The organism is Streptomyces sp. NPDC029674 (assembly GCF_044903205.1).
Lineage (GTDB): Bacteria > Actinomycetota > Actinomycetes > Streptomycetales > Streptomycetaceae > Streptomyces.
In genome coordinates this window covers 153,740-363,327 of the sequence record NZ_JBJDPY010000007.1, presented here as the reverse complement: position 1 = coordinate 363,327, position 209,588 = coordinate 153,740, and the positions used below count along the sequence as shown (strand labels likewise).

Annotated in this window: 190 protein-coding genes, 1 tRNA gene and 2 riboswitches (1 of these 193 cut by a window edge); of the genes, 120 read left to right on the top strand and 71 right to left on the bottom strand. The window is 71.2% G+C overall.

What is annotated here, in order from left to right:
- Positions 1-145 precede the first annotated feature (145 nt).
- Positions 146-544, bottom strand: a complete 399-nt coding sequence (locus tag ACI2L3_RS19675) for a hypothetical protein (protein WP_404753613.1) — start codon at positions 542-544, stop codon at positions 146-148.
- A gap of 163 nt (positions 545-707) precedes the next feature.
- Here ACI2L3_RS19675 and ACI2L3_RS19670 point away from each other — a divergent pair, with 163 nt between their 5' ends.
- The 6 genes from ACI2L3_RS19670 (at position 708) to ACI2L3_RS19645 (ending at position 7,890) form a co-directional block, all read left to right on the top strand.
- Positions 708-1,328 carry a heme-copper oxidase subunit III gene (locus tag ACI2L3_RS19670; protein ID WP_055566234.1) on the top strand — a complete coding sequence of 207 codons (621 nt, stop codon included), beginning with the start codon at positions 708-710 and terminating at the stop codon, positions 1,326-1,328.
- 76 nt (positions 1,329-1,404) lie between these two features.
- Positions 1,405-2,214, top strand: a complete 810-nt coding sequence (locus tag ACI2L3_RS19665; RefSeq protein ID WP_055566233.1) for a c-type cytochrome — start codon at positions 1,405-1,407, stop codon at positions 2,212-2,214.
- Positions 2,211-3,266, top strand: coding sequence for a Rieske 2Fe-2S domain-containing protein (locus tag ACI2L3_RS19660; RefSeq protein ID WP_404753612.1), 1,056 nt, complete (start codon positions 2,211-2,213; stop codon positions 3,264-3,266). The genes ACI2L3_RS19665 and ACI2L3_RS19660 overlap by 4 nt, the downstream gene beginning before the upstream one ends.
- Positions 3,263-4,900, top strand: a complete 1,638-nt coding sequence (locus tag ACI2L3_RS19655; protein ID WP_404753611.1) for a cytochrome bc complex cytochrome b subunit — start codon at positions 3,263-3,265, stop codon at positions 4,898-4,900. Before ACI2L3_RS19660 ends, ACI2L3_RS19655 begins: the two co-directional genes overlap by 4 nt.
- A 147-nt stretch (positions 4,901-5,047) precedes the next feature.
- Complete coding sequence (gene trpD / locus ACI2L3_RS19650; RefSeq protein WP_404753610.1) at positions 5,048-6,112, top strand: anthranilate phosphoribosyltransferase; 1,065 nt, start codon at positions 5,048-5,050, stop codon at positions 6,110-6,112.
- Between the two features lie 96 nt (positions 6,113-6,208).
- Positions 6,209-6,326, top strand: a riboswitch (SAM riboswitch).
- 190 nt (positions 6,327-6,516) lie between these two features.
- Entirely contained in the window at positions 6,517-7,890 is a 1,374-nt protein-coding gene (locus ACI2L3_RS19645; protein ID WP_404753609.1) for an aminotransferase class V-fold PLP-dependent enzyme, read from the top strand.
- Here the strand turns inward: ACI2L3_RS19645 and ACI2L3_RS19640 are convergent.
- From ACI2L3_RS19640 to ACI2L3_RS19610, 7 genes are all read right to left on the bottom strand, one after another.
- Positions 7,839-9,056 (bottom strand): glycerate kinase, encoded by a 1,218-nt coding sequence (locus ACI2L3_RS19640; protein WP_404753608.1) that lies wholly within the window; start codon positions 9,054-9,056, stop codon positions 7,839-7,841. The two genes, ACI2L3_RS19645 and ACI2L3_RS19640, sit on opposite strands and share 52 nt — an antisense overlap.
- A 41-nt stretch (positions 9,057-9,097) precedes the next feature.
- Positions 9,098-10,510, bottom strand: coding sequence for an SLC13 family permease (locus ACI2L3_RS19635; RefSeq protein ID WP_404753607.1), 1,413 nt, complete (start codon positions 10,508-10,510; stop codon positions 9,098-9,100).
- Positions 10,511-10,590: 80 nt separating this feature from the next.
- The gene (locus ACI2L3_RS19630; RefSeq protein WP_404753606.1) at positions 10,591-11,253 is read right to left on the bottom strand and encodes a response regulator transcription factor; all 663 of its coding nucleotides are present in this window, start codon (positions 11,251-11,253) and stop codon (positions 10,591-10,593) included.
- Positions 11,250-12,806, bottom strand: coding sequence for an ATP-binding protein (locus ACI2L3_RS19625; RefSeq protein WP_404753605.1), 1,557 nt, complete (start codon positions 12,804-12,806; stop codon positions 11,250-11,252). Before ACI2L3_RS19625 ends, ACI2L3_RS19630 begins: the two co-directional genes overlap by 4 nt.
- Positions 12,691-13,056, bottom strand: a complete 366-nt coding sequence (locus ACI2L3_RS19620; RefSeq protein WP_404753604.1) for a small secreted hydrophilic protein — start codon at positions 13,054-13,056, stop codon at positions 12,691-12,693. Before ACI2L3_RS19620 ends, ACI2L3_RS19625 begins: the two co-directional genes overlap by 116 nt.
- 85 nt (positions 13,057-13,141) lie before the next feature.
- On the bottom strand, positions 13,142-13,423 hold the full coding sequence (locus ACI2L3_RS19615) for an Lrp/AsnC family transcriptional regulator (protein ID WP_125512351.1): 282 nt from the start codon (positions 13,421-13,423) through the stop codon (positions 13,142-13,144).
- A complete protein-coding gene (locus tag ACI2L3_RS19610; RefSeq protein ID WP_404753603.1) occupies positions 13,420-14,157 on the bottom strand; it encodes a rhomboid family intramembrane serine protease in 738 nt (245 codons plus the stop codon). The genes ACI2L3_RS19615 and ACI2L3_RS19610 overlap by 4 nt, the downstream gene beginning before the upstream one ends.
- Before the next feature lie 121 nt (positions 14,158-14,278).
- Here ACI2L3_RS19610 and ACI2L3_RS19605 point away from each other — a divergent pair, with 121 nt between their 5' ends.
- From ACI2L3_RS19605 to ACI2L3_RS19585, 5 genes are all read left to right on the top strand, one after another.
- Positions 14,279-14,518, top strand: coding sequence for a hypothetical protein (locus tag ACI2L3_RS19605; RefSeq protein ID WP_404753602.1), 240 nt, complete (start codon positions 14,279-14,281; stop codon positions 14,516-14,518).
- A 34-nt stretch (positions 14,519-14,552) separates the two neighbouring features.
- Positions 14,553-15,902: an NYN domain-containing protein gene (locus ACI2L3_RS19600; protein ID WP_404753601.1), complete on the top strand. Its 1,350-nt coding sequence runs from the start codon at positions 14,553-14,555 to the stop codon at positions 15,900-15,902.
- A gap of 270 nt (positions 15,903-16,172) precedes the next feature.
- Entirely contained in the window at positions 16,173-17,207 is a 1,035-nt protein-coding gene (locus ACI2L3_RS19595) for an NlpC/P60 family protein (RefSeq protein ID WP_404753600.1), read from the top strand.
- A 221-nt stretch (positions 17,208-17,428) separates the two neighbouring features.
- A complete protein-coding gene (locus ACI2L3_RS19590; RefSeq protein WP_404753599.1) occupies positions 17,429-18,472 on the top strand; it encodes an NlpC/P60 family protein in 1,044 nt (347 codons plus the stop codon).
- Positions 18,473-18,510: 38 nt separating this feature from the next.
- Positions 18,511-19,713, top strand: coding sequence for a hypothetical protein (locus ACI2L3_RS19585; RefSeq protein WP_404753598.1), 1,203 nt, complete (start codon positions 18,511-18,513; stop codon positions 19,711-19,713).
- Here ACI2L3_RS19585 and ACI2L3_RS19580 read toward each other — a convergent pair.
- Positions 19,670-20,917: a glycosyltransferase 87 family protein gene (locus ACI2L3_RS19580; RefSeq protein ID WP_404753597.1), complete on the bottom strand. Its 1,248-nt coding sequence runs from the start codon at positions 20,915-20,917 to the stop codon at positions 19,670-19,672. The genes ACI2L3_RS19585 and ACI2L3_RS19580 overlap by 44 nt on opposite strands.
- 108 nt (positions 20,918-21,025) lie before the next feature.
- Between ACI2L3_RS19580 and ACI2L3_RS19575 the strand changes: the two genes are divergently transcribed.
- Complete coding sequence (locus ACI2L3_RS19575) at positions 21,026-22,168, top strand: glycosyltransferase family 4 protein (protein WP_404753596.1); 1,143 nt, start codon at positions 21,026-21,028, stop codon at positions 22,166-22,168.
- Positions 22,169-22,790: 622 nt separating this feature from the next.
- Here ACI2L3_RS19575 and ACI2L3_RS19570 read toward each other — a convergent pair.
- Positions 22,791-24,587 carry an AMP-dependent synthetase/ligase gene (locus ACI2L3_RS19570; RefSeq protein WP_404753595.1) on the bottom strand — a complete coding sequence of 599 codons (1,797 nt, stop codon included), beginning with the start codon at positions 24,585-24,587 and terminating at the stop codon, positions 22,791-22,793.
- A 297-nt stretch (positions 24,588-24,884) separates the two neighbouring features.
- Here ACI2L3_RS19570 and ACI2L3_RS19565 point away from each other — a divergent pair, with 297 nt between their 5' ends.
- From ACI2L3_RS19565 to ACI2L3_RS19540, 6 genes are all read left to right on the top strand, one after another.
- Complete coding sequence (locus ACI2L3_RS19565) at positions 24,885-25,661, top strand: metallophosphoesterase (protein WP_404753594.1); 777 nt, start codon at positions 24,885-24,887, stop codon at positions 25,659-25,661.
- 73 nt (positions 25,662-25,734) lie between these two features.
- Positions 25,735-26,175 carry an SRPBCC family protein gene (locus tag ACI2L3_RS19560; RefSeq protein ID WP_404753593.1) on the top strand — a complete coding sequence of 147 codons (441 nt, stop codon included), beginning with the start codon at positions 25,735-25,737 and terminating at the stop codon, positions 26,173-26,175.
- Positions 26,176-26,341: 166 nt separating this feature from the next.
- Positions 26,342-27,523, top strand: coding sequence for an ArsA family ATPase (locus ACI2L3_RS19555; RefSeq protein WP_404753592.1), 1,182 nt, complete (start codon positions 26,342-26,344; stop codon positions 27,521-27,523).
- Between the two features lie 34 nt (positions 27,524-27,557).
- Positions 27,558-27,995, top strand: a complete 438-nt coding sequence (locus ACI2L3_RS19550; RefSeq protein WP_404753591.1) for a DUF5304 domain-containing protein — start codon at positions 27,558-27,560, stop codon at positions 27,993-27,995.
- Between the two features lie 52 nt (positions 27,996-28,047).
- Positions 28,048-29,001: an ROK family glucokinase gene (locus tag ACI2L3_RS19545; RefSeq protein ID WP_362992499.1), complete on the top strand. Its 954-nt coding sequence runs from the start codon at positions 28,048-28,050 to the stop codon at positions 28,999-29,001.
- Positions 29,002-29,103: 102 nt separating this feature from the next.
- Positions 29,104-29,868, top strand: a complete 765-nt coding sequence (locus ACI2L3_RS19540; protein ID WP_404753590.1) for an endonuclease/exonuclease/phosphatase family protein — start codon at positions 29,104-29,106, stop codon at positions 29,866-29,868.
- Positions 29,869-29,871: 3 nt separating this feature from the next.
- Here the strand turns inward: ACI2L3_RS19540 and ACI2L3_RS19535 are convergent, their stop codons facing one another.
- The 4 genes from ACI2L3_RS19535 to ACI2L3_RS19520 all read right to left on the bottom strand — a co-directional run bounded on the left by ACI2L3_RS19535 (position 29,872) and on the right by ACI2L3_RS19520 (position 33,094).
- Entirely contained in the window at positions 29,872-30,849 is a 978-nt protein-coding gene (locus ACI2L3_RS19535) for a CU044_5270 family protein (RefSeq protein WP_404753589.1), read from the bottom strand.
- A complete protein-coding gene (locus ACI2L3_RS19530; RefSeq protein ID WP_404753588.1) occupies positions 30,842-31,462 on the bottom strand; it encodes an RNA polymerase sigma factor in 621 nt (206 codons plus the stop codon). The genes ACI2L3_RS19535 and ACI2L3_RS19530 overlap by 8 nt, the downstream gene beginning before the upstream one ends.
- Positions 31,463-31,650: 188 nt before the next feature.
- Positions 31,651-32,322 (bottom strand): hypothetical protein, encoded by a 672-nt coding sequence (locus tag ACI2L3_RS19525; RefSeq protein WP_404753587.1) that lies wholly within the window; start codon positions 32,320-32,322, stop codon positions 31,651-31,653.
- Entirely contained in the window at positions 32,315-33,094 is a 780-nt protein-coding gene (locus tag ACI2L3_RS19520; protein ID WP_404753586.1) for an alpha/beta hydrolase, read from the bottom strand. The genes ACI2L3_RS19525 and ACI2L3_RS19520 overlap by 8 nt, the downstream gene beginning before the upstream one ends.
- A 168-nt stretch (positions 33,095-33,262) precedes the next feature.
- Here ACI2L3_RS19520 and ACI2L3_RS19515 point away from each other — a divergent pair, with 168 nt between their 5' ends.
- From ACI2L3_RS19515 to ACI2L3_RS19495, 5 genes are all read left to right on the top strand, one after another.
- The gene (locus tag ACI2L3_RS19515) at positions 33,263-33,994 is read left to right on the top strand and encodes a lysophospholipid acyltransferase family protein (RefSeq protein WP_404753585.1); all 732 of its coding nucleotides are present in this window, start codon (positions 33,263-33,265) and stop codon (positions 33,992-33,994) included.
- A gap of 55 nt (positions 33,995-34,049) precedes the next feature.
- Positions 34,050-35,291 (top strand): MacS family sensor histidine kinase, encoded by a 1,242-nt coding sequence (gene macS, locus ACI2L3_RS19510; protein WP_404753584.1) that lies wholly within the window; start codon positions 34,050-34,052, stop codon positions 35,289-35,291.
- Positions 35,288-36,004 (top strand): response regulator, encoded by a 717-nt coding sequence (locus ACI2L3_RS19505; RefSeq protein ID WP_404753583.1) that lies wholly within the window; start codon positions 35,288-35,290, stop codon positions 36,002-36,004. The genes macS and ACI2L3_RS19505 overlap by 4 nt, the downstream gene beginning before the upstream one ends.
- 133 nt (positions 36,005-36,137) lie before the next feature.
- The gene (locus tag ACI2L3_RS19500) at positions 36,138-37,175 is read left to right on the top strand and encodes a 6-phosphofructokinase (protein ID WP_404753582.1); all 1,038 of its coding nucleotides are present in this window, start codon (positions 36,138-36,140) and stop codon (positions 37,173-37,175) included.
- Positions 37,176-37,254: 79 nt separating this feature from the next.
- Complete coding sequence (locus ACI2L3_RS19495; RefSeq protein ID WP_404753581.1) at positions 37,255-38,259, top strand: 2-hydroxyacid dehydrogenase; 1,005 nt, start codon at positions 37,255-37,257, stop codon at positions 38,257-38,259.
- Here ACI2L3_RS19495 and ACI2L3_RS19490 read toward each other — a convergent pair.
- The 3 genes from ACI2L3_RS19490 to ACI2L3_RS19480 form a co-directional block, all read right to left on the bottom strand.
- Positions 38,202-40,091, bottom strand: coding sequence for an anthranilate synthase family protein (locus tag ACI2L3_RS19490; protein ID WP_404753697.1), 1,890 nt, complete (start codon positions 40,089-40,091; stop codon positions 38,202-38,204). The two genes, ACI2L3_RS19495 and ACI2L3_RS19490, sit on opposite strands and share 58 nt — an antisense overlap.
- 117 nt (positions 40,092-40,208) lie before the next feature.
- Complete coding sequence (locus ACI2L3_RS19485; protein WP_106977022.1) at positions 40,209-40,268, bottom strand: trp operon leader peptide; 60 nt, start codon at positions 40,266-40,268, stop codon at positions 40,209-40,211.
- A gap of 10 nt (positions 40,269-40,278) precedes the next feature.
- Entirely contained in the window at positions 40,279-40,872 is a 594-nt protein-coding gene (locus ACI2L3_RS19480) for a TetR/AcrR family transcriptional regulator (RefSeq protein WP_404753580.1), read from the bottom strand.
- Between the two features lie 45 nt (positions 40,873-40,917).
- Here ACI2L3_RS19480 and ACI2L3_RS19475 point away from each other — a divergent pair, with 45 nt between their 5' ends.
- From ACI2L3_RS19475 to ACI2L3_RS19465, 3 genes are all read left to right on the top strand, one after another.
- Entirely contained in the window at positions 40,918-41,847 is a 930-nt protein-coding gene (locus ACI2L3_RS19475; RefSeq protein ID WP_404753579.1) for an SRPBCC family protein, read from the top strand.
- 35 nt (positions 41,848-41,882) lie between these two features.
- Positions 41,883-43,235 (top strand): class II 3-deoxy-7-phosphoheptulonate synthase, encoded by a 1,353-nt coding sequence (locus ACI2L3_RS19470; protein WP_404753578.1) that lies wholly within the window; start codon positions 41,883-41,885, stop codon positions 43,233-43,235.
- Positions 43,236-43,402: 167 nt separating this feature from the next.
- Complete coding sequence (locus ACI2L3_RS19465) at positions 43,403-43,651, top strand: bacterioferritin-associated ferredoxin (protein ID WP_404753577.1); 249 nt, start codon at positions 43,403-43,405, stop codon at positions 43,649-43,651.
- Here the strand turns inward: ACI2L3_RS19465 and bfr are convergent.
- Positions 43,648-44,127: a bacterioferritin gene (gene bfr / locus ACI2L3_RS19460; protein ID WP_362992482.1), complete on the bottom strand. Its 480-nt coding sequence runs from the start codon at positions 44,125-44,127 to the stop codon at positions 43,648-43,650. The genes ACI2L3_RS19465 and bfr overlap by 4 nt on opposite strands.
- Before the next feature lie 165 nt (positions 44,128-44,292).
- Here bfr and ACI2L3_RS19455 point away from each other — a divergent pair, with 165 nt between their 5' ends.
- On the top strand, positions 44,293-44,925 hold the full coding sequence (locus ACI2L3_RS19455) for a sulfite oxidase-like oxidoreductase (RefSeq protein ID WP_404753576.1): 633 nt from the start codon (positions 44,293-44,295) through the stop codon (positions 44,923-44,925).
- A gap of 176 nt (positions 44,926-45,101) precedes the next feature.
- Here the strand turns inward: ACI2L3_RS19455 and ACI2L3_RS19450 are convergent, their stop codons facing one another.
- From ACI2L3_RS19450 to thiO, 5 genes are all read right to left on the bottom strand, one after another.
- Positions 45,102-45,986 (bottom strand): deoxyribonuclease IV, encoded by an 885-nt coding sequence (locus ACI2L3_RS19450; RefSeq protein ID WP_404753575.1) that lies wholly within the window; start codon positions 45,984-45,986, stop codon positions 45,102-45,104.
- A 177-nt stretch (positions 45,987-46,163) separates the two neighbouring features.
- A complete protein-coding gene (gene pknB / locus ACI2L3_RS19445) occupies positions 46,164-48,119 on the bottom strand; it encodes a Stk1 family PASTA domain-containing Ser/Thr kinase (protein ID WP_404753574.1) in 1,956 nt (651 codons plus the stop codon).
- Between the two features lie 312 nt (positions 48,120-48,431).
- Positions 48,432-49,235, bottom strand: a complete 804-nt coding sequence (locus ACI2L3_RS19440) for a thiazole synthase (protein ID WP_404753573.1) — start codon at positions 49,233-49,235, stop codon at positions 48,432-48,434.
- 6 nt (positions 49,236-49,241) lie between these two features.
- Complete coding sequence (thiS, locus tag ACI2L3_RS19435) at positions 49,242-49,454, bottom strand: sulfur carrier protein ThiS (RefSeq protein ID WP_404753572.1); 213 nt, start codon at positions 49,452-49,454, stop codon at positions 49,242-49,244.
- Positions 49,451-50,680, bottom strand: coding sequence for a glycine oxidase ThiO (thiO, locus tag ACI2L3_RS19430; RefSeq protein ID WP_404753571.1), 1,230 nt, complete (start codon positions 50,678-50,680; stop codon positions 49,451-49,453). Before thiO ends, thiS begins: the two co-directional genes overlap by 4 nt.
- A riboswitch (TPP riboswitch) is annotated at positions 50,678-50,791 on the bottom strand. Its footprint overlaps the gene before it by 3 nt.
- 202 nt (positions 50,792-50,993) lie before the next feature.
- Between thiO and ACI2L3_RS19425 the strand changes: the two genes are divergently transcribed.
- The 5 genes from ACI2L3_RS19425 (at position 50,994) to ACI2L3_RS19405 (ending at position 55,300) form a co-directional block, all read left to right on the top strand.
- Positions 50,994-52,157, top strand: coding sequence for an NAD(P)/FAD-dependent oxidoreductase (locus ACI2L3_RS19425; protein WP_404753696.1), 1,164 nt, complete (start codon positions 50,994-50,996; stop codon positions 52,155-52,157).
- A 52-nt stretch (positions 52,158-52,209) separates the two neighbouring features.
- Complete coding sequence (locus tag ACI2L3_RS19420) at positions 52,210-52,575, top strand: Rv2175c family DNA-binding protein (protein ID WP_404753570.1); 366 nt, start codon at positions 52,210-52,212, stop codon at positions 52,573-52,575.
- Positions 52,576-52,626: 51 nt separating this feature from the next.
- Positions 52,627-53,277, top strand: a complete 651-nt coding sequence (thiE, locus tag ACI2L3_RS19415) for a thiamine phosphate synthase (protein ID WP_404753569.1) — start codon at positions 52,627-52,629, stop codon at positions 53,275-53,277.
- Positions 53,278-53,380: 103 nt separating this feature from the next.
- Entirely contained in the window at positions 53,381-54,298 is a 918-nt protein-coding gene (gene metF, locus ACI2L3_RS19410) for a methylenetetrahydrofolate reductase [NAD(P)H] (protein WP_404753568.1), read from the top strand.
- A gap of 51 nt (positions 54,299-54,349) precedes the next feature.
- Positions 54,350-55,300, top strand: a complete 951-nt coding sequence (locus tag ACI2L3_RS19405; protein ID WP_404753567.1) for a hypothetical protein — start codon at positions 54,350-54,352, stop codon at positions 55,298-55,300.
- A 19-nt stretch (positions 55,301-55,319) separates the two neighbouring features.
- Here the strand turns inward: ACI2L3_RS19405 and ACI2L3_RS19400 are convergent, their stop codons facing one another.
- The 5 genes from ACI2L3_RS19400 to ACI2L3_RS19380 form a co-directional block, all read right to left on the bottom strand.
- Positions 55,320-56,843, bottom strand: a complete 1,524-nt coding sequence (locus ACI2L3_RS19400) for a phytoene desaturase family protein (RefSeq protein WP_404753566.1) — start codon at positions 56,841-56,843, stop codon at positions 55,320-55,322.
- A gap of 30 nt (positions 56,844-56,873) precedes the next feature.
- Complete coding sequence (locus tag ACI2L3_RS19395; protein WP_404753565.1) at positions 56,874-57,488, bottom strand: DUF4126 domain-containing protein; 615 nt, start codon at positions 57,486-57,488, stop codon at positions 56,874-56,876.
- Between the two features lie 359 nt (positions 57,489-57,847).
- On the bottom strand, positions 57,848-58,468 hold the full coding sequence (locus tag ACI2L3_RS19390; protein ID WP_404753564.1) for a TetR/AcrR family transcriptional regulator: 621 nt from the start codon (positions 58,466-58,468) through the stop codon (positions 57,848-57,850).
- Between the two features lie 17 nt (positions 58,469-58,485).
- The gene (locus ACI2L3_RS19385) at positions 58,486-60,570 is read right to left on the bottom strand and encodes a YhgE/Pip family protein (protein WP_404753563.1); all 2,085 of its coding nucleotides are present in this window, start codon (positions 60,568-60,570) and stop codon (positions 58,486-58,488) included.
- Positions 60,542-61,291, bottom strand: coding sequence for an ATP-binding cassette domain-containing protein (locus ACI2L3_RS19380; RefSeq protein ID WP_404753562.1), 750 nt, complete (start codon positions 61,289-61,291; stop codon positions 60,542-60,544). Before ACI2L3_RS19380 ends, ACI2L3_RS19385 begins: the two co-directional genes overlap by 29 nt.
- Before the next feature lie 171 nt (positions 61,292-61,462).
- Here ACI2L3_RS19380 and ACI2L3_RS19375 point away from each other — a divergent pair, with 171 nt between their 5' ends.
- The 3 genes from ACI2L3_RS19375 to ACI2L3_RS19365 all read left to right on the top strand — a co-directional run bounded on the left by ACI2L3_RS19375 (position 61,463) and on the right by ACI2L3_RS19365 (position 63,577).
- On the top strand, positions 61,463-62,011 hold the full coding sequence (locus tag ACI2L3_RS19375; RefSeq protein WP_404753561.1) for an SAV_6107 family HEPN domain-containing protein: 549 nt from the start codon (positions 61,463-61,465) through the stop codon (positions 62,009-62,011).
- A 97-nt stretch (positions 62,012-62,108) separates the two neighbouring features.
- Entirely contained in the window at positions 62,109-62,891 is a 783-nt protein-coding gene (locus ACI2L3_RS19370; protein WP_404753560.1) for a class I SAM-dependent methyltransferase, read from the top strand.
- Positions 62,892-63,166: 275 nt separating this feature from the next.
- Complete coding sequence (locus tag ACI2L3_RS19365; protein WP_404753559.1) at positions 63,167-63,577, top strand: DUF3040 domain-containing protein; 411 nt, start codon at positions 63,167-63,169, stop codon at positions 63,575-63,577.
- 251 nt (positions 63,578-63,828) lie between these two features.
- On the opposite strand, the gene ACI2L3_RS19360 is transcribed toward ACI2L3_RS19365, so the two are convergent.
- The 4 genes from ACI2L3_RS19360 to ACI2L3_RS19345 all read right to left on the bottom strand — a co-directional run bounded on the left by ACI2L3_RS19360 (position 63,829) and on the right by ACI2L3_RS19345 (position 69,458).
- On the bottom strand, positions 63,829-66,255 hold the full coding sequence (locus ACI2L3_RS19360; RefSeq protein ID WP_404753558.1) for a DUF3488 and DUF4129 domain-containing transglutaminase family protein: 2,427 nt from the start codon (positions 66,253-66,255) through the stop codon (positions 63,829-63,831).
- 34 nt (positions 66,256-66,289) lie between these two features.
- On the bottom strand, positions 66,290-67,657 hold the full coding sequence (locus ACI2L3_RS19355; RefSeq protein WP_404753557.1) for a DUF58 domain-containing protein: 1,368 nt from the start codon (positions 67,655-67,657) through the stop codon (positions 66,290-66,292).
- Positions 67,657-68,679, bottom strand: coding sequence for an AAA family ATPase (locus tag ACI2L3_RS19350; protein ID WP_404753556.1), 1,023 nt, complete (start codon positions 68,677-68,679; stop codon positions 67,657-67,659). Before ACI2L3_RS19350 ends, ACI2L3_RS19355 begins: the two co-directional genes overlap by 1 nt.
- A gap of 221 nt (positions 68,680-68,900) precedes the next feature.
- On the bottom strand, positions 68,901-69,458 hold the full coding sequence (locus tag ACI2L3_RS19345) for a beta-class carbonic anhydrase (protein ID WP_404753555.1): 558 nt from the start codon (positions 69,456-69,458) through the stop codon (positions 68,901-68,903).
- Positions 69,459-69,876: 418 nt separating this feature from the next.
- Between ACI2L3_RS19345 and rsmH the strand changes: the two genes are divergently transcribed.
- The 16 genes from rsmH to ACI2L3_RS19265 all read left to right on the top strand — a co-directional run bounded on the left by rsmH (position 69,877) and on the right by ACI2L3_RS19265 (position 87,497).
- Positions 69,877-70,836 carry a 16S rRNA (cytosine(1402)-N(4))-methyltransferase RsmH gene (rsmH, locus tag ACI2L3_RS19340; protein ID WP_404753554.1) on the top strand — a complete coding sequence of 320 codons (960 nt, stop codon included), beginning with the start codon at positions 69,877-69,879 and terminating at the stop codon, positions 70,834-70,836.
- 50 nt (positions 70,837-70,886) lie between these two features.
- On the top strand, positions 70,887-71,408 hold the full coding sequence (locus ACI2L3_RS19335) for a hypothetical protein (RefSeq protein ID WP_404753553.1): 522 nt from the start codon (positions 70,887-70,889) through the stop codon (positions 71,406-71,408).
- A 5-nt stretch (positions 71,409-71,413) separates the two neighbouring features.
- Positions 71,414-73,378, top strand: coding sequence for a peptidoglycan D,D-transpeptidase FtsI family protein (locus ACI2L3_RS19330; RefSeq protein WP_404753552.1), 1,965 nt, complete (start codon positions 71,414-71,416; stop codon positions 73,376-73,378).
- Positions 73,379-73,397: 19 nt separating this feature from the next.
- Positions 73,398-75,050, top strand: a complete 1,653-nt coding sequence (locus ACI2L3_RS19325; RefSeq protein ID WP_404753551.1) for a UDP-N-acetylmuramoyl-L-alanyl-D-glutamate--2,6-diaminopimelate ligase — start codon at positions 73,398-73,400, stop codon at positions 75,048-75,050.
- 4 nt (positions 75,051-75,054) lie between these two features.
- Positions 75,055-76,470, top strand: coding sequence for a UDP-N-acetylmuramoyl-tripeptide--D-alanyl-D-alanine ligase (gene murF, locus ACI2L3_RS19320; RefSeq protein WP_404753550.1), 1,416 nt, complete (start codon positions 75,055-75,057; stop codon positions 76,468-76,470).
- A complete protein-coding gene (mraY, locus tag ACI2L3_RS19315; protein ID WP_125512299.1) occupies positions 76,467-77,537 on the top strand; it encodes a phospho-N-acetylmuramoyl-pentapeptide-transferase in 1,071 nt (356 codons plus the stop codon). Before murF ends, mraY begins: the two co-directional genes overlap by 4 nt.
- The gene (murD, locus tag ACI2L3_RS19310) at positions 77,519-78,958 is read left to right on the top strand and encodes a UDP-N-acetylmuramoyl-L-alanine--D-glutamate ligase (RefSeq protein WP_404753549.1); all 1,440 of its coding nucleotides are present in this window, start codon (positions 77,519-77,521) and stop codon (positions 78,956-78,958) included. The genes mraY and murD overlap by 19 nt, the downstream gene beginning before the upstream one ends.
- A gap of 50 nt (positions 78,959-79,008) precedes the next feature.
- Positions 79,009-80,319 (top strand): putative lipid II flippase FtsW, encoded by a 1,311-nt coding sequence (ftsW, locus tag ACI2L3_RS19305; protein WP_404753548.1) that lies wholly within the window; start codon positions 79,009-79,011, stop codon positions 80,317-80,319.
- Between the two features lie 6 nt (positions 80,320-80,325).
- Positions 80,326-81,420, top strand: a complete 1,095-nt coding sequence (gene murG, locus ACI2L3_RS19300; RefSeq protein WP_362992424.1) for an undecaprenyldiphospho-muramoylpentapeptide beta-N-acetylglucosaminyltransferase — start codon at positions 80,326-80,328, stop codon at positions 81,418-81,420.
- 14 nt (positions 81,421-81,434) lie between these two features.
- Positions 81,435-82,229 carry a cell division protein FtsQ/DivIB gene (locus ACI2L3_RS19295; RefSeq protein WP_404753547.1) on the top strand — a complete coding sequence of 265 codons (795 nt, stop codon included), beginning with the start codon at positions 81,435-81,437 and terminating at the stop codon, positions 82,227-82,229.
- Between the two features lie 275 nt (positions 82,230-82,504).
- Positions 82,505-83,743, top strand: coding sequence for a cell division protein FtsZ (gene ftsZ / locus ACI2L3_RS19290; RefSeq protein WP_404753546.1), 1,239 nt, complete (start codon positions 82,505-82,507; stop codon positions 83,741-83,743).
- Entirely contained in the window at positions 83,740-84,471 is a 732-nt protein-coding gene (gene pgeF / locus ACI2L3_RS19285; protein ID WP_404753545.1) for a peptidoglycan editing factor PgeF, read from the top strand. Before ftsZ ends, pgeF begins: the two co-directional genes overlap by 4 nt.
- 6 nt (positions 84,472-84,477) lie before the next feature.
- Positions 84,478-85,197, top strand: coding sequence for a YggS family pyridoxal phosphate-dependent enzyme (locus tag ACI2L3_RS19280; RefSeq protein WP_404753544.1), 720 nt, complete (start codon positions 84,478-84,480; stop codon positions 85,195-85,197).
- Positions 85,198-85,322: 125 nt separating this feature from the next.
- A complete protein-coding gene (locus tag ACI2L3_RS19275; protein ID WP_404753543.1) occupies positions 85,323-85,958 on the top strand; it encodes a cell division protein SepF in 636 nt (211 codons plus the stop codon).
- An 80-nt stretch (positions 85,959-86,038) separates the two neighbouring features.
- A complete protein-coding gene (locus ACI2L3_RS19270) occupies positions 86,039-86,323 on the top strand; it encodes a YggT family protein (RefSeq protein WP_150166801.1) in 285 nt (94 codons plus the stop codon).
- Positions 86,324-86,381: 58 nt separating this feature from the next.
- Entirely contained in the window at positions 86,382-87,497 is a 1,116-nt protein-coding gene (locus ACI2L3_RS19265) for a DivIVA domain-containing protein (RefSeq protein WP_404753542.1), read from the top strand.
- Between the two features lie 154 nt (positions 87,498-87,651).
- On the opposite strand, the gene ileS is transcribed toward ACI2L3_RS19265, so the two are convergent.
- Positions 87,652-90,798, bottom strand: a complete 3,147-nt coding sequence (gene ileS, locus ACI2L3_RS19260) for an isoleucine--tRNA ligase (protein ID WP_404753541.1) — start codon at positions 90,796-90,798, stop codon at positions 87,652-87,654.
- A gap of 594 nt (positions 90,799-91,392) precedes the next feature.
- Between ileS and ACI2L3_RS19255 the strand changes: the two genes are divergently transcribed.
- The 5 genes from ACI2L3_RS19255 to ACI2L3_RS19235 all read left to right on the top strand — a co-directional run bounded on the left by ACI2L3_RS19255 (position 91,393) and on the right by ACI2L3_RS19235 (position 96,294).
- The gene (locus ACI2L3_RS19255) at positions 91,393-92,436 is read left to right on the top strand and encodes a TraR/DksA family transcriptional regulator (protein WP_404753540.1); all 1,044 of its coding nucleotides are present in this window, start codon (positions 91,393-91,395) and stop codon (positions 92,434-92,436) included.
- Between the two features lie 78 nt (positions 92,437-92,514).
- Entirely contained in the window at positions 92,515-93,156 is a 642-nt protein-coding gene (gene lspA / locus ACI2L3_RS19250; protein ID WP_404753539.1) for a signal peptidase II, read from the top strand.
- Positions 93,157-93,237: 81 nt separating this feature from the next.
- Positions 93,238-94,179 (top strand): RluA family pseudouridine synthase, encoded by a 942-nt coding sequence (locus tag ACI2L3_RS19245; RefSeq protein ID WP_404753538.1) that lies wholly within the window; start codon positions 93,238-93,240, stop codon positions 94,177-94,179.
- A complete protein-coding gene (locus tag ACI2L3_RS19240; protein WP_404753537.1) occupies positions 94,176-94,652 on the top strand; it encodes a GNAT family N-acetyltransferase in 477 nt (158 codons plus the stop codon). The genes ACI2L3_RS19245 and ACI2L3_RS19240 overlap by 4 nt, the downstream gene beginning before the upstream one ends.
- A 55-nt stretch (positions 94,653-94,707) precedes the next feature.
- Positions 94,708-96,294, top strand: coding sequence for a Na+/H+ antiporter (locus ACI2L3_RS19235; RefSeq protein WP_404753536.1), 1,587 nt, complete (start codon positions 94,708-94,710; stop codon positions 96,292-96,294).
- A 17-nt stretch (positions 96,295-96,311) separates the two neighbouring features.
- On the opposite strand, the gene ACI2L3_RS19230 is transcribed toward ACI2L3_RS19235, so the two are convergent.
- On the bottom strand, positions 96,312-97,403 hold the full coding sequence (locus ACI2L3_RS19230) for a mechanosensitive ion channel family protein (protein ID WP_404753535.1): 1,092 nt from the start codon (positions 97,401-97,403) through the stop codon (positions 96,312-96,314).
- A 69-nt stretch (positions 97,404-97,472) separates the two neighbouring features.
- Here ACI2L3_RS19230 and ACI2L3_RS19225 point away from each other — a divergent pair, with 69 nt between their 5' ends.
- Positions 97,473-98,042 carry a dienelactone hydrolase family protein gene (locus ACI2L3_RS19225; RefSeq protein ID WP_404753534.1) on the top strand — a complete coding sequence of 190 codons (570 nt, stop codon included), beginning with the start codon at positions 97,473-97,475 and terminating at the stop codon, positions 98,040-98,042.
- 10 nt (positions 98,043-98,052) lie between these two features.
- Here ACI2L3_RS19225 and ACI2L3_RS19220 read toward each other — a convergent pair whose 3' ends face one another.
- The 4 genes from ACI2L3_RS19220 to ACI2L3_RS19205 all read right to left on the bottom strand — a co-directional run bounded on the left by ACI2L3_RS19220 (position 98,053) and on the right by ACI2L3_RS19205 (position 102,744).
- Positions 98,053-99,711, bottom strand: a complete 1,659-nt coding sequence (locus tag ACI2L3_RS19220) for an alkaline phosphatase D family protein (RefSeq protein WP_404753533.1) — start codon at positions 99,709-99,711, stop codon at positions 98,053-98,055.
- A gap of 83 nt (positions 99,712-99,794) precedes the next feature.
- Entirely contained in the window at positions 99,795-100,613 is an 819-nt protein-coding gene (locus tag ACI2L3_RS19215) for a thioredoxin domain-containing protein (protein WP_404753532.1), read from the bottom strand.
- A 42-nt stretch (positions 100,614-100,655) separates the two neighbouring features.
- The gene (locus ACI2L3_RS19210; protein WP_404753695.1) at positions 100,656-101,339 is read right to left on the bottom strand and encodes a hypothetical protein; all 684 of its coding nucleotides are present in this window, start codon (positions 101,337-101,339) and stop codon (positions 100,656-100,658) included.
- Between the two features lie 76 nt (positions 101,340-101,415).
- The gene (locus ACI2L3_RS19205) at positions 101,416-102,744 is read right to left on the bottom strand and encodes a DUF2252 domain-containing protein (protein ID WP_404753531.1); all 1,329 of its coding nucleotides are present in this window, start codon (positions 102,742-102,744) and stop codon (positions 101,416-101,418) included.
- Positions 102,745-102,967: 223 nt separating this feature from the next.
- On the opposite strand from ACI2L3_RS19205, the gene dnaE reads away from it, so the two are divergent.
- On the top strand, positions 102,968-106,510 hold the full coding sequence (gene dnaE / locus ACI2L3_RS19200) for a DNA polymerase III subunit alpha (protein WP_404753530.1): 3,543 nt from the start codon (positions 102,968-102,970) through the stop codon (positions 106,508-106,510).
- Positions 106,511-106,591: 81 nt separating this feature from the next.
- Here the strand turns inward: dnaE and ACI2L3_RS19195 are convergent, their stop codons facing one another.
- Positions 106,592-106,771, bottom strand: a complete 180-nt coding sequence (locus tag ACI2L3_RS19195; RefSeq protein ID WP_404753529.1) for a hypothetical protein — start codon at positions 106,769-106,771, stop codon at positions 106,592-106,594.
- 293 nt (positions 106,772-107,064) lie between these two features.
- Here ACI2L3_RS19195 and ACI2L3_RS19190 point away from each other — a divergent pair, with 293 nt between their 5' ends.
- From ACI2L3_RS19190 to ACI2L3_RS19175, 4 genes are all read left to right on the top strand, one after another.
- On the top strand, positions 107,065-108,303 hold the full coding sequence (locus ACI2L3_RS19190; protein WP_404753528.1) for an NYN domain-containing protein: 1,239 nt from the start codon (positions 107,065-107,067) through the stop codon (positions 108,301-108,303).
- Positions 108,304-108,366: 63 nt separating this feature from the next.
- Positions 108,367-109,401 carry an ABC transporter ATP-binding protein gene (locus ACI2L3_RS19185; RefSeq protein WP_404753527.1) on the top strand — a complete coding sequence of 345 codons (1,035 nt, stop codon included), beginning with the start codon at positions 108,367-108,369 and terminating at the stop codon, positions 109,399-109,401.
- A gap of 70 nt (positions 109,402-109,471) precedes the next feature.
- Entirely contained in the window at positions 109,472-110,296 is an 825-nt protein-coding gene (locus tag ACI2L3_RS19180; RefSeq protein WP_404753526.1) for an ABC transporter permease, read from the top strand.
- 34 nt (positions 110,297-110,330) lie between these two features.
- Positions 110,331-111,017, top strand: a complete 687-nt coding sequence (locus ACI2L3_RS19175; protein WP_404753525.1) for a DUF2567 domain-containing protein — start codon at positions 110,331-110,333, stop codon at positions 111,015-111,017.
- Between the two features lie 142 nt (positions 111,018-111,159).
- On the opposite strand, the gene ybaK is transcribed toward ACI2L3_RS19175, so the two are convergent.
- The 4 genes from ybaK to ACI2L3_RS19155 all read right to left on the bottom strand — a co-directional run bounded on the left by ybaK (position 111,160) and on the right by ACI2L3_RS19155 (position 115,119).
- Positions 111,160-111,660, bottom strand: a complete 501-nt coding sequence (ybaK, locus tag ACI2L3_RS19170; protein WP_404753524.1) for a Cys-tRNA(Pro) deacylase — start codon at positions 111,658-111,660, stop codon at positions 111,160-111,162.
- Between the two features lie 21 nt (positions 111,661-111,681).
- Positions 111,682-112,428 carry an LON peptidase substrate-binding domain-containing protein gene (locus tag ACI2L3_RS19165; RefSeq protein ID WP_404753523.1) on the bottom strand — a complete coding sequence of 249 codons (747 nt, stop codon included), beginning with the start codon at positions 112,426-112,428 and terminating at the stop codon, positions 111,682-111,684.
- Positions 112,429-112,430: 2 nt separating this feature from the next.
- Positions 112,431-113,432 (bottom strand): hypothetical protein, encoded by a 1,002-nt coding sequence (locus ACI2L3_RS19160; protein ID WP_404753522.1) that lies wholly within the window; start codon positions 113,430-113,432, stop codon positions 112,431-112,433.
- A 172-nt stretch (positions 113,433-113,604) separates the two neighbouring features.
- Positions 113,605-115,119 carry an oxidoreductase gene (locus tag ACI2L3_RS19155; protein ID WP_404753694.1) on the bottom strand — a complete coding sequence of 505 codons (1,515 nt, stop codon included), beginning with the start codon at positions 115,117-115,119 and terminating at the stop codon, positions 113,605-113,607.
- A 223-nt stretch (positions 115,120-115,342) separates the two neighbouring features.
- Here ACI2L3_RS19155 and hisD point away from each other — a divergent pair, with 223 nt between their 5' ends.
- Genes hisD through hisF form a run of 8 tightly spaced genes read left to right on the top strand, consistent with a single transcriptional unit; the run spans position 115,343 to position 121,067 of the window.
- Entirely contained in the window at positions 115,343-116,674 is a 1,332-nt protein-coding gene (hisD, locus tag ACI2L3_RS19150; protein ID WP_404753521.1) for a histidinol dehydrogenase, read from the top strand.
- On the top strand, positions 116,671-117,783 hold the full coding sequence (locus tag ACI2L3_RS19145) for a histidinol-phosphate transaminase (protein WP_404753520.1): 1,113 nt from the start codon (positions 116,671-116,673) through the stop codon (positions 117,781-117,783). Before hisD ends, ACI2L3_RS19145 begins: the two co-directional genes overlap by 4 nt.
- A complete protein-coding gene (hisB, locus tag ACI2L3_RS19140; protein WP_362992372.1) occupies positions 117,780-118,373 on the top strand; it encodes an imidazoleglycerol-phosphate dehydratase HisB in 594 nt (197 codons plus the stop codon). Before ACI2L3_RS19145 ends, hisB begins: the two co-directional genes overlap by 4 nt.
- Before the next feature lie 4 nt (positions 118,374-118,377).
- Entirely contained in the window at positions 118,378-118,542 is a 165-nt protein-coding gene (locus tag ACI2L3_RS19135; RefSeq protein ID WP_055563286.1) for a hypothetical protein, read from the top strand.
- A gap of 17 nt (positions 118,543-118,559) precedes the next feature.
- Positions 118,560-119,201: an imidazole glycerol phosphate synthase subunit HisH gene (gene hisH / locus ACI2L3_RS19130; protein WP_404753519.1), complete on the top strand. Its 642-nt coding sequence runs from the start codon at positions 118,560-118,562 to the stop codon at positions 119,199-119,201.
- The gene (gene priA / locus ACI2L3_RS19125; RefSeq protein ID WP_404753518.1) at positions 119,198-119,923 is read left to right on the top strand and encodes a bifunctional 1-(5-phosphoribosyl)-5-((5-phosphoribosylamino)methylideneamino)imidazole-4-carboxamide isomerase/phosphoribosylanthranilate isomerase PriA; all 726 of its coding nucleotides are present in this window, start codon (positions 119,198-119,200) and stop codon (positions 119,921-119,923) included. The genes hisH and priA overlap by 4 nt, the downstream gene beginning before the upstream one ends.
- The gene (locus tag ACI2L3_RS19120) at positions 119,920-120,315 is read left to right on the top strand and encodes a Rid family hydrolase (protein WP_404753517.1); all 396 of its coding nucleotides are present in this window, start codon (positions 119,920-119,922) and stop codon (positions 120,313-120,315) included. The genes priA and ACI2L3_RS19120 overlap by 4 nt, the downstream gene beginning before the upstream one ends.
- Positions 120,312-121,067 carry an imidazole glycerol phosphate synthase subunit HisF gene (gene hisF / locus ACI2L3_RS19115; protein WP_404753516.1) on the top strand — a complete coding sequence of 252 codons (756 nt, stop codon included), beginning with the start codon at positions 120,312-120,314 and terminating at the stop codon, positions 121,065-121,067. The genes ACI2L3_RS19120 and hisF overlap by 4 nt, the downstream gene beginning before the upstream one ends.
- Before the next feature lie 60 nt (positions 121,068-121,127).
- Here hisF and ACI2L3_RS19110 read toward each other — a convergent pair whose 3' ends face one another.
- Positions 121,128-121,763 (bottom strand): TIGR03085 family metal-binding protein, encoded by a 636-nt coding sequence (locus ACI2L3_RS19110; protein ID WP_404753515.1) that lies wholly within the window; start codon positions 121,761-121,763, stop codon positions 121,128-121,130.
- Between the two features lie 82 nt (positions 121,764-121,845).
- Here ACI2L3_RS19110 and hisI point away from each other — a divergent pair, with 82 nt between their 5' ends.
- The 11 genes from hisI to lgt all read left to right on the top strand — a co-directional run bounded on the left by hisI (position 121,846) and on the right by lgt (position 130,495).
- Positions 121,846-122,241, top strand: coding sequence for a phosphoribosyl-AMP cyclohydrolase (gene hisI / locus ACI2L3_RS19105; protein ID WP_404753514.1), 396 nt, complete (start codon positions 121,846-121,848; stop codon positions 122,239-122,241).
- Positions 122,242-122,251: 10 nt separating this feature from the next.
- Positions 122,252-123,760: an anthranilate synthase component I gene (locus tag ACI2L3_RS19100; protein ID WP_404753513.1), complete on the top strand. Its 1,509-nt coding sequence runs from the start codon at positions 122,252-122,254 to the stop codon at positions 123,758-123,760.
- Between the two features lie 7 nt (positions 123,761-123,767).
- Positions 123,768-124,415 carry a TIGR02234 family membrane protein gene (locus ACI2L3_RS19095; protein ID WP_404753512.1) on the top strand — a complete coding sequence of 216 codons (648 nt, stop codon included), beginning with the start codon at positions 123,768-123,770 and terminating at the stop codon, positions 124,413-124,415.
- 107 nt (positions 124,416-124,522) lie between these two features.
- The gene (locus ACI2L3_RS19090; RefSeq protein WP_365356573.1) at positions 124,523-124,750 is read left to right on the top strand and encodes an HGxxPAAW family protein; all 228 of its coding nucleotides are present in this window, start codon (positions 124,523-124,525) and stop codon (positions 124,748-124,750) included.
- Positions 124,751-124,815: 65 nt separating this feature from the next.
- Positions 124,816-125,241, top strand: coding sequence for a DUF2752 domain-containing protein (locus tag ACI2L3_RS19085; RefSeq protein WP_404753511.1), 426 nt, complete (start codon positions 124,816-124,818; stop codon positions 125,239-125,241).
- 140 nt (positions 125,242-125,381) lie between these two features.
- Entirely contained in the window at positions 125,382-126,191 is an 810-nt protein-coding gene (trpC, locus tag ACI2L3_RS19080) for an indole-3-glycerol phosphate synthase TrpC (protein WP_404753510.1), read from the top strand.
- Between the two features lie 9 nt (positions 126,192-126,200).
- On the top strand, positions 126,201-126,365 hold the full coding sequence (gene trpM, locus ACI2L3_RS19075; RefSeq protein ID WP_404753509.1) for a tryptophan biosynthesis modulator TrpM: 165 nt from the start codon (positions 126,201-126,203) through the stop codon (positions 126,363-126,365).
- Positions 126,366-126,499: 134 nt separating this feature from the next.
- Positions 126,500-127,786, top strand: a complete 1,287-nt coding sequence (trpB, locus tag ACI2L3_RS19070; RefSeq protein ID WP_404753508.1) for a tryptophan synthase subunit beta — start codon at positions 126,500-126,502, stop codon at positions 127,784-127,786.
- Positions 127,783-128,598, top strand: coding sequence for a tryptophan synthase subunit alpha (trpA, locus tag ACI2L3_RS19065; RefSeq protein ID WP_404753507.1), 816 nt, complete (start codon positions 127,783-127,785; stop codon positions 128,596-128,598). Before trpB ends, trpA begins: the two co-directional genes overlap by 4 nt.
- Positions 128,599-128,661: 63 nt before the next feature.
- A complete protein-coding gene (locus ACI2L3_RS19060) occupies positions 128,662-129,444 on the top strand; it encodes a DsbA family protein (protein WP_404753506.1) in 783 nt (260 codons plus the stop codon).
- Between the two features lie 85 nt (positions 129,445-129,529).
- Positions 129,530-130,495, top strand: a complete 966-nt coding sequence (gene lgt / locus ACI2L3_RS19055) for a prolipoprotein diacylglyceryl transferase (protein WP_404753505.1) — start codon at positions 129,530-129,532, stop codon at positions 130,493-130,495.
- 22 nt (positions 130,496-130,517) lie between these two features.
- On the opposite strand, the gene ACI2L3_RS19050 is transcribed toward lgt, so the two are convergent.
- The 7 genes from ACI2L3_RS19050 to ACI2L3_RS19020 all read right to left on the bottom strand — a co-directional run bounded on the left by ACI2L3_RS19050 (position 130,518) and on the right by ACI2L3_RS19020 (position 138,553).
- Entirely contained in the window at positions 130,518-131,351 is an 834-nt protein-coding gene (locus ACI2L3_RS19050; protein ID WP_404753504.1) for an HpcH/HpaI aldolase/citrate lyase family protein, read from the bottom strand.
- On the bottom strand, positions 131,348-132,535 hold the full coding sequence (locus ACI2L3_RS19045; RefSeq protein WP_404753503.1) for a CaiB/BaiF CoA transferase family protein: 1,188 nt from the start codon (positions 132,533-132,535) through the stop codon (positions 131,348-131,350). Before ACI2L3_RS19045 ends, ACI2L3_RS19050 begins: the two co-directional genes overlap by 4 nt.
- The gene (gene rbsK / locus ACI2L3_RS19040; protein WP_404753502.1) at positions 132,532-133,443 is read right to left on the bottom strand and encodes a ribokinase; all 912 of its coding nucleotides are present in this window, start codon (positions 133,441-133,443) and stop codon (positions 132,532-132,534) included. Before rbsK ends, ACI2L3_RS19045 begins: the two co-directional genes overlap by 4 nt.
- On the bottom strand, positions 133,440-134,774 hold the full coding sequence (locus tag ACI2L3_RS19035; protein ID WP_404753501.1) for an ADP-ribosylglycohydrolase family protein: 1,335 nt from the start codon (positions 134,772-134,774) through the stop codon (positions 133,440-133,442). Before ACI2L3_RS19035 ends, rbsK begins: the two co-directional genes overlap by 4 nt.
- Entirely contained in the window at positions 134,771-135,970 is a 1,200-nt protein-coding gene (locus ACI2L3_RS19030; protein ID WP_404753500.1) for an ADP-ribosylglycohydrolase family protein, read from the bottom strand. Before ACI2L3_RS19030 ends, ACI2L3_RS19035 begins: the two co-directional genes overlap by 4 nt.
- Entirely contained in the window at positions 135,918-137,183 is a 1,266-nt protein-coding gene (locus ACI2L3_RS19025) for an ADP-ribosylglycohydrolase family protein (protein WP_404753693.1), read from the bottom strand. The genes ACI2L3_RS19030 and ACI2L3_RS19025 overlap by 53 nt, the downstream gene beginning before the upstream one ends.
- A 365-nt stretch (positions 137,184-137,548) precedes the next feature.
- On the bottom strand, positions 137,549-138,553 hold the full coding sequence (locus ACI2L3_RS19020; RefSeq protein ID WP_404753499.1) for an ADP-ribosylglycohydrolase family protein: 1,005 nt from the start codon (positions 138,551-138,553) through the stop codon (positions 137,549-137,551).
- A 300-nt stretch (positions 138,554-138,853) separates the two neighbouring features.
- Here ACI2L3_RS19020 and ACI2L3_RS19015 point away from each other — a divergent pair, with 300 nt between their 5' ends.
- The 9 genes from ACI2L3_RS19015 to ACI2L3_RS18975 all read left to right on the top strand — a co-directional run bounded on the left by ACI2L3_RS19015 (position 138,854) and on the right by ACI2L3_RS18975 (position 151,389).
- The gene (locus ACI2L3_RS19015; protein WP_404753498.1) at positions 138,854-139,585 is read left to right on the top strand and encodes a VIT1/CCC1 transporter family protein; all 732 of its coding nucleotides are present in this window, start codon (positions 138,854-138,856) and stop codon (positions 139,583-139,585) included.
- A gap of 390 nt (positions 139,586-139,975) precedes the next feature.
- Positions 139,976-144,496 (top strand): glutamate synthase large subunit, encoded by a 4,521-nt coding sequence (gene gltB, locus ACI2L3_RS19010; protein WP_404753692.1) that lies wholly within the window; start codon positions 139,976-139,978, stop codon positions 144,494-144,496.
- The gene (locus tag ACI2L3_RS19005; protein ID WP_404753497.1) at positions 144,489-145,949 is read left to right on the top strand and encodes a glutamate synthase subunit beta; all 1,461 of its coding nucleotides are present in this window, start codon (positions 144,489-144,491) and stop codon (positions 145,947-145,949) included. Before gltB ends, ACI2L3_RS19005 begins: the two co-directional genes overlap by 8 nt.
- A gap of 293 nt (positions 145,950-146,242) precedes the next feature.
- A complete protein-coding gene (locus ACI2L3_RS19000) occupies positions 146,243-147,508 on the top strand; it encodes a sugar ABC transporter substrate-binding protein (protein ID WP_404753496.1) in 1,266 nt (421 codons plus the stop codon).
- A 48-nt stretch (positions 147,509-147,556) separates the two neighbouring features.
- Complete coding sequence (locus ACI2L3_RS18995) at positions 147,557-148,549, top strand: carbohydrate ABC transporter permease (protein ID WP_404753495.1); 993 nt, start codon at positions 147,557-147,559, stop codon at positions 148,547-148,549.
- Positions 148,546-149,379, top strand: a complete 834-nt coding sequence (locus ACI2L3_RS18990; RefSeq protein WP_404753494.1) for a carbohydrate ABC transporter permease — start codon at positions 148,546-148,548, stop codon at positions 149,377-149,379. Before ACI2L3_RS18995 ends, ACI2L3_RS18990 begins: the two co-directional genes overlap by 4 nt.
- A gap of 111 nt (positions 149,380-149,490) precedes the next feature.
- Positions 149,491-149,718 (top strand): hypothetical protein, encoded by a 228-nt coding sequence (locus ACI2L3_RS18985; protein WP_404753493.1) that lies wholly within the window; start codon positions 149,491-149,493, stop codon positions 149,716-149,718.
- 22 nt (positions 149,719-149,740) lie between these two features.
- On the top strand, positions 149,741-150,844 hold the full coding sequence (locus ACI2L3_RS18980) for a hypothetical protein (RefSeq protein WP_404753492.1): 1,104 nt from the start codon (positions 149,741-149,743) through the stop codon (positions 150,842-150,844).
- A gap of 188 nt (positions 150,845-151,032) precedes the next feature.
- Complete coding sequence (locus tag ACI2L3_RS18975; protein WP_404753491.1) at positions 151,033-151,389, top strand: hypothetical protein; 357 nt, start codon at positions 151,033-151,035, stop codon at positions 151,387-151,389.
- A 22-nt stretch (positions 151,390-151,411) separates the two neighbouring features.
- Here the strand turns inward: ACI2L3_RS18975 and ACI2L3_RS18970 are convergent, their stop codons facing one another.
- Positions 151,412-152,143, bottom strand: coding sequence for an SDR family NAD(P)-dependent oxidoreductase (locus ACI2L3_RS18970; protein WP_404753490.1), 732 nt, complete (start codon positions 152,141-152,143; stop codon positions 151,412-151,414).
- A gap of 79 nt (positions 152,144-152,222) precedes the next feature.
- Between ACI2L3_RS18970 and ACI2L3_RS18965 the strand changes: the two genes are divergently transcribed.
- Complete coding sequence (locus tag ACI2L3_RS18965) at positions 152,223-152,984, top strand: VWA domain-containing protein (protein WP_404753489.1); 762 nt, start codon at positions 152,223-152,225, stop codon at positions 152,982-152,984.
- Here the strand turns inward: ACI2L3_RS18965 and ACI2L3_RS18960 are convergent.
- Complete coding sequence (locus ACI2L3_RS18960) at positions 152,981-153,913, bottom strand: tyrosine-protein phosphatase (RefSeq protein WP_404753488.1); 933 nt, start codon at positions 153,911-153,913, stop codon at positions 152,981-152,983. The genes ACI2L3_RS18965 and ACI2L3_RS18960 overlap by 4 nt on opposite strands.
- A 323-nt stretch (positions 153,914-154,236) precedes the next feature.
- Here ACI2L3_RS18960 and ACI2L3_RS18955 point away from each other — a divergent pair, with 323 nt between their 5' ends.
- The 3 genes from ACI2L3_RS18955 (at position 154,237) to ACI2L3_RS18945 (ending at position 157,204) form a co-directional block, all read left to right on the top strand.
- Positions 154,237-154,440 (top strand): cold-shock protein, encoded by a 204-nt coding sequence (locus ACI2L3_RS18955; protein ID WP_030362889.1) that lies wholly within the window; start codon positions 154,237-154,239, stop codon positions 154,438-154,440.
- Positions 154,441-154,582: 142 nt separating this feature from the next.
- Positions 154,583-156,229 (top strand): DEAD/DEAH box helicase, encoded by a 1,647-nt coding sequence (locus tag ACI2L3_RS18950; protein ID WP_404753487.1) that lies wholly within the window; start codon positions 154,583-154,585, stop codon positions 156,227-156,229.
- A 72-nt stretch (positions 156,230-156,301) separates the two neighbouring features.
- On the top strand, positions 156,302-157,204 hold the full coding sequence (locus ACI2L3_RS18945; protein WP_404753486.1) for a pentapeptide repeat-containing protein: 903 nt from the start codon (positions 156,302-156,304) through the stop codon (positions 157,202-157,204).
- 21 nt (positions 157,205-157,225) lie between these two features.
- Here the strand turns inward: ACI2L3_RS18945 and ACI2L3_RS18940 are convergent, their stop codons facing one another.
- On the bottom strand, positions 157,226-158,149 hold the full coding sequence (locus ACI2L3_RS18940) for a hypothetical protein (protein WP_404753485.1): 924 nt from the start codon (positions 158,147-158,149) through the stop codon (positions 157,226-157,228).
- A 204-nt stretch (positions 158,150-158,353) separates the two neighbouring features.
- Between ACI2L3_RS18940 and ACI2L3_RS18935 the strand changes: the two genes are divergently transcribed.
- Positions 158,354-159,151: a S1 family peptidase gene (locus ACI2L3_RS18935; RefSeq protein WP_404753484.1), complete on the top strand. Its 798-nt coding sequence runs from the start codon at positions 158,354-158,356 to the stop codon at positions 159,149-159,151.
- Between the two features lie 195 nt (positions 159,152-159,346).
- The gene (locus ACI2L3_RS18930; RefSeq protein WP_404753483.1) at positions 159,347-162,451 is read left to right on the top strand and encodes an endo-alpha-N-acetylgalactosaminidase family protein; all 3,105 of its coding nucleotides are present in this window, start codon (positions 159,347-159,349) and stop codon (positions 162,449-162,451) included.
- 25 nt (positions 162,452-162,476) lie between these two features.
- Here ACI2L3_RS18930 and ACI2L3_RS18925 read toward each other — a convergent pair whose 3' ends face one another.
- Complete coding sequence (locus ACI2L3_RS18925) at positions 162,477-164,222, bottom strand: beta-galactosidase family protein (protein WP_404753482.1); 1,746 nt, start codon at positions 164,220-164,222, stop codon at positions 162,477-162,479.
- 146 nt (positions 164,223-164,368) lie between these two features.
- Between ACI2L3_RS18925 and ACI2L3_RS18920 the strand changes: the two genes are divergently transcribed.
- From ACI2L3_RS18920 to ACI2L3_RS18895, 6 genes are all read left to right on the top strand, one after another.
- Positions 164,369-165,277 (top strand): helix-turn-helix domain-containing protein, encoded by a 909-nt coding sequence (locus ACI2L3_RS18920; RefSeq protein WP_404753481.1) that lies wholly within the window; start codon positions 164,369-164,371, stop codon positions 165,275-165,277.
- An 11-nt stretch (positions 165,278-165,288) separates the two neighbouring features.
- Positions 165,289-165,654, top strand: coding sequence for a chorismate mutase (locus tag ACI2L3_RS18915; protein ID WP_404753480.1), 366 nt, complete (start codon positions 165,289-165,291; stop codon positions 165,652-165,654).
- Positions 165,655-165,716: 62 nt separating this feature from the next.
- Positions 165,717-168,233, top strand: a complete 2,517-nt coding sequence (gene pepN / locus ACI2L3_RS18910; RefSeq protein WP_404753479.1) for an aminopeptidase N — start codon at positions 165,717-165,719, stop codon at positions 168,231-168,233.
- A gap of 130 nt (positions 168,234-168,363) precedes the next feature.
- Positions 168,364-169,224 carry an SDR family oxidoreductase gene (locus ACI2L3_RS18905; protein WP_404753478.1) on the top strand — a complete coding sequence of 287 codons (861 nt, stop codon included), beginning with the start codon at positions 168,364-168,366 and terminating at the stop codon, positions 169,222-169,224.
- Positions 169,225-169,376: 152 nt separating this feature from the next.
- Positions 169,377-170,780, top strand: a complete 1,404-nt coding sequence (locus ACI2L3_RS18900; protein ID WP_404753477.1) for a pyridoxal phosphate-dependent decarboxylase family protein — start codon at positions 169,377-169,379, stop codon at positions 170,778-170,780.
- Positions 170,777-172,234 carry a lysine N(6)-hydroxylase/L-ornithine N(5)-oxygenase family protein gene (locus tag ACI2L3_RS18895; RefSeq protein WP_404753476.1) on the top strand — a complete coding sequence of 486 codons (1,458 nt, stop codon included), beginning with the start codon at positions 170,777-170,779 and terminating at the stop codon, positions 172,232-172,234. The genes ACI2L3_RS18900 and ACI2L3_RS18895 overlap by 4 nt, the downstream gene beginning before the upstream one ends.
- A 43-nt stretch (positions 172,235-172,277) precedes the next feature.
- On the opposite strand, the gene ACI2L3_RS18890 is transcribed toward ACI2L3_RS18895, so the two are convergent.
- Positions 172,278-172,670: a hypothetical protein gene (locus ACI2L3_RS18890; RefSeq protein WP_404753475.1), complete on the bottom strand. Its 393-nt coding sequence runs from the start codon at positions 172,668-172,670 to the stop codon at positions 172,278-172,280.
- 104 nt (positions 172,671-172,774) lie between these two features.
- Here ACI2L3_RS18890 and ACI2L3_RS18885 point away from each other — a divergent pair, with 104 nt between their 5' ends.
- The gene (locus tag ACI2L3_RS18885) at positions 172,775-173,965 is read left to right on the top strand and encodes a GDSL-type esterase/lipase family protein (RefSeq protein WP_404753474.1); all 1,191 of its coding nucleotides are present in this window, start codon (positions 172,775-172,777) and stop codon (positions 173,963-173,965) included.
- Here ACI2L3_RS18885 and ACI2L3_RS18880 read toward each other — a convergent pair.
- On the bottom strand, positions 173,962-175,767 hold the full coding sequence (locus ACI2L3_RS18880; RefSeq protein WP_404753473.1) for a bifunctional metallophosphatase/5'-nucleotidase: 1,806 nt from the start codon (positions 175,765-175,767) through the stop codon (positions 173,962-173,964). The genes ACI2L3_RS18885 and ACI2L3_RS18880 overlap by 4 nt on opposite strands.
- 129 nt (positions 175,768-175,896) lie before the next feature.
- Between ACI2L3_RS18880 and ACI2L3_RS18875 the strand changes: the two genes are divergently transcribed.
- Positions 175,897-176,592 carry an SIMPL domain-containing protein gene (locus tag ACI2L3_RS18875; RefSeq protein ID WP_404753472.1) on the top strand — a complete coding sequence of 232 codons (696 nt, stop codon included), beginning with the start codon at positions 175,897-175,899 and terminating at the stop codon, positions 176,590-176,592.
- Positions 176,593-176,598: 6 nt separating this feature from the next.
- On the opposite strand, the gene ACI2L3_RS18870 is transcribed toward ACI2L3_RS18875, so the two are convergent.
- Positions 176,599-177,420, bottom strand: a complete 822-nt coding sequence (locus tag ACI2L3_RS18870) for an SDR family NAD(P)-dependent oxidoreductase (protein WP_404753471.1) — start codon at positions 177,418-177,420, stop codon at positions 176,599-176,601.
- An 87-nt stretch (positions 177,421-177,507) separates the two neighbouring features.
- Between ACI2L3_RS18870 and ACI2L3_RS18865 the strand changes: the two genes are divergently transcribed.
- From ACI2L3_RS18865 to pyk, 6 genes are all read left to right on the top strand, one after another.
- The gene (locus tag ACI2L3_RS18865) at positions 177,508-178,368 is read left to right on the top strand and encodes a helix-turn-helix transcriptional regulator (RefSeq protein ID WP_404753470.1); all 861 of its coding nucleotides are present in this window, start codon (positions 177,508-177,510) and stop codon (positions 178,366-178,368) included.
- 263 nt (positions 178,369-178,631) lie between these two features.
- Positions 178,632-179,150: an RNA polymerase sigma factor gene (locus ACI2L3_RS18860; RefSeq protein ID WP_404753469.1), complete on the top strand. Its 519-nt coding sequence runs from the start codon at positions 178,632-178,634 to the stop codon at positions 179,148-179,150.
- Positions 179,147-179,830, top strand: coding sequence for a hypothetical protein (locus ACI2L3_RS18855; RefSeq protein WP_404753468.1), 684 nt, complete (start codon positions 179,147-179,149; stop codon positions 179,828-179,830). Before ACI2L3_RS18860 ends, ACI2L3_RS18855 begins: the two co-directional genes overlap by 4 nt.
- A 19-nt stretch (positions 179,831-179,849) precedes the next feature.
- On the top strand, positions 179,850-180,029 hold the full coding sequence (locus ACI2L3_RS18850; protein WP_404753467.1) for a hypothetical protein: 180 nt from the start codon (positions 179,850-179,852) through the stop codon (positions 180,027-180,029).
- Between the two features lie 40 nt (positions 180,030-180,069).
- A complete protein-coding gene (locus tag ACI2L3_RS18845; protein ID WP_404753466.1) occupies positions 180,070-180,393 on the top strand; it encodes a hypothetical protein in 324 nt (107 codons plus the stop codon).
- Between the two features lie 141 nt (positions 180,394-180,534).
- Positions 180,535-181,971, top strand: coding sequence for a pyruvate kinase (gene pyk / locus ACI2L3_RS18840; RefSeq protein ID WP_404753465.1), 1,437 nt, complete (start codon positions 180,535-180,537; stop codon positions 181,969-181,971).
- Between the two features lie 14 nt (positions 181,972-181,985).
- Here the strand turns inward: pyk and ACI2L3_RS18835 are convergent, their stop codons facing one another.
- Both ACI2L3_RS18835 and ACI2L3_RS18830 read right to left on the bottom strand, forming a co-directional pair.
- Entirely contained in the window at positions 181,986-182,489 is a 504-nt protein-coding gene (locus tag ACI2L3_RS18835; protein WP_404753464.1) for a helix-turn-helix domain-containing protein, read from the bottom strand.
- 372 nt (positions 182,490-182,861) lie between these two features.
- Positions 182,862-182,944 (bottom strand) — tRNA-Leu (locus tag ACI2L3_RS18830).
- A 102-nt stretch (positions 182,945-183,046) separates the two neighbouring features.
- Between ACI2L3_RS18830 and ACI2L3_RS18825 the strand changes: the two genes are divergently transcribed.
- Positions 183,047-183,706 carry an ANTAR domain-containing response regulator gene (locus ACI2L3_RS18825; protein ID WP_404753463.1) on the top strand — a complete coding sequence of 220 codons (660 nt, stop codon included), beginning with the start codon at positions 183,047-183,049 and terminating at the stop codon, positions 183,704-183,706.
- A gap of 81 nt (positions 183,707-183,787) precedes the next feature.
- Here ACI2L3_RS18825 and ACI2L3_RS18820 read toward each other — a convergent pair whose 3' ends face one another.
- The 5 genes from ACI2L3_RS18820 to ACI2L3_RS18800 form a co-directional block, all read right to left on the bottom strand.
- Positions 183,788-184,504 (bottom strand): ABC transporter ATP-binding protein, encoded by a 717-nt coding sequence (locus ACI2L3_RS18820; protein ID WP_404753462.1) that lies wholly within the window; start codon positions 184,502-184,504, stop codon positions 183,788-183,790.
- A complete protein-coding gene (locus ACI2L3_RS18815; RefSeq protein WP_404753461.1) occupies positions 184,501-185,325 on the bottom strand; it encodes an ABC transporter ATP-binding protein in 825 nt (274 codons plus the stop codon). Before ACI2L3_RS18815 ends, ACI2L3_RS18820 begins: the two co-directional genes overlap by 4 nt.
- Before the next feature lie 3 nt (positions 185,326-185,328).
- On the bottom strand, positions 185,329-187,176 hold the full coding sequence (locus ACI2L3_RS18810; RefSeq protein WP_404753460.1) for a branched-chain amino acid ABC transporter permease: 1,848 nt from the start codon (positions 187,174-187,176) through the stop codon (positions 185,329-185,331).
- A gap of 5 nt (positions 187,177-187,181) precedes the next feature.
- Positions 187,182-188,111 (bottom strand): branched-chain amino acid ABC transporter permease, encoded by a 930-nt coding sequence (locus ACI2L3_RS18805; RefSeq protein ID WP_404753459.1) that lies wholly within the window; start codon positions 188,109-188,111, stop codon positions 187,182-187,184.
- A gap of 99 nt (positions 188,112-188,210) precedes the next feature.
- Positions 188,211-189,461 (bottom strand): branched-chain amino acid ABC transporter substrate-binding protein, encoded by a 1,251-nt coding sequence (locus tag ACI2L3_RS18800; RefSeq protein WP_404753458.1) that lies wholly within the window; start codon positions 189,459-189,461, stop codon positions 188,211-188,213.
- A gap of 524 nt (positions 189,462-189,985) precedes the next feature.
- Between ACI2L3_RS18800 and ACI2L3_RS18795 the strand changes: the two genes are divergently transcribed.
- The gene (locus tag ACI2L3_RS18795; RefSeq protein ID WP_404753457.1) at positions 189,986-190,189 is read left to right on the top strand and encodes a hypothetical protein; all 204 of its coding nucleotides are present in this window, start codon (positions 189,986-189,988) and stop codon (positions 190,187-190,189) included.
- A gap of 154 nt (positions 190,190-190,343) precedes the next feature.
- Here ACI2L3_RS18795 and ACI2L3_RS18790 read toward each other — a convergent pair whose 3' ends face one another.
- The 3 genes from ACI2L3_RS18790 to ACI2L3_RS18780 all read right to left on the bottom strand — a co-directional run bounded on the left by ACI2L3_RS18790 (position 190,344) and on the right by ACI2L3_RS18780 (position 193,665).
- The gene (locus ACI2L3_RS18790) at positions 190,344-190,742 is read right to left on the bottom strand and encodes a hypothetical protein (protein ID WP_404753456.1); all 399 of its coding nucleotides are present in this window, start codon (positions 190,740-190,742) and stop codon (positions 190,344-190,346) included.
- Positions 190,743-190,841: 99 nt separating this feature from the next.
- The gene (locus tag ACI2L3_RS18785; RefSeq protein ID WP_404753455.1) at positions 190,842-191,333 is read right to left on the bottom strand and encodes a PaaI family thioesterase; all 492 of its coding nucleotides are present in this window, start codon (positions 191,331-191,333) and stop codon (positions 190,842-190,844) included.
- Positions 191,334-191,385: 52 nt separating this feature from the next.
- Positions 191,386-193,665 carry an FdhF/YdeP family oxidoreductase gene (locus ACI2L3_RS18780; RefSeq protein ID WP_404753454.1) on the bottom strand — a complete coding sequence of 760 codons (2,280 nt, stop codon included), beginning with the start codon at positions 193,663-193,665 and terminating at the stop codon, positions 191,386-191,388.
- A gap of 214 nt (positions 193,666-193,879) precedes the next feature.
- Between ACI2L3_RS18780 and polA the strand changes: the two genes are divergently transcribed.
- From polA to ACI2L3_RS18755, 5 genes are all read left to right on the top strand, one after another.
- Positions 193,880-196,543, top strand: coding sequence for a DNA polymerase I (gene polA, locus ACI2L3_RS18775; RefSeq protein WP_404753691.1), 2,664 nt, complete (start codon positions 193,880-193,882; stop codon positions 196,541-196,543).
- 1,051 nt (positions 196,544-197,594) lie between these two features.
- Positions 197,595-198,392, top strand: a complete 798-nt coding sequence (locus ACI2L3_RS18770; RefSeq protein WP_404753453.1) for a serine hydrolase — start codon at positions 197,595-197,597, stop codon at positions 198,390-198,392.
- 199 nt (positions 198,393-198,591) lie between these two features.
- Complete coding sequence (locus tag ACI2L3_RS18765) at positions 198,592-200,355, top strand: lytic transglycosylase domain-containing protein (RefSeq protein ID WP_404753452.1); 1,764 nt, start codon at positions 198,592-198,594, stop codon at positions 200,353-200,355.
- A gap of 146 nt (positions 200,356-200,501) precedes the next feature.
- Positions 200,502-200,636, top strand: coding sequence for an SPW_0924 family protein (locus ACI2L3_RS18760; RefSeq protein ID WP_404753451.1), 135 nt, complete (start codon positions 200,502-200,504; stop codon positions 200,634-200,636).
- 15 nt (positions 200,637-200,651) lie between these two features.
- Positions 200,652-201,650, top strand: a complete 999-nt coding sequence (locus ACI2L3_RS18755) for a DUF3068 domain-containing protein (RefSeq protein ID WP_404753450.1) — start codon at positions 200,652-200,654, stop codon at positions 201,648-201,650.
- On the opposite strand, the gene hrpB is transcribed toward ACI2L3_RS18755, so the two are convergent.
- Both hrpB and ACI2L3_RS18745 read right to left on the bottom strand, forming a co-directional pair.
- Positions 201,647-204,202, bottom strand: coding sequence for an ATP-dependent helicase HrpB (gene hrpB, locus ACI2L3_RS18750; protein WP_404753449.1), 2,556 nt, complete (start codon positions 204,200-204,202; stop codon positions 201,647-201,649). The two genes, ACI2L3_RS18755 and hrpB, sit on opposite strands and share 4 nt — an antisense overlap.
- Before the next feature lie 4 nt (positions 204,203-204,206).
- Positions 204,207-205,028 carry a class I SAM-dependent methyltransferase gene (locus tag ACI2L3_RS18745; RefSeq protein WP_404753448.1) on the bottom strand — a complete coding sequence of 274 codons (822 nt, stop codon included), beginning with the start codon at positions 205,026-205,028 and terminating at the stop codon, positions 204,207-204,209.
- A gap of 363 nt (positions 205,029-205,391) precedes the next feature.
- Here ACI2L3_RS18745 and rpsA point away from each other — a divergent pair, with 363 nt between their 5' ends.
- A complete protein-coding gene (gene rpsA / locus ACI2L3_RS18740) occupies positions 205,392-206,900 on the top strand; it encodes a 30S ribosomal protein S1 (RefSeq protein ID WP_205040278.1) in 1,509 nt (502 codons plus the stop codon).
- 155 nt (positions 206,901-207,055) lie between these two features.
- Here rpsA and ACI2L3_RS18735 read toward each other — a convergent pair whose 3' ends face one another.
- On the bottom strand, positions 207,056-208,042 hold the full coding sequence (locus tag ACI2L3_RS18735; RefSeq protein ID WP_404753447.1) for a right-handed parallel beta-helix repeat-containing protein: 987 nt from the start codon (positions 208,040-208,042) through the stop codon (positions 207,056-207,058).
- Between the two features lie 220 nt (positions 208,043-208,262).
- Here ACI2L3_RS18735 and ACI2L3_RS18730 point away from each other — a divergent pair, with 220 nt between their 5' ends.
- Positions 208,263-209,201: a PAC2 family protein gene (locus tag ACI2L3_RS18730; RefSeq protein WP_404753446.1), complete on the top strand. Its 939-nt coding sequence runs from the start codon at positions 208,263-208,265 to the stop codon at positions 209,199-209,201.
- 51 nt (positions 209,202-209,252) lie between these two features.
- Positions 209,253-209,588 carry the 5' portion of a dephospho-CoA kinase gene (gene coaE / locus ACI2L3_RS18725; RefSeq protein ID WP_404753445.1) on the top strand. 267 nt of this gene lie beyond the right edge of the window, so the window shows 336 of its 603 coding nt (coding positions 1-336); its start codon is at positions 209,253-209,255; its stop codon lies beyond the right edge, outside the window.

The window sequence follows — 209,588 nt, the reverse complement described above, 5'->3', positions numbered from 1 at the left end:
GCCCTTGGCGGCCCCGGGGGGGTTCGCCGGGCCCTCCCGGGGCCGGGGGTTGTGCGGGCCGGGAAGGGAGGCTCACTTTCCCTGGTGGGGGGCCCGCGCCACGGCGCGGGCCCCTCTCACGGACATCGGGGACACCAGTGGTCCCTCAGGCCTCCACGGCCGTCCTGGTGCGCAGCAGGGCGGCCAGGGCCGCCGCGAACTCCACCGGATCGACGGGCAGGGTCACCGCGGCCTCCGCCCGGCTCCAGGTGGCCAGCCAGGCGTCCTGCGGGCGCCCGATGAGCAGCAGCACGGGCGGCGACTGGAAGACCTCGTCCTTGATCTGACGGCAGACGCCCATGCCGCCGGGCGCCGACTCGCCGTCGAGGACACAGACGTCGATGCCGCCCCGGTCGAGCTCCTTGATGACCGCGTGCGGCGTCGCGCACTCGACGAACTCGACCTGGGGGACGTCGGTGGCAGGCCGGCGGCCGGTGGCCAACCGGACTTGCTCGCGGGTGCTCGCGTTGTCGCTGTAGACCAGCACCGTGGCGGTCGGCTGCATTGTTCCTCCGATACTCGGGAACCGATGCGCGGATGCTACTCCTCCCGACACCCCGTCAACACCGGTTCGGAGAGGCCTCCGATGGGCCATCCGGGCAGGACACAGACCGTAGACACTCCGAACGGCACCCCCCGGGGTGAGGGCGGGATAAGCGACCGACATAATGTCGGTCGTGGCGACAGCAACGACAGTAGATACCGGGCACGCGCACCCGCCGGTCAATCGACCGAACCTCACCAGCGTCGGAACCATCATCTGGTTGAGTTCCGAGCTGATGTTCTTCGCGGCCCTCTTCGCGATGTACTTCACCCTGCGATCGGTGACAGGTCCTGATCACTGGAAGGAAATGGCTTCGGCCCTGAACTTCCCGTTCTCGGCGACGAACACCACGATCCTGGTGCTCTCCTCACTCACCTGTCAGCTGGGCGTGTTCGCAGCTGAACGCGGTGATGTGAAGAAGCTCCGGATGTGGTTCATCGTCACCTTCATCATGGGTGCGATCTTCATCGGCGGTCAGGTGTACGAATACACCGAGCTGGTCAAGCACGAGGGCCTCTCGCTCTCGTCCGACCCGTACGGCTCGGTCTTCTACCTGACCACCGGCTTCCACGGACTGCATGTGACGGGCGGCCTGATCGCCTTCCTGCTGGTCCTCGGGCGCACCTATGCGGCCAGGAGGTTCACCCACGAGCAGGCGACCGCAGCCATCGTCGTGTCCTACTACTGGCACTTCGTCGATGTGGTCTGGATCGGCCTCTTCGCCACGATCTACATGATCAAGTAAGCGGAGGTCGCTCACGCGACGTATCCGAAACATTCCAGAAGCATCGACGCAGAAGATCCTGACACCGGGGTAATCCGTGAAAAAGCTCTCCGCACGACGACGCCATCCGCTGGCGGCGGTCGTCGTCCTACTCCTCGCGCTGGCGGCCACCGGGGGGCTGTACGCCGCGTTCGCGCCGGCGGACAAGGCGCAGGCCGATGACACCGCCCAGTCCCTCGCCATCGACGAGGGCAAGAAGCTCTACGCCGTGGGCTGCTCCAGCTGCCACGGAACCGGCGGTCAGGGCTCCTCCGACGGTCCGAGCCTGGTGGGCGTGGGCGCCGCCGCTGTCGACTTCCAGGTCGGCACCGGCCGTATGCCGCTCCAGCAGCCGGGTGCCCAGGCGCCCAAGAAGAAGGTCATCTACAACCAGGCCCAGATCGACCAGCTGGCGGCGTACATCTCGTCGCTGGGTGCCGGTCCTTCGGTCCCGACCGAGAAGCAGTACAGCCCGGACGGAGCTGACATCGCCAAGGGCGGTGAGCTGTTCCGCACCAACTGTGCCCAGTGCCACAACTTCACCGGTGAAGGTGGCGCGCTGACGCACGGCAAGTTCGCGCCGTCGCTCGAAGGTGTCTCCCCGAAGCACATCTACGAGGCCATGCAGACCGGCCCGCAGAACATGCCGTCCTTCCCCGACACCACGATGCCGGAGAAGAACAAGAAGGACATCATCGCGTACCTCGACGCGGTCAACGGTGAGAAGACCGAGAGCCCTGGCGGTCTCAAGCTGGGTGGTCTGGGTCCGGTCAGTGAAGGCCTCTTCGGCTGGATCTTCGGTCTCGGCTCGCTGATCGCGGTCGCCGTGTGGGTCGCCGCTCGGACCGCAAAGGCCAAGAAGTCATGAGTAGCCAAGAGATTCCAGAAGAGAACCTGCCGACCAAGCAGGAGACCGAGCACGGCTCGGTGGCGACCACGGACGACAACCCGTTCGCCGACCCGGGGCTGCCGCCCCACGAGCACCGCGTCCAGGACATCGACGAGCGGGCCGCCCGGCGGTCCGAGCGTGCCGTGGCGTTCATGTTCATGCTGTCGATGGTCGCGACGGTCGGCTTCATCGCCTCGTACGTGGCGATCCCGGCCGACAAGAGCGTCTTCATCTGGCCGATGGGGCACATCAGCGGCCTGAACTTCGCCCTGGGCACGACCCTCGGCCTGGCGCTGTTCTTCATCGGCGCGGGCGCGGTCCACTGGGCCCGCACCCTGATGTCCGACGTGGAGATCGCCGACGAGCGGCACGACATCGCGGCGACGCCCGACGTCCGTGCCAAGGTCATGGCGGACTTCAAGCAGGGCGCCGAGGAGTCGGGTTTCGGTCGGCGCAAGCTGATCCGCAACACGATGTTCGGCGCGCTGGCCCTGGTGCCGCTCTCCGGTGTCGTCCTGCTGCGTGACCTCGGTCCGCTGCCCGAGGACAAGCTCCGGCACACCAAGTGGGCCAAGGGCAAGATGCTCCTCAACATGAACACCAACGAGCCGCTGCGTCCCGCGGACGTGCAGGTCGGGTCGCTGACCTTCGCGATGCCCGAGGGCATGTCGGAGCACGACCACGACTTCCAGACCCAGATCGCCAAGGCCGCCCTGATGATCGTCCGGATTCAGCCGGAGAACATCAAGGACAAGCGCGAGCTGGAGTGGTCGCACGAAGGCATCGTGGCGTACTCCAAGATCTGCACCCACGTGGGCTGCCCGATCTCCCTGTACGAGCAGCAGACGCACCACGTCCTCTGCCCGTGCCACCAGTCCACCTTCGATCTCTCCGACGGTGCCCGAGTCATCTTCGGCCCGGCTGGTCACGCCCTGCCGCAGCTGCGCATCGGCGTGAACGAAAAGGGCTACCTCGAGGCGCTCGGCGACTTCGAAGAGCCCGTCGGTCCTGCCTTCTGGGAGCGCGGATGAGCACCACCACCAATTCCTCCAACGAACAGCGCAAGCAAGCGCCCGCCGGTGAGCGCGTCGCCGACTGGGCAGACGGCCGGCTGGGGATCTACTCCCTCGCCAAGGCCAACATGCGCAAGGTCTTTCCGGACCACTGGTCCTTCATGCTCGGCGAGATCTGCCTGTACAGCTTCATCATCATCATCCTCACGGGTGTGTACCTGACGCTGTTCTTCCACCCGTCGATGAACGAGGTGGAGTACCACGGCAGCTACATCCCGCTGCAGGGTCAGCTGATGTCCGAGGCGTTCAACTCGACCATGCACATCTCCTTCGATGTGCGCGGTGGTCTGCTCATCCGGCAGATCCACCACTGGGCGGCGCTGATCTTCCTCGCCGGCATGTTCGTGCACATGATGCGCGTGTTCTTCACGGGCGCCTTCCGCAAGCCGCGTGAGGTCAACTGGGTCTTCGGCTTCCTGCTGTTCTTCCTCGGCATGTTCACCGGCTTCACCGGTTACTCGCTCCCGGACGACCTGCTCTCCGGCACCGGTGTCCGCTTCATGCAGGGCGCCATCCTGGCGGTGCCGGTCATCGGTACCTACCTGTCGATGTTCCTGTTCGGCGGGGAGTTCCCCGGCGGCGACTTTGTGGCCCGGTTCTACTCGGTGCACATCCTGCTGCTGCCGGGCATCATGCTGGGCCTGATGGTGGCGCACCTGATCCTGGTGTTCTTCCACAAGCACACGCAGTTCGCGGGCCCCGGCAAGACCAACAAGAACGTCGTCGGCATGCCGCTGCTGCCGGTCTACATGGCCAAGGCCGGAGGCTTCTTTTTCCTGGTCTTCGGTGTCATCGCGGTCATCGCGGCGATCGCCTCGATCAACCCGATCTGGGCCATCGGCCCGTACCGCCCGGACCAGGTGTCCACCGGCGCCCAGCCCGACTGGTACATGGGCTTCGCCGAGGGTCTGATCCGTGTGATGCCGGGCTGGGAGATCAACCTCTGGGGTCACACGCTCGTCCTGGGTGTGTTCATCCCGCTGATGATCTTCCCGCTGGTCCTCGCGGCGATCGCGGTCTACCCGTTCATCGAGTCGTGGGTCACCGGCGACAAGCGCGAGCACCACATCCTGGACCGCCCGCGCAACGCCCCGACCCGTACGGCCTTCGGTGTCGCGTGGATCACGGCGTACATGATCATGCTGGTCGGTGGTGGCAACGACCTGTGGGCCACCCACTTCCACCTGTCGCTGAACGCGATCACCTGGTTCGTCCGCATCGGTTTCTTCGTCGGACCGGTCATCGCCTTCATCGTGACCAAGCGGATCTGCCTGGGCCTCCAGCGGCGCGACAGGGACAAGGTGCTGCACGGCCGCGAGTCGGGCATCATCAAGCGCCTGCCGCACGGTGAGTTCATCGAGGTGCACGAGCCGCTCAGCAAGGACCAGCTGCACACGCTGACCGCGCACGAGCAGTACAAGCCGCTCGAGCTCGGCCCGACGGTCGACGAGAACGGTGTCGAGCGCAAGCCGTCCGGTTCGCAGAAGCTCCGGGCCAAGCTCTCCAAGGGCTACTACGGGGAAGAGGGTCAGATCCCCAAGCCCACCGCTGACGAGTACAAGGAGATCACGAGCGGCCACGGCCACCACTGATCAACCGTAGCTCCGCCACGGTAAGAGCCCCGTCCATTGCATGGACGGGGCTCTTTGCCGTCCCCGACGCTGGATAGGGTGGTCCCACCCCGAGCAGTCGGGTTGTTTCCCACATACGCATACGCAGACGAACACCCAGGAGCGGCTATGAACGCTGTGACCCCCGCAGGAGGCGACACCGCGGCGGGCCGTTCCTGGCCCGACGTGCTGAACGGCCTGCTCGACGGCCGTGACCAGAGCGCCGACGACACCGCCTGGGCCATGGACCGCATCATGCGGGGCGAGGCCACCGACGCGCAGATCGCGGGCTTCGTGGTCGCGCTGCGGGCCAAGGGCGAGACCGTCGAGGAGATCTCCGGTCTGGTGCGCGCCATGTACGCGCACGCCAACGTCATCGACGTGCCGGGCCCCAGCGTCGACATCGTGGGCACCGGCGGCGACGGCGCCAAGACCGTCAACATCTCGACCATGTCCGCGATCGTCGTCGCCGGAGCGGGCGCGAAGGTCGTCAAGCACGGCAACCGTGCCGCCTCCAGCGCGTCCGGCGCCTCCGACGTACTGGAGAAGCTCGGCGTCAATCTGGACCTCACGCCGCAGCGGGTGGTCGAGGTCGCCGACGAGGCGGGCATCACGTTCTGCTTCGCCGTGAAGTTCCACCCCGCGCTGCGCCACGCGGGCGCGGCCCGCAGCCAGCTGGGCATCCGGACCGTCTTCAACCTCCTCGGCCCGCTCACCAATCCGGCCAAGGTGCGCGCCCAGGCGGTCGGGGTCGCCGACCCCCGGATGGCCCCCATCGTGGCGGGCGTCTTCGCCGAGCGTGGGCACTCGTCCCTCGTGTTCCGCGGTGACGACGGGCTCGACGAGCTGACGACGACGTCCACCTCCCGGGTCTGGGTGGTGCGGGACGGCGCCGTCCGCGAGGAGGCCTTCGACCCCCGGGACGTCGGGCTCGACCTGGTGCCCGTCGAGGCGCTGCGAGGCGCCGACGCCTCGTACAACGCCGAGGTGGCGCTGCGGCTGCTCGACGGGGAGAGCGGTCCTGTGCGGGACGCGGTGCTGCTGAACTCGGCGGCGGCGCTGGCCGCCCTGACGCCCACCGACGAGCCGCTGGCGGAGCAGATCCGGGCCGGCATGGCGCGGGCGGCGGAGGCGATCGACTCGGGGGCCGCGAAGAAGGCCCTGGAGCGCTGGGTGGCCGCCAGCAACCGCTGAGAGGCCACTCCCGGGTACGACGATGTGACGCAGGGCGCAGTCCGGATTCTGGACTGCGCCTTGCGCGTCGAAGATCGTGTGGCAGGATGCTGCACAGGTCATGAGTGACAGCGACTACGGCCCCGGCCCGCTGTCCGGCAACCCTCCGTCCGTGGCGGGGTGCCCCGGGTGAAGACCAGGTCGTACGCAGCAAGGCGTATGGCAAGCGCGGACCCCTGGACATCGGTGGATGTCACAGCCCTGGGGTCCTGGTCCTCAAGGGAGCAGTCTCGTGAGCAAGCGAATGTGCTAGGGCCTTCCGGCCCCTTTCCGCGCACCCTTTTTCTCTTCATCACTGCACCGCCCCGTCCCTGACGTACGGGCGGCGACGCAGTGAACTCACTTGTCTCTTACGGGAGTTCGCCATGTCTGTTTCCGCTGTTGCCACCGACGCCGCCGTCTGTGCCCCGCTGCCGGTCCTCGGCAGGGACGTCACCGTTCCGCTGGTCACCGGTGGCGAGGTGAGCTACGCCGCGCTCGACTACGCGGCGAGCGCGCCGGCGCTGCAGCGGGTGTGGGACGACGTGGCCGCGTACGCGCCGTACTACGGCAGCGTGCACCGCGGCGCCGGGTACCTGTCGCAGCTCTCCACCGACCTGTTCGAGAACAGCCGGGTCGCCGTCGCCGAGTTCCTCGGCTGCCGCGAGGACGACCAGGTCGTCTTCACCCGCTCCACCACCGACTCGCTGAACCTGCTCGCCGCCGCCCTGCCCGCGGACTGCCAGGTCTTCGTCTTCGAGACCGAGCACCACGCCTCGCTGCTGCCGTGGCGCGACGCCCGGGTGACGTACCTGAACGCGCCGCGTACGCCCGACGAGGCCGTGCAGACCCTGGAGCGGGCGCTGGCCGACCGCGACCCCTACGGGCCCGCCCTGGTGTGCGTGACCGGCGCCTCCAACGTCACCGGCGAGCTGTGGCCGGTGCGCGAGCTGGCCGCCGCCGCGCACGCGCACGGCGCCCGCATCGTGCTGGACGCCGCGCAGCTCGCCCCCCACCACCCGGTCTCCATCGGCGAGTTGGACGTCGACTGGGTCGCCTTCTCCGGGCACAAGCTGTACGCGCCGTTCGGCTCCGGTGTCCTCGCGGGCCGCTCCGACTGGCTGCGGGAGGCCGAGCCGTACCTCGCGGGGGGCGGGGCTTCGCGCAAGGTCGCACGGCGTGCGGACGGCGGCGTGGACGTGGAGTGGCACGACACCGCGGCCCGCCACGAGGCCGGTTCGCCGAACGTCATCGGCGTCTACTCGATCGCCGCCGCCTGCAAGGCGCTCACGGAGGCGGGCTTCGACCAGCTCGTCGCCCGTGAGCAGTACCTGATCGCGAAGGTGCGCGAGGGGCTCGCCGAGGTGCCCGCCGTCCGGGTGCTCTCGCTCTTCGGGGACGACGCGCCGCGCGTGGGCGTCATCTCCTTCGTCGTCGACGGCTGGAACAGCTCGCACTTCGCCGCCGCGCTCTCCGCCGAGTACGGCATCGGCGTACGGGACGGCCTGTTCTGCGCCCACCCGCTGGTGCGCACCCTGCTCGGCAGCGAGCCCGACGAGCCCGGCGAGTGCGGCGCCCCCGAGGCCGCGCCCGGCGAGAAGTCGCTGAACGCCATCCGCGTGAGCTTCGGCGCGGGCACCCCCGACGAGCACGTCGAGCGTTTCGTGCGCGCCGTCAAGGAGCTCGTGTCGGACGGTGCGCGGTGGAACTACCGCACCGAGGACGGGCGTTGCGTGCCGGACACCAGCGCCGCCGTCTGAACCGCGGGCAGCCGGCCGCCGGGCAGCCGGGACCCGAGCTGGATCATCCGTACGGCCCGCTCCGTCGCGTCGGTGAGGAACTCGCCGCCCCGGCCGAGCGCCTCCGTCAGTGAGACCGGGGCGGGCAGGATCGCGCTGTACGCGTCCACGCCCAGCGCGCGGACGGTGTGCGCGCCGTCCCCGATGGTGCCCGCCAGCACCAGGACGGGCCGCCCGGACCGCTTCGCCCGGCGGGCCACCTCGGCGGGGACCTTGCCGCGCGGGGTCTGGTGGTCCAGGGCGCCCTCCGCGGTGATGACCAGGTCGGCGCGGGCCAGCCGGGCGTCCAGGTCGAGCCCTTCGAGCAGCACGTCGAAGCGGGGGAGCAGCGCCGCGCCGAGTGCGGCGAGCCCGGCGCCGAGGCCGCCCGACGCGCCCGTGCCGGGACCGAGGAAGAGGTCCGTGCGGGCCCGCAGGTCGCGGGTGAGGAGGCGCGCCCAGTGCTCCAGGGCGGCCGCCAGCTGGTCGACCTGCTGGGGTGTGGCGCCCTTCTGGGGGCCGAAGACGCGGGCGACGCCGCGCTCGCCGCACAGGACGTTGAAGGGGTTGCAGGCGACGCGGATCTCGGTGTTCCCGAGGCGCGGGTCGAGGCCGCTCGGGTCGATGCGGCTCAGCCGGGCCAACTCCCGTCCGCCGTGCGGCAGTTCCCAGCCGTCCGCGTCGAGGAGGCGGGCGCCGAGGGCCTGGAGAGCGCCCGCGCCGCCGTCCGAGGTGCCGGAGTCGCCGCAGCCGACCAGGACGCGGCGGGCGCCCGCGTCGAGCGCGGCGCGGATCAGCTCCCCGACGCCGTACGTCGTGGTCGCGCCCGGGTCGCGCAGCTCGCGGGGGACCAGCGAGAGCCCCGCCACGGCCGCCATCTCGACGACCGCCGTGCCGTCGGGCAGCAGGGCGAAGTGCGTGCCGATCGGCTGGCCGACGGGCCCGGTCGCGGGCAGCGCGACGAGCCGTCCGCCGCCCGCCGCGGCCAGTGCGCGGGCCGTGCCCTCGCCGCCGTCCACCAGCGGGATCAGATCGGTCTCGGCGTGCGGGACGACGCGGCGTACGCCCGCGGCGATGGCCTCGGCCGCGGAGCTCGCGGACAGGGACTCCTTGAAGCCGCTGGGGGCGATGGCGAAACGGGTCAGCACGAGGGTCTCCAGAGTGGTTCAAGGGCGGATCAAGGGCGGGGTCAGCGGACGGGGACGCCGAGCAGCGGCCAGAGCGTCACGGCGAAGAGCAGGACGAGCGCGGCGGTCAGCGGTGCCAGGACCGCGGAGAGGCGCAGCAGGTCCCGCGGGGTGTAGGTGGGGGTGCCCGGGATCTCGGCGAAGAGGGTGACGGGCTTCGCGGAGGCGGGCAGCGTGTGGCAGAAGCCGGCCGCGGCCGTGGAGGCGAGCGCGGCGGCGACCGGGTTGACGCCCGCGCCGACGGCCGCCGCGACGACCAGTGGGACCAGGACCGAGGAGCGTGCCGAGCGGGACTGCAGGACGAGGTGGGCGGCCGTGCTGACCGCGACGACCACGGTGAGGAAGAGCCACGGGGGCAGGTCGAGGGGCAGCCCGGACACCAGCCACTTCGCCGCCCCCGAGTCGGCGAGCGCGACGCCCATGGCCATCGTCGCCGCCATGAACAGGAGCAGCGCCCAGGGGACCGTCTTGAGGGCGTCCTTCAGGCCTACGGTGCCGAGGGCGGGGGAGGAGGCCACGACCGCGCCGATCAGGGCGACGACGGCGGGCGGCACCTGGTGGAGCGGTTCGCTGCACCAGAGGACGACGACGGTGGCGAGGAGCAGGGCGCAGCGTGTCTCGGCCGGTTCCCAGGGGCCGGTGACGGGCCGTTCGCTGTGTTCCTGGAGCTGGTCGAGGGTGATGTGGACGGGGCCGCGGCGGTCGGCGCGCCGGGTGGTCGTCAACAGGACGGCCTCCGCTGCCAGATGGGATGACGTGATGGCGAGCGGCAGGCCGAGCAGCAGCCATTGCGTGAAGCCGATCCGCTCGCCGGTCGCCTCCCACAGCACCGACACGGTGATCAGATGTGCTCCCGCACCGATCAGAGTCGCGACCGCGGAGAGAAGGATGACGGTCGGAAAGAGCAGCGCGAGCATCACGACCAGTCGCTTCCGGTCGCCGAGGACCTTGGCGAGCGCGAGGAAGACGGGCAGCGCGAGCGCCGCTCGCCCCGATGTCGCCGGCACCGCGAACGCGGTCACGACCAGCGCCGCGGTCGTCAGATGCGTCAACTGCCGTACGCTGCGCGCCCCGCTGACCAGGAACGTCGCCGCCCGCCCCGAGAGCCCGCTGCGCGCCACGGCGGCCGCGAGCACGAACGCGCAGATCAGCAGCCACACCGTCGCATCGCCAAGGGTGCCGAACAGGGTGTCGCTGCTGATCACGCCGGTCGCGGTGAGCGCGAGCCCGGCGCCGAGCGCGATGTACGTGTCGTCGATCGGCGTGCCGATCCAGGCACAGGTCGCCACGGCGAAGACGGCGAGGGTGAGGCGGGCGTCGCCGTCGAGGCCCGGGAAGTTCCCGGGGACCGCCAGCAGGGCGCAGATGCTGAGCGCCGTGCAGAGGGTCGCGGCCTGCCGCAGGTTCAAGGTCACGCCGTTCAGCGTGGTGCGGCGCCGTGAGCCCTCAATGAGGGGTAGATGAAGGGAACTTCACCGAGCCCGTGCGCCGCCCTTCACCCCGGCAGCCGGTACCCCATCCCGCGCACCGTCTCCACCCGCTCGGAGCCCAGCTTCTTGCGCAGCGCGCGGACGTAGACGTCGACGATGTTCGAGCCCGGGTCGAAGTCGTAACCCCACACGTGGGAGAGGATCTGCTCCCGCGAGAGCACCTGCCCCGGATGGCGCAGGAACAGCTCAAGGAGAACGAACTCACGCGCCGTCAGGTCCACCGTCCGCTCGGCCGAACGCGCCCTGCGGGTCCGCAGGTCCAGCGTCAGCTCCCCGCTGCGCAACACCGTCACCTCGGGCGCCCCGGCCGCCGTGCGCAGCCGCAGCCGCACCCGGGCGAGCAGCTCCTCGAAGCGGAACGGCTTGGTCATCCAGTCGTCGGCGCCGCCCTCCAGACCCGCCACCGTGTCCCGCACCGAGTCCCGCGCGGTCAGCACGATGACGGGCGTGGTCACCCGGGCCTCGCGCAGCCGGCGCAGGACCGTGAAACCGTCCTGGCCCGGCAGCCCGATGTCCAGGACGATCAGGTCGAAGCCGCCGGTCAGGGCGTAGTCGTAAGCACTCTCGCCGTCGCCGACCACGCTGGTCGTGAAGCCGTTGGCGCGCAGGCCCTTCTCGACGAAGGAGGCGATGCGCTCCTCGTCCTCGACGATCAGTATGCGGTTCACTGCCGCTCCGCCCCTTCCGGCTGTCCCTGCGCGAGTACGAGTACGAAGGTGGCGCCGCCGCCCTCCGTGGGGCGCAGCTCGACGCACCCTCCGTGGCCCTCGGCGATGGCCCTGACGATGGCGAGGCCGAGACCCGCCCCGGTGGCGCGGGAGCCGCGCCGCGCGGTGCCGCGGCGGAACCGCTCGAAGATCACCTCGGCGTCCTGCGCCTGCACGCCGGGCCCGCTGTCGGCGACGTACAGCTCGATGCGGCCCGCGCACAGCCGCGAGCCGATGGAGATCCGCTGCCCCGGGACGGTGTGCTGGACCGCGTTCTGCGCCAGCTGCACCATCGCCTGGGTGATGCGCTGCGGGTCCAGGCCGGTCTCGGCGTCGGCGACCTCGGCGAGCCGCCACGCGCGGTCGCCGAGCGCCCGCGCCTTCACGAAGACGTCCGCGGTCAGCTCGGCGAGCTGCACCGGCTCGGGGGTGACGAAGTCGGGGCGCTCGGCCTTGGCGAGGAGCAGCAGGTCCTCGACGATGCGGCTCATCCGGTCCAGCTCCTCCGTCACGATGCGGACGGTCTCCTCGCGTTCGCCCGGCTCGTCGCCCATCAGCTCCAGGTGGCCGCGGACGATGGTGATGGGGGTGCGCAGCTCGTGCCCCGCGTCGTCGACGAACTCGCGCTGCGCGGCGAAGGCCCGCTCAAGACGGTCCAGCATGCCGTTGAACGTCTCGGCGAGGGCCGCGACGTCGTCCCGGCCCTGGACCGGGATGCGCCGGGTCAGGTCCTGCTCGGTGAGCTGCGCCGCGGTCGTGCGCACCAGGCGTACGGGTCTGAGGATGCGGCCCGCGACCGCCCAGCCGATGCCCGTCGTCATCAGGAGCGCGACGCCGGAGATGGCGAGCAGCATGGTGAACACGTCGGCCGCCTTGGCCTGTTCGCGCTCCGGGTGGAAGGCGACCACGAACGCCGCCGCCGGGTGGCCGCCGCCCGCCTCGACCTCCACCTTCGCCCAGCGGACCTCGCCCCGGTCGCGGTGGAGCGTGCCGGTGGCGTCGGGGGAGTCGAAGACCGCCGTCAGCCCGGCGGGGTCCTCGGCCAGCGGGTGGTCGATCCGCGGTTCGCGGGCCTGCTCCTTCTTGGCGGGCACGCTGCCGGTGCGGCCGACCAGGCCGAGGAGTTCCTCGTCGGGGTCGGCGTACTGCCGGGACAGGAAGAGCCGCAGGAGCGGGTCGGGCGCGGTGAACCGCTCACCGGTGTGCGGGTCGACGCCCTCGCGCGCGAGGTTGGTGAACTCGGCGGTCTCCTGGGCCAGGAGCCGGTCGATGCGGTGGTCGACGTCGCGGAGCAGGACCGAGCGGGTGGTGGCGGCCACCGCGGTGAGCGCGACGGTCATCACGACGAGCAGCCACAGCAGGATGCGGACACGAGCGGATATCCAGTGCCGCCGCGGCTCAGCCGTCGTCCCCGGGACCGTCGTCCCCGGGACCGTCGTCCCCGGGACCGTCGTCGCCGGGACCGTCGTCGTTGTCGTCCCGTCCGTCGTCGCTGTCGTCGTTGCCGCTGTCATCGTTCGAGGGATTCTCGCCTGGCCTGTCGCTGGGGTGGTTCTCGCTCACCGGTGGCGGGGACACTCTCTCGTCGCTCGGGGCGGGCCGGGGGGAGGCGGGCTCCGCGGCCGGCGAACCGCTCTCCAGCTCCACCTTGGGCGGGGCCTTGGGCTGCTCGGGGCTGTCCGTCAGGACGTAGCTGGTCGCGGCGATGCCGAGCGGGATCGCCACGACGGCGGCCAGGGCGGCCATGCGGTGGGAGAAGACCATGACAGCGAGGCTGGCCGACGCACCGCACGAGCCGGATGAGGCGCGGATGAAGAAACCCTCATGCGGGCTGATCCGAGGACACGCCCTAGGAGTCGAGGCCGATCGCGAAGGCGGCTTCCAGGTCGTGCTGCGAGTACGTGCGGAACGCCACGTGCGTGTCGGTCGCCTCGACGCCGGGGATCTTGCTGATCCGGCCGGGGATGACGTCCGCCAGGTCGTCGTGGCGCGGCACCCGCACCATCGCGATCAGGTCGTACGTACCGGTCACGGAGAAGACCTCGCTGACCGAGTCGAGCGCGGCGATCGACTCGGCGATCTCCGGAATCCGGTCCACGCTGGTCTTGATGAGCACGATCGCGGTGATCACGGCTGGCTGTCTCCCTCGGTGGCCGGTGCGCTGCCTTGTCCCTGCACTCTAGCTCTCCGCACACTCCACCCCCACGCGAAGACGAAGCCGAGCGAGAAGCCCACCAGGTGCGCCAGATAGGCCACTCCCGTGCCCTTCCCGCCCTGCCCCGCCGCCAGCCACTGCAGCGCCACCCAGAACGGCAGCACCACCCACGCGGGGAAGCGCAGCGGCAGGAAGAAGAGGAACGGGAAGAGGCTGGTGACGCGTGCCGCAGGGAAGAGATACAGGAAAGCGCCGAGGACGGCGGAGATCGCCCCGGACGCTCCCACGAGGGTCTGGGCGGAGCCCGCGTGAGCGGCCGCGTACACGAGGAGGGCGAAGTAACCGCAGCAGACGTAGAAGAGCGCGTACAGGAGGTGCCCCATACGTTCCTCGACCATGACGCCGAACACGTACAGGAACAGCATGTTCCCGAGCAGATGGAGCCAGCTGCCGTGCACGAACAGGGCGGTGAACGGTCCGAGGGCGGCGCGCGGGGCGCCGCTGAACAGTTCGACGGGAACCACGCCCCACCGCTCGAAGTAGAGCTGCTGCGCGCCGAGCAGCCGGTCTCCGGTGCCGTAGGCGGGATTGAAGCCGGAGAGCGGGGAGATGGCGAAGACCGCGCAGCAGACGGCGATCAGTCCGTACGTCACCGGGGCGGACCCTCCCGTGAGCAGCCGGCCCGCCTTCGTACCCCATGCGTGGATCATTGACAGAGCATGACGTAACGCCAGGAAACCGTACAGACCGCCTCGCCGCCGCGGCGTGCCCCTTACAGGCCTTAGGGTTACGGGCAATACGCACCATGCAAACCGAGGGAAAGCAGCCACGATGACGGTTCCCCTGCCGACCGCCACCACCCGGTGGCGCTGCACGCTGTGCGGCAACCTCACGCGTTTCGACGTGACCCGCACCTCCAAGGTCGTCGAGTATGTGCATCTCGACCTGGCCGGAGAGTCGAACGTCGAGGAACGCGAGGTGGTCAGTGAGAGCATCGAGTCGGTGCGCTGCCGCTGGTGCAACGCGGTGGATCAGGTGGAACTCGTGGACAGGCCGGGAACCGGCTCCTGAGGGAGCGGGACCCGCACAGCTAGTGGGGTGACGGATGGTGGAGAGCGCAGGCGGGGAGCCGGACGACGGCGCCGCTGAGGTGCTCGACCGTCCGCTGCCCGACGGGGTACGCCGACGGGTCGTCCAGATCGTCTCGGACGGCTTCGGCGCCCTGACCCTGGCCGAACTGCCTCCTCAGCTGCGGCAGTACGCGCGCTTCACGCCCACCCGGCGTGCCAAGTTCGCGGCCAACGCCATGGCGGCGGCGCTGGAGAACGACACGCTGTTCCGGCAGCGCATCGGCGAACGCCTCAGGGAGGTGCAGCCCGAGCTGGCGGGCGCCCTGGCCGCGGGCTCGCCGCCGCCCGCCGCCGACCCCCTGGACGTCGCGGCCGCGGCGTATGTGCTGCGTCCCGCGGGGTGGGTGAAGCTGGTCACCGCCGCGGGCGAGGAGGCCCAGCGCGCCGACGCCGAGCGGGTCGACGACGAGACCCGCGCCGAGTTGGAGCGGCTGCGTGAGGAGCTCGCCGCCGCCCGCGGCCAGACCCGGGTGGAGACCGAGCGGCTGCGCGCGGAGCTCGAATCGGCCCGCAAGGAAGCCGAGTCGATGCACCGCAAGCTGCGCGGCGCGCTCAGTGACGTGAAGCGCGGCGAGGCCGCGCTGCGCAAGGCCGCCGCCGAGGTCGAGGCCGTGCGCGCCGAAGGCCAGGCGCAGCTGTCCGCCGCCGAGAGCGAGACGCGGCGGCTCAAGGCGCGGCTCGCCGAGACGGAGGCCGCCCTGGAGGCCAGCCGCCGGGCGGCGCGCGAGGGCCGCAGCGTCGAGGACATGCGGCTGCGGCTGCTGCTCGACACGGTCCTCGACGCGGCCCAGGGGCTGCGCCGCGAGCTGGCGCTGCCGCCCGTGTCCGTACGGCCCGCGGAGACCGTGGACGCCGTCGAGCCGGGGCGGATGTCGCCCAAGGACATCGCCGCCCGCGCGCTCTCCGAGAACGACCCGGCGATCCTGGACCAGCTGCTCGCCCTGCCCCAGGCGCACCTGGTCGTCGACGGCTACAACGTCACCAAGACCGGCTATCCGACCATGCCGCTGGACAAGCAGCGGCTGCGGCTGCTCGGTTCGCTCTCGCAGCTGGCGCTCCAGTCGGGCGCCGAGGTCACCTGCGTCTTCGACGGCGCGGAGCTGGCCGCTCCCGTGCTGCTCGCGCCGCCGCGCGGGGTGCGGGTGCTGTTCTCCAAGCCCGGTGTCACCGCGGACGAGTTGATCCGTCAGCTGGTGCGCGCGGAGCCGCCGGGGCGGCCCGTGGTCGTCGTCTCGACCGACCGCGAGGTGGCCGACGGGATCGCGAAGGCGGGGGCGCGGCCGGTGGCTTCGGCGGTGCTCCTGAAGCGGCTTTCGCGCGGCTAAAGGGGCACTCGGCAACTCCTGGGTCGTATGCCCGAATTGGGCGCCCGCCGCACGCGACGTAGCGTCAGAAGATCATTACGGGCTGTGCGTTATCGGTAAAGAATGTTTCCCGCGACCGATTTTTTGATGGTGTGATTTGAACTGATCACAAGAAGGTCACTAGGGTCAGCCCTCGAACCCCCGCTCGGTTGATCACCCATCCGGGGTGGCGGCGGTGGTACCCGCCCACCGCGTCCCGGTAGGCGGTTGGAGGATGAAGGAGCCGCCCGCGTGGCGTCCCACCGTCGACCCAAGCAGCCGAGCCGCACCCGCGTGACCGTGCTCACCGCAACCGCCGCCGCTGCCGTTGCCCTCACCTCGCAGGGCGCCGCCCAGGCCGCGCCGAAGCCGAGCAAGGACGAGGTCAAGTCCAAGGTCGACAAGCTCTACGAAGACGCGGAGCGTGCCACCGACAAGTACAACGGGGCCAAGGAGAAGCAGGAGAAGCTCGAGAAGCAGATCGGCGACCTCCAGGACAAGGTCGCCCGCGGCCAGGAGGAGCTCAACGACCTGCGCGACGGCCTCGGTTCGATGGCCAGCGCCCAGTACCGCTCCGGCGGCATCGACCCCTCCCTGCAGCTCTTCCTCTCCTCCGACCCGGACAACTACCTCGACAAGGCCTCCACGCTGGACCAGCTGAGCAGCCAGCAGGTCGACTCGCTCAAGAAGATCCAGAAGAAACAGCGGGACCTCGCGCAGCAGCGCAAGGAGGCCGCGGGCAAGCTCGACGACCTCGCCGCCACCCGCACCGAGCTCGGCAAGAAGAAGAAGGAAGTCCAGGGCAAGCTCGGCGAGGCGCAGAAGCTCCTCAACACGCTGACGGCCAAGGAGAAGTCGGAGCTGGCCGCCAAGGAGCAGAAGCGCGCCAGCCGCGCCGCCGACCAGCGCGCCGACCTCGGCGACGAGGCCCCCGCCTCCGGCCGCGGCGCCGCCGCCCTGAACGCCGCCGCCACCCAGCTCGGCAAGCCGTACGTCTCCGGTGGCACGGGCCCCAACTCCTTCGACTGCTCCGGCCTCACCCAGTGGGCGTACGCCCAGGCCGACGTCTCCATCACGCGGACGACCTACACGCAGCAGAACGACGGCACGAGGATCGGCCGCGGCGAGCTCAAGCCCGGCGACCTGGTGTTCTTCAACAACCTCGCGCACGTCGGCCTCTACGCGGGCAACGGCCAGGTGCTGCACGCCCCGAAGCCCGGCGCCGTGGTGCGCTACGAGGCGATGGAGTACCTCGGCAACTTCCAGTTCGGCGTCCGCGTCGCCTGACCTCGACACGGTTGCCCACACCGCCCGAACGGGCGAATTCCGGTAACTCACGCTGACCCCGCGCCCCGTTGATGACCTGCGTCTGAAGCGGGGCGTCGGGCTGTCCGCGCCCTTTCCCACCCGGACGGCCCTTTGGCCCTCCGTGGCCGCACGACTACTGTCGGCGCGCATTCCCCCGGGACAGCCGGGGGGTTCGTCAGCGGAAGGGAGAGCGGCTTCCCGTGGGGTTCCATCGCCGTCCCGCACAGCCCGGTTCCGACCGGAGCACGCGCGTGACCGTCCTTTCAGCGGCAGCGGCCACCGCGGCAGTGACCACCGCGGCGGCGGCCCTCGCCGCCGCGCCCGCAGGTGCCGCACCGCAGGACAAGCCGTCCGACACGCGCGCCAAGGTGGACCGGCTGTACGAACAGGCCGAGCGGGCCACCGAGCTGTACAACAAGGCCGACGAACGGACGGACAGGCTCCGCGCGCAGGTCGAGCGGGCCAAGGACAGCGTCGCGCGCGGCCAGGAGCGCATCAACCGGATGCGCGGCGCCCTCGGCGCGCTCGCCGGCGCGCAGTACCGCTCCGGCGGCATCGACCCCTCGCTGGCCCTGCTGCTCTCCTCCGACCCGGACGCCTACCTGGAGAGGGCCTCGGTCCTGGACCGCGTCAGCGCCCGGCAGGCGGGCGAACTCGCCGATCTGCGGCGGGCCCAGCGCGGTCTCGCGCAGGAGCGCACCGAGGCAGGGCGCAAACTGGCCGAGCTGGAGAAGAGCCGCACCCTCGTCGCCCGCCACAAGCGCACCGTCGAGCACAAGCTGGCCAAGGCCAGGCAGCTGCTCAACTCGCTGCCCGGTGACGAGCGCGACGCGTACGACAGGTCCTCGCGCTCCGGCGGCCGCGGCGAGCTGCCGGAGCTCGGGGGCGCCCCGTCCTCGTCCCGGGCCGCCGCCGCCATCGCCGCCGCCCGCTCCGCGATCGGCCGCCCCTACGTGTGGGGGGCCAACGGACCCTCCGGCTTCGACTGTTCGGGCCTCATGCAGTGGTCGTACGCCCAGGCCGGGGTCGGCCTGCCGCGCACCTCGCAGGCCCAGCGGTACGCAGGCCGCCAGGTCTCCCTGTCCCAGGCGCAGCCCGGCGATCTCGTCACCTACCGCGACGACGCCAGCCACATCGGGATGTACATGGGCAACGGCCAGGTGGTGCACGCCCCGTACCCCGGAGCGGCGGTCCGCTACGACCCCGTCGGCATGATGCCGGTCTCCTCCGTGACGCGGATCTGACCGGCGGTCCACCGCCCGGACACCGTACGATCGGGAAGGTGGCTGGTCACAGGCGTGGGTCGGGGATGTGGGCGCTCTGCTGCGCGCTCTGCCTCGCCCTGCTTGCCGGATGCGGCCGCGGCCCGGTGCCGGACGCCGCCGCCGGCGAGGTGCGCGCCCTCCTGGAGCGGCGGGCGCGGGCCGTCCTCGACGAGGACGAGAAGGCGTACGACAGCACCGAACGGCCCGCTAAGGGCGCGAAGGACGTCTTCGGACGCATCGACGGCGTCCCTCTGGAGTCCTGGGAGTACCGGCTGACCCGCCTCGACCGCTCCGGCGCCGAGGCCACCGCGACCGCCGAACTCCACTACCGCGTCAAGGGCTACGACCGCGCGCCGGTCACCGCCGAGCGCACGCTGTCGCTGAAGCGCAGCGACGGCCGGTGGTACGTCACCGACGAGCGCCCCGCGAAGAAGTCCGGCGAACAGCTCTGGGACCAGGGGCGCGTGACGGCCGAGCGCGGCAGGCGCAGCCTCGTCCTCGGCGTCGGGCAGAGCCCCGCGGAGCTGCGCGCCCACCGCGAACTCGCCGACCGGGCGGTGCCCGCGGTGCGGGACGCCTGGCCGGGGAAGTGGCCGGAGCGAGTCGTCGTCCTCGTGCCCCGGTCCCTGGACGGCATGGCGCGGCTGCTCGGGGCGCCCGCCTCCGGGTACCGGGGGATCGCGGCGGTCACCACGGGCGAGACGGGCGGGCGGGGCCGGGCGCCGGCCGACCGGATCATCGTCAACCCCGAGGCGTACGGCGTCCTCGGCGAGTTCGGCAAGCAGGTCGTCCTCACCCACGAGGCGACCCACGTCGCGACCCGCACGCGGACCACCAGGGCCACCCCGCTGTGGCTCTCCGAGGGCTTCGCCGACTGGGTGGCGTACCGCGACACGGGGCGCACCCCGGCGCAGGCCGCGCCCGAACTGCGGCGCGCGGTGCAGCGCGGTCAGCTGCCCGACGCCCTCCCGGAGGACGCGGAGTTCGGCTTCGGCGGGGACGCCGCGAAGCTCGCGGGGGCGTACGAGAGCGCGTGGCTGGCCTGCCGGATGATCGCGGAGCGGTGGGGCGAGCGGAAGCTGACGGACTTCTACCGGGCGGTGGGCGCCCACCCGAAGCGGGCGGGCGCGGTCGAGGGGGCGCTGCGGGACGTCCTGGACACGACGCCCGAGGACTTCACGGCGCGCTGGCGTACGTATCTGCGTGCGGAGCTCGGCTGACCTGCCCCGGCACCGGCCCCCTGCGCGGTTCCGACACCGTCTCGCGCCACAGGTTCCGGCAGGCCAGCAGGGCGGCCGCGACCAGCAGGCCGTTGCGGACGAGCAGCAGGGACACGCCCAGCGGATCGCTGACGACCACGTGCGAGAACCACACGGGGAACTCCAGGAACGTCACGAACGTGGCGCCCAGGACCAGGCGGGCGGGCACCTCCATCCGGCTGCCGCGGAACACCAGGCAGACGGCGGCGACACCGACCAGCCAGAGCATGTACTGCGGGCTGATCACCCGGCTCGTGGCGGTGAAGAGCAGCACGGCCACGAAGGCCGCGTCGGCGGGCGTGCTCGCCGACCGGACCCGGGCGCGCAGCCGCCACACCAGGAGCCAGCAGAAGGCCGCCACCGACAGGGCCTGCGCCACCGTGCTCACCAGCGGGACGTACGGACCGAGGAATTCCACGGAGCCGTAGTTGAGCCGCACTTCGCCCCGCCAGCCGGCGTACCGCCCCAGATGGAAGGCGAGGGCGCCGAGCGACTCCACCTCCGTGCCGCGGTCGCGCTGGAAGGTGAGGAACGCGAGCGCGCCCGGCATCGCCACGAGAAACACCAGCGCGAGGACGACGGCCGTGCCCGCGGCCGCGCGCCAGGACCGCCGCGTCGACCACCCGCGCGGCGTACCGACGAGCAGCAGCAGCGGCCACACCTTGAGCAGCGCCCCGAACCCGGCGAGCACCCCCAGGACGCGCGGCCGCCGCGCCCCCGCGAGCAGCGCGGCGACCGCGACGGCCACCACCATCACGTCGTAGCGGGCGTACACGGTGGGCCCGAGCAGGGCCACGCCCAGGACCCACATCCAGGCGCCGCGCGGCGACTTGCCGGGCCGCCGCCCCGCGTACAGGAGCAGCGCGCACACCGCCGCGTCGCAGAGAAGGGCGAGGACGAAGAAGGCCGACGCGTAGCCGAGGAAGGGCAGCAGCGCGGGGGAGAGGATCGCGAGGGCCGCGGCGGGCGGGTACTGCCAGGTGACGTCGTCGAGCGGGAAGGTGCCGGTGCGCAGCACCTCGTACCAGCCCTGATAGATGACGGTGACGTCACTGGTCACGTCCGGGCCCGGGGCGGTGAGGACATGGAAGACACAGAGCAGCAGGACGGTTCTGGTCAGGCCCCAGACGGTCAGGACGCGTGCCGTGCGTGTCATGCGTGCCATGCGCGCCTCGCCCCTTTTTCCCTGCTTCGTCGTGATTCAGGGGGTCATGATGCCGGGTGGGGCCGGGGCAGGGCGAAGAGGCCGGGCCGTTCGGTACTGTCGTGCGCGATGCACAAGACCCTGATCGTCACGAACGACTTCCCGCCCAGGCCCGGTGGCATCCAGGCGTTCCTGCACAACATGGCGCTGCGCCTGGACCCCGAGCAGCTCGTCGTCTACGCCTCCACCTGGAAGCGGGGCCGCGAGGGCGCCGAGGCGACGGCCGCCTTCGATGCCGAGCAGCCCTTCAAGGTCGTACGCGACCCCACGACGATGCTCCTGCCGACCCCGCGGGTCACCCGGCGCGCGGTCTCGCTCCTGCGCGAACACGGCTGTACGTCGGTGTGGTTCGGGGCGGCCGCCCCGCTCGGCCTCATGGCGCCCGCGCTGCGGAAGGCCGGGGCGGAGCGGCTCGTCGCCACGACGCACGGACACGAGGCCGGGTGGGCCCAGCTGCCCGCCTCGCGGCAACTCCTGCGCCGGATCGGCGAGTCGACGGACACGATCACCTATCTCGGGGAGTACACGCGCTCGCGGATCGCCGCCGCGCTGACGCCCGCGGCGGCCGGGCGGATGGTCCAACTGCCGCCCGGCGTCGACGAGAAGACGTTCCACCCCGGATCAGGCGGGGACGCGGTGCGGGAGCGGCTCGGTCTGACCGGCCGGCCCGTGGTGGTCTGCGTCTCGCGGCTCGTGCCGCGCAAGGGCCAGGACACGCTGATCCTCGCCATGCCGAGGATTCTCTCCGCGGAGCCGGATGCGGTGCTTCTGGTCGTCGGCGGCGGGCCGTACGAGCAGGAGCTGCGCAAGCTCGCCGCCGAGACGGGGGTCGCGGACTCCGTACGCTTCACCGGCGCCGTCCCCTGGGCGGAGCTGCCCGCCCACTACGGCGCGGGGGACGTCTTCGCCATGCCCTGCCGGACCCGGCGCGGGGGCCTCGACGTGGAAGGCCTCGGCATCGTCTACCTGGAGGCGTCCGCGACGGGCCTCCCGGTCGTCTCCGGCGACTCCGGCGGGGCGCCGGACGCGGTCCTCGACGGAGAGACGGGCTGGGTCGTCCGCGGTGGCGCGCCCGAGGAGGCGGCGGACCGGATCACCGCGTTGCTGGCGGACGGGGAGTTGCGGGCGCGGATGGGGGAGCGGGGCAGGGCCTGGGTCGAGGAAAAGTGGCGCTGGGACCTCCTGGCGGAGCGCCTCAAGCAACTCCTGTAGCCCGCATCGGGCTGCCGCCCCGGGCCCGTCGACGACTGCCGGCCATCGCGGCTCGCCTACCGCCCAGGGGGCTGCCACTGGCGGTTCCTGAGCGGCTGCCGGATCGTCTCGGCTGGTCGCGCAGTTCCCCGCGCCCCTGAAAAGCCGGCTGCGCCTGCTTTCGGCTATCGCCGCGGGGCTGCTGCCTGGGCTTTGCTTGCGACTTTCTGCCCGCGTCGGCTGGTCGCGCAGTTCCCCGCGCCCCTGAAAAGTCGGCTGCGCCTGCTTTCCGTCTTCGCCGTGGGGTTGCCGCCTGGGCTTCGTCGGCGGCTTTCCGTCCGCGTGGGCTGGTCGCGCAGTTCCCCGCGCCCCTGGAAAGCCGGCTGCGCCGCTTTCAGGGGCGCGTCGTGGGGGAGCGGGGCGCAGCCCCCGCTCCAGGGGCGCGGGGAACTGCGCGAGCAACCACAAGAAACCGAGAGCCGCACATCAAGGCCCGCTGCCACGGCGAGTGGGCGCGGCAGCGACAAGAGGCCGGGGGCGCGCATCAAGACTCGTCCCCACGGCGAGTGGGCGCGGAAACCGCAAGAGGCCGGAGGTCGCGAGGCTAGGGTGCCCGCCACGGCGAGTGGGCGACCCGGTCACGCTACCCGCGGTAAATCGCCTCGATTTCGTCCGCGTAATCCTTCGCCACCACATTCCGCTTCAGCTTCAGCGACGGCGTCAGATGGCCCGACTCCTCCGTGAACTGGGAGGACAGGACACGGAACTTGCGTACGGACTCCGCCTTGGAGACCGCCGCGTTGCCGTCGTCCACCGCGCTCTGGATCGCCGCGAGGAGGTCCGCGTCGTCGCGGAGGGACGCCGCCGTGGAGTCGGAGGGCTTGCCGTGGTCCGCCGCCCAGCGGCCCAGGAACTCGTCGTCGACCGTGACCAGCGCGCCCACGAAGGGGCGGCCGTCGCCGACGACCATGCACTCGGCGACCAGCGCGTGCGCGCGGATGCGGTCCTCGATCACGGCCGGGGCGACGTTCTTGCCGCCCGCGGTGACGATGATCTCCTTCTTGCGGCCGGTGATGCGCAGGTAGCCGTCCTCGTCGAGCGTGCCGATGTCGCCGGTGTGGAACCAGCCGTCGGCGAGGGCCTCTTCGGTGGCGCCCTCGTTGTTCCAGTAGCGCGAGAAGAGGTGTTCGCCGTGGAGCAGCACCTCGCCGTCGTCGGCGATGCGGACGACGGAGCCCGGCAGCGGCTGGCCGACCGTGCCGATCTTCTGGCGGTCCCACGGGTTGAAGGCGGTGGCCGCGCAGGACTCCGTGAGGCCGTACCCCTCGAGGACCGTGAAGCCGATGCCGCGGAAGAAGTGGCCGAGGCGCTCACCGAGCGGGGCGCCGCCGGAGATCGCGTACTCGCCGCGGCCGCCGAGAACGGCCCGCAGTTTGCTGAAGACCAGCTTGTCGAAGATCGCGTGCTTGATCCGCAGACCCAGGGACGGGCCAGACGACGTGTCGAGCGCGCGGCTGTACGCGATGGCCGTGTCCGCCGCCTTGTCGAAGATCTTGCCCTTGCCGTCGGCCTGCGCCTTCGCGCGCGCCGAGTTGTAGACCTTCTCGAAGACGCGCGGCACGCCCAGGATCATGGTCGGCCGGAAGGAGGCCAGCTCGTCCGTGAGGTTCTTGACGTCGGGCGCGTGGCCGAGCTTGATCGGTGCCATCAGCGCGGCGACCTCGACGAGCCGCCCGAAGACGTGCGCGACGGGGAGGAAGAGGAGGACCGAGCACTCGCCCGTGCGGAAGAGGGGCTTCAGCCGCTCCACCACATTGCCGCACTCCGCGAAGAAGCTGCGGTGCGTGAGGACGCAGCCCTTGGGGCGGCCGGTGGTGCCGGAGGTGTAGACGATGGTGGCCGGGTCGTCGGCGCCGGCCACCGCACCGCGCTCGTCGACCGTCGCGTCCGGCACCTCGGCGCCGGTGCGGTGCAGCTCCTCGACGCCGCCCTTGTCGATCTGCCAGATGTTGGTGAGGGCGGGCAGCCGGTCGCGTACGGACTCGACGGCGGCGGCGTGCGCGTCCAGCTCGACGACGCAGGCCACGGCGCCGGAGTCGCCCAGTATCCACTGGATCTGCTCGGCGGAGCTCGTCTCGTAGACGGGCACGGTGACCGCGCCGGCGCTCCAGATGGCGAAGTCGAGGAGCGTCCACTCGTAGCGGGTGCGGGACATCAGGCCGACGCGGTCGCCGGGGCGCACACCGGCGGCGATCAGACCTTTGGCGGTGGCGCGCACATCGGCGAGGAAGGCCTTCGCGGTGACGTCCTGCCAGCGCCCGTCGACCTTGCGGCCGATGACGGCGACATCCGGGTGCTGCGCGGCATTTCTACGGACGATGTCGGTCAGATTGCCGTCCGCAGGGACCTCGTACAGGGCCGGAAGGCTGAACTCGCGCAAGACTGCTGCTCCTACATAGGGCGCCGGCGCCACGACGTTGTGTGCTGCGACGGTGCGGTCCAAGATCGGGCAGGTGCTCGGTCGAGTGGGGGGCCGAGCACTACTGGACTGCCCGGACGTTACCCATGGGTATGGCTGGTTCGGTAGGGGGGCAGGGCCAGATGTTCGGTGCGTCACACGTCGTTCTGTTCTGAATCGCACAGTACGCCACCGTCTTCCTGACTCGGAAGTAACCGCAGGTCGGCCGCGCTCGAGGACCCCTACCGCCGGTCGGGCGGCCGTCCTAGGGTGATCGGCATGCCAGCTTTCCGGGTCAATGTGGTCAGTGACGTGCACGGCAACGCCGAGGGTCTCGCCCGCGCGGGCGACGGCGCGGACGCGCTCGTCTGCCTCGGCGACCTCGTGCTCTTCCTCGACTACGCCGACCACTCGCGCGGCATCTTCCCCGACCTCTTCGGTGCGGCGAACGCGACGCGGCTCGTGGAGCTGCGCACCGCACGCCGCTTCGAGGAGGCGAGGGAATTCGGCCGGAAATTGTGGGGGACCATCGGCAGCGACCGGGGTTCGGCGATCGAGTACGCCGTCCGGAAGCAGTACGCCGAGATGTTCGCGGCCTTCCCCACCCCGACCTACGCCACCTACGGCAATGTCGACATCCCGACCCTCTGGCCCGAGTACGCGCGCCCCGGCACCACCGTCCTCGACGGCGAGCGGATCGAGATCGGCGGCCGCGTCTTCGGCTTCGTCGGCGGCGGCCTGCGCACCCCCATGCGTACGCCCTACGAGATCAGCGACGAGGAGTACGCCGCCAAGATCGAGGCCGTCGGCGAGGTCGACGTCCTGTGCACGCACATCCCGCCGGACGTCCCCGAGCTCCTCTACGACACCGTGGCCCGCCGCTTCGAACGCGGCAGCCGGGCGCTGCTCGACGCCATCCGCAGGACCCGCCCCAAATACGCCCTCTTCGGCCACGTCCACCAGCCCCTGGTCCGGCGCGTGCGCGTCGGCGCCACGGAGTGCGTGAACGTCGGCCACTTCGCCGGGTCGTCCAGGCCCTGGGCCCTGGAGTGGTGACCACGCGGCGCGCGGTAGCCTTCACGCGGTACACACCCCTCTGTCCCGGACCGCATCTGGAGGAGCCACAGCGATGGCGGAACACACCAGCTCGAGCATCATGATCGAGGCGGCACCGGCCGAGGTCATGGGAGTGATCGCCGACTTCGCCCGCTACCCGGACTGGACCGGCGAAGTCAAGGAGGCCGAGGTGCTCGCCACCGACGAGCGCGGCCGCGCCGAGCAGGTCCGCCTCGTCATGGACGCCGGTGCGATCAAGGACGACCAGACGCTCGGCTACACCTGGACCGGTGACGACGAGGTCAGCTGGACCCTCGTCAAGTCCCAGATGCTGCGCTCGCTCGACGGCTCGTACCTCCTGAAGCCCGTCGGCTCCGGCACCCAGGTCACCTACCAGCTCACCGTCGACGTCAAGATCCCCATGCTCGGCATGATCAAGCGCAAGGCCGAGAAGGTCATCATCGACCGAGCACTGGCGGGCCTCAAGAAGCGCGTAGAGTCCGGCCCCGCGTAAGCGAGGGGCAGCCGGGGTGGGAGCGGGGCGCAGCCCCAGCTCCCAGGGGCGCGGGGAACTGCGCGAGCAACCACCCACAACCGCCGGCCGCGAAAGAACCATGCCCCCCCCCACGACGAGTGGGCGCCCCCCGCCCCCGCAACGCGCTGACGTAGCGTTCACTCCTATGCGCACCCTCCTCGTCACCGGCCCCGGCGGCTCCGGCCGGACCACCGTCGCCGCCGCCACCGCGCTCGCCGCGGCGCGCGCCGGACACCGGGTCCTCGTGATCTCCGCCGACCGCGCCGACACCCTCGGCACGGCGCTCGGCACGGCGCTCGGCGCACCGGACGCGCACCCCGGGCTCACCACACGGCGGCTCGACCCCGACGACCACTTCCGGGACGACCTGCTCGCCCTGCAGGAACGTGCCGCGTCCGCACTCGACCTGCTCGGCGCCGAGCGGCTCGACGGCGAGGAGCTGACCCCGCTGCCCGGCGCCGCGGAACTGGCCCTGCTGCGGGCCCTGCGCGACGCCGCCCGCGAGGACGCGTACGACACCGTCGTCGTCGACCTGCCGCCCACCCCCCAGGCCCTCGCGGCCCTCGCGCTCCCCGAGCAGCTCCGCCGCTACCTGCGCCGGCTGCTGCCGCCCGAGCGGCAGGCGGCCCGCGCCCTGCGCCCCATGCTCGGCCGCCTCGCGGGCGTCCCGATGCCCGCCGCCTGGCTGTACGAGACCGCGGCCCGTCGGGAGGACGACCTCGCCGCCGTCCAGCGCGTGCTCGAGGCGCCCACCACCACGGTCCGCCTGGTCGCCGAACCGGGCCCCGCGGGCGCGGACGCCGTGCGCACGGCCGCCACCGGCCTGGCCCTGCACGGCCTGCGCACCGACCTCCTGATCGCCAACCGCGTCCTGCCGGAGGCGAGCTCCGACACCTGGCTGGCCGGCCTCGCCGCCCAGCAGCACAAGACGCTCGACGAGTGGGAGTCGGCGTACGGCCGGGCCGGCAGGGTCCACCGGGTCCCGCACCTCGGCCGCGATCCGCGCGGCGCCGACGACCTCGCCGCCCTCGGCCTGACCGCGCCGGGCCCCGCCCCCGACGCGGTCGCCTGGCCCGTCACCGACGCCCCCGCCGACGACGGAACCGCCCGCTACACATGGCACATCCCGCTGCCCGGCGTCACACGCGACGAGCTCGGCCTGGTCCGGCGCGGCGACGAACTCGTCGTCACCGCGGGACCTTTCCGCCGTATCGTTTCCCTGCCCTCCGCGCTGCGCCGCTGCACTGTCGCCGGGGCCGGGCTGAGTGACGGCGAGCTACGGGTCCGGTTCACGCCGGACCCCGACCTGTGGCCGTCCGGACGGTGAACGCCCTACCGCCGTTCGGGTAACGTCGAGTGGTATGAGCGATGCCACCGGGCGCGAAGCCCCCGAAGCCGACGCCGATGCCTGGGAGCAGGCGTGCGCCGAGGATCTCGCGGCGGAGCAGGCGCGCCGCCGCGCGCAGTACGGCCCGCAGCCCGGCTCGGCGGCCGAGGAGCTGCGCAAGCTCGTCGACGCCGTCTCGGAGAAGCTCTCGGGACTGCAGACGCCACTGCTCGGCGCGGTCGCGCAGGGCGCCGTCGAGCAGACCCTGAAGCAGGTCGTCAGGGAGGCGAAGGCCGTCGTCGAGCCGGTCATCGAGCGCAACCCCGACGTCTTCGACCACCTCGCGGCGGCCGGCTCCGAGCTGCTCGCCGCCTACCGCTCCGCGGTCGAGGGCCAGGAGAGCCGCTGGACCCGCGGCGAGGACCGCGAGGACGACGGTCCCGCGACGGGCGAACACATCGATCTGGACTGACCCCCCTCGGGTACGGTGGGCCGTAGCGGGGCTCGATCGAACTGAGGGATTCATGGGACTCACCATCGGCGTCGACATCGGCGGCACCAAGATCGCGGCCGGAGTGGTCGACGAGGACGGCAACATCCTCTCGACCTTCAAGGTGCCGACCCCTGGTACTTCCGAGGCCATCGTCGACGCGATCGCCTCCGCCGTGGCGGGCGCGCGGGCCGGACACGAGATCGTCGGCGTCGGCATCGGCGCCGCCGGATACGTCAACCGGCAGCGCTCCACGGTCTACTTCGCGCCGAACATCGACTGGCGGCAGGAGCCGCTCAAGGACGAGGTCGAGAAGCGCGTCGGCCTGCCCGTGGTCGTCGAGAACGACGCCAACGCCGCGGCATGGGGCGAGTACAGGTTCGGCGGCGGCAAGGGCCACCGCAACGTCATCTGCATCACGCTCGGCACCGGCCTCGGCGGCGGCATCATCATCGGCAACAAGCTGCGCCGCGGCCACTTCGGCGTGGCCGCCGAGTTCGGCCACATCCGGATGGTGCCGGACGGGCTGCTGTGCGGCTGCGGCTCGCAGGGCTGCTGGGAGCAGTACGCCTCAGGGCGCGCCCTCGTGCGGTACGCGAAGCAGCGCGCCAACGCCACCCCGGAGAACGCCGAGTACCTCCTCTCGCTGGGCGACGGCACCCCCGACGGCATCGAGGGCAAGCACATCTCGATGGCCGCGCGGCAGGGCGACGCCGTCGCCATCGACTCCTACCGCGAGCTGGCCCGCTGGGCGGGCGCCGGCCTCGCCGACCTGGCGTCGCTCTTCGACCCGTCCGCGTTCATCGTCGGCGGCGGCCTCTCGGACGAGGGCGAGCTGGTCCTCGACCCGATCCGCAAGTCCTTCAAGCGCTGGCTCGTCGGCGCCGCCTGGCGCCCCGAGGCCCAGGTCATCGCCGCCCAGCTGGGCAACAAGGCGGGTCTCGTCGGCGCGGCGGACCTGGCGCGGGAGCCCGACCCGGTCATGTGACCCCGCGACGGGGGCGCCGCCGATCGCGCCGCGCACTCGTCCTCAAACGCCGGACAGGCTGAATATCCTCGGCCTGTCCGGCGTTCGCGTATCTTGATCGCCATGCCGACGAGCCCGAGCTCCACGCTCCCCGACTCGCGCACCGAATCCGACGGTTCGGCCGTCATCCGGGTGCTCAGCTACAACATCCGCTCGATGCGTGACGACACCGCCGCACTCGCCCGGACCATCGCCGCCTGCGCCCCCGACCTCGTCCTGATCCAGGAGGCGCCGCGGTTCTTCCGCTGGCGCAAGAAGCTGGCCCGCCTCGCGCGCGCCGCCGACCTGGTGATCCTCTCCGGCGGCGGCAGCGCCGCGGGACCCGCGCTGCTCTGCTCCCTGCGCGCCACGGTCGAGCGCACCGAGGACGTACTGCTGCCGCTCACCCCGGGGCTGCACCGGCGCGGCTTCGCGACCGCCGTCGTCCGCTTCGGCGGCGCCCGCCTCGGCGTCCTGAGCTGCCACCTGAGCCTGCAGACCGACGAGCGGTACGCGCAGGGCGGGATGCTGCTCGACCGGCTCGCCGGGATGGGCGTGGAGCATGCCGTCGCGGGCGGTGACCTCAACGAACGGCCGGGCGGCCGGACGTTCCGCAGGCTCGCCGAGGGGCTCCAGGACTGCTGGGCGGCCGAGCCGTGGGGCGGCGAGCACACCTCGACGCCGGACGACCCGCACCAGCGCATCGACGCGATCTTCGCGACCCGGGGGATCGAGGTCCTGGGCTGCGGCGTGCCGTCGGACCTGCCCGGGGTGACCGGGGCGGACCTGAGGGCGGCCACGGACCACCTTCCGGTCCTGGCCGCCCTCAGGGTTCCCCCCGCCCGGTGAGACCTACGGGCGCTGCCTCACCCTGTCGACGACCGCCCACTCGACGGTGTGCGACAGCTGGACGTACGTCTTCTTTCCGTCGCGCGAGATCCGCTCGTCACGGAAGCCCAGGAATTCATGGGACTTCGCGTCGAAGATGAGGTACCTGCCCTTGAAGTGGCCGGGGTAGGCGATCCCCACACCGGCACGCCCGGCGGAGTCCTCGACCCCTTCGACCGTCTTGACGCCGGGCACGAGCGCCAGCCCTTCGTAGGCCGCGGCGCGCAGCCCTTCGGGCAGTGCCGGCGCCTTCAGGAGCTCGCCGAGCAGGAAGTAGGCCTGCCACCGCTCGTCCTTGGTGAGTTCACTGATCCGCTTGTCGGAGGTGCCCATGGAGACGATGGCGGGGACGAGCTTCCGGGGGTCGGTGGGCAGCTTCTTCAGCTCGTCCCACCTGCGCGGCGGCCACACCCCCTCGCCCTTGCCCAGGGGCTCCTCCCACATGATCTTGCCGAGCTCCATGCTCAGGGAGCGCTGTGAGCCGTCCACCGAGTCCCACATCTCGTCGGTGTAGGTCCTGACCTCGCCGGTCTTCCGTTCCGTCTCCTTGATGATCCGCTTGGAGTAGAGGAACTGGTCGTCGCGGGGCACCACGGTCTGCTTCTCGTGCTCGCGCTCCCAGGCGGCCGCGCCGTTGAGCACCTTCGTCACGGCGACGTTGGCCACGTTCGGGGAGCTGCCGGCGGGCGGCCTGGCCTGCTGTCCTTCGTTCCCGCCGTCGACGGTGACCAGGACGGTCCCGGCCACCGCGGCCGTCACGAGACCGGCGAGGGCGATGCGGAGCACGGGCCGGCGTCCCGGCGGTCGTGCCGCGGCGGGCCGTACCGCCGCGGGCCGTTCGTTCATCGCGGCGAACAGACGGATGCGCGCGCGGTGGCGCGTCTCGTCGTCCAGCGGGGGCGCCCCCGCCTCCCAGCCGCGCAGTTCATCGAGGTCATTCATGGGCGTGTGCCTCCTGGAAAGCTGTCGGATCGGATCCGCCCAGTGCTTCGCGCAATGTGCTGCGAGCCCGGTGCAGCCGTGACCTGACGGTGCCGACGGGCACCCCCAACGCCTGGGCCGCCTCTTCGTAGTTGAGGTCGGCCCACGCCACCAGCAGGACCACGTCGCGGTGCCGGGCGGAGAGCCCGGCCAGGGCCGCCGCCAGGTCGGTGCGGATCCCGGCGGCGCCCGCCCGGGCGACCGCGCGGTCGGCTACCGGCTCCTCGTGCGGCACCGGCGAGGGCACCCGGGCGAGCGCCTTGAAGCGGCGGGCCTCGGCCCTGCGGTGCCGGCCGATGAGGTTGGTCGCGATGCCGAACAGCCAGGGGCGGGCGTCGGCCCGCGCCGGGTCGTACCGGTGGCGCTGCTGGAAGGCGGTGGTGAAGGTGTCCGCCATCAGGTCTTCTGCCGCCTCGGGGCCGAGCCGCCGGGCCGCGTACCGGTACACGGAGTCGGCGTGCCGGTCGAAGAGGACGGCGAACCGCTCGGGCTCGTCCCGGGACCGCTCGATGTACCAGGCGTCGCTCTGCTCGCGCTGCCCCGTTCGAAGGGGGACGCCGGGTTCGACGGTCATCGGGGCTCCTTTCGTTCGTTCGAACGCCTCGAAGGCTTGGGCTTGTTCGGTGGTTCACCTCTCCTTCGCCGGTGGGCCGGATCGGGTTCCATCGGTGTCCGTGACATGCGACATCGGTGTCCGTGACATGCGAAGGGCCCGCCCGGTCGGTGCCGGGCGGGCCCTCGCTTCTCGGTCCGTGGAACTGCTCAGACGACGGCGCCGCGTCCCGGGTCGTCGTCCTCCTCGTCGTCGCCGCTGTTCATCCGCATCACCAGCGTGGCGAAGCCGCCCAGGAAGCCGCCGATGCCGAGCGTGGTCAGCCACCACGTCATCTGCCAGCCGAACAGCACGGCGAGCAGGATGAGCAGCGGGCCGCCGAGCACGGCCAGCCAGGCGAACTTGGCCGTCACGTCCGCCTCCGGCAGCGGCGGCGGCTCGGGCGGCACGAAGTGCCCCTCGTCGTCGGCGTCGAAGTCGTCCTCGGACGGCTCGGGCGCCGTGTAGTCGCGCGGGCCGCCCGCCGGCCCGACTCCGGGCGCGAAGGAGACGGAGCTGCCGAGCGGCTTGTCGGTGCCGGACTTGTCGTCCGGGTTGGGCTCGGCGGGGCTCTTCACCGGGCCGGAGCCGCCGGGGCCGCCGGAGCCGTCCGCGGGGCCGTTCGTCTCCGTCTCCAGGAGCGCCAGGTCCTCCACCGACTTGAACGGCTTGGCGCCCGGCGGGTCCGCGGGCTCCTCGCCGTACCCCGCGACGATCGCCCGCCAGGCGGCGTCCTCGTCCAGGGGCACCCCGTCACCGGGGACGCTGCCCTTCTCCGGGACCTTCCCCGGGATCTTCTCCGGCTCGCGACTGTCCTCGCGGTCCGCCTCGTGCTCAGCCACCGGTGGCCGTCCCTTCCTTGCCGACGCTGGGGGCGAGCCGGGCGATGAACGCGTAACTCTCCTCGAAGATCCGGTCCGCGTCGTAGTCCAACGTCGCGACGTGGTAGCTCTGTTCCAGCAGGATCTCCTTGACGTCCGTGGACGAGACGCGGCCGAGGATCCGGGCCGAGTCGGCGGGCGGCACCACGTGGTCGCGCGGGCTGTGCAGCACCACCAACGGCTGGGTCACCTGCGGCAGTTCCGCGTCGACCAGGCGGAAGAAGCGGACCAGGGAGTGCGCGGAGTGCAGCGGGACCTTGTCGTAGCCGATCTCCACGGAGCCGGGCTTGGCGATGTCGCTCGCGATGCCGTTGGTGGTCCGCACGAAGTGCCGCACGACCGGCAGCGCGTGCGCCGCGACGCCGTGCACCTTGTTCCCCGGATTGACCAGGACGAGGCCGCTGACCGCGTCCCCGTGCCTGGCCGCCAGGCGCAGCGCGAGGGCGCCGCCCATGGAGAGCCCGAAGACGAAGACCCGCTCGCACCGGTCGAGGAGACTCCGCAGCTCGCGCTCCACCTCCGCGTACCAGTCCTGCCAGCCGGTGACCGCCATGTCCTCCCAGCGGGTGCCGTGCCCGGGCAGCAGCGGCAGCGAGACGGTGAGGCCGCGCTCCGCCAGGTACTCGGCCCAGGGGCGCAGCGACTGCGGGGATCCGGTGAAGCCGTGGCAGAGGAGGACGCCGACCTCGCCGCCTTCGTGGCGGTACGGCTCGGCTCCGGGGAGGACCGGCACCTTCGGTCTCCTTCGTGAGATGTGACGAGGGGATTCAAGGGTCGTGAGGAGTACTTCACCGTACGCGACCGGACTGACACCGACCAGGGTCGTCGGGCCCATTGGCCGTACCCCGGGTTAAGGTCTGATCCACAGAAACAGGAGGCACTCGGTTTGATCTACGGCGCAATGAAGGTTGCCATCGGAGGGCCGCTGAAGCTCGGCTTCAGACCCTGGGTGGAGGGCCTTGAGAACGTTCCCGCCGAGGGCCCCGCGATTCTCGCCAGCAACCACCTCTCGTTCTCGGACTCCTTCTTCCTCCCCGCGGTCCTCGACCGCAAGGTCACCTTCATCGCCAAGGCGGAGTACTTCACCTCGCCCGGCGTGAAGGGCAAGCTCACCGCGGCCTTCTTCAAGGGCGTGGGCCAGCTCCCCGTGGACCGCTCCGGCGCGCGCGGCGCGGGCGAGGCGGCCATCAAGAGCGGCATCGAGGTCCTGGAGCGCGGCGAGCTCTTCGGCATCTACCCGGAGGGCACGCGCTCGCCCGACGGGCGCCTCTACCGCGGCAAGCCGGGCGGTCTCGCGCGCGTGGCGCTCGCCACCGGGGCGCCCGTGCTCCCCGTCGCGATGATCGACACGGAGAAGATCCAGCCGCCCGGCAAGGTGGTGCCGAAGCTGATGCGCCCCGGCATCCGGATCGGCAAGCCCCTCGACTTCACGCGCTACCAGGGCATGGAGCAGGACCGCTTCGTGCTGCGCGCGCTGACCGACGAGGTCATGTACGAGATCATGAAGCTCTCCGGCCAGGAGTACGTCGACATGTACGCGACGGCCGCGAAGCGCCAGCTCGCCGACGCGGCGAAGGCCGCCAAGGCGGCGGACGGACACAAGGGCGGGCACAAGGAACGGTCCGGCTCCTAGCCGCGTCCGTTCAGGGGTGGGCACACGGGCGGCGGGGGCACGGGCGGTGGGGGACATGGCCAAGCGCGAGAAAGTCATGCGGATGTCGGTCGAGCAGCCGCTGTGGCGCGCGCTCACCGCCTACCGCGTCCTGACGATGCTGTACGCGATCGGCCTCTTCATGACGGCGCACGAGGAGCTGGACCGGCCCTGGCTGGCCGTCTCCTACTACGCGGTGCTCGCCCCCTGGACCCTCGCCACCCTGCCCCGCGTCGCGAACGCGGCGAGCTGCACCAAGCGGTTCCTCGTCGCGGACCTCACCGTCGCGATCGTGGGCATCCTGCTCACGCCGCTCGCCGACTCGCAGCAGCGGATCGTCGACGGCGGCCCGACGCTGCCCTCCATATGGACCGCGGGCTCCGTCCTCGCCTTCGCGATCAAGGGCGGCTGGCGCTGGGCGGCCTCGGCGTCCCTCCTCGTGGGCGTCGCCAACGTGGTGCAGCGCGGCGCGTTCAGCCGCGACACCCTGCACAACGTCCTGCTGGTCTGCATCGCCTCCATCGCCATCGGCTACGTCGTGGAGCTGGCCCGCGCCTCCGAGCGCACCCTGGCCCGCGCCCTGGAGATAGAGGCCGCGACCCGCGAGCGCGAACGGCTCGCCCGCGACATCCACGACAGCGTCCTCCAGGTCCTCGCCATGGTGCAGCGGCGCGGCACCGCCATCGGCGGCGAAGCCGCGGAGCTCGGCAGGCTCGCGGGCGAGCAGGAGGTCGCGCTGCGGACCCTGGTCGCCGGCGGCATGGTGCCCGCATCGCACGCCTCGGAGGACATCTCGCAGGGCGCCGTCGTCCGCGCCGTCGAGGTGCCGGACGACGAGCCGGACGACACCGCGCCCTGCGACCTGCGCTCGCTCCTCGCCCCGCACGCCGGGGCGAAGGTGACGCTCTCCGAGCCCGGGGCGCCGGTGTTCCTCGTGCCGCCGGCCGCGAAGGAACTGGCGGCCGCCGTCGGCGCGGCCCTGGACAATGTCCGCAGGCACGCCGGCCCGGACGCCAACGCCTGGATCCTGGTCGAGGACGAGCCGGACGGGGTGATCGTCACCGTCAGGGACGACGGCCCCGGCATCCCGGAGGGGCGGCTCGCGGAGGCCGAGGGGGAGGGGCGCATGGGTGTCGCCCTGTCGATCCGGGGGCGGCTGCGGGACATCGGGGGCACGGCCGAGCTGATCTCGGTGCCGGGCCAGGGGACGGAAGTGGAACTGAAAGTGCCGCGCGAAGAGGCGCGGGACACACGGGGGAAGGCAGGAAAGGCGAGATGAACGAGCAGCAGCAAGGGCAGGAACCGGCCACCGCGGGGGACGGGGCGACGGCCGGCACGATCAGGGTCATGGTCGTCGACGACCACCCCATGTGGCGCGACGCCGTCGCCCGTGACCTCGCGGAGGCGGGCCTCGACGTGGTCGCCACCGCGGGCGACGGCGAACAGGCGGTCCGCCGCGCCCAGGCGGTCGCCCCCGACGTGCTCGTCCTCGACCTGAACCTCCCGCTCAAGCCGGGCGTGCAGGTCTGCAAGGAGCTCGTCGGCGCCAACCCGGCGCTGCGCGTCCTGGTCCTCTCCGCGAGCGGCGAGCACGCCGACGTCCTGGAGGCGGTCAAGTCCGGCGCCACCGGCTATCTCCTGAAGTCGGCGTCCACCGAGGAGCTGATCGACGCGGTGCGCCGCACGGCGGTCGGCGACGCCGTCTTCACCCCGGGCCTCGCGGGCCTGGTACTCGGCGAGTACCGCCGGCTGGCCACCGAGCCCGCGGCCGGCACCCCGGACGACCCGAAGGCCCCGCGGCTGACCGACCGCGAGACGGAGGTCCTGCGTCTGGTCGCCAAGGGGCTGAGCTACAAGCAGATCGCCGAGCGCCTGGTCATCTCGCACCGGACCGTGCAGAACCACGTCCAGAACACCCTGGGCAAGCTCCAGCTGCACAACAGGGTGGAGCTCGTCCGGTACGCGATAGAGCGGGGCCTCGACGACGCGTGACCCTCGTACGGGTGAAAAGACGTGATCAACTCCCTTTCACGCCAAAGGAATTGACCGTTCGCACCGTCCCGGAGTGACCTGGATCACCATTAGCGTGACTCGCATCAGGTCACTGAGGCGAAGGGACTGTTCCATGGGGGCCAAGAAAATTGGCGTACTGACCGGAGGCGGCGACTGCCCCGGGCTCAACGCGGTCATCCGCGGCGTCGTCCGCAAGGGCGTGCAGGAGTACGACTACGACTTCGTCGGTTTCCGGGACGGCTGGCGCGGTCCGCTGGAGGGCGACACCGTCCCGCTCGACATCCCGGCGGTCCGCGGCATCCTGCCGCGCGGCGGCACCATCCTCGGCTCCTCGCGCACCAACCCGTTCAAGGTGGAGAACGGCGTGCGCCGCATCAAGGAGAACCTCGCCAAGCAGGAGGTCGACTCCCTCATCGCGATCGGCGGCGAGGACACGCTCGGCGTCGCCGCGCGCCTCACCGACGAGTACGGCGTCCCGGTCGTCGGCGTCCCGAAGACCATCGACAACGACCTCTCCGCCACCGACTACACCTTCGGCTTCGACACGGCCGTCGGCATCGCGACCGAGGCGATCGACCGCCTGCACACCACCGCCGAGTCGCACATGCGCGTCCTCGTCGTCGAGGTCATGGGCCGCCACGCGGGCTGGATCGCCCTGCACTCGGGCCTCGCGGGCGGCGCCAACGTCATCCTCATCCCCGAGCAGCGCTTCGACGTCGACCAGGTCTGCGCCTGGGTGACCTCGCGGTTCAAGGCGTCGTACGCCCCCATCGTCGTCGTCGCGGAGGGCGCGATGCCCAAGGACGGCGAGATGGTCCTCAAGGACGGCACGCAGGACTCCTTCGGGCACGTCCGGCTCTCCGGCGTCGGCGAGTGGCTGGCCAAGGAGATCGAGGGGCGCACCGGCAAGGAGGCGCGCACCACGGTCCTCGGCCACGTCCAGCGCGGCGGCACCCCGAGCGCCTTCGACCGCTGGCTCGCCACCCGATTCGGCCTGCACGCGATCGAGGCCGTCCGGGACGGCGACTTCGGCAAGATGGTCGCCCTCAAGGGCACGGACATCGTCCGCGTACCGATCGCGGAGGCCACGGCCCGCCTGAAGACGGTGGACCCGGCGCTGTACGCGGAGGTGGGTGTCTTCTTCGGCTGACCCGGGGAGGGCGGCCCTGACGCGTCCGGGACGGCCCCCCGCGGTGCCGTCCCGGAAACCGGTCAATAGACTCACAACCATGGAAATTCTCGCATTTGGCGTGCAGTCCGATGAAAAGCCGCTGATGGAGAAGGCCTTCGAGGGGCACCACGACATCCGCTGCCTCGACGTGTTCCTGAACGAGGACACCGCCCCCATCGCCGCCGGCTACGAGATCGTCTCCTCCAGCGTCAACGCCACCCTCGACAACCGGGTGCTCCAGACGCTCGCCGCCGGCGGCACACGGATGATCGCCCAGCGCTCCACCGGCTTCAACAACATCGACCTGCGGGTCGCCGAACGCCTCGGCCTGACCGTCGCCCGCGTCTCGTACTACTCGCCATATTCCGTCGCCGAGTTCGCCTGGACCCTGGCGATGGCCGTCAACCGCCGCATCGTCCGCGCCAGCAACCGCACCCGCGACTTCGACTTCAGGCTCGACGGCCTGATGGGCCGCGACCTGCGGGGCCGCACGGTCGGCGTGCTCGGCACCGGCAAGATCGGCGAGGCGTTCACCCGCATCGCGCACGGCTTCGGCATGCGGCTGCTCGGCTGGGACGTCGCCGAGAACCCCGCCTGCGTCGAGCTCGGCATGGAGTACGTGGCGAAGGACGAACTCCTCGCCGAGGCGGACCTCGTCTCCCTGCACGTGCCGCTGCTCCCGGCCACCCAGCACCTCATCGGCGCCGACGCGCTGCGCAGGATGAAGGACGACGCGATCCTGGTGAACTCCAGCCGCGGCGGCCTGATCGACACCGAGGCCCTGGTCGGGGAGTTGCGCGTCGGCCGCTTCACGGGCGTGGGCCTGGACGTGTACGAGGCGGAGGCGGGACTCTTCTTCCTCGACAAGTCCCTGGAGGTCGTCGAGGACGACACCCTGGCCCGCCTCGTCACGTTCCCGAACGTCGTGGTCACCTCCCACCAGGCGTACTACACCGCGGACGCGGTCGCCCAGATCATCGACACCACGGTGCGCAACGTCCTGGACTACCTGGCGGGCCGCCGCTCCGAGAACGTCTTGGTGCCCGCGCCGGGCAGGAGCTGACCGAGCAGTTCCCGCACGATCCCGGCGCCGCGCAGCGTCAGCACCGACTCCGGATGGAACTGCACCCCCGCGAAGCCCGGTCCCCGCAGCGCGTGCACCTCACCGGTCGCCGCGTCCCTGCTGACGTCCACGTCGTGCGCGGCCAGCTCCGCCGCGGCCGCGTCGTCGCAGCGCGCCACGAAGCTGTTGTAGAACCCGACGGTCTCGGGCCGCCCGAACAGGTCGATGCCCGTCTGTGCGCCCTGGTACGGCACTTCCTTGCGCACGGTCTCCAGGCCCAGCTCGGCCGCGATCAGCTCGTGCCCGAGGCAGACGCCGAGCACGCCGTGCCCGTGGCCGCGGATCACCTCGGCCGTCAGTGAGCGCAGGAACCGCATCTTCGGGTCGGTGAGGTCGGACGGGTCGCCCGGGCCGGGGCCGAGCACGACGGGTCCCTCGTGCGCGAGCACCCTCTCCCGCAGCCCCTCCTCGTCGTACCGCCGCACCGACACCCGGAGGCCGGAGGAGCGCAGGACGTGCGCGAGCATCGCGGTGAAGGTGTCCTCGCCGTCCACCACGAGCGCGTGCCCGGCCAGCTCGTCGGCCCGCTCCTGCATCCGCAGCCAGAACGGCGCGAGCGACGCGCGCCGGCCGTCCAGCGCCGCCCGCACCCGCGGGTCGTCGGCGAGGGCGGGCCGCGTGCCCTCCTCGCGGGGGCGCCCGGGGCGCACGCCGAGGGCGGCCAGCACACCGGCGGCCTTCGCGTGCGTCTCGGCGACCTCGCCCAGCGGGTCGGAGCCGCGCACCAGCGTGGCGCCCACCGGCACCCGCAGCCGCCCGGCCGCGGAGATGTCGGCGGTGCGGATCAGGATGGGGGAGTCCAGGGTCTGCGCGCCGCCCGCGTCCCTGCCGATGAGGGCGAGGGCGCCCGCGTAGTAGCCGCGGCCGCCGGATTCATGCCGCTCGATGACGCGGCAGGCGTTCTGCACCGGCGACCCGGTGACGGTCGCCGCGAACATCGTCTCCTTGAGGACTTCCCGTACGTCCAGCGACGACTTCCCGCGCAGCTCGTACTCGGTGTGCGCGAGGTGGGCCATCTCTTTGAGGCGCGGCCCGATGACGACGCCGCCCATGTCGCCGACGGTGCACATCATCTTGAGCTCCTCGTCGACGACCATCGAGAGCTCCTCGATCTCCTTGCCGTCGGAGAGGAAGGCGAGCAGGTCGTCGGGCGTGGGCCCGTCGGCCGGGTAGCGGTACGTCCCGCTGATGGGGTTCATGACGACCGTCCCGCCGGACATCCGCACGTGCACCTCGGGGCTGGCCCCGACGAGCGTGCGGTCCCCGGTGTGCACGACGTACGTCCAGTACGCGCCCCGCTCGCCCACGAGCAGCCGCCGGAAGAGCGCGAGGGCGTCAGCCCTGCCGAACCCCGGGATCTCACCCTCGTACGTGCGACGGATGACGAAGTTGGCGCCCTCGCCACGCCCGATCTCCTCGCGCAGGACGCGCCCCACGATGTCCGCGTACGCCGCGTCGTCCACGTCGAAGGCCCCGCCCTCGACCCGCACCTCGTGCGCGGGCAGCGCCGCAAGGGCCTCGGCGAGCGGGAGTTCGTACCGCTCCTCGGGGGTGAGGACGGTGAGCGGCGTGCCGTCGTCGCGGACGTCGAAGCCGCGCTCCCTGATCTGCCGGAAGGGCACGAGGGCGAGCCCCTCGGGGATGTCCGTGAGCCGTTCGTACGTGCCCGTCGGGCCGGTCAGGACCTCGACCGTGTCGTGGTCGCGGCCCGGGGTGCGGCGGCGCAGCAGGGCGAAGGGGCGGTCGTCGGACAGGAGGTCGGTGAGGTTCATGGGGTGCATGGGGATGGTTCCTTCTCACTCGGAGAGGAACGGCCCGGCCCCGGGAGGTCCGGAAAACACTGAAGGCCGCCCCTCGGGCGGCCTTCGCGAGTCTCTGTGCGCGCAGAGTCAGTGGGCCGCCGGATGAGCGGGCCACCACCAGTTACGAGTCGTCGTCTGCGCGTGCATGTCCGGCACCTTAGCGCATCATCAGGAGGTCGAGGCTCTCGTCGAGATAGGCGCCGAGCTCCGCGCCGGACGGTACGGCCGAGGGCACCGCGTGGCCGAGCTGGGTGTGGCCCAGATAGACGCTGTACGCGAGCAGGCCGCGCCGCCGCGCCTCCGCCGCCGGGAAGCCGAGGCCGGCGAAGAGCTCGGCGACGTACGTCAGACGGCGCTCGGTCACCTTCCGCAGGGCGGCCGCCACCCGCGGGTGCTCGGCCGTCGCCAGCAGGGAGACCTCCAGCGGGCCCGAGGCGGCGGCGGTGATGGCCTCCGCGAAGAGCATCCGGATCCGCTTGCGGGGGTCGGGCTCGGCCTCCACGTGGCTGATCATGCCCTCGGTGTGGAGCTCGGCCCAGCGCTCCAGGGCGGCCTCGATGAGCGCGTCGCGGTTGGCGAAGTGCCAGTAGAAGCTCCCCTTCGTGGTGCCGAGGCGGACCGCCAGGGGCTCCACGGCGACGGCCGCGAGCCCGCCCTCGCCGATCGCCGTCAGCGCGGCGTCCGCCCAGTCGTCGGCGGTCAGCCGGGGCTTCGCCGGGGCCTTCTTCTGCTGCCGTTGCGCCATGTCCATACGCTACCGTACGGTTGACCATACGCCAGCGTATGGAGGTGCGGCATGGGAGTCGTGCGCAACGAACACGAGCGGGTCGTCGAGGCCCCGGCGGAGGCAGTCGGGGCTCTGCTCGACCGCCTGTCCGCCGAGGACGACCCGGTCTTCCCCGTCCCGGCCTGGGCGCCGATGACCTTCGACCGCCCGCTGGGCGTCGGCGCGACCGGTGGCCACGGCCCGATCAGGTACTCCGTCACCGCCCACGAACGGGGCCGCCGTATCCGCTTCGCCTTCACCCCGCCGGGCGACGGCTTCCACGAGGTGACGGTCGAGCCGCGGGGCGGGGGCCGCTGCCTCGTCCGCCACGTCCTGGAGATGCGGCAGTCCGGCGTCGACCGCCTCCTGTGGCCCACGGCCGTCCGGCCCGTCCACGACACGATGGTCGAAGAGCTCTTCGACAACATCGAGCGCGCGGCGGCGGGCGGCTGCGCCCGCCCCGTCCGCTGGTCGCCCCGGCTGCGGCTGCTCAACCGGCTCTGGTGGCCCCGGCCCGAGACGGTGGAGGTGCCCGCGGAGGCCAGGCTGCTCCGGGCCTCCGTGGAGCGGCCCGGCTACCGGGACGCGTACCGCATGGAGCTGCGCGCCGGCCTGCCGCGCGACCCCGCCGCGTGGACCGGCGTCCTGCGCGACGCCTTCCCCGTCATCGCCCGCGAGGACGGCGAACTGCTGATGGACGTGGACACGGCGGGCCTCACCGCCCGCGCCTCGATCCTGGTCGACGAGCGGCACGTCACGCTCAGCACGGCCGTCCGCGCGGACGCGGTCCGCTCCCGGCTCTACTGGGGCGTCGTGAAGCGGGTGCACCCCTTCATGGCCCGCATGATGCTGCGGCGCGTCCACCGAAGGCTCGCCCTCGCCGCACCGCACGCCGCAGACCGGGCAACAGGAAGCGATCGCTCCACTGTGTCGGCTCCGTCTCACTTCGTGAGCGGGTGAATGGACGGCGCGCTGCACCACGTAATGTTGACGAGGTGACCGTGAACGCTAAGACCACCGCCACCGGTGGCAACACCTGGCGAAACCTGCCCGCGGCGCAGCAGCCCGAGTACCCCGATGCCGAGGCTCTGCGCGATGTGATCGCGGACCTCGAGTCGTATCCGCCGCTCGTCTTCGCGGGCGAGTGCGACCAGCTGCGCGCCCGACTGGCCTCCGTCGCCAAGGGAGAGGCGTTCCTGCTCCAGGGCGGCGACTGCGCCGAGGCCTTCGACGCGGTGTCCGCCGACCACATCCGGAACAAGCTGAAGACGCTGCTCCAGATGGGCGCCGTCCTCACGTACGCGGCCTCCGTGCCCGTCGTGAAGATCGGCCGCATCGCGGGCCAGTACTCCAAGCCGCGCTCCAAGCCGACCGAGACCCGCGACGGCGTGACGCTCCCGACCTACCGGGGCGACTCCGTCAACGGCTTCGACTTCACCGAAGAGGCCCGCATCCCGGACCCCGAGCGCCTGAAGCGGATGTACAACGCCTCCGCCTCCACGCTCAACCTGGTGCGCGCCTTCACCACGGGCGGTTACGCGGACCTGCGCCAGGTGCACGCCTGGAACCAGGACTTCGTGAAGTCGTCCCCGTCCGGCCAGCGGTACGAGCAGCTGGCCCGCGAGATCGACAACGCGCTCAATTTCATGCGCGCCTGCGGCACCGACCCGGAGGAGTTCAAGACCGTCGAGTTCTACGCCTCCCACGAGGCGCTGCTCCTCGACTACGAGTCGGCGCTGACCCGCGTCGACTCCCGCACCGGGCGGCTCTACGACACCTCGGGCCACATGGTCTGGATCGGTGAGCGCACCCGTCAACTCGACCACGCGCACATCGAGTTCGCCTCCCAGGTGCGCAACCCCGTCGGCATCAAGCTCGGCCCGACCACCACGGCCGAGGAGGCGCTGGAGTACATCGAGCGCCTCGACCCCGACCGCGAGCCCGGCCGGCTGACCTTCATCGTCCGGATGGGCGCCGACAAGGTCCGCGACAAGCTGCCCGAGCTGGTCGAGAAGGTCACCGCCTCCGGCGCGACCGTCGCCTGGATCACCGACCCGATGCACGGCAACACGTACGAGGCGGCCTCCGGTCACAAGACCCGCCGCTTCGACGACGTGCTCGACGAGGTCAAGGGCTTCTTCGAGGTCCACAAGGCCCTCGGCACCCACCCGGGCGGCATCCACGTCGAGCTCACCGGTGACGACGTCACCGAGTGCGTGGGCGGCGGCGACGAGATCTTCGTCGACGACCTGCACCAGCGCTACGAGACGGCCTGCGACCCGCGGCTCAACCGCAGCCAGTCGCTCGACCTGGCGTTCCTGGTGGCGGAGATGTACCGCGACCAGTAGTTCTTCGAGCTGTACGTACGTGTGGGGCGCGGATCCGTGTGATCCGCGCCCCACCGGCGTATCCGGGGCTTTTGTGGGCCCGGAGTCATGGGTAAGGTTAGGTTAGCCTCACCGATCAATCGGGACGGCGCTACCGATGAGTCCTGTCCGTCCTGTCTGCCTGGGAGGTGAGCCGCGTGTACGTCTGCAACTGCTTCGGGGTCACCGAGGCGCAGGTGAAGAAGCACGCGGCGGACGGGGCCTGCACCCCCCGCCAGATAGCCTCGGCCTGCAAGGCGGGCACGGACTGTGGTTCGTGCGTACGACGCATCCAGGCACTGCTCGGCCGGGGCGCGTGCCCCCGCCGTGAGCTGGCGGACCAGGGAGAGCCGGTGCTGGCCGGCCTCGACGAGACCGCTCAGCAGGCCGCCGCCTAGCTCTCCGGCTGCTCGATGAGCTGCGCCAGGTACAGCGGCTCGCCCAGCTTCTCGACGAGCTCCAGCTGGGTGTCCAGATAGTCGATGTGGTGCTCCTCGTCGGCGAGGATCGACTCGAAGATGTTCGCGGACGTGATGTCGCCCTTGGCGCGCATCACCTCGATCCCCCGCTTGAGGCGGTCGATCGCCTCCACCTCGACCTGCCGGTCCGCCTGGAACATCTCGGTGACCGTCTGGCCCACCCGGACGTGGAAGAGCCGCTGGTAGTTGGGCAGACCGTCGAGGAACAGAATCCGGTCGGTCAGCACCTCCGCGTGCTTCATCTCGTCGAACGACTCGGACCGGGTGTACTTCGCGAGCTTCGTCCAGCCGAAGTTCTCCTGCATCTTGGCGTGGAGAAAGTACTGGTTGATCGCCGTGAGCTCGGCGGTCAGCTGCTCGTTGAGAAATTCGATGACCTCGGGGTCGCCCTGCATCGCAGAGGCTCCTTCCACGCGGGTGACTGGGCAGGTAGCGCGCATCTTTGCACCGGTGTTCGGAGGGCGTCCAGTAAGTGCACGCTTAGTAGGAGTTGCCCGAATCCGTATCTGTCAGACTTCGTCTGGTCACGTCCACCGCCCCGGGTCTGTCAGGATGGAGTCATGGGTCAGCTGGCGGAACGCGCATCTCGACAGGCAGCGGAGCCGGAGCTTCCGCCGGGTCAGCGGCTGCAGCGCGGCTGGCCGGTCACGCACTACGGACCGGTGCCGAAGTTCCGTCCCGAGCGCTGGGAGTTCAGGGTCTTCGGAGCCACCGCGGACGGCGAGAAGCACTGCTGGACGCACGAGGAATTCTCCGCGCTGCCGTACGACACCGTCGTTGCCGACCTGCACTGCGTCACGAAGTTCAGCATGCTCGGCGCCGAGTGGGGCGGGGTGCCGGCCCGCACGCTCCTGGAGATCGCCCCGCCCGCGCCGAACGCCACCCACGTCATGGTCTGGGCCGAGTACGGCTTCAGCTCCAACCTGCGGATGGCGGACTTCGCCTCCGACCGCACGATTTTCGCCACCCACAAAGGCGGCGAACTGCTCACCGCGGAGCACGGTTTCCCGCTCCGGCTCGTGGTGCCCCACCTGTACGCCTGGAAGGGCCCCAAGTGGGTCCGCGGCATCGAGTACATGACCGCCGACCGCCGCGGCTTCTGGGAGGAGCGCGGCTACCACAACGTCGGCGACCCGTGGCAGGAGCAGCGCTACTCGTACCAGGAGGAGCCCGGGGACGGCCCCGAGTTCTAGGGCGTGTCTTTCGGATCAGCCCGGGCCCGCGACGCCTGGCACGGCGCCTCGCGGCGTTGTCGCATCACCCACGGACGCCCAGTCCGCGGGCGATGCTCCGCCTTGCGATGCACCGCACCAGACGCCGCGGGCTGTCCGGACCGATCCAAAAGACACGCCCTAGCCCGGCCGGGGCGCTACAGGCCCCGGAGCGCCTTCAGGCGCGCCACGTCCGCCGCGTGCCCCTCCTTGCCGCCGGGCGTCTCGATGACCAGCGGCACGCCCTCGGTGGCCGGGTGCAGCATCAGCTCGCGGAACGGCTCCTCGCCGATGTGGCCGGTGCCGATGTTCTCGTGGCGGTCCTTGTGGGCGCCGACGACGTCCTTGGAGTCGTTGGCGTGCACGAGCTTCAGACGGCCCTCGCCGACCGTCTCCACGAGGAGGTCCAGGGTCTGCTTCATGCCGCCCGGGCCGGTCAGGTCGTGGCCCGCCGCGTAGATGTGGCAGGTGTCCAGGCAGATGCCCAGCTTGGGGTGGGAGTCCAGCGCCTCGAAGTACGGGCCGAAGTCCCAGGTGCGGGAGCAGAGCGAGGCGCCCTGGCCCGCGGTCGACTCCAGGAGCAGGAACGGGTCGTCGTCGTGCGTCAGCTCGTCGAGGAGCGGCAGCATCCGGTCGCGCACCTGCTTCAGGGCGACCGCGCGGTCCCGGCCACCGGTCGCCGAGCCGGTGTGCACGACCACGCCGAGGGCGCCGATCTCGCGGGCCCTGCGCAGCGAGTGGCGCAGGGAGTCCACGGACTTCTCGACGGTCGCCTCGGTGTGCGAGCCGAAGTTGATGAGGTAGGGCGCGTGGACGTACGCCGGGATCCTCTCGGCGGCGCAGGCCGCGCGGAACGCCTCGTCCTGCTTCGGGTTGCCGGGCGGCGTCGCCCAGCCCCGCGGGTTGGCGACGAAGACCTGGACGGTTTCGGCACCGAGGTCACGGGCGTACGAGAGGCCTACGGAGGCGAGTCCACCGGCGACCGGGACGTGGCCGCCGACGGGGTTGCGGGGCACTGCGTCGGGGGAAATGTTGCTGCTCACGACGTCAAGGGTGGCACGCGGCCGGGGGTGCTCCGAACCGGCCGGGACGGGCGGGTGCTTTGGGAGGGCCGGGGTGCTTCGGGGCGCTCGGGGCGGCCGGGTCGCTTCGGGGCGGCCGGGACGCCTCGAAACGGCTGGCGCTCCGGGGCCGGACGCGGGTTCGGCCCCCACACGCTCTCAGCGGATCGTGATGGTGATCGTCGAGTTCTTCGGCGCCTTGTCGCCGCCGTCCACCGACTGCTTCTTCACGGTGTCCCCGAAGATGCCGAGCAGCCCGCGGTCCTCGTCGACCTCGAAGCCCGCCGCCTCCAGCTTGTCTTTGGCCTCGTCGACGTCCATCCCGGTGACGTCCGGGACCTCGACCATCGGCGGGCCCTTGGAGATCGTCAGCTCGACCGTGTCGCCCTCGGCGATCGTCTTGTCGGCGACGGGCGACTGCGCGGCGACATCGCCCTTGTCCTCGTCGGAGTGGACCCGCGACGGCACGATCTCGACCTTCAGCCCGGCGTCCTCCAGGTCGGCCCTCGCGTCGTCCTCGGACTCGCCGGTCACGTCGGGAACCTCGACGGGGCGGCCCTTGCTGACGACCAGGGCGACGGCGGAGCCCGCCTTGCGGGTGAAGCCGGCCCGCGGGTCCGTGCTGATCACGGAGCCCTTGTCGATGTCCTCGTTGAACCTCTTGGTGACCATGCCAGGGGCAAGGCCGGCGTTCTTGAGCTCCTTCTTCGCCGTGGCCAGCGGGAGATTCCGCACGTTCGGGACCTTCACGGTCTCCGGGCCCAGCGAGATGGTCAGCGTCACCCCGTCGTTCTGGCGGATGCGGTCGCCCACCGCCGGGTCGGTCTTCATGACCGTGCCGCGCTTGTCCGTGTCGCTGTAGGCGCGCTTGACGTCCTTCACGTCGAGCCCGGCGTCGTCGAGCCGCTGCTTCGCCTGCGCCTCGGTCTTCGCCAGGAGCGGCGGGACCTCGGTGAACTGGCCGGAGTTGATGTACCAGACGCCCGTGCCGATCCCCAGGACCAGCAGGACACCGGCGATGACCGCGATCATGCGGCGGCGCGGGTCGAACCGGCGCCGGGACGCCGGCGCTGCGGGCGGGGCGGGCGGCGGTGTGGCGAGGACGCTGGTGCGGTTCAGCGCGTCCTGGCCGCCGCGCTCGTCCCGCTCGCCCTCGGCAGGCAGCGGAAGCTGCACGGAGCGCGCCGCGCGCGGGATCACGCTCGTGCGGTCCTGGGAGCTGTCGTGCTCCGCCGCACGGGCCTGCGGCGGCACCGCGTCGAGCTGCTCCTCGGTGAGGGCGGCCCGCGCCTCCCTGAGGTGGGCGAGGAGCGCCACCGCGTCGTACGGACGGATGTCCGGGGTGCGTGCGGTGGCGGAGGCGACCAGCTCGTCGAGTGCGAAGGCAAGCCCGGGGACGGCCGCCGACGGGGGCGGCACGTCCTCGTTGAGGTGCTGGTAGAGGACCTGGGCGGGGGAGTCCCCGGAGTGCGGCTTGGCGCCGGTCAGCATCTCGTAGAGCACGACCCCGCACGCGTACACGTCGACGCGGGTGTCCGCCGTGCCGTGCTCGATCTGCTCGGGGGCGAGGTAGGAGACGGTGCCGAGGACGGTGCCCGTCGTGTTCGTGACCGTGTCCACCGCGCGGACGAGCCCGAAGTCGGCGACCTTCACCCGGCCGTCGTCCCCTATGAGGACGTTCTCCGGCTTCATGTCGCGGTGCACGAACCCGGCGCGGTGCGCGGCGCCGAGCGCGGCGAGGACCGGCTCCAGGATGTCGAGCGCGGCCCGCGGCTGCAGGGCGCCGCGCTCGCGCAGGACGTCGCGCAGGGTGCAGCCCGCGATGTACTCCATCGCGAGGTAGACGTACGACCCGTCCGTGCCCTGGTCGAAGACGCCGACCACGTTCGGATGCGAGAGCCGGGCCACCGACTTGGCCTCGCGGATGAAGCGGTCGACGAAGGAGGCGTCGGCCGCCAGCGTCGGGTGCATCACCTTGAGCGCGAGCACGCGGTCGAGGCGGGTGTCCACGGCCCGGTAGACCGTGGCCATCCCGCCGACCGCGATGCGCCCGTCGATGCGGTAACGGCTGTCGAGCAGCTGCCCGACGAGCGGGTCCTGAAGGGTCGTGTCCACGGAGGGAGTCTACGAGCAGCCACCGACACCCCGGCCGGGGCGGGCACGCTCACGGCGCTACTGCAGCCGAGCTGTGACAGGCGCCAGGGCGACCGCGCCCCGTAAGGGGCGCGAGGAACTGCGCGACAAGCCCCCACCGGCGGTGAGCCGCGAATGGACAGAGCCCCGCACCCCCTAAGGCGCCCCGCTCCGGATCGAGCCGGGCCATGCCCTCCGCAGGAGACGGCGCGGGGCGCCCCGTCAGGGGCGCGGGGAACTGCGCGACGAGCCCCCACCGGCGGCAAGCCGCGAACGGACAGAGCCCCGCACCCCCTAAGGCGCCCCGAAGGCCGGCCGCTCCGGATCCAGCCGCGCCATGCCCTCCGCAGGAGACGACGCCTCCGCGAAGTGCCGCCGCGGAATCCGCCCGGCCCGGTGCGCGAGCCGCCCCGCCTCGACGCCGTGCCGCATGGCCTCGGCCATCAGGACCGGCTCCTGCGCCCGCGTCACCGCGGAGGCCAGCATCACACCCGCGCAGCCCAGCTCCATCGCGATCGCCGCGTCGGACGCCGTGCCCGCGCCCGCGTCGAGGATCACCGGCACGCGCGCGTGCTCCACGATCAGCTGGAAGTTGTGCGGGTTGCGGATGCCGAGCCCGGAGCCGATGGGCGAGCCGAGCGGCATGATCGCCGCGCACCCCACGTCCTCCAGCTTCCGCGCGAGCACCGGGTCGTCGTTCGTGTAGGGCAGCACGGTGAAACCGTCGTCCACCAGGGTCTCGGCGGCGTCCAGGAGCTCGACCGGATCGGGCAGCAGGGTGCGCTCGTCGGCGATCACCTCCAGCTTCACCAGCTCCGTGCCGAGCGCCTCGCGCGCGAGCCGGGCGGTGAGGACGGCCTCGCCCGCCGTGAAACATCCCGCCGTGTTGGGCAGCACGCGGATCCCGAGGCGGTCGAGGACGGAGAGCACGGAGCCCTGCACGCCCGGGTCGAGACGGCGCATCGCGACGGTGGTCAGCTCCGTGCCGGACGCGACGAGGGACCGCTCCAGGACGTCGAGGCTGGGCGCCCCTCCCGTGCCCATGATCAGGCGCGAGGAGAGGGTGAGCCCGCCGATGACGAAGGGGTCGTCTGCCATGGTGGTTCAGCCTCCCTGGACGGCGGTGAGAATTTCGACGCGGTCGCCCTCGGCGAGCGTCGTGGTGGGCCACTGCGCGCGCGGGACGACGGTTTCGTTGACGGCGGCGGCGACTCCGGAGTGCGCCGAGGAGAGGGTGGCCACGACGGCTTCGAGCGTGGTGCCCGAGGCCACGTCGCGTGCTTCCCCATTGACGGATACGGCGAAGGGCGTGGTCATGCGTGCTGCTCCGTGAAGTGCGGCGTGGTGGGAGGGGGTACGGGGGAGGGGGCGGTGAAGCGGCGCGGGGTGAACGGACGCGCCACGTCCGGCAGTTCGCCGGTGGTCAGGGCGTGCGCCATGACGTCGCCGGTGAGGGGCGTCAGCAGGACGCCGTTGCGGTGGTGCCCGGTGGCCAGGTGGAGCCCGGCGAGCCGCGTCGGGCCGAGCAGCGGCGCGTTGTCCGGCGAGCCGGGGCGCAGGCCGGCGCAGGTCTCGGTCAGCGGCAGCTCCGTGATGCCGGGGACGAGTTCGTGCGCGTCCCGCAGCAGTTCGTAGACGCCGCCCGCGGTCACCGTGGTGTCCCAGCCGAGCTCCTCGCTGGTCGCGCCGACGACGAGCTCGCCGTTCTCGCGCGGCACGAGGTAGACGTGGCTGCCGCGCACCACGGCCCGCACGGTGCGGCTCAGGAACGGCGCGTACGGCTTCGGCACCGTCAGCCGCAGGACCTGTCCCTTCACGGGCCGCACGGGCGGCAGGACGTCCTGCGGAACGCCCCCGAGACGCCCGCTGAGGCTGCCTCCCGCGAGCACGGTCCGGTCCGTGCCCAGCTCGGTGCCGTCCGCGAGGACGACGCCGCGCGCCCGGTCGCGTACGACGGACAGGCGCTCGGCCCACGCGCGGTGGAAGGTCACACCGGCCCGCTCGCAGGCGACCACGAGCGCCGCCGCGAGCCGCCGCGGGTCGACCTGGTGGTCGCCGTCGACCCGCAGCCCGCCGCGTACGCCCGGCGCGAGCATCGGCTCCAGGCGGCGGCACTCGCGGCCGCTCAGCCACTCGGACTCGAGCCCCGAGCGGCGCTGCAGGGCGTGCAGTTCGCGCAGGTGGGCGCGGTCGTCGGAGTCGAGCGCGACGGCGAGCGTGCCGCACGCGCGGTAGCCGAGGTCCTGCCCGCTCGCCTCGGTCAGCTCGGCGGCGAAGGCGGGGTAGCGGCGGGCGGATTCGACGTTGAGGCCGAGCAGGGTCTGCTCGCCGTAGTGCAGTTCGGTGACGGCGGCCAGCATGCCCGCGGCGACCTGCGCGGCGCCGCCGCCCGGCTCCGGGTCGACGACCGCGACCGAGAGCCCGCGCTGGGCCGCCCGCCAGGCCGTGACCAGGCCGATGACGCCGCCCCCGACGACGAGGACGTCAGAGGTGGCGGATGGTGGTGTCGTACTCGGACGCGCTGGTGGCGTACGTGGATGCATGGGCGTCCAGCCCCTCCCTTCGCCGGCATGACCCGGATCAGGTTCGTACGGTCGGAGGCCGTCCCAGCCTCCCTCTCAGCCCGGTGCGTCCGGGCTCCCGCGAGTGCTCTGCACCGGCCACCCTAGCCCGTCGCCCCGCGCGGCAGTAGGGGAGCTGTCCGGGTATGGGCGGTGACGGTGTGTCAGAGATCTCCCCGCATCCGTCTGAAGTCGCCCCGGGCCGCCGCCCTAGAGTGATCGGGTGAGCGAGCAGCAGAGGCAGAGCGGGAAACAGCGGCAGGCCGAGCGGCACGTCGTCATCGTCGGAGCCGGAATGGCCGGGGTGCAGACCGCGGTGGCCCTGCGCGAACAGGGCTTCACCGGCGCGGTCACCCTCATCGGGGCCGAGCCGCACCAGCCGTACGACAGGCCGCCGCTGTCCAAGGCGGTGCTGCTCGGCAAGGCGGAGGGCTCCGCCTTCGACATCGACTTCGAAGCGCTCGGCATCGAGCTGGTCTTGGGTCGCGAGGTCACCGGAGTGCGCCCCGCCGACCACGAGCTGGACACCGCCGAGGCCCCCCTCCCGTACGACGTCCTGGTCCTCGCGACCGGCGCCGAACCGATCCGGCTGCCCGGCACCGAGGGCGTCCCGGGCGTCCACCTGCTGCGCACCCTGGACGACGCCGAGCGGCTGCGCCCGGTCCTCGCCGCGCAGCGGGACATCGTGGTCGTCGGGGCGGGCTGGATCGGCGCGGAGTTCGCGACCGCCGCGCGCGAGGCGGGCTGTTCCGTCACCGTCGTCGAGGCCGCGTCGAGGCCGCTGGCCGGGGCGCTGCCGGAAGAGGTCGCAGCGCCCATGGCGGGCTGGTACGCGGACTCCGGAGCGGTGCTGCGCACCCACGCGCGCGTGGAGCGTGTCGAGCCGGGCGAGGTCGTCCTGTCCGACGGGACCCGGCTGCCCGCCGGCGCCGTCGTCGTCGGCATCGGGGCGCGGCCCGCGACGGCCTGGCTGGCCGGCTCCGGCATCGAGCTGGGCGGCCACCGGGAGGTCGTGGCCGACGCCGGTCTGCGCACCTCGGCCCCTGACGTGTACGCGGTCGGCGACTGCTCCTCCTTCCCTTCGGGAAGGTACGGCGAGCGGCTTCTCGTGCACCACTGGGACAACGCCTTGCAGGGCCCGCGCACGGTCGCGGCGAACATCATCGGCGAGACACCGGCGGCGTACGACCCCGTGCCGTACTTCTGGTCGGAGCAGTTCGGCCGCTTCGTGCAGTACGCGGGCCACCACGCCTCGGCGGACGAGCTGGTGTGGCGCGGCGACCCGACGGGGGTGGCCTGGTCGGTGTGCTGGCTGCGGGACGGCGCTCTCGTGGCGATCCTCGCGGTGGGCCGCCCCAGGGACCTGGCCCAGGGCCGCAGACTGATCGAGTCGGCCACCCGTCTGGCCCCCGCGCAGGTGGCAGACCCTTCGGTGCCTTTGAAGAAGGCGGCACTGTAGCCGGACGGCCGCCGTCCGGTGCGTGTCACCGGCCAGAGATACGCTGGACCACGTGACCGAGATTGACGCAAAGACTGACGCTCTTGTCCCCGCCTGGCTGCACCTCCCCGACATCGCGGAAATGCTCGACGTCGAGGTGACCCGTGTGCGCCAGCTGGTCAAGGAGGGCCAGCTGATCGCCGTACGCCGTGGGGAGAACCGGGCGCTCCAGGTGCCCGCCGCCTTCATCGACGACGACAAGGTCGTCAAGGGCCTCGCCGGCACCCTGACGCTCCTGAGGGACGACGGCTTCTCCGACGAGGAGATGCTGGAGTGGCTCTTCACCCCCGACCCGAGCCTGCCCGGCACCCCCGTGCAGGCACTGGGCGAGAATCGCGGCACGGAGGTGAAGCGTCGCGCCCAGGCGCTGGCTGTTTGACCTGAGCGCACCAGCAGACCAGCACACGACCGACAACGGGGGGACTTCTCCATGGCCGCCGACCACCGCACCCGGCTCGCGGACGCCCGGCTCTACCTGTGCACGGACGCACGCAGGCGCCAGGGGGACCTCCCCGAGTTCCTCGACGCCGTCCTCGCGGGCGGCGTCGACATCGTGCAGCTGCGCGACAAGGGCATGGAGGCCGGCGAGGAGCTGGCGCACCTCGAGGTCTTCGCGGACGCCGCGCGGCGGCACGGCAAGCTCCTCGCGGTGAACGACCGCGCGGACGTCGCGCACGCCATCGGCGCCGACGTGCTGCACCTCGGCCAGGGCGACCTGCCCGTCCCGGCGGCCCGCGCCATCCTCGGCGAGGACGTCCTCATAGGCCGCTCCACGCACTCCGAGCCGGAGGCCGCCGCGGCCGCGGTCCAGGACGGCGTGGACTACTTCTGCACGGGGCCGTGCTGGCCCACGCCCACCAAGCCGGGCCGCCACGCCCCGGGCCTCGACCTGGTCCGGTATACGGCCTCGCTCGGCACGGACCGGCCCTGGTTCGCCATCGGCGGCATCGACGCGGGCAACCTGGACGAGGTGCTCGAAGCGGGCGCCCGGCGGGTCGTCGTCGTGCGGGCCGTCACCGAGGCCGACGACCCCGGTGCCGCCGCCGCGGAGTTCGCGAAGCGGCTCCGTACAACTGTCTGAGCAACAACCCGGGAGTGTCCGATCCGTGGACAACAAAACGGCAAATCGGCTAAATCTCCCAGGTCTGGTTGGGTGACCGTCGCGGCCTGGCTAACCTGCCCGTATGGCCTCAGGCACAGCTTCGACCAGGACTGACCGTGCGCGCACGGTGCGCGACATGCTCGCGACCGGAAAAACGACATTTTCGTTCGAGTTCTCCGCGCCGAAAACCCCCAAGGGTGAGCGGAACCTCTGGAACGCGCTGCGGCGGGTCGAGGCGGTCGCCCCGGACTTCGTCTCCGTGACCTACGGCGCGGGCGGTTCGACGCGCACCGGCACGGTCAAGGAGACCCAGCAGATCGTCGCCGACACGACCCTGACGCCCGTCGCGCACCTGACCGCGGTCGACCACTCCGTGGCCGAGCTGCGCAACATCATCGGGCAGTACGCGGACGCGGGCATCAGGAACATGCTCGCGGTCCGCGGCGACCCGCCGGGCGACCCTCTCGGCGAGTGGATCGCCCACCCCGCAGGCCTCACCTACGCCGCCGAGCTGGTCGAGCTCATCAAGGAGTCCGGCGACTTCTGCGTGGGCGTCGCCGCCTTCCCCGCGATGCACCCGCGCTCGCCCGACTGGGAGTCCGACACCCGGCACTTCATCGACAAGTGCCGGGCCGGCGCGGACTACGCGATCACGCAGATGTTCTTCGACCCCGAGGAGTACCTGCGGCTGCGCGACCGCGTCGAGGCGGCGGGCTGCGAGACGCCGATCATCCCCGAGATGATGCCGGTCACCAACGTCCGCCAGCTCGACCGGCTGCCGCAGCTCAGCAACGCCGTGTTCCCGGCCGAGCTGAAAGAGCGGATCCTCTCGGTCAAGGACGATCCCGCCGCTGTACGCTCCATTGGCATCGAGTTCGCGACGGAGTTCTGCGCGCGGCTGCTGGCCGAAGGTGTGCCCGGGCTGCACTTCATCACGCTGAACAACTCCACGGCGACGCTGGAGATCTACGAGAATCTGGGCCTGCACCACCAGGCCTGAACGGTCGTACCCGCACCCGAGGGGCGGCGGCCGTAGGGGAGAGGGGCGTACATGGGCTGGACGGTCCTCTACATCGCGTTCGGATGCGTCGCGCTGTGGTTGCTCGGCGAGGTTCTGCTGCAGTACAAGGCGAGGCTCCGCTGGCGCCTGCTCGCCTTCGTGGGCTTCCTCGGCGTCGTCGTCGGCGTGCTGCTCTCGACGGTGTGGATCATCGGGATCGGCGCCATCGCGTTCGCCACGGGCCAGACGTACGTGACGATGTCGTTCCGCCGGGGCTTCTCCACCGGCTGGGCGCTCGGCGGGCAGCCGGGCCTGAGCAAGCGCCGCAAGCGGCCGGCGCGGGCCGCCGCGGCCGCGGCGGAACCGACGCTGCGGGTCTCCGACCTGGAGGTCTCCGACTCGGACGCCCCCGACGCGGACGTCTCCGACATGGCTTACGGGCAGGTCCCGCCGCCGCCCGCGCACGGTCCTGACATCCCCGCGGGCGGGGTCTACGCACCGGAGCCGATGCCCGACGACACCGGGCAGTACGGCGTGTACAGCGACGCTCCGTACGCCCCGTCGGCCGCCGGCGACGCCCACCAGAGCGAGGGCTACGGCTACGACGCCGCGGCCTACACCGGCTTCGACCAGCAGCACGCCCAGCAGAACCAGAACTACGCGTACGACGAGACCGGTCAGCAGCAGTACGCCGCCTACTCCGACCCGTACATCGGCACGCAGACGTACGGCGCGGGGCAGAGCTACGACACGTACGGCGACCAGCAGCAGTACGCCCCGTACGGCGGCGACACCTACAGCGGCTCCCTCGGCGGCGCGTACACCGACACCCCGCCCGGCGGCGTCTGGGTGCCCCAGCAGCGCAACACCGACGACCAGTACGGCGGCGAGCTCCCCCCGGAGCAGCAGCCGTACCCGTACCAGGGCGGCGACCACGGCTCCGGCTACGACGGCCCGGGATACGACGGCTCGGGGTACAACGAGCAGCAGTACCGGTACTGAGGCGCGCGGGCCGCTCCGGTTACTGGGAGCCGCGGAACTCCGGTCCCTCGACGATCAGCCCCGCGACCAGCGTGCCCGACATGCCCGCGTGCGGCAGGCCGCCGCCGGGATGCGCCCAGCCGCCGACCGCGAAGAGCCCCGGCAGGCCGGTGCTGTTCGACGGGTGCAGGAACCGGCCGCCGGCCGCGGCGAGCGCCGGGGCCGGGACCGCGCCGCCGTCGGCGCCGGTGGCCTCGGCGATGTCGGCCGGGGTGCGGATCTCGTGCCAGAGGAGACGGTCGCGGAGGTCCGGGATGGCGCGCTCGGCGTGCGTGATCAGATTCTCGGCCTGCAGGGCGAATACGTCCCGTGAAGCCCAGTCGAGGTCGTCGCGGTACGCGGGCACCGTGGCTGTCAGAGTGACCGCCTCGTGCGCGTCGTTCGGGACCGATGCGGGGTCATCCGGTCGTATCACTGTGACCGTGGGACGTGCTGCCATGGCGAAGCCGTCGCCGAACAAGCAGTCCAGCTCCTCCGCGCGGTCCGCAGCGTGCACCACCGTCCGGAGCGGCGTGCCCTCGGGCCGCGCGCCGGACAGCGCGAGGAACACCGTCAGCCGGCTGGGCATACCCGAGCGCGCGGGGACGTCACCCGCCGCCCGCACACCCCTGCCGGGCAGCATCCCGTCCAGGAGTGCGGGGGCGACACCGGCGACCACGAAGTCCGCGTCCGCGACGGTGCCGTCCGCGAGCTCCACGCCCGCCGCCCGGCCGTCCTTCTCGACGATCCGTGTCACCGCCGCGCCGAACACGAACTCGACCCGCCGGGCCACGCACCGCTCGTACACCGCACGGGCCAGGGCGCGCATGCCGCCCCGCGCCGCCCAGGTGCCGAACGTCTGCTCCAGGTAGGGCAGGACGGCCGCGCTCGCCGGAGTCGTGCGGGGATCGAGGCCGTGCGCGAGGGCGAACTGCTCCAGGAGCGCGATCAGCCGCGGGTCGCCGCCCAGCTCGAGCTCGCCGACCTCGCTGAGCGTGACCGCCCGGCGCTCGCGGCGCAGCAGGCGCTTGAGCGGCACCGAGGGGTACGGCTCGCGGTCGGCGAGCACCTCCCAGTTCGGCCAGAGGGGCTCTTCCAGGAGGGGGCGGCGGGTGCGGTCCCAGGCCTCCCTGGCGCGGTTCATGAACGCCGACCAGCGTGCGCCCGCGCCGGCACCGAGGGCCGTGTCCAGGGCCTCGCCCACGCCCGCGCGCGAGGCGTTCGGCAGGTCCGCCGCGGTGCCGTCCGCGAAGACGTGCCGCACGGCGGGCTCCACCTGGGACAGCTCGACGCACTTCTCCAGGGGCTCCTTGCCCGTCTTGACGAACAGGTCGCGGTAGACCGCGGGGAGCTGGAGCAGTCCGGGGCCGGTGTCGAAGGCGAAGCCGTCCCGCTCGACGCGGCCGACCGCGCCGCCGTACGTCTCCCCGCGTTCGTACACCACCACCCGGTGGCCCGCGACGGCCAGCCGGGCGGCCGCCGTCATCGCGCCAAGACCTGCGCCGATCACCACAATCCTTGCCATGCCAGGGACTTTATCGGCCGCCACCGACAGTCAGGGCGGCGGTGGTCCGGTCCGCCCCGCAAGCCGCTTCTCCTCGCGCCGCTGCGCCCTGCGCCGCAGGAACCGCCGGATCCGCGAGACGAGGAAGAAGAGCAGGAACAGGCCGATCAGCAGAAGCACGGCCGCGATGACCGCGGCGGCCTCCGGGTAGAACATCGCGAAGCTGATGACGCCGCCGACGCCGAGGTCCTCGGCCGTGCTCATCACGACGTTGCTGAACGGCTCGGGCGAGGTGTTGATCGCCATCCGGGTGCCGGCCTTCACCGCGTGGCTGGCCAGCGCGGTCGTGCCGCCCACCGCGCCCGCCGCGAGGTCCGGCAGCGAGCCGCTCTGCCCCGCCAGGAGCGCCCCCACCACGGCGCCGGAGACCGGCCGGATCACGGTGTGCACCGTGTCCCAGACCGAATCGACGTACGGGATCTTGTCGGCGACGGCCTCGCACACGAAGAGCACACCGGCCGCGATCAGCACATCGGGCCGCTGCAGCGCCTCGGGGACCTCGTCACTGACCCCGGTCGCGCCGAAGACGCCGAGCAGCAGGACAACGGCGTACGCGTTGATCCCGCTCGCCCAGCCGCTGGTGAACACCAGGGGGAGTACGGACACGGACGTGATCGTAACCAGTCGGGGACGAAGTGGCCTGGGGATGAGTGCGTACGCCTGAGTATCCGTACCTAGTGGGTGAGATGAGTATCCGCGCGGATGGGGCCCCACCTGCGGAGACGGAAGAGTGTGGGGCACGGAGGAGGGCGCGGTGCCGGTACCGCCGACACGGGGCGGCGGAACGGTGCCGCGCCCTTGGCCGCTCCTCCCGCCGGCCCGGCGGGAGCGAGGTACGGGGGTGACTCGGGGGACGACCGAACGGGGGTCGCACGGGGGTCACGGGGGGACACGAAGAAAGCGCCGGTCCGGTGCCGCCCGGGAACGGGGGCACCGGACCGGCGCCGTTGTGTGTGGGGGACCGGCTACGCGCGCGTGCCGCCGACCCGGCCCTGCAGCAGCCGTGAGAGCGCCGCGTGCACGTCGTCCAGCGAGCGCTCCGGCTGGAAGGCCTGCCAGTCCAGCGCGGCCACCAGCACCATGCCGACGAGCGCGGCGGCCGTCAGCGGGATGTCGATCTCCTCGCTGAGCTCACCGTTCGCCACCCCCGCGCGCAGCACGTCCTCGACCACCGCGACGGCCTGCTGCCTGACCACGAGCAGCGTGGACTGCCAGGCCCGGTTGGTCCGCCACAGCTCGGCGACGTACAGCTGGGTGAAGGCCGGGTAGCGGTTGATGAAGACCAGGCCCGCGCGGATCATCGCGTCGAGGGCGTCGACCTTGCTGCCGCCGCTCCTGTCGGCCTCCTCGGCCGCCTCCTTCAGGGAGGCCGTGAGCAGGCCGACGCCGTGCCGCAGCAGCTCTTCGAAGAGGACCGATTTGCTCGCGAAGTTGTAGTAGACGGTGCCCTTCGCGACCCCGGCCCGTTCGGCGATCTCGTCGACCGTCGTGGCCGAGAAGCCCTGCTCCGCGATGAGGGTGACGGCGGCCTCGTAGAGCTTCTGCCGGGTGGCCTCACGGCGGGTGCTGCCTGCACTGCTGTCCATGGCCCTGATTCTCACACTCACAGGCTCAGCTCCGGGTGCAGCCGGTCCAGGGTCCACACCTGCTTGCGGCGCGCGGAGAGCGCCGTGAGCGCGAGAGCGCCCAGGGTGAAGGCGGACAGGACCGCGCAGCCCTCCCAGACGGGACCGAGGCCGCCGCCCGTGATGAGTCTCCGGAGAGCCTCGACGACGTAACTCATCGGCAGGAAGGGGTGGATCGCGCCGAAGAAGCCGGGGCTCGTCTGTACGGGGTACGTGCCGCCCGCCGATGTCAGCTGCAGCATCAGCGCGGCGAGGACGAGGATCCGCCCGGCCGCTCCGAAGCGGGCGTTGAGCCACTGCACGATCGCCGCGAAGCACGCGGTCACCAGGCAGAGGAAGCCCACCGTCCCGGCCGCCCGCGCCATCTCCAGGCCGAGCCCCCAGTGCAGCACCGAGAGCAGGGCCGCGGTCTGGAGCACGCCGAGGGCGGCCACCGGCAGCCAGCCCGCGAGCGCGATGCGCCAGGCGGAGGCGCCGGCCGCGAGCGCGCGCCGGTTGAGCGGCTGGATCAGCATGTACGCCACCATCGCGCCGACCCACAGGGACAGCGGGATGAAGTACGGCGCGAAGCCCGTGCCGTAGTTGGGCGCCTTGTGCATCGACTGGGAGGCGAGCCGCACTGGGTCGGACATGACTCCGGTGCGCTCGTCGCGGTCCTTCTTGCCGTAGTCCGGGATCTTCTTCACGCCGTCGTGCAGCCCTCCGGAGAGCTTCGCCGAGCCGTCGGCCAGCTTGAAGAGGCCGCCCTTGAGGTCGCCCGCGCCCGTCTCCAGCTTGCCGATGCCCGCGTCGAGGTCGTCGGCGCCCGTCTTGGCGGTGCCGAGGCCCGTGTGCAGCTTCTTGGCGCCCTTGGCGACCTTGCCCGCGCCCTTGTTGAGGTCGTTGATCCGGGTGACGGCGGTGTTCAGGTCCTCGTCGAGGTGCGGGGCGCGGTCGGCGAGCGCCTGGGACTTCTTCTGCAGCGTGGCCAGGTGCTTGTCGAGCTTTTTGACGTCGCTGTTCTGGTCCTTGATCACGGTGTTCATGTCGTCCGCGATGGTCGACACGTTCTCGGCGGCCTTCTTGGCCTTCTTGAACTCCGGGCAGCCGGGGTCGGGGACGGGTGCTGTCTCGCACTGCTTCTTATAGAAGTCGCCGATGATCCGGGAGCCGTCCCTCGCGCCCTCGGCCGCTCCGGGCGCGAGCTTCACCCAGTCGGCCAGGTTGCGGCGCATCGCCTTGGAGGAGTCGGCGACGAGCTGGGCGGTGTCTCCGATGGTCTTGCCGTTGTCCTTCAGGAAGGGCCGTACCTGGTCCGCCGTGCCGTTGACCTTGTCGGCGAGCTTCTGCGTGCCGTCCGCGACCTTCTTCGAGCCGTCCTCGAGTTCGCCCGCGCCGGTGTGGAGCTTCTTGACGCCGGCGGCCAGGTCACCGCTGCCGGTCCTGGCGTCCCCGAGGCCCTTGGCGAGGTCCTTGGAGCCCTTCTTCGCCTTCCCGATGCCGCTGTCCAGCTTGTCGGCGCCCTCGGCGGCCTTCTGCGTCTCTCCGTGGATGTCGGAGAACGAGACGAAGATCTTGTCGAGGAACGAGCGCGACGCCTTCGTGGACGCGGCGGAGCGCACCTCGGAGAAGACCGTCCGCGAGATCTGCCCGACGATGTAGTTGTTGGCGTCGTTCGTGCGGACGCGCAGGGCGCCCGTCTCCGGAGAGTCCCCCGAACTCGACGCGATGCGCTTGCTGAAGTCTCTGGGCATGGTCAGCGACAGGTAGTACGTCCCGTCCTCCACGCCCTCGCGCGCCTCGGCGTCGCTCACCTCGTGCCACTCGAAGGTCTTGCTGTCGCGCAGCCCCTCGACGATGTTGTCGCCCGCCGCGAGCTTCTTGCCCTGCGCGGTGGCTCCCTTGTCGTCGTTGACGAGCGCCACGGGAATGCGGTCGAGGTGGCCGTACGGATCCCAGAACGACCACAAGTAGAGGGCGCCGTACAGCAGCGGCAGCAGCAGGAGGGCGACCAGCGCCGCACGCGGCAGCTTCCCCCTGCCGAAGCGCCTGAGCTCAAGCGCGGCCAGCTTCGGCGAGCGCATCCGCCGTCTCCTTGTCGTTGTCGGTACGGACCACCACGGCGCCCTCCGGGGCCTCGCTGCACACCGCGACGACGGTCGTGCCGCGGTCCGTGAGGGACTTCAACATCGCCCAGGCCTCCGCCCGTTCGGCGTCCGAGAGCTTCAGGTCGGTGTCGTCGACGCCGAGCACGCGCGGGCGGCCGATCAGGGCCAGGGCCACGGAGAGCCGCAGGACCTCGAGCCGCTCCAGATCGCGTACGGAGGTCCGCCGCCCCTTCGGCAGCGTCTCCACGTCGAGCCCGGCGGCGGCCAGCGCGGCGTCGACGCGCAGCCGCATCTCCTCCCGCCGCTCGCCGCGGGGCCGCAGGAGCCCGCGCAGCGGGCCGCCGAACCGCCGCTCCAGGAGCGCCCGTTCGCGCAGGTGCTCGGCGACGGTCAGGGCCGGGTCGAGGTCGGTGACGCCGGGCACGGGGCCGAGCCCGCTGATCCGGCGCACCGCGGCCAGATGCCCGGGCAGCCGGAAGCGGCCCACGCACGCGTGGCCCTCGGTGGCGCGCATACGTCCCGTGAGCGCGAGCAGAAGACAGGTGCGGCCCGAACCCGACGGGCCCTCCAGCGCGATCAGCGACCCGGGCTCGGCTCTGATCCCGATGCCGCGGAACGCCCAGCCCCGCGGCCCCTGGAGCCCGAACTCCTCGGCGGTGACGGCGGCTCCGCGCGCGCCGTCGGTCGGACCGTCCACAGTCCCCCCTGCCCCTCCGTCGAACCGGTTTTTGAACTGACTGGTCAGTTCAAAAGTAAGCCCGAACCCTCGGTCCAGGCAAAGGCCCAGGTCAGAGCCGATTGTCAGTGGCGTACTCCACGATGGGCACATACGGCCACTGCGCCGTCACACGACGACAGGAGGTTCGTCATGGCCAGCACTTCCGCAGCAGCCGCCCACCGGCACCGCGCCGTCAGCCCTGCTCCCTCACTGACCGGCCCGGCGAGCGATGTCCACCCCGTCCTGCGCCGCGCGACCGCCCCGCCCGCCGCTCTCGAACTGCTCGCCCAGGCCCGCGCCGGCATCGACGAGGCCACCCGCCTCGACGCCCCGCACGAGCGCTACGCCACCGCACACCTCGCCGCCCTGCGCACCGCCGCCGCCGTCCTCGCCGCGCGCGGCCGCCCCGAGACGACACCGCGCCGCAGGCAGCGCATCCGCAGCGCCTGGGAAGTCCTCCCCGAAATAGCTCCCGAACTGACCGAGTGGAGTGCCCTGTTCGCCTCCGGCGCCGCCCGGCGGGCCCGCGCCGAGGCGGGCATAGCGGCCGCCGCCACCGCCCGCGACGCCGACGACCTGCTCCGCGACGTGGCGATGTTCCTGCGCATCGTCGAGCGGATGCTGGTCCTGCAGCCCGTCCTGCCCCAGCCCCGGCAGGAGCCGCAGGACGCGGTCCGGGAGCCGCCGGACGCGGGCTGACCGGCCCGTCCGCGCCTCGGGACGGGTGACAGGGGCACGCGGCGGCAGGCAATAGGGTGGGGGCGTTCGCACCCCACGCGCCGAGGAGTCAACTGCCGTGTCGGACCCGATGCGCCCCCGCGCTTCTCTTCGTACAGCAGTGGTCTGGGACGTCCTGAAGGACGCCCTCGACCGCCGCGTCGAGACCACCGGCAAGGAAGAGTCGCGCGCCGAACTCGACGTGCTCGACACCGGGGGCGGCAGCGGCAACTTCGCGGTGCCCGTCGCCCGCCTCGGCCACCGCGTCACCGTCGTCGACCCCAGTCCGAACGCGCTGTTCGCGCTGGAGCGCCGGGCCGCCGAGGCCGGCGTCGCCGACCGCGTGCGCGGCGTCCAGGGCGACGTGCTCGGCCTCTTCGACGTCGTCGAGCGCGGCGGCTTCGACGCGGTCCTGTGCCACGGCGTCCTGGAGTACGTGGACGACCCGGCCGAGGGCGTGCGCCTCGCCGTGGACGCGCTGCGCCCCTCCGGCATCCTCAGCCTGCTCGGCGCCGGCCTCGGCGGCGCCGTGCTCGCGCGGGCCCTCGCCGGGCACTTCACGGAGGCGCAGACCGCGCTCACCGACCCGGCGGGCCGCTGGGGCGCCGGTGACCCCGTGCCGCGCCGCTTCACCGCCGAGCAGCTCACAGAGCTGGTCGAGGCCGCGGGCGTGCGCGTCGACGCGGTGCACGGCGTCCGGGTCTTCGCCGACCTGGTCCCCGGCGTGCTCGTGGACACCGAGCCGGGCGCCCTGGAGGCCCTCCTCAAGCTGGAGGCCGCCGCCGCGGAGCTGCCCGCCTTCCACTCCGTGGCCACCCAGCTGCATGTGCTCGGCGAGGCGCGGGACACCGCCGGAGCCTGAGGCGCTCCGGTGGCCGACCGGCTGATCAGGGCCGCAGCCGCACATGGAGTACGCCACAGGCCCCCCGAACGGGCTACGGGCGCCGTATGATCGAGGCACACCGTTCTGCATGACGGTCCGGCCGCTGGGGAATGCACGCTTCAGCGAGCCGGAGCGGCGTGAAGGTCCGGTTTGGCGAAGTTGGCGCAGAGGGGCGGGTTTCACGGGGGCGATTCCCTGCCTATCCTGAAGGGGACCCCCGGTCGCCCCGGCGACTGCACGATGAGGAGGACTCCGTGCCGCTCTCGGAGCACGAGCAGCGCATGCTCGAGCAGATGGAGCGAGCGCTGTACGCCGAAGATCCCAAGTTCGCGACAGCGCTTGAGGGAAGCGGGCTGCGTACGTATACCCGGAAGCGGGTCTACCAAGCGGTCGCGGGCTTCCTGGTGGGTATCGCCCTTCTCATGGCCGGAATGGTCGCCCAGCAGATCTGGATCAGCGTGGTGGGGTTCCTCGTCATGCTGGGCTGCGCGGTGCTCGCCGTCACCGGTTGGCGCAAAGCGCCGAAGCCGGGCGAACAGCCTTCGGGCACGGCCGCCGCACCGGGCGGGGCCGCGGCCCCACGGCAGGCGAGGCAGCGCCGCTCCGTGATGGACCGCATCGAGCAGCGGTGGCAGCGCCGCCGCGACGAACAGGGCGGTCAGTGAGCCCAGCGGCTCAGGACTGACCCAACAGACGTAGTCATGTGTGAGGGGTGATCGCCCGACCGGGCGGTCACCCCTCACACATGTGTACGCACACGCCGCCGGGCCGACGCTGCCGGCGCAGCGCCGAGAACGCACCCCGGAACGCCGCCCTCACTGCTTCGCGGCCCGCTCCCACCAGCGCGTGCTGTACGCACGTGCCGCCGGGGCGGCGCTGCCGGCGCAGGGCCGAGAGCGCCACCCCAGGCGGGCCCTCAGCCCTGCTGCCCGGCCCTGCGCGGCAGCTTCCGTGCGAGCGTCGCCCACCGTTTCGCGGCTCGCTCGCGCCAGCGCGTGTTGAACGCCGTCCACCGGTCGGAGACCGTCCACACCACCCGCGCGGCCGAACGCGGCGCGAGCGTGATCCGCAGCCGGGTGAACCGGCCCACCGAGGCGTTCAGCCCCTCCCGTACCCGCCGCACGTCCTCGGCCAGTCCGGTTGCGGGGAGCGGGTGCGGGGCGTAGAGGACCTGCTCCACGGCGGCCGCCACCCGGTGGACGGCCTCCGCCGGCGCCGCGGTCAGCTGTCCGACCCGCACGATGCGTGCCGCGGCCTTCCGGGGTGTCTGGGACTCGTCCGGCGCGATGCCGTGGTCCCAGGCCGTATCGGTCACTTCGAGCCAGGCCGCCAGCGTCCGCGCCGTGGCCTCCGCCTCCGTACGGCCGCCGGAAGCCAGGCGGACGGTCCGCGTCCGGGTCCGCCACAGCAGCGGCAGCAGAGGCGCCCCGAGGACGAGCAGCGCCGCCAGACCGATGCCCACGATCAGCTTGACGGGCGGCCCTTCACCGCCGGAACCGGCCGCGACCTGCGGCGCGTCGCTCGCGCAGCCGCCCTGCTTCTTCATGTCGGGCGGGCAGCTGTCCGACGGGGAAGGCGCCGTGGACGGCTCGGAGGACTCGGTCGGCTCCGGGGAGTCCGGGTCGCTCGCGTCACCCGAGGGGACGTCCGAGCGGGTGTACTCGGGCACCGTGCCGCGGCTCGGCGTCGGCTCGAAACGGGTCCAGCCCACGCCCTCGAAGTACAGCTCGGGCCAGGCGTGCGCGTCGCGAAGGCCGACCGACATCGAGCCGTCGCCCCGCGCGGTGCCCGGCGTGAAGCCCACCGCGACCCGCGCCGGGATCCCCAGCGTCCGCGCCATGGAGGCCATCGCGAAGGAGAAGTGGACGCAGAAGCCCTCCTTCTGCTTCAGGAACCGCTCGATCGCGGAGGGCCCGCTGCCCGCCCGGACCTGGGTGTTGTACGTGAACCCGCCGTCCGAGGCGAAGTAGTCCTGGAGCTTGACCGCCTGCTCGTACGGGTTCGCGGCGCCCCTGGTGACCTGCCGGGCCCTCTCCCCGACGATCGCCGGGAGCGAGTCCGGCACGTCCGTGAACTCGCGCCGCAGTCCCTCGGGGGGCGCAGGCGCGGCCGCCAGCTGCTCGGCCGTGGGCTCCACGACCAGGCTCTTGACCGTGTACCGCGCGCCCCGCGTGGTCTGGCCCCGGTCACCGACGAGCGCCCGGCCCACCGGCTCGAACCGCCAGCGGCCGCCGATCTCCACCTGTCCGGCGGGGAAGGGCATGGGCAGCCAGTTCTGCGCGTAGCTCTCGGCGGCCGAGAGGTTGGTCTGGATCTCGGCCCTGCGGACGTCGGGGCTCAGGCCCTGGGGGTCCGGCAGCGGCGACGGCACGTCCTCGATGCGCCGGACGGTGGTCTTCCACGTCGTGCCGTCGAACTGGTCGAGCGAGACGATGCGCAGATACAGGTCGTCGGTCGCCTCGGCGTTCGTGCGGTACGAGAGGACCTCGCGGTCCTCCGGCTGGTTCAGGCTGTCCTGGAGCGCGACCAGCGGGTTGACGGCCGAGATCGTGCCGCCGCCGCCCGAGCCGCCGCCCCCCGGACCGCCGGAGCCGTCCAGGAGCCCACCGTCCAGGGCGGGCAGCGCGAGCGGCACCACCAGCGCGATGCCCAGGGCCACGGCCCCTATGCGCCGTCCCGTGCGGACCGGGGCGAGCGCCCCGCTGTCGCTCTCGAGCCCGCCGGAGACCCGGCCCGGCGCGCGCGCGGAGCCACCGAACACCCGGCCCCACTGCGAGAGCCGGTCCCGGCCCTCCGCCAGGAGCAGCAGCAGATAGCCGGCGGCGGCCAGCAGGAACCACAGCCATCCGGCGCCGCCGTCGGAGAGCCCCGCCGCGACCGAGTACAGGGCGAGCAGCGGAAGCCCGGCGGGGGCCGCGGTGCGGAACGTCACCGCGAGCGCGTCCACCGCGAGGCCGATCACCAGGACGCCGCCGACGAGCATCAGCCGGATGCCGTCGCTGAGCGGCGCCGGGATCATGTACTTGCTGACGTCGTTGCCGCCCGCCTCCAGGAGCAGGCCGAACCGCTGGAACACCTCGGGGCCCGGCACGATCCCCGCGAGCGCCTGCTCGCGGGCGAAGACCAGCGTCAGCAGGAACAGCGACACCAGTGCCTGCACCGCCACGGTCAGCGGCCTGGCCAGCGGCACCCGCCGGGCCAGCGCGCCCACCCCGCTCTGGAGGACGAGCAGGATCACCGCCTGCAAGAACCACGTCGCGGGATCGACGAGCGGCAGCAGGGAGCCCGACGCCATCAGCGTGGCGGCGGTGGCGCACACCGCGAGCCGCGCGCGTCCGCTCATGACCGTCCCCCCGCCGTCGTACGTATGTGGCCGCTCATGCCCATCCCCCGGTCGTCGTGCCCGCCGTGGGCGCGGGGCCCGCGCTCGTGCGGGCGTGGTCCGCCTGCCGCCACAGGTCCGCGAGGTCCGCCCCCGGCGGCACGGCGAGCGCCGTCCAGCCCGCCTCGCGGAGCATCCGCACGCGCGCGTCACCGGCCTCGGACGGCGGGGCACCCTGGCCCTGTGCCCAGGCCGCGCTGTCCAGGACGAAGGCGACCGCGGCGCCGCTGCGCTGGCGCATCTTGGCGACCACCGCCGCCTGGTCCTCCGCCAGATCGCCGAGGAAGGCGACGAGGAGGCCTTCGTTGCCGCCGCGCAGCACGTCGTAGGCGCGGGAGAGCCCGGCGCCGTCCGAGTGGTCGATCACCGCGAGGGTGTCCATCATGAGTCCGGCCGCGTCCGCCGACTCCTGGCCGGAGCCCGCGAAACCGTCCGAGCCCTCGCCCGGCACGGACATCCCCGTGTCGGTCAACAGGCGCACCGAGAAGCTCCGTTCGAGCATGTGGACCAGGGCGGACGCCGTGCCCGACACCGCCCATTCGAAGGCCGAGTCCGGCCCCGCGCCCCGGAAGCCGACGCCCCGGGTGTCCAGGAGCACCGTGCAGCGGGCCCGCTGCGGCTGCTCCTCGCGGCGCACCATCAGCTCTCCGTAGCGCGCGGTGGAGCGCCAGTGGACCCGGCGCAGGTCGTCGCCGTGCCGGTACCCGCGCGGGATGACGTCGTCCTCGCCGGCCAGCGCCAGCGAGCGGTTGCGCCCGTCGCCGTACCCCTTCGCCTCACCGGTGAGCCGCACCGGCGGCAGCGCCGTCACGCGCGGGATGACCGTCAGCATGTCGTACGTCGAGAAGGAGCGCGTCAGTTCGCACATCCCGAACGGGTCCGTCAGGCGCAGTTGCAGGGGCCCCAGCGGATAGCGGCCGCGCAGGTCGGAGCGGACCCGGTAGGACACCTCGCGCCGGCCGCCCGCCTCGACGCGGTCGAGCACGAAGCGGGGGCGCGGCCCGAGCACGTACGGCACCCGGTCCTGGAGCATCAGGAGCCCGGTGGGCAGCCGTGACACGTTGTCCATCCGCAGGTGGACGCGGGCCTCCGAACCGGCGGGCACGCGCGCGGGGGAGAGCCTGCGGCTGCCCGCGACGCGGTAGCGGGTGCGGAACAGGACGGTGGCGCAGACCAGCGGCAGCACGGCGAGCAGCAGCCCGACGCGCAGCAGGTCGCTCTGGCCCAGGACGTAGGCACAGACGGCGGCGGCGACACCGGCCGCCAGGAAGGAACGCCCGCGTGTGGTCAGTCCGGCGAGGGCCGTGCGCACCCCGCCCTTCTCGTCCTCGGCGGGGGCCGCCGGGCTCCCCCCGAGCGCCATCACAGCCTCCGGGCGCCGGGCGGCTGCTGGTTGAAGTAGGCACCGGTGCCTGGCGGTATGGCGGCGGGCACCGGGGTGCGCTGCAGGATCTCCAGGACGACGGCTTCTGCCGTACGCCGGTTCAACTGGGCCTGTGCCGTGGGCAGCAGGCGGTGCGCGAGGACGGCGACGGCCAGCGCCTGCACGTCGTCCGGCAGGGCGAACTCGCGGCCGCTGAGCGCGGCGGAGGCCTTGGCGGCGCGCAGCAGGTGCAGCGTCGCGCGCGGGGACGCCCCGAGTCTGAGGTCCGGGTGGTTGCGGGTCGCGCCGACCAGGTCCACCGCGTACCGCCGCACGGGGTCGGCCACGTGGACCGTGCGCACGGCGTCGATGAGCTTCACGATGTCGTGTGCGTGCGCCACCGGCTGGAGGTCGTCCAGGGGCGAGACGCCGCCGTGGATGTCGAGCATCTGGAGCTCGGCCTCGGGTCCCGGATAGCCGATCGAGACGCGCGCCATGAAGCGGTCGCGCTGGGCCTCGGGCAGCGGGTAGGTGCCCTCCATCTCGACGGGGTTCTGGGTGGCCACGACCATGAACGGGCTGGGCAGTTCGTAGGTCTGCCCGTCGATGGTGACCTGGCGCTCCTCCATGGACTCCAGGAGCGCGGACTGCGTCTTCGGAGACGCGCGGTTGATCTCGTCGCCGATCACGATCTGCGCGAAGATCGCCCCCGGCTTGAACTCGAAGTCCCTGCGCTGCTGGTCGAATATGGACACGCCGGTGATGTCCGAAGGCAGCAGGTCCGGTGTGAACTGGATCCTGCGCACGGAGCAGTCGATGGACCGCGCCAGTGCCTTGGCGAGCATGGTCTTGCCCACGCCCGGCACATCCTCGATCAGCAGGTGCCCCTCCGCCAGGAGCACGGTCAGCGAAAGCCGTACGACCTCTGGCTTGCCCTCGATCACACTCTCCACCGACCTGCGGACACGCTCCGCTGTGGTGGTCAGATCTGTGAGGCTCGCTCGATCGTCATAGGTCGTCACCCGGCCCTCCTCGGCCCTTCCCCAAGCTCCCAAGGAGCAGGGGATACCCCATTCGGACCGCCACTCAAGCGTGCGGCCCGGTACACCCCGAATTCACGGGCGTCACACATGAATGGTTCTGCGTGACGCCACCCCCCGCATTGTTGTTGGGCATACCGGGTCGTGTCACTCGCCTGTGGATAACTGGCGCCGATTTGTCGGGTCTTACGATGCTTTGTCAGTCAGGCGGGATCGATCTCCCGCAGCAGCCCCGTCTTCACGTCGAAGACGAACCCCCGGATGTCGTCGGTGTGCAGCAGGAACGGCGAGGTCCGCACCCGCTCCATCGACTGCCGCACGTCCTGCTCGACGTCGCGGAAGGACTCGACGGCCCACGTCGGGCGCTGTCCGACCTCGTTCTCCAGGTCCTGCCGGAACTCCTCGGTGAGGGACTCCAGGCCGCACCCGGTGTGGTGGATGAGCACCACGCTGCGGGTGCCGAGCGCGCGCTGGCTGATGGTCAGGGAGCGGATGACGTCGTCGGTGACCACGCCGCCCGCGTTGCGGATGGTGTGACAGTCGCCCAGCTCGAGGCCGAGCGCCTCGTGCAGGTCGAGACGGGCGTCCATGCACGCGACGACGGCGACGCCCAGGACGGGGCGGGCGTCCATGCCGGGGTCGGTGAACTGGGCCGCGTACTTGGCGTTCGCGTCCACGAGACGGTCGGTGACCGTACCGACGGCTATGTCGCCGATGGGCTCAGCGGGGGTGTTGTCCGAGGAGGCTGCGGAAGTCGACATGGCTACGACGTTAATGCTCGTTGATCGTCGGGGCCCGCTGTGAGGAGGGACAAAGAACGCCAAAAACTCTTGTTGTGAGCTAACCCACAGGCCGGTCGGGGTACGCCCGAACGGGTGACGCGGCGGGATGGGCACCCTTGTCCGGGCCGGTCCGCGACGCGCAGGCCGGTTGATTGACCGGGAGACACGGTGGACTAAAGTGACGCGAAGCGGGAGACGTGACCTGCTCCCTGCTGGACCGCACATCCCGGGGATTCCCAGAATCCCCCCACGTGCGCGGCGCGTACGTACGGCTCGGCCTCCTCCCGCTCCCGGTCGGCTGACGCCACTTCCCCGGCGCCAGCAGTCCATTCCCCTTCACGGAGCGGGTGGGGACCCGGCGGTGCGTGCGCTGACCGCGCCGACCTGAGAGGGCCCCTTGAGCGACAACAGCCGACACGTCCCGGTGATGCTCCAGCGGTGCCTGGACATGCTGGCCCCCGCGCTCGCCGAGCCGGGCGCCGTCGTCGTCGACTGCACCCTCGGACTCGGCGGCCACAGCGAGGCCCTCCTCGCCACCTTCCCGGCCGCCCGTCTCGTCGCCCTGGACCGCGACAAGGAAGCGCTGCGCCTGTCCGGTGAGCGGCTCGCCCCCTACGGCGACCGGGCCACCCTGGTGCACGCGGTCTACGACGAACTCCCCGACGTGCTCGACCGCCTCGGCATCCCCCGCGTCCAGGGCGTCCTCTTCGACCTCGGCGTCTCCTCCATGCAGCTCGACGAGGCCGACCGCGGCTTCGCGTACGCCCAGGACGCCCCCCTCGACATGCGCATGGACCAGACGACCGGCATCAGCGCGGCCGAGGTCCTCAACACGTACGCACCGGGTGAACTGGTGCGGATCCTGCGCCAGTACGGCGAGGAGAAGCAGGCCAAGCGCATCGTCGGCGCCGTCGTCCGCGAGCGCGAGAAGGAGCCGTTCACCAACAGCGCGCGGCTCGTCGAGCTGATCCGTGACTCGCTGCCGCAGGCGGCCAAGCGCACCGGCGGCAACCCCGCCAAGCGCACCTTCCAGGCCCTGCGCATCGAGGTCAACGGCGAGCTGAGCGTGCTTGAACGGGCCATCCCGGCGGCCGTGAAGACGCTCGCCGTCGGCGGCCGGATCGCCGTCCTCTCGTACCACTCGCTGGAGGACCGCCTGGTGAAGCAGGTCTTCGCGGCCGGCGCCGCGACGACCGCGCCGCCCGGCCTGCCCGTCGTCCCCGAGCGCTACCAGCCGCGGCTCAAGCTTCTGACGCGCGGCGCCGAACTTCCCACAGAGGAAGAGGTCGCCGAGAACCGCAGGGCGGCCCCGGCCCGGCTGCGGGGCGCCCAGCGCGTACGCGAAGACGTCCGCTGAGCAGCACCCGCTGATCAGAGTCCGCTGATCAGAGTCCGCGAGGAGGCTCCATGAGCAAGAAGCCCGAGTTGCGGGGGCGGGCCGCCCGCCTCGCGCGGCTGCTGCCCCAGGGCCCGAGCCAGGCCGCGCGCACCCCCTTCGTCCTCCTCGTCGTGCTGCTCCTCGGCGGCGGCCTGATCGCGCTGCTCATCCTGAACTCCTCCCTCAACGAAGGCTCGTTCCAGCTGAGCGAGCTGAAGAAGGAGACCAAGGACCTCACCGAGGAGGAGCAGGAGCTCCAGCGCGACGTGGACGGCTATGCCGCCCCCGACGCCCTCCAGCGCCGCGCCCGCGAGCTCGGCATGGTCCCCGGCGGCGACCCGGCCTTCCTGAACCCCGACGGGACCGTGCGCGGCGTGCCCCGCACCGCCGCCCGGCCCTCCGCGCTGCAGTACCCCGCGCCGCGTCCGCAGGAGGTGGCGTCCCCCGCGGCCACCGTCTCCGTCCCGGTCGCGCCCCCGCCGTCCGCCCCCGCCCCGGCCGCCCCGCCGCCGCCCGCGCAGCCCAGCCCCCCGACGACCTCCGGCAGGTGACGCAAGTGTCCGACAGGGAACCCCCGCGGCGCCGGGTGCCAGGACCCGCGAAGCCCGCCCGCCCCGCCAGGCCGTCCGCCCCGCGCCGCCCCGCGCAGGGCCGTCGCCCCGCCGCCCGCCGCCCCGCCGCCAAGGGCAAGGGCAAGGCCCGCACCATCCGCCTGGGCAGCCCCCGGCCGCGCCTGCGCATGGTCAGCCTCGGCCTGACGCTGGTGATGCTCGCCTTCGTCGTACGGCTGCTCCAGGTGCAGGCCGTCGACGCGAGCGCGTACGCCGCGAAGGCGGAGAAGAACCGCTACTTCACCCACACCCTGGCCGCCGAGCGCGGGCGCATCACCGACCGCGCCGGCGTCGAACTCGCCGCCAGCGTGGACGCGTACGACATCACCGCGGACCCCACGCTCTTCACGCCGAAGGAGATGAAGACCGACGACGCGCCCGAGCAGGCGGCCGCGCTGCTGGCCCCGATCCTCGACAAGGACGTCGCCGAGCTCACCAAGAAGCTCAAGACCCCCAAGACGCGCTACGTCCTGCTCGCCCGCCGCCAGAGCCCCCAGGTCTGGAAGCAGATCAAGGACCTGCGCGGCGCGCTCGCCGAGAAGGCGGGCACCGACCCGGCGTCGCCGAACGTGCTGGCCGGCGTCCTCGCCGACCCCAGCAGCAAGCGGGTCTACCCCAACGACGACCTGGGCGCCGGGATACTGGGCTGGGTCAACTCCGACGGCAAGGGCGCGGGCGGCCTGGAGGCCCAGCTCGACAAGAAGCTGGCCGGCGAGGACGGCAAGGTCCGCTACGCCCAGTCCGGCGGCCGCCAGGTGCCGACCGCGGGCTCCACGGAGACGCCCGCCGTGCCCGGCTCCGACGTCGAGCTCACCATCGACCGCGACATCCAGTGGGCCGCGCAGAACGCCATCAGCGAGCAGGTCAGGAAGTCCCAGGCCGACCGCGGCTACGTGATAGTGCAGGACACGCGGACCGGCGAGGTCCTCGCGATGGCCAACGCCCCCGGCTTCGACCCGAACGACCTCTCGCAGGCCGACGGCACCGCCCTCGGCAACGCCGCGCTCCAGGACGCCTTCGAGCCCGGCTCCACCGCCAAGGTCATGTCGATGGCCGCCGTGCTCGAGGAGAACGCGGCCACGCCCGGCACCCATGTGACGGTGCCCAACCGGCTGCACCGCGGCGACCGCCTCTTCCAGGACGACATCGACCACCCGACCTGGCACCTGACGCTCAACGGAGTGCTCGCCAAGTCCTCCAACATCGGCACGATCCTCGCCACCGGAGAGCTCGGCAGGACGCAGAAGGAGGTCAACCGGGTCCTCTACTCGTACCTGCGGAAGTTCGGCCTCGGCAAGGAGACCGGGCTCGGCTTCCCCGGCGAGACCTCCGGCATCCTCGCGCCCGCCGACAAGTGGTCCACCTCGCAGCAGTTCACGATCCCGTTCGGCCAGGGCGTCTCGATCAACGCCATGCAGGCCGCCTCCGTCTACTCGACCATCGCCAACGACGGCGTACGCATCGAACCCACCCTGGTGCGCGGCACCAAGGGCCCCGACGGCCGCTTCACGCCGGCGCCGAAGCCCAAGAAGACCCGGGTCGTCAGTGCGAAGACGGCGAAGACCGTCTCGCAGATGCTCGAGTCCGTCGTCGACGACGAAGAGGGCACCGGCACCAAGGCCCGCATCCCCGGCTACCGCGTCGCGGGCAAGACCGGTACGGCCAACCGGGTCGACCCGGCGACCGGCCGCTACAAGGGCTACACCTCGTCGTTCGCCGGTTTCGCGCCCGCCGACAAGCCGCGCGTCACGGTCTACTGCGCGATCCAGAACGCCACCAAGGGCAGCTACTTCGGCGGCCAGATCTGCGGCCCCATCTACAAGGAAGTCATGGAGTTCGCCCTCAAGACGCTCCAAGTACCGCCCACCGGAAGCGGCCCGGCCCGCCTGCCGGTGACCTTCAAGCCCTGAGACCCACCAGGAACAGCTCGTGACAACGATCACCCCGGACCCGGGGAACCACCCGGCGCCGCGCCCCTCACTTCGCCCCGCGGGGGGTACGCCCGGTACGCTCACCGCCGTGCCACACGCTGATCAGTCCCAAACCACCCAGAAGGGCGTTCCCGTGACATATCCGGGACCGCCGCGGCCGGCCGAGGTCTCCCCGGCCTCGCTGACGGAGCTCGCGGGCCAGCTGGGCGTCGCCGACCCGGGCAGTGCGCGGATCACGGGTATCACGCACGACTCGCGTGCCGTGCGGCCCGGCGACATCTACGCCGCGCTGCCCGGCGCCCGGCTGCACGGTGCCGACTTCGTCGCGCAGGCCGCCGACCTCGGTGCCGCCGCGGTGCTCACCGACCCGACCGGCGCCGAACGCGCGGCCGCGACCGGCCTGCCGGTGCTCGTCGTCGACGACCCGCGCGGCAGCATGGGCGAGCTGGCGGCGACGGTCTACGGCCACCCCGGCCGCGACCTGCTGCAGATCGGCATCACCGGCACCTCCGGGAAGACCACCACCGCGTACCTCATCGAGGGCGGCCTCAAGGGCGTCCGCTCGACCGGCCTCATCGGCACGGTGGAGATGCGCATCGGCGACGAGCGCATCAAGTCGGAGCGCACGACCCCCGAAGCCACCGACCTCCAGGCGCTGTTCGCGGTGATGCGCGAGCGCGGCGTCGAGGCGGTCGCCATGGAGGTCTCCAGCCACGCGCTGGTGCTCGGGCGGGTGGACGGCTGCGTCTTCGACGTCGCCGTCTTCAACAACCTCAGCCCGGAGCACATGGAGTTCCACTCCGGCATGGAGGACTACTTCCAGGCCAAGGCCCAGCTGTTCACCAAACACCGCTCGCGCCTCGGAGTGGTCAACTTCGACGACGAGTACGGGCGCCGGCTCATCACCGAGTCGGAAGTGCCCGTCACCACCTTCTCCGCCGAGGGCCACCCGGACGCCGACTGGCGCGCCGAGGACGTCGTGGTCGGACCGCTCGACTCGACGTTCGTCGCGGTCGGCCCCGACGGCGAGCGGATCAACGCCAAGTCGCCGCTCGCAGGACCCTTCAACGTCGCCAACACCCTCGCCGCGATCGTCTCGCTGGCCGTCGCGGGCATCGACCCGCAGCAGGCCGCCGACGGCATCGGCGCGGTGCCGGGCGTCCCCGGCCGCCTGGAGCGCGTCGACGCGGGCCAGCCCTACCTCGCCGTCGTCGACTACGCCCACAAGACGGACGCCGTCGAATCGGTCCTGCGCGCGCTGCGCAAGGTCACCGAGGGCAAGCTGCACATCGTGCTCGGCTGCGGCGGCGACCGCGACAAGACCAAGCGGATGCCGATGGGCGCGGCCGCGGCCCGCCTCGCCGACACCGCCGTACTGACCTCCGACAACCCCCGTGGCGAGGACCCCCTCGCGATCCTCGCCACGATGCTCGCCGGCGCCGCCGAGGTACCGGCCCACGAGCGCGGCGACGTCGCCGTGTTCGAGGACCGCGCGGCCGCCATCCGCGCGGCCGTCGTCCGCGCGCGGCCGGGTGACACCGTCCTCGTCGCGGGCAAGGGCCACGAGCAGGGGCAGGACATCGCCGGGGTGGTGCGTCCCTTCGACGACCGCCAGGTGCTTCGCGAAGCTATCCAGCAAACCCAGGGATGAAGTTGTGATCGCCCTCTCCCTCGCCGAGATCGCCAGCGTCGTCGGCGGGCAGACGTACGACATACCGGATCCGGCCGTCCAGGTCACCGGACCCGTCGTCCGGGACTCCCGTGAGGTGGAGCCCGGCAGCCTCTTCGTCGCCTTCGTCGGCGAGCGCGTCGACGGCCACGACTACGCGGCGGACGTCGTCGCGGCAGGCGCCGCGGCCGTCCTCGCCTCGCGGCCCGTCGGCGTGCCCGCCATCGTCGTCGACGACGTGCAGGCGGCGCTCGGCGCCCTCGCCCGGCACGTCGTGGAGCGACTCGGCGCGACCCTCGTGGCGCTGACAGGCTCCGTCGGCAAGACCAGCTCCAAGGACCTCCTCGCGCAGGTCCTCCGGCGCCACGCGCCCACCGTCTGGACGCCGGGCTCGCTGAACAACGAGATCGGCCTGCCGCTCACCGCGCTCAGCGCCACCGACGAGACGCGCTTCCTCGTCCTGGAGATGGGAGCGCGCGGAATCGGCCATATCCGGTACCTCACCGGGCTCACGCCGCCGAAGATCGGCCTCGTCCTGAACGTCGGAACCGCCCACATCGGCGAGTTCGGCGGACGCGAGCAGATCGCACAAGCGAAGGGTGAGCTCGTCGAGTCGCTGCCCGCGGACGGCGCCGCGGTCCTCAACGCCGACGACCCGCTCGTCCGCGCGATGGCGTCGCGCACGAAGGCGCGGGTGCTCCTCTTCGGAGAGGCCGAGGACGCCGACGTACGCGCGGAGAATGTCCGGCTCACAGGTAACGGACAGCCTGCTTTTACGCTGCACACACCCTCCGGGTGCAGCGACGTGACCTTGCGGCTGTACGGTGAGCACCACGTGTCGAACGCGCTTGCCGCGGCCGCCGTCGCCCATGAGCTGGGCATGTCCGTGGACGAGATCGCCCTCGCGCTCTCCGAGGCGGGCACGCTGTCCCGCTGGCGGATGGAGGTCACCGAGCGCCCGGACGGCGTGACGGTCGTCAACGACGCCTACAACGCGAACCCCGAGTCCATGCGAGCCGCCCTGCGCGCGCTCGCGGCCATGGGCAAGGGGCGTCGTACGTGGGCGGTGCTCGGTCAGATGGCCGAGCTCGGGGACGAGGGTCTCGCCGAGCACGACGCGGTCGGACGACTTGCCGTCCGGCTCAACGTGAGCAAGCTCGTGGCAGTCGGGGGCAGGGAAGCGTCCTGGCTCCAACTGGGCGCATACAACGAGGGTTCGTGGGGTGAGGAGTCGGTGCACGTGTCCGACGCACAGGCGGCGGTCGACCTGCTGCGCAGCGAGCTGCGCGCGGGAGACGTCGTGCTGGTGAAGGCGTCCAGATCGGTCGGTCTCGAGCGGGTCGCCACGGCGCTGCTCGACGACACCGCGGTGTCTTCTGAGGGGCAGGTCTCCGGCCGATGAGGCAGATCCTCTTCGCGGGTGTGATCGGGCTCTTCCTGACCCTGGTCGGCACCCCCCTGCTGATCAAGCTGCTTGCCCGCAAGGGCTACGGCCAGTTCATCCGGGACGACGGCCCGCGCGAGCACCACAGCAAGCGCGGTACGCCGACCATGGGCGGTATCGCCTTCATCCTGGCCACGCTCATCGCGTACTTCCTCACGAAGGTCATCACCGGCACGGAGACCACGCTCTCCGGCCTGCTGGTGCTCTTCCTGATGGCGGGCATGGGCCTCGTCGGCTTCCTCGACGACTACATCAAGATCGTCAAGCAGCGTTCGCTCGGTCTGCGCGCCAAGGCGAAGATGGCCGGCCAGCTGATCGTCGGCATCGGCTTCGCCGTGCTCGCGCTGAACTGGCCGGACAACCGCAACCAGACCCCGGCCTCCACCAAGCTGTCGTTCGTCACGGACTTCGGCTGGTCGATCGGCCCGGTCCTGTTCGTGGTCTGGGCGCTGTTCATGATCCTCGCGATGTCGAACGGCGTGAACCTCACCGACGGTCTGGACGGCCTCGCCACCGGCGCCTCCGTGATGGTCTTCGGCGCCTACACCTTCATCGGTGTCTGGCAGTACCAGGAGTCCTGCGCCAACGCGACGACGCTGACCAACCCGCAGGCGTGCTTCGAGGTCAGGGACCCGCTCGACCTCGCCGTGGTGGCCTCCGCACTGATGGGCGCCTGCTTCGGCTTCCTGTGGTGGAACACCTCGCCCGCCAAGATCTTCATGGGCGACACCGGCTCGCTCGCCCTCGGCGGCGCGCTCGCGGGCCTCGCGATCTGCTCCCGCACGGAGCTGCTCCTCGCGCTGCTCGGCGGCCTCTTCGTCCTGATCACCATGTCGGTCGTCATCCAGGTCGGCTCGTTCCGGATGACCGGTAAGCGGGTCTTCCGGATGGCGCCACTCCAGCACCACTTCGAACTCAAGGGGTGGTCCGAGGTCCTTGTCGTGGTCCGCTTCTGGATCATCCAGGGCATGTGCGTGATCGTCGGCCTCGGTCTCTTCTACGCGGGATGGGCAGCCGAAAAGTGACCTCTGTGTCCGACTGGCAGGGCAGGAACATCACCGTCGCCGGTCTCGGCGTGAGCGGCGTCAGCGCCGCCCGCGCCCTGGCCGGCCTCGGCGCGACGGTCACCGTCGTGGACGGCGGCTCCGGAGACGCGCACCGGGAACGTGCGGCCTCGCTGGAGAGCGAGGGCATCTCCGTACGCCTGGGAGACGCCGAGAGCCTGCCGCCCGGCACGGACCTCGTCGTCACCTCGCCGGGCTGGAAGCCGTCGTCGCCGCTGTTCGCCGCGGCCGCCGAGGCGGGCGTGGACGTCGTCGGCGACGTCGAGATCGCCTGGCGGCTGCGCGGCCCCGACGCGGCCCCCTGGCTGGCCGTCACGGGCACCAACGGCAAGACCACGACCACGCAGATGCTCGCCTCGATCCTGACGGCGGCGGGCCTGCGCACGGCCGCCGTCGGCAACATCGGCACCCCGATCGTGGACGTGGTCCTCGAGGGCGACGACGCGTACGACGTCTTCGCCGTCGAGCTCTCCTCGTACCAGCTGCACTGGGCGCCCTCGCTGCGCGCCCACTCCGCGGCCGTCCTCAACCTCGCGCCGGACCACCTGGACTGGCACGGCTCCATGGAGGCGTACGCCGCCGACAAGGGCCGCATCTACGAGGGCAACCGGATCGCCTGCGTCTACAACGTCGCGGACAAGGCGACCGAGGACCTCGTCCGCGAGGCCGACGTCGAAGAGGGCTGCCGCGCCATCGGTTTCACGCTGAACGCGCCCGCGCCCTCGCAACTGGGCGTCGTCGACGGCATCCTGGTCGACCGTGCCTTCGTGCCGGACCGCCAGAAGCAGGCCCAGGAGCTCGCCGAGATCTCCGACGTCCAGCCGCCCGCGCCGCACAACATCGCCAACGCGCTGGCCGCGGCGGCCCTCGCGCGCGCCTTCGGCGTGCGGGCGACGGCCGTACGGGACGGGCTGCGCGCCTTCCGCCCGGACGCCCACCGCATCGAACACGTCGCCGACGTCGAGGGCGTCGCGTACGTCGACGACTCCAAGGCCACCAACACCCACGCCGCTCAGGCGTCGTTGGCGGCGTACGAGTCGATCGTCTGGATCGCCGGCGGGCTCGCCAAGGGCGCCACCTTCGACGAGCTCGTCGCGGGCGCCGCGAAGCGGCTGCGGGGTGCCGTCCTCATCGGCGCCGACCGCGAGCTGATCCGCGAAGCCCTCGCGCGACACGCCCCCGAGGTCCCGGTCGTCGACCTCGACCGGACCGACACTGGGGCGATGTCCGAGGCGGTACGGCGGGCGGCCGAGCTGGCTCAGCCGGGGGACACCGTGCTGATGGCTCCGGCCTGTGCGTCGATGGACATGTTCACCAACTACAACAAGCGTGGTGAAGCGTTCGCGGACGCCGTCCGCGGACTCGGCCCCACGCGCGCCTGACCGGCTCTCTGCGCCCGGGCGGGCGCCGGGCACACCCTTGGGAGGGGAACGTGGCCAGGTCTTCCGTGCGGGTCGCCAAACGACCGGCTCCGGTACGCGCCAGAGGTGCCTCCCACCCCATGGGCGAGAGCGGTCCCCGGCGGCTCCTGAACAGGCTCCGCCGGGCGTGGGACCGGCCGCTCACCGCGTACTACCTCATCCTCGGCAGCAGCCTGCTGCTCACCGGGCTCGGCCTGGTGATGGTCTACTCGGCCTCGATGATCCAGGCGCTGCAGCTGGACCTGCCCGCCTCCTATTTCTTCCGCAAGCAGTTCGTGGCGGCCGTGCTCGGCGCGGGCCTGCTCCTGGCCGCCATGCGGATGCCCATCAAGCTGCACCGGGCGCTCGCCTATCCGATCCTCGCGGTGACCGTCTTCCTGATGGTCCTCGTGCAGGTCCCGGGGATAGGGCGCAGCGTCAACGGCAACCAGAACTGGATCTACCTGGGCGGCCCCTTCCAGCTCCAGCCCAGTGAGTTCGGCAAGCTCGCCCTGGTCCTGTGGGGCGCCGACCTGCTCGCACGCAAACACGACAAGCGGCTCCTCGCCCAGTGGAAGCACATGCTGGTGCCGCTCGTGCCGGTCGCCTTCATGCTGCTCGGACTCATCATGCTCGGCGGCGACATGGGCACCGCGATCATTCTCACCGCGATCCTCTTCGGCCTGCTCTGGCTCGCGGGAGCGCCCACCCGGCTCTTCGCCGGCGTGCTCGGCATCGCGGCGCTGCTCGGTGTGATCCTCATCAAGACCAGCCCCAACCGCATGGCCCGGCTCGCGTGCATCGGCGCCACGGAGCCCGGCCCCGGCGACCAGTGCTGGCAGGCCGTGCACGGGATCTACGCCCTGGCCTCCGGCGGATTCTTCGGTTCCGGACTCGGCGCGAGTGTGGAAAAATGGGGTCAACTTCCTGAACCCCACACGGACTTCATCTTCGCCATCACCGGGGAGGAACTCGGTCTGGCGGGGACACTGTCGGTGCTCGCCCTGTTCGCGGCTCTAGGCTATGCGGGTATCCGCGTGGCCGGACGCACGGAGGACCCCTTCGTGAGGTATGCCGCGGGAGGCGTGACCACCTGGATCACGGCGCAGGCCGTGATCAACGTCGGTGCGGTGCTCGGTCTGCTGCCGATCGCCGGTGTCCCGCTCCCGCTGTTCTCCTACGGGGGTTCGGCCCTGCTGCCGACCATGTTCGCCATCGGACTCCTCATCGCCTTCGCGCGATCGGACCCCGCGGCGAAGGCGGCCCTGGCCATGCGGCAACCTCGGGTGAGATGGAACACGATGCGACGGCGCGTCAAGGCGCGTTCGTCCGGAGAGCGGTGAATTTCGGTGCATGTCGTACTCGCCGGTGGGGGGACCGCCGGCCACATCGAGCCCGCGCTCGCCCTCGCGGACGCCCTGCGGAGGCAGGACCCGACCGTGGGCATCACGGCCCTGGGCACGGAGCGTGGACTCGAGACCCGGCTCGTACCCGAGCGGGGCTACGAACTCGCGCTGATCCCGGCCGTCCCGCTGCCGCGCAAGCCCACCCCTGAACTGATCACCGTCCCGGGGCGGCTGCGCGGCACCATCAAGGCGGCCGAGCAGATCCTGGAGCGCACCAAGGCGGACTGCGTCGTCGGCTTCGGCGGCTACGTGGCCCTGCCCGGCTACCTCGCGGCCAAGCGGACGGGCACGCCGATCGTGGTGCACGAGGCCAACGCGCGGCCCGGCCTCGCCAACAAGATCGGTTCTCGGTACGCCCACGGGGTGGCTGTCGCCACCCCCGACAGCAAGCTGCGCAACTCCCGCTACATCGGCATCCCGTTGCGGCACACCATCGCCACGCTCGACCGGGCCCGGGTCCGCCCGGAGGCGCGCGCCGCCTTCGGGCTCGACCCGAACCTGCCGACCCTGCTCGTCTCGGGCGGCTCGCAGGGCGCCCGGCGGCTCAACGAAGTCGTCCAGCAGGTCGCGCCGGTGCTCCAGCGGGCGGGCATCCAGATCCTGCACGCGGTCGGCCCGAAGAACGAATTGCCGCAGGTGCACCAGATGCCGGGGATGCCCCCGTACATCCCGGTACCGTACGTGGACCGGATGGACCTCGCGTACGCCGCTGCCGACATGATGCTCTGCCGCGCGGGCGCGATGACCGTGGCCGAACTCTCCGCCGTCGGGCTGCCCGCCGCGTACGTCCCGCTGCCGATCGGCAACGGCGAACAGCGGCTCAACGCCCAGCCGGTGGTCAAGGCCGGCGGCGGACTCCTCGTCGACGACGCGGAACTGACGCCCGAGTGGGTCCAGGGCAACGTCCTGCCCGTGCTGGCCGACCCGCACCGGCTGTACGAGATGTCCCGCGCGGCCTCGGAGTTCGGCCGCAGGGACGCCGACGACCTCCTCGTCGGCATGGTGTACGAGGCGATTGCGTCACGCCGTAACGCGTGAGAAGGCAGGGGACCGTGGCCGGACCGACCACCGCCGAACGACGGCAGCAGAAGAAGTCCGGCCCGCCCCGCCCGCAGCGCACCCGCCGCGTCCGGCTGCCGCGTTCGCGCACCCTGGTCGCCGTCCTGGCGCTCGGCGCGCTGCTCGGCGCCGGCGGGCTCTGGGCGCTCTATGGCTCGCAGTGGCTGCGCCTGGAGCGCGTGACGACCTCGGGAACCCGCGTCCTGACCCCCGAGGAAGTGCGCGAGGCGGCCGGCGCACCCGTCGGGGAACCACTGATTTCGGTCGACACGGAAGCCATCGAAGACCGGCTGCGCTCGAAATTGCCCCGAATTGACTCGGTTGACGTCGTCCGGTCGTGGCCGCACGGAATCGGACTCGAAGTGACGGAGCGCAAGCCGGTTCTCCTTCTCGAAAAGGGCGGAAAGTTCGTCGAAGTGGACGCCGAGGGAGTGCGATTCGCCACGGTCGAGCGTGCGCCCAAGGGGGTGCCGGAGCTCGAATTGGCGCTGGACCGGGAGAGCGGAGCGGCCAGTCTGCGCCGGTTCGGCACCGACCGGCTGCTGCGCGAGGCGGTGCGGGTCGCCGGTGACCTGCCCGAAGCGGTGGCCCGCGACACCCGGAGCCTCAAGGTCCGCTCGTACGACTCCATCTCGCTGGAGTTGAGCGGTGAGCGCACCGTCGACTGGGGCAGCGCCGAGAAGGGGCGGTCCAAGGCCACTACCCTCATCGCGCTGATGAAAGCGGCTCCCAAGGCACGGCACTTCGACGTGAGCGTCCCCACCGCGCCTGCGTCAGCGGGGAGTTGACGCATATCGTCGCAGGCCAGCACCCTGGTTCGGCAGCGCTACGGCTGATCACATAGGGTGAAAAGAAAAACGGGAGGTTCGGCGTGTTCGTTGAACGTGCGCCACTTGTCGACTTAGTGTCCTGTTCGGAAGAGTCCAAGGAACAGACACACTGGTAACCCTAAACTTCAGCGTTAGGGTTCGGGTCGGCGTTCGGACCGTCCCATTCGGCATCAGTCGCCGCATCGCATCGATGCGAAACGGCGACACGTAACTCGAGGCGAGAGGCCTTCGACGTGGCAGCACCGCAGAACTACCTCGCAGTCATCAAAGTCATCGGTGTCGGCGGCGGTGGTGTCAATGCCATCAACCGGATGATCGAGGTCGGTCTCAAGGGCGTCGAGTTCATCGCCATCAACACCGACGCGCAAGCCCTGTTGATGAGCGACGCCGACGTCAAGCTCGACGTCGGCCGTGAACTCACCCGCGGCCTCGGCGCCGGCGCCAACCCGGCCGTCGGCCGCAAGGCCGCAGAGGACCACCGCGAGGAGATCGAGGAGGTCCTCAAGGGGGCCGACATGGTCTTCGTCACCGCCGGCGAAGGCGGCGGCACCGGCACCGGCGGCGCACCCGTCGTCGCCAACATCGCGCGCTCGCTCGGCGCCCTCACCATCGGCGTGGTCACCCGGCCGTTCACCTTCGAGGGCCGCCGCCGCGCCAACCAGGCCGAGGACGGCATCGCGGAGCTGCGCGAAGAGGTCGACACCCTCATCGTCATCCCCAACGACCGGCTGCTCTCCATCTCGGACCGGCAGGTCTCCGTCCTCGACGCCTTCAAGTCGGCGGACCAGGTCCTGCTCTCCGGTGTCCAGGGCATCACCGACCTCATCACCACCCCCGGCCTGATCAACCTCGACTTCGCCGACGTGAAGTCGGTCATGTCCGAGGCCGGTTCGGCGCTCATGGGCATCGGCTCCGCCCGCGGCGACGACCGCGCGGTGGCCGCCGCCGAGATGGCGATCTCCTCGCCGCTCCTCGAGGCGTCCATCGACGGCGCCCGCGGCGTGCTGCTCTCCATCTCCGGCGGCTCGGACCTCGGCCTCTTCGAGATCAACGAAGCGGCCCAACTGGTCAGCGAGGCCGCCCACCCCGAGGCCAACATCATCTTCGGCGCGGTCATCGACGACGCGCTCGGTGACGAGGTCAGGGTCACCGTCATCGCGGCGGGCTTCGACGGCGGCCAGCCACCGTCCAAGCGGGACAACGTCCTCGGCTCGGCCTCCTCGGGAACGCCCAAGCGCGAGGAGCCCGCACCGTCCTCGGCAACGTCCCGCCCTGCCGAATCGTCCCGCCCGTCCTTCGGCAGCCTCGGCAGCGTCACCCCGCGCGACGAGCCCTCGGCCCCGGAGCCCGCGGAGCCGGCCCCGGTGAGCGAGGCCCCGTCCGCGCCGTCGGCCCCGCCGCAGGTGCCGCCGGCCCGTCCCTACCAGGACAGCCAGGCCGAAGAGCTGGACGTGCCGGACTTCTTGAAGTGATAAGCGAGCACAGCACCGCGAGCGGCGCGCACTTCGCCTTCACCGACAGGTGGGGCGGGGTGAGCGCCGTTCCGTACGAAGAGCTCAATCTCGGCGGCGCGGTCGGCGACGACCCCGAGGCCGTGCGCACCAACCGCGCGCTGGCCGCCAAGTCCCTCGACATCGACCCGTCCATGGTCGTCTGGATGAACCAGGTGCACGGCCGCGACGTCGCCGTGGTCGACGGGCCCTGGGGTTCCGATGCCGAGGTCCCGGCCGTCGACGCGGTGGTGACCGCACGCAGGGGCCTCGCCCTCGCCGTCCTCACCGCCGACTGCACGCCCGTCCTGCTCGCCGACCCGGTGGCAGGGGTCGCGGCCGCGGCGCACGCGGGCCGTCCCGGCATGGTGGCCGGGGTCGTGCCCGCCGCCGTCGAAGCGATGGTGGAGCTCGGCGCGGACCCCGGGCGCATCGTCGCCCGCACCGGCCCCGCCGTCTGCGGGCGTTGTTACGAAGTGCCGGAGGCGATGCGCGCCGATGTCGCCGCCGTCGAGCCGGCGGCGTACGCCGGGACGAGTTGGGGTACGCCCGCGGTCGACGTGACCGCCGGGGTGCACGCCCAACTGGAGCGGCTCGGGGTGTGCGACCGGGAGCAGTCGCCGGTGTGCACGCTGGAATCCGGTGACCATTTCTCGTACCGCCGCGACCGGACCACCGGTCGTCTCGCGGGCTATGTCTGGCTGGACTGATAGGGCATGACGGAGCGTAAGTCTCAACTCGCCGCAAATCTGGCGAAGGTCGAGGAGCGCATCGCCGCGGCGTGCGCGGCGGCCGGGCGCAAGCGGGAAGAAGTGACCCTGATCGTGGTCACGAAGACCTATCCGGCCGGCGATGTGCGGATTCTCTCGGAACTCGGTGTGCGGCACGTCGCGGAGAACCGTGACCAGGACGCGGCGCCGAAGGCCGCGGAGTGCGCGGATCTGCCCCTCACATGGCACTTCGTCGGTCAGCTGCAGACCAACAAAGTCCGTTCCGTTGCCGGTTATGCCGATCTGGTGCAGTCCGTGGATCGTCCCAAGCTCGTCACAGCTCTCTCGACGGCCGCGGTGCGCGCCGGGCGTGAACTCGGCTGTCTGATCCAGGTCGCGCTCGACGCCGAGGAGAACGGGCGGGGCGAGCGCGGCGGCGTGGGCCCCGGCGGAATCGAAGAGTTGGCCGAGCTGGTGGCGGGGGCGCCGGGGCTGCGGCTCGATGGTCTGATGACCGTAGCGCCGCTGACCGGACCGTACGCGGGACGGCAACAGGCGGCGTTCGAGCGGCTGATGGAATTCTCAACCCTCATGCGCGCGGCTCATCCGGCTGCGAACATGGTGTCGGCAGGGATGAGTGCGGACCTCGAACAGGCTGTGGCGGCCGGAGCGACACATGTGCGCGTCGGTACGGCGGTACTCGGAGTCCGACCCGGGCTCGGGTAACGTCGCCAAGAAGTCGGACCACAGCAGAAAATATGGTCATTCTCGCTGTTGGGGCGGGGATACCTCGTGGATCGCGGGCAGTTGACGACGACAGCCGATCCACCACAGAGCGGAGGACTCAGAGCATGGCCGGCGCGATGCGCAAGATGGCGGTCTACCTCGGCCTCGTGGAGGACGATGGGTACGACGGTCCGGGGTTCGACCCCGATGACGAGTTCGAACCCGAGCCGGAGCCCGAGCGCGACCGCAGGAGGCACGAACCGCCGCATCAGTCGCACCAGTCCCATCAGTCACAACGGGATGAATCGGTACGAGTGGTGCAGCCGCCCGCCCCGCGCGAGCCGGCGGCCCATTCCGCTTCGGCAGTCGCGGAATCCGGACGTCCGGCGCGAATCGCCCCCGTGGCATCCATCACACCTGAACGCCAGAGCCTGGAGAAGAACGCACCGGTGATCATGCCCAAGGTCGTGTCCGAGCGGGAGCCCTACCGCATCACCACATTGCACCCCCGGACCTACAACGAGGCCCGTACCATCGGGGAACACTTCCGTGAAGGCACCCCGGTGATCATGAATCTGACCGAGATGGATGACACGGACGCGAAGCGACTTGTCGACTTTGCGGCCGGTTTGGTCTTCGGCCTGCATGGCAGCATTGAACGAGTGACGCAGAAGGTGTTCCTGTTGTCGCCTGCTAACGTCGATGTAACGGCGGAGGACAAGGCTCGCATCGCAGAGGGCGGGTTCTTCAACCAGAGCTGAGACGCAGTGATGCAGTAGTTGCCGTAGACGCAGTACCGGAACGACGAAGTACGAGTAACAGGGGAGAGGGAACCGCGAACATGAGCGTGGTCGTGCAGGTGCTTTACATCGCGCTGATGTGCTTCCTCATCGTGCTGATCTTCCGGCTGGTCATGGACTACGTCTTCCAGTTCGCCCGCTCATGGCAACCCGGCAAGCCGATGGTGGTCGTTCTGGAGGCCACCTACACTGTCACTGATCCACCGCTCAAGCTCCTGCGGCGGTTCATTCCGCCGCTGCGTCTCGGGGGCGTGGCGCTCGACCTGTCCTTCTTCGTACTGATGATCATCGTCTACATCCTGATCCACATCGTGAGTCAGCTGTGATGAGTGCGATGTCTAATACGGTCTTGCCGAATGCCGACGACTACGTTGAGGTGAAGAGATGCCGTTGACCCCCGAGGACGTGCGGAACAAACAGTTCACGACCGTCCGCCTCCGAGAAGGCTATGACGAGGACGAGGTCGATGCCTTCCTCGATGAGGTCGAAGCCGAACTGACCCGCCTGCTCCGCGAGAACGAGGACCTGCGCGCCAAGCTGGCCGCGGCCACTCGTGCCGCCGCGCAGAACCAGCAGCAGGGCGGGATGCGCAAGGGCCCCGACGGGCCGCCGCAGGACCAGCGCGGTCCGGGCGCCCCCGTGCCCGCCGCAATATCAGGTCCGCAGCCGGTGCCGCCGCACCAGCAGCAGCAGATGGGTGGCCCCATGGGCGGCCCGCCTCAGCTGCCCGGTGGCGCGCCGCAGCTGCCCGCAGGCCCCAGCGGCCACGGCCAGGGACACGGCCCCCAGGGCGGTCCGCAGGGTCCGGGACCGATGGGTCAGGGTCCGATGGGCGGTCCCATGGGTGGCCCCATGGGCGGTCACGGTCCGCAGATGCCGCAGCCCGGTCAGGGCCCCGGTGGCGACAGCGCCGCCCGTGTGCTCTCCCTGGCGCAGCAGACCGCCGACCAGGCGATCGCGGAGGCCCGTTCCGAGGCCAACAAGATCGTCGGCGAGGCGCGTTCGCGCGCCGAGGGCCTCGAGCGTGACGCCCGTGCCAAGGCCGACGCCCTGGAGCGGGACGCGCAGGAGAAGCACCGCGTCGCGATGGGCTCCCTGGAGTCCGCCCGCGCCACGCTGGAGCGCAAGGTCGAGGACCTGCGCGGCTTCGAGCGCGAGTACCGCACGCGTCTGAAGTCCTACCTGGAGTCGCAGCTGCGCCAGCTGGAGACCCAGGCCGACGACTCGCTGGCCCCGCCGCGTACGCCGGCCACCGCCTCGCTGCCGCCGTCCCCGGCGCCGTCGATGGCTCCGGCCGGTGCGGGTGCCCCGTCGTACGGCGGCAACCAGTCGATGGGCGGTGGCAACCAGCAGAACGGCGGCCCGTCCTACGGCGGCCAGCAGCAGATGTCGCCGGCGATGACCCAGCCGATGGCGCCGGTGCGGCCGCAGGGCCAGCAGCCGATGCAGCAGGCTCCGTCGCCGATGCGTGGCTTCCTCATCGACGAGGACGACAACTGACGGGCGTTTCCACGCCTTAGGCGTCGGCAGCGTTCAGGGCCGGGCCCCCGGATTTTCCGGGGGCCCGGCCCTTTGCCGTACGTGGGTGGGCAACGCGGAAGGCCCGGTCCCGCCAGGATCTCTGGCGGGACCGGGCCTTCTGGTTTCCGGAGTGCTACGCCTTGCGGAGGCGGAACGTCAGCTTCAGGGAGTCATCCGTGAACGGCTGTCCGAACGTGTCGTCCGCGTCACCCTGTGCGAAGTCGGTCGCGAGCACCTCGTCCGCGATGAGCTCGGCGTGCTCGGACAGGGCCGTCTCCACCGCCGGGTCCGCCGAGGCCCAGCGCAGGGCGATCCGGTCGGCGACGTCCAGGCCGCTGTTCTTGCGGGCTTCCTGGATCAGCCGGATCGCGTCACGGGCCAGGCCCGCGCGGCGCAGCTCCTCGGTGATCTCCAGGTCCAGGGCGACCGTGGCGCCGGACTCGGACGCCACCGACCAGCCCTCGCGCGGGGTCTCCGTGATGATGACCTCGTCCGGGGCCAGCGTCACCGTCTCGCCGTCGACCTCGACCGACGCCGTGCCCTCGGGCAGGGCCAGGGAGAGCGCGGCCGCGTCGGCCTCGGCGACGGCCTTGGCGACCGCCTGGACGCCCTTGCCGAACCGCTTGCCGAGCGCCCGGAAGTTGGCCTTGGCCGTGGTGTCGACCAGCGAACCGCCGACTTCGGAGAGTGACGCCAGCGAGGAGACGTTGAGCTCCTCGGTGATCTGGGCGTGCAGCTCAGGGTTGAGCGACTCGAAGCCCGTGGCCGCGATCAGCGCGCGGGAGAGCGGCTGGCGGGTCTTGACGCCCGACTCAGCGCGCGTGGCACGGCCGAGCTCGACGAGGCGGCGTACGAGCACCATCTGCTGCGACAGCTCCGGGTCGATGGCGGAGAGGTCCGCCTCCGGCCAGGAGGTGAGGTGCACGGACTCCGGGGCGTCGGGGGTGACCGGCACGATCAGGTCCTGCCAGACACGCTCCGTGATGAACGGCGTCAGCGGGGCCATCAGGCGCGTGACCGTCTCGACGACCTCATGCAGGGTGCGCAGGGCCGCCTTGTCGCCCTGCCAGAAGCGGCGGCGGGAGCGGCGCACGTACCAGTTGGAGAGGTTGTCGACGAAGACGGACAGGAGCTTGCCCGCGCGCTGGGTGTCGTAGCTCTCCAGGGCCTGGGTGACCTGGTCGGTGAGCGCGTGCAGCTCGCTGAGCAGCCAGCGGTCCAGGACCGGGCGGTCGGCGGGCGCCGGGTCGGCGTCGCTGGGGGCCCATTTCGACGTACGGGCGTAGAGCGCCTGGAAGGCGACCGTGTTCCAGTACGTGAGGAGCGTCTTGCGGACGACCTCCTGGATGGTGCCGTGGCCGACGCGGCGGGCCGCCCAGGGGGAGCCGCCGGCCGCCATGAACCAGCGGACCGCGTCGGCGCCGTGCTGGTCCATGAGCGGGATGGGCTGGAGGATGTTGCCCAGGTGCTTGGACATCTTGCGGCCGTCCTCGGCGAGGATGTGGCCGAGGCAGACCACGTTCTCGTAGGACGACTTGTCGAAGACCAGGGTGCCGACGGCCATCAGCGTGTAGAACCAGCCGCGGGTCTGGTCGATGGCCTCCGAGATGAACTGCGCCGGGTAGCGGCTCTCGAAGAGCTCCTTGTTCTTGTACGGGTAGCCCCACTGCGCGAACGGCATCGAGCCCGAGTCGTACCAGGCGTCGATGACCTCCGGCACGCGCGTCGCCGTGCTGGAGCAGCCCTCCTGGGGGCACGTGAAGGTGATCGCGTCGATGAAGGGGCGGTGCGGGTCCAGGGAGGACTGGTCGGTGCCCGTCAGGTCGGACAGCTCGGCGCGGGAGCCGACGCAGGTGAGGTGGTCCTCCTCGCAGCGCCAGATGGGCAGCGGGGTGCCCCAGTAGCGGTTGCGGGACAGCGCCCAGTCGACGTTGTTGGTCAGCCAGTCGCCGAAGCGGCCGTGCTTGACCGAGTCGGGGAACCAGTTGGTCTTCTCGTTCTCCTGGAGGAGGCGGTCCTTGATGGCCGTGGTGCGGATGTACCAGGACGGCTGCGCGTAGTAGAGCAGCGCCGTGTGGCAGCGCCAGCAGTGCGGGTAGCTGTGCTCGTACGCGATGTGCTTGAAGAGCAGACCGCGGTCGGCCAGGTCCTTGGTCAGGCTTTCGTCCGCCTTCTTAAAGAAGACGCCGCCTACAAGGGGGACGTTCTCTTCGAAGGTGCCGTCAGGGCGGACCGGGTTGACGACCGGCAGGCCGTACGAGCGGCAGACCTTGAGGTCGTCCTCACCGAAGGCGGGGGACTGGTGGACGAGGCCGGTGCCGTCCTCCGTGGTGACGTACTCGGCGTTGACGACGTAGTGCGCCGGCTCGGGGAACTCCACGAGCTCGAACGGACGTTGGTAGTTCCAGCGCTCCATCTCGGCGCCGGTGAAGGTCTGGCCGGTCGTCTCCCATCCCTCGCCGAGGGCCTTCTCGACGAGCGGCTGGGCGACGACGAGCTTCTCCTCACCGTTCGTCGCGACGACATAGGTGACGTCGGGGTGCGCGGCGACGGCGGTGTTGGAGACGAGGGTCCAGGGGGTCGTCGTCCAGACCAGGAGGGCGGCCTCGCCCGCGAGGGGACCGGAGGTGAGGGGGAAACGGACGTAGACGGACGGGTCCACGACCGTCTCGTAGCCCTGCGCCAGCTCGTGGTCGGAGAGGCCCGTGCCGCAGCGGGGGCACCAGGGGGCGACGCGGTGGTCCTGGACGAGGAGGTCCTTGTTGAAGATCTCCTTCAGGGACCACCAGACCGAGTCGACGTACTCCGGGTTCATCGTGCGGTACGCGTCGTCGAGGTCGACCCAGTAGCCCATGCGGGTCGTCAGCTCGGCGAAGGCGTCGGTGTGCCGGGTCACGGACTCGCGGCACTTGGCGTTGAACTCGGCGATGCCGTACGCCTCGATGTCCTTCTTGCCGTTGAACCCGAGCTCCTTCTCGACGGCGAGCTCCACCGGCAGGCCGTGGCAGTCCCAGCCGGCCTTGCGGGCCACGTGGTAGCCGCGCATGGTGCGGAAGCGGGGGAAGACGTCCTTGAAGACGCGGGCCTCGATGTGGTGGGCACCGGGCATGCCGTTGGCGGTCGGCGGGCCCTCGTAGAACACCCACTCGGGGCGGCCCTCGGACTGCTCGAGGCTCTTGGCGAAGATCTTCTGCTCGCGCCAGAAGTCGAGCACGGCGTGCTCGAGGGCGGGCAGGTCGACCTGGGCGGGCACCTGACGGTACTGCGGCGGCGTATTCAACGAAGTCCTCCGGCGGATGTGCTGCCTTCCGTCGGAGGGACGAGAGCCGTGTGCGCCTCGTGCGGCGCGCTCCCGCGGTACCACCCTCCTTGGCCCTCCGGAACGGGGTCTGTGCCGGTGAGCCCCCTCATTGGGGTCGCGATACCGGGTCTACTGACCTCCGCCCGAGGGCTTCGGCGTTCTTCCGGCGGCTCCGAGGTGATCTTCACGTCGCGCTCGCCCCCGGGCTCACACCGTCCCCGGGTCGCTCATGGCTGCGTACGCCGCTACTCGTCCCCATCCACGCTTCTCGCTGCCGCCCAGTGTACGGCGCCCGGTACGGGGCGGCCGACCGCTTTTCCGGGAGTCCTGGGGCGGGTGGGGGAGAAGGTGACGACTGACCCGAATGGCGACATGCGGGACGGGCGGATCCGGGCGTGCGTCCACCGGCGGATTACCCGCCGGGGAGTTGGGCACAACGCATGCAGACTCGCCGCGCGGCACCCGTGGGGCGGGCGGATCAGGCGGCGTGCCCCGTTGCCGCGGGCTTGGAGTCGATTTATCGTCCCAGCACGATTCGCGAGCAAGATCACAATATGTGAAGGGGCCGCGGCCATGGTGGCGAAGAAGACCGCCGTACAGCAGTCGGCGTCCGGCAGATCCACCGGCGCGGGGGCGGCGTCCGACGCCGAAGGGACGGTGCGGGGGGAGAAGGCAGCGGCGAAGAAGGCGGTGGGCAAGAAGGCCGCCGTCAAGAAGGCGGTGGCCAAGAAGGTCGCCGCGAAGAAGGCGGTGGCGAAGAAGGCGGTGATGGGGGAGCCGGTGAGGGCGGCCGCGGCCGAGCACGCCACCGCTGCCGAGCATGAGGCGGCCTCTGCAAAGAAGGCCCCTGCGAAGAAGGTCCCCGCAAAGAAGGCTCCGGCGAAAAAGGCATCGGCGAAAAAGGCGCCGGGCCCGGTCAAGAAGACCGCCGCCGAGGAGGCCCAGGAGGCGGAGACCGAGGCGGGCCCTGAGAGCGCTGCCAAGGAGCACTCGACGGCGAAAAGCACCGCCAAGAAGAGCGCGGCCAAGAAGAGCGCGACCGGGCGGAGCACGGACAACGGAACGGCCGCGTCCGCGGCCGAGGATGCGGCTGAGGCCGCGGAGACGACGGGAGCCACGACGGTGGTTGCGAAGAAGACTCCGGGCACGGCGACAGCGGCGAAGCAGCCCGCGGCGGCACCCAAGGCGGTGCCCAAGGCGCGTGGCGCGGCGGCGGAGCCCGGCGAGCTCGCGGTACGGCCGGGCGAGGACCCCTGGACCCCGGAAGAGGTCGCGGAGGCCCGCACCGAGCTCCAGAGCGAGGCGCTGCGGCTGGGCAGCGAGATCGCGGTCTCCGAGGACGCCCTCGCCGGGCTGATGCGGGACTCCGGTGACGGGGCCGGCGACGACGAGGCGGACACCGGCACGAAGAACATCACGCGGGAACACGAGATGTCGCTGGCCGCCAACGCGCGCGAGATGCTGGAGCAGACCGAGCGCGCCCTGGAGCGCCTCGACGCCGGGACGTACGGCCTCTGCGAGAACTGCGGCAATCCCATCGGCAAGGCGCGCATGCAGGCCTTCCCGCGCGCGACGCTGTGCGTGGAGTGCAAGCAGAAGCAGGAGCGGCGCTACTGACCGCGGCCTGGGAGCCGGGGACCGTACGTGTGTGCCGTACCCTCGTCCCCAGTCAGGTACCTAGGTTGAGGGACTCACGTGGCAGAGGCGGAGCGCATCATCGGTACGCCGGACATCCCTGAGGCAGCCGGGGACGAGTCGGCGCAGTCCGGTTCGGACTCCGAGGAGACTTCCGAGGAGACGGCGGCCGGCGGTCAGGACGGGCAGCGGGACGAGGCCGGGCCCGGCGGCAGGGGCAAGCGCAAGATCGCCGTGCTGTTCTCGGTGGCCGTCGTCGCGTACGCCCTGGACCTGGTCAGCAAGATGATCGTGGTGGCGAAGCTGGAGCACCACGACTCGATCGAGCTGATCGGCGACTGGCTCCGCCTCTCCGCCATCCGGAACGCGGGCGCGGCCTTCGGCTTCGGCGAGGCCTTCACGGTGATCTTCACCTGCATCGCCGCGGCGGTCATCGTGGTGATCGCCCGGCTCGCCCGCAAGCTGTACAGCCTGCCCTGGGCGATCGCGCTCGGCCTGCTGCTCGGCGGGGCGCTGGGCAACCTCACCGATCGCCTGTTCCGCTCGCCCGGCGTCTTCAAGGGTGCGGTCGTCGACTTCATCGCCCCGAAGGGCTTCGCGGTCTTCAACCTCGCGGACTCGGCGATCGTCTGCGGCGGCATCCTGATCGTGCTGCTGTCCTTCCGCGGCCTCGACCCGGACGGCACCGTCCACAAGGACTGAGGACTCAGGACTGAGGCCCCACAGGACCCCCGCGGTGCCCTGTGGTGCGGGAGTGTCGGTGCGCTCCTGCATACTCAATGGGTGAGCACGATTCCCGAGATCCGTACCCTGCCCGTGCCGGACGGCCTTGAGGGCGAGCGCGTCGACGCCGCCATCTCGCGCATGTTCGGGTTCTCCCGTACGAAGGCCGCCGAGCTCGCCGCGGCGGGGAAGGTCTCGGTCGACGGCTCGGTGGTCGGCAAGTCCGAGCGGGTGCACGGCGGCGCCTGGCTGGAAGTGGAGATGCCGCAGGCACCCGCTCCGGTGCAGGTCGTCGCCGAGCCCGTCGAGGGCATGGAGATCGTGCATGACGACGACGACATCGTCGTGATCGTCAAGCCGGTCGGCGTGGCCGCGCACCCGAGCCCGGGCTGGACCGGGACGACGGTGATCGGCGGCCTCGCGGCGGCCGGGTACCGCATCTCCACCTCCGGCGCCGCCGAGCGCCAGGGCATCGTGCACCGTCTCGACGTCGGCACGTCCGGCCTGATGGTGGTCGCCAAGTCGGAGCGTGCGTACACGTCGCTGAAGCGCCAGTTCAAGGAGCGCACGGTCGACAAGCGGTACAACGCGCTGGTGCAGGGCCACCCCGACCCGATGAGCGGCACCATCGACGCCCCCATCGGCCGCCACCCGAACCACGACTACAAGTGGGCGGTCACGGCCGAGGGCAAGCCCTCCGTGACGCACTACGACCTCATCGAGGCGTTCCGCGCGGCCTCCCTGCTCGACATCAAGCTGGAGACGGGCCGCACCCACCAGATCCGCGTGCACATGTCGGCCCACCGGCACCCGTGCGTGGGCGACCTGACGTACGGCGCGGACCCGACGCTCGGCAAGCGCCTCGGCCTCACGCGCCAGTGGCTGCACGCGGTCCGGCTCGGCTTCGAGCACCCGGGCGACGGCCAGTGGGTCGAGTACGAGAGCGGCTACCCCGACGACCTCCAGCTGGCGCTCGACCGGGTGCGCGCGGAGAGCTCGTGACCGCTGCGAAGGTGACCGTCCGGGTCGCCCGGGACACGGACGACCTGGAGGCCTGTTTCGCGGTCCGCAAGGACGTCTTCGTGGCCGAGCAGCGGGTGCCCGAGGAGCTCGAGTACGACGCGTACGACGCCGGGGCGGTGCACGTCCTTGCCGTGGGCGAGGACGGCGTTCCGCTGGGCACGGGCCGGCTCCTGACCGGGGCCGCCGCGGCGGCGAAGAACGGCGGCGACGCCGGAGTGGGCGCCCTCGGCCGGCTCGCGGTGACGCGGTCCGCGCGCGGACTCGGCGTGGGAGCCGCCCTGGTCGCGGCCATCGAGGGCGCGGCACGCGCGCGTGGCCTGACAGCGGTCGACCTGCACGCGCAGACGCACGCCCTGGGTTTCTACGAACGCCTGGGGTACGAGGCGTACGGGCCGGAGTTCCCCGACGCGGGCATCCCGCACCGAGCGATGCGCAAGTCGCTGGGCGAGTAGCGTGGCAGGGTTGAGGTCTTGATCGTCCAAGCCTCGACCGCCGGAGGACACACCCGTGGATCAACTGGCACTGGTGCTCATCCTGCTGCTCGGCGCCGTGCTCACCGTGCCCCTGGGGGACCGGCTCGGGCTGCCGGCGCCCGTCCTGATGACGCTCGTGGGCATCGGCATGGCCCTGCTGCCGTTCGTGCCCAACGTCGAGATCCCGCCGGACTACATCCTTCCGCTGGTGCTCCCGCCGCTGCTCTACGCCTCCGTGCAGCGCACGTCCTGGCGGCAGTTCACGGCCAACATCCGGCCCATCTTCCTGCTCGCCGTCGCCCTCGTGTTCGTGACGACGGCGGCGGTCGCCGCGATGGCCAACTCCGTCGTACCGGGGCTGCCGGTCGCGGCGGCCGTGGCGCTCGGGGCGCTCGTCGCGCCGCCCGACCCCGTCGCCGCGACCGCGGTCGCCGGGTCGCTCGGGCTGCCGCGCCGGCTCGTGTCGATCCTGGAGGGCGAGGGGCTCTTCAACGACGTCACGGCGATCGTGCTCTACCACGTGGCGATCGCGGCGGCGGTGAGCGGCACCTTCTCCTGGCCGTCGGCCGTGGGACTCCTGGTCCTTTCGGCCGTGGTCGCCATCGCCGTCGGCCTCGTGCTCGGCTGGCTCACCAACAAGCTCATGGGGCTGCTCGGTGACGCCACCCTGCAGACCGGCCTGACGCTCCTCGTGCCGTTCGTCAGCTACGTGCTCGCCGAGGAGCTGCTCGGCTCCGGCGTGCTCGCCGTCCTCACCACCGCGCTCTACCTCGCCGAGAACGCCGTCGACGCCGACGACGTGCTCGGGCGCATCACCGGACAGACCTTCTGGCAGATCGTCGACACCCTGGTCACCGGCATCGCCTTCGGACTCATCGGCCTCGAACTGCACAACGTCTTCGGCATCGCGAACGACCGCGAGTGGCACATGTTCGGCTGGGGCGCGGCCATCGTCGCCGTCGTCGTCGGCGTACGCCTGCTCTGGCTGCTGCCCGCGACCTGGCTGGCCAAGCGGCTGCACAAGCGGCGCGACGTCGACGAGGAGATCCCGACCACCTGGCGCGAGACCGTCGTCATGTGGTGGTCGGGGATGCGGGGCGTGGCCTCCGTCGCGCTGGCGCTCGCCATTCCGCTCAAGACGGACGACGGGACCCCGTTCCCGGCCCGCGACGAGATCATCTTCATCGCGTTCTGCGTCATCATGGCGACCCTCGTCGTGCAGGGGCTCACCCTGCCCTGGCTGGTGCGGAAGCTCGGGGTGCGCGCCGACGCCGACGCGGAGCGCGAGCTGGAGCGCGAGCTCGCCCTCCGCGCCGCCAAGGCCGCCAAGCGCCGCCTCAAGGAGATCCAGGAGGTCGAGGAGCTCCCCGACGACGTCAGCGAGCGGCTCCAGCGGGGCGCCCTCGACATCGGCACCAGGATCAGCCCCGACCTGCTCGACGACGAGCGGCGCGAGCGGTACGCCAAGCGCGTCGACCGCCTGAAGGCCGTCCAGCGCATCCAGCGCGAGATGATGTCGGCCGCCCGCCACGAAGTGCTCGCCGCGCGCAGCGAACCCGGCGCCGACCCCGAGGTCGTCGACCGGGTCCTGCACCACCTCGACGTGCGCAGCCTGCGCTGAGCGCCCGCCTTCGGGGTTCAGCCGCGGCCGGTGCGCGGCTGCTTCGGCGCCAGGTGCAGCGGGCGGTGGCCGTTCGGGCTCGGCTCCGCGGAGGCCGTGTTGACCCGGGGCAGCGCGTACGGATGGTGCTCGGTGAGCCACTGGACGAGCTGTTCGCGCACCGTGACCCGCACGGTCCAGATGTCGTCGGCGTCCTTCGCGGTGACCAGGGCGCGGACCTGCATGGTGCTCGGCGTCGTGTCCGTGACCGCGAGCCCCCAGTCCCGGCCGTCCCACGCCGCGCAGTCCCGCAGGATGTCCTGGAGCTTCTCGCGCATCTTGTGGACCGGCGCCGAGTGGTCCAGGTGGAAGAAGACCGTGCCGGTCATCTGCGCACCGCCGCGCGACCAGTTCTCGAAGGGCCTCGACGTGAAGTACGACACGGGCATGGTGATCCGGCGCTCGTCCCAGGTGCGGACCGCGAGGAACGTCAGGGTGATCTCCTCCACGGTGCCCCACTCGCCCTCCACCACGACGGTGTCGCCGATGCGCACCATGTCGCCGAAGGCGATCTGCAGGCCCGCGAAGAGGTTGCCGAGGGTGGACTGGGCGGCGACACCGGCGACGATGCCGAGGATGCCGGCCGAGGCCAGCAGCGAGGTGCCCGCGGCCTGCATGGCGGGGAAGGTCAGCAGCATCGCGGCGGTGGCCACCACGGCGACGATCGCGGTGACCACCCGCTGGATGAGCGTCACCTGCGTACGGACCCTGCGGACGCGGGCCGGGTCGCGGTGGACCGCCGCGTACCGCGCGTACGTGGACTCCACTATCGCCGCGGCGATCCGCACCACCAGCCAGGCCGTGGAGCCGATGAGCACGAGGGACAGGATCCGGCCGATGGCCGCCGAGTGGTCGCGGGCGAGCTCGGCGTGGTCGTAGGTCCCTCTCAGCAGGGCGGCGCACAGGACGACGTGGAAGGGGACGCGGCAGCGGCGCAGCAGACCCCACAGCGGGGTCTCGTGGTGCCGTTCGTCGGCCCGGCGCATAGCGAAGTCGACCAGCCAGCCGACCACCACTGTGAGCACGACCGAGCCGCCGATCACGATCAACGGGCGCAGTACGTTCTCCATGCCTCCGAGAGTAGGGGCACGGGGTGGCTCGGAGGGGAGGGGGCCCTGGGGGGATGGCACGATGGCTTCATGAACATCGTGCTTTTCCATTCGACGTACGGCCTGCGGCCCGCGGTGCACGCGGCGGCCGACCGGCTGCGTGCCGCGGGGCACGAGGTGTGGACCCCCGACCTCTTCGAGGGCCGCGTCTTCGACAGCGTCGAGGAAGGCAGGGCCTTTCAGAGCGAGCTCGGCAAGGACGAGATCCTGAAGCGGGCGATCCTCGCCGCCGCGCCCTATTCGGAGCGCGGGCTCGTGTACGCCGGCTTCTCGCTCGGCGCCGCGACCGCGCAGACCCTCGCCCTCGGCGACGAGAAGGCGCGCGGTCTGCTGCTCCTGCACGGCACGTCCGACATCGCGGAGAACGCGTCCGTGGACGAGCTGCCCGTGCAGCTGCACGTCGCCGAACCCGACCCGTTCGAGTCCGACGACTGGCTGAGCGCCTGGTACCTGCGGATGGGCAGGGCCGGGGCCGACGTGGAGGTCTACCGCTACGCGGGCGCCGGGCACCTCTACACCGACCCGGACCTCGACGACTACGACGCCGAGGCCACGGAGGCGACGTGGCGCACGGCGCTGGGCTTCCTGGAGACGCTCTAGTACATCGGGGTCAGTTCACCGGCGCGTGCACCCGCTCCACCTTCTGCGTGCCGCTGAGCGTGCGGTACGAACGGGCCCAGGACGAGGTCGCCGCGGGGTCGGTGCGGTCCGAGACGACGTAGTAGTCCATCTGGGAGCGCTCGGCGGTGACGTCGAGGACTCCGTAGCCGTGCGAGTCCATGTCGAGCCACTTCACATGGCGGTTGGCGGCCTTGAGGGCGCCCGCGGCCACGAGGGAGACCGTGTGCGGCGCGACGTTCAGCATGTCGTCGATGTTGTCGGAGCTCACCGAGGTGACCACGAACTCCGTGGCGGCCGACGGTGAGAGCGGGTACGTGGCCGCCCTGACCGGTACGTCGTTCGCCCAGGCCATGTGGATGTCACCGGTCAGGAAGACGGTGTTCCGGATCTTCCGGTCGCGCAGGTGGGATATGAGCTCCTTGCGGTCGTCCGTGTAGCCGTCCCACTGGTCGGCGTTGATGGCCAGGCCCTCCTTGGGCAGGCCGAGCAACTCCGCCAGCGGCTCCAGAAGATGAGCCGGCAGCGAGCCGAAGGCGACCGGCGAGATCATCACCGAGGTGCCGACCAGCTTCCAGGCCGCGTCCGAGGAGGCGAGGCCCGACTTCAGCCAGTCGAGCTGGGCGCGGCCGGTGAGCGTGCGGTCCGGGTCGTCGACCTCGCCGCTGCCGAAGCCCGCCTGCTCGGAGCGGAAGGACCGCAGGTCGAGCAGGTGCAGATCGGCGAGCCTGCCGAAGCGGACGCGGCGGTAGACGGTGCCCTCCGTGGAGGGGCGCACGGGCATCCACTCGAAGTACGCCTGCTTGGCCGCCGCCACGCGCTCCGCCCAGCCGCCCTCGCCGCCGGGAGTGTGGTTCACCGCCCCGCCCGACCAGGCGTTGTCGGCGAACTCGTGGTCGTCCCAGATCGCGATGACCGGGTGCGCCGCGTGCATCGCCTGCGCGTCGGGGTCTGTCTTGTGGACGCCGTGCCGGGTGCGGTAGTCGGCGAGCGTCTGTATCTCGTGCCTCGGCTCGTGCGGTCGTACGACGTCCTCGGCGGACGGGTACTCGCCGCTCTTGTACTCGTAGATGTAGTCCCCGAGGTGGAGGACCGCGTCGAGCTCGGTGCGGGCCGCGAGGTGGCGGTAGGCGGAGAAGTGGCCCGCCTCCCAGTTGGCGCAGGAGACCACGCCGAAGCGGATGCCGGGGGCGGTGGCGTCGTGCGCGGGGGTGGTGCGGGTACGCCCCACGGGGGAGTGGACGTCTCCTACGGAGAAGCGGAAGTAATACGTGGTCGCCGGGAGCAAGCCCCTTACATCTGCCTTGACCGTGTGGTCGGAGGCGGCCCGCGCGGTGGTGCTGCCGTGCGCCACGACCCGGGTGAAGCCCTTGTCCTCGGCGATCTCCCAACTCACCTCCGTGTCGGGGCCCTTGCCGGAGCCCGGCACGGCGTCCGGTGCGGGGGTCACGCGGGTCCACAGCAGGACGCCGTCGGGCAGCGGGTCTCCGGAGGCGACTCCGTGGTGGAAGGCGGGTCTCTCGGCGGCGTGCGCGGGTATGGAGGCGAGCGGTGCGGCGAGCGCGGCGCCGGCGGCCGCGGCCTTGACGACGGTACGGCGGCTCGGGGCCGAGGAGTTGAGCGACGGCTGAAGATCGTTTCGACTGGTCACGGGCGATCACCCTACTCAGCGGGGACCGCGAAGGCGGGCGAACTCCGGGAGTTCGCCCGCCCTTTACTCGCGTAGGTCTCGCGTCAGCCCTTGAGCGCCTTGTCGATCGCGGTCTTGTAGTCCTCGACCGTGCTGGGGGCGTTCTTCGAGCCGGGCGCGGTCAGCTGCTTGCCGTCCATGACGAAGGAGGGCGTGCCCTCGACGCCGTCCTTGTTGTCGTCGAACGTCTTCGACATCTCCAGGGCCCACCGGTCGTAGGTCCCCGCCTTGACGGCCTTCTTGAAGGCGGCGCTCTTCTTGAGCTCGGGCACCTGGTCGGCGGCGTCGATGAGGTACGAGTCGTTCTTGAACTTGTCGTCCTGCTCGGCCGGGTGGATCTTCGCCGAGAAGAGGACCTTCTTGTACTCGAGGAACGCGTCCTCGCTGACGTTCAGGGCCGCGCCCATCGCGCTGAGGGCGTTCCTGGAGCCCTCGCCCGGGATGGTCCGGTCGAGGAAGGTGGCGCCGATGAACTGGATCTTGTACTTGCCGTCCTTGACGTCCTTCTCGACGGTCGGGCCGACCGTTTGCTCGAAGCTCGCGCAGATCGGGCAGCGCGGGTCCTCGTAGACCTTGAGGGTCTTCTTCGCCGAGTCCTTGCCGAGGACGACCGTCGTGCCGTTCGCACCGGTGGTGTTCGCGGGCTTGACGAGCTTCTTGTCCTTGGCCTCTTCCCAGTAGCCGGGCTTGTTCGACTGCATGACGGCGTAGCCGACGCCGCCGGCGATCGCGAGGACGCCGACGATCGAGACGCCGACGATGGCGGCGCGCTTCCGCTTCTCCCGCTTGCGCTCGGCCTCCTGCTGGGCGCGGATGCGCTCGCGGGCGGCGGACTTGGCGGCCTGGCTGTTGCGCTTGCTCATGATCTTTTTCTCCGTGTGGGTGAACCGCGTGGGGTGCTGTGCTCAGGCGAGGACGGCCGAGCAAGGCGGTCCACGCCGCCCCACGAAGTGCACGAGCAGCCGCGTGCGCGCCGCCCGCACCCGGCGCACGGGGCGCGGCAGGCGGCGTACGGGCACGCGGCAGGTGGTGACCGCGGCGACCGCGATCAGCAGCGGCCGGAAGGTCGCGGCGGCGACCGCACGCAGGAGCTGGGCCAGGGCCCGCTCGCCGCGCCGCAGCCAGGCCGCCGCGAGGAGGCCCACGCCGACGTGCGCCCCGAGCAGCAGCCAGGCGGCGGCCGGATCCACGTCGGCGAGCAGCGCGGCGGGGCCGTGCCCCTCGGCGGTCATGCGGGCCAGCGGGGACCCGACGGGCGCCCCGCCGCACAGCACGTCGAAGCCGACGGAGCGCAGCGGGCCCGCGACGGGACCGCCCGCCTCGCCGTAACAGACGTGCTGGCCCGCGGTGAACACCGTGTCGGCGGCCAGTTCGAGAGGGATCAGCAGGGACGCGATCCGCCCGAAGCCGCGCTCGCGCCCCGCCGTCGCGTACGCGATGAGGAAGACGGGGGCGGCGATCGCCGCGACGGTGGTCAGCGGCAGGGGGACCCGGGACAGCAGCACGTGCGACGCGGCGGAGAGCGTCACGACGAGTGCCGTGAAGAGCGCCGCGCGCACGGCTCTGAGCTGGGTCCCGGATATGTCCATCGCGGAGGAGTGTGCCATGTGTTCCTGTGGGAGGCCCATAAAGGGTCGCTGTGTGCCTCCCTCGGTGGTCGGAGGCCTACAGACCCGGGATCCGGCCGTTGCGGAACAGGTCGACGAAGATCTGATGGTCGCCGCGTGCGCGTGCGCCGTAGCTGTGCGCGAAGTCCACGAGCAGGTCCGCGAAGCCGCCCTCGTCGGCCGCGATGGCGGCGTCTATGGCGCGCTCCGTGGAGAACGGCACCAGGTCCGAGTGCCCGCTCTCGTCGTCCGCCGCCGCGTGCATCGTGGCCGTGGCGCGGCCCAGGTCGGCGACGACCGAGGAGATCTCCTCCAGGTCGTCGATGTCCGACCAGTCCAGGTCCACCGCGTACGGCGACACCTCGGCGACGAGCTGTCCTGCGCCGTCCAGCTCGGTCCAGCCCAGCCACGGGTCGGCGTGCGCCTGGAGGGCGCGCTGCGAGATGACGGTGCGGTGCCCCTCGTGCTGGAAGTAGCCGCGGACCGCCGGGTCCGTGATGTGGCGGGAGACCGCGGGGGTCTGCGCCTGCTTGAGGTAGATCACGACGTCGTTCTCCAGGGCGTCGCTGTTGCCCTCCAGGAGGATGTTGTACGAGGGCAGGCCCGCGGAGCCGATGCCGATGCCGCGGCGGCCGACGACGTCCTTCACGCGGTACGAGTCGGGGCGGGTGAGCGAGGACTCCGGAAGCGTCTCCAGATAGCCGTCGAAGGCGGCGAGCACCTTGTACCGCGTGGCCGCGTCGAGCTCGATGGAGCCGCCGCCCGGCGCGAAGCGGCGCTCGAAGTCACGGATCTCCGTCATCGAGTCGAGCAGCCCGAAGCGGGTCAGCGAGCGGGCGTCGCGCAGCGCGTCCAGGAGGGCGCCCTGGGCGGTGTCCAGCGTGAAGGGCGGCACCTCGTCACTCTTGGCGCCCGTCGCAAGGTCGTGGATCCGCTCGCGGTACGCCGCGGCGTAGACCCGCACCAGGCCGGTGATCTGCTCGTCGCTGAGCGCCTTCGTGTAGCCGATGAGGGCCACGGAGGCGGCGAAGCGCTTCAGGTCCCAGGTGAAGGGGCCGACGTACGCCTCGTCGAAGTCGTTCACGTTGAAGATCAGGCGGCCCTGGGAGTCCATGTACGTGCCGAAGTTCTCCGCGTGCAGGTCGCCGTGGATCCACACCCGGCCCGTGCGGTCGTCCAGGTAGGGCCCGCCGTGCTGCTCGCGCTCCAGGTCGGCGTAGAACAGGCAGGCCGTGCCGCGGTAGAACGCGAAGGCGGAGGAGGCCATCTTCCGGAACTTCACCCGGAACGCGGCGGGGTCCGCGGCGAGCAGCTCGCCGAACGCGGTGTCGAAGACGGCGAGGATCTGCTCGCCGCGCTGCTCAGCAGTGGGCTGCGGGACCGACATCGCTGGGTGCCTCCTGGTGCGGGGTGGTGCGTGACATGGGGGCGGACGCGCCGCCCCGTGGGGCAGCTGTTCCGCCCCCCTCGGGACGGATGTTCCGCCCCTTCCAACGCTCGACCGTACCCCCGAGTGCCCGCCGGCTGTCACTGCCGCGGATTAGACTTCCCCGCTGTCCCCCCAGACTGCCCGCAGCCTGTTACCGACCGTTCTCCGGAGGCCTCCCGCCGTGACCAAGCCGCCCTTCACGCACCTGCACGTGCACACTCAGTACTCGCTGCTCGACGGTGCCGCGCGGCTGAAGGACATGTTCAACGCGTGCAACGAGATGGGCATGACGCACATCGCGATGTCCGACCACGGCAACCTCCACGGGGCGTACGACTTCTTCCATTCGGCGCAGAAGGCGGGCGTGACGCCGATCATCGGCATCGAGGCGTACGTGGCGCCGGAGTCGCGCAGGAACAAGCGGAAGATCCAGTGGGGCCAGCCGCACCAGAAGCGCGACGACGTGTCCGGTTCGGGTGGTTACACCCACAAAACGATCTGGGCGGCGAACAAGACCGGTCTGCACAACCTCTTCCGGCTCTCCTCGGACGCCTATGCGGAGGGCTGGCTCCAGAAGTGGCCGCGCATGGACAAGGAGACGATCTCCCAGTGGTCCGAGGGGCTGATCGCGTCCACCGGGTGCCCGTCGGGTGAGCTCCAGACGCGGCTGCGCCTCGGCCAGTTCGACGAGGCGCTGAAGGCGGCCGCCGAGTACCAGGAGATCTTCGGCAAGGACCGGTACTTCCTGGAGCTGATGGACCACGGCATCGAGATCGAGCGCCGGGTCCGCGACGGCCTCCTGGAGATCGGCAAGAAGCTCGGCATCCCGCCGCTGGTGACGAACGACTCGCACTACACGTACGCGCACGAGTCGACCGCGCACGACGCCCTGCTGTGCATCCAGACCGGCAAGAACCTCTCGGACCCGGACCGCTTCCGCTTCGACGGCACCGGTTACTACCTGAAGTCGACGGACGAGATGTACGCCATCGACTCCTCCGACGCCTGGCAGGAGGGCTGCCGCAACACGCTCCTGGTGGCCGAGCAGATCGACACCACCGGGATGTTCGAGAAGCGCGACCTGATGCCGAAGTTCGACATCCCGGAGGGCTTCACCGAGGTCACCTGGTTCCAGGAGGAGGTCCGCCGCGGCATGGCGCGCCGCTACCCGGACGGTGTCCCGGACGACCGGCAGAAGCAGGCCGAGTACGAGATGGACATCATCATCCAGATGGGGTTCCCCGGGTACTTCCTCGTGGTCGCCGACTTCATCATGTGGGCCAAGAACAACGGCATCGCGGTCGGCCCCGGCCGAGGCTCCGCGGCAGGATCGATCGTCGCGTACGCCATGGGCATCACCGACCTCGACCCGATCACGCACGGCCTGATCTTCGAGCGGTTCCTCAACCCCGAGCGCGTCTCCATGCCCGATGTCGACATCGACTTCGACGAGCGCAGGCGCGTCGAGGTGATCAGGTACGTGACGGAGAAGTACGGCGCCGACAAGGTCGCCATGATCGGCACGTACGGAAAGATCAAGGCGAAGAACGCCATCAAGGACTCCGCGCGCGTGCTCGGATATCCGTACGCGATGGGCGATCGCCTCACCAAGGCGATGCCCGCCGACGTCCTCGGCAAGGGCATCGACCTCGACGGCATCACCAACCCCAAGCACCCGCGCTACAGCGAGGCGGGCGAGATCCGGGGGATGTACGAGAACGAGCCGGACGTGAAGAAGGTCATCGACACCGCCAAGGGTGTGGAGGGCCTGGTCCGGCAGATGGGTGTGCACGCGGCCGGCGTGATCATGTCCAGCGAGCCGATCGTCGACCACGCCCCGCTCTGGACCAGGCACACCGACGGCGTGACGATCACGCAGTGGGACTACCCCCAGTGCGAGTCGCTCGGCCTGCTCAAGATGGACTTCCTGGGCCTGCGCAACCTCACCATCATGGACGACGCCGTCAAGATGGTGCGGGCCAACAAGGGCATCGACCTGGAGATGCTCTCCCTCCCGCTCGACGACCCGAAGACCTTCGAACTGCTCTGCCGCGGTGACACGCTCGGCGTCTTCCAGTTCGACGGCGGCCCGATGCGCTCGCTGCTCCGCCAGATGCAGCCCGACAACTTCGAGGACATTTCCGCCGTCTCGGCCCTCTACCGGCCGGGCCCGATGGGCATGAACTCGCACACGAACTACGCCGAGCGGAAGAACGGCCGCCAGGAGATCACGCCGATCCACCCGGAGCTCGAAGAGCCCCTGAAGGAGACGCTCGGCCTTACCTACGGCCTCATCGTGTACCAGGAGCAGGTGCAGAAGGCCGCCCAGATCGTCGCGGGCTACAGCCTCGGCGAAGCCGACATCCTGCGCCGCGTGATGGGCAAGAAGAAGCCCGAGGAGCTGGAGAAGAACTTCGTCCTCTTCCAGGCGGGCGCCCGGAAGAACGGCTACTCCGACGAGGCCATCCAGGCCCTGTGGGACGTCCTGGTCCCGTTCGCCGGCTACGCGTTCAACAAGGCCCACTCCTCCGCGTACGGCCTGGTCACCTACTGGACCGCCTACCTGAAGGCGAACTACCCGGCCGAGTACATGGCCGCGCTCCTCACCTCGGTGAAGGACGACAAGGACAAGTCGGCCGTCTACCTCAACGAGTGCCGCCGCATGGGCATCAAGGTGCTCCCGCCGAACGTGAACGAGTCCGTCCACAACTTCGCCGCGCAGGGCGACGACGTGATTCTCTTCGGCCTGGAGGCCGTCAGGAACGTCGGTACGAACGTGGTGGAGTCGATCATCCGCTCGCGGAAGGCGAAGGGGAAGTTCACCTCCTTCCCCGACTACCTGGACAAGGTCGAGGCGGCCGCCTGCAACAAGCGCACCACCGAATCGCTCATCAAGGCGGGCGCCTTCGACACCATGGGCCACACCCGCAAGGGCCTGACCGCGCAGTACGAGCCGATGATCGACAACGTGGTCGCGGTCAAGCGCAAGGAGGCCGAGGGCCAGTTCGACCTCTTCGGAGGCATGGGCGAGGAGTCCGGCGGCGACGAGCCCGGCTTCGGTCTCGACGTGGAGTTCTCCGAGGACGAGTGGGAGAAGACGTACCTGCTCGCCCAGGAGCGCGAGATGCTCGGTCTGTACGTCTCCGACCACCCGCTCTTCGGCCTGGAGCACGTGCTCTCCGACAAGGCGGACGCCGGCATCGGACAGCTCACCGGCGGCGACTTCTCCGACGGCTCCGTCGTCACCATCGGCGGCATCATCTCCGGCCTCCAGCGCAAGATGACCAAGCAGGGCAACGCCTGGGCCATCGCCACCGTCGAGGACCTCGCGGGCTCCATCGAGTGCATGTTCTTCCCTGCGACGTACCAGCTGGTGTCGACCCAACTCGTCGAGGACGCGGTGGTCTTCGTCAAGGGGCGCCTCGACAAGCGCGAGGACGTGCCGCGGCTCGTCGCGATGGAGCTCCAGGTCCCCGACCTGTCGAACGCGGGCACCAACGCGCCCGTGATCATCACCATCCCGACCGTCAAGGTGAGCCCGCCGATGGTCCACCGGCTCGGTGAGGTGCTCAGCCACCACCGGGGCAACAGCGAGGTGCGGATCAAGCTCCAGGGGGCCCAGAAGACCACCGTGCTCCGCCTCGACCGGCACCGCGTGAAGCCGGACCCGGCGCTCTTCGGCGACCTGAAGGTGCTGCTCGGCCCGTCCTGCCTGGCGGGCTGACCCGCCGCACGGACCCCGTTCTCCACGGCATGAGGGGCGCACCCGGATCGGGTGCGCCCCTCATGTGTGCCTGGATGTGTGTCAGTTGTGACCGAAGCGACGCTGGTGCTTACGGGCAACATCGGCAGGGCTGCCCTGAGCCTGGGCCTGCATCGGCGACTGGGCTTCGGTGGCGGACGTCTTGGCCTGCTCCTGCGCCTGCTCGGCCTGCGAGGCGCGGTTCTGTTCGCCGCCCTGCTTGCGGTTCTTGTTCTTGGCCATGGTGATCTTCCTCCTGAAGGGGATCTGGGGGCCAGGACGCGTTCAGATTCACATATGGCGACAAAGAGCGCATTTCAGAGAATTACCGTGCGTAATAAGGGCTGTGGGCGGGCGATCCGCGGATGCGCCACGCCGAAGATCGAGTTCCGGCCGTTAACCTCCGCCGGGTCGGGCAGACTCGAAGGGAACCCGCCGCGGACCCGCACCCCTGATTCGTTGTCCTTACAGGGTGTCTTCGTGGGACTTCGAGGGAACGTCCAGAGACCTCCGGGCAGGGAAAGAGGGTGGACCGCGTGGATCGCTGCATCGTCCTGGTGGACGCCGGGTATCTGCTGGGTGCCGCCGCGAGTCTCCTCGCGGGCGAACCCTCCAGGTCCACGATCACCGTCGACCACACCGCCCTCATCCAGGGCCTTCGCGAGCGCGCGGAAGCGGACACCGAGCGCCCCCTGCTGCGCATCTACTGGTTCGACGGCGCCCCCGACCGGGTCCCGCAGCCCGAGCACCGGCGGCTGCGCGTGATGCCCCGCGTGACGGTCCGGCTCGGCGCCCTGACCCGCAGCGACGGACGGTGGGCCCAGAAGGGCGTCGACGCCGCGATGCACGCCGAGCTGACCGAGCTGGCCCGCAACCGCGCCTGCTCCGACGTCGTGCTCGTCACCGGCGACGGCGACCTGCTGCCCGGAATGATGGCCGCCAAGGAGCACGGCGTCGCCGTCCACCTGTGGGCCGTGCAGGCCGCCGACGGCGACTACAACCAGTCGGAGGACCTGGTCGCCGAGGCCGACGAGCGGCGCGTGCTCGACCGGGCCTGGATCACCAAGGCCGTACGCCCCAAGGAGCTCACCGGCAGCTGCGCGCCGCCGCCCGTGCCGCGCCCCGAGATCGCCGCGATCCTCTCGGCGCCGCTGCCCGAGTCCGCGCTCGCCGCCGCCGCGCAGCGCGCCGAGGAGGAGACCTCCGACCGGCACGCCGAACCCGCGGCGAACGGCAGGCAGGCCGACGAGCACCGCATGCCCGCGGGCAAGGGCGTCCCCACCCCCAAGGACCTGGCCGCCCTGCGCGGCCCCGGCACCCAGGCCGCGCAGCACCCCACGAACGCGACGCTGCGCTGGTCCTCCGACAAGGGCTGGGTCGAGCGTCCGGGCGGCGCCGCCGAGAGCGGCGAGGCCGCCGCGCTGCCCACCCTCGCCCAGCTGACCACCGCCGAGCAGCGCTGGGCGGACCGCGAGGAGGACATCACCACCGTCGGCGGCGACCCCTACGAGGTCGGACAGGTGTTCGCGCGCCGCTGGATGGCGCGGCTCCCGGAACAGCACAACCTCCAGAAGCTGTCGACGATGTACCCGCGCATCCCGCACCGCATCGACGGCGAGCTGCTGCGCTACGCGGCACGATTCGGCCTGCTCGCGCACAAGGACGACCAGATCGACGAGCACGACCGGTACGCGATCAGGGCGGGCTTCTGGCGAGAGGTCGACGTGCGGACGACCGCAGAGCACGCGCCCGCGGCGGACCGCGCCGGTGGCTGACACCGGGCGTACCGGGCGCCCCGGGCGTCGCCCGCGCCCGCGGACCCCGTAGGCTCGTCCTTCGTGAGTACGCGCCCGGCACCGGCAGTCCGACAGGGACTCCGTCAGGAACACGGCAACGACGCCGTCTGCGCGGTGCGCGGCCTGGTGAAGACCTATCCCGCCGCCCGCGCCCGGCGCGGCAGGCCCGCGACCCCCGAGGTTCGCGCCACTGACAGCATCGATCTGACGGTCGGCCGCGGCGAGATCTTCGGCCTGCTGGGTCCCAACGGCGCCGGCAAGTCCACCCTCGTACGCCAGCTGACCGGCCTGATGCGGCCCGACAGCGGGAGCGTCGACATCCTCGGCCACGACATCGTGCGCCACCCCGAGCGCGCCGCGCGGCTCCTCGCGTACCTGGGACAGGAGTCCACCGCCCTCGACGAGCTGACCGTGTCGCTCGCCGTCGAGACCACCGGGCGGCTGCGCGGGCTCGACGTGCCGCGCGCGCGGGCCGAGCGCGACGCGGTCCTGGCTGAGCTCGGGCTCACCGAGCTGGCCTCGCGGCCGCTGAAGAAGCTGTCCGGCGGGCAGCGCAGGCTCGCCTGCTTCGCCACCGCGCTGGTGGGGGAGCGGCCGCTGCTCGTCCTCGACGAGCCGACCACCGGGATGGACCCCGTCGCGCGGCGCTCCGTCTGGAGCGCGATCGACTCGCGCCGTGCCGAGCACGGGACGACGGTCGTGCTGGTGACGCACAACGTGATCGAGGCCGAGACCGTCCTCGACCGGGTCGCCGTCCTCGACCGGGGCAAGGTCATCGCCTGTGACAGCCCGGCCGGGCTGAAGGAGAAGGTCGCCGACGAGGTGCGGGTGGAGCTGGTGTGGCGGGAGCGGGCGCCGCTGGCCGTCCCCGAAGTGGCCGCGCTCCGCTCCCTGGCCGTCGAGTCGGGGCGGCGCTGGACGCTGCGGCTCGCGCCCGACGAGGCGCGGGCCGCCGTCGCCGCGGTGACCGGCGGCGCCGCGTTCGCCGCCCTCGACGACTTCACGCTCGCCACGCCGAGCCTGGAGGACGTCTATCTCGCGTTGGGCGGGAGTGCGCAGGGGTTGATCAAGGCGTGACTCTTTCCGCGGCTCGGTGCGGCCGTTCCCGCGCCGCCGCCTGTAGGGACCAAGACGGAGGGGTTGTCCGGTGAGTGCAGTTCCCTTGGAAGCCGCCGTGCGGGCCGGCAGCGGCCCCACGGAGCAGGAGGCCGCAGGGCCGGCGCCGCTCGGGCCGCCGGCGCGGCTGTTCCCGGCGCTCTCGGCCGTCTACCGGGCGCAGCTGTCCCGGGCCAGGGTCGCCCGCATCCCCCTGCTGTTCGTGGCGACCTTCCAGTCCGTCGGCATCATGATCCTGATGCGCGGTGTCGTCGACGGGGGCGGTGAGGCGCGGGCCGTCGTCGCCGGTTCCTCCGTGCTCGTCGTCGCGTTCGTCGCGCTCAACCTGCTCGCGCAGTACTTCGGGCAGCTCCGCTCCGACGGAGGGCTCGACCACTACGCGACGCTGCCCGTGCCACCCGCCGCCGTGGTCCTCGGGGCGGCCGCCGCGTACGCCTCCTTCACGGTGCCCGGCACCTTCGTCACGGCGATCGTCGGGTGCGGGCTCTTCGGGCTGCCGTTCACCCACCTGTGGGTGCTCCTCGCGGTGATCCCGCTGGCCGGCGCCGCGCTCGCCGGGCTCGGCGCGGCCCTCGGGCTGCTCGCGCCCCGGCCGGAACTGGCCACGCTCCTCGGCCAGATGGGCATGTCGGCGGCGCTGCTGCTCGGCGTGCTGCCGGCCGAGCGCATGCCGACGCTGCTGCAGTACGCGCGCGACCTGCTGCCCTCGACGTACGGCGTGGAGGCGTTCGCCCGTACGTTCGGGCCGGATCCGGACTGGGCCGTCGTGGCCCTGGACCTGGCGGTCTGCGCGGGGGTCGGCGTGGTCTCGCTGGCAGTGGCGACCTGGGCGTTCCGCCGGGCGGCCGTCCGGTGACGCGCCGCACAGGGAGTGCTGGCACGATGTGGGGGTGACCGCACCGCTGACACCCTCCCAACCGCCGCACGACCGACCCTCGCACGACCCCTGGCAGGCAGCCGCGCAGCCGTCGGGAGCGACGTCTCCTCACGGATACGAGGAGGAGGACGGTCCCGGCATGAAGACCGAAGTGCGGCAGGCCGCGGTGATCACGGTCGCGGTGGCTGTCGGCGGCGTACTGCTCGGACTCCTGTGGATGTGGCTCGCGCCGCGGGTGCCGCTCATCTCGGACGGCAAGATGGTGTACCTCAAGGACACCGAGGGCGAGCAGGCGATAGGCGTAGACGGAACGTTTACGCTGCTCTCGCTCGGCTTCGGCCTCGTCAGCGGTGTCGTCGTCTTCCTGGTGTCAAAGCGCGGCGGGATCCCGCTCGTCGCGGGCCTCGCGCTCGGCAGCCTGTGCGGCGCGCTGCTCGCCTGGCGGGTCGGCATCTGGCTCGGACCCGAGACGGACGTCGTGGCGCACGCCAAGTCCGTCGGCAAGGGCGTCGTCTTCGATGCGCCGCTCGAACTCAAGGCGATGGGCACGCTGCTCGCCTGGCCGGTGGCCGCGCTCGCCGTGCACCTCGGCCTCACCGGCCTGTTCGGACCCCGCGACCCGGAGCCGTACCCGGCGCCCCTGCCCTACGAGGGCCCCCGGGACGACGGCTACCCCGAGGGCATGCGCCCGGGCTCCTAGCGGCCCGCCCTAGGCAGGGCGCTTCCCGTGGTTCGCCTTGCGCTTCTTCGCCCGCCACTTCCGCATGCGCGTCTTCTTCGACATGCCCTCGGTACTAGTCCCGTACGGGGCATGTGTCGAGGGCGCTTTCACGTCGTCCGGCTCACGCCCGGCCGATGGGCGCGAGGACCGCGCCGGTGAGCTCCACCAACGTGCCCGGCGCCAGTTCGACCTCCAGGCCGCGGCGGCCCGCCGAGACGCAGATCGTGGCGTGCGCCGACGCCGAGTCGTCCAGGACCGTACGCAGCTTCTTGCGCTGGCCGAGCGGGGAGATGCCGCCCCGCACATAGCCCGTGGTGCGCTCCGCGGCCGCCGGGTCGGCCATCACGGCACGCTTGCCGGAGACCGCGGCGGCCAGCGCCTTCAGGTCGAGGGAGCCCGCGACGGGCACGACGGCCACGGTGAGCTCCCCGTCGACCTCGGCGACCAGCGTCTTGAAGACCCGGTCGGGGGAGACGCCCATCGCCTCGGCGGCCTCCTCGCCGTACGAGGGGTGGGACGGATCGTGGTCGTAGGCGTGGACGGTGAACTCCGCACCGGCCGCGTTGAGGGCCACCGTCGCCGGAGTCCCCGCCGACTGCTGCTTCTTCTGCTTCTTCGCCAAAGTGCTCGCGCCTTACGTGGCTCAGTTGAGGCTGGTCGTCCCGCGCGTCAGGTCCGTCGCGGGCAGCGACGGCAGATTACGGATGATCGCGGTCTCGGAGCGAAGCGTTTTCAGCTCGTCCCGCAGCCGCGACGCGGTGTCCGGGGCCTCCAGGAGCCGCTGCTTGGTCGCGGTGTCCAGGACGGCCGCCGCGGCGACCAGATAGGACACGACGGACGGGTCGTCGGGCAGCTCGGCCCCCGTCGACAGGGAGCCCTCCCGCGCCCCTGCCAGCCGCTTCTGGTAGGAGCGGAAGGCCCGCAGGACGCCCTCGGCCAGGGCGCCCGCGCCGTCGCCCGGCTCCTCCGGCACCTCCTCGACCTCGGCGGTGAGGAAGGCCCCGGAGGCGTCGACGGAGTGGATGCGCACGCGCGTCGTACCGGTGGCGAGGACCTCGAAGCCGCCGTCGTCGCGCTCCCTGATCGTCGCCGCGCTCGCCACGCAGCCCACGGCGTGGAAGGCCTGCCGCGGATCATCGCCGAAGCCCGCCGCCGGGCCCTGGTCGGGCAGCGCCGTCGGATCGGGGAGGCCGGGCGCGCTCGGCGCGACCTCCAGGCCGTCGCGGATCGCGACGACGGCGAAGAGGCGCTGCTCCTCCTCGGGGGTCTTGAGCAGTTCTCGCATCATGGCGCGATATCGCTCCTCGAAGACGTTCAGCGGCACGACGAGGCCGGGGAACAGCACCGAGTTGAGCGGAAAGAGCGGAAGCCGGGTGGTCACGACCGGCAAGCCTAATGCTCGCCGGAGGGGTCGCGTTCGCGCGGAGTGCGCAGCGGCGTCATCGACGCCACTTCGATGCGTACGCCGTCGCGCAGCTCCAGGAACTGGCCGAGCGGATCGTCGGCCATCCGGTCCCAGGGGAACGACGTCGCGTACGGCCCGATCAGGCGCAGCTGCTCCAGCGCGTCGTCCCAGCGCTCCAGGCGGACCAGGACGTACGTGAGGAGGTTGCGGACCTCGGCGGGCCACGGGTCCCCGGCCGCGTACTCGTACGAGAGGGCGATCGCGAGGTCGGCGGCCGCGTCCAGGCGCTCGCGCGGCAGGTTCCCGGAGGGGCTGGTCAGGTAGGCGAAGGCGGCGCGCGCCGGGAGAACCTGTATCAGCGAGCCGGGCAGCGCGTCGGCCGCGGCGCGCTCGGCGAAGTCGAAGCACTCGCGGTGCGAGCCGTACCAGGCGGCGGAGAGGTACTGCAGGGCGGAGGCGTGGCAGCCGTAGTGGTACGAGGAGCGGCGCACCGCCTCCTCCCACAGCTGTTCGAAGACGGTGTGCGGGGCGTGCGTGCCCCGGGCGTGGTCGAGGGCGATCCGCCAGGGCACCGGGTCGCGCGGGTCGGCCTCGGCGGCGGCGGTGAGCAGCGGGCCCGACTCGCGCAGGAGCTCGGCGCGGGCCGGTGACTCCCAGCCCCGGACGACCGCGAGCTCCGCCTTGACAAGCAGCGCGTCCGGGTCGTGCGGGGAGGAGCCGAGCCAGTCGTCGAACCACTCGGGGCGGGAGCGGGCGAAGGCGGCGAGCCGGGTCGCGTAGCGGTCGCGGTTCTCCCACTCGGCGGCCTCGCGGGTGGTGGCGAGGACCTTCGAGGCCGGGCCGTAGTCGCCGCGGCCGGCGGCGACCAGCGCGGGGGCGAGCCGCTCGTCCGGCACGTCGAGGAGGACCTCGTCGTCCGGCGGCAGTCCGGCGGCGAGCCGCGGGGTGTGCCGGAGCATGCGGGCGGTACGGATGAAGGCACGCAGCATCCGTGCCCTCCTTTGCGCCTCAACCGGCGCCGCTCGCGCGGGCTCGCCGGTCACCGTCGTGGTTGTTCGTTGGTCGGTCGCAGGGATGACGGCCGGAGGACGGCGAAGGTTGCCCGGCGCCGCATAACGGTTCAGCCGTCGGTCACCGGTCCCGGCGGCGTTGGGCCGTGGTTCAGTTGCGGCGCAGGAGCCGGGTCGCGCCCGCCGCCACCGTGGTGGCGAGGACCCAGCCGAGCAGGATCAGCGCGGTCGAGAACCACTGCCAGCCGCCGCGCAGCTGCCAGTACGTGTCCTGGCCGAGATTGATCACGGGCAGCAGCAGGTCGAGGGCGAAGAGGGCGGGGTTCCACTGCGGGTGCTCGCCCGGCTTGATCGCCGGATGGTGGGCGCGCGAGAACGCCACCGCGCTGACCGCCCACAGCACGGCCATCCAGACGGCGGCCCGGCCCGGACGGTAGCCGTAGGCCACGGTCCAGTCCTGCGCGTACCCCCAGAGCTTCGCGGCCAGCGGCAGGGTTTCGCGGCGGCGGCGCTGCTTGGCGAGGAGGACCTCGCGGGCGTCGGCGTCCTCGCCGCCGTTGCGCAGGACGGCGGCGAGCTTCTCGTACGGCTCCGGGTTGTACTCGGCCGTGGCGGCCAGCACCCAGTCGAGGCGCTTGGAGAGCGGGAAGCTGCCCTGCGGCACGAGGTTCTCGTACGTGAACCCGCCCATCTGGAGGCCGCCGGGCCCGGGCCAGCTGGATGCCCGGTCGATGAGGTTGACGACCTTGGCGCCGGACAGCACGACCCTGCCGTGCCGCGGCGCCTCGCCGAGGAAGCGGAGCTCGGGCGTCTGGACGCGGCGCAGCGAGATCTCCTGGTCCTGCTGGAGCGTGAAGCGGGCGTGCGCGAAGTCGATGGCGTCACCGAAGCGGCCGTCGTCGAGGCGGATGCCGCCCACGCACTCGAAGTGCTGCACGCGGGTGCCGCGGACCGGCGTCGTGCCGCTGGTCTGCGGCGGATTGCCGACGGCCGCCGGGGTCAGGTACAGGGTCCGCTCGACGGTCATCTGCGGGGCGTTGAGGGCGTGCCGCCCGTACTGGTTGATCAGTCGGCTGCCGCGCAGGCTGAGCGAGACGCCGATCTTCGCGCCGCGCAGGCTCAGCATGCCGTGCGACTCCATCATCTCGGCCTGGAGGTCCTGCCCGACGGTGAGGCCGTCGCCGGTGATGGAGTGGCTGCGCCGGTCGCGGTAGACCACCGCCTGGTTCAGCAGCAGGTCGGTGCCGATGTGCGCGTCCGTGAGGCGGATGCCGTTGTGCACCCGGCAGCGCGGCAGGTGCAGATCGCCCTCGGTGTGCAGCCGGGCGGCCTCGATGCGGGGGATGGAGCAGTCGACGAGCCGCAGCGTGGCGAAGCGGGCCTCGGGGAGCAGGACCTCCTTCTCGAAGCGGCAGTGCTTCATCTCGGTGTACGGGACGACCGTGCCGCCCGCGAGGTCGAGCGGATCGGTGATCTGCACGCCCGCCAGCTTCAGCGAGGAGACCCGGCCCGCCAGCGCCGGTGGCCCGTCGAGCAGCAGCCAGCACACGATCCGCGCCCGCACGCTGCGCTCGGGGCCCCACGGATGCCCGCCGTGCGGGTCGTCGGCGGCCGGATCACCCGATCGGAGGTCGTAGACGCTGCCGTTCCGGAAGGCCTGCCACATGCCGATCTCCGCGGCGGTGAGCCCGTCCGGCGGATCGCCGGCACCGGGGTCGTCGACCACTGCTGTCGCCCTCCGTCCTGCGGTGCACGTCTCCCTCGTACACCCGTTTCATGCCCGCTGTGTGACCGGCTGAACGCCAGGGGTGAACACGGTCTTCCGTGGCTCATATCAGTCAGTGATACGGGCGACCGGCCTCGAAAGAAGGTCTGAGAGAATTGGCCATGTGATCTCTCGAATCGATCTGCGCGGCGACACCCTCACGGACTTTCCGTCGGGGGCCGCCCTGCGCGCCCTGCTGCCCCGTGCCGACTTCGACGTCGCGGCCGCCCTGGAGAAGGTGCGGCCCATCTGCGAGGACGTGCATCATCGTGGCGACGCGGCGCTGATCGAGTACGCGGAGAAGTTCGACGGAGTGCGCCTCGACCAGGTCAGGGTGCCCGCCGCGGCGCTCGCGCGGGCCCTGGACGAGCTGGACCCGCAGGTCAGGGCCGCTCTGGAGGAGTCCATCCGGCGTGCGCGCGCCGTCCACCGGGAGCAGCGCCGTGCCCCGCACACCGTCCAGGTCGTGCCCGGCGGCAAGGTCACCGAGAAGTGGGTGCCCGTCGAGCGCGTCGGGCTCTACGCCCCGGGCGGCCGGTCCGTCTACCCCTCCTCCGTGATCATGAACGCCGTCCCGGCGCAGGAGGCCGGCGTCGAATCGATGGCGCTCGCCTCCCCGCCGCAGGCCGACTTCGGCGGACTCCCGCATCCGACGATCCTCGCCGCCTGCGCCCTCCTCGGCATCGACGAGGTGTACGCGGTCGGCGGCGCCCAGGCCGTCGCGATGTTCGCGTACGGCACCGAGACCTGCGCCGCCGCGAACATGGTCACGGGCCCCGGCAACATCTGGGTCGCGGCCGCCAAGCGCTACTTCACCGGCCGCATCGGCATCGACACCGAGGCGGGCCCGACCGAGATCGCGGTCCTTGCCGACGACACCGCCGACCCGGCGCACGTCGCGTCCGACCTGATCAGCCAGGCCGAGCACGACCCGCTCGCGGCCGCCGTCCTCGTCACGGACTCCGTGGCGCTCGCGGACGCCGTCGAGAAGGAGCTGGCGCCGCAGGTCGCCGCCACCAAGCACGTCGAGGACCGGATCGTTCCGGCGCTGAGCGGCCGTCAGTCAGCGATCGTCCTGGTCGACGGTCTGGAGGAGGGCCTGCGGGTCGTCGACGCGTACGGCGCCGAGCACCTGGAGATCCAGACCGCGGACGCCACCGCCGTCGCCGGGCGCGTCAAGAACGCGGGTGCGATCTTCGTCGGCCCCTGGGCGCCCGTCTCCCTCGGCGACTACTGCGCGGGCTCCAACCACGTCCTGCCCACCGGCGGCTGCGCCTGCCACTCCTCCGGCCTCAGCGTCCAGTCGTTCCTGCGCGGCATCCACATCGTGGACTACACGCGCGACGCCCTCGCCGAGGTCGCCCACCACGTGGTGACGCTCGCCGAGGCGGAGGACCTCCCCGCGCACGGCGCCGCGATCAAGGCGAGGTTCGGATGGAAGGTGCCGAACCAGTGAGCACCGTCCGTATCGACGACCTCCCCGTCCGCGACGAGCTGCGCGGCAAGTCCCCCTACGGGGCGCCCCAGCTCGACGTGCCCGTGCGCCTGAACACCAACGAGAACCCGTACCCGCTCCCGGAGCCGCTCGTCGAGCGCATCGCCGAGCGGGTCCGCGAGGCCGCCCGCGACCTCAACCGCTACCCCGACCGGGACGCGGTCGAGCTGCGCACCGAGCTCGCGCGCTACCTCACCCGCACCGGCGGCCACGAGGTCACGCTCGCCAACGTCTGGGCGGCCAACGGCTCCAACGAAGTCATCCAGCAGCTCCTGCAGACCTTCGGCGGACCCGGCCGCACGGCCATCGGCTTCGAGCCCTCGTACTCGATGCACGGCCTGATCGCCCGCGGCACCGGCACCGGCTGGATCTCCGGCCCGCGCCACGACGACTTCACGGTCGACGTCGAGGCGGCCACCAAGGCCATCGCCGAGAACCAGCCGGACGTGGTGTTCATCACCACCCCCAACAACCCCACCGGCACCGCCGTCCCCGCCGAGACCGTCCTCGCCCTGTACGACGCCGCCCAGGCCGCCAAGCCGTCCATGGTCGTCGTCGACGAGGCGTACGTGGAATTCAGCCACGGTGCCTCGCTGCTCCCGCTGATCGAGGGGCGGCCGAACCTCGTCGTCTCGCGCACCATGTCGAAGGCGTTCGGCGCGGCCGGGCTGCGCCTCGGCTATCTCGCCGCCGCCCCGGCGGTCGTCGACGCGGTGCAGCTCGTACGCCTGCCGTACCACCTCTCGGCCGTCACGCAGGCCACCGCGCTCGCCGCCCTGGAGCACACGGACACGCTCCTCGGATACGTCGAGCAGCTCAAGGCCGAGCGCGACCGCCTCGTCGACGAGCTGCGCGCGGCGGGGTACGAGGTGACCGAGTCCGACGCGAACTTCGTGCAGTTCGGGCGGTTCACGGACTCACACGAGGTGTGGCAGCGAATCCTCGACCGGGGCGTCCTGGTCCGCGACAACGGAGTGCCTGGCTGGCTCCGGGTGACCGCCGGAACCCCCGCCGAAAACGACGCGTTCCTCGATGCGGTACGCGAACTGAAGAAGGAGCAGAGCGCATGAGCCGCGTAGGACGGGTCCAACGCACCACCAAGGAGACGTCGGTCCTCGTCGAGATCGACCTCGACGGCACCGGAAAGGTCGACGTGTCGACCGGGGTCGGCTTCTACGACCACATGCTCGACCAGCTCGGCCGCCACGGCCTCTTCGACCTCACGGTCAAGACCGAGGGCGACCTGCACATCGACTCGCACCACACCATCGAGGACACCGCGCTCGCGCTGGGCGCCGCCTTCAAGCAGGCCCTCGGCGACAAGGTCGGCATCTACCGCTTCGGCAACTGCACCGTCCCGCTGGACGAGTCGCTCGCCCAGGTGACGGTCGACCTGAGCGGCCGCCCGTATCTCGTGCACACCGAGCCCGAGAAGATGGCGCCGATGATCGGCGAGTACGACACGACGATGACCCGGCACATCCTGGAGTCCTTCGTCGCGCAGGCCCAGATCGCGCTGCACGTCCACGTGCCGTACGGGCGCAACGCCCACCACATCGTGGAGTGCCAGTTCAAGGCGCTGGCCCGCGCGCTGCGGTACGCGTCCGAGCGCGACCCGCGCGCGGCCGGCATCCTTCCGTCCACGAAGGGCGCGCTGTAAACCCATGACCGGTCTCAACACCATCCTCATCGTCGTCGGGCTCTTCCTGATCGGCGGCATCATCTCCTTCGTCAAGCAGGGCATGCCGAAGAGCCTGATCACGCTGCTCTCCATCGGCGCCGCGATGTGCCTGGCCGCGGGCATCCTGCGGCTCGACTACTGGAACTGACGGGAGGAGTACGCGACATGAGCTCTCCCAAGAAGGTCGTCGTCTTCGACTACGGCTTCGGCAACGTCCGCTCCGCCGAGCGCGCCCTCGCACGCGCGGGCGCCGACGTCGAGATCACCCGCGACTACGACACGGCCATGAACGCCGACGGCCTCCTCGTGCCCGGCGTCGGCGCCTTCGCCGCCTGCATGCGGGGCCTGAAGGAGGCGCGCGGCGACTGGATCGTCGGACGCCGCCTGGCCGGCGGGCGCCCCGTGATGGGCATCTGCGTCGGCATGCAGATCCTCTTCGCGCGCGGCATCGAGCATGGCGAGGAGACCGAGGGCCTGGACGAGTGGCCCGGCACGGTCGAGCCGCTGAAGGCCGAGATCGTCCCGCACATGGGCTGGAACACCGTCCAGGCCTCCGCCGGGTCCCCGCTCTTCAAGGGCCTCGACGACGACGCCCGCTTCTACTTCGTGCACTCCTACGCCGTGCACGACTGGACCCTGGAAGTCGCGAACCCGGCGATGCGCGCCCCGTACGTGCACTGGACCACGCACGGCGAGCCCTTCGTGGCAGCCGTCGAGAACGGCGCCCTGAGCGCCACCCAGTTCCACCCCGAGAAGTCCGGCGACGCCGGCGCCCAGCTCCTCACCAACTGGATCGGAACCCTGTGAGCACCCTCGAACTCCTTCCCGCCGTCGACGTACGCGACGGCCAGGCCGTACGCCTCGTCCACGGCGAGTCCGGCTCGGAGACCTCCTACGGCTCCCCTCTGGAGGCCGCCCTCGCCTGGCAGCGGTCGGGCGCCGAGTGGCTGCACCTGGTCGACCTGGACGCGGCGTTCGGCACGGGCGACAACCGCGCCCTGATCGCCGAGGTCGCGGGCGCCATGGACATCAAGGTCGAGCTGTCGGGCGGCATCCGCGACGACGCCTCGCTGGCGGCCGCCCTCGCCACCGGCTGCACCCGCGTGAACCTCGGCACGGCCGCCCTGGAGACCCCGGAGTGGGTCGCCAAGGTCATCGCCGAGCACGGCGACAAGATCGCGGTCGGCCTCGACGTACGCGGCACGACGCTGCGCGGCCGCGGCTGGACCCGCGACGGCGGCGACCTCTACGAGACGCTGGCGCGCCTCGACTCCGAGGGCTGCGCGCGCTACGTCGTCACGGACATCGCCAAGGACGGCACCCTCCAGGGCCCCAACCTGGAGCTCCTGCGCAACGTGTGCGCGGCCACGGACCGCCCGGTTGTCGCCTCCGGCGGGGTCTCGTCCCTGGACGACCTGCGCGCCATCTCCGAGCTGGTCCCGCTCGGCGTCGAGGGCGCGATCGTCGGCAAGGCGCTGTACGCGAAGGCGTTCACGCTGGAAGCGGCTCTCGAGGCAGTGCGGTCATGAGCGGCGTACGGCGCGTACAGAGCGGCAGCCCCTGGGAGGAGGCCTTCGGCTTCGCCCGGGCCGTCGAGGCGGGCGACCGCGTCGTGGTCGGCGGCACCACGTCCTTCAAGGGCGACATCCTGTACGGCGAGGGCGACCCCTACGAGCAGGCACGGGTGGCCATCGCCAACGCGCTCGCGGCGATCGCCGAGTTCGGGCTCGGCCCCGACTCCGTGACCGCCGTGCGGCTGCTCATCACCCACGCACGCGACGTCGACGCCGTGGGCCGTGCGCACAAGGAGGTCTTCGACTCCGTGCGCCCGGTGATGACCATGGCGGTCGTCTCCGGCTTCGTCGACTCGCGCATCCTGGTCGAAGTCGAGCTCGAGGCCTACCGAGGAGCCCCCGCATGACGCTCGCGGTACGTGTGATCCCCTGCCTCGACGTGGACAACGGCCGCGTCGTCAAGGGCGTCAACTTCCAGAACCTGCGCGACGCGGGCGACCCCGTCGAGATGGCCAAGGTCTACGACGCCGAGGGCGCCGACGAGCTGACCTTCCTGGACATCACCGCGTCGTCCGGCAACCGCGAGACCACGTACGACGTGGTCCGCCGCACCGCCGAGCAGGTCTTCATCCCGCTCACGGTGGGCGGCGGCGTGCGCACCGCCGAGGACGTCGACAAGCTGCTGCGTGCGGGCGCGGACAAGGTCGGCGTCAACACGGCGGCGATCACTCGCCCCGACCTGATCCGCGAGATCGCCGAGCGCTTCGGCCGCCAGGTCCTGGTCCTCTCGGTGGACGCGCGCCGCACGGCCTCCGGCTCCTTCGAGGTGACGACCCACGGCGGCCGCAAGTCCGCCGGCATCGACGCCGTCGAATGGGCCCACGAGGCCGCCGAGCTCGGCGCGGGCGAGATCCTGCTCAACTCGATGGACGCCGACGGCACGAAGGACGGCTACGACATCGAAATGATCTCGGCCGTCCGCAAGCACGTCACGGTCCCGGTGATCGCCTCCGGCGGCGCGGGCCGCCTCGACCACTTCCCACCGGCCATCGAAGCGGGCGCGGACGCGGTGCTCGCGGCCTCGGTCTTCCACTTCGGCGACCTGCGGATCGGCGAGGTCAAGGAGACGTTGCGGGGGGCGGGGCACCCCGTCCGGTAAGACACGTTCCGCTGCCGCCACGGCCGTCCGGCCGTGGCGGCACTGACTTCATTACGCGTCTCAGAGACCCAGCCGCTTGCTCTCGTGCAGCGTCGCGATCGCCTCCTTGTCGCCGTCGAGAGCGACGTCGGCGGCCTCCTGCCTGCCGTACGCGAACAGCAGCAGCTCGGGCGGCTCGCCGGTCACCGTCACCACCGGGACACCCCGGTGCGCCACCGCCGTCCGGCCGTCCGGGCGGCGCAGGACCAGGCCCGTCGGTGACTTGCGGCCCACCAGGCGGGCCGTGCGTTCCAGGCGGGACCACAGGGCGTCGGAGAAGACCGGGTCGAGCTCGCGCGGGGTCCAGCCGGGACGGGCGCGGCGCACGTCCTCCGTGTGGATGTAGAACTCGACGGCGTTCGACGCCTCGTCCACCTGCTTGAGGGCGAAGGGGGAGAACCGGGGCGGCCCCGTCCGGATCAGCTGGATCAGTTCGTCGTACGGCTTCGCGGCGAACTCGGCCTGCACCCGCTCCAGGCGCCCCGCGAGCTGCTTGATCAGCAGTCCGCCCGCCGCGTCGGCGCGCCGCTCGCGCACCACCACGTGGGCCGCGAGGTCACGGGTCTTCCAGCCCTCGCACAGAGTGGCCGCCTCGGGCTCCTCCGCCTCCAACAGGTCGGCGAGGAGAAGTCGTTCACGCTTCGCATGGGTCGACATACCAGCCAGCCTACGACCGTGCCACCGGTCCGCACAGTGGACGCCCATCAGAAGGGGCCGAGAAGGGCGGCACAATGGGGCCATGACCAGCGTGCCCCCGCCCAGCAGCAGCCTCGACCCGGACATCGCCGCGCGCCTCAGGCGCAGCGCCGACGGGCTCGTCCCCGCCATCGCCCAGCAGTACGACACCGGTGAGGTGCTGATGCTCGGCTGGATGGACGACGAGGCGCTGCACCGCACCCTCACCACCGGGCGCTGCACGTACTGGTCGCGCAGCCGCCAGGAGTACTGGGTCAAGGGCGACACGTCCGGGCACTTCCAGTACGTCAAGGAGGTGGCGCTCGACTGCGACGCGGACACCGTCCTCGTCCAGGTCGACCAGGTCGGCGCGGCCTGCCACACGGGCACCCGCACCTGCTTCGACACCGACGTGCTGCCCGTACTGCCCGTGCCCGGCGCGCCCGCGCCCGGTCAGTAGGGTCGCTGCCATGGACCTCGAGACCTTCCGCAAGCTGGCGACCGACCGCCGCGTGATCCCCGTCAGCCGCAAGCTCCTCGCGGACGGTGACACCCCCGTCGGGCTCTACCGCAAGCTCGCCGCCGAACGCCCCGGCACCTTCCTCCTCGAATCGGCGGAGAACGGCCGGTCGTGGTCTCGGTACTCCTTCGTCGGCGTCCGCAGTGCCGCCGCCCTCACCGTCCGCGACGGCGAGGCCCACTGGCTCGGCACCCCGCCCGTCGGCGTGCCCACCTCCGGCGACCCGCTCGCCGCCCTGCGCGCCACCATCGGCATACTGCACACCCCGCGCGACGTGGTCAGCGCCGACGGCCTGCCGCCCTTCACCGGCGGCATGGTCGGCTACCTCGGCTACGACATCGTGCGCCGCCTGGAGAAGATCGGCCCGGGGGAGCGGGACGACCTGAACCTGCCCGAGCTGACCATGCTCCTCACCAGCGACCTCGCCGTCCTCGACCACTGGGACGGCTCGGTCCTGCTGATCGCCAACGCGATCAACCACAACGACCTGGAGACGGGGGTCGACGAGGCGTACGCCGACGCGGTCGCCCGCCTCGACGCCATGGAGGCCGACCTCTCCCGGCCCGTCTCCCAGCCCCCGGCCGCCCTGCCGCCCTCCGAACTCCCCGAGTACACCGCCCTGTGGGGCGGCGAGCAGTACCAGGAAGCCGTCGAGGACATCAAGGAACGCATCCGGGCCGGCGAGGCCTTCCAGGTCGTGCCCTCGCAGCGGTTCGAGACCCCGTGCACGGCGAGCGCGTTGGACGTGTACCGGGTGCTGCGGGCCACCAACCCGTCGCCGTACATGTACCTCTTCCGCTTCGAGGGATTCGACGTGGTCGGGTCCAGCCCGGAGGCCCTCGTCAAGGTCGAGGACGGGCGCGCCATGGTCCACCCCATCGCCGGGACCCGGCACCGCGGCGCCACCCCGCAGGAGGACCAGGCCCTCGCCGACGAACTCCTCGCCGACCCCAAGGAGCGCGCCGAGCACCTGATGCTCGTCGACCTCGGCCGCAACGACCTGGGCCGGGTCTGCGAACCGGGCTCCGTCGAGGTCGTCGACTTCATGTCGATCGAGAAGTACTCCCACGTCATGCACATCGTGTCGACGGTCACCGGACAGGTCGCCGGCGGCCGCACCGCCTTCGACGTCCTCACCGCCTGCTTCCCGGCAGGCACCCTCTCCGGCGCCCCGAAGCCACGCGCGATGCAGATCATCGACGAGCTCGAACCGTCCCGCCGCGGCCTGTACGGCGGCTGCGTCGGCTACCTCGACTTCGCCGGCGACTCCGACACCGCCATCGCCATCCGCACCGCCCTGCTCCGCGACGGCACGGCATACGTGCAGGCCGGAGCGGGGGTCGTCGCCGACTCCGACCCCGTCGCCGAGGACACCGAGTGCCGGAACAAGGCCGCCGCCGTGCTCCGCGCCATCCACACGGCGAACCGGCTGCACGACCGTCCGGCCCGTGAGGGATAGTGGACGGGTGACTTCTGCCGTACCTCCGCCCCGTACCGAGGCCGCGTCCGAGAGCCGCGCCCAGCGCAGCAGCAGGCGCAGCATCGCCGCCGCGCTGCTGCTCGGCGCCGTCGGCGCGGCCCTCGCCCTGCTCGCCTCCCGCCAGGACTGGGCCCACGGCACCGCGTCGGTGGCCGGCGGCGAGCTGCCGCTGACCGCCAAGGGCAGCGACGTCACCGGCGTCCCCGCGGCCCTCGCCATAGTGGGCCTCGCCGCGCTCGTCGCGGTCTTCGCGGTCCGCCGCGCCGGACGCTTCCTGGTCTCCCTGCTCCTCACGCTCAGCGGCGGCGGCATCGTCGCCGCCGCGCTGCTCGGCGCCGACGACAGCGACGCGCTCGATGAGAAGGCCGCCACGGCCTCCGGTGACGCCGCCGCCACCATCGGCGACCTGAGCCACACCGCCTGGCCGTACGCCGCGGCCGCCGCGGGCGTGCTGATCCTGCTCGCCGGGCTGCTCGCCCTCACGTACGGCCGTTCGTGGCCCGCCATGTCGGGCCGGTACGAACGCGACGGCTCGCCCAGCCCCCGCAAGGCGCGCCGCGCCCCGGACCCCGAGCGGCCCGAGGAGCTGTGGAAGGCCCTCGACCGCGGCGAGGACCCGACGCGCGAAACGTGACCCCGCGCTCACGTCATACGCGCGAGTACGGGACAATGCCAGCGAGCGTCCGACTCGCGGTGGGCTTCCCACTCACCACCACGCATACAGCAACGAGGAGCAATTCAATGGCGGGCAGCAGCCACGGACACACCCCGGCCGCCTGGACCGGTGTCATCATCGCCTTCATCGGTTTCTGCGTCGCGGGTGCCTTCATGGTGATGGCCAACGTGCCGGGCTTCTGGGCGGGCATGGCCATCATCGTCATCGGCGGCCTCGTGGGCGGTGCCATGCGCGCCGCGGGTATGGGCCAGGTCAAGCGTCCGCACCGGCAGGCCGCGCGGTCCGAGAGCTGACCCACGCAGTACGGCGAGAGGCGGTCCGGCAGGTGCCGGGGCCGCCTCTTCCGCATAATGCGGGGGTGACCGCCGACCCCGAGAGCGCCGCGCCCGCCGTCCTGACCCGCCTGCTCGTCCCGGCCGGCGTGCTCGCCTCCGTCGTGGGCGCCTTCGCGTACGTCGGCGCCGTCGACCCGAACGAACCCGGCCACTACCCCGCCTGCCCGCTGCTGCGCCTCACCGGCGTCTACTGCCCGGGCTGCGGCGGCCTGCGCAGCGCGCACGCCTTCGTCCACGGCGACTTCACGGCGGCCCTCGGCGCCAACGCGCTCGCCGTCGCCGGATACGTCCTCTTCGCCGTGGTGTGGACCGTGTGGGTGATCAGGACCCTGCGCGGGCGGCCGGTGCGGATCGAGCTGGGGACGCCGCAGCTGTGGGGCGTCGGGGCCCTCGTCGCGATCTTCACCCTCGTACGCAATCTGCCGTTCGGATCCTGGCTGCATCCCTGAGAGCGCAGGCCGGACGGGTGGTGAATGTCCAGGTCGTGGGACGGGTGTCAACCGGATGCGAGGCCTTCGCCCTCCTGCGGATACCATCGCAGTGACCAGCTTGAACGTCAGCTCAACCGTCAGGGAAGGGGGCCGCTCGCGTGAGTGTGCTCGACGAGATCATCGACGGAGTCCGTGCCGACCTCGCGGAGCGGCAGGCGCGCGTCAGCCTCGACGAGCTCAAGGAGCGTGCGGCCAACGCTCCCGCGGCCAAGGACGGCGCGGCGGCCCTGCGCGGCGACGGCGTCAAGGTCATCTGCGAGGTGAAGCGCTCCAGCCCCTCCAAGGGTGCGCTCGCCGCGATCGCCGACCCGGCGGGTCTCGCCGCCGACTACGAGGCGGGCGGCGCCGCCGTCATCTCCGTGCTCACCGAGGAGCGCCGCTTCGGCGGCTCGCTCGCCGACCTGGAGGCCGTCCGCGCCAAGGTCGACATCCCGGTGCTCCGCAAGGACTTCATCGTCACCTCGTACCAGCTGTGGGAGGCCAGGGCGTACGGCGCCGACCTCGCCCTGCTGATCGTGGCCGCCCTGGAGCAGCCCGCCCTGGAGTCCCTCATCGAGCGCGCCGAATCGATCGGCCTCACGCCGATCGTCGAGGTGCACGACGAGGACGAGGCCGAGCGCGCCGTCGACGCGGGCGCCCGGGTCATCGGTGTCAACAACCGCGACCTCAAGACCCTCAACGTCGACCGCTCCACCTTCGAGCGCGTCGCGTCCGAGCTGCCGGACAATGTCGTCAAGATCGCCGAGTCCGGTGTGCGCGGACCGCACGACCTGATCGCCTTCGCCAACGCGGGCGCCGACGCGGTGCTCGTCGGCGAGTCCCTGGTGACCGGCCGCGACCCGAAGGGCGCGGTCGCCGACCTGGTCGCCGCGGGCACGCACCCGGCCCTCCGGCACGGACGGAGCTGACTCCTCCCGATGTCGATCTCCGCCCGCCTCGCACCCGGCTGCCGCCCGCGCGGCTGCCGGGCGCCCGCGCGGCGTGTGCGGGGCCGGCGGGTGCGGTACCACATCGGGGCCGAGCCCGGTCAGATCCCCGGGATGCGATGGCAGGGCGGCGCCTTGTGCGCCGCCGAGAGCTGACAGCGCCCCGTCAGGGGCGCGGGGAACTGCGCGACAAGCCCACGACGGGCCGCAGTCGCGACGAATCCCGGCCAGCAACGGCGCCAGGGCGCACGCGTGCCAGACGTCAACGCCAGTCCTAGCGAGGATTCCGCATGCCCAGTGACTACTTCATCCCGGACCCGGAGGGTCGAATCCCCAGCGCCGAAGGGTACTTCGGCGCGTTCGGCGGCAAGTTCATCCCGGAGGCCCTCGTCGCCGCCGTGGACGAGGTCGCCGTTGAGTACGACAAGGCGAAGAGCGACCCCGCCTTCGCCGCCGAGCTGGACGACCTGCTCGTCAACTACACGGGGCGGCCCAGCAGCCTCACCGAAGTCCCCCGCTTCGCGGCGCACGCCGGCGGCGCCCGCGTCTTCCTCAAGCGCGAGGATCTGAACCACACCGGCTCGCACAAGATCAACAACGTGCTCGGGCAGGCCCTGCTCACGCGGCGCATGGGCAAGACCCGCGTCATCGCCGAGACCGGCGCGGGACAGCACGGCGTCGCCACCGCCACCGCCTGCGCGCTCTTCGGCCTCGAATGCACCATCTACATGGGCGAGATCGACACCGAGCGCCAGGCCCTGAACGTGGCTCGGATGCGGATGCTCGGCGCCGAGGTCGTCGCCGTGAAGTCCGGCAGCCGCACCCTGAAGGACGCCATCAACGAGGCGTTCCGCGACTGGGTGGCGAACGTGGACAGGACCCACTACCTCTTCGGCACCGTCGCCGGACCGCACCCCTTCCCCGCCATGGTCCGCGACTTCCACCGCGTCATCGGCGTCGAGGCCCGCCGCCAGATCCTGGAGCGCGCCGGGCGGCTGCCCGACGCCGCGATCGCCTGCGTCGGCGGCGGCTCCAACGCCATCGGCCTCTTCCACGCCTTCATCCCGGACGCGGACGTGCGCCTCATCGGCTGCGAGCCCGCGGGACACGGCGTCGAGACCGGCGAGCACGCGGCCACCCTGACCGCGGGCGAGCCCGGCATCCTGCACGGCTCGCGCTCCTACGTCCTCCAGGACGAGGAGGGCCAGATCACCGAGCCCTACTCGATCTCGGCGGGCCTGGACTACCCCGGCATCGGCCCCGAGCACGCCTACCTCAAGGACAGCGGCCGCGGCGAGTACCGCGCGGTCACCGACGACGCGGCCATGCAGGCCCTGCGGCTGCTCTCCAGGACCGAGGGCATCATCCCGGCCATCGAGAGCGCCCACGCCCTCGCCGGGGCCCTGGAGGTCGGCAAGGAGCTCGGCAAGGACGGCCTGATCGTCGTCAACCTCTCCGGGCGCGGCGACAAGGACATGGACACGGCCGCGCGCTACTTCGGCCTGTACGACACGGACGCCACCGTCGAGGCCGACGAGCCCGGCACCGGCGCGGAGATCGAGGGGGACGCCAAGTGAGCGGCAACATCAGGCTGTTGGACGACACCCTCGCGGGCGCGAAGGCCGAGGGCCGGGCCGCCCTCATCGCCTACCTGCCCGCCGGATTCCCCACCGTCGACGGCGGCATCGCGGCCGTCAAGGCCGTCTTCGAGGGCGGCGCGGACGTGGTCGAGGTCGGCCTGCCGCACTCCGACCCGGTGCTCGACGGCCCGGTCATCCAGACCGCCGACGACATCGCGCTGCGCGGCGGCCTCAAGATCCGCGACGTCATGCGCACCGTCCGCGAGGCGTACGAGGCGACCGGGAAGCCGGTGCTCGTCATGACGTACTGGAACCCCATCGACCGCTACGGCGTGGAGCGCTTCACCGCCGAGCTCGCCGAGGCGGGCGGCGCCGGCTGCATCCTGCCGGACCTGCCCGTCCAGGAGTCGGCGCTGTGGCGGGAGCACGCCGAGAAGCACGGCCTGGCGACGGTCTTCGTCGTCGCGCCGAGCAGCAAGGACGAGCGGCTCGCCACGATCACCGCGGCGGGCTCCGGCTTCGTGTACGCGGCGTCCCTGATGGGCGTCACCGGCACCCGCGAGTCCGTCGGGGAGCAGGCGCAGGACCTGGTGCGGCGCACCAAGGCCACCACCGAGCTGCCGGTCTGCGTCGGCCTCGGCGTCTCCAACGCCCGCCAGGCCGCCGAGGTCGCGGGCTTCGCCGACGGAGTGATCGTCGGCTCCGCCTTCGTGCAGCGGATGCTCGACGCGCCGGACGAGGCCGCGGGCCTGGCCGCCGTGCGCGCCCTCGCCGGTGAGCTCGCGGACGGGGTCCGCGGCACCGCGTAACTCGTACGGGTGGACCTGGACCGGGGAGGCACGCTCGTGCCTCCCCGGTTCGTTTGGCGGGGTGTGAGCGAGAAGAACCGTGAGGAAAAGCGAGCGGCCCGCGAGCGTATGGCGGCGGAGCGAGAGCGGCAGAAGGCCCGCGACAAGCGGCGCAGAGCGCTGATCGTGAGCGCCGCGGTGGTCGGCGTGCTCGGCCTCGCCGCCGTGGTCGGGCTGCTCGCCGCCAATGCCGGCGACGACAAGAAGGACGACTCGGCGGGCCCGGTGGTCGCGCCCAAGGGAGCGGCCGACAAGGACGGGCCCGCGATCCCCGTCGGCAAGGACAGCGCCAAGTCGACCCTCACCATCTGGGAGGACTTCCGCTGCCCGGCCTGCAAGCAGTTCGAGGACGGCTTCCGTTCGACGATCCACGAGCTCGCCGACAAGGGCCAGCTCAAGGTCGAGTACCACCTGGCCACCCTCATCGACGGGAACATGGGCGGCAGCGGCTCCCGCCGCTCGGCCAATGCCGCGGCGTGCGCGCAGGACGCCGGCAAGTTCACCCCGTACCACGACGTGCTCTTCAAGAACCAGCCGCCGGAGCCCGACGACGCGTTCGGCAAGAACGACAAGCTGATCGAGCTTGCCGGTGAGGTCGACGGACTGGTCACCGACTCCTTCAAGAAGTGTGTCGAGGACGGCACGCACGACAGCTGGGTCGACAAGTCCAACAAGGCCTTCCAGGACGCCAAGCTGCGCGGCACCCCCACGGTGCGGCTCAACGGCAAGGATGTCTTCAGCGACCAGCAGAACCCGCTGACCCCCCAGAAGCTGAAGAAGACGGTGGAAGAGGAGAACCGGAAGTGACGCGTGGGGGCGGCACTCCTGTTATGCACCCGTAGCCGGACCGATTGCCGCCCCCCACGCCCGGCACGGTAGCGTCGGTCGTGTCATGGACCTTGCCTTCATTCCCAGTCCGTCGCGCGGTGTGGTCGAACTCGGCCCCATTCCGCTGCGCGGCTACGCGTTCTGCATCATCATCGGCGTCTTCGTAGCCGTCTGGCTCGGCAACAAGCGATGGATCGCTCGCGGGGGCCGGACAGGCACCGTGGCCGACATCGCCGTGTGGGCCGTGCCGTTCGGCCTCGTCGGCGGGCGTCTCTACCACGTGATCACGGACTACCAGCTGTACTTCAGCGACGGCCGTGACTGGGTGGACGCCTTCAAGATCTGGGAGGGCGGCCTCGGCATCTGGGGCGCGATCGCGCTCGGCGCCGTCGGCGCGTGGATCGGCTGTCGCCGCCGCGGCATCCCGCTGCCGGCCTGGGCCGACGCGCTGGCCCCCGGCATCGCCCTCGCGCAGGCCATCGGCCGCTGGGGCAACTGGTTCAACCAGGAGCTGTACGGCAAGCCCACGGACCTGCCCTGGGCGCTGAAGATCACCTCCGCCGAGGACGGCCGGGTCCCGGGGACGTACCACCCCACCTTCCTGTACGAGTCGCTGTGGTGCATCGGCGTCGCCGTCCTGGTCATCTGGGCCGACCGCCGCTTCAAGCTCGGACACGGCCGGGCGTTCGCGCTGTACGTCGCCTCGTACTGCGCCGGGCGCGGCTGGATCGAGTACATGCGGGTCGACGACGCGCACCACGTGCTCGGCGTGCGGCTGAACGTGTGGACCGCCATCGTGGTGTTCCTGCTGGCCGTCGCCTACCTCGTGGTGTCGGCGAAGACCCGCCCCGGACGCGAGGAGATCGTCGAGCCGGGCGCCTCCGACGAGGTCGAAGGTGACGGTGCCGGCGCCGGTGACGCGGTGAAGCTCACCAAGGGCGAGGACTCCAGCGACACCAAGGCCGACAAAGCCGACAAGGCTGCCGAGGACACCGACGGGGCGAAGTCCTCGGCCGAGCCGAAGAGCTGACGCTCTTCCCGCGTGTGGGCGGTCACACCCTGTGGGCCAGCGCCAGGACCCGGCGCGCGCCCTCCACCACCGCCTTGTCCACGAAGCGGCCGTCCGGCAGCGCCAGGGCGCCCTCGTCCGTCGCGGCCGCCTTGGTGATCTCCTCCGCCCGCTCGATCTCCTCGGGGGTGGGGAGGTAGGCCCGCTCGATGACCGGGAGCTGGCGGGGGTGGATCGCCGCGCGGCCGAGGAAGCCGAGCGCGCGGCCCCGGGCGCAGGAGGCGGCGAGGCCGTCCAGGTCACGGATGTCCGGGTGGACGGACTGGGCGGGCGGGGCCAGGCCCGCCGCCCGCGCGGCCACCACCACCCGGGAGCGCGCCCAGTCGAGGCCCGCCTCCTCGCGCAGCCCCAGGTCGGCGCGGAGGTCCGCCTCGCCGAGGGAGAGGCCGCGCAGGGCCGGGTGCGCGGTGGCGATGGCGAAGGCGTGCTCCAGGCCGAGCGCCGACTCGACCAGCGCGTGCAGGGCGAGCGCGCCGCCGTCGGCGGGGACGGCGCGCTCGGCGACGCGGATGACCTCGGCACGGGACGTGACCTTGGGCAGGCGCAGGCCCGCCAGGCCGGGGAGCGGGGCGAGGGTGCGGATGTCCGTCTCGGCCAGCGGGCCGTCCAGGGCGTTCACGCGGACGTGGACGGGGACCGGCCGGGGCTCCGAGAGCAGCTCGGCCGTCGCCGATCGCGCGTACTCCTTGCGGTCGGGGGCGACCGCGTCCTCCAGGTCGACGATCACCGCGTCGGCGCCCGCGTGGAGGGCCTTGGCGACTACCTCCGGCCGGTCCCCGGGAACGTACAGCCAGGTCAGTGGGGAGTGGACGGTCACAGCGCGCCCTCCTTGCGCAGGGTGGTGATCTCCCGTTCGCTCAGGCCGAGTTCGGCCAGGACGGCGTCCGTGTCGGCGCCGTGCGGGCGGCCCGCCCAGTGGATCGCGCCGGGGGTCGCGGAGAGCCGGAAGAGGATGTTCTGCATGCGCAGCGGGCCGAGCTCCGGGTCGTCGACCGTGGTGAGCGTGGAGAGGGCCGCGTACTGGGGATCGGTCATGACGTCGCGTACGTCCTGGATGGGGGCGACCGCGGCCTCCGCCTTCTCGAAGGCCTCGATCACCTCGGCGCGGGTGTGCCGGGCGATCCAGCCGCCGACCGCCTCGTCGAGGACGTCCGCGTGGCGCGCCCGGTCCGCGCCGGACGCGAACCACGGCTCCGCGATCAGTTCCGGGCGGCCGACCAGGCGCATCAGGCGCTCCGCGATCGACTGGGCGGAGGTGGAGACGGCGACCCAGCTCCCGTCCGCCGTGCGGTAGGTGTTGCGGGGCGCGTTGTTGGTGGAGCGGTTGCCGGTGCGGGGCTGTACGTGGCCCAGCTGGTCGTACCAGAGCGGCTGGGGGCCGAGGACCGTGAGGATCGGCTCGATGATCGCCATGTCGACGACCTGGCCCTCGCCCGTGCGGTCGCGGGCCGCGAGGGCCGTCATCACCGCGTACGCCGTCGCCAGGCCCGCGATCGAGTCGGCGAGGCCGAACGGCGGCAGGGTCGGCGGGCCCTCCGGCTCGCCGGTGATCGCGGCGAAGCCGCTCATCGCCTCGGCGAGCGTGCCGAAGCCGGGGCGGCGGGAGTACGGCCCGAACTGGCCGAAGCCGGTGACGCGGGTGAGGACGAGACGGGGATTGACGGCGTGCAGTTCCTCCCAGCCGAGGTCCCATTTCTCCAGGGTGCCGGGGCGGAAGTTCTCCACGATCACGTCGGCGGTGGCAGCAAGGCGCAGGAGCGTGTCGCGGCCGCCGGGCGTCGACAGGTCGAGGGTCATCGTGCGCTTGTTGCGGCCGAGCAGCTTCCACCACAGGCCGACGCCGTCCTTCGACGGGCCGTGGCCACGGGACGGGTCGGGGCGCGTGGGGTGCTCGACCTTGATGACCTCGGCGCCGAAGTCGCCGAGCATCGTGGCGGCGAGGGGGCCCGCGAAGAGGGTGGCGAGGTCGAGGACGCGGAGGCCGGTGAGGGGAGCGGTCATGACGTGACACCTGCCTGGCCGTCGATCTCCTTGCGGCAGGGCATGGACGACGACGCGCCCGGCCGCTGCACCGCGAGCGCTGCCGCCGAGGAAGCCCAACTGAGCGCTCTGTCAGGCGACTTGCCCTCGGCGAGCGCCACGGCGAGGGTGCCCGCGAAGGTGTCGCCCGCGCCGGTGGTGTCGACCGCGGTGACCCGGTGGGCGGGCACCGTGACCGGTTCGGTGTCGCGTGCCGCGTACAGGCTGCCGCGCGAGCCGAGGGTGATGACGACCTCGGGCACCTGGGAGAGCAGGGCCTTGGCCGCGGCGACCGGGTCGTCGGTGATGCCGGTGAGGGTGGCGGCCTCGTGTTCGTTGGGCAGCAACAGGTCGGTGGCGGCGAGGAGTTCGGGCGGCAGGGGCTGGGCGGGGGCGGGGGTGAGGAGGGTGCGGACGCCGTGGCGCCGGGCGGCCCGGGCGGCGGCGATCACGCCTTCGAGGGGGATTTCCAGCTGGAGCAGCAGGGCGTCGGCGGAGGCGATCAGGCCCTCGTCGCCGGGGGTGAGGGCGGTGACGGTGCCGTTGGCGCCGGGGATCACGACGATGGCGTTGCCGCCCTCGTCGTCGACGACGATGTGCGCAATGCCGGTGGGTGTCTCGACGGTGCGCAGGAGGTCCGTGTCGACGCCGGTGTGTTCCAGGCAGGAGCGGATCCTGCTGCCGTGGGCGTCGGTGCCGACCGCGCCGATCAGGGAGACGGTGGCGCCCGCGCGGGCCGCCGCGACGGCCTGGTTGGCGCCCTTGCCGCCGGGTGCGGTGCGGAATTCGCGGCCGGTCACGGTCTCGCCGCGCCGTGGTGCCCGGGCGACGTACGCGACGAGGTCCATGTTGGCGCTGCCGAGGACGGCGATGTGGGGCGTGGGGCTCATGGGCGGGGTGCCTCCCGGGCGGTGAGTGCGGTGGTGAGGTCTGCGAGCGCGTCGAAGCCGATGCCGTCGAAGTCGCCCACGGAGGTGGCGAGCCGGTTCTTCAGGGGCGCCGTCCACCGGTCGGGGAGCGCGTCGGGCCCGCCGGCGAGGAGGCCCGCGACGGAGCCGGCGGTCGCGCCGTTCGAGTCGGTGTCCCAGCCGCCGGAGACGGCACGCGTGATGGAGCCGGTGAAGTCGCCGTCGGCGTGGGTGAGGGCGGCGGCGAGGAGGGCGCTGTTGGGCAGGACGTGGACCCAGTGGTGGGTGGCGTACGTCTCGTGGAGGCGGTCCACCACGTCGTCGAAGTCCCGCGCGGACTCGGCGAGTTGGATGCCGTGCCGCACGGCGCGGGACAGGCGGGAGTCCTCGGGGACGGTGGTGAGGCCGACGCGCAGGCAGCGGTGGACGTCCGCGTGTCCGGCCGCCGCCTCCGCGAGGACGGCCGCCACGAACATCGCTCCGTACACGCCGTTGCCCGTGTGCGTCAGTACGGCGTCGCGGCAAGCCTGCTCGGCGGCGGCCTCGGGGGCCCCGGGGTTGGTCCAGCCGTGCACGTCGGCGCGGATCAGGGCGCCGATCCACTCGCGGAACGGGTTGCGGTGGGTGGCGGTGTGCGGGGGTTCGATGCCCTGGAGGAGGTTGCGGTAGGCGACGCGTTCGGCGGTGAAGGTGCGGCCCGCGGGGAGCTCGTCCAGCCAGAGCCGCGCCACGTCCGCGGTGGTGAAGGTCTTTCCGTGGCGCTGGAGGAGGAGCAGGTTCAGGAGGGGGTAGTTGAGGTCGTCGTCCTCGGGCATGCCGTCGATGTTCTCGGCGAGGGAGGTCTGCGCGGAGCGCTTGTTCCAGGGGTACGTGGCCTTGAGCCCGGGCGGGAGGCCTCGCTCCGTGAACCAGGTGTGCAGGGGCCAGTTGCCCGTTGCCTGGGCGAGGCTTCGGATGCCGTCCAGGGGGAGCTTTTCCACGGGTTTGCCGAGGACGCAGCCTGCGGCTCGGCCCAGCCAGGCGGCGTGCAGGCGGTGCCGGAGGTCGTCCGGGGCGGGGGCGGCACCGGGAGGCACTCGGTGCGGAGCGCCTGTCCACGGCGGGACGGCCAGTTCGTCCAGGAGCTGTTCCGCCAGGGCGCGGAGGTGGGGCGGGGCCGGAGCAGGGGACGCGCCCGCGCGGGGTGGGGCCGGGTGGCCGCCTGCCGCGAGCCAGCGGGAGCGTGCCGCCGAGACATCGCGGCCCTCCAGTTCCGCCTGCTGGAGTTCGTGGCCGACCAGGTCCTCCGGCTGGACCCACGTCAGGCGGATCATCGGTACGTGACCGTCAGGGCGGCGAACGCCGACTCGTGGGCCCTGCGGCGGCGTACGTCCCTGGCGAAGATCTCCTCCGCCACCGCCGTGAGCGCCGTCGCCGGAGCGCGCAGGTCGAGGCGGCTGGCCTCGGCGACCCGCTCGGCCCAGTCGGCGGGGACCGCGTCCGCGCCGCGCAGCGCGCCCACGATCGCGCCGCTCATCGTCGCGATGGAGTCGCAGTCGCGGCCGTAGTTGACCGAACCGAGCACCGTGCGGCGGTAGTCGGCCTCGCCGGTCAGGAGCATGCCGAGGGCGACGGGGAGCTCTTCGACGGAGTGCAGGCGGGAGGGGCGGCGGGCGCCCAACGAGGGGGCCCGGTAGTCGGGGCCGACCGTGTCGAAGGGGGCGACGGCGGCCCGGACGGGGGCCAGCGCCGACTCGAAGTCCCGGTGCCGCGCGGCGACTTCGGCCACCGCCTCGATCGCGTCGCGCGTCCCGTCCTTCGCCAGGGACAGGCACGCCTCGACGACGGAGTCCGCCGTGGCGCCGGGCGCGCAGGCCGCCGCCACGGCCGCCGCGAAGACCGCCGCGGCCTCCCTGCCGTACGAGGACTGGTGGGCGCCGGCGATGTCGAGGGCCTCGGCGTACGCGGCGCGCGGGTCGGCCGCGTTGACGAGGCCGACCGGCGCCATGTACATCGCCGCGCCGCAGTTGACGATGTTCCCGGTGCCGGCCTCGCGCGGGTCGACGTGGCCGTAGTGGAGCCGGGCGACGAGCCACTTCTCGGCGAGGAAGATCCGGTGCAGGGGGAGCGCCTCGGCCTCCAGCTCGGGGATCCAGCGCGGGTTCGTCATCAGGTCGGGGACGAGGTGGTCGGCCACGGCGTACGCGTCGAGGTGGTCGCGGACGGTGGCGTACACGCGGACGAGCGCGTGGGTCATCAACGTGTCGTCGGTGACGTGCCCGTCGCCCTTGTGGTAGGGCGCGATGGGGCGGGCGGTGCGCCAGCTGTCGCCGTTCCAGGGGCCGACGATGCCGGTCACGCGCCCGCCGTGGCGCTCGGTGATCTGCTCGGGCGCGTACCCCTCGACGGGGCCGCCGAGCGCGTCGCCGACGGCGGCGCCGATGAGGCTGCCCGCGATGCGGTCGGACAGGGACGGCTCAGTGGGTGGCGTCGTCGTGCCCGTGGTCAGGCTCGTACTCGTGGTCGTCATGTCGGGATTGTCCACCTGGAGTGGTCAGTTCCGTGGCTGCCAGCTGACCGGCGAGTTTCACCAGGTCGGTGCCCGCGAGACGGGGGAGGGCGCACCCCGAGAGGGTGCGGCAGGCGTCGCGCCAGCCTCCGGGGATCGCGGCCGCCGTGCCCAGTACGCCGGTCAGCGCCCCGGCGAGCGCGGGCGCCGAGTCCGCGACGCGCGACAGGCACGCGGCGGCGGGCACCGCCTCCTGGATGCGGCCGCGTGCGGCGGTGGCCAGGGCGAGGGCGACCGGCACGGTCTCGGCGGCGGCGATGCCGTAGCTGTAGACGTGGTCGACGATCTGGTGCTCCAGGAGCGGTACGAGGGCGAAGGCGCCGTCGTCCGCCTGGGCGCGGGCCGTCTTCACGGCGTGCCGGGCGTTGCGGCCGATCTCCGTGTGCTCAGGGAGCTGGTCGAGCGCGCACTCCACCGCGGTGTCGACGTCGGCCTCCGCGAGCGCGGCGGCGATCGCGGCGGCCATCGCGCGGGCGCCGTGCGCGCCGTCGCCGTCCTGGGTGTAGCGGGCGTCGAACTCCGCGAGGGCGGCGGCCCGTTCGGGGTCGCCGGGGTGGACCAGGGCGAGCACGCAGGCCCGTACGCAGGCCGCGTCGTCGAAGTAGTGCGGGTTGTCGTGGCCGGTGGCGGGCGGGCGCAGGCCCGCGGCGAGGTTGCCGAGGCCCGCGCGGACGGAGATGCGGGCGCGCAGCGGGAGGACCGCGGACTCGACCTCGGGGGCGCGGTCCGCCGCCGCGGCGATCTCGGCGGCGAGGGTGTTCCAGGAGAGGTCGAGCGCCGCGCGGACCCGGCGGTCCGGGGCCAGGCCGGTGTCCAGGGTGCCGTCCGCCGCGCGGAGCAGGGACTCGGCGGTGAAGGCCGCCCATTCGGCGTCGTCCGAGGGGCCGAGGCGGAGGGGCTCGGGCGGCTGGTTCAGGGCGATGGGGACGGGAAGGGTGGTGGTGGCGTTCTGCTCGGCGAAGGTGTCGAGTTCGCGGGTCAGTCGCCGTGTCCACTCGGGCATCCGCGCGGCACGGTGCCTGGCCGCGGGCCACCCTGCGGCGTCGCCTGCCGCGAGGCCTAGCAGAAGCGCTTCGGCGGGGGAGCCTTTACTTCGGTGGGGGCCTCCTTGATCCGTACCCGGCACCGGGGGCTGTGCCCACCCTCCCCCAAGCTCTCGACTGCGCTCGACCAGGGGGGACCCCCATCGCCCTGCGGCACGCTTGCCCACAGTGGGAGCGGCTCGGTCGCCCGTGGCGGGGACGGCTTGGTCGCCCGTGGAGGGAGCGGCACGCCTGTCCGCAGCGGGAGCGGCGCGGTGGTCCGTGGCGGGAGCGGCACGCCTGTCCGCAGCGGGAGCGGCACGGGCGCCTGCGGTGGGAGCGGTTCGGTCGCCTGCGGCGGGGACGGTTCGGTCGCCCGGGGCGGGAGCGGTTCGGTCGCCCGCGGCGGAAGCGGCGCGATCGCCCACAGCCGGGACGGCGCGGTCGCCCGCGGCGGGAGCGGCTCGGTCGCCCGTGGCAGGAGCGGCGCGCCTGTCCGCGGCGGGGACGGTGCTCATCACGCCTCACCATCCGCCGTCAGCAGGTCCGCCACGTCCAGTACGTGTTGCCCCCGCATCGAGGGCAGGCAGCTGCCGCGGGCCGGGCCGATCGCTGCCGACCAGGGTTGGGGGATCGCTGCGGCGCCGCACGTCGCGCCCGCCAGGGCGCCTGCTACTGCCGCCGTCGTGTCGGCGTCGCGGCCCATGTTCACCGCCGAGAGCACCGCGCAGCGGAAGTCGCCGCGGGCCGCCGCGTACGCGCCGAAGGCCAGGCCCACCGCCTCGGGGGCGAGGTCCGTCCAGGGGTAGCCGCCGATGACCACCGCGGAGCGGACCGCCCGTTCGCCGCGGTGTGCGACCGCCACCGCGCGGCGCAGGGAGCGGGCCGTCCAGCTGTCGTCCGGGATGACGGAGAGAGCCGCCGTCACGACGGCGTCCACCCGCGCTCCTGTCATGGCCGCCGCGACGCCCGCCGCCACCGCACGGCCGCCGTGGATGCCCTCGCCGTCGTGGCTGACGGAGCCGTCGATCGTGACGAGGCGGGCGGCCTCGTCCGGGCGGCCCGCCGCGAAGACGCCGAAGGGCGCGGCCCGCATCGCGAGGCCGTCGCTCCACGCGTGCCGGTGCTGGGCGGAGATGGGGGCGGCGAGGCCCCTGCGCAGGTTCTCCAGGGTGCCGCGCTCGCTGAAGCCCGCGCCGCGGAACGGGCCTTCGTCGAGGTCGGCGATCCACTCGTGCCAGGCCGTCTCGACGTGCGCGACCGTCAGCGCGGAGCCGTGCCGGGCGAGCAGGAGTCCGGAGAAGATCGCGTACTCGGTGTCGTCGGTGCCGGCCGGGTGCTCGGCGACGTATCCCGTGATGCGGCCCCAGCGGCGGCGGATCTCGGACGGCTTCATGTTCTCGGCGGGGGCGCCGAGCGCGTCGCCGACCGCGAGACCGAGCAGCGCGCCGCGCGCCCGCTCGCGGAGGTCGTCGGCGTCGCCGGGCGCCGGGACCGAGGGAACGCATGCGGTGGACGCCATGCCGTGCCTCCCTTGTGCGCGGACCGCCGGTCGTGCGCGGACCGCTGGGTGCGGTGCTTGGGATGCGGCGCTTGGGGAATCTCTGCCACCACATCTCTGCCACTACATCTCTGCCACTACATCTCTGCCACGCGGGGTGCTCACACGAGCATGTACGGGCTCAGATCACTCCTTCGCCGCTCCCCGTCGAAGCCTCCGCGGGGCGCGTTTTCGCAGGTAAGTACGGCCTTCCTTGCTGGCGGGAGATTTTTTTCGCGCGTACTTTCGAGATCGTCCAAGCACGCACGAGGGGGCTCCACCATGGCGATCATCGAGACCGAAGCGACTCTGCACGAGGCGCACCGCGACAACCACACCCACCGCGACGTGAACGGTGGCTGGCTGCGTCCGGCGGTCTTCGGAGCGATGGACGGACTCGTCTCCAACCTCGCACTGATGACCGGTGTGGCGGGCGGCGCGGTCTCGCGGGAGACCATCGTCATCACCGGCCTCGCGGGGCTCGCCGCCGGCGCCTTCTCCATGGCGGCCGGTGAGTACACCTCCGTGGCCTCCCAGCGCGAGCTCGTCGAGGCCGAGCTCGATGTGGAGCGGCGCGAGCTGCGCAAGCATCCCGCGGACGAGGAGCGGGAGCTCGCCGAGCTGTACGCGTCGCGCGGAGTCGAGCCGGAGCTTGCCCGTGAGGTCGCCCGGCAGCTTTCCAAGGACCCCGAGCAGGCCCTGGAGATCCACGCCCGCGAGGAGCTCGGCATCGACCCGGGCGACCTGCCCTCGCCGACCGTCGCCGCGGTCTCGTCCTTCGGCTCGTTCGCGCTCGGCGCCCTGCTCCCCGTACTGCCGTATCTGCTCGGCGCCACCGTGCTGTGGCCCGCCCTGCTGCTCGCGCTCATCGGGCTCTTCGCGTGTGGCGCGGTGGTGGCCAAGGTGACCGCGAGGTCCTGGTGGTTCAGCGGGCTGCGGCAGCTCGCGCTCGGTGGAGCGGCGGCCGGTGTGACGTACGCCCTGGGCAGCTTGTTCGGTACCGCCGTAGGATGAGCCGCTGCAGGCCTATGCGGGACCTTGCATAACTAGTCGTTACTCGGCGGTTTCGACACCGTGACCAGTGGGCATGAGCCGTAAGCGCTGCGGGCAATGAGGCCTGTGTCGCTACGGACCTTCGGTCATGGATCTGTCCGCAATGGTCCCGAGGGTCCCTCTCCGGAACGAGCGGGTACCCCTCCGAACCGCTCCACACCTCCGCGAGCGGTGTCCACATGGTGGAATGAGCTATCCGCTTTTCGAGAAGCGTTCCATCATGTAATCTGCACGAAATTTTGCCAGGGCCAACGTCGTCCCTTGCCACATGTAGTTGCCTCGACGACGACGGGAGTGCCGATGCGTACCCACGCCTGGTCGCCCATGGACGGTCGCCCCGCCCCCCAGGGGATGTACGACCCCCGCAACGAACACGACGCTTGCGGCGTCGGATTCGTGGCCACCCTGACCGGTGTTGCCAGCCATGAACTGGTCGAACAGGCGCTGACCGTACTGCGCAACCTCGAGCACCGCGGCGCCACCGGCTCCGAGCCGGACTCGGGTGACGGTGCGGGCATCCTGCTCCAGGTCCCGGACGCCTTCCTCCGCGAAGTGGCCGGATTCCAGCTCCCCGCGGCCGGTGCCTACGCCGTCGGCATCGCCTTCCTGCCCGTGGACACCGCGGGCACCACCGACGGAGCCGTCTCACAGATCGAGACGATCGCCTCCGAAGAGGGCCTCACCGTCCTCGGCTGGCGCGACGTCCCCGTCGCCCCCGAGCTGCTCGGCGCCACCGCCCGCTCGACGATGCCCGTCTTCCGGCAGATCTTCGTCGCCGACGGCGACACCGCGGGCCTCGAACTGGACCGCAAGGCGTTCATGCTGCGCAAGCGCGCCGAGCGCGAGGCCGGGACGTACTTCCCCTCGCTCTCGTCCCGCACCATCGTCTACAAGGGCATGCTGACCACCGGCCAGCTGGAGCCGTTCTTCCCCGACCTGTCCGACCGCCGTTTCGCCACGGCCGTCGCGCTCGTCCACTCCCGCTTCTCGACGAACACGTTCCCGAGCTGGCCGCTCGCGCACCCGTACCGCTTCGTCGCGCACAACGGCGAGATCAACACCGTCAAGGGCAACCGCAACTGGATGCGCGCCCGCGAGTCGCAGCTCGCCTCGGACCTCTTCGGAGGACAGGAGAAGCTCGACCGGATCTTCCCGATCTGTACGCCGGACGCCTCCGACTCCGCGTCCTTCGACGAGGTGCTCGAACTCCTCCACCTCGGCGGGCGTTCGCTGCCCCACTCCGTGCTGATGATGATCCCGGAGGCCTGGGAGAACCACGCCTCCATGGACCCGGCACGCCGCGCCTTCTACCAGTACCACTCCACGATGATGGAGCCCTGGGACGGCCCTGCCTGCGTCACCTTCACCGACGGCACCCAGGTCGGCGCCGTGCTCGACCGCAACGGTCTGCGTCCCGGGCGCTACTGGGTCACCGACGACGGCCTCGTCGTCCTCGGCTCCGAGGTCGGCGTCCTCGACATCGACCCCGCCAAGGTCGTCCGCAAGGGCCGCCTCCAGCCCGGCCGGATGTTCCTCGTCGACACCGCCGAGCACCGCATCGTCGAGGACGACGAGATCAAGGCGGGGCTCGCCGCCGAGAAGCCGTACCAGGAGTGGCTGGAGGCCGGCGAGATCGAGCTCTCCGACCTGCCCGAGCGCGAGCACATCGTGCACACGCACGCCTCCGTCACGCGCCGCCAGCAGACCTTCGGCTACACCGAGGAAGAGCTGCGCATCATCCTCGCGCCGATGGCCAAGACCGGCGGCGAGCCGCTCGGCTCCATGGGCACCGACACCCCCATCGCGGCCCTCTCGGAGCGCCCGCGCCTCATCTTCGACTACTTCACGCAGCTGTTCGCGCAGGTCACCAACCCGCCGCTGGACGCCATCCGTGAAGAGCTCGTCACCTCGCTGAACAGCTCGCTCGGCCCGCAGGGCAACCTGCTCGAGCCGACCGCCGCGTCGTGCCGCAGCGTCACCCTGCCCTTCCCGGTGATCGACAACGACGAGCTGGCCAAGCTCATCCACATCAACGCCGACGGCGACATGCCCGGCATGAAGGCCGCGACGCTCTCCGGCCTCTACCGCGTCGGCGGCGGCGGCCAGGCCCTCGCCGCCCGCATCGACGAGATCTGCGCCGAGGCCGACGCCGCCATCGAGGCCGGCGCCCGCCTGATCGTGCTCTCCGACCGGCACTCCGACGCCGAGCACGCGCCGATCCCCTCGCTGCTGCTCACCTCGGCCGTCCACCACCACCTCATCCGCACCAAGCAGCGCACCCAGGTGGGTCTGCTCGTCGAGGCGGGCGACGTCCGCGAGGTCCACCACGTGGCCCTCCTCATCGGCTACGGCGCCGCGGCCGTCAACCCGTACCTCGCGATGGAGTCCGTCGAGGACCTCGTCCGCGCCGGAACGTTCCTGCCCGGCATCGAGTCCGAGCAGGCCATCCGCAACCTGATCTACGCGCTCGGCAAGGGCGTCCTGAAGGTCATGTCCAAGATGGGCATCTCCACCGTCGCCTCCTACCGCGGCGCCCAGGTCTTCGAGGCCATCGGTCTCGAACAGTCCTTCGTGGAGCGGTACTTCAGCGGCACGACCACGAAGATCGGCGGTGCGGGACTCGACGTCATCGCGCAGGAGGTCGCCGCCCGGCACGCCAAGGCCTACCCCGCCTCCGGCATCCCCTCCGCGCACCGCGCCCTCGACATCGGCGGCGAGTACCAGTGGCGCCGCGAGGGCGAGCCGCACCTCTTCGACCCCGAGACGGTCTTCCGCCTCCAGCACTCCACGCGCAGCCGCCGCTACGACATCTTCAAGCAGTACACGGGCCGCGTGAACGAGCAGTCCGAGCGCCTCATGACGCTGCGAGGCCTGTTCGGCTTCAAGTCGGGCCGGCAGCCGATCTCCATCGACGAGGTCGAGCCCGCCTCCGAGATCGTCAAGCGGTTCTCCACCGGCGCCATGTCGTACGGCTCCATCTCCAAGGAGGCGCACGAGACCCTCGCCATCGCCATGAACCAGCTGGGCGGCAAGTCCAACACCGGTGAGGGCGGCGAGGACGCGGAGCGCCTGTACGACCCGGCTCGCCGCTCCTCCATCAAGCAGGTCGCGTCCGGCCGCTTCGGCGTCACCAGCGAGTACCTGGTCAACGCGGACGACATCCAGATCAAGATGGCGCAGGGCGCGAAGCCCGGCGAGGGCGGCCAGCTGCCCGGCCACAAGGTGTACCCGTGGGTCGCCAAGACGCGTCACTCGACGCCCGGCGTCGGCCTCATCTCGCCGCCGCCGCACCACGACATCTACTCCATCGAAGACCTCGCCCAGCTGATCCACGACCTGAAGAACGCCAACCCGCAGGCCCGCATCCACGTGAAGCTGGTCTCCGAGGTCGGCGTCGGGACCGTGGCCGCGGGTGTGTCGAAGGCCCACGCGGACGTCGTCCTCATCTCCGGCCACGACGGCGGCACCGGCGCCTCCCCGCTGACCTCCCTGAAGCACGCGGGCGGCCCCTGGGAGCTCGGCCTCGCCGAGACCCAGCAGACCCTGCTGCTCAACGGCCTGCGCGACCGCATCGTCGTGCAGACCGACGGCCAGCTGAAGACCGGCCGCGACGTCGTCATCGCCGCGCTGCTCGGCGCCGAGGAGTTCGGTTTCGCGACCGCGCCGCTCGTCGTCTCCGGCTGCGTCATGATGCGCGTCTGCCACCTGGACACCTGCCCGGTCGGCATCGCCACGCAGAATCCGGCGCTGCGCGACCGCTTCACCGGCAAGGCCGAGTACGTCGTCAACTTCTTCGAGTTCATCGCCGAAGAAGTCCGCGAGCTCCTCGCCGAGCTCGGCTTCCGCTCCATCGAGGAGGCCGTCGGCCACGCCGAGCTCCTCGACACCGAGAAGGCCGTCAGCCACTGGAAGGCGCAGGGCCTCGACCTGGAGCCGCTGTTCCACGTGCCGTCGCTGCCCGCGGGCGCCGTCCGGCACCAGATCGCGGTCCAGGACCACGGCCTGGAGAAGGCCCTCGACAACGAGCTGATCAAGCTGGCCGCCGACGCGCTCGCCGCGAACAGCGCCACGGACGCCCACCCGGTCCGCGCGCAGGTCGCCATCCGCAACATCAACCGCACGGTCGGCACCATGCTCGGCCACGAGGTGACGAAGAAGTTCGGCGGCGCCGGTCTGCCCGACGACACCATCGACATCACCTTCACAGGATCGGCGGGCCAGTCCTTCGGCGCCTTCGTGCCGCGCGGTGTGACGCTGCGCCTGGAGGGCGACGCCAACGACTACGTCGGCAAGGGCCTCTCCGGCGGCCGCATCGTCGTCCGCCCGGACCGCGGCGCCGACCACCTCGCCGAGTACTCGACGATCGCGGGCAACACCATCGCGTACGGCGCGACCGGCGGCGAGCTGTTCCTGCGCGGCCGCACCGGCGAGCGCTTCTGCGTCCGCAACTCCGGCGCGACGGTGGTCTCCGAGGGCGTGGGCGACCACGGCTGCGAGTACATGACCGGCGGCCACGCGGTCGTCCTCGGCGAGACGGGCCGCAACTTCGCGGCCGGCATGTCCGGCGGCATCGCGTACGTCATCGACCTCGACCGCGACAACGTCAACGCCGGGAACCTCGCGGCCGTCGAGCCCCTCGACGACACCGACAAGAAGTGGCTGCACGACGTCGTGCGCCGCCACCAGGAGGAGACGGGCTCGACCGTCGCGGAGAAGCTGCTCGCCGAGTGGGACACCGCTGTCGAGCGCTTCAGCAGGATCATCCCCAGCACGTACAAGGCAGTGCTCGCCGCCAAGGACGCCGCCGAGCGAGCCGGTCTCTCCGAGACCGAGATCACCGAGAAGATGATGGAGGCGGCGACCAATGGCTGATCCCAAGGGCTTTCTGAACCATGGCCGCGAGGTCGCGCAGACCCGCCCGGTCGGCGAGCGCGTCCAGGACTGGAACGAGGTCTACGTTCCGGGCTCCCTCCTCCCGATCATCTCCAAGCAGGCCTCGCGCTGCATGGACTGCGGCATCCCGTTCTGCCACAACGGCTGTCCGCTCGGGAACCTGATCCCGGAGTGGAATGACTACGCGTACCGCGAGGACTGGTCGGCCGCGCAGGAGCGGCTGCACGCCACCAACAACTTCCCGGAGTTCACGGGCCGCCTGTGCCCGGCCCCGTGCGAGTCGGCGTGCGTGCTCGGCATCAACCAGCCGGCCGTCACCATCAAGAACGTCGAGGTCTCGATCATCGACCAGGCGTGGGACCGCGGCGACGTCGCGCCCCAGGCCCCGGAGCGCCTCTCCGGCAAGACCGTCGCGGTCATCGGCTCGGGCCCGGCGGGCCTGGCCGCCGCCCAGCAGCTGACCCGGGCCGGCCACACGGTCGCCGTGTACGAGCGCGCCGACCGCATCGGCGGCCTGCTCCGCTACGGCATCCCCGAGTTCAAGATGGAGAAGCGGCACATCAACCGCCGCATCGAGCAGATGCGCGCGGAGGGCACCAAGTTCCGCACCGGCGTGGAGATCGGCCGCGACATCGACGCGGCGAAGCTCCGCAGGCGCTACGACGCCGTGGTCATCGCCGCCGGTGCCACCACCGCCCGTGACCTGCCCGTCCCCGGCCGCGAGCTCAAGGGCATCTACCAGGCGATGGAGTACCTGCCCCTGGCCAACAAGGTCCAGGAGGGCGACTACGTCACCACGCCCGTCTCCGCCGAGGGCAAGCACGTCGTCGTCATCGGCGGCGGCGACACCGGCGCGGACTGCGTGGGCACCGCCCACCGCCAGGGCGCGGCCTCCGTCACCCAGCTGGAGATCATGCCGAGGCCGGGCGAGGACCGCGCCCCGCACCAGCCGTGGCCGACCTTCCCCATGCTGTACAAGGTCACCTCCGCACACGAGGAGGGCGGCGAGCGGGTCTACTCCGTCAACACCACCCACTTCGAGGGCGACGAGGACGGCAACGTCCAGTTCCTTCACATGGTCGAGGTGGAGTTCATCGAGGGCAAGCTGACCCCGAAGCCGGGCACGGAGCGGAAGATCCCCGCCCAGCTGGTCACCCTCGCGATGGGCTTCACCGGCACGGACCGTGAGAACGGCCTGGTGGACCAGTTCGCCCTGGAGCTCGACGAGCGCGGCAACGTCGCGCGCGACGCCGAGTTCCAGACGAACGTCCCCGGCGTCTTCGTGGCCGGTGACGCGGGCCGCGGCCAGTCGCTCATCGTGTGGGCGATCGCCGAGGGCCGCTCGGCCGCCCGCGGTGTGGACCGCTTCCTCACCGGTGCGAGTGATCTTCCCGCCCCGATCCGCCCCACGGACCGCTCCCTGACGGTCTGACACCCCTCACACGTCCCGTACAACGGCGTACGGAACTGAGCGACGCCCGCCTCGTCCCCGACCGGACCTGGGCGGGCGTCGTTGCGTCCGCACCCACATGTGCAACGCGTGCGTTGCATGGGGCGCAATGCTATGAGCGTATGTTGCGTCACCCGCAACCCTCATCACGGTTCGGCCGCTTATCCCAATGGGTCTAGACCGCCTCGACCCTGTGTGACCACAATCGCTCCCACCAATCGGAATCTGGAGGGGCCGGCATGAATCGACGTGTCATCGCCGCTGGTTGTATCGCCATGAGTCTCGGACTGACCGCCACGGCATGCGGCGGCGATGACGGCGACGAGGGCGGCAGCGCCACCGACGGCAAGGGCAAGACCCTCACCGTGTGGATCATGGAGGGGACCAACCCCGACGCGCGGCCGTTCTTCAAGGAGGCCGGGGACGCCTTCGAGAAGAAGACCGGCGCCAAGATCAAGGTCGAGTACCAGCAGTGGGCCACCGCCCAGAAGAAGTTCACGACCGCCATCGAGGGCGGCGAGGACCAGGTGCCCGATGTCGCCGAGGTCGGCACCACCTGGGTGCCGCAGTTCGCCAAGACCGACGCGCTCATCGACGTCACCGACGAGGTGAAGAAGTCGGGCCTGGGCGACGACCTCGTCGAGGGCCTCAAGGACGCCGGCACGCTCGACGGCAAGCAGTACGGCATGCCCTGGTACGCGGGCGTCCGCTCGATCGTCTACCGCAAGGACATCTTCGAGAAGCACGACCTGAAGGCCCCGACCACGTGGAAGGAGCTCCAGGAGACCGCCAAGACGCTCAAGGAGAAGGAGCCGAAGCTCGTCTCCTTCCCGGTGGCGGGCGGCGCGGAGATGTTCGCGGCCCCCTTCGTCTGGGGCGCCGGCGGTGAGCTCGCCACCGAGTCCGGCGGCAAGTGGAAGTCCGGCATCAACTCGCCCGAGGCCATCAAGGGCATCGAGTTCTACACCGGCCTCGCCACCAAGGACAAGGTCTCCCCGGCCAAGGTCAACACCTGGACCGAGAAGGAGGTCGGCGACGCCTGGAACAAGGGTGAGGTCGCCATGGCCATCGGCGGCAACTGGACCCCGAAGGCCATCGTCGACAACAACCCGGACCTGAAGGGCAAGCTCGCCGCGGTCCCGATCCCCGGCCAGAACGGCGGCATGAGCAAGTCCTTCCTCGGCGGCTCCTACCTCTCCACGTTCAAGACCGACAAGCAGGCCCTCGCCTGGGAGTTCGTGAAGATGCTGACCACCGGCGAGTTCGCCGCCAAGTGGGCCGAGCAGACCAACTACTTCCCCGGCCAGAACTCCGAGCTGAAGAAGATCGAGGCGAAGAAGGACCCGCTGGTCGAGCCGTTCGCCAAGCAGATGCTGGAGGCCGGCGCGACCGTCCCCAAGACCCAGGCGTACGGCGAGATCCAGGCCTCCAAGGTCATCCCCGGCATGGTCCAGTCGATCCTCACCGGCAAGGCGTCCGTCAAGGAAGCGGCGGACAAGGCCGCCAAGGACATGGACGCGATCTTCGCCAAGGACGAGTAGGCAAGGACGGGTAGGCAGAGGCGAGTTCGGCACTGTGAAGGACTTACCGTGAAAGACACGCTCGTCAGCGACGGGCCGAAGACCCCGGCCCGTCGCGCCCCCCGGCAGCCGGACGGCGCCGCCGAGGCGGCCCTCCGTCGCAAGAAACTGATCACCCTCACCCGGCCGTGGCTCCTCCTCGCGCCCTCCCTCGTGGTCCTCACCGGACTGCTGCTCTGGCCGCTGATCCAGGTCGGCAAGCTCTCGCTGCAGGACTACGAGGTCAAGTTCGGCGGCGGCACGGGGACGTTCACCGGCTTCGACCACTACACCGACCTGCTCACCAGCAGCCTGCTGTGGAAGACGGTCCTGCCCAACACCGTCTTCTTCGCCTTCGCCTGCGTCGGCCTCACCGTCGCGCTCGGCACCCTCGTGGCGCTGCTGCTCAACCGCCTCGGCGCCACCTGGCGGATGATCTGCTCGATCGCGATCCTCGCCGCCTGGGCCATGCCCGCGGTGACGGGCACGTACGTCTGGATCTGGCTCTTCCAGCCGCAGGACGGCATGGTCAGCCAGATCGCCGGATCGGTCGGCCTGATCGACCCGGAGACCACCAACTGGTTCACGGAGCGCGGCCCGTTCTACGCGATCGCCACGCTCAACGTCATCCACCACGGCTTCCCGTTCGTCGCCATCACCGTCCTCGCGGGACTCCTGACGATCCCCAAGGAGCTCTACGAAGCGGGGGAGCTGGACGGCGCCAACGCCTGGCAGCGGTTCTGGAACATCACCGTGCCGACCATCAAGCCCGTCTTCCTCGTGGTGACCATCCTCTCCACGATCTGGGACTTCAAGGTCTTCACCCAGGTCTATCTGCAACCCGGCGGCGACGGCTCCAACGAGGACGTCTACAACCTCGGCGTCTTCTCCTACATCCAGGCCTTCGCCAAGAACGACTACGGCATGGGCGCGGCGGCCGCGGTCCTGCTCACCGTGCTGCTCCTCGCCATCACCGTCGTCTACATCCGCACGCTGTTCCGGCAGGGGGACGAGGAACTGTGACAACCCGCCGCACCACGCTCGCCTCGCGCATCGGCCTGCCGGCCGCGGTCGTCGGGCTCCTCCTCTTCACGCTCTTCCCCGTCTACTGGATGATCTCCACGGCGCTCGACCCGAAGGCCGCCCTGCGCGGCTCGGACGTGCTGCCGAGCGGCATCAGCCTCGAACACTTCGAGTTCGTCTTCGACAAGGGCAACTTCGGTACGTACCTGCTGAACTCGGCGCTCGTCGGCCTCGCCACGATCGTCGCGGCCGCGCTGCTCTCGCTCTTCGCGGCCATCGCGGTGGCACGGTTCAAGTTCCGCTTCCGCACCTCCGTGCTGATCATGATCCTGATCGTGCAGATGGTGCCGCTGGAGGCCCTCGTCATCCCGCTCTTCATCCAGATGCGGGACTACGAGATGCTCAACTCGCTGCTCGGCCTGAGCATCGTCTACATCGCGCTCTCGCTGCCCTTCGCCATCTGGACGCTGCGCGGCTTCGTCGCCACCGTCCCCAAGGAGGTCGAGGAGGCCGCGTACATCGACGGGGCGTCCTGGCCGCGGATGTTCTGGTCGGTGCTGCTCCCGCTGGTCGCGCCGGGGCTCGTCGCCACCTCGATCTTCGCCTTCATCACGGCGTGGAACGAGTTCGTCTTCGCGTACACCTTCATGAAGGGCAGCGACAAGTACACGGCCGCCGTGGGCATCTACCAGTTCTTCGGTGAGAACTCCACGGCCTGGGGCCCGGTCATGGCCAGCTCCACGCTGGTCACCGTGCCGGTGATGATCTTCTTCGTGATCGTGCACCGCAAGCTCGGCTCGGGTCTGGCGGCCGGCGCGGTCAAGGGCTGAGGACCGCTTCCTCGCGTTCCTCACGAGAGTGGCGCCGCTATTGACTAAAAGTCAAAACGGCGCCACTCTCGGGTCCCGTACCCAGCCGGCACGCCCTCCCCGGGAGGCGAAGTGAGCACCGAGGCACGGCAGCAACGCGACCGGCTCGCCACCGAGCTGCGCGACGAACCACCGGAATCCTTCGGCCGGTTGCGGCCCGAACAGCTGGCCGAGCTCGCCGACGCGCTGGAGCGACAGCGCGAGAGCCGCGCCGCGGGACTGAACGAGGCCGCCGAGGACGCGCTGAAACTCGTGCCCGCCCTGGCCCGCGGCCCCGTCCGCCGCATCCTCTTCCGCTAGCCGGCCCGAGCGAGGAGTCAGCATGGACAAGCTCCGCGGCAGGGCCGAGACCCACAAGATCGCCCACCTGCTCGACGTCGGTCCCGACACGCTCACCTTCCTCCGGGACCTGCCCGTCGACGACGTACGCCGCTTCCGCGCCCAGACCGTCGCCGCCCTCTTCGACCGGGCACCCGACATGCTCGACCGGATCGCCGCCGCGACCCGGCTCGTGCCCACCGGAGTCGCCGCCGCCATCTCCCAGAAGGCGCTCGGCCCGCGCCTGGCCGCCGCCGTCGCCGGACGCCTCGAACCCGCGCGCGCCGCCGACATCATCGAGAAACTCCCGGTCTCCTTCACCGCCGAGTCCTGCGCGCACCTGGACCCGCGCCGGATCAAGGGCATCGTCGACCGGCTCGGCGAAGACCTCGTCGTACGCATCGCGGTCGCCCTCGCCGAGCGCGGCGACCACCTCACGATGGGCCGCTTCGTCGGCCACCTCTCCGACTCCGCGCTGCGCCGCATCCTGCCGCAGGTGGACGACGCCGCCGTCCTCAGGACGGGCTTCGCGATCGACGAGCCCGAACGGCTCGGTCACATCGTCGACCTGATGGGCGCGGACCGGCTCGCGTCGGTCATCGGCTCGGCGTCCGCCGGAGGACTCTGGCCCGAGGCGCTGGCCGTCGCCGGCATGGTGACCGGCGAGCAGCGGGGCCGCATCGCCTCCCTCGCCGCCGGACAGCCGCCTGACCGGCTCGACACGCTGGTCGCGACGGTGGCGGAACAGGACCTGTGGGAGTCCCTGCTGCCCCTGGTCGCGCTGCTGGGCGAGGCGGAGCGCCGCGCGGTCGCCGAACTGCCGTCCCTGCGCGGCCCGGACGTGCTCGCCGCCGTCGTGCGCGCGGTCGTCGCCACCGGCCTGTGGGCGGAGTTCCTGCCGCTCGTCGACGCGCTGCCCGCCGAGTCCCGCAAGACCGTCGCCGACACCGCGGGAGCACTGCCCGAGCCCGACCTGGACGCCCTCGCCCGCGAGGTCGACAAGCGGGACCTGTGGGAACTGGTCATGCCGCTCGTCGAGTTGATGGACGACGGGGCGAAGACGCGGATCTTCGCGCTGCCGGCGTTCCAGGAGCAGGCGGAGCGCTAGACCCGACGGGATACGCCCACACGGCGGGTGAAGAATCGATGCGGCAGCCCCGCGCGAGTGAGCCCGCGCATGCGCGGGGATCCGGCAGGGCAGGGCGCAGCCGGGCCCGTCGACTCCCGGACGGGTCCGCCAGCCCCCCCCAGCCGCCGGACATCCCTGCCCGGCGCGCCGCACGGAAACAGGACCACATGCGCCTTCGTCACACCCTCGCCGCCGCCTTCGGCGCGTTCACCCTCGTCGTCGCCCTGCCGGCCTCCGCGAGCGCCGCCACCGGCGAGTTCCACTACAAGTACGTGGGCCCCGACGGCATGACCCGGTCGGTCTCCCTCCACGACCCGCACAGCCCCGCCTGCGTCACGCTCCCGGAGGTCGCCGACCCGAAGGACTCCGAGCCCGCGTTCGCCGCGCACAACGACACCGACGCCTGGGCGCGGGTGTTCACCGACCCCAACTGCACCGGCGGCTCCTGGGCCCTGAAGCCGCACGGGAAGCCCGCCACGGACCGCCTCAAGCTGCGCTCGGTCTACCTCTCCGACCACCACTGATCCCTCGGGCGCCCCCCCGCGCTCACCCCGTCGTCGAGCCGCCGTCCACGGTGAACTCCGCTCCCGTGACGTACGACGACGCGTCCGACGCCAGGAACAGCACCAGCTCGCCGACCTCCTCCGGGCGGCCCATCCTGCCCAGCGGCAGATGCGACCAGTCCCGCCCGGCGGAGGCCGCGGAGATCATCGGGGTGTCGACAGCCCCCGGATGCACGGAGTTGACCCGCACCCGGTACTTCGCCAGATCCAGCGCCGCCGAGCGGGTCAGCCCCCGCAGCCCGAACTTCGTCGACCCGTACGCCGCGTGCCCCGGGATGCCGACCAGCCCCGCCGTCGACGACACGTTCACGACCGAGCCGCCGCCCGCCTCCTTCAGCGCGGGCAGCACCGCCTGGATGCCCAGGAAGGGCCCCAGCAGATTCACCCGCAGCAGGGCCTCGAAATTCTCGTACGTCTCGTCCTCCACGGACGCCGTCCGCCACAGCGCCGCGTTGTTCACCAGGACGTCGAGCCGCCCGAAGGCACCGAGAGCGCCCGCCACGGCCGCCGCCCAGCTCTCCGCGTCGCTCACGTCATGACGTACGAACAACCCCTGGCCCCCCAGCGAACGGGCGACCTCCCGGCCCTCCTCCTCCCGCACGTCCGTGACCACGACCCGCGCCCCGGCCGCCGCGAAGAGCCGTGCCTCGGCGGCGCCCTGCCCGCGCCCCGCCCCGGTGATGAGGACGACCCTGCCGTCCAGGCCGTGGTTCATGCCATCCTCCGTACGTCGGTACGTGCCGAATCGGCATGTGTCTAGCAGTCATATGTGCAAGGTGGAAGGCAGGCGGGACATGGGATCCGCGATCGATTTGCGCAAGGTGGAGGACTCGGCGCCGGCCCTGGTCAGCCTGTACAAGAGCGCCGGGGGCGCCCTGCGCAGACACGGCCTGGACGGGGTGCGGGCCGCCGTCTACCTGGTCGTGGACTACTCCGGTTCCATGCGGCCCTACTACAAGGACGGCAGCGTCCAGGCGCTCGCCGACCGCGTCCTCGGCCTCTCCGCGCACCTGGACGACGACGGGGTGGTGCCCACCGTCTTCTTCTCGACCGACGTCGACGCGGTGACGGACATCGCGCTGGACAACCACCGCGGGCGGGTCGACGAGATCGTCGCCGGGCTCGGGCACATGGGCAAGACCAGTTACCACCTGGCGATGGACGCCGTCATCGACCACTACGTAGACAGGGCCGACGGGGCCGAGAGCGCCGCGGACGGTTCGACGGCGCCCGCGCTCGTCGTCTTCCAGACCGACGGCGGTCCGATCAACAAGCTCGCCGCCGAGCGCTACCTGTGCAAGGCGGCGAAGCTTCCCTTGTTCTGGCAGTTCATCGGCTTCGGCGACCCGGCGAGCAAACAGTTCGACTACCTGCGCAAGCTCGACGAACTGGCCGTGCCCGCCAAGCGCCCGGTCGACAACGCGGGCTTCTTCCACGCGGGCGAGGACCCCTTGGCCGTGCCGGACGACGAGCTCTACGACCGGCTCGTGGGGGAGTTCCCCGCGTGGCTCGCGGCGGCGCGGGCCGGGGGGATCGTCGCCCCTGCGGGCGGCTAGCCGACCATGCGGTCGCGCAGCTGAAGGATCGTGCGTGCGTCCAGGCCGAGCCCCTTGGTCAGATAGCCCTGGAAGCCGCCGTACTGCTGGGTGGCCTCGTCGAGCGCCGTGTCGAGGTAGTCGGTGCGGACCTCCTGGAGCGGGATGATCAGGTCCGGGTTCTGCATCAGGCCCCCCTGTTTTAGCTGCTCGCGGAGGGTCGCGTCGTGCTCGGCCCGGTAGGTGTTGGAGGCCAGGTAGTCGCCGACGGCGGTCCGCTCGGGCACGCCGACCAGGCGCAGCAGGAGGTACGTCGTCCAGCCGGTGCGGTCCTTGCCCGCGGTGCAGTGGTAGAGCAGCGGCGAGCGGCTGCCGGCGATGTCGCGCAGGGTCGCCGCGAACTGGGCGCGGTTGGCGGAGTCGGTGACGAAGGTGCGGTAGACGCCGCGCATGAACGCGGCCGCCTTTCCGTTGCCCAGCATCTCCTCCTGCCGGGCCGGGTCCCTGGAGCCGATCGCGGTGATGAGCTGGGTGAACAGGCCGTTGTCGGTGATCGGCCTGGCGGTGGGGGAGAGCCCGGCGGGCAGCCGGTCGGGGCCGTCGTACCGCACTTCGGCGGGCACCCGGAAGTCGATGACCTTCTTCAGGCCGAGTCCGGCGACCCTGCCGAGGTCGGCGTCGGTGAGGTCGCTGAGAGCGTCGGCACGGAAGACCCGGCCGTGCCGGACCCGCTCCCCGTCGTAGGTCCGGTATCCGCCGACGTCCCGTACGTTGACCGCGCCCTGGAGCGGGATGTGACGGACGGTGTCGGAGACGTGACGGGGTGCGGTGGCGGCCGCGGGCGCCGTGGGCGCGACCGGTTCGGCGGGGGCCGCCCACGCGGGCAGCGTGCCCAGGGCGAGAGCGGAGATCGCCAGTCCGGTCGCGGTACGGGTACGAGAGATGCGCATCGGTCCGCCTTCCCACCGGCAGGGTGCCGGTCGCTCTTCGGCCCAACCAAGCGATTGTTCGGCAGAAGGTAGCGAGGGGCCCTCCAAGGGGGAAGGGGCATGCGCGACGTACGTCTCACGGGGCCGGGAACAACGGGTCCCACGGGCGTGTTAAAGTTATGTGTTGCAGTTTTGGTACCCATGAACTTTGTGTGCGCCTGACGGGAATGCTCCGAGGGCGCACAATTGTTTTTTTCCGGTTCTCTCCGGATGGGGGTCATTGCAGCGCTGGAGAATCGCAATACCGCGGCTCCCCATTCACTGCCCCTGTTGAGGAGATTGACATGGCAACCGGCACCGTTAAGTGGTTCAACTCGGAAAAGGGCTTCGGCTTCATCGAGCAGGACGGCGGCGGCCCCGACGTCTTCGCCCACTACTCGAACATCGCGTCCTCTGGCTTCCGTGAGCTCCTCGAGGGCCAGAAGGTCTCCTTCGAGGTGACCCAGGGCCAGAAGGGCCTGCAGGCCGAGAACATCGTTCCTGCCTGATCGTCGCAGCGCGCGAACCTCACAGCCGAGGCCCGCACCGGAAGGTGCGGGCCTCGGCTTGCGCTGTCATCGGGCCCGACCGGGCCCAGAGCCGCACCGGCTCAGAGGTCCGGAAGTCCAGCGACCAGGAAGGCACCACTGAATGAACCGCCCCGAACGCCCGGCACGCCCCGCCCGTAAGCGTCCCACCAACGCAGCAGGAAAGGGCAGGCCGAACGGCCAGGCGAAGGGCTCCGCGCATTCCTCGCACGCCGCGAAGAAGCCCGGGAGCCGTAAGCCGAGGCCCGTCCAGGGCGGCGAGTTCGCGCTGCCCGAGAGCATCACGCCCGCGCTGCCGGCCGTCGAGAGCTTCGGCGACCTCGACATGCCCGAGGCCCTCCTGAAGACGCTGGCCGCCCAGGGCGTCACGGAGCCCTTCCCGATCCAGGCGGCCACCCTCCCCAACTCCCTCGCCGGGCGCGACATCCTCGGCCGCGGACGCACCGGCTCCGGCAAGACCCTCGCCTTCGGCCTCGCCCTGCTGGCCCGCACGGCCGGCCGGCGCGCCGAGTCGAAGTCGCCGCTCGCCATGGTCCTGGTCCCCACCCGCGAGCTGGCCCAGCAGGTGACGGACGCCCTCACGCCGTACGCGACGTCGGTCAACCTCCGCATGGCCACGGTCGTCGGCGGCATGTCCATCAGCCGCCAGTCCGGCACGCTGCGCCGCGGCGCCGAGGTCCTCGTGGCCACCCCCGGCCGCCTCAAGGACCTGATCGAGCGCGGCGACTGCGACCTGTCGCAGGTGCGCACGACGGTCCTCGACGAGGCCGACCAGATGGCCGACATGGGCTTCATGCCGCAGGTCACGGCGCTGCTCAAGCAGGTCGCGCAGGGCGGCCAGACGATGCTCTTCTCGGCGACGCTCGACAAGAACATCGACCGGCTCGTACGCATGTTCCTCACGGACCCCGTCGTGCACTCCGTCGACCCGTCGGCGGGCGCCGTGACGACGATGGAGCACCACGTCCTGTACGTCGCCGACGAGACGGACAAGAAGGCCGTGGCCATGCGCATCGCCGCCCGCGAGGGCCGCGTGATCATGTTCCTGGACACCAAGCGGGCCGTGGACCGCTTCACCAAGCGGCTGCTCGCCAACGGCGTGCGCGCCTCCGGACTGCACGGCGGCCGTTCCCAGCCGCAGCGCAACCGGACGCTCGACCAGTTCAAGAACGGCCAGGTCACCGCGTTGATCGCGACGAACGTCGCGGCCCGCGGCATCCACGTCGACGACCTCGACCTCGTCGTGAACATCGACCCGCCCGCCGACCACAAGGACTACCTCCACCGCGGCGGCCGCACCGCGCGTGCGGGCGAGTCCGGCAGCGTCGTCACCCTCGTCCTCCCCGACGAGAAGCGCGACATGACGCGCCTCATGACCGACGCGGAGATCCGCCCGAACACGGCGCGCGTCTCGTCCTCCGACGAGGAGCTGACGCGGATCACCGGTGCGCGGGAGCCGTCGGGTGTGCCGGTCGTCATCGAGACGCCGCAGCCGCAGCAGCAGCAGCCCAAGACGCCCTCGCAGCGGCGCCGCCGTCCGCGCGGCGCCTCCGGTGCGGGCACCGGCGCGCAGGCGCAGGGCGGCGGACAGGGGCAGCGGCGCGCGCCCCGCCAGGGGCAGGGCGGCCAGGGCGGCCAGGGCGGTCAGGCCAGGAGCGGGTCCGGCGCCGGTGGCGCCGCCGCCGGGGGCCGGGCCCGTCGCAGCCGCCCCAGTGGTGGAGAGCAGGGGGGCCGCCGCTCCGCGGCGTGACGCCACCCGGAGACTCGTACCACCAGCACCGTCAGTGCCGTCAGCACCACCCCGGCCCAAGGAGCCCGCTCGATGTCCTCGGAGCGCGACCCCGTCGCTCTGCCTCTGCTCGAAGACGACCGCGCCGCGCTGCGCGCCGACTGCGGCAGTTGTTTCGGGCTGTGCTGTGTGGCGCTCACCTTCTCCGCGTCCTCGGACTTCCCCGTGAACAAGGACGCGGGGAAGCCGTGCACCAACCTCCAGGAGGACTTCCGCTGCGGCATCCACCGCGACCTCCGGGACAAGGGCTACCGGGGCTGCACGGTGTACGACTGCTTCGGCGCGGGGCAGCGCGTCTCCCAGGGCACCTTCGAGGGCCGCGACTGGCGTCGGGATCCGGCCACCGCGCGTCGGATGTTCGCGGTCTTCCCGGTGATGCGGCAGCTCCACGAGCTGCTCTGGTACCTGACGGAGGCGCTGTCCTTCCCGCAGACCCGGCCGATCGCCGCCGACCTGGAGCGCGCCCTCGCCGAGACGGAGCGGCTGGCCCTGGGCGGCCCGGACGCCGTGGCCGGGACCGACGTGGCGGCCCACCGCCAGCAGGTCAACCTGCTTCTGCTGCGCACCAGCGAACTCGTCCGCGCCGAGCACCTCGGCCAGGAGAGCGGCAAGGGGAAGAGCAAGGGCGGTAAGCGGGGCAAGGGCGGCGCGAAGAAGGACCGCCGCGGAGCCGACCTCATCGGGGCGCGGCTCAGGGGCGCCGACCTCAAGGGCGCCGACCTGCGCGGCTCGTACCTCATCGGCGCCGACCTGCGCGACGCGGACCTGCGGGCGGCCGACCTGATCGGCGCCGACTTCCGCGACGCGGACCTGCGCGGCGCCGACCTGACCGGCGCGCTCTTCCTCACCCAGTCGCAGGTGAACGCCGCCAGGGGCGACGACCGCACCAAGCTGCCGGACTCCCTGAACCGCCCCGGGCACTGGTCGCAGGCCTGACCGGACGGCGGCCGCGGTCCGCTACGTATCGCACTCCGACACCGTCCCGCACAGCGTGCACCGCACCCGCACGCGCCCCCGCGCCGGCACCCGGATCCGCTGGTGGCAGGTGGGGCACGGGAACGTCACCCGAAGCGTCCCGGCGGCCAGGGAGAACGAGTAGGCCCCGCCCGTCCCACCCGCCTCGGCCGCGCCCCGGTGGTCCTGCGCGTACCGCCGGTCCTTCGCGTACCGGCGCCGCCCCGCCCACCCCGCGGCCGTCAGCGGCGGCTGCTGCTCGTCCCGGCGGGCCTGCGCGAGCCCCTTCGTGTACGCCGTGTACGCCTGCGCGCTGGTGAACCACGTCTCCGGAGCCTCACCGAACGCCAACGCCCGCTTGGCCAGGACGTATCCGAATTCCTCCGGTGTGAGGTAGCCGAGCTTCTGCGAGGAGGCGCCGTCCTCGCGGTAGGCGTCGAGCAGCAGCCAGCCCGCGCCGAGGTAGGCGGTGGCGGTGTCGGTCAGGATCTCGTTGTCGCGGGTGCCTGGGAACGACAGGTCGAGCCGGTGCAGATACACGTGCATGACCTCGTGGGCGAGGGCCGCGCCGATGTCCTTGCGATGGGTGCGGAAGCGGTCGTTCAGCTCGATGAAGTACTCGGGGCCCGCGGCGAGTTCGACGTACGCGGCGTGCTCCATCCCGCGGAAGCTGACGATCACCCGCGCGTCGGGGAGGCGCAGGTGGCGCACCATCTCGCGGGCCACCCGCTGCACGCCGAGGTACAGGTCTTCCTCGTCGCCGAAGGCCACGTCGGCGGGGGCGACGCTGGTCTCGAAGGCGCGCACGGTGTCGTACGAGAGGCGTTTGTAGAGCGCGGTGATGGCGGCGCGCACGGTCTCCAAGTGGGGGTAGCCGTGCACGACTGGACCGCCGCCGACCGTCACGTCCACACCTCCTGACGCCACCCACCGGACCCCTCAACTCCCGCCCACTGTACGGGGATCGGCGCCCCGGAGGCGGTCCGTGAGACACGCCGTGGCCGGAAACCGCCCCTTGTCCTGAGCGGACACCGATCTCCATAATCCGGGACAACGCTTTGGCGGGCTCATGCCAGCCATGCGTGAATCCCCCCACATCCCCCCACGAACCCCCCCACGAAGGAGTGTCAGTTGAAGACCAAGCTGCGTGGAGTGAAGAGAGCCGCCACCCTCGGCGCGATCGCTCTGGCCGCCGTCAGCCTTCAGCCCCTGGCCGCTCAGGCGGCTCCCGACCCGGGCCCCCGGCCGGGTGAGCGCGTCGTCGGCGGCACCCCCGCCGAGCAGGGCGAGTTCCCGTTCATGGTCCGTCTCTCGATGGGCTGCGGCGGCGCGCTGTACGCCAAGGACATCGTGCTGACCGCCGCCCACTGCGTGGACGGTTCCGGCGACAACACCGGCATCACCGCCACCGCCGGCGTCGTGGACCTGGAGAGCCCCGACGCGGTCAAGGTGAAGTCCACCAAGGTCCTCCAGGCCCCCGGCTACAACGGCAAGGGCAAGGACTGGGCGCTCATCAAGCTCGAGAAGCCGATCGACCAGCCCACGCTGAAGATCGCCAAGGACACCAAATACAACGAGGGCGAGTTCGACATCGCCGGCTGGGGCGCCGACAAGGAAGGCGGCGACCAGCAGCGGTACCTCCTCAAGGCGAAGGTGCCGTTCGTCAGCGACGCCGACTGCGAGGCCGCGTACGGCGCCGACCTCACACCCGGCGAGGAGCTCTGCGCCGGCAAGCTCAATGTGGGCGGCACGGACACCTGTCAGGGTGACTCCGGCGGCCCCATGTTCCGCAAGGACGAGGCGGGCGAGTACGTCCAGGTCGGCATCGTCAGCTGGGGCAACGGCTGCGCGCAGCCGAAGTACCCCGGTGTCTACACCGAGGTGTCGACCTTCGCGGGAGACATAGAGAAGGCGGCGTCGGAGCTCTGAGGACAGAGCTGACGCCGTGACGTCCGGCGGGGTGCCTGCGGTCGCGGGCACCCCGCTTCGGCATGCGGGCACCCCGCTTCGGCACGGGGGCACGGCGGTTAGTCCAACACCTGCCCCTCCTTTGTCCATGGGCGCGTTCGTCCCGCCCGGCGCATGGTGAGCGGCACGAATTCCGTCCAAGGCGAGGGGTGCCGCATGCTGCCGTCAGAGACGTCCGGGCCGAGCCGCAGAGCAGTGGTCGCGACGGGCGCGATCGCCGGGTTGGGGGTCGCTGTGGGGGCGGGCGGCAACGCTTTCGCCAAGGGCGCCCCGGCCGGGCCCCTCGCCGACGAGGTGGTCCTGCGCTCCGCCGACCTGGACGTGCGCGTCGCCACCGCCTTCCCGCGCGTCGTCTCGTACACCGACCGCGGGAGCGGCGCCGTGCTGCACGGCCGCGCGGACGCCGTCACCACCGTCCTGATCGACGAGAAGGAGCACACTCCGGAGGTCACCGTCACGATGGGCCGGACGCGCGCCGCGTATGTGCTCGCCTTCGAGGGAGGCACCCGGATCGACGTCGAGATCTCCGTCGAGGGCCGGCAGGTCCACTGGCGCGTCACGAGGATCGCGGACACCGACGCGCTGCGGGTCGGCACCCTGCGCGTCCCCGGGCTCGCCCTCCTCTCCGTACGCAGCGACCAGCCCGGCGCCGCCCTCCTCGCCGCCAGGGTGCAGCTCGACAAGGCCAAGAGCGGCGACACCCTCGTCCGGCCCGCCGCCGACACCCCCGCCGAGCGGCCCACCGGCTGCGCCTACGCCGTCGTCGCGCACGACGGACTCGGCGGCGCCGTCGAGACGAACACCGTCTACGACAAGCCCACCTCCGAGGCAGGCACCACCTGGGACAACGGCCGCCTGTGGCGCGAGACAGTGAGAACAGGCGACTACGTAGAGGCCCGGTTGACGCCGGGACAGTGGACCCACCGCGCCGCGACCGCACCCGTCGACGCCACCGAACCCCTCCCGTACGCCACCGTCGTCATCACCGGCGACCGCAACGGCGACGGCAAGGTCGACTGGCAGGACGCCGCGATCGCCTTCCGCGACATCATGGTGAACCCGCTCGGCGCCGACGAGCAGCATCTGCGGGTCGTCCCGCACATCCCGTTCAACTTCGCCTCGCAGGCCACCAACCCGTTCCTCGCCACGCTCGACGACGTCAAGCGGATCCACCTGGCGACTGACGGGCTGCGCCAGTACACGCTCCTCAAGGGCTACCAGTCCGAGGGCCACGACTCCGCCCACCCCGACTACGCGGACAACTACAACACGCGCGCGGGCGGCCTCGACGACCTCAACACCCTGGTCCACGAGGGCAAGAAGTGGAACAGCGACTTCAGCGTGCACGTCAACGCCACCGAGTCCTACCCCGTCGCGCACGCCTTCTCCGAGAAGCTCGTCGACAAGAGCAACGAGCAGTGGGACTGGCTCGACCAGAGCTACCGCATCGACCAGCGCCGCGACCTGGTCTCCGGCGACATCGTCAAGCGCTTCGCCGATCTGCGCGCCCAGACCGACACCGGCCTGCACGCCCTCTACATCGACGTGTTCCGCGAATCCGGCTGGACCTCCGACCGCCTCCAGCGCGCCCTGCGCCAACAGGGCTGGACGGTCACCACGGAGTGGGGCCACGGCTTCGAACGGTCGGCCGTCTGGTCGCACTGGGCCACCGAACCCGACTACGGCGGCGACACCTCGCGCGGCATCAACTCCCGCCTCATCCGCTTCATCCGCAACCACCAGAAGGACGTCTTCGCCGACAAGTGGCCCACCCTTCTCGGCATCGCCCGCATGGGCAACTTCGAGGGCTGGGTCGGCAAGACCGACTGGCACGCCTTCTACGACCTCATCTGGACCCACTCCCTGCCCGCGAAGTACCTCCAGGCGTACCCCATCAAGAGCTGGGGCGAGCACGAGATCGCCTTCTTCGGAGACGGCAGGTCCGGAGCGACGACGGTCTCCGACTCCTCCGGCGGGCGACGCATCACCACCGACGGAAACGTCGTCTACGAAGACGGCCGCTACCTCCTGCCCTGGGAGCCCCGCAAGGCACACGATCCCGCCAAGCTGTACCACTACAACCCGGCTGGCGGCAGCAGCAGTTGGCGGCTCCCGCGCGCCTGGGCACGCCGCTCCAGAGTGGCGCTCTACCGGCTCACCGACCAGGGGAGGGTCTTCGAGTCGTACGTCTCCGTAGCGGGCGGAAAAGTCACGCTCAAGGCGGAGCCGAAGCAGCCCTACGTCCTCTACCGCGAGCGCGCCGCGGCCCTGCCCGACCCGAAGTGGGGCCAGGGCACCCCGCTGCACGACCCGGGCTTCCACTCCGGCTCCCTCAAGGGCTGGAAGGTCAGCGGCCCCGCCGCCGTGAAGCTCAGCGCGCTCGGCGACCACGAACTGGTCATCGGCGCGGGCGGCGCCGCGTCCGTGGGCCAACGCCTCGCCCGCCTGAAAGCCGGCACGTACGTCGCCTCCGTACAGGTCGAGGTCGGCGAGAAGCCGGGGGAGCGGCGCAAGGCATCCCTGGAGGTGCGCACCGCCGACGGCATCACCGCCGCCAACTTCACCGAGACGTCCACCGCGGTTAACTACGTGGCCGCCGACCGCAAGCACGGCAGCCGGTTCCAGCGCATGTTCACGTACTTCACCGTCCCCGAGGGCGGGGGCACGGCCGAACTGACCCTGCGAGCCGCGGCGGGTGACGCGCGCGTGCGCTTCGACAACGTACGCGTCGTCGCGACCCGCCGCCCCACCAAGCAGCCCCGCGCCACCCTCGTCCACGAGGACTTCGAACACGTCCCCCAGGGCTGGGGCCCCTTCGTGAAGGGCGACGCGGGCGGCGCCACCGACCCGCGCACCCATATCGCCCAGCGCCACGCCCCGTACACCCAGCGCGGCTGGAACGGCAAGACGATCGACGACGTCATCGACGGCACGAACTCCCTCAAGTCCCGAGGCGAGAACAAGGGCCTCGTCTACCGCACGGTCCCGCACACCGTCCGCTTCACCCCCGGCAAGCGCTACCGCGTCTCCTTCCGCCACGAGAACGAGAAGGCGGACCAGTACGCCTGGATCACCGCGGTCGACACCCCCGCGCCCCACGAACTCGACCGCAAGAACCTGCCGACCGCCACCGAACCGACCACGTTCACGTACGAGTTCACCGCCCCCGCGGAGGGCGAGGCCTGGGTCGGCCTGCGCAAGACCGGCGACGACGGGAAGGCGGAGTTCGTCCTCGACGCGTTCGAGGTCCGCGAGGTCTGAGAGGCACGGGAGGCCTGGGAGGGGGTCACACCAGCCCGACCCGCTCCCCGCCCTCCTCCAGCTCCAGCACCCACACCTCGTTAGCCCCCGCCCGCAGCACCGGCCCCGGCACATACAGCGACGTCTGCGGGCCCGCCGACCAGTAGCGGCCCAGGTTGAAGCCGTTCAGCCACGCGAAGCCGCGCGTCCAGCCGGGGAGGTCCAGGAAGGCGTCACCGGGGGTCCCGATCTCGATGACGCCCCGGTACAGGCCGGGGCGGCCGTTCCCGGCGCCGGTCGCGGGGAGCTCCCGTACCGCCGACAGCACGTCGAACGCGTCCAGGCGCAGGGCGCGGGCCCGCACCCCGTGCAGGTACTGCCGCTCGTGCAGGATGCCGCCGGTGATGCCCTTGGGCTCGCCCGTGCGGGGGCCGTAGTTGACCCGGCCCAGGGACTCCACCCACAGCTCCACGCGCGCGTGCCCGGCGACCGGGGCGGGCAGGGTCGGGGTGTCCTCCGTGAGGACGCCCGCCCGGTCGCCGTCGACGTACGCCACCGCCCGGTCACGCAGGCCGCGCACGGTCAGCGGGTACGGCTCGCGCGGGCCCGGCACCGTCACCGCGTAGCGGACCAGGCCGCGGTCCACGTCCAGGTCCTCGAAGGTGGGAGGGACCGGGTGCTCCGACTCCGGGGTGCCCAGGACGTCCAGGACCGCGTCCAGGGAGGACCAGGTGGGGAGCGCCGCCGACGCGGGCTCGGCCAGCGACGGCAGGGGCGGGGGCGGCTGCGGCGGGGGAGTGGAGGCGTACTCGGCGAGGACCTTTCGGAACGCCCAGAACTTCGGTGTGGCGCGGCCGGACTCGTCGACGGGCGCGTCGTAGTCGTACGAGGTGACGTCCGGCTGGAGCTCGCCGTCGTGCAGCGGGCCGCCGCCCCGGTTGGCGCCCGCCCAGCCCGCGAAGTTCGTGCCGCCGTGTGCCATGTACAGGTTCACCGAAGCCCCGCACTCCAGGATCTCGCGCAGCGCCGCCGCCGCGTCGTCGGCGTCCCGTACGACGTGCTCCGCGCCCCAGTGGTCGAACCAGCCGCACCAGAACTCCATGCACATCAGCGGCCCCCCGGGGCGGTGCTCGCGGAGCTTCTCGAAGGCGCCGCGCGCCCCCGACCCGAAGTTGGCCGTCGCCAGGACACCCGGGATCGAGCCGCCGGTCAGCATGTGGTCCTCGGGGCCGTCCGAGGTGAACAGGGGCACGGTCACGCCCTCGGCGCGGAGCAGGTCCGCCAGGTGGCGCAGGTACACCTGGTCCGAGCCGTAGCTGCCGTACTCGTTCTCGACCTGCACCATGATCACGGGGCCGCCGCGGCTCTCCTGGCGCGCCACGACCTGCGGCAGCAGCCGGTGGAACCAGCGGTTCACATGCCCGAGATACTCCTCGTCCCTGGTTCGTGCGCGGGCCCCGACCGCCCCCGTCAGCCAGTGCGGCAGCCCGCCGTTCTCCCACTCCGCGCAGATGTAGGGGCCCGGCCGGACGATCGCCCACAGGCCCGCCTCGTGCGCCGCGTCCAGGAACCGGCCCACGGCCTCCACGTCGCGGTACGTGCCGGGGCGCGGCTCGTGCAGGTTCCACGGGACGTACGTCTCCACGCAGTTGAGGCCCATCGCCCGCAGCATCGCCAGGCGGTGGCCCCACTGCGCCTCGTGCACCCGGAAGTAGTGCAGCGCTCCGGAGAGCAGCCGCACCGGCCGCCCGTCCAGCTCGAAATCGTCCTCGCCGACCCTGAACCCGTCCATCGTGTCCTCTCGCTCACACACCGCTCGCCCACGATCACCTCTGGCGGGGGGCGGGGTCCATGGACAAAGATCGAGCCCGGTTGGACGCAAGGAGCGGGCCGGCGCCCCGACGAGGGCCCGCGCCCGGACGAAAGGGGCGGAAGCGGATGTACCACACATGGATGCGGTATTTCACCCCCAGCCCGTCCCACCACAAGCTCGGCCTCGCCTGCCTCGGGGTCGGCCTCCAGCACGGCCTCCTGCCCACCGTCGGACCCCGCACCCTCGACCACCACGTCGCCGTCGTCATCAGCTCCGGCGGCGGCTGGTTCCGCGGCCCCGACGGCCGCCGCACCACCGTGACCGCGCCCGCCCTCATCTGGCTCACCCCCGGCGTACGCCACCACTACGGGCCCGACCCCGACACCGGCTGGGACGAGTGCTTCGTCGACTTCACCGGACCCGCCACCGCCACGTACACCGAACTCGGCTACATCGAACCCGGCCGCCCCGTCGTACCGCTCTCCGACGCGGCCGGCGCCCGCGGCGTCGTCGCCCGCATCGCCCGCGCGGCCCGGCGCGGCAACCCCCTCCTGGAAGTGGAGACCGGCGCCGCCGTCCACGAACTCCTCGTCGCCCTGCGCCGCGCCCGCGCCGACATCGCCCCCGACGGCGACCCCGTCCTCCAGGCCCTCGCCCGCGACGCCTTCAAGACCCTGTCCGTCGCCGAGCACGCGGCCCGGCACGGCATGACCCCCGCCGAACTGCGCACCGCCGTGCGGCGCGGCGCCGGATGCAGCCCCAAGGACTACCTCCTCGGCATCCGCCTGGGCCGCGCCAAGGAACTCCTCGCCGCCACCGAACTGCCCGTCGCCGCCGTCGCGCGCCGCGTCGGCTACGACGACCCGGCGTACTTTTCACGCCTTTTCACCCGGCGCGTCGGCATGGCCCCCGTCCGCTTCCGCGAACAGCAGGGAAGGGCCGTCCCCGGCGGCTGGTCGCACCAGGTGCCCGACCCCGACCACCCACCGATTTTGCGCTCTTCCGCCGCGAGCGGGCCCCCACCGGCAACGTAGGCTCGTGGCCCATGACCACCAGCCACACCAGTGACGACAACGGCCTGAACGGTACGAACGCCCCCGCCGGCTCCTCCACGGCGACCGACGACGCCGTGCGCGCCGAGCTGTCCCGGCTGCGCGACAGCATCGACAACATCGACGCCGCCGTCGTCCACATGCTCGCCGAACGCTTCAAATGCACCCAGCAGGTCGGCCACCTCAAGGCCCAGCACCACCTGCCGCCCGCCGACCCCTCCCGCGAGTCCCGCCAGATCGCCCGCCTGCGCGAACTCGCCGAGAGCGCCAAGCTCGACCCCGCCTTCGCCGAGAAGCTGCTCAACTTCATCATCGCCGAGGTCATCCGCCACCACGAGACCATCGCCAAGTCCGCCTGACGCCCCCGCTCCGACAGGGGGAGTCCTACACCCGCCCCCGCACCATCGGGCAGCATGTCCCCATGCCCGTACTGACGCGCGACGAAGCGCAGACCCGTGCCCAGCTCATCGACGTCCACCGGTACACGGTCGAGCTCGATCTGTCCCGGGCGGCCGACCCCGCCCGCGACACCTTCGACTCCCGGACCGCCATCCGGTTCAGCGCCCGCACCCAGGGCGACACCTTCGTCGAGCTCAAGCCCGCCGAGCTGCGCTCCGTCACCCTCGACGGGCACCCCCTGAACGCGGCCGACCTCGCAGACAACCGCCTCGCGCTCCACGGCCTCACCGCCGGCGAGCACGAACTGCGCGTCGACGCCACCATGCGCTACTCCCGCACCGGCGAGGGCATGCACCGCTTCACCGACCCCACCGACGGCGAGACGTACACCTACACCCAGCTCTTCATGGAAGACGTGCAGCGCGTCTTCGCCGCCTTCGACCAGCCCGACCTGAAGGCCGTCTTCGAGCTCACCGTCACCGCCCCCGAGAACTGGACCGTCCTCGCCAACGGCGTGACCGAGCACCTCGGCGACGGGCAGTGGCGGGCCGCCGCCACCCCGCTCATCTCCACCTACCTCGTCGCCGTCGCCGCAGGCCCCTGGCACTCCGTGCGCACCGAACACCGCGGCCTGCCCTTCGGCATCCACTGCCGGCGCTCCCTCGCCCCCGCCATGGACGCCGACGCCGACGAAATCCTCGACATCACCCGCGCCTGCTACGACCGCTACCACGAGAAGTTCGACGAGCCCTACCCCTTCGACTCCTACGACCAGGCGTTCGTCCCCGAATTCAACGCGGGCGCCATGGAGAACCCCGGACTCGTCACCTTCCGCGACGAATTCCTCTACCGCTCCGCCGTCACCGACACCGAACGCCAGACCCGCGCCATGGTCATCGCCCACGAGATGGCCCACATGTGGTTCGGCGACCTCGTCACCCTCCGCTGGTGGGACGACATCTGGCTCAACGAGTCCTTCGCCGAGTACATGGGCTTCCAGACCACCGCCGAAGCCACCCGCTTCAAGGACCCCTGGACCGCCTTCGGTGTCGCCCGCAAACCCTGGGGATACGACGCCGACCAGCGCCCCTCCACCCACCCCGTCGCCCCCGACCCCGACGCCGTCCCCGACACCGCCTCCGCGATGCTCAACTTCGACGGCATCTCGTACGCCAAGGGAGCCGGCGCCCTGCGCCAGCTCGTCGCCTGGCTCGGCGAGAAGGACTTCCTCGCCGGCATCAACACCCACTTCGCACGCCACAAGTTCGGCAACGCCACCCTCGCCGACTTCATCGACTCCCTCGCCCACGCCACCGACCGCGACGTCCACGCCTGGGCCGACGCCTGGCTGCGCACCACCGGCGTCGACACCCTCACCCCCAAGGTCACCCACGCCGGACGCGAATGGACGCTCAGCCTGGACCACGACGGCGGCCGCCCCCACCGCGTCGCCGTCGGCGTCTACGACCGCGACCTCGCCGGCGGCCGCGGCCTCGTCCTGCGCGAACGCTTCGAGACGGACGTCCCCGCCACCGGACCCGACACCCCGCGCGACGGCGGCCGCCCCGCCCTGATCGTCCCCAACGACCAGGACCTCACCTACGCCAAGATCCGCCTCGACGACCACTCCCGGGAAACCGCCCTGCGCGACCTCTCCGGCATCCCCGACGCCCTCACCCGCGCCGTCCTGTGGAACAGCCTCCGCGACATGGTCCGCGACGGCGAACTCGACACGGCCACCTACCTCCGGGCCGCCCGCACCCACCTCCCCGAAGAGACCGACCTCGCCCTCGTCCAGGGCGTCCTCGACTTCGCCACCGTCCACATCACCGACCGCTACGCCACCCCCGGACAGCGGCCCGCCGCCCTCGCCCTCCTCGGCGAACTCTGCCGCGACCTGATCCGCCGCACCGAGGACGGCTCCAACCCCGGCCTGCGCCTCACCGCCGTCCGCGGCTTCATCGACGTCGCCACCCAGGAGGCACCCCTCCAGGCCTGGCTCGCCGAAGGCACCGTGCCCGGCGGACCCGAACTCGACCCCGAGCTGCGCTGGCGCGTCCTCGCCAGGCTCGCCGTCCTCGACGCGACCGACGAGGACACCATCGCCGCCGAACTGCGGCGGGACCCGAGCGCCACCGGCCAGGAAGGCGCCGCCCGCTGCCGCGCCGCACTGCCCGACGCCGCCGCCAAACGCGCCGCCTGGGACGCCATGTTCGGCTCCGACGACCTGTCCAACTACCTCTTCACCGCCACCGCCCAGGGCTTCTGGCAACCCGAACAGGCCGACCTCGTACGGGAGTACATCCCCCGCTACTACGAAGACGCCGTCGCCCTCGCCGCCCGCCGCGGAACCGCCATGGCCGAAGCCGCGGGACGCCACGCCTTCCCCGCACCCTTCGTGGACGCAGAGACACTCCGCCTCGGCGAACAGTGCCTCCGCGACGCCGAACCCACCCCCGCCCTGCGCCGCAAGCTCACCGACCAGCTCGACGACCTGGCACGCGCCCTGCGCGTCCGGCAAGGAGCACACCAGGACTGACGCGGCCCCTGGAACACGCCGTGACCGGCCCGACGTTGATCAAACGCCGGGCCGGACCCACCGGACCGGCCCCCCAGGACTGGAGCAGTCCGGAGCAGTCCGGAGCAGACCGGACCACAAGGAGCCACCCGTGATCGTCGTCACCGGAGCCACCGGCAACGTGGGCAGCGCCCTCGTCGCCCAACTCACCGCCCACAACACCCCCGTACGCGCCCTGACTCGCTCCCCGCAGCGCGCCGACCTCCCCGCCGAAGCCGACATCGCCCGCCTCGACCTCTCCGGCGACCGGCCCGAACCCGCCGACCTCGCCCCGCTGTTCGACGGCGCCACCGGCCTCTTCCTGCACGCCCAGGCCGCCGGCGCGCACACCCCCGCACTCCTCGAAGCCGCCCGCGCGCAGGGCGTCCGGCACGTCGTCTTCCTCTCCTCCGGCATCATCCAGGACGGCGCCGACCCCACCCACCCCCTCTACGTCCACCACGCCCGACTGGAACAGCACGTACGCGACAGCGGCCTCGGCAGGACCTTCCTGCGCCCCAACGCCTTCGCCACCAACGCCTTCCAGTGGGCACCCCAGATCCGCTCCGGCGACACCGTCCGCGGCCCCTTCCCCGGCGCCATGACCGCCCCCATCCACGAGGCCGACATCGCCGCCGTCGCGGCCCGCGCTTTCCTCGACGACGGACACGAAGGCGCCGTCCACCGCCTCACCGGACCCCGGGCGATCTCCACGGAGGAGCAGATCCACGCCATCGGCGCCGCGATCGGCCGCACCCTCCGCTTCGTCGACGTACCCCCGGAGCAGGTCGAGCCCGACCTCTTCCCGCACGTACCACCGCAGATGCTGCCCGCCGTCCTCCGCTCCTTCGGCGAGACCGTCGGCGTCCGGCCGGAGATCACCACCACCGTCGAAACCGTCACCGGCAGGCCCGCCCGCACCTTCGAGGAGTGGGCACTGGACCACAAGGACGACTTCAGCACCGCGCACTGAGGGCTGCCTTAGCACTCAAGGCATCCCCACACGTTTTCTCCGCACGGCAGTACCACTTTCGGGTTCGGATCGCCGAGGTATTCGGGCGCACCGTCCGCGCGCCGTACAGGCTGGTGCCCCTGTACGCGCGCACCCGAAGGACTCCCTCTCCGATGAGAACCCCGAGCACCCCGCGCACCCCGCCGCCCCTCGCCGGCGGCGCCCAAGGCCCCGACGCCCTGCGGCCGTTGCTCGCCGCCGCGCTCGACGCCCTCCGCGAAGGAGCCACCGCCCGCGGCGGCCCCCTCCCCGCGGGCGGCCCCCAAGCCGTCACCGACCGCGTCCGCGCCGCCGTCGAACCCGTCCTCCCCGAGCACGGCACCGACCCCGAGACCGCCCTGCGCACCCTCGTCCACACCCTCACCGAAGGCGCCGCCGACCCCGCGGAACCCCTCTGCGCCGCCCACCTGCACTGCCCGCCCCTCGCCGTCGCCGCGGCCGCCGACCTGGCCGCGTCCGCCCTCAACCCCTCCATGGACTCCTGGGACCAGGCACCCGCCGCGACCGCACTCGAAACCCTCGTCACCCGCGCACTCGCCGCCGAGATCCACGACGGCGGCGACGCCCTCATCACCACCGGCGGCACCGAAGCCAACCAGCTCGCCCTCCTCCTCGCCCGCGAAGCCCCCGCCGGCCACGGCACGCTGCGCCTCCTCACCGGTGAGAACGCCCACCACTCCCTCACCCGCGCCGCCTGGCTCCTCGGCCTGCCCGAACCCGTCACCGTGCCCGCCCCCGCAGGCACTCTCGACCCCGCAGCCCTCGACGAAGCCCTCACCGAACTCGGCGGCCCACCCGGCACCCGCCTCGTCGCCGCCACCGCGGGCACCACCGACGCCGGCCTCATCGACCCCCTCGACGACATCGCCGACATCTGCCACGCCCACGGCGCCCGCCTCCACGTCGACGCCGCGTACGGCGGCGGCCTCCTCTTCAGCGACACCCGCAAAGCACAGCTGCGCGGCATCGACCGCGCCGACACCGTCACCCTCGACCTGCACAAACTCGGCTGGCAGCCCGCCGCTGCGGGACTCCTCGCCGCCCGCGACCCCGCGGACCTCCACGCCCTGAACCACCGCGCCGACTACCTCAACGCCGACGACGACACCGACGCGGGCCTCCCCGACCTCCTCGGCCGCTCCCTGCGCACCACCCGACGCCCCGACGTACTCAAGATCGCCGTCACCCTCAGAACCCTCGGCCGCACCGGACTCGGCGCCCTCGTCGACCAAGTCTGCGACCTGGCGCGCGAGTTCGCCGAGCAGATCCGGGCCCACCCCGCCTTCGAGCTCTACGACACCCCCACCATCAGCACCGTCCTGTTCCGCCCCACCGGCGCCACCGACGACCACATCGCCCACGTACGAAGGCGACTCCTCACCGAAGGCACCGCCGTCCTCGGCCGCGCCGACCTCGAAGGACGCCGCTGGCTCAAAGCCACCCTCCTCAACCCCCACACCCGCCCCGAAGACCTCACCGCCCTCCTCAAGCTCGTGGAAGGAACCATCCCCCGATGACCGGCACCCCCGACCACCCCGGCCCCCGGCCGCTCACCACCCCCGAAGACCCCCGCGACCTCGTCGGCATCGGCATCGGCCCCTTCAACCTCTCCCTCGCCGCCCTCGCCCACCCCCTCGACGGACTCGACACCGCCTTCTACGAACAACAACCCGCCTTCCACTGGCACCCCGGACTCCTCATCGACGGCGCCACCCTCCAAGTCCCCTTCCTCGCCGACCTCGTCACCCTCGCCGACCCCGCCAACCCCTGGTCCTTCCTCAACTACCTCAAGACCCGCGAACGGCTCTTCCCCTTCTACTTCGCCGAGCGCTTCCACATCCAACGCGCCGAATACGACGCCTACTGCCGCTGGGTCAGCGAAAACCTCCCCGCCCTCCACTTCCGCCACCAGATCGACGCCGTCCGCTGGAACCCCGAACGCGACGTCTTCGAAGTCGACTACACCCAGCTCGACACCGACGGCGAAGCCGAAGCCCTCGGCCGCACCTACACCAAGAACATCGCCCTGGGCATCGGCACCGCCCCCCACATCCCCGAACCCCTCAAACCCCTCGCCGAAGCCCCCACCGTCCCCGTCATCCACTCCGCCGACTACCTCGACCACCGCGAAACCCTGCTCACCGCCGACCACATCACCGTCATCGGCTCGGGCCAGTCCGGCGCCGAGATCTTCCTCGACCTGCTCCGCGCCCGCCCCGCCGGACACGAGAAGATCCACTGGCTCGCCCGCACCGAGGCCTTCGCCCCCATGGAGTACTCCAAGCTCGGCCTCGAACACTTCACCCCCGACTACACCCGCTACTTCCACGCCCTCCCCGAAGCCGTACGCGACGGACTCGTCCCCCACCAATGGCAACTCCACAAAGGCATCGACGCCGACACCATCACCGCCATCCACGACGAGCTCTACCGCCGCACCCTCCACGGCGGCTGGCCCGACGCCGTCCTCACCCCCGGCGTCTCCGTCCGCACCGCGGGCCGCGTCGCCAACACCCGCGTCGAACTCCACCTCGAACACCTGCAACAAGGCACCCGCTCCCGCCTCACCACCGACGCCGTCGTCCTCGCCACCGGCTACCGCGAACGCCCCCTCGACCAGCTCATCGGCGCCCTCGACCCCTACATCCGCAAGGACTCCTCGGCCCGCCCCCGCATCGACGAGCAGTACCGCCTCGTCCTCGACCCCTCCATCACCGGCACCGGCAGCAACATCTACGTACAGAACGCCGAACGCCACACCCACGGCGTCGGCGCCCCCGACCTCGGCCTCGCCGCCTGGCGCAGCGCCACCATCCTCAACACCCTCACCGGCAAGAACCCCTACCCGCTGCCCCGGCGCACCGCGTTCACCAGCTTCGGACTCCAGGGCCCCGAACAGCACACCGGTGCCGGCGGTGCCGCAGGACGCATCGGCGAACAGCGCGGAAACCTCGTACGCCTCAAGAACTGAGCACGCCTCAAGAGCCGGGCGCGCCTCAAGAGCCGGGCACGCCTCAAGAGCCCACCGGACCGCCGAGCTCCCCGACCGCGGCAACCACCCGCCGCGACTTCGGACACGACCACACGGCGACACCCCTCACCACCCCGGCCTCCAGCGGATGCGAGTCGGGGTGCGCGGGACACTCCGGCCACACCGCCGGCTTCAGCTCCGCACACAGCGCCTCGACCGCCCAGTCCTGCGCCTGGTCCGCGAAGTCCGCCGTCCGCTCCGCCCCACCCGCACCGAACCGCTCGACAAGACCCGCACCCGAACCGTCCGGCGCGTACAGCACGACGTACTCACCGATCGCGTCATCCCGCTCCTCCCGGACCACCGGGCGCACCGCACACGTGGCGTCGAGATCACGGAGCACCGGGGCAAGGGCAGCGACAAGTTCCTCGTTCATGACCGGAATTGTCCGCCCCCAAGCGCCCCGACACCTCCGAATATTCCTCCGTGAAAAGTGCCGGAAGCCGAAATACCCGCCCCCGCCGGCCGGTTCGGACGATCATGACCACAGACTCCACGGCCTCCTGGACCGCAGCCTTCCGCTCCGCCGTCATCAGCCCCCACGAAGCCATCGACCTCTTCGAACTCCGCGGCTTCGCCGGACACACCCTCCGCCAGATCATCCGCCTCGACGGCGGCGGCAGCGCGCTGCGCATCCGCCTCACCAACCGCTACGGCAAGGAACCCCTCCGCATCGGCGGCGCCCACCTCGCCAGACGCACCGAAGGAAGCGGCATCGAAGCCGGCACCGGCACACCGATCCTGCTCGGCGGCGCCGCGGAGTTCACCGTCCCCGTCGGCGAAGAAGTCATCAGCGACCCCGTCGAGCGAACCGTCACCGCCGGCGAAGAGCTCGCCCTGACCCTCTGGCTCCCCGACGACACCGGCCTCTCCACCTACTCCGCCGTCCCCCTGCGCACCGGCTACGCCGTCCCCGGCAACGCCCTCACCGCGGACACCCTCGACGGCACCGAAGGCCTCGAAGAGCTCACCACCCGCCACTTCATCAGCGGCGCCGACGTCCTCGCCCCCGCCGGCACCCGCATCGCCGTCGCCTTCGGAGACTCCTGGTTCGAAGGCACCGGCACCACCACCGACACCGACCACCGCTTCCCCGACCTGCTCAACGACCGCCTCCGCGCCGCAGGACACACCGGCTGGGTCGTCAACCAGGGCCTCTCCGCCAACCGCCTCCTCACCGACGAGATCGGCGAACGCGCCCTCGCCCGCCTGGACCGCGACGCCCTCGACACCCCCGGCGCCACCCACATACTGATCCACTTCGGCCTCAACGACCTCGGCATACCCGGCCAGGAGGCCCACCCCGACCCCGCCCCCGTGCCCACCGCCACCGACCTCATCGCGGGCCTCACGGCACTCGCCGACCGCATCCACGCCGCGGGCCTCACCGCCACCGCCACCACCATCGGCCCCTACAAGGACACGATCTTCGAGGGCTACTCCACCCCCGAAGGCATCGCCGTCGCCCGCGAGGTCAACGACTGGATCCGCGGCGCCGACAGCCCCTTCGACACCTACGCCGACTTCGCCGCCGCCGTCGCGGACCCCGCCGACCCCGACCGGATCCACGACGACTACGACAGCGGCGACGGCCTCCACGTCAACGACGCCGGAGCCCAGGCCCTCGCCGACACCGTCGACCTCACGAGCCTGGGCATCCCACTCGACTAGAACACCGGCGTGCCGTCCCGGGTCAGCTTCCAGTCCACCGAAGCGAACTGGCCCGGGTCCACCGTCCCCTTCGCCTTCACCCAGCCGATGATCGTATTCCGGATCTCCTCCGAATTCGCCCACAGCTGCTTGGCACCCGCGATGTGCGGGAAATTCCCGCCGCCGCTCGCCCGGTAATTGTTCACCGCGAGCACGAACTCCGCCTTCGGATCGAGCTCCTTGCCCTCGAAGGCGAGCTTCACGATCCGCGACCCGGCCGGCTTCGCGATATCGATCTCATACGTCAGGCCGAGCACCGCGTCATAGTTGTAGTCCGGCGTGTTCCCGGCGTTCGTCAGCTTCGCCGGGTCGACCGGACCGCCCGCGGGCGTCTGCACGTAATAGCGCGCCGAGAACTCCAGATACTCCTTGAGCTGCGCACCCGTGAGCAGCCGCGCCTCCAGCGTGTTCTCGAACGGGTAGAGGCCCGCCGCATCCCGGATCGTCACCTCACCCGCCGGAATCTTCGCCGTCCGCGAGAAACACGACGCCTGCGAAAGCACCGGCAGCGCCGCGTACGCGCCACCCTTCAACGCCTCCGCAACCGTCTCCTTCTGCACCTGGTTGATCAGATCGATGATCGCGACATCCTTGTACGGGCCCTCGGCCGTGCTCATCGCCGCCGTCGACGTACCGATCACCTGGTTGACGTACGCGACGACCTTCTTGTGCTCGTCCGCGAGGAGCCGCGTGACCTTCTTGTCCTCGGCCACCGTGTTCGAGTTCAGGACCTTCGCCCCGACCTTCTCGACCGTCCACCGGCCCTTGACCCACACCAGATCGAAGTCGAACAGCGTCAGCCGCTGCCCCCACTTCAACGGCTCCGACAGGACGACCTTCTTGCCGGTCTTCTTGTTCTCCACGAAGTACTCGGGAATCTCCGTGTGCGCGTGCCCCACCAGAATCGCGTCGATCCCCGGCACCTGCTCCGCCACCAGACCCGCCGCGTTCTCCACGTACGGCAGCTGATCACCGTACGAGGAAGTACCACTGGAACCCGAGTGCGCCGACACGATCACGACGTCCGCACCCATCGACCGCAGCTTCGGCACCCACTTCGCCGCCTGTTCCTCAAGGCCCGGGAACGTCATCTTCCCCTGCACGTTCGCCTTGTCCCAGATCGCTATCCCCGGATTGGTGAGACCGAGAACCGCCACCTTCACATCACGGCCGTGCGGCGTGCGCAGCCGCTTCATGAAATACGGCGGGAAAGCGGGCTTCTGCGTCTTCGCATCCAGCGCGTTCGCACCGAGCAGCGGAAAGTCGCACTGCTCCTCGAACTTCCGCAGCACCGGTATCCCGTAATTGAACTCATGATTGCCCAGCGCCGCCGCGTCGTACCCGATCGCGTTCATCGCCTGCGCCATCGGGTGCACGGGACCGTGCTTCGCCGTGATCGGATCCACCTTGGCGTAGTAGTACGACAGCTGCGTGCCCTGGATCGTGTCACCCGCGTCGATGAGAAGGGTGTTCCCGCGGCCCTTCTCCTTGCGTATCCGGTTCACCAGCGTGGAGATCTTCGCCAGACCCACGTCGTTGTGGTCCTTGTCGTCGAACTCCTTGTCCGTGAAGTAGTCCCAGTTGAAGACGTTCCCGTGCAGGTCGGTCGTGCCGAGCACCGTGAACGAGTACCGCTTCTCGCGCCGCCCGCCCTTCACCGGCTCGCTCGCCCGCGCCGCAGGGGCCACGGCCGCGCCCGTCAGCGCCGCCCCCACACCCGTGACAGCAGACGTACCCAGGAACTTCCGGCGGTTCAGCGGCATCTTCGTACTCCTCGATCGACCATGGTGAACGCGCGTAGATTCTGACCCCGCCCACCGCACCCGCAACAGACCCCGCAGGTTTCGATCCGATGACTGTCCGGTACGTCCACACGATGCGAGAGTGACGACATGGACGCGACCCCCGACGCACCCCGCCTCGCCGTCCGCGGCGAAGCACACCTCGAAGTCGACCCCGAAATCGCCCGCATCGGCATCACCGTCACCGCCCGCGGCACCGACCGCCGCGACACCCTCACCCACCTCACCCGCCGCAACACCACCGCCCTCGACCTCATCAAGACCTACGGCGAAGCCGTCACCACCCTCGAAACCGGCACCTTCACCATCAACCCCGAACTCACCAGACACGGCCGCGGTGAACGCGTCCGCGCCTACCACGGCCGCGTCCACACCACCGCCGAACTCACCGACTTCACCGCCCTCGGCGAACTCACCACCCGCCTCGCCGACCTCGACCTCACCCGCGTCGAAGGCCCCTGGTGGGCACTGCGCCCCGACTCACCCACCCACCGCCGCGCCAGGCAGCAAGCGGTCCGCGAAGCCGTCCAACGCGCCCGCGAATACGCCGAAGCACTCGGCACCGACCTCGCCGCCCTCGTCGAACTCGCCGACATCGGAGCCGAACAACCCCTGCCCACCTACGGCTACGGCGGCCCCGCCGGCGGCATGCGCGCAGCCGCCGCCTACGGAGGCGCACCCGACCTCGAGACGGAAGCGGCCCCCCTCGACCTCGAACCGCAACGCCAGCACGTCCACGCACAGGTCAACGCCCGCTTCACCCTCGTCCCGCCGCACCTGGCGTGAACGGCCTCAGGCCAGCATGCCCCCGTCGACCCGGAGCACCGCGCCGGTGACATACGAGGCGCGGTCGCTCAGCAGCCACGCGGCGGCCTCGGCGATCTCCCGCGGCTCGGCGGCACGCCCCAGCGGCGTCCGCGCGTTGAGCGCGTCGACAGTGCCAGGAGACCGCTCGTCCCACTCGAACAGCAACTCGGTGAGCGTGGTGCCGGGCGCGACGGCGTTCACCCGGATCCCCTCAGAGCCGTACGTGGCCGCCGCCGACTCCGTCAGACTGTTCAACGCCCGCTTCAACGCTCCGTACGCGGGCAGCTGGGGATTGGCCATCAGAGCACCGACACTGGACGTGTTGACTATGGCCCCGCGCCCCGCCGTCGCACGCATGGCCGCGATCTCCGCGGACATGGCCACCCACGCCCCCTTCAGGTTGACGGTGTAGACCTGGTCGAAATCGGCCTCGGACAACTCGTCCAGCGGACCGGGCGGCTGACCCGTCGCACCGTTGTTGAAGGCGACGTCGAGCCGGCCGTACAACTCCACGGCGCGGTCGACCGCGCCACGCACGCTCGCCGGGTCGGCCAGGTCGCACACCGCGTGGTCCGCGACGCCGCCCGCCGCCCGGATCTCCCCGGCCACCGCCTCGAGCTGATTCTCCGAGCGCGCCGCGAGCAGCACCCGGGCACCCTCCGCGGCGAACAGCCGCGCCGCTGCGGCACCGATACCGCGACCGGCCCCGGTGATGAAGGCGACCTTCCCGGCGAGCAGCCCCGAGGCCGGTGTGGGTGTGTTGTCGTTCCTGGCGTTGTCCGTCGTGTTGCCCGTCGTGTGGTTCATGCCGACGAGCCTGCGCCCGGCCGCCCCGCCCATCCAGGCACCAGCAGTGCCTGGCTGGGCACCGCGACACCCGTACACACTGGACACGTGGACCGACGAGTACGAGAAGAGCTTGGCGACTTCCTGCGCAGCAGACGCGCCCGGATTACCCCCGCCGACGTGGGACTGCCCGCCGGGACGCGCCGCCGCACCCCCGGCCTGCGCCGCGAGGAGGTGGCACAGCTCGCCTTCATCTCACCCGAGTACTACGCGCGCCTGGAACAGGCCCGCGCCCCGCACCCCTCCCGCGAGGTGCTGACCCAACTCGTCCGCGCCCTGCGCCTGACGGACGTCGAGCGCGACCACCTCCACCAGCTGGCCGGACTTCCCCCCGCCCCGCCGCCCGGACCCTCACGGGAGGTGCGGCAGAGCATCGTCGACCTGCTGCACCGCCTGCCGGAGGCCGCGGCGGTCGTCCTGTCGGCCACATACGAGGTCATCGCCTGGAACCCCCTGGCCGCCGCCCTCATGGAGGACTTCTCCGCCCTGCCCCCGCGCGACCGGAACCTCATCCGGCGCACCTTCCTCACCCCGTACCGGCACGGCCGGCGGCTGTACGGCGTCTCGGACGCCGAGGAATTCGCCCGGACCTCCGCACAGCACCTGCGCGCGGCCGCGGCCCGCTACCCCCACGACCCGGCAGTGAACGCCCTGGTCGAGGAACTCCTCGCCGGAAGCGAGGAGTTCGCCCGGCTGTGGGCCGCCCACGACGTGACCGACCGGCCCGTCCTGTGCAAGACCTTCGAACACCCCCTCGTCGGCACCGTCGCCGTCAGGTGCGACGTCCTGGACATCGCCGACCGCGACCAGCGCGTCGTCATCTACACCGCCGCCCCCGGATCGCCGTCGGAGGAGGCGCTGCGCCTGCTGTCGGTCGTCGGCACGCAGCGCATGGACGTGCCCGGCTGAGACCGTGGATGTGAGTTGGGTCACTCCGGAGGTGGTCATTGGCGTAGACCTCGCCACAGGGGCCTCCGTGAACCCAATGGTCACCCTCTGTTACCCGCAAGTACCCAGTGACGTTGTGCAGCGTTCAATGATCACTGCGTGATTTTCGATTCCCGACGCATGCGTGTTCGTCCACATCGCCCGGTTGAGTAACCCACACCAGTGGGCGACGGGACGGAAGTTGACGGTCGCCCTTCGCATCAAGCCCTCAACGAAGAGGACTCATGACCGAAGATGTCCACGCGGAGGACGGCAGCAGCCCGGTAGCCGAAGCCGTGCTGCCCCTGCCGCTGGAATTCGAGGCGCTCTACCTGGCCAACCAGGAGGCGTTTCACTCCTACGCGTTGCTGCGACTCGGCAACAACGGCGCTGCCGAAGACGCGGTGCACCGCGCGTTCCTCGAGATACTCCGCCACTGGGACGCGCTGCGGGAAGAGAACAACCTCCAACAGCAGACCTGGGCCATCCTCCGACGCGTCGTCATAGCGCAGACCCTGGAAGCCTTCCGCAAAGACCTGACACTGCTGCGCGGCGAGACAGGCCTCTTCCAAGCACTCGCCAACCTCCCGCCACGCCAGTTCGACGCCATCGTCCTGCGCCACGTCCTGGAGTACGACACCAGAAGAATCAGCTGGTACATGGGCGTCACGCCCAGCACCGTCGACTACCACTGCCGCAAAGCGAAGGAGCGGCTGGAGCCCGCCGTGGCCTCATGCATCAAGACCGAGGGGGACCGGGAATGACCAACATGGAGACACTACTGGCGCAAGCAGGCACACAACTGCGCGCCCAACGGAGGCCCTTCGACGTGGGCGCCGGACTGCGCCGCCTCGCCGAGGACGCCGGATACGTACAACCCTCCCAAGAGGTACCACCGGTCTCACGCGCCCGCCAGCAACTCTCCGTAGTGGTCCACTGGGCCCTCAACCAGACCGGCGCCGCCGTCCACGTCGAACGACTCGCCCAGGAAATAGGCGAGGACGGACTCGACGGGAACTGCGCACCGCTCAAGGACCTCGACGTCGACGGCGCCCACATCTTCGCCTGCATGCTCCACCTCGCCGACCACCCCGAAAGCGCACAGTTCTGGTGGCAGCTCGCCGCCGGCGCCGGAAAGGGCGCCGCCGCCTACTGCCTCTACCTGCACCACCTCGGACGCGGAGAGAACCCCGAAGCCACCCACTGGCTCCACCAGCTCCAGCACAGCCTCGACGGTCCCGACGACGCCTTCGTCAAAGGAATGGGCGAATTCGCCGTCTACATACGCCGCAACTGGCCCCCGCAAGGCGCCCGCGAACCCGAACCCGGCATCACCGCGGAGGTCGAACGCCTGGCCGCCCGCGACGACACCGACGCCGTCCTCGTCTGCCGCCCCGAACGCGAAATCGCCGACCGCCTCCAGCACTTCGCCCAACAGCACTGACCCCCCAGAGGGACGCCTCATGCCACAGCACAAGCCGCACCGCGCCCGCACGATCACCCCCCGAAGGGGCAGCACAACGGCCCGCTTCCTGCGCGACCGCCGCCACGACGCAGCCACCCACCTCCTGCGCGGAACCTGCTACGGCCTCGGCACCGGACTCGTCAGCCTCGCCGTCTGGTGGATCCAACAGCACCCGTGACGCCCACACCCGCCCCCCGACCCGAAAGGCGCGACACACAATGAACGGCAACAACAAGGGCGGGACGCACGACCACGGCAGAGGCGGATTCGCCCGCTGGCTACTGCGGCACTACCGGCTCGCCGGCCACGCCCCGGAAAGCACCGACGCCCACATCCGCATCGTCGTCATCGCCGCCATCGCACTCGACACGGGCCTGACACCCGAACTCACCACCGAACTCGCACACACCCTCGCCGTGACACCCCAGGACATCACCACCGCCTACCTCGCCGAGTCACGCCGACGCACCCTCGACAAACTCCTCGACCACCCCGACCTCGCCGAACTCGACCGCCACATGGACGAGATCGCCCCCTGGTAACCCCGGAGCCGCTCACCGAAACCGCTCATCGGAGCGGCTCCCCGCGCAATTCAACACTTGTCAATAACCCTTCATGCAAAGGTTGTTGAGTAGTCACCCCCTACCAATTCCATACCGGCAAGTAAGCCCTAGGCTCGAACCATGCGCCGAGCAAAAATCGTCTGCACCCTGGGACCCGCCACCGACTCGTACGACCAGATCAAGGCACTGGTCGAAGCCGGAATGGACATCGCCCGCTTCAACCTCAGCCACGGCACCCACGCCGAACACGAGGAGCGCTACCAGCGCGTGCGAAAGGCCTCCGAGGAGACCGGCCGCAGCGTCGGCATCCTCGCCGACCTTCAAGGCCCGAAGATCCGCCTCGGCCGCTTCCGCGAAGGACCCGTACTACTCGAACGCGGCGACGAGTTCACCATCACCGTCGAAAACGGCATCGAAGGCGACCGCCACGTCTGCGGCACCACCTACGACGGCCTCGCCGCCGACGTCACCACCGGCGAACGCATCCTCGTCGACGACGGCAAAGTGACCCTCGAAGTCACAGCGGTCGACGGCCCCCGCGTCACCACCACCGTCATCGAAGGCGGCATGGTCTCCGACCACAAGGGCCTCAACCTCCCCGGCGTCGCCGTCTCCGTCCCCGCCCTCTCCGACAAGGACGAGGAAGACCTCCGCTGGGCCCTGCGTTCAGGAGCCGACGTCATCGCCCTCTCCTTCGTCCGCAGCGGACGCGACATCGAAGACGTCCACCGCATCATGGACGAAGAGAACCGCCGCCTCCCCGTCATCGCCAAGGTCGAAAAACCCCAAGCCGTCGACAACATCGAAGACATCGTCGCCGCCTTCGACGGCATCATGGTCGCCCGCGGCGACCTCGGCGTCGAAATGCCCCTCGAACAAGTCCCCATCGTCCAGAAGCGCGCCATCAAACTCGCCAAGCGCAACGCCAAGCCCGTCATCGTGGCCACCCAGATGCTCGACTCGATGATCGACAACTCCCGCCCCACCAGGGCCGAGGCGAGCGACGTCGCCAACGCGGTCATCGACGGCACGGACGCCGTGATGCTCTCCGGCGAGACGAGCGTCGGCAAGTACCCCATCGAGACGGTCAAAACAATGGGCCGCATCGTCGAAGCGGCCGAAGAAGACATCCTCGCCAAGGGCCTCCCCCCGCTCACCGAACGCAGCAAACCCCGCACCCAGGGCGGCGCCGTCGCCCGCGCGGCCGCCGAAATGGGCGACTTCCTCGGCGCGAAATTCCTCGTCGCCTTCACCCAGTCCGGCGACACCGTCCGCCGCCTCTCCCGCTACCGCTCACCCATCCCCCTCCTCGCCTTCACCCCCGACAAGGCCACCCGCTCCCAGCTCAACCTCACCTGGGGCGTCGAAACCTTCCTCGGCCCGCACGTCGACTCCACCGACGCGATGGTCAACCAGGTCGACGAACTGCTCCTCAAGATCGGCCGCTGCGAAAAGGGTGACGTGGTCGTCATCACGGCCGGCTCCCCGCCCGGAGTCTCCGGCTCGACGAACCTGGTCCGCGTCCACCACATCGGCGAGGACGACAGCCCGGAGTAGTCGGGCTTGGGCCGTCAGTATTTCGGGCCGATGTGGGTGTCCATGAGGGCGACGGAGGCTTTGCGGGCGACGGAGATGTTGTACGGGTTGCCGTGGCGGGTGCAGTGCGTCCAGGCGATGCCGAGCTGGTCGAGGGTGCCGGTGAAGAGCTCCCTGATGTCGTCCGACTTATTGGTGAAGAAGTACCGGGGGTACTCGTAGCGCTTGCGCTCGCCGCGGACGAGGCGGGTGGTCCAGTTGGTGATGCGGCAGCCGTCCGAGTGGACGAGCCCTTTCACGAACTCCCACGGGTGGGCGTCGACGATCTCCTGCTGCCAGGGTTCGAGGGCGATCTTCCGGTCGTGTTTCTTGCCGGGGCCGTGCTGGGGGAAGAGGCAGGGCAGGTGCTTGAAGTAGACCTTGATGTTGTGCGCGCCCTTCGTGCGCACGCGGCACGTGGCGTTGTGCGGAAAGACCACCCTGAGCGTGGCTTCCACGTGATCCTGGAGGCCCGGCCAGGCGTCATCCATAGTGAGCATGAGGCTGGGAACTTTGTGCTTGGCGTAGTGACTGATGTGGCCGTCCCCAAGGTAGAGGCCTAGTAGATAGGAGTACGCGGCCAGATCGAGAGGGCGGCTGTCGCACCGGGGGCAGAGCAGCGATGGGCGTACTGCAACGGGCTCTCCGCGCTTGGCGCGGTCTTCGTGTTTCCAGTAGCTGATGGTTCCCAGGGGAATGTTCAGCCGACGGGCGACTTCTGCGTTCTTCGTCCCGCCGCGTAGGAGGGCAATGGCCTTCTGTCGCACTTGCGTGCCGTGGAAGTTCATGCGAACACTTTGCGCAACCATCCGTGGCTGCGCGTAGCAAAAAGCGGAGATCCACGAGAACGTGGACCTCCGCTTCAATGGAAGTGCCGGGTGCGGGATTCGAACCCGCACGTCCTTTCGGACAGATGTGTTTGAGACATCAGCGTCTGCCATTCCGCCAACCCGGCTGGTGGAGCTGATCGCTGCCCGGAAGTGTACCGGGTCACCGCCCGGCACCGCAGCTAGGTACCCTGCAAGGGCAGCGCACCTGCCATGAACGAGGAGCCCCCGTGACCGCCCCCGAGTCGCCCCAGCCCACCGACGCGTCGGACGACGACGACCAGTCGCACGTGCCTCCGCTGACGACCCGCGTCGTCATCGCCGAGGACGAGGCCCTGATCCGGCTCGACCTCAAAGAGATGCTGGAGGAAGAGGGCTACAGCGTCGTAGGCGAGGCCGGTGACGGCGAGAAGGCCGTCGAGCTGGCCCGTGAGCACCGGCCGGACCTGGTGATCCTGGACGTGAAGATGCCCGTCCTGGACGGCATCTCCGCGGCGGAGAAGATCGCCGAGGAGTCCATCGCCCCCGTACTGATGCTGACCGCGTTCTCGCAGCGCGAGCTCGTGGAGCGGGCCCGCGACGCCGGCGCGATGGCGTACCTCGTGAAGCCGTTCAGCAAGAGTGACGTCGTCCCGGCCATCGAGATGGCCGTCTCGCGGTTCACGGAGCTGAAGGCGCTGGAGAAGGAGGTCGCGGACCTCTCGCAGCGCCTTGAGACGCGGAAGCTGGTGGACCGGGCGAAGTCGATCCTGCAGACGGAGTACGGCCTGACGGAGCCGGCCGCGTTCCGGTGGATCCAGAAGACGTCGATGGACCGTCGGCTGTCGATGCAGCAGGTCGCGGAGGCGGTCATCGAGGACGCCGAGGAGAAGAAGGCATCGAAGGGCTGACCATCCCCTGAGCACATACGACGAGGCCCGCACCCTGCGCTCAGGGTGCGGGCCTCGTCGTATGCCAAGGGGGAGTGGGGCTCAGTCCTCGCCCAGATACGCCTTCCGCACGGACTCGTCGTGCAGCAGGTCCCCTCCCGTGCCGGAGAGGACGATCTTGCCGACCTCCATGACGTGACCGTGGTCGGCCAGCGAAAGCGCCGCCTGGGCGTTCTGTTCGACGAGGAGGATCGTCGTGCCGTTGGCCTTGAGCTCGGCGATGGTGGCCATGATCTTCTGCATCATGATCGGCGAGAGGCCCATGGAGGGTTCGTCGAGCATGAGGAGTTTGGGCTGGGACATCATGGCGCGGCCCATCGCGAGCATTTGCTGTTCGCCGCCGGACAGGGTGCCCGCTGCCTGCTTCTTCCGTTCGCCGAGGATGGGGAAGAGTTCGTAGGCGCGCTGGATGTCCTTTTCGATGCCTGCTTTGTCGGAGCGGAGGTAGGCGCCGAGGCGGAGGTTGTTCTCGATGGTCATGCGGGGGAAGATGTGGCGGCCTTCGGGGGAGTGGGCGAGGCCTTGGGCCACGATCTGGTCGGCGCGGTATTTGCGGATGGGCTTTCCGTTGAACTTGATGGAGCCGCCCACCGGCTTGAGGAGGCCGGACAGGGTCCGGAGCGTCGTCGTCTTGCCCGCGCCGTTCGTGCCGATGAGGGTGACGACTTCGCCCGCCTCGACCTTGAAGCTGATGCCTTTGACGGCTTCGATCTTGCCGTAGGCGACGCGGAGGTCCTCGACCTCAAGGAGTGCGGTCATTTGTTGTTCTCCTCGAAGGGCTCGCCGAGGTAGGCGGCGATGACGCGGTCGTCCTGCTGGACCGTCTCACTTGATCCTTCGACGAGTTTTTCGCCCTGGACGAGGACGGCGACGCGGTCGCAGAGGTTGAAGATGAAGCGCATGTCGTGCTCGATGACGAGGACGGCGATGCCCATGTCGCGGATGGCGAGGACGAGTTCTTCGGTGGCGCGGGTTTCTTGCGGGTTCATGCCGGCGGTGGGTTCGTCGAGCAGGAGGAGTCCGGGCTCGCTTGCCAGTGCGCGGGCGATTTCGAGCTTGCGCTGTTCTCCGTAGGGGAGGTTGCGCGAGAGGTGTTCGGCTTTTTCGGCGAGGCCGACGAATTCGAGGAGTTCCATGGCGCGGGCCTTGGACGCGGCTTCCGCGCGGTGGAAGCCGGGGCCGCGCAACAGCGCCGACCAGAGGCCTTCCTTCGTTCGCGTGTGGCGGCCGACGAGGACGTTCTCGAGGACCGTCATGTTGGCGAAGAGGCGGATGTTCTGGAAGGTGCGGGCGATGCCTGCCGCGGTGACCTTGAAGGATTTCGCGGGCAGGATCGTGCCTTTGTAGCGGACTTCGCCCTCTGTCGGGATGTAGAGGCCGGTGAGGCAGTTGAAGAAGGTGGTTTTGCCGGCTCCGTTGGGTCCGATGAGGCCGACGATTTCGCCGGTGTTGACGGTGAGGTCGACGGAGCGTACGGCGGTGAGGCCGCCGAAGCGCATGGTGACGCCGCGGGCGTCGAGGACGGTTTCGCCGGCTGGGGTGGCCGGTGTGCGGTCCTTTTTGGTGGTGTCCGTGGTCATGGGTCAGACCCCCGTCTTGCTGAGGACTGCGGGTGGCGGCGTCTCGCCGGGCGGGAGCTCGGATTCGTGGAATTCGAGTTGGCGGCGGCGGTTGGGGATGAGGCCTTCGGGGCGGAAGCGCATGAGGAGTGCGAGGGCGAGTCCGAAGGCGAACAGCTGGTAGTCGCCGAGGAATTGGAGCTTGTTCGGGATGAGGTAGAGGAGGGCGGCGCCGACGAGGGGGCCGCTGATGGTGCCCATGCCGCCGAGGACGACGGCCGCCAGGAGGAAGGCGGAGTTGGGTGGTACGGAGTTGGCGAACTGGTACTGCTCGGGGGTGACGGTGTAGGTCACGTGGGCCTGGACGGTGCCGGCGAGTCCGGCGAGGGAGGCGCCGAGGGCGAAGGCGATGAGTTTGACGCGGAAGCCGTTGATGCCCATGGCGAGTGCGGCGGTCTCGTCCTCGCGGATGGCGACCCAGGCGCGTCCGATGCGGGAGTCTCCGCTGCGGCGGAAGACGAGGACCACCACGAGGGTGATCAGGAGCATCAGGAAGAAGTAGTTGGCGAAGCGGCCGATGGTGAAGCCCGCGATGCTGTGTTCGAGCCCGAAGTCGAAGCCGAAGATCTCCAGGTTCGGGACGGAGGAGATTCCGTTGGAGCCGTTGGTGATGTCGGGTCCGCTGGAGCCGTCGGAGTTGTTGGCGGCGATGCGGAAGATCTCGCCGAAGCCGAGGGTGACGATGGCGAGGTAGTCGCCGCGCAGGCGGAGGGTGGGGGCGCCGATGAGGACGCCGAAGACGAGGGATGCGCCGGCGCCGACGAGGATGGCGGCCCAGAAGGGCAGGTGGACGTCGAAGGGTGAGGCGGGGGATCCGGAGACCATGGACGCGGCGTAGGCGCCGACGCCGAGGAAGGCGACGTATCCGAGGTCGAGGAGGCCCGCGAGGCCGACGACGATGTTCAGGCCGAGGGCGACGGTGGCGAAGATGAGGATGTAGACGCCGATGGTGGCGTACTGGTCGTCGCTCTGGGTGAAGGGGAATGCGGCGGCGGCGAGGAAGGCGCCGATGAGGGTGATGTTGCGGTGGCGTGCGGTGTAGATGGAGACCTGTGCGACGAGGCCTGCTTTGGCGAGTGCGGCGAAGCCGAAGCCGACGGTGATGAGGAAGCCGATGAAGAGTTCGTCGTACTCGGTGCCGATGCCGTAGGTGAAGACGAGGAGGCCGGTGGCGAGGGCCGCGACGATGATGAGGATTTCGAGGTACGAGTTGAGCTTGCGGGGCGGGGCCGGGGTGGTGTCCGCGGCGAAGGCGCCCTTGACGATGGTGCGGGCGTTGCGTGCGCGGTGTTTGAACTGTTCCCAGGAGCTGTCTTCTTCGTCGACCGGGTAGGTGTGGGGTCGGGTGAAGGGCAGGGCGAGGGCGCCGGTGAGGGCGATGAGGGTGGCGATGCCCGCGATCCAGCCGCCGGGTTCGAGGTTGGCGAGGCCGCCGAGTTTCTTGCTGATGGCGAAGATCGTGTACCAGGTGGTGGCGAAGGCGGCGAGCGCGGCGTATTTGAGGGCTGCGTCGGCTCCGGCGGGGGCGAGGGCGCGCAGGCCCTTGACGCCGTAGGAGGCGAGTCCGTAGGCGGTGGTGAGGGCGCCTGCGATGAGGACGAGCCATTGGAGGCCGCCGGGGTAGCCGTAGACGGTGAGGTCGCCGGGGAATCGGGCGGTCCAGGTCCAGGCGAGGAAGGCGGAGACGATGGTGAGGATGGAGCCGCCGGTGGCGAGTGCGCGGGCGGGTCCTGCGGGGATGGGGATGAGCCCGGTGGCCGGCTCGTCCTTGTGCGGACGGGGGCTGTCGGCTGCTGTGGTGTGTGTGGTCATGGTTGTCACGCCCTGTCCGCGACGCGCTCGCCGAGGAGGCCTTGGGGCCTGACGAGGAGGACGACGATGAGGAGTACGAACGCCCAGACGTCGGCCCAGGACTGGCCGCCGAGCTTGTCCATGCCGGGTACGTCGTTGATGTAGGCGGTGGCCATGGATTCGGCGAGTCCGAGGACGACGCCGCCGATCATGGCGCCGTAGATGTTGCCGATGCCGCCGAGGACGGCCGCGGTGAAGGCTTTGAGGCCGAGGATGAATCCCATGCGGAAGTCGATCTGGCCGTATTTGAGTCCGCGGGCGACGGCGGCGATGCCGGCGAAGGCGGCGCCGATGGCGAAGGCGACGACGATGACGCGGTCGGTGTTGATCCCCATGAGTTTGGCGGTGTCGGGGTCTTGTGCGGTGGCTTGCATGCCGCGGCCGATGCGGGTCTTCATGACGAAGTAGCCGAGGGCGACCATGCAGAGGGGTGCGGCGACGAGCAGGAAGATGTCGCCGGGTTGCATGGTGACGGAGCCGATGTGGATGGAGCCGCCGGGCAGTTCGGGGAAGGAGCGGGCGGATTTGGCCTCGGGGTACCAGGCCCAGACGGCTTGCTGGAGGGCGAGGGAGAGGCCGATGGCGGTGATGAGCGGGGCGAGGCGGGGGGCTTCGCGCAGGGGTCGGTAGGCGAAGCGTTCGGCGCCGATGGCGATGGTGGTGGAGACGAAGATGGCGCCTATGAGCATGAGGGGGACGGCGGCCCACATGCTGGTGCCGGCGGGGAGCCAGATCCAGACGGTGAGGGCGCCGAATCCGCCGGTCATGAAGATCTCGCCGTGGGCGAAGTTGATGAGCTGGACGATGCCGTAGACCATTGTGTAGCCGATGGCGATGAGGCCGTACATGGATCCCAGTAGCAGGCCGTTGACCAGCTGTTGCGGCAGTTCGTGCACCGCAGGTCCTCCGAGTCTTTCGAGCGACGGATGCGACGCCGCGCGGGGCGCTTGTCTGCTGCGCCCCGCGCGGGTTGTCGTGTGGGCTACGGGCCGGGGTCAGTTGGTCCCGGTGTAGGTGCCGGATTCGACGGGCTTCCAGCCGGTCTTCGGGTCGGTGGACTTGACCTGGTAGACGGTGAGCTGCTTGTTGGTGGCGTCGCCGTATTCGTCGAAGGAGACCTTGCCGGTGACGCCGTCGAAGGAGACGTCCTTCATGGCGTCGATGACCTTGGCGCGGGCGTCGTCGGGGAGTTTGCCGTCGTTGTCGTCGACGACCTTCTTGACGGCTTCGATGATGGCCCAGGCGCTGTCGTAGGAGTAGCCGCCGTAGGCCTCGTAGGCCTCCTTGAAGCCGGCTTTCTTGTAGTTGGCGATGAACTCCTTGGCGGAGGGGAGTTCTTCGACGGGCTGGCCGACGGAGGTGGCGTAGTCGCCGATGCCCTGTTTGCCGGAGAGTTTGATGAAGTCGGCGCTGTAGATGCCGTCGCCGCCGACGAGGGGGGCTTTGGATCCGGCCTGCTTCATCTGCTTGCTGAGGGGTCCGGCCTGCGGGTATTCGCCGCCGTAGTAGACGAGGTCGGCGTCGCTGTTACGGATCTTGGTGGCGACGGCGCCGAAGTCCTTGGTGTCCGGATTGATGTGTTCGGTGCCGACGACCTTGCCGCCGAGTTTGGTGAACTCGTCCTTGAAGGTGGCGGCGAGTCCGGCGCCGTAGGTCTTCTTGTCGTCGACGACGAAGACCTTCTTCTTTTTGGCGGTGTTGTACAGGTACTGGGCGGCGAACGGTCCCTGGATCGCGTCGGTGGTGGCCGTACGGAAGTAGGACTTGTACGGGCGTTCCTTCTTGCCGCCGTTCCAGTCCGCGCCCTGGGTGAGGGCGGGGTTGGTGTTGGCGGGGGAGACCTGGACGAGTTTGGCGTCGTCGAAGACCTTCTGCATCGATTCGGCGACGGAGGAGTTCAGGGGGCCGACGGCGCCGAGGACGCTCTTGTCGGCGACGAGCTTGGTGGCGTTGGTCTGGCCGGACGAGGGCTGACCCTGGTCGTCGAGGGCTTCGATCTTGAACTTGACGCCGTCGACGTAGTTCTTCGCGTTGGCCTGCTTGGTGGCGAGGTCGACGGAGTTGCGGATGCCGAGGCCCAGCGCGGAGAGCTCGCCGGTCAGTGGCGCGTCGACGCCGATGACCACGGTGGTGCCGGCACCGGCCTCGTCCCCGTCGTCCTTGTCGTCGCGCGAGCCACAGGCGGTGAGAGTGAGGGCCCCCGCGGTGAGTGCAGCGGTGATGGCTATGAGCGAACGTTGACGCACGATCAGTCCTTTCCCCTGGCACGGCTGTCCCTTGTTGGGATGCCGAGTCGAGCGCGGAACCGAACTGACAGGAATCCGGTGGGCGCGGTGACTGGCCGTGACTCTAAGGGCGGCTTTGTTCTTGGTGGAGTGGTCGGACCAAGGCTGTGACTCTCTTGTTATGCCACGGAGTATTCCGGGCTGGAACACGGGGGGCGGTTGGGGCTGAATATGGCCTTGTTCGGTGGATCTCGACGTATCCGCATGCTGAGAATCTCCAGCACAACCGGGCAGGACTGTAGCGCTGTTTTACTCATGACAGCGGTGTTCGTGGGCATGCGGCCGCGAGGGCGGCGGAAAGATCATTCGCGTATTCCGGACCGAGGATGTAACTCTGCCGCTGGATTGCGCGCGTATTACGCAGCGTTACTTTCAGGAAAGGGAGTCCGGCGTTCCGTGGTACTTCGCCACATTCGCGAATGTGCATCCTGATGATCGACTTCCGGGGTGATCCCGTTTTGACCTCGAAAGGGGTGGGTGGGGAGGTGCTGACCGAAAGGGCTGCGGACGGCTGGCCGACCCTGCGGACGGTCGCCGGTGGCCCGGACTCCTGGGTGAAGGTGACGGCGAAAGTGAAGTTCCGGTCCCCGGCGCGGGGGCGCGACATCTCCCCGGTGTACGTCACCGACACGCTCTGCGACGGCCAGGGCGGGGGCGGCGCGGGCGGTGGTTCCGGGCGGGTGAGGTAGAGGGTGAGTCCGGCGGCGCCGGTGATCGCGGCCGCCGCGGCGGCGAGTACGGTGCGGCGGTGGCGGAGCCGGCGCGGGTCCCGCCGGACCGGGCGCGGCGGGGTGGACGCGTGGTCGTAGGTGTCCTCGCCCGGCTCGACGGGGCCGATGGCGTTCACGTCCACGGCCCGCCGCTCGGCCCGCCGTCGCGGTGGCGCTCCGCGCACCGCTCGCGGGCCTGACGGGCGATCAATTCCCGCCCCGTGGCGGCCGATTCACGTCTGCGTTCGGTGCGTGCGGCGTCCAGGATGTCGCGCAGGATCATGTACTGCCCGTTCGACAGGCCCATCGACTGGTAGTCGCCGTAGGTCGTGTCGCCCGAGTCGTAGATCTGCCGCGCCCACTTGGTGATGATCGTGGTGCACAGGTCGGCGGGGGATGTGGTGCGGGGGGAGCCGCCGGAGCGGTCGGAGCCGTCGGATCCGTCGCCGCCGGAGCTTCCGCACCCGGCGGCGAGGAGGACAGCGAGGAGGACGGCGAGGGCGAGCGCACAGAGCGATATCCGGTGCCTCATGCGCCGACGCTAGACCGGAGTCTCCCGCTCCGACAGGGTGCGCGCCCCGAAGGTGCGCGCACCCGCTCCCGCCCGCCCAGCTTGCCGGGCCCTCCTGAGTCAGCCCGCCGCGCCCGCGGAGCCGCTCGCGGCGGCCGGTCCTGCGTCCCGCAGCATGCACGTCAGGCGCGCGCTGCACACCCGCTTGCCCTGCTCGTCGCTGATGACGATCTCGTACGTGGCCGTGGAGCGGCCCCGGTGCACGGGCGTCGCCACTCCCGTGACCAGGCCGGAGCGGGCGCCGCGGTGGTGTGTGCAGTTCAGGTCGACGCCGACGGCGAGCTTGTGCACGCCGCCGTGCAGCATCGCGCCGACCGAGCCGAGGGTCTCCGCGAGGACGGCGGAGGCGCCGCCGTGCAGCAGGCCGTACGGCTGGGTGTTGCCCTCGACCGGCATGGTGCCGACGACGCGCTCCGCGGAGGCCTCCAGGACCTGCACGCCCATGCGGGTGCCGAGGTGCCCCGCGGAGAACAGGGACGGCAGATCGACCCCGAGCGAGGCGTACTCGTCGATGACCTCCTGCGGGAACTTCACGTTGTGCTGCTCACCCATGGGGCCCGGCTCCGTTCGTCGTCACACTCGTCACCTGTCGCTGAGCAAACGCTCAGTCGATCGCCGATTGTTCCAGGCGTACGACGACGGACTTGCTGGCAGGGGTGTTGCTGGTGTCCGCGGTGGCCTCCAGCGGCACCAGGACGTTGGTCTCGGGGTAGTACGCGGCGGCGCAGCCGCGGGCCGTCGGGTAGTGCACGACGCGGAAGCCCGGCGCGCGGCGCTCCACGCCGTCCCGCCACTCGCTGACGAGGTCGGCGTACGTCCCGTCGGCGAGGCCGAGCTCCGTGGCGTCGTCGGGGTGGACGAGGACGACGCGGCGGCCGTTCTTGATGCCGCGGTAGCGGTCGTCGAGGCCGTAGATCGTGGTGTTGTACTGGTCGTGCGAGCGCAGCGTCTGCAGCAGCAGCCGTCCCTTCGGGACGGCGGGGTACTCGACGGGTGCCGCCGTGAAGTTGGCCTTGCCGGTGGCCGTGGGGAAGCGGCGCTCGTCGCGCGGGGCGTGCGGCAGGGTGAAGCCGCCGGGGCGTGCCACCTTGGCGTTGAAGTCCTCGAAGCCGGGGACCACGCGCGCGATGCGGTCGCGCACGGTGGCGTAGTCCTTCTCGAACTCCTCCCAGGGCGTGCGGGAGGCGCTGCCGAGGACGCGGCGGGCGAGGCGGCAGACGATGGCGGGTTCGGAGAGGAGCTGCTTGCTCGCGGGTTCCAGGCGGCCGCGGGAGGCGTGCACCATGCCCATGGAGTCCTCGACGGTGACGAACTGCTCGCCGCTGTCCTGGCGGTCGCGCTCGGTGCGGCCCAGGGTGGGCAGGATCAGGGCGCGGGCGCCCGTGACGGCGTGCGAGCGGTTGAGCTTCGTCGAGACGTGGACGGTGAGGCGTGCCTTGCGCATCGCCGCCTCCGTGACGTCGGTGTCGGGGGAGGCCGCGACGAAGTTGCCGCCCATCGCGAAGAACACCTTCGCGTCGCCGTCGCGCAGGGCCTTGATGGCGCGGACGACGTCCAGGCCGTGGTGGCGGGGCGGCGCGAAGCCGAACTCCTTCTCCAGGGCGTCGAGGAAGGCGGGCGCGGGGCGTTCGAAGATGCCCATCGTGCGGTCGCCCTGCACGTTCGAGTGGCCGCGGACGGGGCAGACGCCCGCGCCGGGGCGGCCGATGTTGCCGCGCAGCAGCAGGAAGTTGACGACTTCGCGGATGGTGGGGACGGCGTGCTTGTGCTGGGTGAGGCCCATCGCCCAGCAGACGACGGTGCGCTTCGAGGCGAGGACCATGCGCAGTGCTTCCTCGATGCGGTCGCGGGTCAGGCCGGTGGCCGCCAGCGTCTCGTCCCAGTCGGCGTCACGTGCGGCCCGGACGAACTCTTCGTAGCCGTGGGTGTGTTCGCGGACGAAGTCCTCGTCGACGGCTCCCTCGGTCTCCAGGATGAGCTTGTTGAGGAGGCGGAAGAGGGCCTGGTCGCCGCCGAGGCGGATCTGCAGGAAGAGGTCGGTGAGGGCGGTGCCCTTGAGCATGCCCTGCGCGGTCTGCGGGTTCTTGAAGCGCTCCAGGCCGGCCTCGGGCAGCGGATTGACCGTGATGATCTTCGCGCCGTTGTTCTTGGCCTCTTCCAGGGCGGAGAGCATGCGCGGGTGGTTCGTGCCCGGGTTCTGCCCGGCGACGATGATCAGGTCCGACTTGTGGAGGTCCTCCAGGAGGACGCTGCCCTTGCCGACGCCGATCGTCTCGGTGAGCGCGGAGCCGGACGACTCGTGGCACATGTTCGAGCAGTCGGGGAGGTTGTTCGTGCCGAGCTCGCGGGCGAACAGCTGGTACAGGAACGCCGCTTCGTTGCTGGTGCGGCCGGAGGTGTAGAAGACGGACTCGTCGGGGGAGTCGAGGGCCGCGATCTCCTCGGCGATGATGTCGAAGGCCCGCTCCCAGGAGACCGGCTCGTACCGCTCGGCGCCCTCCGCCAGGTACATGGGGTGGGTGATGCGGCCCTGCTGTCCCAGCCAGTACCCACTGCGGGTGGCGAGGTCCGCGACGGGGTGCGCGGCGAAGAAGTCGGGGGTGACGCGGCGCAGGGTGGCTTCTTCGGCGACCGCCTTCGCGCCGTTCTCACAGAACTCCGCCTTGTGGCGGTGGTCCGGCTCGGGCCAGGCGCAGCCGGGGCAGTCGAAGCCGTCCTTCTGATTGACGCGGAGCAGGGTGAGGGCCGTGCGGCGCACGCCCATCTGCTGCTGTGCCACGCGCAGGGTGTGACCGATGGCGGGCAGCCCCGCGGCGGCGTGCTGGGCCTCGGCGACCTGCGGCGCGTCCTGGACCGGATCGCCCTTGGGCGGCTTGCTTGCCATGGTCGGCTCCCCTTCGAGCACGTGCGTGAGCTATGTCTCCGATCCTCCCACGCGACGGTGACAGTGCCGGGGTCCGGGGCGGTGGAGGGCGGGAGTGTCAGTGGGGCGTGGCAGGATCGGGGACGTGGCAGAAACAGCATCGAAGAAGAAGTCCGAGACCGCGGCGACGAAGGCCCAGAAGGCGGGCGGTGAGCAGCGGCCGCGCCTGCTCCTCATGGACGGGCACTCCCTGGCGTACCGGGCGTTCTTCGCGCTGCCCGCGGAGAATTTCACGACCGCGACGGGCCAGCCGACGAACGCGATCTACGGCTTCGCGTCGATGCTGGCGAACACGCTGCGCGACGAGGCGCCCACGCACTTCGCGGTGGCGTTCGACGTGTCGCGCAAGACGTGGCGCTCCGAGGAGTTCTCCGAGTACAAGGCGAATCGCTCCAAGACCCCGGACGAGTTCAAGGGTCAGGTCGAGCTGATCGGCGAGATGCTCGACGCGATGCGCGCGGTGCGGTTCGCGGTGGACGGCTTCGAGGCGGACGACGTGATCGCCACGCTGGCCACGCAGGCGGAGGCGGCCGGCTTCGAAGTGCTGATCGTCACGGGTGACCGTGACTCCTTCCAGCTGATCACCGACCACGTGACGGTGCTGTATCCGACGAAGGGCGTCTCGGAGCTGACGCGCTTCACTCCGGAGAAGGTCTTCGAGAAGTACGGGCTCACGCCCAGCCAGTACCCGGACTTCGCGGCGCTGCGCGGCGACCCGTCGGACAACCTGCCCGGTATCCCCGGTGTGGGTGAGAAGACGGCCGCGAAGTGGATCAACCAGTTCGGTTCGTTCGCCGAGCTCGTCGAGCGCGCCGAGGAGGTCAAGGGCAAGGCGGGGCAGAACTTCCGCGATCACCTGGAGGCGGTCAAGCTCAACCGCCGCCTGACCGAGATGGTCCGCGACGTCGAACTCCCCAAGGCCGTCGCGGACTTGGAGCGCGCGGCGTACGACCGTACGGCGCTGGCGATGGTCCTGGACACCCTGGAGATCCGTAACCCCTCGCTGCGGGAGCGGCTCCTCGCCGTGGACCCGGGCGCGGAGGAGGCCGAGCAGACCCCGGCCGAGCCCGGAGTGGAGCTGGACGGCGTGGTCCTCGGCGCGGGCGAGCTGGCGCCGTGGCTGGCCGAGCACGGCAACGCGATCCTGGGTGTGGCCACGGTCGACACCTGGCAGCTGGGCACGGGCACGGTCACCGAGGTGGCGCTCGCCGCGGCGGGCGGGGCGGCCGCCTGGTTCGACCCGGCGACCCTGGACGAGGCCGACGAGAACGCCTTCGCGGCCTGGATCTCCGACCCCGCCAAGCCGAAGGTCCTGCACAACGCCAAGGGCGCGATGCGGGTCTTCCCGGAGCACGGCTGGACGGTGGACGGCGTCACCATGGACACGGCCCTCGCCGCGTACCTCGTGAAGCCGGGCCGCCGCTCCTTCGCGCTGGACGCGCTGTCCCTGGAGTACCTGGGGCGTGAGCTGGCGCCCGCCTCCGCGGCCGACGGGCAGCTCGCCTTCGGTACGGAGGAGGACGAGCGGGCCGAGGCCGACTCCCTCATGTCGCAGGCCCGCACCATCCTGGACCTGGGCACGGCCTTCGGCGAGAAGCTGACGGAGGTCGGCGCGAGCGACCTGCTGGCCGACATCGAGCTGCCCACCTCCGCGCTGCTCGCCCGCCTGGAGCGGCACGGCATCGCGGCGGACCGCGCGCACCTGGAGTCGATGGAGCAGCAGTTCGCGGGCGCGGTGCAGCAGGCCGTGAAGGAGGCGCACGCGGCGGCCGGCCACGAGTTCAACCTGGGCTCGCCCAAGCAGCTCCAGGAAGTCCTCTTCGGCGAGCTGAACCTCCCCAAGACGAAGAAGACGAAGACCGGGTACACCACGGACGCGGACGCGTTGGCCTGGCTCGCCGCCCAGACGGAGAACGAGCTGCCGGTCATCATGCTCCGCCACCGCGAGCAGGCGAAGCTGCGCGTCACCGTCGAGGGCCTGATCAAGGCGATCGCCACGGACGGCCGCATCCACACCACGTTCAACCAGACGGTGGCGGCGACGGGCCGGCTCTCCTCCACGGACCCGAACCTGCAGAACATCCCGGTCCGTACGGACGAGGGCCGGGCCATCCGCCGCGGCTTCGTCGTCGGGGAGGGCTTCGAGTCCCTCATGACCGCGGACTACAGCCAGATCGAACTGCGCGTGATGGCGCACCTCTCCGAGGACGAGGGCCTCTTGGAGGCGTTCACGTCCGGCGAGGACCTGCACACGACGGTCGCCTCCCAGGTGTTCAACGTCGACGGTTCCGCCGTCGACGCGGAGATGCGGCGCAAGATCAAGGCGATGTCGTACGGCTTGGCGTACGGGCTGTCCGCGTTCGGCCTCTCCCAGCAGCTGAACATCGACGCGGGCGAGGCGCGTGCGCTGATGGACACGTACTTCGAACGTTTCGGCGGTGTACGTGACTACCTGCGCCGCGCGGTCGACGAGGCCCGCGCCACGGGCTACACGGAGACGATGCTCGGCCGCCGGCGCTACCTCCCCGACCTCAACAGCGACAACCGCCAGCGCCGCGAGATGGCCGAGCGGATGGCTCTGAACGCGCCGATCCAGGGCACGGCCGCGGACATCGTCAAGATCGCCATGCTGAACGTGCACGGGGCGCTGACCGCGGCGAAGCTCGACTCCCGCATGCTGCTGCAGGTCCACGACGAAATCGTCCTGGAGATCGCTCCCGGCGAGCGCGACCGCGTGGAGGAGCTGGTCCGCAGGGAAATGGCCGGAGCGGTGGCCCTGCGGGCGCCGCTGGATGTGTCGGTGGGGGTGGGGCCGGACTGGGAGTCCGCGGCGCACTAGCCCTTCCGGGCGGGGAGGCGGGACTGCCCTCCCGGGCGGGGAACGGGCTGGGTGCCGGGCTTCCCGGCATACGCCTGCGGCTCCGCGGCATCTGCTCGCGCAGTTCCCCGCACCCCTGGGGGCCCGGGCCTGCGGGTTCGTGTGTGCGGGCCCGCGGTGGCCGGTCGCGCAGTTCCCCGCGCCCCTGGGGGTGGCCGGGTCTGCCTGTTTGTGTGTGCGGGCCCGCGGTGGCTGGCCGCGCAGTTCCCCGCGCCCCTGGGGGGTGGCCGGGTCTGCCTGTTTGTGTGTGCGGGCCCGCTGTGGCTGATCGCGCAGTTCCCCGCGCCCCTAACCCACCCGCGCCTCTGCCCCCCCCCTCGCCCCTGGCCCACCTCGCGCCCCTGGCCCACCTCGCGCCCCTGACCCACCCCTCGCCTCTGACCCCCTCGCGCCCCTGACCCACCCCACGCCTCTGACCCCCTCGCGCCCCTGACCCACCCCACGCCTCTGACCCACCTCGCGCCCCTGACCACCCTGCGCCCCTGCCCCACCTCGCGCCCTGCCCCGCCCTCCCAGGGACGCCGGGCCCGTCTTTAGGGGCGCGGGGAACTGCGCGAGCAACCACAACGCACCCGCAGGCAAAGGCGAGCGCGTCACCCCCCCAGGCGGGCGGGGAACTGCGCGACGAGCCACAACGCACCCGCAGGCAAAAGCGAGCGCGTCACCCCCCAGGGGCGCGGGGAACTGCGCGACCAGCCACGACGCACCCGCAGACACAGACGACGCGCACCCCGCCCAAGCCCAGCGCACCGGCGCCGCCCCACGCAGTGGACCCCGCCCAAGCCCAGCGCAGCGGCCCCTCACTCGCGTGGCCCCCGGCAGAGCGCCCCCCTGCGAAGGGCAGGGTCAGGATGAGCGCATGGTTTCTCACCTGCGAAAGTGCCGGACGGCTGTCGCCGCGGCGCTCACCACGGCCCTCCTGGTCCCCATACCGGCAACCGCCGCAGAAGCCAGTGACCTGCAGGGCGCAGCCCTCTGCACGGCAGGCCGTGACCGTACTCTCGCCGCCCGGATGTCGAAGGACATCAGGGCGGCTTTGTCGTCCCGGGCCGGCACGGTCTCCGTATCTGTGCACGACACCCGCACCGGCCTCGTCTGCGAGCTGGCGAGCCAGCGCCGTTACGACGCGGCGAGCGTCTCCAAGCTCCTGATGATGGAGGCGGCCCTGCGCCGCGCCCAGGAGTGGCGCCGGGACCTCACCGGCTGGGAGCGCCGAAGGATCCGCCCCATGATCACCGTTTCGGACAACGACGCGGCACAACGGCTCTGGAACGACCTCGGGTACTCCTACCTCTCCCGCTTCCTGCGCCGCGTCGGCACCACGGCCACCACCCTCGGTTCGTACGGCCGTTGGGGCCTGACCGGCACCACCGCCGCCGACCAGTCGCGGCTGCTGGACGTGTTGACGGGGGCCCGCGACATTCTCACGCCGGGCTCGCGGGCGTACGGGCTGCGGCAGATGGCCGAGGTGCGGCACGACCAGCGCTGGGGGGTGCCCGCGGGGATGCCGCTCGGCGTCCGCGCCCACCTCAAGAACGGCTGGCTGCCGCGGGCCACGCACGGCTGGCGGGTGCACAGCGTCGGCGTGTTCACCGGCGGCGACCGCACCTACCGCATCGTCGTCCTCTCGCACGACAACCCGACGATGGCGTACGGCGTACGCACCATCGAGCGCATCGCGCAGGCCGTGCACCGCGGCCTCAACAAGGGCCGCGGCATCGGCCAGGGGCTGACCCCCGAGAGCGAGATCAGCGAGGTCCCGGACGGGTCGGCGCCCGCGGAGGAAGAGGGCCAGGACCCCACCGCGTAACAGACCTGTCGCGGCCACTTGGCCAACTGGTAAAAACCGGGCACGAACGGGTGCCTGGGCACGCGAAGTTGTCGTAGTGTCGCCTGAGTCGACCCACCGGGAGTACGCGCGTGCGAAGGTAGGCGTGTCCATGCAGGACAGCGCCAACGAGGTGGGGGCGGCGCGCAACAGTCGTCAAAAGGGGAGGGGTGGCTCGGTCATGGCGCCGGTATTCGGCAGGCGGCTGCGCAGAGGAACGATGACCGCCGCGGTGGCCGCGGCGGCGGTGGCGGCCCTCGCCGCGTCGCAGGCCCCGGGCGTGACGGACGTACCGCGTGACGGGCAGGCCGCGGGCGCTTCGGACACCCCGCCGCCGTCCGGCGACTCCGCGACCGGTGACTCCCCGTACTACACCGAACTGCCGGACCTGAAGAGCCCGGTCCCGCCGAAAGACGGTGACAAGAAGGCCCAGGCGGGCGTGCCGGCCACGGTCCTGGACGCGTACAAGAAGGCCGAGACCGCGCTCAACACCGACAAGCCCGGCTGCAACCTGCCCTGGCAGCTGCTCGCCGCGATCGGCAAGGTCGAGTCGGGCCACGCGAGCGGCGGCCGTGTCGACGCGAACGGCACGACGCGCGAGCCGATCCTCGGCCCGCCCCTGAACGGCAACGGCTTCGCGAAGATCACCGACACCGACAAGGGCGCGTACGACGGTGACCTGGCGCACGACCGCGCGGTTGGCCCGATGCAGTTCATCCCGTCGACGTGGGCCACCTCGGGCCGCGACGGCAACGACGACGGCAAGAAGGACCCCAACAACATCTACGACGCGGCGCTCGCCGCGGGCCACTACCTGTGCGCGAACGGCCGTGACCTGTCCGTCGAGGAGGACCTGCACAAGGCGATCCTGAGCTACAACCGCTCGACGGAGTACCTGAACACGGTCCTGTCGTGGCTGGAGTTCTACCGCAAGGGCACCCACGAGGTACCCGACGGCCAGGGCGTGCTGCCCGACGAGCGCAGCGACAGCCGCGTCCCGGGCATCGTGCCGAGCCTGAGGACGCCGGCTCCGCCCTCGTACAAGCCCAACCCGAAGCCGGGACCCGGCAAGGACAAGCCCGGCGACAACCCCGGCAACAACGGCGGCAACAACGGTGGCAAGCCCAAGCCGCCGGACGGTGGCGGCGACAAGCCGACCCCCCCGTCGCCGTCCGAGCGCGTCGGCTCCCTGGCGAACGCCGGCACGGGCGACCTCGTCGCGCGGACGGGTGACGCCTTCACCGAGCGTGTGGCGGTGCGCGCGCTGACCAAGTCGGGCGCGTACGTGCCCAAGGCAAAGGTGAAGTTCACCGTCAGCGGTGACACGGATGCCCGCTTCGAGGGCGGCGCGCGGAGCGTCACCGTCACCACGAGCACCTGGGGCAAGGCCACCGCCCCGGTGCTCGAAGCGGGCCAGAAGACCGGCGACTTCACCGTGCGGGCCACGGTCGTGGGCCGCACGCTGCCGGGCATCGACTTCGACGCCGAGGTCACCGCGCGCCGGGCCGACGCGCTCGCCAGGACCAGCGACAAGGCGCTGGTCTGCGAGGCGGGCAAGGAGTTCGCCGACCGGGTCGAGGTCAAGGCGACGTACAAGGGCGATGCGGCCGACGGCGTCGCGGCCACCGCCACGATGATCAAGTCGGCGTCGGACGCGACGGCCAACGACAAGGGCCCCTACTTCAAGGGCGCGGACGGCAAGCCGGTCCGCACGCTCCAGGGCCTGAAGACCGACGCGAACGGCCTGCTGAAGCTCCCGAGGATGTACGCGGACGACGCGGCGGGCACGTATCTGCTGCGCATCGTCACGGAGGGCGGCGGCACCCTCACCGTCGAGCTGAAGGTGAACGCTGCGGAGCCGGACACGACCCCGACGCCGTCGGAGTCGCCGAGCACCACTCCGAGCACCACCCCGAGCGCGTCGACCGGCACCGAGCGCCGCTGACCGCACGTCCCGACCGCCCCTCCGCCACCCACGGCGGAGGGGCGGTCGGTGTTTGTGCAACGTGTTCTCATCTCGCCCGTCCGTTGCTACGGTGCCCGCCCTGACGTCCTGTCAGTTCCGGCCGCAAGCCGAATCGGAGGCCCCGCATGCGCGCCCTCATCGCCGCCGCCACCGGCCTCGCCGTCGCGCTCGCCCTGGTCCTGACGATCACGGCGATCGGCTCCCCGTCCGGCGAGACGTCCCCCGAGCCGCTCCTCACCACCGTCCCCGAGCACCCATAAGGGAGGGCCGCAGCGATGCGCCGCAAGGCCAGCCTCGTCCTGCTCGCCTTCGCCGTGTTCTTCACGGCCATGTCCCCGCTCATGCGCTGGTACGCCTTCCCGCGGCTCGCGAAGATCCCGCCGAGCCAGTACCAGGAGATGGTCCTGGAGGCGGATGACCCGACCCTCATCGACTACGGCTCCATGAAGGCCAAGAAGATCGACAAGGTCACCATCGTGCAGACGCTCAAGGGCAACGTGGAGGCCTCCGAGAAGATCGAGAAGAGCGCCGACCGCGATGTCGTCGTCTGGGACACCCTCTCCTACGTGGAGGACGACAAGGGCAAGATGGTCTCCAAGATCCCCGAGCGCTACATTTTCGACGCGCACAGCCAGGAACCCGTGCACGCCACGGGCGAGGCGGTCGACGGGGACCCGGTCAAGCGCGAGGGCCTCGAGTTCAAGTGGCCCTTCCTCACCGAGAAGCGGGACTACGAGTACTTCGACGCGCAGGCCCGCATCACGAGGCCCATCCACTACAAGGGCACCCAGGACTTCCGCGGCCTGAAGGTCTACTACTTCGAGCAGACCATCCCCTGGACCAAGGTGCCCTTCCCCAAGACGATGCCCGTCAAGGGCATCACTCCGGAGTCCCTCGCCAAGACCGGCACCACCCGCTGGTACACCACCGTCCGCAAGTTCTGGGTCGAGCCGACCACCGGAGCACCTGTCTACGGAGAGGAGATCCAGAACAACGAACTGCGCGGCGGCACGCTCCTGGGCGACCGCGACAAGGTCACCGTCTTCTCCGGACACGTGAAGATGCGCGAGGACTACATCAAGGACACCGTCGACCTGGTCAAGTCCCAGCGCGTCCTGGTCCTCCTGCTGACCGCGTACCTCCCCTGGGGCTTCCTGACCCTCGGCATCCTCCTGCTGGCCCTCTCCCTCTGGCTGGAGGCCCGCGGCCGCAGGCCCGGCGACCCGGCACCGACCACGGAGAACGACCCCGAGCCGGAACCGGTGAAGGCCTAGGAGCCGGAGCCGGAGCCGGAGCCGCGTCCGGCCTGGCGGGCCTTGGTGTACCGGGTCGGCTCCGCCGTCGCCGGGTCCTCCGGCCACGGGTGCTTCGGATAGCGGCCGCGCAGATCGGCGCGGACCGCGCGGTAACCCGTCCGCCAGAAGGAGGCCAGATCGGCGGTGACGGCCGCCGGACGCCCCGCGGGGGACAGCAGGTGCACGAGCACCGGTACGCGGCCGCCCGCGATCCTCGGCGTCTCGGCGAGGCCGAACATCTCCTGCAACTTGACGGCGAGCACCGGCTGCTCGGGGTCGAAGTAGTCGACCCGGACCCGGGACCCGCTCGGCACCTCGAGCCGCTCCGGAGCGAGCTCGTCCAGGCGGCCGGCCTCCCCGGTGGCCCACGGCAGGAGCCGCCCCAGAGCCTGCCCGGCGTCGATGCCCGCCAGGTCGGCCCGGCGCCGGGCCCGGGAGAGCTCGGGCTCCAGCCACTCGTCCACGCGCGCGTGGAGCGCGTCCTCCGATACGTCGGGCCAGGGCGCCCCGAGGTGGCGGTGCAGGAACGCGAGCCGCTCCCGCAGCTCCCGCGCGCCCCGCGACCACTTCAACAGCCCGGTCCCCTCCTCCCGCAATCCGGTCAGGAGCGCCTCCCGCACCAGCCGCGGGGCGGGCTTCTTCAAGGGCCGCACCGTCAACTCCACGGCGCCCAGACGCTCCACGTGCCGCGCCACGAGCTCGCCGCCGCTCCAGGCCACCTCGTCGCCCTCGAAGTACAGCGGTGCGGCGGCGCTCCGGGCGACATCCTCGTCGACGGGCGCGGCGAGGAGCACGCGCGCGTGGCCCGCGCCCACCGGCCGGTCGGCCACGGCCACGGCGAGCCACCGCGCCCCGGCCGACACGGACCCCTGCCGCGCCTCGGCCCGGGTCCCGCCCGCCATGAGATACGTCCCGCCGCCCACGCTCCGGGCCACCCGCTCCGGAAACGCGAGAGCGGCCACCAGACCGGCGACGTACTCGTCGCTCCCGCCGCCGACGCCCTCGGCGGGTCCACCGGGCGCCGCCGAGGCGAGGCGCCCGGCCTCGGCCCGCCACCGCGCCCCGTACGCGTCCTGCCCGCGCCGCGCCGCACGCCAGGCACCCGCGAGGTCGTCGCCGTACTCACGGGGCGGCTCCTCGCTCAGCAGCGCCACCGCCTCCGCCGCCCGGCGCGCGCCGACCCGCGGCGCCGCGTCCAGGAGAGCCCGCGCGAGGCGGGGATGCAGACCCACCCGGGACATCCGCGTGCCCCGCTCCGTCGCCCGGCCCGTCCCCGCGTCCACCGCGCCCACCGCCACGAGGACGTCCCGCGCCGCCGCCATCGCACCGCCCGGCGGCGGATCGAGAAGAGCCAGCCCGGCGGCGTCCGGATCGCCCCAGCACGCCGCCTGCAGCGCGAACGCCGCCAGGTCGGCCACCTTGATCTCGGGGGCGGGAAAGCGCGGCAGCCGCCCGTCCTCCGCCTCCGCCCAGCACCGGTACACCGCCCCCGGCGCCTCCCGCCCGGCGCGGCCCGCCCGCTGCCGCCCCGCCGCCTGCGAGGCCCGCACGGTCGCCAGCGCGCTCAGCCCGCGCGCGTGGTCCACCCGCGGCTCCCGCGCGAGCCCCGAATCCACGACGACCCGCACTCCGGGCACCGTCAACGACGACTCCGCCACCGACGTGGCCAGCACCACCCGCCGCCCGTCCGACCCGGCGAGCACCGCGTCCTGCACCGCGGCCGGGGCTCGCCCGTGCACCTGCAGCACCTCCACACCGCCGAGGCCCGTCAGCTGCCCGGCCACCCGTGAGATCTCGCCGACCCCGGGCAGGAAGCACAGGACGTCCCCCTCCCGCTCGGCCAGCGCCCTGCGCACCACCGACGCCACATGGGTCAGCAGCGCCGGATCGACCCGCATCCCGTGCGGCGGCCGCACCGCGCGCGGGGGCGGCGCCCACACGATCTCCACCGGGTGCGCGGTGCCCCGCGCTTCCACCACCGGCGCGTCGCCGAGGATCCGGGACCAGCCCTCCGCGTCGGTCGTCGCGGACGCCGCCACCAGACGCAGCTCGGGCCGCAGCGCAGCCCGCACGTCCACCAGGAACGCCGCCACCGTGTCCGCGTCCAGATGCCGCTCGTGACACTCGTCGAGGACGACGACATCCACACCGGCCAGCTCCTGGTCGCGCTGCAGCCGTTGCAGCAGGACACCCGTCGTCACGACCTCCACGCGCGTGGAGGGGCCCACCACGCGCTCACCGCGCACCGTGTAGCCGACGCTGTCGCCCACCTTCTCGCCGAGCAGCCACGCCATGCGCCGCGCGGCGGCCCGGGCGGCGATGCGGCGCGGCTCGGCGACGACGACACGGCGTACGCCGTCATGGGCGCCCGGCACGTCGACCAGGCCCGCGAGCGCCAGCGGCACCAGCGTCGTCTTGCCCGTGCCGGGCGGCGCGCAGAGCACCGCGCTGCCCGGCCCCTCCAGAGCGTCGGAGAGAGCGGGCAGCGCGTCACGTACGGGCAGTTCCAGGGCGGCGGGGTTACGGATCACCCGCTCAGTCTCGTACGCACACGTAGATGGCCGTCCCCGGGATCAGGTTTCCGCGCAGCGGGGACCAGCCGCCCCACTCCTGCGTGTTCCAGGCGGGCCACTCCGGCTCGACGATGTCGACGAGCCGGAACCCGCCGGCCACGATGTCCCGCACCCGGTCGCCGATGGTCCTGTGGTGCTCCACGTAGACGGCGTTTCCGTCGTCGTCCTGCTCCACATAAGGAGTGCGGTCGAAGTAGGAGGCCGCTACGGAGAGGCCCTCCGGACCCGGCTCGTCCGGGAACGCCCAGCGGATGGGGTGGGTCGCGGAGAAGACGAACCGCCCGCCGGGCCGCAGCACCCGGCGCACCTCCTTGAGGACCTGCACGGGGTCGGCGACGAACGGCATCACGCCGTAGGCGGAGCAGACGAGGTCGAAGGAGCCGTCCTTGAAGGGCAGCACTCCCGCGTCGGCCTGCACCAGCGGGACGTCGCCGCCGATCCGCAGCGCGTGCTGGAGCTGGCGGTGCGAGAGGTCGAGGGCCACCGGGCGCGCGCCCTGCGAGAGCAGCCAGCGCGAGCACTGCGCGGCACCGGAGCCGATCTCCAGGACGTCCTTGTCCTTGAGCTCCTCGGGCGGACCGAGGAGCTCCGCCTCCACCTCGTCGAGCCCCTCGGGGCCCCACACGAAGCGGTCGTCCCCGAGGAACGTGCCGTGCTCGATCTGGTACTCGTCGGCATTCCGGTCCCACCAGCCGCGGTTGGCGCGACTGCTCTCCGTGACGTCGGCGTCACGCCTGGTGGCCTCGGGCTCGGGCGGCTCGGACTCTTGGATGATCGGCTCCATCGTCGTAATCTGCTGTGCCTTTGCGTATTCCGTCGAATTCCTCGGCGCGGAGGGGCGCGGTGCGGCCCGTGTGGCCTGAGGCGACAGGTTTTGTGCCGGGTATGCGGCGATCCGCCCCGGGTGTGCGCCTTCGCGCATTGACCCTGTCCGGCTGCCCCCGTATGCTACAAGTTGCGCTGCGAGCCTGCGCTCCTCAGACATAGCAGGCTGCGCTCGCGTCTGTTGTATGTCCCCTCGGTTGTCGAGGCGCCTTCCCTTGCCGGAAGCCGCGCCTCCTAGGCTGTCCGGCTTCTGCAGAGCGAAATCGGCTCCCGGCGTTGCAGTACCTACGACTTCAATGTCCGTACCGGAGCCCTAACCCACATGACGAGCAGCACCGAGACCACCGCCACCACCCCGCAGGTAGCGGTCAACGACATCGGTAACGAGGAAGCCTTCCTCGCCGCGATCGACGAGACGATCAAGTATTTCAACGACGGCGACATCGTCGACGGCGTCATCGTGAAGGTCGACCGGGACGAGGTCCTGCTCGACATCGGTTACAAGACCGAAGGCGTCATCCCGAGCCGCGAGCTCTCGATCAAGCACGACGTCGACCCGAACGAGGTCGTCAAGGTCGGCGACGAGATCGAGGCCCTGGTTCTCCAGAAGGAGGACAAGGAAGGCCGTCTGATCCTGTCCAAGAAGCGCGCTCAGTACGAGCGTGCCTGGGGCACGATCGAGAAGATCAAGGAAGAAGACGGCATCGTCACCGGTACCGTCATCGAGGTCGTCAAGGGTGGTCTCATCCTCGACATCGGCCTCCGTGGCTTCCTGCCGGCCTCCCTCGTCGAGATGCGCCGCGTCCGCGACCTCCAGCCCTACGTGGGCAAGGAGCTCGAGGCCAAGATCATCGAGCTGGACAAGAACCGCAACAACGTGGTCCTGTCCCGCCGTGCCTGGCTCGAGCAGACCCAGAGCGAGGTCCGCCAGACCTTCCTCACGACCCTGCAGAAGGGCCAGGTCCGCTCCGGCGTCGTTTCCTCGATCGTCAACTTCGGTGCGTTCGTGGACCTCGGTGGCGTCGACGGTCTCGTCCACGTCTCCGAGCTTTCCTGGAAGCACATCGACCACCCCTCCGAGGTTGTCGAGGTCGGCCAGGAAGTCACCGTCGAGGTTCTCGACGTGGACATGGACCGCGAGCGTGTCTCCCTGTCGCTCAAGGCGACGCAGGAAGACCCGTGGCAGCAGTTCGCCCGCACGCACCAGATCGGGCAGGTCGTTCCCGGTAAGGTCACCAAGCTCGTTCCGTTCGGTGCGTTCGTGCGCGTCGACGAGGGCATCGAGGGCCTGGTCCACATCTCCGAGCTGGCCGAGCGCCACGTGGAGATCCCGGAGCAGGTCGTCCAGGTCAACGACGAGATCTTCGTCAAGGTCATCGACATCGACCTCGAGCGTCGCCGGATCTCGCTGTCGCTGAAGCAGGCCAACGAGTCCTTCGGCGCCGACCCGTCGGCCGTCGAGTTCGACCCGACCCTGTACGGCATGGCCGCGTCCTACGACGACCAGGGCAACTACATCTACCCCGAGGGCTTCGACCCCGAGACCAACGACTGGCTCGAGGGCTACGAGACCCAGCGCGAGGCCTGGGAGACCCAGTACGCCGAGGCGCAGCAGCGCTTCGAGCAGCACCAGGCTCAGGTCATCAAGTCGCGCGAGGCCGACGCCCAGGCCGAGGCCGAGGGTGCGGCGGCTCCGGCCGGCGCCGCTCCGGCCGCGTCCGGTGGCGGCGGCGGTTCGTACTCCTCGGAGTCGGACGACAACTCCGGCGCGCTGGCTTCGGACGAGGCGCTTGCCGCGCTGCGTGAGAAGCTTGCCGGCGGCCAGAGCTGAGGCTCGCCTCTAGGCGGTTGTAGCTGAACACTGCGGGCCCGCATCCCTTCGGGGGTGCGGGCCCGTTGTGCGTTCCGATTCGGGTGCGGGGCTGTGGGGGCTGGGCGCGCAGTTCCCCGCGCCCCTGTAGGGCTCGTCCCTGCGGGACTTGCCCTCTACGGGGTGACCGGGATGTTCGTCAGGCCCCGGCCGCCGGTCACCGTGTTGCTGGCGTAGACCGTCGTCCGGCAGCTGCCGCTCTGGTTCGTCACGTTGATGGCAAGTTGCCGGTCGCCCGTCGCGCCCGTCAGAGTCGACTTGTTGCCGCGGAAGACCGTGCCGCAGCCCCAGCCCGGCTGCTGGGTGTGGGTCTCGTAGCCGTTGTTCAGGGTGTTCTTGCCGGTGTTGTTCTCGATGACGTAGTTGTTGCCCTTCACGTCGACCCATGAGTCGTCGTAGTGGACGCCGGTCAGGCCTCTGCCGTCGAACGTGTTGCCCGCGACCTTGCCGCCGGTCGTGCCCTCCTTGAGGTCGATGGCCTCGCCGCCGACGTCCGGGCCGATGGTGTTGCCGAGGATCTGCACGTTGTCGCTCTTGTCGGAGAGCGTGTTGGCGGTGCCTACGTAGATGCCCTCTCCCATGCCGCGGCCGTCGTTCCCGGTGTCGTGGATGCGGGAATCGCGGATCACGCCGTCCCTGCTCGACTTCCGGAAGTGGACGCCCTCCATGTCGAGGCCGTGGACCGTGACGGTGTCCACGACGACGCCCCGCGCGGAGTCGATCATGATGCCTTTCTGGCCGCCGGTGACGGTGACGCCCTTCACCGTCCAGTACGCGGCGCCGTTCAGGTGCAGGCCGTAGCCGCTGCCCGCCTTGAGTACCGCCTTCGGTGAGCCGGTCAGCGTGATGCGGGAGCCGGCGGTCGCGGCCACGGTGGTCTTGAAGTTCCCGGAGTACGTGCCGTCGGCGAGGTGGATCGTGTCGCCGGGGGAGGCCTCGGTGAGCGCCGCCTTGAGTTCGGCGGCCGTGGAGACCTCGATGGTGCGGGCGGGCGCCGCGGTGGAGGCGGTCGCGGCCGGGGGCAGAGCCAGGGCCAGGGCCAGGGTCGCGGAGGCGGTGGTCGCCGTGAGCAGGGTCGCCGGCAGGGTTCGTCGGGTGCGCATGTGGGGGTGACCTTCCCGTCGGAGGCGTGGCGTGGCGTTCTCGTACGTGAACTTCGAGTCCCCATATGAACGTTGGGACGTGGAGAACGTAGAGGCAGGGCATGTGCGCGTCAAGGTATGGACCAGGGTCGGCCGTTGCGGGCGCACGGGTGGGCGCCGGCGGGAATGCGCGTGTCGCCGCGTGCGTTCTCCGTTACGAACACGAGGAGGAGCGGTCACAGTGCTTGATCCGCAGGGTTTGTACGCATGGGAGCCGAAGGGCCTCGCCGTCGTCGACATGGCGCTCGCCCAGGAATCGGCCGGACTGGTCATGCTCTACCACTTCGACGGATACATCGACGCGGGCGAAACCGGCGACCAGATCGTCGAGCGGCTCACGGACAGCCTTCCCGGGCAGGTGGTGGCGAGATTCGACCACGACCGGCTCGTGGACTACCGCGCCCGCCGCCCGCTGCTCACCTTCCGGCGCGACCGCTGGAGCGACTACGAGGAGCCGACGCTCGACGTCCGCCTCGTCCAGGACGCCACCGGCGCGCCCTTCCTGCTGCTTTCCGGGCCCGAGCCCGACGTCGAGTGGGAGCGTTTCGCCAAGGCCGTCCAGCAGATCGTGGAGCGGCTCGGGGTGCGCCTCTCCGTGAACTTCCACGGCATCCCGATGGGCGTCCCGCACACCCGTCCCGTGGGCCTCACGCCGCACGGCAACCGCACCGACCTGGTGCCGGGTCACCGCAGCCCGTTCGACGAGGCGCAGGTGCCGGGCAGCGCGGCCGCCCTGGTCGAGTACCGCCTCCTGGAGGCCGGTCACGACGTGCTGGGTGTCGCGGCGCACGTCCCGCACTACATCGCACGCTCCGCCTACCCGGACGCGGCCCTCACCGTCCTGGAGGCGATCACCGCCGCCACCGGCCTGGTGCTGCCCACCGTCGCGCACGGACTGCGCACCGAGGCGCACCGCACCCAGACCGAGATCGACCGGCAGATCCAGGAGGGCGACGAGGAGCTGGTGGCGCTCGTCCAGGGCCTGGAGCACCAGTACGACGCGGCGGCGGGCGCGCAGGACCGCGGCAACATGCTCGCCGAGCCGGTGGACATCCCGTCCGCCGACGAGATCGGCCGCGAATTCGAGCGTTTCCTCGCGGAGCGGGAGGGCGACGCGTGAGGCGGCGACCGCCCGGGGCCTGTCCCGCCGGCAGGCCCTAAGCTGCCGGTCATGCTGAAAGTGGGCCTGACCGGCGGCATCGGTGCCGGTAAGAGTGAAGTGTCACGGCTGCTCGTCGTGTCCGGTGCCGTGCTGATCGACGCGGACAAGATCGCGCGCGAGGTGGTGGAGCCGGGAACTCCCGGACTCGCGGCCGTCGTTGAAGCCTTCGGGCGGGAGGTGCTCGCACCTGACGGTTCCCTCGACCGGCCGAAGCTGGGCGCGATCGTCTTCGCCGACGCGGAGAAGCTGGCCGTCCTGAACTCGATCGTGCATCCGCTCGTGGGCGCCCGCTCCGCCGAACTCGAACAGGCCGCGTCCGGTGACGCGGTGGTCGTCCACGACGTG

Coding starts and splice junctions, on each gene's coding strand:
- thiE (WP_404753569.1), top strand. CDS start 52,627: ATGGCCGCCGACCACCGCACCCGGCTCGCGGACGCCCGGCTCTACCTG.
- ACI2L3_RS19545 (WP_362992499.1), top strand. CDS start 28,048: ATGGGACTCACCATCGGCGTCGACATCGGCGGCACCAAGATCGCGGCC.
- ACI2L3_RS19495 (WP_404753581.1), top strand. CDS start 37,255: ATGGAAATTCTCGCATTTGGCGTGCAGTCCGATGAAAAGCCGCTGATG.
- ACI2L3_RS18755 (WP_404753450.1), top strand. CDS start 200,652: ATGCGCCGCAAGGCCAGCCTCGTCCTGCTCGCCTTCGCCGTGTTCTTC.
- ACI2L3_RS19110 (WP_404753515.1), bottom strand. CDS start 121,763: ATGTCGACCCATGCGAAGCGTGAACGACTTCTCCTCGCCGACCTGTTG.
- ACI2L3_RS18915 (WP_404753480.1), top strand. CDS start 165,289: ATGACCACCAGCCACACCAGTGACGACAACGGCCTGAACGGTACGAAC.
- ACI2L3_RS19090 (WP_365356573.1), top strand. CDS start 124,523: ATGGCGGGCAGCAGCCACGGACACACCCCGGCCGCCTGGACCGGTGTC.
- ACI2L3_RS19035 (WP_404753501.1), bottom strand. CDS start 134,774: ATGATCCGCCTGACGTGGGTCCAGCCGGAGGACCTGGTCGGCCACGAA.
- ACI2L3_RS18790 (WP_404753456.1), bottom strand. CDS start 190,742: ATGAGGCACCGGATATCGCTCTGTGCGCTCGCCCTCGCCGTCCTCCTC.
- ACI2L3_RS19230 (WP_404753535.1), bottom strand. CDS start 97,403: ATGGAGAACGTACTGCGCCCGTTGATCGTGATCGGCGGCTCGGTCGTG.
- ACI2L3_RS19160 (WP_404753522.1), bottom strand. CDS start 113,432: ATGCTGCGTGCCTTCATCCGTACCGCCCGCATGCTCCGGCACACCCCG.
- ACI2L3_RS19355 (WP_404753557.1), bottom strand. CDS start 67,657: ATGGCGCTCGGGGGGAGCCCGGCGGCCCCCGCCGAGGACGAGAAGGGC.
- ACI2L3_RS18820 (WP_404753462.1), bottom strand. CDS start 184,504: ATGACCGCACTCCTTGAGGTCGAGGACCTCCGCGTCGCCTACGGCAAG.
- ACI2L3_RS19005 (WP_404753497.1), top strand. CDS start 144,489: ATGGCTGATCCCAAGGGCTTTCTGAACCATGGCCGCGAGGTCGCGCAG.
- macS (WP_404753584.1), top strand. CDS start 34,050: ATGGCCAAGCGCGAGAAAGTCATGCGGATGTCGGTCGAGCAGCCGCTG.
- ACI2L3_RS19505 (WP_404753583.1), top strand. CDS start 35,288: ATGAACGAGCAGCAGCAAGGGCAGGAACCGGCCACCGCGGGGGACGGG.
- ACI2L3_RS19215 (WP_404753532.1), bottom strand. CDS start 100,613: ATGAGCAAGCGCAACAGCCAGGCCGCCAAGTCCGCCGCCCGCGAGCGC.
- ACI2L3_RS19015 (WP_404753498.1), top strand. CDS start 138,854: ATGGCGATCATCGAGACCGAAGCGACTCTGCACGAGGCGCACCGCGAC.
- ACI2L3_RS19655 (WP_404753611.1), top strand. CDS start 3,263: ATGAGCACCACCACCAATTCCTCCAACGAACAGCGCAAGCAAGCGCCC.
- hisB (WP_362992372.1), top strand. CDS start 117,780: ATGAGCCGCGTAGGACGGGTCCAACGCACCACCAAGGAGACGTCGGTC.
- ACI2L3_RS18735 (WP_404753447.1), bottom strand. CDS start 208,042: ATGCGCACCCGACGAACCCTGCCGGCGACCCTGCTCACGGCGACCACC.
- ACI2L3_RS19580 (WP_404753597.1), bottom strand. CDS start 20,917: ATGGCACGCATGACACGCACGGCACGCGTCCTGACCGTCTGGGGCCTG.
- ACI2L3_RS19375 (WP_404753561.1), top strand. CDS start 61,463: ATGGCCAGCACTTCCGCAGCAGCCGCCCACCGGCACCGCGCCGTCAGC.
- ACI2L3_RS18965 (WP_404753489.1), top strand. CDS start 152,223: ATGGGATCCGCGATCGATTTGCGCAAGGTGGAGGACTCGGCGCCGGCC.
- ACI2L3_RS18860 (WP_404753469.1), top strand. CDS start 178,632: ATGACCGAAGATGTCCACGCGGAGGACGGCAGCAGCCCGGTAGCCGAA.
- ACI2L3_RS19120 (WP_404753517.1), top strand. CDS start 119,920: ATGAGCGGCGTACGGCGCGTACAGAGCGGCAGCCCCTGGGAGGAGGCC.
- ACI2L3_RS19515 (WP_404753585.1), top strand. CDS start 33,263: ATGAAGGTTGCCATCGGAGGGCCGCTGAAGCTCGGCTTCAGACCCTGG.
- ACI2L3_RS19275 (WP_404753543.1), top strand. CDS start 85,323: ATGGCCGGCGCGATGCGCAAGATGGCGGTCTACCTCGGCCTCGTGGAG.
- ACI2L3_RS18890 (WP_404753475.1), bottom strand. CDS start 172,670: ATGAACGAGGAACTTGTCGCTGCCCTTGCCCCGGTGCTCCGTGATCTC.
- ACI2L3_RS19045 (WP_404753503.1), bottom strand. CDS start 132,535: ATGACCGCTCCCCTCACCGGCCTCCGCGTCCTCGACCTCGCCACCCTC.
- ACI2L3_RS19500 (WP_404753582.1), top strand. CDS start 36,138: ATGGGGGCCAAGAAAATTGGCGTACTGACCGGAGGCGGCGACTGCCCC.
- ACI2L3_RS19625 (WP_404753605.1), bottom strand. CDS start 12,806: ATGACAGCGGCAACGACGACAGCGACGACGGACGGGACGACAACGACG.
- ACI2L3_RS18925 (WP_404753482.1), bottom strand. CDS start 164,222: ATGGACGGGTTCAGGGTCGGCGAGGACGATTTCGAGCTGGACGGGCGG.
- ACI2L3_RS18950 (WP_404753487.1), top strand. CDS start 154,583: ATGAACCGCCCCGAACGCCCGGCACGCCCCGCCCGTAAGCGTCCCACC.
- trpB (WP_404753508.1), top strand. CDS start 126,500: ATGCCCAGTGACTACTTCATCCCGGACCCGGAGGGTCGAATCCCCAGC.
- ACI2L3_RS19155 (WP_404753694.1), bottom strand. CDS start 115,119: ATGTGGCAGGCCTTCCGGAACGGCAGCGTCTACGACCTCCGATCGGGT.
- ACI2L3_RS18850 (WP_404753467.1), top strand. CDS start 179,850: ATGCCACAGCACAAGCCGCACCGCGCCCGCACGATCACCCCCCGAAGG.
- ACI2L3_RS19345 (WP_404753555.1), bottom strand. CDS start 69,458: ATGTCGACTTCCGCAGCCTCCTCGGACAACACCCCCGCTGAGCCCATC.
- ACI2L3_RS19600 (WP_404753601.1), top strand. CDS start 14,553: ATGGTGGAGAGCGCAGGCGGGGAGCCGGACGACGGCGCCGCTGAGGTG.
- ACI2L3_RS19560 (WP_404753593.1), top strand. CDS start 25,735: ATGGCGGAACACACCAGCTCGAGCATCATGATCGAGGCGGCACCGGCC.
- ACI2L3_RS19675 (WP_404753613.1), bottom strand. CDS start 544: ATGCAGCCGACCGCCACGGTGCTGGTCTACAGCGACAACGCGAGCACC.
- ACI2L3_RS19475 (WP_404753579.1), top strand. CDS start 40,918: ATGGGAGTCGTGCGCAACGAACACGAGCGGGTCGTCGAGGCCCCGGCG.
- ACI2L3_RS19405 (WP_404753567.1), top strand. CDS start 54,350: ATGGGCTGGACGGTCCTCTACATCGCGTTCGGATGCGTCGCGCTGTGG.
- ACI2L3_RS19225 (WP_404753534.1), top strand. CDS start 97,473: ATGAACATCGTGCTTTTCCATTCGACGTACGGCCTGCGGCCCGCGGTG.
- ACI2L3_RS18945 (WP_404753486.1), top strand. CDS start 156,302: ATGTCCTCGGAGCGCGACCCCGTCGCTCTGCCTCTGCTCGAAGACGAC.
- ACI2L3_RS18870 (WP_404753471.1), bottom strand. CDS start 177,420: ATGAACCACACGACGGGCAACACGACGGACAACGCCAGGAACGACAAC.
- ACI2L3_RS18780 (WP_404753454.1), bottom strand. CDS start 193,665: ATGGCAAGCAAGCCGCCCAAGGGCGATCCGGTCCAGGACGCGCCGCAG.
- ACI2L3_RS18900 (WP_404753477.1), top strand. CDS start 169,377: ATGAGAACCCCGAGCACCCCGCGCACCCCGCCGCCCCTCGCCGGCGGC.
- ACI2L3_RS18765 (WP_404753452.1), top strand. CDS start 198,592: ATGGCGCCGGTATTCGGCAGGCGGCTGCGCAGAGGAACGATGACCGCC.
- ACI2L3_RS18895 (WP_404753476.1), top strand. CDS start 170,777: ATGACCGGCACCCCCGACCACCCCGGCCCCCGGCCGCTCACCACCCCC.
- bfr (WP_362992482.1), bottom strand. CDS start 44,127: ATGCAGGGCGACCCCGAGGTCATCGAATTTCTCAACGAGCAGCTGACC.
- ACI2L3_RS19425 (WP_404753696.1), top strand. CDS start 50,994: ATGGCCGGGGTGCAGACCGCGGTGGCCCTGCGCGAACAGGGCTTCACC.
- ACI2L3_RS19670 (WP_055566234.1), top strand. CDS start 708: ATGTCGGTCGTGGCGACAGCAACGACAGTAGATACCGGGCACGCGCAC.
- rpsA (WP_205040278.1), top strand. CDS start 205,392: ATGACGAGCAGCACCGAGACCACCGCCACCACCCCGCAGGTAGCGGTC.
- ACI2L3_RS18980 (WP_404753492.1), top strand. CDS start 149,741: ATGGACAAGCTCCGCGGCAGGGCCGAGACCCACAAGATCGCCCACCTG.
- hisH (WP_404753519.1), top strand. CDS start 118,560: ATGAGCTCTCCCAAGAAGGTCGTCGTCTTCGACTACGGCTTCGGCAAC.
- ACI2L3_RS19440 (WP_404753573.1), bottom strand. CDS start 49,235: ATGGCAGACGACCCCTTCGTCATCGGCGGGCTCACCCTCTCCTCGCGC.
- ACI2L3_RS18855 (WP_404753468.1), top strand. CDS start 179,147: ATGACCAACATGGAGACACTACTGGCGCAAGCAGGCACACAACTGCGC.
- ACI2L3_RS18760 (WP_404753451.1), top strand. CDS start 200,502: ATGCGCGCCCTCATCGCCGCCGCCACCGGCCTCGCCGTCGCGCTCGCC.
- rbsK (WP_404753502.1), bottom strand. CDS start 133,443: ATGAGCCCCACGCCCCACATCGCCGTCCTCGGCAGCGCCAACATGGAC.
- ACI2L3_RS18920 (WP_404753481.1), top strand. CDS start 164,369: ATGTACCACACATGGATGCGGTATTTCACCCCCAGCCCGTCCCACCAC.
- ACI2L3_RS19255 (WP_404753540.1), top strand. CDS start 91,393: ATGGTGGCGAAGAAGACCGCCGTACAGCAGTCGGCGTCCGGCAGATCC.
- ACI2L3_RS18810 (WP_404753460.1), bottom strand. CDS start 187,176: ATGACCACACACACCACAGCAGCCGACAGCCCCCGTCCGCACAAGGAC.
- ACI2L3_RS19535 (WP_404753589.1), bottom strand. CDS start 30,849: ATGAATGACCTCGATGAACTGCGCGGCTGGGAGGCGGGGGCGCCCCCG.
- ACI2L3_RS19000 (WP_404753496.1), top strand. CDS start 146,243: ATGAGTCTCGGACTGACCGCCACGGCATGCGGCGGCGATGACGGCGAC.
- thiO (WP_404753571.1), bottom strand. CDS start 50,680: ATGCATCCACGTACGCCACCAGCGCGTCCGAGTACGACACCACCATCC.
- ACI2L3_RS18745 (WP_404753448.1), bottom strand. CDS start 205,028: ATGGAGCCGATCATCCAAGAGTCCGAGCCGCCCGAGCCCGAGGCCACC.
- pepN (WP_404753479.1), top strand. CDS start 165,717: ATGCCCGTACTGACGCGCGACGAAGCGCAGACCCGTGCCCAGCTCATC.
- murD (WP_404753549.1), top strand. CDS start 77,519: ATGGGCAGCCGAAAAGTGACCTCTGTGTCCGACTGGCAGGGCAGGAAC.
- ACI2L3_RS19265 (WP_404753542.1), top strand. CDS start 86,382: ATGCCGTTGACCCCCGAGGACGTGCGGAACAAACAGTTCACGACCGTC.
- ACI2L3_RS19645 (WP_404753609.1), top strand. CDS start 6,517: ATGTCTGTTTCCGCTGTTGCCACCGACGCCGCCGTCTGTGCCCCGCTG.
- ACI2L3_RS19100 (WP_404753513.1), top strand. CDS start 122,252: ATGGACCTCGAGACCTTCCGCAAGCTGGCGACCGACCGCCGCGTGATC.
- ACI2L3_RS19530 (WP_404753588.1), bottom strand. CDS start 31,462: ATGACCGTCGAACCCGGCGTCCCCCTTCGAACGGGGCAGCGCGAGCAG.
- ACI2L3_RS19135 (WP_055563286.1), top strand. CDS start 118,378: ATGACCGGTCTCAACACCATCCTCATCGTCGTCGGGCTCTTCCTGATC.
- ACI2L3_RS19030 (WP_404753500.1), bottom strand. CDS start 135,970: ATGACGACCACGAGTACGAGCCTGACCACGGGCACGACGACGCCACCC.
- ACI2L3_RS19195 (WP_404753529.1), bottom strand. CDS start 106,771: ATGGCCAAGAACAAGAACCGCAAGCAGGGCGGCGAACAGAACCGCGCC.
- polA (WP_404753691.1), top strand. CDS start 193,880: ATGGACGGGCACTCCCTGGCGTACCGGGCGTTCTTCGCGCTGCCCGCG.
- thiS (WP_404753572.1), bottom strand. CDS start 49,454: ATGACCACGCCCTTCGCCGTATCCGTCAATGGGGAAGCACGCGACGTG.
- pyk (WP_404753465.1), top strand. CDS start 180,535: ATGCGCCGAGCAAAAATCGTCTGCACCCTGGGACCCGCCACCGACTCG.
- ACI2L3_RS18960 (WP_404753488.1), bottom strand. CDS start 153,913: ATGCGCATCTCTCGTACCCGTACCGCGACCGGACTGGCGATCTCCGCT.
- ACI2L3_RS18875 (WP_404753472.1), top strand. CDS start 175,897: ATGGACGCGACCCCCGACGCACCCCGCCTCGCCGTCCGCGGCGAAGCA.
- gltB (WP_404753692.1), top strand. CDS start 139,976: ATGTACGACCCCCGCAACGAACACGACGCTTGCGGCGTCGGATTCGTG.
- ACI2L3_RS18930 (WP_404753483.1), top strand. CDS start 159,347: ATGCTGCCGTCAGAGACGTCCGGGCCGAGCCGCAGAGCAGTGGTCGCG.
- ACI2L3_RS19540 (WP_404753590.1), top strand. CDS start 29,104: ATGCCGACGAGCCCGAGCTCCACGCTCCCCGACTCGCGCACCGAATCC.
- ACI2L3_RS18785 (WP_404753455.1), bottom strand. CDS start 191,333: ATGGGTGAGCAGCACAACGTGAAGTTCCCGCAGGAGGTCATCGACGAG.
- ACI2L3_RS18770 (WP_404753453.1), top strand. CDS start 197,595: ATGTCGAAGGACATCAGGGCGGCTTTGTCGTCCCGGGCCGGCACGGTC.
- ACI2L3_RS19270 (WP_150166801.1), top strand. CDS start 86,039: ATGAGCGTGGTCGTGCAGGTGCTTTACATCGCGCTGATGTGCTTCCTC.
- ACI2L3_RS18845 (WP_404753466.1), top strand. CDS start 180,070: ATGAACGGCAACAACAAGGGCGGGACGCACGACCACGGCAGAGGCGGA.
- metF (WP_404753568.1), top strand. CDS start 53,381: ATGGCCTCAGGCACAGCTTCGACCAGGACTGACCGTGCGCGCACGGTG.
- ACI2L3_RS19605 (WP_404753602.1), top strand. CDS start 14,279: ATGACGGTTCCCCTGCCGACCGCCACCACCCGGTGGCGCTGCACGCTG.
- ACI2L3_RS19550 (WP_404753591.1), top strand. CDS start 27,558: ATGAGCGATGCCACCGGGCGCGAAGCCCCCGAAGCCGACGCCGATGCC.
- ACI2L3_RS19490 (WP_404753697.1), bottom strand. CDS start 40,091: ATGAACCTCACCGACCTCCTGTCCGACGACCGCCCCTTCGCCCTGCTG.
- ACI2L3_RS19210 (WP_404753695.1), bottom strand. CDS start 101,339: ATGGACATATCCGGGACCCAGCTCAGAGCCGTGCGCGCGGCGCTCTTC.
- ACI2L3_RS19480 (WP_404753580.1), bottom strand. CDS start 40,872: ATGGACATGGCGCAACGGCAGCAGAAGAAGGCCCCGGCGAAGCCCCGG.
- ACI2L3_RS19390 (WP_404753564.1), bottom strand. CDS start 58,468: ATGGACAGCAGTGCAGGCAGCACCCGCCGTGAGGCCACCCGGCAGAAG.
- ACI2L3_RS19565 (WP_404753594.1), top strand. CDS start 24,885: ATGCCAGCTTTCCGGGTCAATGTGGTCAGTGACGTGCACGGCAACGCC.
- ACI2L3_RS19660 (WP_404753612.1), top strand. CDS start 2,211: ATGAGTAGCCAAGAGATTCCAGAAGAGAACCTGCCGACCAAGCAGGAG.
- mraY (WP_125512299.1), top strand. CDS start 76,467: ATGAGGCAGATCCTCTTCGCGGGTGTGATCGGGCTCTTCCTGACCCTG.
- ACI2L3_RS19555 (WP_404753592.1), top strand. CDS start 26,342: ATGCGCACCCTCCTCGTCACCGGCCCCGGCGGCTCCGGCCGGACCACC.
- ACI2L3_RS19610 (WP_404753603.1), bottom strand. CDS start 14,157: ATGATCCACGCATGGGGTACGAAGGCGGGCCGGCTGCTCACGGGAGGG.
- ACI2L3_RS19455 (WP_404753576.1), top strand. CDS start 44,293: ATGGGTCAGCTGGCGGAACGCGCATCTCGACAGGCAGCGGAGCCGGAG.
- hisI (WP_404753514.1), top strand. CDS start 121,846: ATGACCAGCGTGCCCCCGCCCAGCAGCAGCCTCGACCCGGACATCGCC.
- ACI2L3_RS19360 (WP_404753558.1), bottom strand. CDS start 66,255: ATGAGCGGACGCGCGCGGCTCGCGGTGTGCGCCACCGCCGCCACGCTG.
- ACI2L3_RS19620 (WP_404753604.1), bottom strand. CDS start 13,056: ATGGTCTTCTCCCACCGCATGGCCGCCCTGGCCGCCGTCGTGGCGATC.
- lgt (WP_404753505.1), top strand. CDS start 129,530: ATGGACCTTGCCTTCATTCCCAGTCCGTCGCGCGGTGTGGTCGAACTC.
- hisF (WP_404753516.1), top strand. CDS start 120,312: ATGACGCTCGCGGTACGTGTGATCCCCTGCCTCGACGTGGACAACGGC.
- ACI2L3_RS18880 (WP_404753473.1), bottom strand. CDS start 175,767: ATGCCGCTGAACCGCCGGAAGTTCCTGGGTACGTCTGCTGTCACGGGT.
- ACI2L3_RS18835 (WP_404753464.1), bottom strand. CDS start 182,489: ATGCTCACTATGGATGACGCCTGGCCGGGCCTCCAGGATCACGTGGAA.
- ACI2L3_RS19280 (WP_404753544.1), top strand. CDS start 84,478: ATGACGGAGCGTAAGTCTCAACTCGCCGCAAATCTGGCGAAGGTCGAG.
- ACI2L3_RS18955 (WP_030362889.1), top strand. CDS start 154,237: ATGGCAACCGGCACCGTTAAGTGGTTCAACTCGGAAAAGGGCTTCGGC.
- ACI2L3_RS18970 (WP_404753490.1), bottom strand. CDS start 152,143: ATGAACCACGGCCTGGACGGCAGGGTCGTCCTCATCACCGGGGCGGGG.
- ACI2L3_RS19575 (WP_404753596.1), top strand. CDS start 21,026: ATGCACAAGACCCTGATCGTCACGAACGACTTCCCGCCCAGGCCCGGT.
- trpM (WP_404753509.1), top strand. CDS start 126,201: ATGTCGATCTCCGCCCGCCTCGCACCCGGCTGCCGCCCGCGCGGCTGC.
- ACI2L3_RS19020 (WP_404753499.1), bottom strand. CDS start 138,553: ATGGCGTCCACCGCATGCGTTCCCTCGGTCCCGGCGCCCGGCGACGCC.
- ACI2L3_RS19335 (WP_404753553.1), top strand. CDS start 70,887: ATGAGCAAGAAGCCCGAGTTGCGGGGGCGGGCCGCCCGCCTCGCGCGG.
- ACI2L3_RS18885 (WP_404753474.1), top strand. CDS start 172,775: ATGACCACAGACTCCACGGCCTCCTGGACCGCAGCCTTCCGCTCCGCC.
- ACI2L3_RS19385 (WP_404753563.1), bottom strand. CDS start 60,570: ATGCGCTCGCCGAAGCTGGCCGCGCTTGAGCTCAGGCGCTTCGGCAGG.
- ACI2L3_RS18815 (WP_404753461.1), bottom strand. CDS start 185,325: ATGACCACGGACACCACCAAAAAGGACCGCACACCGGCCACCCCAGCC.
- ACI2L3_RS19400 (WP_404753566.1), bottom strand. CDS start 56,843: ATGGCAAGGATTGTGGTGATCGGCGCAGGTCTTGGCGCGATGACGGCG.
- trpD (WP_404753610.1), top strand. CDS start 5,048: ATGAACGCTGTGACCCCCGCAGGAGGCGACACCGCGGCGGGCCGTTCC.
- ACI2L3_RS19205 (WP_404753531.1), bottom strand. CDS start 102,744: ATGTCGGTCCCGCAGCCCACTGCTGAGCAGCGCGGCGAGCAGATCCTC.
- ACI2L3_RS18975 (WP_404753491.1), top strand. CDS start 151,033: ATGCGCCTTCGTCACACCCTCGCCGCCGCCTTCGGCGCGTTCACCCTC.